Genomic DNA, 226818 nt, shown 5'->3' on the forward strand with positions numbered 1-226818 from the left:
GCGAACGCCATCGCCGCCCACACCGCTGCGTGGGTGTACTGGCCTCCGTTCTCGCGCACGCCCGGCACATAGCCGCGGATGTAGCCCGGATCCTTGGGCGTCCTGTCGAACGGCGGGTCCAGCAGCTGGATCAGGCCGGCCTCCGGGCGCACGAGGTGGCGATAGAGCGAATCCAGCGCCTGCTGCGCGCGCTCCGGGCTGGCCACGCCCGACAGCACCGACCAGCTCTGCGAAATCGAATCGATCCGGCATTCGTCGCTCCGGGTGGAGCCCAGCGGGGTGCCATCGTCGAACCAGGCCCGCCGATACCACTCCCCGTCCCAGGCGTGTTCCTCCAGGTTGCCGTGCAGCTGCGCGGCCTGCTCGGCACACCAGGTGGCGAACGCCGCATCGCCGCGCAGGGTCGCCACCTCGCCGAAGCGTCGCAGGGTTTCGTGGAGGAAGAAGCCCAGCCACACGCTCTCGCCGCGGTTGGCCTCGCCGACGCGGTTCATGCCGTCGTTCCAGTCGCCGGTGGCGATCAGCGGCAGGCCGCGCTCGCCGACCAGGCTGCAGCCGCGCCGCAGCGCCAGCACGCAATGCTGGTACAGCGACTGCCGCAAGCGCGAGGACACCGGCAGGTCGTAGTAGCCCTCTTCGTCGGGATTGACCGGACGGCCCTCGACGAAGCCGGCGAGTTCTCCCAGCACGCTGGTGTCGCCGGTCACCTCCAGGTAACGGCACGTGGCCAGCGGCAACCACAGGTAGTCGTCCGAGCAGCGCGTGCGCACGCCGCGCCCTTGCGGTGGATGCCACCAGTGCATCACATCGCCCTGCGGGAACTGGTGCGCGGCACTGAGCAGCAGGTGCTCGCGGGTCAATGCCGGGATCGCATGCAAGGTCGCCATGCTGTCCTGCAGCTGGTCGCGGAAACCGAACGCGCCGCCGGACTGGTAATAGCCGCTGCGCGCGACATAGCGGCAGCCCAGGGTCTGGTACAGCAGCCAGCCGTTGGCCAGCGCATCGACCGACGGATCGGGCGTGCTCACCTGCACGGTGGTCAGCAGCACGCGCCAGTGGATGCGCACCGCATCGAGCGCGTCGTACGCCTGGCCGACACCGCCCACCCGCTGCGCCAGCGCCTGCGCCTCCTCGTAGTCGCGGCCGGCGCCCAGGCGGAACACGGTTTCCTGCGATTGCCCGTCGGCCAGGTCGATCGGCACCTGGATCGCCGCGCACGGATCCAGGCCCACGCCCAGGCGTCCCGACAGTCGCTCGCGTTTCAATGCGGCTGGATCGGCCAGGCTGCCATTGCGGCCGAGGAACTCGCTGCGGTCGGCCGTCCAGCTGCAGTCGCCGGCATCGGTATCGAAGAACGCCACCCGCCCGCCGAACTCGGTGTTGTAGGGATTGCGCGCGAACAGCGCACCGCTGGCTGCATCGCGCTCGCACACCACGTGCATCTGCGACTTGGAGCGCAGGTCGCCCAGCACCCACTCCACGTAACCGGTAGCCGACAGGCGCCGGGTGCGCCCGGACACGTTGCGCAGGCGCAGCACCGAGAACTTCACCGCGTCCTCGACTGCCACGTAGATCCACAGCTCGCTGGCGATGCCGTCTTCTTCGTGCTCGTGGACGGTGTAGCCGAAGCCGTGTCGGGTGCGGTACGCGCCGCGGCCGCGGCACGGCAGCGGCATCGGCGACCAGACCCGCCCGGTCTCCTCGTCGCGCAGGTAGAACGCCTCGCCGCCGGTATCCGACACCGGATCGTTGTGCCAGGGCGTGAGCCGGAACTCGTGCGCGTTCTCGAACCAGGTGTAGCCGGGCGAACTCTCGCTGACCACCGTGCCCAGCCGGGCATTGGCCATCACGTTGGACCACGGCGCCGGCGTGGGCGCGCCTTCGCGCGAGATGACCACGTACTCGCGACCATCGGCGGCGAACGCGCCCAGGCCGTTGTCGAACAGCGTGCCGGTGACCAGCGGCAGGAACGGCCACGGATCGTGCACGCCTTCGTGCTGGTCCTCGTCGTCCCACGCAGGCGCCGGCAACCCCGCATCGGCCGACGCCAGTGGTTCGACCGTGGGTACCGCGGTGCTCTCCGGCAGCTTCGCCGGCAGCGCACGCTCGGGCGATGCGTGGCGACCGACCTGCGCGGCCAGCGTGCCGAGCTCGTCGCTGACGATCACCCGCGCCACCGACTGCAGCAGCACCCGGTCTTCCTGCGACATCAACTGCGCCGGGCGCACGAAGATGCCGCCGGGCAGGTCCAGCACGTTGGAGTCCGGATCGGCCGAAACCATGCCCAGGATCTGGTCCTGCAGCTGCTGGCGGTACCCGCTCTTGCTCTCGTTCCAGATCACCAGGTCCGCGCGCAGGCCCTTGAGCCGCCAGTACGCGTGCGCCTGCACCATCTGCCGGACCAGCTCGATGTTCTCCGCATCGGTGATCTTCAGCAGCACGATCGGCAGGTCGCCGGAGATCGCATGCCCCCACAGGCCGGACTGGCCGCGCTGGTTCTGCAGCAGCACCTCCGTGTCCGCGCGCAGCAGCGGACTGGCGTACAGCACCAGGCCGGCCAGGCGCTCGTACAGCTGCGCCTCGGCCTGGCTGGCGTTGATCTGCCGGCGCACCACCTGGCTGTGGGTCCAGGCCAGGTCGAACACGCGGTCGGCCAGGCGCCGGTCGCGGTACTTGTCGACCAGGCCGGCGCAGGCCTCGCGGTCGCCGCCCACGCCGTAGACCATGTCGACCATGGCGGTCTGTCCGGGCGCCAGCTCGATCCGGCAACGGATCGCCACGACCGGATCGAGCACCGAGCCGTCGGTGTCGGACAACTTCGCCTGGCCGGTCAACGCATCCGGTGCGCGCGGGGTGTTGCCACGGCCGAGGAAACGCGCGCGGTCGGTCTCGTATGAGATCTCGGTGATGTCGGCATCGTGGACCGCGATCAGGTGGAACATCCACGGCGGCACTTCATCGTGCGCGCGCGGCCGGCGCGTGCACAGCAGCGCCTGCTTGGGCCGGACGATTTCGGTCTGCACGAACAGGTTGCTGAAGGCCGGATGCACCTCGTCGGAGATCGCCGGCGCCAGCACCACCTCGGCATAGGTGGTGATCTCGATGGTGCGCGTGCGCCGGCTGCGGTTGCTCAGGCGCAGGCGGCGCAGCTCGATGTCGTCCTCGGCCGAGATCGCCACTTCCAGATGGCTTTCGTAGCCGTTCCTGGTACCACGGAACTCGACCTTGGCATCGGAGAAGATCGCCTCGTACTGGTCCATCGCCACGGCCGTGGGCTGCAGCGCGGTCGACCAGAACTGGCCACTCTCCACATCGCGCAGGTAGCAGAACGTGCCCCAGTGGTCGCGGGTGCCGTCCTCGCGCCAGCGCGTGGTGGCCATGTCGCGATGCCGGCTGTAGCCGCCGCCGGCGTGGGTGAGCATGCCGTGGTAGCGGCCGTTGGACAGCAGCTGCACCTCCGGTCGCGCACTGCCCGGGTTGCGCAGGATCCGCAGCTGGGTCTCGGTTTCGCCCGAGGTCGCGCGCGCGCCCTGCACCTCGGCCTCGTGCGGATGGAACAGCCCGGTCTGCGGGATGCGCTCCTGCAACAGCAGCACCGTGGCCTGGAACTCGGCATCGGCCAGGAAACGCTGCTGCATGGGCTGCCGACGCAGCAGGTAATCCAGCGCCAGGAACCCCATGCCCTGGTGGTGGGCCATGAACGAGCGGATCAGCACGTAGTCCTGGCCGGGCGGCACCCGCGCGGCGGTGTAGTCGACCGCCTCGTACATGCCGAACGCGCCGGAGAAGCCCAGCGCTTCCATCCGTTGCAGGTTCTGGCAGGCCGCCTCGGGCGCGACCATCAGCGCCATCATGCTGGCGTAAGGCGCGATCACCCGGTCCTGGCCCAGGCCGCGCTTGAGGCCGAGCCCGGGTACGCCGAAAGCGCGGTACTGGTAGTTCATCCGCGCATCGACCGCGTTGTAGCCGGACTCGGAGATGCCCCACGGCACGTCCAGGCTGCGGCCGTGCAGGATCTGCGCTTCCACCGCGTGGCGCGCGGTCTGGTCGAGCAGCGTGTCCGGATAGCTGGGCATCACCAGCTGCGGCATCAGGTATTCGAACATCGAGCCGCTCCACGACAGCAGCGTCGCATAGCCATCGACGTCGGTCAGCAGCCGGCCCAGCGCGAACCAGCTCTCCTGCGGCAGCTGGCCCTGGGCGATGCCCACGAAGGTGCACAGCCGTGCCTCGGAGGCGAGCAGGTCGTAGTAGCCGGCGTCCAGGCGATGCTCGTCGAGGTTGTAGCCGATGGCCAGCAGGTGGCGGGCGCGGTCGTACAGGAACCCGTACTCCATCAGCGAGAACTGGCCGGCCATATGCGCCAATCGTTCCAGCTGGTGGATGCGATCGCGTGCGCGCATGCCTGCGGTCGATTGCGGCGCGTACGCATGCAACGCGCGCAGGCTGGGCATGGGCGCACTGGATTCGTCGGCGCCGGCGCCATCGCTGGCCAGCAGGTCGGGCATGAAGAACAGCAGCTCGGCATGCGCGGCCTGGCAGCCCTCCAGCAGCGCGACCGGCCAGTCGCGCTGGCCATCGACCGGCGCCAGTGCTGCGGGCCATGCAGCCACGATCGCTTCGGCATGCGCCATCAACTGGGCGAGCCGGCGCTCGGCCTGGCCGACCGCATGCGTGCGCTGCTCCAGTGCAGGCGCAAGCACCTCGCGGAATCCGGACAGCGCGGCGGTCAGTGCATCGGCCTGCGGATCGCTGGCGAGTGGACGCCTGGCCAGTTCGTCCTCCAGTACGCCCAGCGTGTCGGCCAGGCCACGGAACGTATGCGGCGCCAGCACCGGCGCATCGGCCAGCGCGAGCAGACCCTGGCGCAGGGTCAACAGGTGCCCGGCCAGGTTGCCGCTGTCCACGGTGGAGATGTAGCGCGGCGGCAGCGGCTGCAGGGTCTGGGTGTCGTACCAGTTGCAGAAATGGCCGCGATGCCGCGGCAATTCTTCCAGCGTGCCGAACACCCGCTGCGTGCGCTCCATCACCGCGCCCACCTGCGCATAACCGAAGTCGTACGCCGACAGGTTGGCCAGCAGCGACAGGCCGATGTTGGTCGGCGAAGTGCGCCGCGCCACCACCAGCGACGGATGCTCCTGGATGTTGTCCGGCGGAAGCCAGTGGTCCTCGGCGCGCACCCACGTTTCGAAGAACGCCCAGGTCCGCCGCGCCAGGCGGCCCAGGAACGCCCGCTGCGTGCCGGACAGTTCCGCGCCCTGCGTCCGCGGCGGCCAGCCCAGCCACGCCATCAGTCCCGGCGACAGCAGCCACAGCAACAGCAATGGCGTGGCCACCGGCAATACGCCCGGGCGCACCCATGCCAGCACCGCGGCCACGCCCAGCGCGAAGAGCGGCGCCAGCGCCATGCTGCGCCACTCGGCGCTGCGGTCGCTGCCCAGGCTGCGCTCCACTTCACTGGACGGGTTCCATTGCAGCAGGTGGCGACGGCTGAGCAGCAGCCGCCAGAGCGTGCGTGCGATCGCCAGCAGGTTGACCGACGCTTCGTACGGCAGGCAGGCCAGCGTCACCACCGCACGCTGCAGTTGGCGCAGGCTGTCCTTGCCCACCTGGGCCAGGTGCGTTTCCCACGGCATGTCCAGCGGCAGCGCAATCATGTTGCGCAGCGCCTGCAGCAGTACCGGCAGCAGCCACAAGCCCAGCACCGCCGTCGTCCATGCCAGCGGCTGCGGCGACCACGCCCAGCCCAGCAGCAGCAACGCGACGGCCGCCGGTGCGACCAGGCTGCGGCGCAGGTTGTCCAGCAGCTTGCCGCGCGAGAGCCAGCTCAGCGGATTGCGTTCGAACCCGCCGCCACGGCGCGGCACCCACGGCAGCAGCCATGGCAGCAGCTGCCAGTCGCCGCGGATCCAGCGCGCCCGGCGCTTGATGTCGGCGGCATAGCGCTCGGGATATTCCTCGTACAGGCGCACGTCGCTGACCAGGCCGGCGCGCGCGTAGCAGCCTTCGAGCAGGTCGTGGCTGAGGATAGCGTTGTCCGGGAAGCGGTCGCCCAGCGCGTACTCGAACGCATCCACGTCGTAGATGCCCTTGCCGACGAACGAGCCCTCGCCGAACAGGTCCTGGTACACGTCCGAGACGGTGCGCGTGTAGGGATCGATACCCGGCTCGCTGCCGAACAGGCGTGCATAGCGCGAACTGCGCCGCCCGCCCAGGCTGGTGCCGACGCTGGGCTGGAGGATGCCGTAGCCCTCCACCACCCGGCGCCGGGCCACGTCGAAGCGCGGCCGGTTGAGCGGATGGGCCAGGGTGGCGACGAACTCGCGCGCCGCATCGCGCGGCAGCCGCGTATCGGTATCCAGGGTGATGACGTAGCGCACCTGCGCCAGCGGCTCGATCTTGCCGACCACGCGCATGAACGCGCCCTCATCGCCCCCGCGCAGCAGCCGGTTGAGCGCGGCCAGCTTGCCGCGCTTGCGCTCGTGACCCATCCAGCGGCGCTCGCGCGGGTTCCATTCGCGCGCCCGGTGCAGCAGGAAGAACCGGTCGCCCTGCTCGGGCGCATAACGGTCGTTGAGCCGCTCGATCTGCCGGGCCGCATGCCCCAGCATCTCCCCGTCGCCGGGCATCGCTTCCTGGTCGGCGTCCAGGAAGTCGGTGAGCAGGGCGAAGTGCAGCTGCGTGTCGCGGTTGGCGAGGAAGCGCACCTCCAGCCCTTCGACCAGCGCATCGATCGAATCGGCGCTGGACAGCATGCTCGGCACCACCACCAGGGTGCGGAACTGGACCGGGATGCCGCGCGAGAAATCCATCCGCGGCAACGGGCGTGGCGGTACTCGCAGGGTGGCCGTCCAGTTGACCAGGGCGATGCCCAGCTCGCTGAACACCACCACCGCCAATGCAGCGGCCAGCCATACCGGTATCGGCCCGGTGCCGGCCGACAGCAGGCCCCAGGTGCTGATCGCGATGACCACCGCGATCGGCAGCAGGTAGGCCGGCAGGCGCACGCGGCGCGGTGGCAGGCGCGCGGGCCGGTAGCGCGGGGCGGCCGCGGCGACCTCGGCCTGGGTCTGCGCCACGCCGTCGTCCAGCAGGTAGTAGCCCACGTGCGCACGGCGGTCCTGTGGATCAGTGTCGGCGACGGCCTGGGCCAGGCGCAGCGCCACCGCGGCCACTTCCGGCTCGGACGCGCGGCTGCGGCGGGCGATCTTCTCCACCACGTGCCGATACGCGTCGCGGGTGCTGAAATCCATCAGCGCATAGGTCCCGGCCGGATCGGTGCCCAGCGCGTGCTCGACCACGCTCATCTCTTCGACGAACTGGCGCCAGTCCATGTTGGCCAGGAAGCGCAGGCTGCCGATGCTGTTGCTGATCGAGACCTGGTCGGCGGCCTGCTGCTGGCTCTCGCCGTGGACCAGTTCCTCGATGCGATGGCCGCCCTCGGCGGCCCACTGGTCCAGCCACGACAGCGGCATCGCCAGCACCGAGCCCTGCCCTTGCAGCGCCCGGGTCAGCTCGGAGACGAACGCCCCGGTCAACGGCGGCCGCGAGCGCGCCATGTCGGCGACCACCAGGACCACGTCCACCGGGTTCCGCGCGGCGGTGCTGTTGAGCGCCTCCACCCACATGCTGGCCAGCTGCCGGTCGGCGCCGTCGCGCATCACCCCGGCCGCCATGCGCCGCAGGTTGTCGATCAATGCCAGCCTGAGCATGATCGGCACGGCCCACAATTCACCCAGCCGCAGCGGCGTGACCTCCTGGTAGGCGGCAACGAAGCGGCTGATGGCCTCCGCATCGACCCGTCCGTCGCCGTGCGCGATCGCCTGCAGGGACAGGTCGTAGACCCGCGGCAGCCCGGCCGACGGCCCCTGCGCCAGCGTCGGGAGCTGCTGGCTGTAGGCCCTGGGCAGATGCCTGCGCGCGGTGTGGATCTGCTCCTGGATCAGGTAGAAGTTGTCCAGCAGCCACTCGCCCGCCGGCGTGATCCGCATGTCGTCCTGGACCATGCGCGTGAGCAGGTCGCTGGCGTCGTCGAGCAGGCGTTCGTTCTCCTGCAGCCGATCGAGCAGCCTTACCGGCCCCGGCCGCGGCTGCAGGTGATGCATCCGTGCCAGCGCCCGTCCGTGCAGCTCCATCTGCTCGACGTTGAACAACGCCGAGCGCAGCGGCTCTTCGACCATGGGCACCGGGGCGGCGGCCGCGCGACGGATGCGCCAAAGGCGCCGCAGACGACGGCGCAAGCGCAGCCAGCGACCGAACATTCGGCGCGATTGGGGCATGGAGCATCCGTGGGAGAAGCAGGTGATGCCTCGGGCTTCATCCTCGCACCGCCGTGGCAACCGTCGCGTGAAAGCGGCGTCGCGCGGCGTGTGGCACATGAACGGAACCGCCGCTCCGGTTTGCTATTGCGCCGGCATGGGCATACCGTGGCGATGCTGAGTTACAAGGGTCACTCGAATCCGTGACCCGATGCCGTCGACATCGCTCCACTGCACCGTTGCACCCATTCCCTCCTTGCAGCCAGCGTCCTGCCGCATAAGCGGCTTTTTTCCATGCTCCAAGGAGATACACCATGTCCCAGACCCAGACCGGCACCGTGAAGTGGTTCAACGACGCCAAGGGCTTCGGCTTCATCACCCCGGAAAGCGGCCCGGACCTTTTCGTCCACCACAATTCCATCCAGTCCTCGGGCTTCCGCAGCCTGCAGGAAGGCCAGCGCGTGCAGTTCGTCGCCGTGCAGGGCCAGAAGGGCATGCAGGCCGACCAGGTCCAGCCGCTCTGACCGCAGCCTTCACCGGCTGATGGAAGCGGCCGTCCGGCGCAAGCCGGACATCCGCACGAAAAAGCCCGGCGCATGCCGGGCTTTTTTCTTGCCTGTCGCCGCGGCCATCGCCGTTCATTCCAGCTGCATCGGGATTCCCCGCGCGCGGTCGCGGCTGTAATCGATGCGCAGCGCCCGGCAGTGCGGGCCGTTCATGACGAAGCGCCGGCACGCCTCCGGGCGATGTTCGTAGATGCCACAGTTCATGTGTTCATGGTCCAGCGCCGCGCACCAGCCGGACGCACCCTGGGCCATGACCCGCACGCCGGTCGGCAACTGGGCGACCAGGTGTTCGGGGATGTCGTCCCCGGGCTGCAGCACCACCGTCAGCTGGCAGCACAGCGCGACACAGCGCTCGCACTGGGTGCCGGGCGTGGGCAGCGGCAGGCGGTTCATCCCGCCCCGGCCCCGTCGCGGGTGTAGTGCAGCAGCCGGCCCCGGTATGGCGCCTCGTCGCGATCGTCCATCGGGCAGCGCTCCTCGGCCATGCCGAATCCACGCGCCTCCAGCAGGCGGCTGAAGCGCGCGCTGTTGCCGCGGCCCGGATCGGTCACCAGCACCTCCGCCGCCGGATACGCATGGCGGTCGACCACGCCGGCCAGCAGCGCGGCCTGGTCGGTCTCGTACAGCACGTCGCTGGCGATGATCAGGTCGAAGTGGCCCAGCGCCGGCAGCGGCGCGTCCCAGCGCAACTGGCGGTAGTGCACCACCGGCAGCGCGTTGAGCGCGGCGTTGTAGGCCAGGAACGGTTCGGCCAGCGGATGCATGTCCGAGGCGATGACGTCGGCGCCGCGCTGCTGCAGGACCAGGCTGGCCAGGCCGATGCCGCAGCCCAGTTCCAGCACCCGCTTGCCGGCGATGTCGAAGCGCTGCATCGCCTGCGCCAGCAGGCGCCCGGCCGGCCACAGCTGGCCGAACAGGCTCCATTGCGCCGAGGAGATGCCGAGGCGGTCGGCATGCCCGTCGGGATCGGAGAACTGCTGCTTGTCGCTGAGCACGCGCAACCGCCAGGCGTGCCCGCCGATGGAGAGGGATTCATTGCGGGTGGTGTAACCGGGCATGGAGGCTCCCGTCAGGCGCCACCCCGCGAAAGCAGGATGGGACACGCATGAAAGGGAGCGAAGCGAGGGCCAGGCGAGTGCGGCGTGGCCGTGCGGAGCGCGCGAGGCAGGCCAAGGGACCTGCGCGCCCATCGTACTCCATGCGTCCCCCGACGAGCCGACGGGCCGCCTGCGTACCCGCGCGCGTGAACGCGCCGTGGAGGTTCAGGTCGTGCAACCCCCGAAGCCGGCGGCGTCGCGGAATTGACGCGATGTGCGCCAATTCGTCACACGGTCTCCCGCAGGCGCGGAGTACACAGAAGCCCCCCCGAGGAGGACACACCCATGGCGAAGAAAGTCGATTCCGCCCAAGTCACCGAACTGCTGCTGCAGGCGCTGGAAACCGAGCGCGGCGGCATCAAGATCTACACCGCCGCGATCAAGGCCGCGCAGAACGAAGACCTCAAGAAGGAATGGGGCGAGTACCTGGACGAGACCCGCACCCACGAGAAGGTGCTGACCACGGTCTTCACCGAACTGGGCCTGGATACCGAAGCCAGCAGCCCGGGCCGGGAGATCGTCGCCCATCACGGCAAATCGCTGGTGGCCGCGATCGAAATGGCGATCGCCAAGGCCACCCCGGAGGCCGCCGAACTGGTCGCCGCCGAATGCGTGGTGCTGGCCGAAACCAAGGACCACCAGAACTGGGAACTGATCGGCCGCGTCGCCGACCAGGGCGGCCCCCACGCCAAGGTGCTCAAGGCCGCGCACGATGCGGTCGAACAGGACGAGGACCACCACCTCTACCACACGATGGGCTGGTGCCGGGAACTGTGGATCCAGAGCCTGGGCATGCCCGCGGTGCTGCCGCCGCCGGAAGAAGAGAAGAAGGTCGAGACCGCGATCGGCGCGGCGCGCGCCGAGCAGGCGCGCGAGGAATACCTGTAAGCGACGGACCGGGGCGCAGCCGCCATCCTTCGGCTGCGCTTCGCTGCCCATGCAGGCGGATGCAGCGGGCACGCTTGCGCTGGGGCAAGCGATACGCACGCCGATGGACCTGGCTCTCCTGGCCGCGGCCTGCAACGCTTCGGCGGGCGTTGGATATTCGGCGACGTGATCGCGCGTCGTTACCACGCGTGACGTGCGCGCCTGCCTGATCGCGACGGGAATCAGCTTCGTACCGAGTGCCGCCAGCGCCCCCGGCGTGGCCTTCCACCTTCGCATCGATGCCGGCCCCGCGTCCCTCACGCACCTCACTCACGGCGACGCAATGTGCTCCGCCGCCGGCCCCGCACCCCGCACCCGCGCGACGGCCGCGCGCAGGTCATCCAGCCCGTACGGCTTGCGCAGGATCTCGATGCCAAGTTTCGCGGCTTCGTCGCCACCGGCGCCGGCAAACCCGCTGGTGAGCAGCACCGGCAGTTCCGGCCGGCGCTGGCGGATCTCGCGGGCCAGGTCGATGCCGCTGGTGCCGCCGGGCATCATGATGTCGGAGAACACGAACGCCATCTGGCGGTTGTTGGCCAGCGCACCCAGCGCGGCCTTCGCGCTCGCCGCGTGGATCACCTCGTAGCCGATGCCGTGCAGCAGCTCCTCGACGAACGCGGCCACCTCGGCGTCGTCTTCCACCAGCAGGACGCAATCGGTCGAGCTGCCGGTTGCCTCGGCCACGTGCGACTCGAGCCCGGCGCTGGCGGTCGGTGCCTGGTGCGAGCGCGGCAGGCGCAGGGTGATCGTCGCCCCCTGGCCGGGCTCGGAATCGATCGCCACCGAGCCGCCGGACTGGCGCGCAAACCCATAGACCTGGGCCAGGCCCAGACCCGAACCCTTGCCCACGTCCTTGGTGGTGAAGAACGGTTCGAACACCCGCGCCTGCACCTCCTCGCTCATGCCCGAGCCGGTATCGCGGATCGCCAGGTGCACGAACTCCCCGGTCTCGTTGATCGCGTCCTCCACGACGTTGCGGCCGCTGATGGTGATGGTTCCGCTGCCGGCCATCGCGTCTCGCGCGTTCACCGCCAGGTTGAGGATCGCCAGTTCCAGTTCGCCCGGGTCGACGAGCACCGGCCACAGGTCCGGCGACAGCTCCAGCTGCAGGCGGATGTCGCCACGCAGGCTGCCGTGCAGCAGCTCGGCCATGTCGCCGACCAGCCTGGGCAGGTGGACGGTCTCGGGCCGCAGCGCGCGGCTGCGCGAGAACGCCAGCAGCTGCCGGGTCAGCCCGGCACCGCGCTGGGTGGCCTGGCGCATGCCGCGCAGCATCCGTTCGCGGCGCTCGGGGCGGTCGCTCATCTCCAGCATTTCCAGGCCGGCGGAGATGACCATCAGGATGTTGTTGAAATCGTGGGCGACGCCACCGGTCAGCTGGCCCAGCGATTCCAGCTTCTGCGTGTGGCGCAGGGATTCCTCCACGCGGGCGCGCTCGGCCATCTCGTCGCGCAGCTGCAGGTTGACCGCCTGCAGCTGCGCGGTGCGCTGTTCCACCAGCGCCTCCAGGCTGGCGGCCGCGGCCGCGCGCGCCTGCATGAAATCGCGGATCTCCAGCTGGCGCTTGCGCGCGCGCAGCGCCGCCTGCATCACGCTGACCAGGGTGATCGGTTCCACCGGTCGCTCGATCAGCGAGACGTTGCCCAGCCGCGCGACCTGGTCGCGTCGCCACGCGGTCACCTGCGGATGGCGATGGCGGCTGCTGAGCATGGCGATCGGCAGGTCCGACCACGGCGGCTGCGCAGCGACCCAGCCGGCAAGCCGGTCCAGGTCGTGGCCGAACAGCCCTTCCTCGGCTACGAACGCCGCGCCGGCGCCTTCGCCCAGGCCGGCCAGCAGCGCGTCGTAGTCCGCGCAGATACACGCGACGATGTCCGCGCGGGCGAGCAGGTCGGCCACCGTGGTCGCATCGCGTCCGATCGGGGCCAGCACCAGTACCCGCCGGCCGATCTCCTCAGTCGCTTGCACGGGAGTCACCTTGCAACAGGGGCTCCGCGCTGCCGATGTAGGAAGGTGTACCGGAGAAGATTCCGCTGAACTCGCGCAACGGCGGGCCCAGCGACAGTCCCTGGTGGCTCAGGCCGAACTCGCGGATGGTGTGCTCGTGGTCGCCGCTGCGCTTCTTGACCACCGACAGCGCCCGCCGCACCACGCCGCCATGTTCGAAGTAGCGCAGCATCAGCACCGCGTCGCTGAGGTAACTGATGTCCAGCGGCGTCTCGATCGGCCCGACCAGCCCGTGCTGGGCCAGCACCAGGATGGTCAGCACGCCCTGCTGGGCCAGGTAGCTGAGCAGCTCGTGCATCTGCAGGATCAGGAAGCGCCCGTCCGGCATCGCGTTGAGGTAGCCGTTGAGGCTGTCGATCACCACCACGCGCGCGTGGTCGCGGTCCACGCGCTGGCGCACGATCGCTGCGAACTCGCCCGGCGACATCTCCGCCGGGTCGATCTGCTGGAACAGGATCTTTCCGCTGTCGAGGGCCGGCTGCAGCGGCAGCCCCAGGGTCCTGGCGCGGGCCTCGATGGTGCCGCGGCCCTCGTCGAAGGCGAAGATCGCCGCCATCTCGCCGCGCTGCGCGGCGGTGATGGCATAGGTCAGCGCCAGCGACGACTTGCCCACGCCGGCGGCGCCGATCAGCAGGGCGTTGGTGCCGCGTTCCAGGCCGCCGCCCAGCAGCCGGTCCAGCTCGGCATTGCCGCTGGGGGTGAACTCGCCGATGAACTGCGCGTGGTGCTCAGCCGCGACCAGGCGCGGATAGATCTGCAATCCGCCCTGCACGATCTTCATGTCGTGGAAGCCGCCGCGGAAGCCGATGCCGCGCATCTTGACCACGCGCAGGCGGCGGCGCTCGGAGCCGTAGTCGATGGCCAGCTGCTCCAGCAGCACCACGCCGTGGCAGATCGAATGCAGCTGCAGGTCGTTCTCCTGCGAGCTCATGTCGTCGAGCATGATCACCGTGCACTGGCGGCGAGCGAAGAAGTGCTTGAGCGCCAGCACCTGGCGCCGGTAGCGCAGCGAGTTCTGCGCCAGCAGGCGCAGCTCGGACAGGCTGTCGATCACCACCCGGGTCGGGCTGGTGTCGGCGATGCGGTCCAGGATCAGCTTGGTGGTCTCGGCCAGCTCCACCTCGGCCGGATGCAGCACGGTGATCTCGCGGCCCGGATCGAGCGTGGTCTCCGGCGGCACCAGCTCGAAGATGTCCACGCCGGCCAGGTCCCAGCCGTGGCGGCTGGCGACCAGGTTGAGCTCGCTCTCGGTCTCCGACAGGGAGATGTAGAGCACCCGCTCGCCGTTGCGCGCGCCTTCCAGCAGGAACTCCAGCGCCAGGGTGGTCTTGCCGGTGCCCGGCCGACCCTCGTAGAGGTACATGCGGTTGGCGTCGACGCCCCCGCCGAGGATGTCGTCCAGTCCCGCATTGCCCGTGGAGATCCGCGAGACGTTGTCAGTCGTGGCGCTGGAACCGCTTTGCATGGTGACTCCTTTGTCCTGCCCGGATCCGCAGCGGCGTCCGCTGCTGGACCCTCGATGCCGGTGCGTGCCAGGCGGGAGACTCCCCACCGCCGGTCGACCGTTGCGGCGCGACCCGGGTGCATGACCCGGATAACGGGGGCCCCGTGTACGACGTCGGCGTCCCGTTGACGACTATGAACGGGCAGGCGTGAAGGCGGCATGGGCGCCGCGCGACACGCGCCGATCGTCGCAACGCACGCTACAGCCGCTCCACCGCGCTCGCGCGGATCAGCACCGTGTCCTGGCGGAAGCGCCGTTGCAGGTCTTCGCGGTAGGCCGCCCACCAGCCGTGGTCGACGTGCTCGGCCATCACCTCCAGCAGCACGACCTCGTCGCGCTGCACCGCGCCGCGGTCGTCCTCCCATGCTCCCGCCGCGGGCGAACGCAGGAACGCGGTGACGCCACCGAAGCGTTCGGTAAGTTCGGTGCGGACCCGGTCGTAGAGCGCCTTCGGGAAGGCGCTGCCGGCGTTGTCGTAGAGCGGCAGGAAGAGCTGGACGAGGTGCATCACGGATGGCCTGTTGCGCGGGATGTCTCAGCCGCCGGCCAGGCCGCCGCCGGCGCGGCCGGGCAAGGCGCCCTTCTTTTCCGCGTCCGGATCGTCCAGGTCGCCAACCTCGCTGTCGACGCCGGCCTTGGGATCGGGACGGCCAGCGTTGTCGGATTGACTCTGCGCGTCAGGCTTCTTTCCGTCCTGCGGCGTGGCCTGCGGACGTGGATGCGGCTTCTGGTCGCCGCCGACCGGCCGGTCATGGCCACCCTGCTCGCGCCGCACCTGCGTTTCCGATGCCGACGGCTGCCGGCGGTGGTCTTCCAGCGCGCCGTCCTGGCGCTGCTCCGACGTTTCCTGCCGTGCTTCCTGCTCGCTCCGGCGCTCTCCGCCTGCGCCGTCCTTCTGCCCGCTGCCCGTCCCGCTGTCGATTGCCATGATGGTTCCTGGTGGGCGCGGCGATGCGCGCGCCCTGCCACCCTCGCAGACGGGCTGTTACCTCGCGCGCGTGGCGGCGTGAAAAGCGGCTTTACGAAACGCGCAAAGAGAAGGCCGCCCGGGGGCGGCCTTCATGGTGGAACTGGCGTGCCTGGTCAGGCCGACTCGGCGGCCTCGTCCGTCGCGGCGCGGCGGCCGCGGGCGAAGCGGGTCGACAGCATCTGCCGCAGGCTGTCCAGGCCGGTGCCCTTGCCGGCGACCTTGAGCACCGCGTAACCCTCCAGCGAATTGGCCATCAGGTCGCTGCCCAGCGCCATCTCGGTATCGAGCAGGCGTTCGTGCAGGCGGCTGAGGCGGATGCGCCGCGGCCGCAACGCATCCAGCGCAGCCAGGTCGTCCACGTAGGCGGTGACGTCGAAATTGCGCGGCAGCACTTCGGCGTTCTGGGCGAACGCCACCACCGCCTCGCGGCAGAAGGCTTCGGACTTGTCGCCCATCTTGGTCAGGCCGCGGCGCGACTCCGGGTCCAGGCCAAGCAGCGGCACCAGGTGCGTCTCCAGCGTGGACAGCGCGGCATCGATGGCGGCGAGGGCTTCGGCCGACAGCTCCAGGGTGATCAGGTTCTGGGTCATGGACAGGCTTCCTTGTCAGTGATGCCGGCCGGACGGCCGGCATGCAAAGGCTCCGGCCGATACCCCGGCCCCGCCATCGGGCCGCGGCCGAAAACCGTGTAGGAAAACTCCTAGCCGTCGGGTCGGAAAACACCCCGGTCCGGGCTCGGAAGCCGGCGCGTGGGGTTGTCGGTGCGGGGCGTGGGGCGTGTCGCCCGGCATCCGGGCCGCCCGGCCCGGAGCGTCCGGCCCCTGGCAGCACGCCGGGCACCCAGAGGTCCGCTTTCCCGCCGTCAGGCCCGCCGCCTGCGGCTTTCCGGGCCACCCGCAAGGCCGATAACGCCACCCGTCGGGCTCGTTTCCTCGCGCGCAAGGTCCAGGCGCTGCGCGCAAGGCGAAAAGCCTTGCGGCCGCGAGGCAGAAGGCCCTGCCCACGAGGCCCGCAGCCTTGCACGCAAGGCAGAAAGCCCCGAGCGCGCAGCTGGGACGCCGCACGCGACGCCCGGAACCTTGCATCGACAAGGCCCGGAGCCTTGCGCGCGAGGCTCCGGGCAGCAGAAGTGGAGTTCCGTGGCTTGCGGCCCCTGAAACCTTCTGCGGGCCTGGCAAGCCGAGGGACGGCCTGCGCCCCTCGCCTATACTCGATGCGCGTCACAGTCCGGGGAGACGGGAAACGTGAGCCGCGAGATCGAGGAGCTTCAGGCCGCCCTGCGCCAGTTCGCGCAGGAGCGCGGCTGGGGCCCGTTCCACACGCCCAAGAACCTGGCCGCCGCCCTGTCCGTGGAGGCCTCCGAACTGCTGGAGCACTTCCAGTGGCTGACCGACGAGCAGAGCCGGCAGCTCACCGACGAGCAGCGGCAGGCGGTCGGGCACGAGATCGCCGACGTGCTGCTCTACCTGCTGCAGCTGTCCGACAAGCTGGGCATCGACCCGCTGGAAGCGGCCCGGCAGAAGATGGAGATCAACGCGGTCAACTACCCGGCGGACAGGCAGCGGGGCGGGATCAGGAAGAACACCTAGCGCTGAAATCAGCGGGCCGAAAGGGGAAAGGCTGGCGTGATCGTCTACCACGCGACGAAATCGAAGTTCCTGCACGACTGCGACCACGACCAGATCGAGGACGTGGTTTCGGCTGCGTACGTGCAGAAGACCGGGCGATATGCCTCGACACCGGAGTTCAAAGCCTGGCGCAACTCCCTCACCGCCATGGCGCGGGTGCTGCGCGACGGCGGCATTCCGGACGACGTTGGCGTGGGCATCGAGTTCGGCATCCCGCAGACCGCCAAGCGCGTGGACTTCATCCTCTCGGGCAAGGCCGAGGACGGAACGCCGCACGTCGTCATCGTCGAACTCAAACAGTGGTCGACCTCCCGCATCAGCGAGAAGGACGGGATCCTCATCGCCAACCGGGGCGGCCGGGCCGAGACCGAAGGCACGCACCCCAGTTACCAGGCCTGGTCCTACGCCGCCCTGCTCAACGGCTTCAACGAGGCGGTCTACGAATCGGGCACCGAGCTGCGTCCGTGCGCCTACCTGCACAACTACAAGGACGATGGCGTCATCCGCAACGCGCACTACGCCGCGTACCTGGACAAGGCGCCGGTGTTCCTCGACGGCAACGACGAGCTGGCCAAGCTGCGCGCCTTCATCCGCCAGCACGTGCGCCAGGGCGACAACGGCACCCTGCTCTTCGAGATCGAGAAAGGCCGCATCCGCCCGTCCAAGATGCTGGCCGACAGCCTGGCCAAGATGCTCAAGGGCAACGAGGAATTCGTGCTGGTGGACGACCAGAAGGTCGTCTACGAGACCTGCCTGGCCAGGGCCGCCCAGGCCAGCGACGCGCGCAAGCAGGTGATCATCGTCAAGGGCGGCCCGGGCACCGGCAAGTCGGTGGTGGCGGTGAATCTGCTGGTCGAACTGACCAAACGCGGCCAGCTGACCAAATACGTCTCCAAGAACGCGGCGCCACGCGCGGTCTACAAGCAGAAGCTCGCCGGCCACCTGCGCCAGGTCGAGATCGGCAACCTGTTCGCCGGCTCGGGCGGCTTCCATGAGGCCGAGCCCAACGTGTTCGACACGCTGGTGGTGGACGAGGCCCACCGCCTCAACGAGAAAAGCGGCCTGTACGGCAACCTCGGCCAGAACCAGATCATGGAGTTGATCCGCAGCGCCCGCTGCACCGTCTTCTTCGCCGACGACGACCAGATCGTGACCCTGTCCGACATCGGCCGCACCGAGGAACTCGAACGCTGGGCCCGCGCCGCCGGTGCCGAGGTGACCCGCCTGGAGCTGGCCTCCCAGTTCCGCTGCGCCGGCTCGGACGGCTACATCGCCTGGCTGGACAACTTCCTCGGCATCCGCGAGTCCGCCAATACCGACTTCGATCGCGACAGCTTCGACTTCCGCATCGTCGCCTCCCCGGTCAAACTGCACGACCTGATCCGCGAGAAGAACAAACTCAACAACAAGGCCCGCGTCGTCGCCGGCTACTGTTGGGACTGGAAGAGCAAGAAGGAACCGAAGGCCTGGGACATCGAGATTCCCGAGTACGGCTACAAGGCGCAGTGGAACCTGGACAAGGACGGCAGCCTCTGGATCGTCGCGCCGGGTTCGGTCGAGCAGGTTGGCTGTATCCACACGTGCCAGGGGCTGGAGCTGGACTACGTCGGGGTGATCATCGGCCCAGACCTGCGTTGGATCGACGGCAAGCCGATGGTCTTTCCCGATTCTCGATCGCGGATGGACCGTTCAGTGCGGGGTTACAAGACGCTCATGAAAGAAGACCCGGACGCCACGCGCGAGCGGCTGGAGGTGATCGTACGTAACACCTACAAGACGCTCATGAGCCGAGGAATGAAGGGCTGCTACCTGCATTTCACAACACCGCACACCTCACGCCGACCCTAGCCACCCCGGATACCGCCATGTCTCGATGGACCGATCAATTCAAGAATCATCCTATACACGAGGACTTTAAGGTTCTCGGGACAACACTGCGAGACACCGTGTCCGATGACGCTCTTGAATCGGAAGATCTCGCACGACTGAGAAAAATTCATGCGTTCATTGGAAACCTAATGGACGCAATGGATCCTGAGATAATTGGCCCATCCACGCTGAACAACATGCACGCCAACCTACAAGGCGTCATTAATAACATCGCTGCTTTTCGCTCAGGTGGAAACTTAAATCATCTGCACGCCGCGAACGGCGAGTTCGACAACGTCATTTCATTTGCTGCCTCCACGCCTTTTATGGTGTACGGAAGCGCAAAAGCGTCAATCACAAAGGCGGCAATTGCCTACTCAGACTCGATGCACCAAAGCTCAACTGAGTTTAGGGAATCGATGATCCGATTGGCCGCCGAGTTCACGAATGAGTATTCCACAATCAAGGACAGGTTCAATGTTGCGGACGGCAGTTTGACAAAGCTGGAGAACCGCATCTCCGTCATGGAGGCCCAGCTTCCGACACAGCTATCTGGATACAACACTGATTTTCAGAACAGTGAGAAAACCCGCTCCGAGCGATTCGAGAACTGGACCGTGGCCTACCAAGAGAAGTTGGATCAGCAATTCGTCGAGTCCGCGAAGAAATTCTCGACCGGTGAAGATGCGATGCATCAGTACTTGGACAAAGCAGCAAGGGTGCTTGGATCTGTTGTCGACACCGGGCAAGCGGGTGCCTATGCGACCTACGCCAGCGAAGAAAAGCGCAGCGCGAATCTCTATAGGAAACTAGCTATTGGGCTAATGATACTAGCGGCTTTAGTACTATTTCTGCCCGAATTTGCCCAGGCAGCAAGAGCTGCAGCAGAGTACTCCGTTGATTGGCGAGCCGCACTGCACCGGCTCCCGTTTTCCATAATTCTGTTCGCACCCGCCTTGTACTTGGCAAAAGAATCTTCTCGCCACAGAACAAACGAAGTGCTAAATCGCCGGCGCGAGCACATTCTTACGACGATAGGTCCATATCTTGCTCTCCTGGACCCCAAGAAGGCCGAAGAAATAAAGTCTGATGTAGCTAGAAGCATATTCACAGAGGGGGCGCAGCAAATTGATGACAGATCAACAGACGCGCCGAGCGTCATTGCACAGGTCACCAACCTTGTTGACTTGCTCCTGAAGAGGGCAAAGTAGAGCGCGACATGTCGCTAACGCCCACCATCAAATCGGCCGGTACAACAGAAACAGAGCGCCACCTGTCGCGCTTATGCGATGAAACATTCCTTTCTCTTTGGTCGTATCCAAACCTTTATACAGATGAAGGATTAAGCAAAACCAAACAGGGGAAGGAGCTATGCGATCTCTTGTGCGTGTTCGGCAGGGACATTGTGATCTTCTCCGACAAATCAATTTCCTTTTCTGAGAAGGAAATAGGGATCTCTTGGCCAAGGTGGTATCGCCGCGCCATATATGCATCAGCAAAGCAGATTCTTGGCGCAGAGAAGTGGATCAAGGAGCATGGGGATCGAGTATTTCTGGACAAGCTTTGCAAAAATCGATTCCCGCTTCCCATAGAATCGGGGAGCGGCGCACGCTTCCACCGCATAGTAGTAGCACGGAACTCAAAAGAATCCGCTGAGCGTTACTTTGGCGCAGGGAGCAGCGGTTCGCTAGTAATCAGGCCGGACTTGTGCGGCGAAGAACATGCGAAGCATCCATTCCATGTGGGCATGATCTTCGAAGGCGGCCCATACATTCATGTGCTAGACGATACCAGTTTGGATTTGGTGCTCGGACATCTGGATACAGCTAGTGATTTCGTCAACTACCTTGCCGCCAAGGAAGATGCGATCACTAACGGCATGCTGCGATCAGCAGCTGGTGAAGAGGAAATTCTTGCCTTTTACTTGGCAACTCGTCGCGGCGCCAGCGAACGCAGAGATCTAGTTCCGCCATCCATCAGAGAGGGCGCTAGAACCCTAGTGCTCATCGAAGGACTTTGGGACGAGTATTCGAGTTCCGAGAGTTACGAACAGGAGAAAGAACTCCTGAAGATCAGCTATCTCTGGGATGACCTCCTCAAGAGGATAAGTGGGCACGTTCTCGCTGGCGACGCCATTGGACCGCACAAAGTCGATAGCCACGAGAAGGTTATTCGCCTGTTCGCGGCTGAGTGCAGAAGAAGTCGCTTGGTGCTGAGCGAACAAATTCTTGAGAAGTACCAACAGGTTCCAGCGGACAGGAGAAGCGCGCGCGTCGTAAGGTCACCATCGGATCCAAAGAAGGCGTTCATATTTCTCTTCTTTCCACGAGATCATGGCCAGGAGCATCACGACTATCGTGAGGAAAGGCAGGAAGCGGCCTTGGCATACGCCCTCACGTTGAAGCTGATGTCGCCAGAATTCCGTCACATCTGTGTCGTTGCCACGGAGCCGAAGCAGAGTGACGGAAGATCAGAAGACTTCATGGCGCTAGACATTCCTGAACTTTCCAAGGACGAGAAGCGGGAAATCCGTCAGATGCAGAGGGAGATGGAGATCTTTACCGATATGCTGAAACCATTCGCAGTACCCGACCATCAACCGCGAAGACCCCGTTCGGATAGGACTAAGCGCAACTCTCCATGCCCTTGTGGCTCGGGTTCAAAGTTCAAGCAATGTTGCCTTTAGAAGAAAGAAGCCCCGCTTTCGCGGGGCTTCCTCCAATCAGCAGATTTCTTCCCGCGTGAAGTTGATCGCATTCAAGCAAACGGATCCTGCAACACCATCGTGTGATCCCGGTCCGGGCCGGTGCTGACAATGCTGATCGGGCACCCCGCCAGCTCCTCCAGCGAACGCAGGTACGCGCGCGCGGCCGGGGGCAGCTTGTCCCACTCGGTCACGCCGTGGGTGTTCTCGGTCCAGCCGGGGAACTCCAGGTAGACGGGGGTGATCTCTTCCCAGCCCTGGGCGTCCAGCGGGGCGTACTCGGTGCGCTTGCCGCGGTACTCGTAGGCGATGCACATCTTCAGCTTCTCCATGCCGTCGAGCACGTCGAGCTTGGTGATGCACAGGCCGGAGATGCCGTTGATGGCCACGGCGCGCTTGAGCGCGACGATGTCCATCCAGCCGCAGCGGCGCGGGCGGCCGGTGGAGGCGCCGTACTCGGCGCCGCGGTCGCGGATGCCCTGGCCGATCTCGTCGTCCAGCTCGGTCGGGAACGGGCCGCCGCCGACGCGGGTGGCGTAGGCCTTGGCGATGCCCAGCACGTAGTCGATCGCATCGGCGCCGACACCCGTACCGGCCAGCGCGCCGCCGACGGTGGTGTTGGAGCTGGTGACGTACGGGTAGGTGCCGTGGTCGATGTCCAGCAGGGCGCCCTGCGCGCCTTCGAACAGCACGCGCTTACCCTGCTTGCGCAGGTCGTGGAGGATGCCGGCCACGTCGGATTTCATCGGCTGCACGTATTCGCCGAAGGCCAGGGCTTCGTCGTAGGTCTGCTCGAAGTCGACCGCGTCCACGCCCAGGTACTTGGTCAGGACGAAGTTGTGGTAGTCCAGCGCGGTACGCAGCAGCTCTTCCAGCTGCTTCGGATAATGCAGGTCGGCGATGCGGATGCCGCGGCGCGCGACCTTGTCCTCGTACGCCGGGCCGATGCCGCGGCCGGTGGTGCCGATGGCCTTGCCGCCGGCGGCCTTCTCGCGGGCCTGATCCAGGGCGATGTGGTACGGCATGATCAGCGGGGCGGCCGGGCTGATCTTCAGGCGGCTGCGCACTTCCACGCCGGCCGATTCCAGCTCGCCGATCTCCTTGATCAGCGCGGCCGGCGAGATCACCACGCCATTGCCGATCAGGCACAGCGCGTCGTCGCGCAGGATGCCGGACGGGATCAGGTGCAGGACGGTCTTCTTGCCGTTGATGACCAGGGTGTGGCCGGCGTTGTGGCCGCCCTGGAAGCGGACGACGGCGCCGATGTCCTCGGTGAGCAGGTCGACGATCTTGCCCTTGCCTTCATCGCCCCACTGGGCACCGATGACGACGACTGACTGGCCCATGGCCGTGACTCCTTTATCTGGCGGCCATCGGGGCCGCGGGATGGACCGTGGCCGGCGCCCTGCCCTGCCCATCCCCGGCTAGGCGGGGGACGCGAGCCGCCATCGGGGCGGATCGGGCAGTGCGGTGACCCAGACACGGAAAAAGCCGGGCGGGTGTGCTTCCTGGGAAGCGGCCCCGACCGGCTTTTGCGGATTATCCGGGTTTTGGAAGGCGGGGGCCACCCGGGGGTGGCGGGTGGTTGGGGAAGCGTTGGGGTGTGGCGGGCCGTTGGGTTGGACGGGGGCGTCGGGCGTTATGGGCTGGGCGGTTGCGGTTGTAGGAGCGGGCATGACCGCGACACCGAGGGCGTCGAGGATCGCAGGGGCGTCGCCCGGGCCGGGGGGAAAGGATCAGCGCGGGGGGACGGCGTCGTGGCCCGGAAGGCGCCGGTGTCGCGGTCGTGCCCGCTCCTACAAGAGCCGACGCATCCCGCGAGGCTTGGCGGTTGTAGGAGCGGGCATGACCGCGACACCGGGGGCGGCGGGAATGGGAGGTACGTCGCCCGCGCCGAGGGAAAGGATCGGCGCGGGGGACGGCGTCGTGGCCCGGAAGGCGTCGGTGTCGCGGTCGTGCCCGCTCCTACAAGAGCCGACGCATCCCGCGAGGCTTGGCGGTTGTAGGAGCGGGCATGACCGCGACACCGGGGGCGGCGGGAATGGGAGGTGCGTCGCCCGCGCCGGGGGGAAAGGATCGGCGCGGGGGACGGCGTCGTGGCCCGGAAGGCGTCGGTGTCGCGGTCGTGCCCGCTCCTACACGAGCCGACACATCCCGCGAGGCGTGGCGGTTGTAGGAGCGGGCATGACCGCGACACCGGGGCGGCGGGAATGGGAGGTACGTCGCCCGGGCCGGGGGAAAGGATCGGCGCGGGGGACGGCGTCGTGGCCCGGAAGGCGTCGGTGTCGCGGTCGTGCCCGCTCCTACAAGAGCCGACGCATCCCGCGAGGCTTGGCGGTTGTAGGAGCGGGCATGACCGCGACACCGGGGGCGGCGGGAATGGGAGGTGCGTCGCCCGCGCCGGGGGGAAAGGATCGGCGCGGGGGACGGCGTCGCGGCCCGGAAGGCGTCGGTGTCGCGGTCGTGCCCGCTCCTACACGAGCCGACACATCCCGCGAGGCGTGGCGGTTGTAGGAGCGGGCATGACCGCGACACCGGGGCGGCGGGAATGGGAGGTGCGTCGCCCGGGCCGGGGGGAAAGGATCGGCGCGGGGGACGGCGTCGCGGCCCGGAAGGCGTCGGTGTCGCGGTCGTGCCCGCTCCTACAAGAGCCGGCAGCGTGGGGGTTCTTATTCGGCGGTGTAGACCGGCTGGCCGTCGACCCAGGTGGCCTTGATCTTCAGGTCGTCCAGGTCGGCGGCGGGGATCGCCAGGGGGTCGCGGTCGAGGATGACGAAATCCGCGCGCAGGCCCGGGGCCAGGCGGCCGACTTCGGCTTCGTCGTGGCCGGCCCAGGCGGCGGTGGCGGTGAAACCGCGCAGGGCTTCGGCCGCGGTCAGGCGCTGGCCGGGCAGCCAGCCGCCGGGCGGCTGGCCGGCGCGGTCCTGGCGGGTGACTGCCGCGTACAGGCCCAGGCGCGGGTCGACCTGTTCGACCGGGAAGTCCGAGCCCAGCGCCAGCGGCACGCCCAGGTCCAGGAACCGGCGCCAGGCGTACGCGCCTTCAAGCCGGTCGTGGCCGAGGCGGTCTTCGGCCCAGGGCATGTCCGAGGTGGCGTGGGTGGGCTGCATCGAGGCGACCAGGCGCAGCTGGGCGAAGCGCGGGATGTCCTCCGGCGCGACCACCTGGGCGTGCTCGACCCGCCAGCGCGGATCGGTGCGCACGCCGCTGCCCGCCAGCGCCTGCTGGTAGGTGTCCAGCACCAGCCGGTTGCCGCGGTCGCCGATCGCATGGCTGGCCACCTGCACGCCGCAGTCGCGCGCCTTGACCACGGCGATGGCGAACGCGGCCGGGTCGGTGACCAGCAGGCCGCGGTTGCCGGGCTCGTCGCTGTAGTCGGCCAGCAGGGCGGCGCCGCGGCTGCCGAGCGCGCCGTCGATGAACAGCTTCACCCCTTCCATCTGCAGGCGGCCACCGGGATGGCGGTACAGGCCGTTCGCGCACAGGTCGGCGAGCGCGTCGCGGTTGCCGTCGGCGTAGGCGTCGATGCGCAGGGGCAACTGGCCCTGGTCGGCGAAGCGGCGCATCAACGCCAGGTCATCGCGCGAGACGCCCATGTCGTGCACGCCGGTGAGGCCGTTGCGCACGGCCGCGTCGAGTGCGCGCTTGAGGGCTTCTTCGCGGTAGGCGGCGGTCGGTGCGGGGATCGCGCGCTCGACCAGGCGCATGGCGCCGTCGACGAACACGCCGGTGGCCTGGGTGCCGTCGCGGACGATGCGGCCGCCGTCGGGCTGCCAGTCGCCGGCGAGCGCACGCGCGCCCTGCACCGCTTCGGTGGCGCGCATTGCGGCGCTGTTGCCCCAGCCGGCGTGGCCGTCGATGCGGCTCAGCCAGACCGGGCGATCGGGGAAGGCGGCGTCGAGGTCGGCGGCGGTCGGGAACCGCTGGCCGGGCCAGCGGTTCTGGTCCCAGCCCCAGCCGCCGATCCAGGCGTCGGCCGGCGCGGTGGCGGCGAACGCCTTGAGGCGGGCGATCACTTCGTCCTTGCTGGCCGCGCCGCTGAGGTCGGCGCGCATCAGCGCGTAGCCCAGCTCCATCAGGTGGGCGTGGGCATCGATCAGGCCGGGGACGACGGTGGCCTTGCCGGCGTCGATGCGCCTGGCCTTCGGGTAGCGCTTGCGCAGCTCCTGCGCGGTGCCGGTGGCGATGATGCGGCCCTGCCCGTCCCAGGCGATCGCGGTGACCTGCGGCTGCGCGCGGTCCTCGGTGTGGATGCGCGCGGCGGTGAGGACGGTGACCTGGTCGGCGGCGGGTGCGGGTGCGGGTGCGGGTGCGGGTGCGGGTGCGGGTGCGGGTGCGGGTGCGGGTGCGGGTGCGGGTGCGGGTGCGGGTGCGGGTGCGGGTGCGGCGGCGGGCGCGGCGGCGGGCGCGGCCGAAGCCGCATTCGCTGTTGATGGTGCGGAATCCGGTGCATCGCCGGCCTTCTGGGCCTGCGCGGTTGCCACGGCGCAGGCGCCGGCCAGGATCAACGCGAACGGGGAGATCGCACGCAGGCGCATCGGTTTCTCCGGAAAGGAAGGGGTCCGATCATGCCGGTCGATCCCCATCGGGGCAACGCTGCGCCGCGGCACGGGCGCTCGCAGCTGCTCCCGTAGGAGCGGGCATGACCGCGACACCGGGGCGTCGGCGGGGTCGATGCCTCGTGATTCCCAGGCGTGGGATGTCGGCGCGGGCGACACCTTCGTGGCTGCCGACTACCTCGGTGTCGCGGTCATGCCCGCTCCTACAACGACAGGTGGTGATGGGCATCGCGTGGCTGCGCAGGTGCGACGGGGCGTGGATGCGGAGGCCTCCTCGGCGCGGGCGACGCCATCGTGGCTCCAGCGCGCTCGGTGTCGCGGTCATGCCCGCTCCTACGACGGGAGGTGGCGACGGGCATCGCGTGGCTGCGCAGGTGCGACGGGGCGTGGATGCGGAGGCCTCCTCGGTGCGGGCGACGCCATCGTGGCGCCAGCGCGCTCGGTGTCGCGGTCATGCCCGCTCCTACAACGACAGGTGGCGATGGGCATGGCGTGGCTGCGCTCGTGCGACGGGGCGTGGATGCGGAGGCCCCGGTGCGGGCGGCGCCTTCGCGACTCCGATGCCCTCGGTGTCGCGGTCATGCCCGCTCCTACGAAAAAACAGGGTGGCGGGCCTGGGCGGGATGCAGGACGGCCGCGGGATCGCCGCGGCCGTCGGGGTTGCAGGCGAGCTGGCGGATTCGGGCCAGCTGGCGGGTTCAGCCGACCAGTTCGGCTTCCAGGGTGATCGGCACCGCCGACAGGGCCTTGGATACCGGGCAGTTCTGCTTGGCGTCGTCGGCGATGGCGCGGAACTTCGCTTCGTCGATGCCGGGGATCGAAGCCTTCATCTTCAGCCGGATCTGCGACAGGGTCGGGCCGCCTTCCATCGACAGGTCCACTTCCGCGCGGGTGTCGATCGAGGCCGGGGTGAAGCCCGCCTCGCCCAGCTTGGCCGAGAAGGCCATGGTGAAGCAGCCGGCATGCGCGGCGGCGATCAGTTCCTCGGGATTGGTGCCCTTCTCGTCGCCGAAGCGGCTGTTGAAGCCGTAGCGGGTGTCGGCGAGCAGGCCGCTCTGCGGGGTGCTGAGCTTGCCCTTGCCGGTCTTCAGGTCGCCTTCCCAATGCGCGGTCGCGTGACGGGAGATGCCCATGGGTCGTTCCTTGGTGGGTGGAGGGAGCGCCAGCCTATCGGCGCAAGCGTTAGCGGACCGTTGGAGCGCGGGCGGGATGACGGTGGCGCGGCATGGGCGGGCGCGGGCGGCACCATCGTGGATCCGGTGTCCACGATGTCGCGGTCGTGCCCGCTCCTGCAGAAAAGCGGGTTTCGCGGCTGTTGTAGGAGCGGGCACGACCGCGACACCGACACCTTCCGCCGACCGGCGCCTTCACCCTCCCTGACCACGCCTGTCGGCACGGGCGTCGTGGTTCCTCCGGCGGCTGCGGTGTCGCGCTCATGCCCCCTCCACGGCCGGTTGTGCGCCGCAACGTCCCGCGAACCGGGGACGCGCTAAGGTACCTGTCCGCCATGACCGCCCGCCGGGTTCCGCCCCGGCCTGTCTTGTCGATGCGGCACCTCCAGGCATGCGTTCCCGGCCCGGACAGCCATGACGGCCCTTCAACCCCCAACCCTGGGAGGAACGGCCTCATGCCTTACGCAACCCATGACATCCGCAACGTGGCCCTCGCGGGCCACCCCGGCGCCGGCAAAACAACCCTGTTCGAAGCCCTGCTGCATGCCGGCGGCGCCCTGACCACGGCAGGCAGTGTCGAACGCGGCACCACGGTGTCCGATTTCGACCCGATGGAAAAAGCACGCGGCCACTCGATGGACATCGCCATCGCCAGCATCGACCACGCGCCCGTCGGCGACCGCAGCTACCACCTCAACTTCATCGATACGCCCGGCTATCCGGAATTCCGCGGGCCGGCGCTGTCGGCGCTGGCGGCGGTGGAAACGGCCGCGATCGTGGTCGACGCCGACACCGGCGTGGAGCACGGCACGCTGCGGCTGATGGAACGCGCACGCGAACGCGGCCTGTGCCGCGCGATCATCGTCAACAAGATCGACCACGAGCACGCCGACTGCGTGCGGGTGATGGAACAGCTGCACGAAGCCTTCGGCAATGCGGCGTTGCCGCTGAACCTGCCCGCCGACGGTGGCACCCGCGTGGTCGACTGCTTCGGCAGCGCCGAAGGCGATTCGGACCTGGGCCCGGTCGCCGGATGGCACCAGCGCATCCTCGACCAGGTGGTGGAGGTGGACGAGGGCGTGATGGAGCACTTCCTCGACGGCGGCGAAGCCGGGATTTCCCCGCAGGAACTGCACGACACCTTCGAGAAGGCGCTGCGCGAAGGCCACCTGGTGCCGGTGTGCTTCGTGTCCGCGCGCAGTGGCGTGGGCGTGCCCGAACTGCTGCAGATCGCCGAGCGCCTGTTCCCCGACCCGACCGAGGGCAATCCGCCGCCGCTGTTCAAGCGCAACGGCCACGGCGACGAACCCCTGCCGTTGCACAACGGGCAGGCGGACGCGCAGGGCCATGTGATCGCCGACGTGTTCAAGATCGTCAACGACCCGTTCGTCGGCAAGCTCGGCGTGTTCCGCGTCTACCAGGGCACGGTGCGCCGCGACACGCAGCTGTTCGTCGACGACGGCCGCAAGTCGTTCAAGGTCGGCCACCTGTTCAAGCTGCGCGGCAAGGAGCATGCGGAGATCGACGAGGCCATCCCCGGCGATATCGCGGCAGTGGCCAAGATCGACGACCTGCATTTCGACGCGATGCTGCACGACAGCCACGACGAGGATGCCGTGCGCCTGCTGCCCACGCAGTTCCCGCGGCCGATGTTCGGCCTGGCCGTGCAGGCGGCCAGCCGCGGGCAGGAGCAGAAGCTGTCGCAGGCGCTGCAGAAGCTGACCGAGGAGGACCCGGCGTTCCTGGTCGACCACAACGTGGAGCTCAACGAGACGGTGATCCGCGGCCTGTCCGACCTGCACCTGCGGGTGATGCTGGACCGGCTGAAGGACCGCTTCAGCGTGGACGTGGCGACGCGGCCACCGCGGATCGCCTACCGCGAAACCGTGTCGGCGAAATCCGAAGGCCACCACCGGCACAAGAAGCAGACCGGCGGCGCCGGCCAGTTCGGCGAGGTGAGCCTGCGCATCGAGCCGCTGCCGCGCGGCAGCGGCTTCGAGTTCGTCGACGAGGTCAAGGGCGGGACGATTCCCGGGCAGTTCCTGCCGGCGGTGGAGAAAGGCGTACGCCAGGTGCTGCAGGGCGGCGCGGTTTCCGGGCATCCACTGCAGGATGTGCGCGTGATCGTGTACGACGGCAAGCACCATGCGGTGGACAGCAAGGAGATCGCGTTCGTCACCGCCGGGCGCAAGGCATTCCTCGATGCGATCGGCAAGGCGCGGCCGCAGGTGCTCGAACCGATCGTCGACCTGGAAGTCGGTGCACCGGAGGCGCAGCTGGGCGACGTGACCGGCAGCCTGGCGTCGCGGCGGGCGCGGATCACGGGCACCGATTCGGCGCGCGGCGAGATCGTGGTCAAGGCGCAGGTGCCGATGTCGGAGCTCGACGGCTTCGCCGCGGAACTGAAGTCGCTGACCGCCGGCAAGGGTCGCTACGCGCTGGATTTCAGCCACTACGAACCGGTGCCACCGCCGGTGCAGCAGAAGCTGGTGGAGGCGTACAAGCCGCGGCACGAGGAAGACTGAGGGGCGTCCCACCCGGCGCCGCGATGCGGCACCGGGCAGCCGCACCGCCCTGCCCTGCATGCCGCACCGCTCTTCGTAGGAGCGGGCACGACCGCGACACCGACTCCGTCGGCACGGGCGACACCTCCCGCACTCCGGCACCCGTTCGCGGTCCTCCCCTCTGCCCATGCGCGGCCGGCGACCATCGGCACGGGATGCGACCTCGAAAACTCCGGCCGCCTCGGTGTCGCGGTCGTGCCCGCTCCTACAACTGTCCGGCCGAACTACGCCGTGGATGTCTGCGTTCGGGCCATGCTGCCTCTCCAGACTGCGTCACCCGAAACATGCCGGCGCTTTCTGTAGGAGCGGGCACGACCGCGACACCGATGCCGTCGGCACCGGCGAGGCCTCCCGCACTCCGGCACCCGTTCGCGGTCGTCCGCCTACCCATGCGCGACCGGCGACCATCGGCACGGGATGCGACCTCGAAAATTCCGGCCGCCTCGGTGTCGCGGTCATGCCCGCTCCTACAACTGTCCGGCCGAACTACGCCGTGGATGTCTGCGTTCGGGCCATGCTGCCTCTCCAGACTGCGTCACCCGAAACATGCCGGCGCTTTCTGTAGGAGCGGGCACGACCGCGACACCGATGCCGTCGGCACCGGCGAGGCCTCTCGCACTCCGGCACCCGTTCACGACCATCCCGCTCTGCCCATGCGCCGGCGACCATCGGCACGGCATGCGACCTCGAAAATTCCGGCCGCCTCGGTGTCGCGGTCGTGCCCGCTCCTACAAAAATCAGGATCACGATCCCGCTCGGGCGATGGCAGGCTGGGACGCGGCTCAACGCCGTGTTGCGGGCGCCCGACTTACCAGCAGCACGCCACCGAGGACCAGCAAGGTACCGGCCACCTGCCACGGGCCCATCGGTTCGCCCAGCACGAGCATGCTCAGCACGATCGTCGATACCGGGCCCAGCATGCCGATCTGCGCGGCCAGGCCCGAACCAATGCGGGCGATGCCCAGCATCACCATCAGCACCGGCGCCACCGTGCACAGCGTGCCGTTGACCAGCGACAGCCAGTACACCTCGTGCGGCAACACCAGCGCCGAGAAAGGCCGCAGCAGCAGGAACTGGCCGATGCACAGCACGCTGGCCACGCTGCTGGCGTAGGCGGTCAGGCGTACCGCGCCGACCTTGCCCACCATCTCGCCGCTGCCGACCAGGTACAGCGCGTAGGCCATCGCGCTGCCGAACACCAGCGCGGCGCCGAGCGCGATGCCGCGGTCGCCGCCCTGCAGGTCGTGGCCGAACGCCAGCGCCACGCCCAGGTAACTGACCAGCAGCGCGATCCACTGCGCGCGGCGCGGGCGGCGCCCGAATGCGGCCCAGCCGATCAGCAGCACCAGGGTCGGGGTGAGGTAGAGGATCAGCCGTTCCAGCGTGGCGCTGATGTAGGCCAGCCCGGCGAAGTCCAGGAAGCTGGCCAGGTAGTAGCCGAAGAATCCCAGGCCGACGATGCGCCAGCGCTCGCCCGCGGTCAGCGGTCGCGTCGCCCGTCGCGCCGCCCACCAGCCCATCAGCAGGAACAGCGGAAACGCGACCAGCATGCGCAGCGCCAGCAGGGTGATCGCGTCGGCACCGAAACGGAAACCGAGCTTGACGATGATCGCCTTGCCCGAGAACAGGATCGCGCCGGCGGCGGCGAAGGCGATGCCGGCGATGCGGCGGCGACGTGCGAGCGCGGCTTCGCGTGCGGCGGCGTCGGCCGATGGGTGTGTTGCGACCGACGCGGCGGTGCGTGACGGGGCGGGCGTGCGCACGGCAGTGGCAGCGTCGAAACCCTCCATCGCGGCGTGCGCGGCCCAAGTTCCCGGCTTCCCGGACGATGCGCACGCTGCAACGTCCTGCGTGGCGGGGACGTGCCCGTCGCTCCCGGCCTGCGCTCGGGTCAGGGAAGCGTCCGCATCCGTCGCCGGGCGCTGTACTCCGACGCGGGCACCCGCCATGCGCTCGCCGGCATCCTCGCCGCCGGCAACGGCTTCCGGATCCAGCGCCGCTGCCGCCATCTCTGTAGCCGCATCGCCGCGGGAGCCCTCGCCGTCCGGCCTGCCGCCGCTCACGCCAGCGCGGCTTCCAGCAGCGCGCGGATCACCCGCTGCAGTTTCGCGGCCTTCTCCGGCAAGTATTCGAAGCTGTCCTCGTCCATGTAGGCATGCTGGGCGATCTCCAGCTGCACCGCCTCCACGCCGATCTCCGGGTCGCCGTAGTGGCGGGTGATGTAGCCGCCCTTGAAGCGGCCGTTGACCACGTGGGTGTGCTCGCTTTGCGCGGCGAGCACGTCGGCGAGCCTTTGCTGCAGCGCCGGCGTGCAGCTGGCGCCGGCGGCGGTGCCCAGGTTGAGCTCGGGCAGCGCGCCGTCGAACAGGAACGGCAGCGTGCCGCGGATCGAATGGCCTTCCCACAGCACGGCGCGGCCATGCTCGCCGCGGATGCGCTGCAGCTCGGCGTCGAGCGTGTCGTGGTACGGGCGCCAGTACGTGTCCACGCGCGCGGCGATCTCGGCCGGATCGGGCTGCGCGCCTTCGAGGTAGACCGGCTCGCCGCTGAATTGCACCACCGGGCACAGGCCGGTGGTGTTCTGACCGGGATACAGCGAAGTGTCGTCTGGCGGCCGGTTGAGGTCGACGACATAACGCGAGTAGCGCGGCACCAGGATCGAGGCACCGAGCTCGCGGGCGAAGTCGTAGAGGCGGCTGACGTGCCAGTCGGTATCGGGCGTGCGGCGCGCGCTGGCGGTGAGGCGCGCGGCGATAGGGTCAGGGAGCGCGCTGCCATCGTGCGGCAGGCTGACCAGCAAAGGCGCGGTGCCCTGGTGCAGGTGGTAGATGTCCATGTGGCGATTGTACGCCGCGTGATTGGACGGATTTGCGAGGTCGGTGCCCGGCGCAGGGGTTGGTTGCTGCGCTTTTGCAGGGGCGGGCATGAGCGCAAACGGGGGTCGGAGTGCGAAGGACGTCGCCTGTGCCGGGGGCGTCGGTTTCGCGGTCGTGCCCGCTCCTACAGAGGGCGGTGGCTTGTTTCGGGCCGGGTGTCGGTGCGCGAGGGGCGCTCCGCATCCCGCAGGGAGTGCAGCCTGTTGCGATTCGGCGTTTGTAGGAGCGGGCATGACCGCGAACGGGGGTCGGAGTGCGAAGGACGTCGCCTGTGCCGGGGGCGCCGGTGTCGCGGTCGTGCCCGCTCCTACAGAGGGCGGTGGCTTGTTTCGGGCTGGGGTCGGTGCGCCATGGGCGCTCCGCATCCCGCAGGGAGTGCAGCCTGTTGCGATTCGGCGTTTGTAGGAGCGGGCATGACCGCGAACGGGGGTCGGAATTCCGGGGGCGTCGCCTGTGCCGGGGGCGTCGGTGTCGCGGTCGTGCCCGCTCCTACAGAGGGCGGTGGCTTGTTTCGGGCCGGGTGTCGGTGCGCGAGGGGCGCTCCGCATCCCGCAGGGAGTGCAGCCTGTTGCGATTCGGCGTTTGTAGGAGCGGGCATGACCGCGAACGGGTTTCGGAGTGCGAAGGACGTCGCCTGTGCCGGGGGCGTCGGTGTCGCGGTCGTGCCCGCTCCTACAGAGGGCGGTGGCTTGTTTCGGGCTGGGTGTCGGTGCGCCATGGCGCTCCGCATCCCGCAGGGGGTGCAGCCTGTTGCGACTCGGCGTTTGTAGGAGCGGGCATGACCGCGAACGGGGGTCGGAGTGCGAAGGACGTCGCCTGTGCCGGGGGCGTCGGTGTCGCGGTCGTGCCCGCTCCTACAGAGGGCGGTGGCTTGTTTCGGGCCGGGTGTCGGTGCGCCAGGGGCGCTCCGCATCCCGCAGGGAGTGCAGCCTGTTGCGACTCGGCGTTTGTAGGAGCGGGCATGACCGCGAACGGGGGTCGGAATTCCGGGGGGCGTCGCCTGTGGCGGGGGCGTCGGTGTCGCGGTCGTGCCCGCTCCTACAGGGAGCGCGGCATTCCGGCTGGGCCGCGCATGTGGGCCCGGTTCGAGGGCATTGCCGTCGCCACGGAGGGTGCGGCCGAAGCGGTTCAGCGCATCAACACCACTTCCTCGGCCGAGGTCGGGTGGATGGCGACGGTGTCGTCGAGCTGCTGCTTGGTCACGCCCAGCTTCAGCGCGACGGCGAAGCCCTGCAGGATCTCGTCGGCGGCTTCGCCGAGCAGGTGGATACCGACCACCCGTTCTTCCTTGCCCACGCACACCAGCTTGAACAGGCTGCGCTGCGGCGAGTCGACCAGTGCGGTGAGCATGGGCCGGAAGCGGCTGGTGTAGACCTTGACCGCATCTCCGTGGCGCTCGCGCGCCTGCTCCTCGGTCAGGCCCACGGTGCCCAGCGGCGGATGCGAGAACACCACGGTCGGCACGTTCTCGTAGTCGAGCTTGGCACCGGCGCGACCGCCGAACAGCCGGTCCATCAGCCGGCGCGCGGCGGCGATCGCGACGGGGGTCAGCTCCAGCTTGCCGGTGACATCGCCGACCGCGTGGATGCCGGGTACGGAGGTGTCCTCATACGCGTCGACCACGATCGCGCCGCGCTCGTCGATCTGCACGCCCAGTGCCTCCAGGCCGATGCCGTCGCTGTTCGGACGCCGCCCGGTGGCGAGGATCACGCAGTCAAATGCCTCGGTCTCCGGCGCCGGGCCCTTGTGCAGTACGCGCACGCGCTCGCCGTCGGCGGCGTCGTGCGGTTCCGCGCGCTCCAGCGCCTGCAACGGCGTTTCCAGGTGCAGGCGCACACCGTGCTGGGTCATGTCCTCCTGCAGCTGGGTAGCCACTTCTGCATCCATGTTCGCCAGCAGGCGCGGGCCGCGTACGAACACCTCCACGCGGCTGCCCAGCGCCTGCAGGACGCCAGCCAGCTCCACCGCGATGTAGCCGCCGCCGATGATCCCCACCCGTGCCGGCGCGCCGCAGAGCTTGAAGAAATCGTCGGACACGCCGGCCAGCTCGGCCCCGGGGATGTCCGGGCGCACCGGCGATCCGCCGGTGGCGACGAGCACGTGCCTGGCGTGCAGGTGCACGCCGGGCTCGGTCACCACCGTGCGCGCGTCGTGCAGGCGACCGCGGCACGGCATCCAGACGATGCCCGCCTCGTCGAGCATGCGCTGGTAGATCGCATGGATGCCGGCGATGTAGCGCTGGCGCAGGGCGACCAGTTCCTTCCAGTCCAGACCCTTCCCGTCCGCAGCCGGTGCAGCGACCGCGAACCCCAGGTCGGCGGCCAGGCTGATCTTCGCCGCCAGGTCCGCGGCCAGCCACATCGCCTTCTTCGGCACGCAGCCGTGGTTGACGCAGGTGCCGCCGAACTCGGCCGGCTCCAGCAGGACGACGCGCGCGCCGTGCGCGGCCGCGCGGAACGCGCCGGCCAGGCCGGCCGAACCGCCGCCGAGCACGACCAGGTCCACGTCCATCCGCGACGGATCGGGATCACTCGAGGGCTTCATCCACTGCTCCTTTCGCTGTGCCGCGCCGGCCGCGGCATGGCCGTCGGCGCATGTCGGGCACCGCCGGCTACTGGAACCGCTCCACGCGGTACGGGGCCGGGTCGATGGCCGGGTCGCGCCCGGTCATCAGGTCGGCCAGCAACTGGCCGCTGGCGGTGCTCATGCTGATGCCCAGCATGCCGTGCCCGGCCGCCAACCAGACGTGACGATGCTTCGGCGAGCGGCCCAGCGCCGGCAGGTCGTCCCAGGTCATCGGCCGCCAGCCGTACCACTTCTCCTGCAGCATCGACGCATCCGGCGGTTCGTGCAGGTATTCGCGTGCGGCGCGCTCCAGCGCGGCCAGGCGCACCGCGTTGAGGCTCTCGTCGCGGCCGGAGAATTCCATGGTGCTGCCCAGGCGGAAACCGCTGCCCCAGGCGGTGACGCAAACCGAGCGATCCTTGAGCACGATCGGCCGGCGCGGCGCCAGCGACGGGCGCGCGTAGGTGATCGAATAGCCCTTGCCCGGCTGGATCGGCAGGCGCAGGCCGAGCGGACGGATCAGTTCCGGGGTCCAGGCGGCCATCGCCACCACGGCGTCGCGGCCGCGGCGCTCGCCGCGCTCGCCGCCCTGCCCGGCGATCCGCACGCGCACGCCATCGGCCTCCGGTTCCAGCGCCACGACCCGGCAGCCTTCCTCGATCACGCCGCCGCGCTCGCGCACCGCGCGCGCCAGCTCGGCCACGTAGCGGTCCGGGCGCAGGTGCGCATCGTCGGGAAAGCGGATCGCGCCGACGATGCCGGGCTTGAGCGAGGGCTCCTGGCGCAGGTACTCGGCGCCGTCGATGGTCTCGGTCGCGATCCCCATTGCGTTGAGCGGCGCGCATTCGTCGATGTAGCACTCGAAGTTGCGCGGGTCGCGGAACACGTAGTCCAGCCCGGTTTCGCCGAACTCGCAGTCCAGGCCGTAGCGGCCGATCCAGTCGACCAGGCGGGCGCGCGAATCGTCCAGCAATGCGGCGCGCGCCTTGGCGCTGGCCATCCAGGCCGTGGCGTTGCAGCGCGCGGTGAAGCGCGCCAGCCAGTACCACAGCGCCGGGTCGACCCGCGGCTTGAGGTACAGCGGGGCGTCGGGGGTGAACATCCAGCGCAGTGCGCGCAAAGGCACGCCGGGCGCGGCCAGCGGCGGCGCGTGGCTGGGCGTGATCGTGCCGCAGTTGCCGTGCGAGGTGGCGCCACCGGCGGTGGCCGCCTCCAGGATGCGCACGCCGCGACCGGCTTCGAGCAGGGACAGTGCGGTGGCCAGGCCGATGGCACCGCCGCCGAGGATGAGGACGTCGTCGTTGGTTGGATTCACCCGGCGAGTTTACCCGTGCGACCGGCATCACCGGAGGCTTGCGACGGGGACCGGCCGTGGAACGCAGTCGGTTGCATCTGCATCGACTGCGCGACCCGTCGGGCCATGCGCCGGATGCTGGCCCGCCACGTGGCGGGCCAGGCGGGCATGGCCTATTCCTTGTCGAGGCTGAGCCGCAGGCCGTCGGCGGTGTTGCGCACCACGATGACTTCGAAGCTCGGCGTGCTGCCGCGCTTCTTCACCAGCACGTCTTCGCCGTCGTCGGTCTCCACGTTGTAGACGCCCTTGCCGAACGCCTGCTTGATCGTGTCGCGCGCCAGGCGGGCCGCGGCGTTTTCGCCGGTGCCCTTGGGCACGGCCACGACCACGCTGGTCGCGGTGCCGTCCTTGGGCGTGAACGACAGCTCGATCTCGCCGTCGACCTTGGCGTGGCCGCTGAACTGCAGGCGCCACTTGTTCGAGGGGCTGGCCAGCGCCACGAAGACCACGCCGAGCATCAGCACCGACATCGCCAGCAGCTGCCAGCCGACCACGCGCCGGATACGGGGAATCCTGTCCATCATCGTCTCCTCTTCATGAAGGCCGGAAGGTGTTGGCCGCGTCCCCGGCATATCCGCGGTCATGCAGTCACTTGAAGGGGCCAATGTGCAGGATCATGCTCGTGATCGCCACCAGGCCCAGCGCCAGCAGCAGGATCGCGGTGATCAGGGTCATCGATGGCGGAAATGGGCTCTCGGCGTGGACCAGGCGATCGTTGGCCATGGCGGTGCGCTGCTTGCGCAACGTGTGCATGAACCAGGCCTCGTAGGCGATGCCGATCACCAGCATCACCACACCCAGCAGCACCAGGGCGATACCGAAGTTTCGGCCCGAGCCCGCATGGTCGATCACTCCGCTCTCCTTCATCCGCTCGAACACCTGGTGGATGGTGAAGCCGAAGCTGATCAGCGACAGCGAGGTCCGGATCACCGACATCAGGGTCCGGTCGGCGGCCAGGCGCGTGCGCTGGAACGACATGCCGGTGCGGCGGGAAGACAGTTCCGTGGACGCATCGCCGAACAGGTGTCCGGCAGGTACGGGGGTGCTCATCGCTGGACTCCTTCTGGGTGGCCGATACGGCGTCTCTGCAAGGTTGCGGGATGGAGCGACGCGGGTAGCTCGTTGCAGGACAGGGCTGGAATGTTGAGCTGCCCCGCTGGCCTCTCCGCCATCCCGCGTGGCCTGCCGCGCTACTTCTCCGGGAACAGCAGGGTGAATGCGAAGCGCAGGCCCCAGTCGGGACCGCCATCGGGCGACTCGGCGTAATAACGCACGCCGCCCTGGTAACTGACCATCTGCGAGCCGATCCTGGACACCTTGCTGTAACCGATGTTGAGCGGCACGGTCCATTGCCCGGCCTCCCAGTTGTAGGACGACTCGATGTTCAACGAGAACGTGCGTCCCTGCCCCAGCCCCTTGGTGAGGAAGGGCTGCAGGAAAGTCGAACTGACATCGCCGCGATCACTTTCGCCGGCGAACGACCACAGGTGATTGGCGAGGGCGCCATAGGTCCAGCCTGCCTGCGACTGCTTGAGCACCACGGCGGTCGGTCCTGCGCCCCACTTGCCGGTCCCCAGCAGGTCGTCGCTGGCGGTGGGCAGCAGCAGCGCCGGCCCCACGCCGATGATCCAGCCATTGGCGGTGGGCTGCTTGGGCGAGAAGAACAGGCTCTGGGTGATGTCGCCGGTGCCGAACTGGCTGCCGGCACCGGGGAACAGGTTTTCCTGGTAGGTGATCGGCAGGATCGTGCGCGAGATCATGTTCCAGTTCTCGCCGATCGATACCGGCACCACCGGCTGCACGTTGAGCCAGGTGCGGCTGCCGCCGCTGTCGAGGTCGTCGTAGTTGAACTGCAGCGGCACGCTGATGAGGCTGGAGACCGGATTGGACAGCTGCCTGGCGAGTTCGTCCGCGTCCTCCGCCAACGCAGTCGTGGCCAGTCCCAGCAGGCACAGCCCGCAGGCTGACCGCAGCCACGGGAGTGGGCCTCGACCGGTGGCTGCCGGGCGCGGGCCGGCGGCAACCGCCCGAATCATGGACGGCACCGTGAACGACGCAGCGCGGATATCCATGACCATCCCTTGGCTCGTTGGCGTCCGCGCCGAACATAACGCCAGCCGCTGGCGGCCGCCACCGCAAAACTACCTGGACGGTCGCCATGCTTTGGCCCCCGCCGTGGCCTCACTGCGGAGGCGTGGCAGTGCCGCGCGACTGGCGGTCCCGCAGGCGAATCCCGGGCAGGCCTCCGGCCGGCGATCAGCTCAGGACCCGGCCTGCGCCACCGCCAGCCGCATCGGCTGCGGTTTCAGGTAGGTCAGCGAACGCCACAGCCATTCGGCCGGCCCGAAGCGGAAGCGCTCGAGCCACCACTGGCTGTAGAGCACCTGCACCGCGAACAGGCCCAGCGCGAACGGGATCTGCCACAAGCGCGGCAGGTGTTCGAAGAAGCCCAGGCCGTAACCGTAGAACACCAGCGTGCACACGATCGACTGGACCAGGTAGTTGGTCAGCGCCATGCGCCCGGCCGGGGCCAGCCAGCCCAGCCAGCGCTGGCCGACGGGGCGCGCCAGCAGCCACATCACCCAGGCCACGTAACCCAGGCACATCAGCGCACCGGCGACCAGGCCCAGCGACTGGGCGGTGGCCTGGCGCAGGGTGAAGCTGTTCAACGCGACCGACGGCTGGATCACGAACGAGGCCAGCATCAGCAGCACGCCCAGCGGCAGCACGCCCTCGCGCAGCATCCGGTACAGGCGCGGATGCAACTCGGGCCGCTGGATCGCGCCGCTGCGCATGAACGCCGCACCGATCAGGAACATGCCGAACACCAGCACGCCCATCACCAGCAGGTTGGACAGCATCAGCCCGAAATCGGCCATTCGCTGCGCCACAGCGGTGGCATAGCCGCCGGCACCGTAGGCCTGGCGCTGCGCTTCCAGCATCGCTTCCATCTGCTGGCCCTGCACCGCCATGAACTCGTCCCAGCCGGGAACCCACAGCGACAGGAACCCCAGCCCCATCAGCAAAGCCGGCGCGGCCAAGTAGCAGGCCGCACCCAGCCAGGCCAGCACCCGGGCCGGAGTGGCATGGAAGGCCAGCAACGGGAACGACAGCAGTGCGTAGGTCACCAGCACGTCGCCGGACCACACCAGCAGCGCGTGGACGAGGCCAATGCCCAGCAGGGCCAGCCCGCGCCGGAAATACAGGCCCACGAACGGCCGGCCGCTCGCATCGGCGCGCTGGGCCATCATCGCGAAGCCCATGCCGAACAGCAGCGAGAACAGGGTGAAGAACTTGCCCTGCACGAAGAAATACACCAGCCCGTCGGCGATCCGGTCGACACCGGCCAGGGCCGGATCCAGCCCCGAATAGGAGCCCATCACCGGGCCGACGAAGGCCTCCATGTTCATCAGCAGGATGCCGCCGAGCGCAAAGCCACGCAGCACATCGAGGGTGGCGATGCGTTCGCCGGGTGCGACAGGTTCAAGTTGCGCCGGGTTCACCGCAGTCTCCGATCCATGGGTACCGGGCGATGATGGACGAAATCCGGCTGCCATGGCATTCGCCCCGCCCCGCCTGGCTCCCGGGCTGCCGCGCCGGCCGTCAAGCCTTGTTCCCCCTCCCCCCCGCCGGTACCCTCCTCGCCGCATGTCAGGCTTCGTCCACCTCCACGTCCATACCGAGTTTTCGCTTGCGGACTCGACCATCCGCGTGCCCGAAAAACCCGAGCAGGCCGATCCGGCCAAGGCCAAGCAGGCCAACCTGCTCAGCCGCGCGGTGGAACTGGGCCTGCCGGCGCTGGCGGTCACCGACCTCAACAACCTGTTCGCCCTGATCAAGTTCTACAAGGCGGCCGAGGGCGTGGGCATCAAGCCCATCGCCGGCGCCGACCTGGCGGTGGCTTCGGGCCCCGGCGAGGCGCCCTGGCGACTGACCGCGCTGTGCCGCGACCACGGCGGCTACCTCAATCTCTCGCGCCTGCTCAGCCGTGCCTGGATGGAGGGCCACCGCGCCGAGGGCGGCGTGGTGGTGACGCCGGAATGGATCAAGGACTGCGGCGAGGGCCTGATCCTGCTGGCTGGGCGCGAGAGCCTGGCCGGTCGCCTGGCCTCCGAGCACCGCCACGACCTGGCCGAGCAGCAGCTGGCCGACTGGCAGCGCGCCTTCGACGGCAACCTGTGCCTGGAACTGGTCCGCACCGGGCGCGACGGCGAGGAGGCGTTCAATGCGTTCGCCCTGCACGCTTCGGCGGCGCGCGGCATCCCGGTGGTGGCGTCCAACGATGTGCGCTTCCTGGACAAGGCCGGCTTCGACGCGCACGAGGCGCGGGTGTGCATTGCGTCGGGCCGCGTGCTCGACGACCCCAAGCGCCCGCGCGACTACAGCCCCGAGCAGTACCTCAAGTCGCCGGAGGAAATGGCCCGGGTATTCGCCGACGTGCCCGACGCGATCGCCAACACGGTCGAGCTGGCGCGGCGCTGCAACCTCGAGCTGACCCTGGGCAAGTACGCGCTGCCGGCCTATCCGGTGCCGTCGGACGAGACCCTGGACAGCTGGATCCGCAAGCAGTCGCACGACGGCCTGGAGCTGCGGCTGGCGAAGAACCCGCTGGCCGAGGGCAAGACCCGACAGGACTACGTCGAGCGCCTGGACTTCGAGCTCGACACCATCATCAAGATGGGCTTCCCGGGCTACTTCCTGATCGTGGCCGACTTCATCCAGTGGGGCAAAAGCCACGGCATCCCCATTGGCCCGGGCCGCGGTTCGGGCGCCGGCTCGCTGGTGGCCTGGGCTTTGCAGATCACCGACCTGGACCCGATCCCGTACAACCTGCTGTTCGAGCGCTTCCTCAACCCGGAACGCGTGTCGATGCCCGACTTCGACATCGACTTCTGCATGGACCGGCGCGACGAGGTGATCGACTACGTCGCCCGCAAGTACGGGCGCGAGCGGGTCAGCCAGATCATCACCTACGGCACCATGGCGGCCAAGGCGGTGGTGCGCGACACCGGTCGCGTGCTCGGCTTCCCGTACGGCTTCGTCGACAGCGTGGCCAAGCTGATCCCCAACATCCTCGGCATTTCGCTGAAGGATGCGATGGGCGAAGGCAAGGACAGCGAGATGCACTCGGCCGAGCTGATCCAGCGCTACGGCAGCGAGGACGACGTCCGTGACCTGATCGACCTGGCCCGCCAGCTCGAGGACCTGACCCGCAACGCCGGCAAGCACGCCGGCGGCGTGGTGATCGCCCCGGAACCACTGCACACCTTCTGCCCGCTGTTCGCCGAGCACGACCAGGACGGCCTGGGCCGCAACCCGGTCACCCAGTTCGACAAGGACGACGTCGAGGCGATCGGCCTGGTCAAGTTCGACTTCCTCGGCCTGCGCACGCTGACGATCATCGACTGGGCGGTGAAGGCGATCAACGTCCGCCATGAGCGCGCGGGGATCCCGCCGCTGGACATCGCCACCCTGCCGCTGGACGACGCCAGCGTCTATCGCGACGTCTTCGCCAACGGCAACACCGGCTCGGTGTTCCAGTTCGAATCCTCGGGCATGCGCCGCGCGCTGAAGGACGCCAAGCCCGACCGCTTCGAGGACCTGATCGCGCTGAACGCGCTCTATCGCCCCGGCCCGATGGAGATGATCCCGTCGTTCGTGGCGCGCAAGCACGGGCTGGAGGAGTTCGCTTATCCCGACCCTCGCACGCAGCCGATGCTGGAAGAGACCTACGGGATCATGGTCTACCAGGAGCAGGTCATGCAGATGGCGCAGATCGTCGGCGGCTACTCGCTGGGCGGCGCCGACCTGCTGCGCCGGGCGATGGGCAAGAAGGTGCCGGCGGAAATGGCCAAGCACCGCGAGATCTTCCGCGAGGGCGCGGCCAAGAACGGCGTCGGCGAGAAGAAGGCCGACGAGATCTTCGACCTGATGGAGAAGTTCGCCGGCTACGGCTTCAACAAGTCGCACGCCGCCGCCTACTCGCTGGTCGCCTACCAGACCGCGTGGCTGAAGAAACACTATCCGGCCGAGTTCATGGCCGCGACGCTGTCCTCGGACATGGACAACACCGACAAGGTGGTCGGCTTCCTCAACGAAGCGCGTGGCCTGGGCCTGACGGTGCTTCCGCCGCAGGTCAACGATTCGGAATTCATGTTCGAAGCGGTCGCCGCCGACACCGTGCGTTACGGCCTGGGCGCGATCAAGGGCGTGGGCCGCGGCCTGTGCGAGGCGATCGTGGCCGAGCGCCACCAGGGCGGCGACTACGCCGACCTGCTCGATTTCTGCCGGCGCGTGGATTCGACCAAGCTCAACCGTCGCGCGCTGGAGGCGATGATCAACGCCGGCGCGCTGGATGCGCTGGGCCGCAACCGCGCCACGCTGATGCTGCAGCTTCCCGAGGTGATCAAGGCCACCGACCAGCTCGCCAAGGAACGCGCCGCCGGCCAGGTGTCCCTGTTCGGTGCTTCCTCGGACGACGCCGGCCCCTCGCTCAAGCTCGACCTGCCCGAAGCGGACGAATGGACGCTGCGGCAACTGCTCGACGGCGAGCGCGACACGCTCGGCCACTACCTCAGCGGGCATCCGTTCGATCCGTACCGCGAGGAAGTGCGGCAACTGGTCGGCAGCGACCTGGGCGAGCTGGACAAGCTGTGGGCCGCCGGATCCGGCGGCGAGAAGCGCGGCTGGCGACCGGAAGTCCAGGTCGTGGTCGCCGGGCTGGTCGCCGGCATCCGCCGCAAGGGCGACAGCCAGATCTTCGTCCAGCTGGAAGACGGTCGCGGCCGTCTCGAATGCAGTGTGTTCGCCGAGGGCGCGCAGGAATTCGCCAGCCTGCTGGTGCGCGATCGCGTGCTGGTCGTGCAGGGCGGGTTGCGCGAGGACGAGTTCAGCGGCGGCTACAGCCTGCGCCTGAAGGCTGCCTGGGATTACGAGCAGCTGTGCGCGCAGCATGCCCAGCGGCTGTCGCTGCGCGTGGACCTGGTCGATCCGGGGCTGTGGCAGCGCATCGACGCGGTCCTGGCCCGCCACCGCCCCGGCCCCACGCCGCTGCGCCTGCACCTGCAGGTCGGCCGCGGCGAGCAGGGCGCGACCGGCGTGCTCGACCTCAATGGCCCCAACTCGGTACGCGTCGCGCCGCCCCTGCTGGACGCGCTGCGCGCCCAGCCCGGCGTGCGCGCGGTCAAGGTTGCCATCGGCCGCCCCTGGGCCAACTGAGGCAGACCCTGCCTGTCGCCGCAGGAGCCGCATGGCCTGCCCTTGCAGGAGCGGGCATGACCGCGACACCGTGGACGCCGGATACCGGCGGGCGCCGCCCGCGTCAACCGCATCGGCTTCGCGGCCTGAAGTCCGCTCCTACAACAGCGCGCCCGCCCTGCCCTTGTAGGAGCGGGCATGACCGCGACACCGAGCGCGCCGGATACCGGCGGCGCCGCCCGCGTCAACCGCATCGGCTTCGCGGCCTGAAGTCCGCTCCTGCAACAGCGCTCCCGCCCTGCCCTTGTAGGAGCGGGCATGACCGCGACACCGTGGACGCCGGATACCGGCGGCGCCGCCCGGGCCAACCGCATCGGCTTCGCGACCTGAAGTCCGCTCCTGCAACAGCGCTCCCGCCCTGCCCTTGCAGGAGCGGGCATGACCGCGACATCGGGACGCCGGATACCGGCGGGCGCCGCCCGCGTCAACCGCATCGGCTTCGCGGCCTGAAGTCCGCTCCTACAACAGCGCTCCCGCCCTGCCCTTGCAGGAGCGGGCACGACCGCGACACCGTGGACGCCGGATACCGGCGAGCGCCGCCCGGATCGACCGCGTCGGCTTCGCGGCCTGAAGTCCGCTCCTACAACAGCGCTCCGGCCCTGCCCTTGTAGGAGCGGGCATGACCGCGACACCGAGCGCGCCGGATACCGGCGGCGCCGCCCGCGTCAACCGCATCGGCTTCGCGGCCTGAAGTCCGCTCCTGCAACAGCGCTCCCGCCCTGCCCTTGTAGGAGCGGGCATGACCGCGACACCGTGGACGCCGGATACCGGCGGCGCCGCCCGGGCCAACCGCATCGGCTTCGCGACCTGAAGTCCGCTCCTGCAACAGCGCTCCCGCCCTGCCCTTGCAGGAGCGGGCATGACCGCGACATCGGGACGCCGGATACCGGCGGGCGCCGCCCGCGTCAACCGCATCGGCTTCGCGGCCTGAAGTCCGCTCCTACAACAGCGCTCCCGCCCTGCCCTTGCAGGAGCGGGCACGACCGCGACACCGTGGACGCCGGATACCGGCGAGCGCCGCCCGGATCGACCGCGTCGGCTTCGCGGCCTGAAGTCCGCTCCTACAACAGCGCTCCGGCCCTGCCCTTGTAGGAGCGGGCATGACCGCGACACCGAGGACGCCGGATACCGGCGGGCGCCGCCCGCGTCAACCGCGTCGGCTTCGCGGCCTGAAGTCCGCTCCTACAACAGCGCCTGACCCTGCCCTTGTAGGAGCGGGCATGACCGCGACACCGGGGGCGTCGGAGACCGATGGGCGTCGCGTACCCGATGCCATCGGCTCCACCGGTTGGAGCCCGTTCCTCCGTAAGGCCGCCGCAACACCAGGATGGCTACCGGCGCGTCGCCTCCCGACTTCCGTACCGTATGGTCCGGTCACTTCGCGGACCTTCGGCTACACTGCCCGTCTCATGCACCTACCGGCATCGCCGGCCAACGGATGAACCCGAACTACCTCGATTTCGAGCAGCCCATCGCCGACCTGGAAGCCAAGATCCAGGACCTGCGCAGCGCCAGCACCGGTCCGGCGGTCAACGTCGACGCCGAGGTGCACGCGCTGCAGGACAAGTTGCGCAAGCGCACCGCCCAGATCTTCCGCGACCTCAGCCCCTGGCAGGTGTCGCAGATGGCCCGCCATCCGGCCCGTCCCTACACCCTGGATTACGTGCGCGTGTTCTGCGACGAGTTCCAGGAGCTGGCCGGCGACCGCGCCTTCGCCGACGACAAGGCCATTGTCGGCGGCCTGGCCCGCATCGACGGCCGCCCGGTCATGGTCATCGGCCACCAGAAGGGCCGCGACACCAAGGAAAAGATCCGCCGCAACTTCGGCATGCCCAAGCCCGAGGGCTACCGCAAGGCGCTGCGCCTGATGAAGATGGCCGAGCGCTTCGGCCTGCCGATCCTGACCTTCATCGACACCCCTGGCGCCTGGCCGGGCATCGATGCCGAGGAGCGCGGCCAGTCCGAGGCGATCGCGCGCAACCTGCTGGAGATGGCCGAGCTGACCGTGCCGGTCATCTGCACGGTGATCGGCGAAGGCGGCTCCGGCGGCGCGCTGGCCATTGGCGTGGGCGACTGCACGGTGATGCTGGAATACAGCACCTATTCGGTGATTTCGCCCGAAGGCTGCGCCTCGATCCTGTGGAAGGACGCAGGCAAGGCCAAGGACGCCGCCGAGCAGCTGGGCCTGACCGCCCGCCGCCTGCATGGCCTGGGCCTGGTCGACAAGGTCGTGCGCGAGCCCACCGGCGGCGCCCACCGCAACCCGAAGCAGATGGCCAAGCGGCTCAAGGCCGTGCTGGTCAACGAACTCGACGCACTGGAGCAGATCCCGGTCGAGGAACTGGTCCAGCGGCGTTACGCGCGCCTGCACGGCTATGGTGCCTACGAGGCCGCGTAAGGATTGCCGGACACCGGCGTGCCGGCGCGATGCCGGCCGCCCGTCGTGCCACTTCCCACCCTTGGCCGCCGCGGGACCGCGCGCATGAACGTGCCCGGCTGGGTGCCGCCGCTGGCGCTGTTCGTGGTGCCTTTGCTGGTGGCGCTGGTCATCAACCGCCTGTACGGACACCGCCGCGGCATCGCCTCGATCTGGGTGCTCGCCTGGTTCGTGACCGTGTGCTGGATCTTCGCCATCGTGGTGATCCTGCGCCAGGTGCGCTGAGCGGCGATCGTGCCCGGCTACGATAGCGGCATGGCCCCCGGCGAACCGGCTCCCCCGTTGCTCCCCCTGCCCGAGCCGCCCGCCACGGCGCGCGGCGCGATCGTCGTGGCCTGCAGCGGCGGCCTGGATTCGAGCGTGCTGCTGCACCGCCTGGCCAGCGACCCGGTGATCCGCGCGCGCGGCCTGCGCGCGGTGCACGTGCATCACGGCCTGCAGGCCAGCGCCGACGACTGGGCCGCGCACTGCATGCGCCAGGCGCAGGCGCTGGAAGTGCCGTTGCAGGTGCTGCGCATCGAGGTGCCGCGCGACACCGGCACCGGGCTGGAAGCGGCGGCCCGTGAAGCCCGCTACGCCGCGCTATCCGGCACCCTGGCACCCGGCGACCTGCTGGTGACCGCGCACCATCTCGACGACCAGGCGGAGACTTTCCTGCTGCGTGCCCTGCGGGCCTCCGGACCGGAGGGACTGGGCGCGATGCGCGTGGTGCGCGCGCTGGGCGACGCCTGGCAATGGCGTCCGCTGCTGTCGCAGCCGCGCGAGGCCCTGCACGCGTACGCGCAGGCGCACGGCCTGGTCTGGATCGAGGATCCGAGCAATGCGTTGCCCGATCCGGACCGCAACTTCCTGCGCCTGCAGCTGCTGCCCCTGATGCGGCAACGCTGGCCGCACGCCGCCGCGTCGCTGGCACGCAGTGCCGCGCTCTGCGCGCAGGCCGATGCGCTGCTCGCATCCGAAGACGCCGCCCTGCTGCGCACCCATGCAGGCGACGATCCACGCACGCTGCGCGTGGCAACGCTGACGGCGCTGCCCGCGGAGCGGCGTGCGCGCCTGCTGCGCCACTGGATCCGCACCCTCGGACTGCCGCCGCTGCCGGCCCAGGGCGTGGAGCGGATCGAGACCGGGCTGCTGGAAGCACGCGCCGACGCGGAAGCCACCTTCGCCTGGGCCGGCGCCCGGGTCCTGCGCTGGCGCGACTTCCTGCATGCAGACCGCCAGCGCGCGCCGCTGCCGCCGGACTGGAACGTGCGATGGGACGGCCGCACGCCGCTGGCATTGCCCGACGGAGGCCGCCTGCTGCTGCGCGACGACCAGGGCAACCCGGCGGCGACGGGCTTCGACGCTCCCGTGCGCGTGCATGCGCGCCAGGGCGGCGAGCGCATCGTCCTGCCCGGCCGCGACCACTCGCACGCGCTCAAGCAGGTGCTGCAGGAGCGCGGCGTACCGCCATGGCGGCGCGCGCACCTGCCCCTGCTTTCGGGGGCGGACGGCCACCTGTTGGCCGCCGCCGACGTCGCCTGGTCGGAGGCCCTGGCCCTGTGGCTGAAGGCCCGCGGCTGGCACCTGTCCTGGCAACCCCCCGGGATCGGCGACGCATCCGCGCGTTGACCCTTCCGCGGTGCGCCGCCACACTTCCCGCATGCCCAAGAAAGCCACCCCCGACGCCTCGCCGGTCGCCCAGTTCGAGCATTCGCTGGACGAGCTGGAAATGCTGGTCGAAAAGATGGAACAGGGCGAGATGAGCCTGGAGGATTCGCTGGCCGCGTACGAACGCGGCGTCGGCCTCTATCGCCGCTGCCAGACCGCGCTTGAACAGGCCGAGCTGCGCGTGCGCCTGCTCACCGACCCCGATCAGCCCGACCAGGCCCAGCCTTTCGCCAGTCACGATGGCGAGTGAGGCCTTCGCGCGCTGGACGGCGCGGACCGAAGCCACGCTGGAGCGCCTGCTGCCCGATCCCGGCAGCGAGCCTTCGCGCCTGCATGCGGCGATGCGCCACGCAACGCTCGGCGGCGGCAAGCGCATGCGTCCGCTGCTGGTCTACGCTGCGGGCGTCGCGCTGGGCACCGACGAAAGCCTGCTCGACGCGCCCGCCGCGGCCGTCGAACTGGTCCATGCCTACTCGCTGGTCCATGACGACCTGCCGGCGATGGACGACGACGACCTGCGCCGCGGCCAGCCGACCGTGCACGTCGCGTTCGACGAAGCCACCGCGATCCTCGCCGGCGATGCGCTGCAGACCCTGGCCTTCGCCGCGCTGGCTGCGTCCGATGCGCCGGCGCAGTTGCGCATCGACTGGGTCGGCACGCTGGCCGGCGCCTCCGGCGTCGCCGGCATGTGCGGCGGCCAGGCGCTGGACATCGATGCCACCGGACGGACGCAAGAGCTGCAACAGTTGCAACACATGCACGCGCTCAAGACCGGTGCGCTGATCCGCGCGGCGGTGCGCATGGGTGCCCTGGGCGGTGGTGCCGACGCCGGCACGCTCGCCCGGCTGGATGTTTTCGCCAGCGCACTGGGCCTGGCCTTCCAGGTGCGCGACGACCTGCTCGACATCGAGGCCAGCTCCGCGCAACTGGGCAAGACCGCCGGCAAGGACGTGGCCCAGGCCAAGTCGACCTACCCGGCGCTGTTGGGCATGGAGGGCGCGCGCGCCAAGCTCGAGGAACTGGCGACGGCGATGCGTGACGTGCTGGCCCCACTCGGCGAACGCGGCGCCGCTCTGGTCGCGCTGGGCGAACTTGCGGTGAAACGCTCGCACTAGCGCGAGGCCGGGCCGCGAACCTGCACGGATGCGCAAAAAAAAGGGCCCGGACATGCCGGGCCCTTTTCGCTTCCGCGCGAGGCTTACTTCACCAGTCGCAGCGTGAACGGATAGCGGTAGGCGACGCCGTCGTTGGCCTTGATCGCCGCGACGATGGTCAGGATCAGCCACGCCAGGCCCAGCAGCAGGCCCAGCGGCACGGTCAGGATCGCGCCGATGCCGAAGGTGACCATCGTGATCAGGAGCAGGATCACGCCGATGATCAACAGGGTGATGTTGAAGTTCAGCGCTTCCTTGGCCTGGTCGCTGGCGAAGGGCATGGTGTCCTTCTTGACCAGCCAGATCACCAGCGGGCCGACGATATTGCCGATGCCACCGGTGAACAGGCCGGTCAGCGCGGTCAGGTGGCCGAACAGCGCCCACTGCTTCTCTTCGCTGCTCGCCGGGCCGTTGGGCTCCGCCGGCGGTGCGGTGTAGGTCTCGAATTCGCTCATTGCATTCCCCTTGCAGTTGGTCTCTGGATGGATACGGCGCCGCTTCCCCGCTGCGGCGCCCACGTCCGAGGATACGTCATCCGCCCCCTGCAACGGTCATGCGCCCCACCAGGACCGGCCCGATGCGGATGTGCGAGCGCGGGTCGAAGCCGCTGCCCACCGCTTCGATCCCGGCGAACATGCTGCGAAGGTTGCCGGCGATGGTGAGCTCGTCGACCGGATAGGCGATCGCACCGTCCTCGATCCAGAACCCGGCAGCGCCGCGCGAGTAGTCGCCCGTGACCCCGTTGACGCCCTGCCCCATCAGTTCGGTCACCAGCAGGCCACGCCCCATGCCACGGACCAGTTCGTCCAGGCCGCCCGCGTTGGCGGCCACGTCCAGGTTGTGCACGCCGCCGGCATTGGCCGTGGTCTGCAGGCCGAGCTTGCGCGCCGAGTAGCTGCCCAGCACGTAGCGCTGCAGCACGCCGTCGACCACCAGCGGATTCTCGCGGGTAGCCACGCCCTCGGCGTCGAACGCGGTCGAGCGCAGGCCGTGGCGCCGCAGAGGGTGTTCGCCGATGGCGAACCATTCCGGGAACAGGCGCGTGCCGACGCTGTCGAGCAGGAAGCTCGCGCGACGGTACAGCGCGCCGCCGGATACCGCGTTGAGCAGGTGCCCCACCAGCGAACGCGCGACCTCGGTCGAGAACAGCACCGGGTACTCGCCGGTCGGTGCGCTGCGCGGGTCCAGGCGCGCGACGGTGCGCTCGGCCGCGCGACGGCCGATGGCCGCCGGTGCCTCCAGGTCCTCGCGGGCCAGGCCGATGCTGTACCAGGCGTCGCGCTGCATCGCATCGCCCTGGCCGGTGATCAGCGCCACGCCGAGCGAATGCTGGGTCTCGCGCTCGCGCCCGATGAATCCGTGGCTGTTGGCGTACACCGACACGCTCTCGCCACTGCCGAACGAGGCGCCATCGGAATTGCTCACCCGGGCATCGGCTTCGCGGCCGGCCGCTTCGCAGGCCAGCGCCAGGTCGATCGCCTCGTCCGCGTCGAGGCGCCACGGGTGCCACGTATCCAGGTCGGGGAAAGTGCCGTCGGCGAGCGGCCGCGCCATCAGCGCCGCGTCGGCCAGTCCAGCGACCGGATCGTCCTCGGTATGCCGGGCAATGGCGCAGGCCTGCTCGACCGTCGCCTCCAGGCTGGCCTCGTGCAGGTCGGCGGTGCTGGCGCTGCCCTTGCGCTGGCCGAAGTACACCGTCACCGCGATGCCGCGGTCGCGAGTCGATTCGACCGTCTCCACCTCGCCCATGCGCACGGACACGTTCAGTCCGTGCTCCTCGCTGCAGCTCACCTCGGCCTGGCTGGCACCCAGCGCGCGCGCGCGGTCCAGCAGCCGCTGCGAGATCCCGGCCAGCTGGTCCAGCCGCGCATGGCTGTCGTCATTGCGCACGATGTCGTTCAAGCGGTGTACCTCGGAAATTCGGTTGTTCGATCAGTGAAGGGAGGCATCGTGCCGGGCTGATGCGTCGCCGGCGCACGTCGTGCCCTGGCGCCGGAACACGCCATGGATGCGTCCATGGGGACTCGACGGCGCCGCCGCCGGCTCCCTCGCGAGGACACAGCGCCCGCCTCGAAGGACGGCCGATTGCTCCAGTCCGGCAAGGCGCCAGGACCGCGCAGATCGCTAAGGACGCGCCAGGCCGCGGGTGTCGCGACAAGCAGGCCATGGATGGCCTGCGCCCGAGTAGGGGCAGGATGCCCATCCGAGGGGAAAGCGACATCCCCGGCCTGGCGCGTCCCCTGCCGGAGCCAGCGCCTCGCACTTGCCTCTGGAAAATCCCGCGCCCGTCCGGAATTCAGCCCGGCCCGGGTAGAATCCGCGGTACCCGACAGAGCCCCCGACCCATGCGCGGACGCGACCAAGACACCGGCGAATTCCTTTCGTCCAGCCGCAGCCAGCAGCGCCGCGAAGCGCTGGGCGTGCTGGAGCTGGCCGAGAAGCTCGCCAGCCTGACCCCGACCCAGCTGTCCAAGCTGCCGATCCCCGACGACCTGCTGCCACACCTGGAGCAGACCCGGAAGATCACCGCCCACATCGCCCGCAAGCGCCAGCTCGCGTTCCTGGCCAAGCAGATGCGGCGCGAGGAAGACGAGACGCTCGAGGCCATCCGCGACGCGCTGGACGAGGACGGCGTGGCCGCCCGCCGCGAGATCGCCGCGATGCACCGGGTCGAGGCGTGGCGCGAACGCCTGATCGCCGACGGCGACGCGGCGCTGGCCGAGCTGCTGGAGGAGTACCCCGCGGCCGATCGCCAGCACCTGCGCCAGCTGGTCCGCAACGCGCACGAGGAAAAGCTGCGCAACAAGCCGCCGCGCGCCTTCCGCGAACTGTTCCGCGAACTGCGCACGCTGCTGCTCGGCAGTGCCGTGGCCGCCACGGAAGACGGCGAAGCCGGATTCGACGAAGGCGCGGACGCGCGCGAGGACTGAGGGCGCGCGCTTCACGCGCGCGTACCGCCCACGGTCAGCCCGTCGATCAGCAACGACGGCTGGCCCACGCCCACCGGCACGCTCTGCCCGTCCTTGCCGCATACGCCCACGCCTTCGTCCAGCGCGAGGTCGTGGCCGACCATGCGCACCTTCTGCATCGTTTCCGGCCCGTTGCCGATCAGGGTCGCGCCCTTCACCGGCGCGGTGACCTTGCCGTCCTCGATCAGGTAGGCCTCGGTCGCGGAGAACACGTACTTGCCACTGGTGATGTCGACCTGGCCGCCGCCGAAGTTGACCGCGTACAGGCCCTTCTTCACCGAGCGGATCATCTCCTGCGGATCGTGCGTGCCGGCCAGCATGTAGGTGTTGGTCATGCGCGGCATCACCAGGTGCGCGAACGACTCGCGCCGGCCGTTGCCGGTGGGCGCCATGCCCATCAGCCGCGCGTTGAGCGAATCCTGCATGTAGCCGACCAGCACGCCGTCCTCGATCAGCGTGGTGCAGCGCGTCGGCATGCCCTCGTCGTCGATGTTGAGCGAACCGCGGCGGCCCTCGAGGGTGCCGTCGTCGACGATGGTCACGCCCGGCGCCGCCACGCGCTGGCCCATGCGCCCGGCGTAGGTCGACGTGCCCTTGCGATTGAAGTCGCCTTCCAGGCCGTGGCCGACCGCCTCGTGCAGCAGTACGCCCGGCCAGCCGGCGCCAAGCACCACCGACATCGTGCCGGCCGGCGCATCGATCGCGTCCAGGTTCACCAGCGCCTGGCGCAACGCTTCGCGCGCGAGCTTTTCCGGACGTCCGCCCGAAAACAGCTCAGCGTACGAATAGCGACCGCCGCCACCGGAATATCCCGATTCGCGACGCCCGGCCTGCTCGACGATCACCTGCACGTTGAGGCGGACCAGCGGACGCACGTCGGCGGCGAGCACGCCGTCGCTGCGCGCCACCAGCACCGTGTCCACGCCGCCGGACAGGCTTACCGAGACCTGCACCACGCGCGGATCGGCCGCGCGCAACAGACGGTCGAGCACCCGCAGCTGCTCGACCTTGTCCTCGTTGCCCATGCCGTCGACCGGATCGAGCGCCGGATAAAGCGCGTGACCGCCGCTGCGCACCAGCTGGCGCGGCGAGTGCGCACTGCCGTCGCGTGCGATGGCGCGCGCCGAACCGGCGGCCAGGTGAAGGGCATCGGCGTTGATGTCGTCCGAATAGGCGAAACCGGTCTTCTCCCCGGAGATCGCGCGCACGCCCACGCCCTGCTCGATCGAATGCGCGCCGTCCTTGACGATGCTGTCTTCCACCGTCCAGCTCTCGCGCCGCGAATGCTGGAAATACAGGTCGCCGAAATCGATGCCCGGCCCGAGCAACGCGCCGAAGGTGCGGTCCAGTCCGGTCGGATCGAGGCCGCCGGGCAGCAGCAGGCGGGTTTCGGCGAGGGTCAGCGCGGAGTCGGTCATCGGTACGAAATGGGGTCCGGATGCGGGAAAGGCAAGCAGCGCAGGCACTGCAGCGGCCTATGATGACAGCACCCGCGCCCCGCGCCTTCACTGCACAGCCTCCGGCCAACAGATGAAATTGACCGCCCACGTGATCGACGGCCACACCCTGGACATCCGCCCGGCCCCACGCGAGCGCGACTGGATGAATCGCACCGACCAGCATTACGCCTACCGCTGCCTGCCCCTGGACATGGCCAACGCGCATGGCTGGGAACTGCTGTGCCAGTCCGGCTTCAGCGCCGAATGGGGCGGTGGCGACGCGCTGGAGCAGGTTCGCGTATTGCCCGACGCGGGCACCGCGGCACCGGCCCTGAGCCACTTCGGCTACGGCGTGCTGACCTTCCATGTGCCCTGCCTGTTCCGTTCCGACCCCGGCGTGGAACTGCTGGCGACCGGGCCGCTGAACCAGCCCAAGGATGGCATCGCCGCGCTCAGCGGCGTGGTCGAGACCGACTGGAGCCCCTACACGTTCACCATGAACTGGAAGTTCACCCGCCCGGGCCGGGTGCGCTTCGAGGCCGGCGAACCGTTCTGCCACCTGCTGCCGTTGCACCGCCCCCTGCTGGAGAACGTGCAGGCCGAGTGGAGACCCTTGTCGGAGACCCCGGACCTGGAGGCGCAACACCGCCGCTGGACGCACAGCCGCGGGCATTTCCTGCAGGAACTTCCCGACCCGGATTCGGCGGCGGCGCGCGAGCAGTGGCAGCGTGGCTATTTCCGCGGCGTGGACACGCATGGCTGCCCCGCCAAGGAACACCGGGTGAAACTGCGCCTGCCGAAATTCGTCCGCGGCAGCGGCGACTGAACTCCGCTCCGTGGAGCCCGGCTTGGCCGGCTGCGTTACCGATACGGTGACACGAAGAATCGCGAAGACGGCGGCGCCAGCCCTGCTCTGCGCCGCGACGGAAGCAGTGGCTTGAGACGGCTTGCCGGCCTGTATCGGCACTTCACTGCGCAGCGAAGGTCACGGCAACGGACGGGCCCGCTCTCCGCGTCCCACGCGCTCAGGGCATGCCGGCGTCGTGGCCAGCCGCGCTTGCGGCTTCGGTGCGCGACTGCTCGCGGCTGATGACTTCGACCTTGGGTTCCTTCCACGGTCCGCTGACGCGGTAGGTCTTGGCGCCCAGTTCGCCCAGCGGCCGCGACAGCACCGCATTGGCCGCCGCGCCCACTGCCGCGCCGACCGGTCCGCCGGCCACCGCGCCGACCACGGTGAGCAGGTTGCCGGACTTGGGCAGCACGTCGATGGTCTGGTCGAAACGCTGCGCACGCAGGTCGGTGTCGCCGCGGATGCGGATATCGGCGGCAGGACCGTCGATCAGCATGTCCTCGGTATGGGCCTGACCGTCGGCGAAACTGACGCTGCCTTCCAGCCGGTCGAAGGCGAAGCCCTTGGAAAAGAAATCGCGGAAGTCGAGCATCATCCGCCGCGGCAGCTGGGCCAGGCTGAAAAGGCCGAGCACGCGGCCTGCACCCGGCTCCACTTCCAGCAGCTGGCCATCCCTGGCGGCGATCCGCAGGTTGCCCTGCAATCCGGCCAGGCTGAACCCCGCCGGCGTACCCGGCCAGCTGGCATCGAAGTGCACCTGGCCTTCGCCGCGCGCCAGCCAGTTGCGGTAGCCCAGCCCGTCCATCAGCGCGCCCATGTCGCCACTGTCGACCTGCAATGCCAGGTGGGTGCGGGCCGCATCGCCGCGGCCCAGCCATTCGCCGGTGGCTTCGATCTTCTGTTCTCCGGCCTGCACCTGCAGCCGCTCCACGCTCAGCCCGGCCGGGACCGGACGCGTGCGCAGCGAAGCCTTGCCCAGGATGGCCTGGCGATAACGCAGGTCGTCCACGTCCAGCGCCAGCGGCGGGATCGCAGCCGGATCGAAACCCTCGTCCGTCGCCACCGGCCTGGCGGCCGCAGCGTCGGCGCTGCCGGTTTCGTCCACCGCGGCAATGGCGTCCACTTCGCCCGCGTTGGCGATGGCCGCGGCAACGGCCCTGGACGCCGCAGCCGCCGGCGGTTGCCAGTGCAGGCGCGCGAAGTGGCCCTGGACTGCGGCGCCGGCCGCATCGGGCACGGTCACGGTGCCGGCCAGTGCCGGTCCGTCCACGACCACTTCCAGCGCCTGCGCGCCCGGTCGCAACTTCAGTCGCGTCGACGGGAACACGCCCCCCAGCAGTCGCAGTTCATCGGCGAGCACGTCGATCTCGCGCAGCGGTGGGCCGCCACCGCGGTCGCCACGCGCCAGCCCGATCCATTCCAGCGCATCCAGCGATGAAGTACGCCCGCCCACCACCAGGCCCGAAGCCGGCGGTTCGCCGTCGACCGTCGAGCTTCCGAGTTTCACCCGCACGCCGGTCTGTCCATCACGCTGCCGCGCGCGCAAGGCCAGGCGCTCGCCGAAGGCCACGTCGATCGGGCCGCTGCCCAGCGGCAGGCCGAGCTGCACTTTCGTCTGCAGCGCCTCGTCGGCTGGCTTGGCCAGCGGCGCCGGCAGGTCCAGTTTCGTGCCGACCAGCGAGGAGTCCAGGCGCAAGCTGCCGACGCTGCCGCCGGTGGCCTGCCTGGGCAGAGCCACGGCCAGGTTCCAGGGCGAGCGCCCGCGGACGTGCGGCGCGAGCCAGCCCAGCTCCGGTGCGCGGGCGAACAGGTCGTCGGCATCCATCGGCACGGCCAGGCCGGCTTCGAACACGTTGCCCGCGTCGCGCACGTGGCGGCCGGAACGCAGCGACAGCAGGCCCTCCTCGCCCTGGTGGCGCACCGCCAGTTCCGCCGCCTCGAAGCCGCTGGCGTCGTAGCGGGCCGCGCCGCGCACCGCTTCGAAAGCCAGGTTCCAGCGTTTTTCAGCCAGTTTCGCCCCGTCCAGGACGACCTTGCCGTCGATCACCGCCGGGCCGTGTCCACGGCCCAACGGCAGGTCCATGGCGAATGTCGTGGCCGCCGGGCCGGATGCCGCAAGGTTGGCCAGGGTTTCGCGATTGTCCTTTTTCAGCGGGCTGTGGCGCAGCAGCTCGAGCAGCTGCGCGGCATCGCCCTTCGCTTCGGCGCGCACCTGCAGCGGCGCGTGGCTGAAGTCGGCGATGCCGGCCTGCACGCGCTGTACCGCCAGGCCGTTGATGCGGCCCTGTCCCTGCACGCTGAAGCCGTTGCCGACGAAGGCCACGCCCGCCTGCATCGCATCCAGTTCCGGCCATTGCTCCTGGAAACGGATGCGACCGTCATCGATCGTAGCGGTGGCCTCGAAGCGGCCGTTGTCGCGCACGAAGGGCCAGTCGTCCAGGTCGCCGGCGACCAGGCCGCGGCCGCCGCTGACGGTGCCGTCCTGCAGCGCCATGTCCAGCCAGTCCACCGCCGCCTTGGACATCTTGTGGTGTATCCAGAACTTCCGCGCCACCGACACCGGCGCGTCCTCGATCTCCGCGGCGATACCGATCCAGGGCCGCGTGCCGTCGCCCTGGAACCACAGTCCGCCGCGCACCTGCGCGCCGTAGTCACCACCGTCCAGGTGCAGCGCCGGCGTGGCCACTTCCCAGCCGTCGCCTTCGCGCCAGGCCAGCAGCCGCCCGTCCAACTGCAGCTCGTGGACCACGCCGAAACCGCTGGGCCAGTCGAAGCGCAGCGCACTGCGCGGATCCAGCGCCAGCTCCCAGCCCTGTCCGTCGCCGTCGAAGCGACCGGCCAGTCCATCGATGCCCGGCGAATCGCCGACCGCGGCGAACGCAAGCCGCTCGATCCGGCCCTGCGCCTGCAACGGCCCGCCACGCACGCCCGCAACTTGCAGCGCCGACAGTTGCGCCTGCGGCGCGGCCCGGACGAGCCATGCGCGTAGCGAAGGCGACAGGCCGTCGCCCAGTGCCGCGATCGCCAGCAACGGGGTCGCATCGACCTGCTCGGCCAGCAGCGCGAAGCGCTTGCCGCCAGCAAGGACCAGGCCATCCAGCGTCTGCGCGCCACGGTGGTCGACCACGCGCAGCGAAGGTGCATCCAGCCGCCAGCCATCGGCGGTGACACGCCAGCGCGCGCGGCCGCGCACTTCATCCAGGCGCACCTGCGGCAGTTGTCCGTCCGCCAGCGGCGCACCGGAAAACAGCACATGGCGTAGCTGGAAGCGGGTGGTCGCCAGGACCACGCGGTGGCCGCGCATCTCGGCCCATGCTTCCACGCGGCCGCGGCCGTCGGCGGGGGCGATCCCGCCGTGGTGCAGCAGCGGCGCCCATGCACCCAGCGCCTCGGTATCCAGGTCGAAGTAGGTGCGGCCACTGCCGTTGTCGCGATCGAACTCGAACGCCAGCGCGGCCGGCGCCGCGTCGGGCCGGATCCAGGCGAGCGCGCCGGCGCTGACATGCCGGCCATCCACGCGCAGGCGCAGGTCGATCTTCGGGATCCGCGTGCGCAGGCCCAGCTGCGGCGCGCGGACCTCGAGCTGCCCGCCGATCACCTGCAGTTCGCCCAGTCCTTCCAGGTAGTCCAGCGGATCGGCGGTGCCGGTCATCGGCAGGCCAAGCACCGACCAGCGGCCATCGTCGGCGCGTTCAAGCGTGAGCGAGGGTCCGCGCAGGCGCAGTTCGGTGAACGAGCGTCCGGGCAGCAGTCCGGCGTACATCGACAGCAAAACTTCGGCCTGGCCGATGCCCACGCCGCCGCCGGGCTCGCCGATATGCAGCCCCTCCAGCTGCAGCAACGGTCCGCGCCGCGTCCACCGCGTCTGCACCCGCTCGAAGCTGACCGGCCGCCCGGCCTTCTCGCTCAGCCACGCGGCGATCCGGTCGGGATGGCGCTCGGCCAGCGGCAGCAGCTGGCTGGCCGCGCCCAGCACCAGCGCCATCAGCACCAGCACGATCGCCAGCAGATAGACGACCCAGCGGCGGGCCAGGCGCAGGCGGCGGCGGACGGGAGTAGGCATCAGCGCACCGCGTGGAGCTTGCGGTCAGAGCAGGACCACATCGAACTGCTCCTGCAGGTACTGCTCGTCCGCCTGGAAGCGGATGCTCTTGCCGAGGAACTCTTCCAGTTCGGCGACCGCGGTCGACTCTTCCTCGGTGATCCGCGCGACCACCTTGGGCGAGGCGATCACCAGCAGGCGCGCGGCGTCGAACTGGCGCACCGCGCGGGTGATCTCGCGAAAGACTTCGTAGGTCACCGTCTCGGCGGTCTTCACCGAACCCCGGCCGGCGCACTGCGGGCAGGTTTCCGACAGCTGCCGCTCGAGGCTTTCGACCGTGCGCTTGCGCGTCATCTCGACCAGTCCCAGCGGCGAGAAGTCGTACACCGTGGTCTTGGCATGGTCGCGCGCCAGCGACTTCTCCAGCGTGCGCAACACCTGGCGGCGGTGCTCCGGATCGCTCATGTCGATGAAGTCGATGATGATGATCCCGCCCAGGTTGCGCAGGCGCAGCTGCCGCGCCACCGCCTGCGCCGCTTCGAGGTTGGTGCGGTACACCGTCTCCTCGAGGTTGCGCTGGCCCAGGAACGAGCCGGTGTTCACGTCGATGGTGGTCATCGCCTCGGTCTGGTCGATGACCAGGTAGCCACCGGACTTCAGCGGCACCTGCTTGTCCAGCGCGCGGGCGATCTCGTCCTCGACGCCGTACAGGTCGAAGATCGGGCGGTCGCCGGAATACAGTTCGATCTTCTCGGCCAGCACCGGCATGTACTTGGCGACGAACGCCTGCAGCCGGTCGTAGGTATCGCGCGAATCCACCCGCACCTTCTCCACGTCGCGGCGGATCAGGTCGCGCACCGCGCGCAAGGGCAGGCTCAGGTCTTCGTAGATGATCGTGCCGGCGCCGGCCTCGCGGCCGCGTCGCTCGACCACGTTCCAGACCCGCGCCAGGTAGGCGATGTCCTCGGCCAGCGCCTCGGCAGGCTGGCCCTCGGCATTGGTGCGGATGATGTAGCCGTGTCCGCCATGGCTGGCCGACAGCTCCGACACCAGGGTTTTCAGGCGCAGGCGTTCGCCCTCGTCCTCGATCCGCGCCGAGACCCCGACGGTGCGCGACTGCGGCAGCAGCACCAGGTAGCGCGAGGGAATGCTGATCTGCGTGGTCAGGCGCGCGCCCTTGGTGCCGATCGGGTCCTTGACCACCTGGACCACGATCTCCTGGCCGTCGCGCAACAGTTCGACGATCGAGGGCGTCGAGCCGGCCGGCTGCGCGGCGGCGTCGTCGCCCGGACCCGGGTCCACCGGCGCCGGCCGGACCACGTCGTTGGCGTGCAGGAACGCGGCGCGCTCCAGCCCGAGTTCGACGAACGCGGCCTGCATGCCCGGCATTACACGCTGCACGCGACCCTTGTAGATGTTGCCGACCACGCCGCGCCGCCAGCCGCGCTCGATGTGCAGCTCCTGCAGCATGCCGTTCTCGACCACGGCGACGCGGGTTTCGCGCGGGGTGACGTTGACCAGGATCTCTTCGGACATGCCCGCCCTCATCCGGCCACGGCGGCGCGCGCGCCGGCTTCTTCGGTCGGCGCATCGGCGCCGGGATCGAGCAGTCGCGCGGTCTCGTGCACCGGCAGGCCCATGACGCCGGAATAGCTGCCGGCGAGGTGTTCGACGAAGGCCTCCGCGCGCCCCTGGATCGCATACGCGCCGGCCTTGCCCATCGGCTCGCCGGTGGCGACGTAGGCGGAGATCTGCGCCCCGGTCAGCGCGGCGAAGCGCACCAGGGTCGTGGACAGCGCATCGCGTTCGCCGGCCCCGTCGATCACGGTCACCGCCGACAGGACGCTGTGCTGGCGCCCGGACAGGCGCCGCAGCATCGCCTCGGCATCGGCGGCATCGGCCGGCTTGCCGAAGACCTCTTCGTCCAGGACCACTTCGGTGTCGGCGCCCAGCACGCGCGCACCGGGCTCGGTGGCGACCTGGGACCAGCCGGCGCGGGCCTTGTCGCGGGCGACGCGGCGCACGTAGGCGGCCGCGCCCTCGCCCGGCGCCCGGACTTCCGGGACGTCGACATCGAGCAGGCGGTAGGTCAGGCCGAGCCGTTCAAGCAGTTCGGCCCGGCGGGGGGATTTCGAGGCCAGATACAGCATGGGCACAGGATAACCCGCGGCAGCTGGCTGAACCGTGGCCGGCGCCGCCGGACCGGCCTCGACCCCGACCGGGCTCACGGCGCGTTCATCCGTTCGAACCGACCCTGCCGCGCAACCCTGCGCACCGTCACACCCAAGGAGCCCCATCCATGCGCCACCCGTTCGCCACCCTGCTTGCCGTCCTCGCGCTGTCCGTACCCGTCGCCGCCGTCCAGGCCCAGTCCGTCGGGCCCGCCGTGCCGGCCGATGCGACCCTGCTGTCGGTGTCGGCCCAGGCCGAGGCCCGGCGTGCGCCGGACATCGCCACCGTCTCGGCCGGCGTGGTCACCCAGGCCGCCGACAGCAACACCGCGATGCGCCAGAACGCCGAGCAGATGAACAAGGTGCTGGCCGCGGTGAAGGCCGCCGGCGTCGCCGCGCGCGACGTGCAGACCAGCGGCATCAACCTCAATCCGCAGTACCACTTCGAAGACAACCAGCCGCCGCGGATCACCGGCTACCAGGCCAGCAACACGGTGAGCCTGAAGCTGCGCGACGTGGCCAAGATGGGCAAGGTGCTCGACGCGCTCGTCGCCAGCGGCGCCAACCAGATCAACGGCCCCAGCTTCGGCATCGACGATCCGGAACCGCTGTACGACCAGGCCCGCATCGAGGCGCTGGAACGTGCGCAGCGGCGCGCGGAGACCTACGCCAAGACCCTGGGCCTGCGCGTGCGCCGGATCGTCAGCATCAGCGAGGGCGGCGGCATGCAGGTGCCGATGCCGCGCATGGCGATGATGAAGGCCGAAGCCTTCGACAGCACCCCGGTGGCCGCCGGCGAAAGCAGCGTGTCGGTGCAGCTGGACGTGGTGTTCGAACTGGGCCGCTGAGCGCGATCGACACCTCGCCCGCGCTGCATGCGGAACCCGAAAGCCCGGCCTCGTGCCGGGCTTTCGTTTTCCCGGGGATCGCCGCGCCACCGGCCATCGGCCGTCCTGCGACTTTGGTCTGGATGCCCGCGACGCCGCTTGAAAGCCCGATCGCACCGGCGCAGTCTGGAACCGGCCATCGCGGCCAACCCCGGTCGCCCTGTCCGTGCGTTGTTCCTTCCGTCATTCCTGCAATGGAGGTGGATCATGGTTCGCACGCTGCCGTCCGATGTGTCCCCGCGCCTGGATGCCTCGCGCATCCTCGCCATCAGCTTCGCCATGGCGGTACACGCCCTGGCCCTGCTGGTCCTGTTGCTGCCGCTGACCCAGGCGCCACTGCCGGAACTTCGCAAAGAGCCCGAGCCGCGCTGGACGGTGCAGCCGCCGACACCGGTCACCCCCCTGCCTCCGCAGCCGGTGGTGCAGCAACCGCGGGTCATTCCGCCGCGCACGCCACCGGCGGTGTTCCAGCGCCAGCTGCCGGTGCAACAGCCGGCGATCGTCGACCAGGGCCTGCTGCAGGCCGATCCGGTGAGCGATACCGTTGGCCCTCCCGACGTCATCAACCCGCCCTATGACGGCCAGCCGCTGCAGGGCGCGCAACTGCGCTACGCGGTCGCCCCGCCACCGGCGTATCCGCGCGACGCGATCCGCAGCAATGCGCAGGGCACCGTGATGTTGCGCGTGCTGGTCGATGTCGACGGCAAGCCGCTGGAGGTGATCGTGGATCGCAGCAGTGGCCATCGCTCGCTCGACCGCGAGGCGGTGCGCCAGGTGCAGCAGCGGTGGCGCTTCGAGCCGGCGATGCGCGAAGGCCGCGCAGTGCAGGCCTGGGGCCTGGTCCCGATCGATTTCAGCCTGCAATGAGGCCATCGGCGGCGACGGCATCCGCCGTCGCCGCCCTCCAAGGGTTCAACGAGCACCGCGCCGCTCAGGCGCGGTGGTAGGGATGGTTGGCCAGCAGCGCCGCGGCGCGATACAGCTGCTCGGCCACCAGCAGCCGCACGAGCATGTGCGGCAGGGTCAGTGGACCTAGCGACCACGATTCGGACGCAGCGGCCAGGACGTCTGGCGCATGGCCTTCGGGCCCCCCGACCAGGAACGCCAGGTCGCGCCCCTGCTGGCGCCAGTGCTCCATGCGCTGGGCCAGCTGCTCCGACGACCACGCGCGCCCCGGCACGTCCAGCGCGATGACATGCGCGTTCTTCGGCAACGCCGCCAGCACGCGCTTGCCTTCGTCGTCGATCGCGCGCTGCGGATCGCGACCCTTGCCGCGCAGGCCCGGCTCCACTTCGACCAGTTCCAGCGGCAGCCAGTGCGAGAGCCGCTTGCGGTACTCGCCGAATCCCTCCGCCACCCAGGAAGGGGCGCGTTCGCCCGTTGCGATCAGTCGTGCCTTCATGGCGACCATGATAAGTGCCGACGCCTCGCTTGGCCGCGCCCGGGGTATTACCGCCGGTAAGCGCTGATATGCCCACGCAATCGCGTGCTACGGTCCGGGCCGGCCTCGTCGCCGCACCGCCACCCTGGGAGGGGAAAGCATGGGCCGCATCCGGTTCGCCAGCCTTGCCACGCTGCTCGCCCTCGCCTGGAGCCCCGCTTCGCCACCGACCGCCGCTGCTGCAGGCGTGCAGGACGCACCGCTGGAGGCGTCGTTCGACTGGTTCGAATACGAAGGCGGCGACCTGGCGGATGCGAAGTACACGCCCGGGCAGGGCCAGTTCCGCAACCCCGTGCTCAAGGGCTTCTATCCGGACCCGAGCGTCGTCCGCGTCGGCGCGGACTACTACATGGTGAATTCCACGTTCGGCTGGTTCCCCGGCATTCCCGTCTTTCACAGCCGCGACCTGGTGAACTGGACCCAGATCGGCAACGCCATCGACCGCGTCGACCAGCTCGACTTCGGCAAGCACGACCTGGTCAACGGCGTGTTCGCACCGGCGATCGAACATCACGACGGCCTGTTCTACATCGCCAACACCTGTTTCCCGTCCTGCGGCGGCAACTTCGTGATCACCGCCCGCGACCCGGCGGGACCATGGTCGGACCCGGTGTGGCTGCCGGACCTGGCCGGTGGCATCGACCCGTCGCTGTTCTTCGACGACGATGGCCGCGCGTGGATCGTCAACAACGACCTGCCCGAGGGCGGCAAGGAACGCTATCCCGGCCACCGCGCGATCTGGCTGCAGGAGTTCGACGCGAAGGCCCTGCGCACCCTCGGCCCGCGCCGGGTACTGCTCGACGGCGGCGTGGTGCCGGCGGAGAAGCCCGAGTACGTCGAAGGCCCGCACCTCTTCAAGGCCGACGGCTGGTACTACCTGACCGCCGCCGAGGGCGGCACCGGCGAGATGCACCAGCAGGTGGTCCTGCGCAGTCGCGAGGTGACCGGGCCGTACGTGGCATGGCGTGCGAATCCGGTCCTGACCCAGCGCGACCTGCCGCGCGATCGTCCGTTGCCGATCACCTCCGCCGGCCACGCCGATTTCGTGCAGACCCAGGACGGAGACTGGTGGGCGGTGTTCCTGGGCAACCGCCCGTATCCGCCCCCAGGCAGCAGGGGCAGCGCGGGCAGCCACTACGTCAACACCGGCCGCGAGACGTTCCTGATGCCGGTGCACTGGGAGGACGGATGGCCGCGCATCACCGCAGCGGGGCAGCGGATTCCCTGGGTACTCGACGCACCGGCGCTGCCGGCAGGCCAGGCGCCGGTACCGACCAGCGGTGCCTTCGCCATCCGTGTCGGGTTCGAAGGCCGGCAACTGCCGCTGGACTGGATCACCGTGCGCAACCCGCGCGAGTCGTGGTACCGGCTCGATGGCGGCGCATTGCACCTGCAAGCGCGCGCGGTGGGCCTGGGCGAACGCGACAATCCTTCGTTCCTGGCGCGCCGGCAGCAGCACCAAGGGGCGCTCGCCTCGACCGCGGTCCGCTTCGTCCCGCAGCGCGACGGCGACACCGCCGGCCTGGCCGCGTTCCAGAACGAGGATTTCTGGTACCTGCTGGCGGTGACCCGCGAGAACGGCATGCCGATGGTGGTGCTGGACCGTCGCGACGGCCGCAGGAAAGACCAACCCAGGACAGGCACGCGCCTGGCCTCGGCGCCGCTGCCCGTTGCCGCGGTCGACCAGCCGTTGTACCTGCGCATCCGCGCGCGCGGGGCCGAGTACGACTTCGAATACGCCACCGTCGAAGAGCAATGGCAGTCGCTGGCACGCGACGCGGACGGCACCCTGCTCAGCACCAGCGTCGCCGGCGGTTTCACCGGCGCAGTGTTCGGCCTGTACGCCGCACGACAGGGGGCGGCGCCGTAGGCGCGTGCCGGCGCCGCTCAGGCGGCAGGCACCGCTTCCCGGTGTAGAGGCGACAAAGCCACGGCAGATGCGACACCCCGCCCCGTCAACGGGCCAGCCGGCCCCTGATCAGAGGATGGGAGCGAGCACGCCCCAGCTGCCACGCTGCCAGAGCGGGCGACGGGCCAGGCGAGGATGCAGGCGCCGAGGTCGATCGGCGGGCGACGCTCAGGCGTCGCGGTCTTCCGGATGGTCGCCGACCGTCCACAACCGCTCCAGTGCGTAGAACTCGCGCACACGCGGCAGCATCACGTGGACGATCACGTCGCCCAGGTCGACCAGGACCCATTCGGCCTCGCGCTCGCCCTCCACGCCCAGCGGCATCGCGCCGAGCTTCTTGGCGAAACGGATCACCTCGTCGGCGATCGACTTCACATGCCGGGTCGACGTACCCGAGACGATCACCAGGTGGTCGGCCACGCTGGTCCTGCCGCGCACGTCGATTTCAACGACATCCTTGGCCTTGATCTCCTCCACGGCGGCGCGGACGTTCGCCAGCAGGACTTCCACGGGCGGCGGCGGTTCGGGGAGGCGGGTCTTGATGACGTGGGCTTGGCTGCTCAAGGAGGACTCTGGTGAACGGGGGTCGGAATACGCGCCGATTATACCGGCGCCGCGGGCCGCCCCGTGTTCACGGGACCCGGTAAAGGCCGTGCGCATCGATCCAGGCGGCGACCGCCGGCGGCACCTGGGCGCGCCACGCCGGATCGCCGGCGACGATGCCCTCCCTGACCGCGGTGGCCGACTCGGCGCGCAGGGGCTGGTCCAGCGCATACAGGCACCCGGCCGGACGCGTGGCCAGCGCCGCCGGATCGGTGGTCCAGCGACCCGAGGCCTCCGCGGCAAGCGTGTCGGGCAGCTGCGCCAGGTCGCCGCCGCCGCTGCGACCGGCCACGATGAAGTGGGCCAGCCGCGGCAGTTCGCGCCAGTGCTTCCAGGTCGGCAGCGAACGGAAGCTGTCGGCACCGACCAGCAGTGCCAGCGGTGCGGAATCGCCCAGCTCCGAGCGCAGTTCATGCAGGGTGTCGACCGTCCAGGACGGCCCGGGACGCGCCAGTTCGCGCCGGTCCACGCGCAGCCGGTGGTCGCCGGCCACGGCCAGGTCGAGCATGTGCGCGCGCTGGCGCGCGTCGGCGCCGGGTGCGGCGCGGTGGGGCGGGTCGGCGGCCGGCGCCAGGGTGACCGGGACGGTGAAGGTGTCGGCGGCGGCGCGGGCAATGGCGAGGTGGCCGTCGTGCACGGGATCGAAGGTCCCGCCGTACCAGATCGCAAGCACGCCGGGCACGGTCAGCGGTTCGCGCCCGCGAGCGGGCCGGCGCCCTTCAGCAGGCCGGTCGCCGGCGCCTCGGCGATGGCGAGCAGCAACCGCTCCAGCAACTGCCAGGGTTCGCCCGGACCGCGCCCTTTCGCCGCGCGGTCCACGCGCGACGCATAGGCGGCGAAACGGTTCCAGCGCAGTGGCGTGGCGTGGCGCTGCAGGGCGCGCTTGAACGGCGCCTGCCGGGCTTCCCACAGGCCCTGCGATTTCATCTCGGCGGCCAGGTTGGCGCCGCGCGCCTGCGCGCGCGCCAGCGCGGCGGAGCGCAGCACTTCGCGGATCACCATCGGCATCAGCCCGGCGACCTGCTCGCCCTCGGCGCGCAGGCCGGCCAGCATGCGCCGCACGTGCGCGGCCTGGCCCGAGAGGGTCGCCTCGATCAGGCGGAACACGTCGTAACGCGCGGCGTCGGCGACCAGCGACTGCATCGTCGCCAGGTCCAGCGTGCCTTCCGGTGCCAGCAGGGCGAGCTTGTCGATCTCCTGCGCTGCCGCCAGCAGGTTGCCTTCCACGCGCTCGGCCAGGCCCTGCACCGCGTCGGGCGCCGCGCGCAGTCCGCGCTCGCGCAGGCGCCGATCGATCCATCCGGGCAGTTCGTGCGGCTTGAGCGCCCAGGCGATCGAGACCACGCCGCGACGCGAAATCGCGTCCACCCACTTGCCGTGGTGCGCCTTGCTCCAGTCGCCGGCCACGATCATCAGGGTGACATCGCCGGGCGGGTTCTCGCAGAACCCGCTGATCACTTCGGCGCCGGTCTTACCCGGCTTTCCGCCGGGCAGGCGCAGTTCGATCAGGCGCCGGCTGCTGAACAGGCTGGGCGCGTTGAAGCTGGCCGCAAGGCCGTCCCAGTCCGGATCGCGCCCGTCGCCGTCGAACACCTCGCGCTCGGCGCCTTCGACCCGCGCCCGCGCGCGCACCGCATCGGCGGCTTCCAGCACGTGCAGGACTTCCGGACCGGCGACGAGATAGGCCGCCTGCAACGGCTGGTTGCCGGCCTGCGCGGCCAGCTGGTCGGGCCGCAGCTCCATCAGGGCGTCGGCGTCGGAGTGGCGGGCGGCGGGTCGATGGCCGGCACCGCCTCGGGTCCGGTCTCCGGGGATGCGGGAGTGGCCGCCTCCCGCGCCAGGTTGGCACGCACCACGCTGTCGATGCGGCGCAGGATCGAGGCCGCCATCTCGCGGCGCAGCTCGTCGGCGAGGATCTCGCGTTCGGTACTGGTGCCGGTGGCGTCTTCAGGCGGCGACACGTAATCGCGCGACAGTTCCACCACCTGCTGCGGCACCAGTTCGCGGCCATCGGCGAGGCGGAAGGTGAAGATCGTCGCGTAGCGCAGGCTGAATTCCTGTGCACGGCCCTGTTCGTCGATGGCGATGGGCAGGTCGCCCCAGCGCTCGGACAGGATGTCCAGCCGCGCCACCTTGGGCGCCTCGGGCCGCGCGCCAACGGCGGCGGCCGTGCCTGTCGACTTCGGTTCGCGCGGGGCGACGCGCGCGCCCGCATTGCGCAGGTTGCGCTCCAGCACGGTGACCAGCTCGCTGTACGGCGCGGTCGAGACCACCTGTACCGGCGGCGTGTCTTCGGGCAACGCCAGCTTGTCGCGCAGATGGAAGCCGCAGCCGGCCAGGGCCAGTGCAAGAAGGAGGGGCAGCGCGTTTCGGATCATGGCGGAGAGTCTGGACGAGCAGGCCCGGAGCGGCAACAGGCCACAGCCTGCCCGACACCGCGTGAACGTGGCTTGAGAACACGGCCACCTGCCAACGCTGCTGCCCCGCTGGCGGCAGCGTCTGGACCCTCGAACCTCGAACGAAGCGTGTCAGCCCCCGGGTCGGGGGCGATCCGTGCGAAGCACGGATGGGGGATGGGGAGTAGACAGCCTGGACGTTCCGTCAGGAACGTCCAGGCGTCAACATCGTCGCCGCTACGCGGCGACGATGTTGACGATCTTGCCCGGCACCACGATCACCTTGCGCACGACCAGGCCTTCCAGGAACTTGGCCGTGTTCGGTTCGGCCCGGGCCAGGGACTCGACCTGTTCGCGCGAGGCATCCGCGGCGACCTCGATCGTGCCGCGCAACTTGCCGTTGACCTGCACCGCCAGCGTCACCGCATCGCGGACCAGCGCAGCCGGGTCGGCCTGCGGGAACGGCACGTCCTCCAGCAACGTCTCGGCATGGCCCAGCAGCTGCCACAGCGCATGGCTGGAGTGCGGGGTGATCGGGTTGAGCAGCAGCACCGCCGCCTGCAGCGCTTCCTGGCGCACCGCGCGGCCGGCATCGCTGGCGTCGTCGAATTTCGCCACCGCGTTCATCAGCTCCATCACCGCGGCGATGGCGGTGTTGAAGCTGTGCCGGCGACCATAGTCGTGTCCGACCTTGTCGATGGTCTCGTGGGTCTTGCGGCGCAGCGCCTTCTGCGCGGCATCCAGCACCGAAACGTCCAGCACCGGCGCCGGGCCTTCGCCCGCGTGCTTCTGCGCCTGCGTCCACAGCCGGCGCAGGAATCGGGCCATGCCGTCCACGCCGGCCTCGTTCCATTCCAGCGACTGCTCGGGGGGCGCGGCGAACATCGAGAACAGGCGCACCGTGTCGGCGCCGTACTTGCCGACCATCGCCTGCGGGTCCACGCCGTTGTTCTTGGACTTGGACATCTTCTCGGTGCCGCCGACCAGCACCGGCTGGCCGTCGGCGCGCAGCGTCGCGCCGATGATGCGCGCCTTGTCGTCGCGCTTGATGTCGACGTCGGCCGGATTGATCCAGTCCTTGGATCCATCCGCGTTCTGGCGATAGTAGGTATCGGCGATGACCATGCCCTGGGTGAGCAGGTTGGTCGCCGGTTCGTCGCTGTCCACCATGCGCGCGTCGCGCAGGAGCTTGTGGTAGAAGCGGAAATACATCAGGTGCAGGATCGCGTGTTCGATGCCGCCGATGTACTGGTCCACCGGCAACCAGTAGTTGCCGCGCTTGTCGACCATGTCGCGGGCCTTGGGCGAGGTGTAGCGCGCGTAGTACCAGCTCGACTCCATGAAGGTGTCGAAGGTGTCGGTCTCGCGTTCGGCATCGCGACCGCAATCCGGGCACTTGCACTTGCGCCATTCCGGATCGGTCTTGATCGGGGAGCCCGTCCCGCTGAACTGCACGTTCTCGGGCAGCACCACCGGCAACTGGTCTTCGGGCACCGGCACCGCGCCGCAGCGATCGCAGTAGATCACCGGAATCGGACAACCCCAGTAACGCTGGCGGCTGACGCCCCAGTCACGCAGGCGGTAGTTCACGCGGCGCTGGCCACGGCTCTGGCGCTCGAAACGCTCCGCCAGGGCCTCGAACGCGCCCCAGTAATCGAGGCCGTCGAATTCGCCGGAGTTGACCAGCTCCAGGTCGGCGCGGCCCTTGTCGCCGTACCAGTCGCGCCAGGTCGTCGAATCCCAGGACTTCTCGTCCTCGTTCTTCGGTTCCTTGAGCGCGATCACCTGCACGATCGGCAGGGCGTACTTGTTGGCGAACTCGAAGTCCCGCTGGTCGTGGCCGGGCACGGCCATCACCGCGCCGGTGCCGTAACCCATCAGCACGAAGTTGGCCACCCAGATCGCGACTTTCTCGCCGGTGACCGGATGCACGGCCGTCAGGCCGGTGTCCATGCCGCGCTTCTCCTGCGTTTCCAGCTCGGCTTCGGAGACGCCGCCGTGCTTGAGATCCTCCAGGAATGCCGCCAGCGCCGGATTGGTCGCCGCGGCCTTGAGCGCCAGCGGATGTTCGCCGGCGATCGACACGAAGGTCACGCCCATCAGCGTGTCCGGGCGCGTGGTGAACACGCGGATCGGTTCCAGCGCGGCACCGGCCGCATCGGCCACGTCGAACTGGATCTCCAGGCCCTCGGAACGGCCGATCCAGTTGCGCTGCATAGTCTTGACCGATTCGGGCCAGCCCGGCAGGTCGTCCAGCCCGTCCAGCAGCTCCTGGGCGTAGTCGGTGATGCGCAGGAACCACTGCGGGATCTCGCGCTTCTCCACCAGCGCGCCGGAGCGCCAGCCGCGGCCGTCGATCACCTGCTCGTTGGCCAGCACGGTCTGGTCGACCGGGTCCCAGTTCACCACCGAGTTCTTGCGGTAGGCCAGGCCCTTGCGCATCAGCCGGGTGAACATGCGCTGCTCGTGGACGTAGTAGTCCGGCGTGCAGGTGGCGAACTCGCGCGACCAGTCGATCGCATAGCCCAGCGACTTGAGCTGGGTGCGCATGTGCTCGATGTTCTTGTAGGTCCACTGCGCCGGCGGGACCTTGTTCTTGATCGCCGCGTTCTCGGCCGGCAGGCCGAACGCGTCCCAGCCCATCGGCTGCAGCACGTTGTGCCCGGTCATCCGCTTGTAGCGGCTGATCACGTCGCCGATGGTGTAGTTGCGCACGTGGCCCATGTGCAACGCGCCGGACGGATACGGCAGCATCGACAGGCAGTAGTACTTGGGCTTGGCCGAAGCCTCGTCGACCTCGAAGGCGCGGGTGGCGTCCCAGAACTGCTGGGCGGCGGCCTCGACCGGATGGGGATCGTAGGCGGAGGCGTTTTCGGGGACAGCGGACATTGCGGGTCGCGGTGGCTTCGGCAAAGTCGCCAAGGGTACCGCAGCGCAGCATGGGTCTCCACTTGCCCGCCCCGCCCCATGCTGCGATCCGGGCGCCCGTATGGATGGGACCCGCTGCGGCTACCATCGGCCTTCACCTCTACCTGCCTGGAACCCGCATGCGCCCCGCCCTGCTGACGCTGGCCCTGCTCTGCCCGTCCGTCGCCCTCGCCGCACCGGTCGTCGATACCGCCCGGGACCTGCATTGCGGCCGTCTGTTCGACGCGCGCAGCGGCCAGCTGCTCGGCCCGCATACGGTCCGGGTCGGCGACGGCAGGATCCAGGCCGTCTCCGCCGGCATTCCAGCCACCTCGCCCGGCGGCGCCGTGGATCTGCGTGCCCACACCTGCATGCCTGGCTGGACCGACCTCCATGTGCACCTCGAAGACCAGTCCAGTCCGCAGAGCTATTCGGAAGGGTTCCGCCTGGATCCGGTCGACTACGCCTTCCGCAGCGTCGGCTATGCCGATAAGACCCTGCTGGCCGGCTTCACCAGCGTGCGTGACCTCGGCGGCGACGTGGCCCCGCACCTGCGCGACGCGATCAACCAGGGCCGGGTGCGCGGTCCGCGGATCTTCGCCGCCGGTCGCTCGATCGCCACCACCGGTGGCCACGCCGACCCGACAAACGGCTTCAATTCCACGCTTTCGCACCTGCTCGGCCCCCCCGGCCCGACCGAGGGCGTCATCAACTCGATCGACGACGCGCGCCAGGCCGTGCGCCAGCGCTACAAGGAGGGCAGCGACGTCATCAAGATCACCGCGACCGGCGGCGTGCTGTCGTACGCCCGCTCCGGCGATGCGCCCCAGTTCACCGTCGACGAGGTCAAGGCCGTGGTCGATACCGCGCGCGACTACGGTTACCGCGTCGCCGCGCACGCGCATGGCACCGAAGGCATGAAGCGCGCGGTGCTGGCCGGGGTGACCAGCATCGAGCACGGTACCTACATGGACGACGAGGTGGTCCGGCTGATGAAGCAGCACGGCACCTGGTACGTACCGACGATTTCCGCGGGGCGTTTCGTCGCCGAAAAGGCGAAGATCGACGGGTATTTCCCCGAGGTCGTGCGACCGAAGGCGGCGCGGATCGGCGCGCAGATCCAGGACACCTTCGCCAAGGCGTACAAGGCGGGAATCAAGATCGGCTTCGGCACCGACATGGGCGTGGGCCCGCACGGCGAGAACGCGCGCGAATTCATCTACATGGTCGAGGCCGGCATGCCGGCCGCCGTCGCCCTGCAGAGCGCCACCATCCGCGCCGCCGAAGTGCTCGGCGTGGACGACCAGGGCGTGATCGAGGCAGGCAAGCGTGCGGACATCGTCGCCGTGCCGGGCGATCCGCTGGCCGACATCGGCGTGGTGATGGACGTGGCCTTCGTCATGAAGGACGGCACGGTCTATCGCCAGCCGACCGACGACGCCCCCGCCGCCGCCGCGGGCATGCCGTGAGCGGCGAATGGGTCGGTTTTGTCGCAGCGACGCTGACGACGCTCGCATTCGTGCCGCAGGCGGTGAAGACCCTGCGCACGCGCGACACGAAGGGCATTTCGCTGGGCATGTACCTGGTGTTCACCGTGGGCCTGTGCTTCTGGCTGGCCTACGGGATCGTGCTCCATTCCTGGCCGATGATCGTGTCCAACATCATCACCCTGCTGCTGGCCCTGCTGATCCTGGGTCTCAAGCTGCGCCACGGCTGACGCCGCCCTGCGGCGTCGGCATGGCGGCGAACACGCCCCAGGCCAGCCAGACAGCGAAGGCGACGCGCTGGCTCATCGCCGAGCCCGCCCAGTCGCTGCCCAGGAAACCACCGGCAACCACCAGCAGCGCGGCCACTGCAGTGATGCAGGCGAAGCGGCGCCAGCCCGGCGTGCGCCACAGCTCCATCACCAGAAGCGTCGCACCAGCGGGGAATGCGAGCGCCCACAACAGCCAGGCGGCAGCGTGGTAACGGCTGCTGCCGCCATCCAGGTCGTCCAGGTCCAGCGGCAACACGCCCTGCGCGGCGAACGCCAGGGCCGCCAGGACCAGCAGCTGCGCGCCGATCCGCGCGCTCCATCCCGCCCCGGCGGGCAGGCGGTCGCGTACGCCCAGGGCGATCCAGCCGCCGATCAATCCGGGCAACACGAAAGCGAACAGGCCGAACAGCGGCGCCCCCTCCTGCAGCTGCCGCGCGCCGAGCAGCGCCAGCGGATGGCGCAGGTGCGAATAGCCCTCCACCGTCTGCCCGGCGACCACAGCCGCCAGCACGCAGCTGGCGATGGCCAGCAGTGCCGCGGGGACGCGCCATCGTTCGACTCCGTTCATTGCTCCCTCCAGTGGAAGACTTCCTCCAGGCCGACGCCGAACGCGCGGGCGATACGGAAGGCCAGTTCCAGCGAGGGAGCATAACGCCCGGCCTCCAGCGCGATGATGGTCTGGCGGGTCACGCCGCAGGCATCGGCCAGCGCCTCCTGGGTCATCTCGCCGCGCTCGAAGCGCCAGCGGCGGATCTCGTTGCCGACCGGCGTACCGGTCATGCGCGGTTGCGCCGGTAGTGCACCGACACCGCCCCATGTCCGGCGATGTTCGCAACGACAACACCGAGCAGCAGCATGCCGGATACCCGCAACGACGGGGCCAGCAGCATTTCGCGCAGGGACGGAACGGCCAGGGCGATCGCCAGTCCCACCATCCACGTGCTGGCAACCAGGCGGAACATGCCGTCGCCGCGCGCCAGCAGCGTGCGGTCGCGCTCGTCCTCCAGCGCATGCCGGCCGCGCTGCGCGTCGTACAGCGCCCGGCGGCGGAAGAAGTGCGACAGGGCCTGCACGATGACGCTGCCGATGAAAGCCACGACGTTGCCTTGTGCGACGACCGCAACAGCGATGAACAAACCCAGCCCCGCCATGCCGAGCACCGCGTTGCGCGCGAAGCGCTCTCCGAACGCGACCGGCATATCCCCATCCACGGCCTTCATGATCCAGCTCCCCGGCGGTCGCGCAGGTACATCAGGGCGGTCGCGGCGTACTCCACCAGCCAGCCCCACATCAGCGCGAACACGAGCAGGTTGGCGACCATGAAGTGGTTGGCCCATTGCAGCCGCGCGGGCGGCGAGAAGCCCAGCAGCACCGCGATGCCGACCACGCAGGACACCAGGGCGCCACGCCCCCAGCCGACGGCGCTGGCCTCGATGTCGCGATCGCGCTCGTCTTCCTGCACGCGGCCTTTCCAGCGCGCGGCCAGGACCGAGGACAGTACCGTCCACACCACCAGCAACAGGACCAGGTTGCGCGCCACCGCGCCTGCATGCGGATCGCGCCAGTCGCCGGCCGCGAAAAGCGGGATGCGCGAAAGGAAATACAGCACGCCGGCCAGCATGAAGCCGACGCCGAGCCACGCTTTCCATTCGGCCGGCGAGGCGCGGTCCAGGTTTTCGCGCGGGGTGCGCGAGAGCAGCAGCAAGGCGGCCACGGTGCTGGCGACCAGGGCGAACATGCCCAGCGGGCCGGGATCGATACCGAGCAGCGCGCGCGGGCTGGCGAGCATCGACCACAGGCCGAAGCCGGCCAACGGCACGAGCAGGATCCACAGCCCCTTGGCGGATTTCATGGCGTAACTCCTGCCGGACAAAATGTATACCAAACTTTACATTTGGCAGGCCCGATGTCAACTGGACCTTACATCCGCTTGTAAGCTCCCCGGCCCGGCACCATCTCGGCGCCACTCCCACCTTCCGGAACCCCCATGGCCGACCTGCCCCATGTCGTCGACATCACCACCGACACCTTCGAGACCGAAGTCCTGCAGAAGTCGATGCAGACGCCGGTACTGGTCGACTTCTGGGCGACCTGGTGCGGACCGTGCAAGTCGCTGACCCCGGTCCTGGAGAAGCTCGCCGGCGAATACGGCGGCGCCTTCGTCCTGGCCAAGGTCGACGTCGACAAGGAACAGCAGATCGCCGCCGCGTTCCAGATCCGCTCGGTGCCCAGCGTGTTCCTGCTGGTCGGCGGGCAGCCGGTCGATGCCTTCCAGGGCGCGCTGCCGGAAGGCCAGCTGCGCCAGTTCCTGCAGCAGCACGGCATCGAGCCGGCCGCTGTGCAGGACGAGGCACCGGTCGAACTGGCGCCGCTGGATCCGCATGCCGAGGTGGTGCGCCTGCGCCAGGCGGCGGACGCCGAGCCGGAGAAGGACGAACTGAAACTGGACCTGGCCCTGGCCCTGCTCAAGACCGGTGCGGCGGCGGAAGCCACTCAGCTGCTCGATGCGTTGCCGGCCAACCTGGCCACCGATGATCGCGCGGTCCGCGCGCGCGCGCGCCTGGGCTTCGCCGCCCTGCTCAAGGACGCGCCACCCGCCGCCGTGCTGGAACAGGCGATCGCCGCCAACGAGGCCGACCTCAAGGCGAGGCACCTGCTGGCCGTGCACCACCTGGTCGGCGGCGACGCCGCAGCCGGGCTGGAACAGCTGATCGAGATGCTGCGCCGCGACCGCACCTACGAGGACGGCCTGCCGAAGAAGGCGCTGATCGACGCCTTCCGCATCGTCGAGGACGAAGACCTGGTCGGCCAGTACCGCCGCAAGATGGCGTCGTTGCTGTTCTGACTGCTGGCGCGGCGCGTGGACCCGCGGCGGCCGTCAGCTCGCGGGGTCGCGGCGCCACCCGAACAGTGCGATCGACGCACTGAACAACCCTGCCGCTCCCACGCACAGGAATGGCAGGCCGACACCCGCCGCAGCGGCCAGCGATGGCAGGCTGGCGGCGACCGCCAGCGCAGCTGCGGCGGTCAGGAGCCGGACCGACGGCGGCACGTTGTAAAGCGCTCGAACGTGCTTCATTCCGGTTCTCCTCCTCGGTATCGACATGGAAGGCCGCCGCGGCTCACATGCCGCGGAAACGGTGCAGGAATGCGCCGCTCACCGGCAGGTGTTCGGCGTGATTCTTCAGGCTCAGGGTGTGCCGGCCCAGTTCGTTCCGGGTTACCCGGTCGATGGCCTGGACACGGACCACGGTGCCGCGGTGCACCTGCCAGAACGCGTCCGGATCCAGGCCGGCCAGCAGTTCCTTGAGTGGCGTGCGGATCACGCCCTCGGCATCGGCGGTCACCACGCGCACGTATTTTTCCTGCGCCTGGAAGAACAGCACCTCGTCGATGCCGATCATGCGCACGCTGTCGCCGGCACTTGCGGTGATCCAGCGCACGAGCCGCTCGCCACGCGGGCGCAAGCGCGACTCCAGTCCTTCGATCAGCGCCTCCAGGTCGGGGCCGCCGGCACCCGACCTGCGCTGTTCCAGCCGCTCGCGCAGGCGCGCGACCGCCTGCTCCAGTCGCGCCGGCTGCACCGGCTTGAGCAGGTAGTCGACCGCGCCGGCCTCGAATGCACGCACCGCGTAGTCGTCGTAAGCGGTGGTGAATACCACCAGCCCGCCCTGCTCGGCCACGGCGCGTGCGACATCCAGGCCACTCACGCCGGGCATGCGGATATCCAGGAAGGCCACCATCGGAGGTTGCGCCTGCACGGATTCCAGCGCGGACACGCCATCCTCGCAGAGCGCGATGGCCTCCAGTTCGGGCCATGCCTGCTGCAGCTGCTCATGCAGTGCGCGACGCTGCGGCGCCTCGTCCTCGGCGATCAGCGCGGTCACGCGCGCACCCAAGGGATTCATGCCTGGAGCTCCGTCGCCACCGTGCAGGGAATTTCGATCTCGGCGACGACGCCCCCGGTCTCGCCGGGGTGCAGCCGGAAGCTGGCCTGCGCACCGAAGCGCTGCACCAGTTGCTCGCGCACGTTGGCCAGGCCCATGCCGCCGCCGATGCCCGGCTGCAGCCCCGCGCCGTCGTCGACCACGCGGATGCGCAGGCGCTCGCCTTCGCGCACCACGGACACTTCGATGCGCCCCGGCCCGGGCCGCGGCTCGATGCCGTGCTTGATCGCGTTCTCGACCAGCGTTATCAGCAGCGATGGCGGGAATGACAGCGCGCGTTGCGCCTCGTCCGCCGTCACCGCGTAGGACAGGCGGCCACCCATGCGCACCTGCATCAGTGCCAGGTAGCTGGCGCAGATGTCCAGCTGCTGGCCCAGGGTGGAATGCAGGCCGCGGTCGTCGCGCAGCTTGGGAATCGTCGCGCGCAGGAAGGCGACCAGCGCATCGAGCGTGGTTTCGGCCTGGGCCGGATCCTGCCGCACGAGCGCACGCACCGAAGCCAGGGTATTGAACAGGAAGTGCGGCTCCACCTGCGCCTGCAGCACGCCCAGGCGCAGGTCGGCCTCGTGGGCGCGTCCGCTCATCTCGCCCAGCTCCAGCGCGTGGCGATGTGCCTCCCAGCGGCGGCGCTCGCTGAAGTAGGCGCGCAGGGCCAGGCCGCCGCCGAACAGGCCGTAGATGAGAATCAAGGCCGCGATGTTCAGCGCCAAGCCGATCGCCTTGAGCACCGGGCCGACTTCCGGCGCTTTCGAAGGCGCCATGCCCAGGATTTCCAGTTGCGGTTGCACCAGCGACATCACGTAGGCCGAAGCCATCTTGTCGATGGCATAGCTCAGCACAATGCCGACCAGGACCGCCAGCACCACCGCCTTGCGTTCGCGCGATTCGGTCCAGCGGCGGTGGCGCACTATCGTGGCCAGCGCGGGTCCCAGCATGGCCATCAGGCTGAAGGCGGCGAACTGGGACAGGCCGACCTTCAGGGCCACCACTCCGTCCTGCACGGCAAGCCCGACGCCACCGCCGGTGAACACCGTCACCAACGCGATCACGCTGCAGAACAGCAGGCTGCGCCCGCCCAGCCAGCGCGCGCTGAACACCGGGTACTGGCGGTAGCGGCTCCACACCGCGTTGCCGCCGACCAGCACTTCGGCCGGCAGGACTTGCCGCAACGGATAACCGGAACGGCCCGTCATCCTGCCTGTCTCCCGTTGGTCCCCAGCCCCGGCGAGCCCGTCGACAGCAACAGTGCCAGCAACGCCGCCACCGGCGCCAGCAAGGTCATGATCGTTTCCATGCGCAGCTCCTTCAATGCCCACTACCCGCCCTACTGGCGGGTGCCCCGCAGCACCTGGCCACCCTGGTGCAGCTCGAGCGACTGCACCTTGCCGGCGCCATCGCGGTGGAAGCGGATCTCGATGCCGAAGGCTGGCGCCTCGAAGGTATCAGTCGACGCCGCGGCCAGCGGGAACGCCCCCTGCCCGGTCGCCTGCGCCTGCAGCGCGCCGCCGTGCTCGCGCACCGCGAGCGAGAATCCAGGCGCCAGGGGATAGTCGCCCGCATACGCGGACAGCTGTGCCGGCGACAGCACCGGCGCCTGTGCCGCGGCACGATCGATGCGCACCGCCGGGATCACCGCGCCCATCTGCGTCCAGGTGAATGCGTAGCTGCCGTCGGACTTGCGCTGCGGGCGAAGCACGGCGTCGAGCGCCAAGGGGTAGAAATCGCCCGCATCGTCATGCCCCATCTCGTATTCGCCCTGGCCCTCGGCCTGGATGAAAAGGCGACCGTCGCGCTCGCGCAGCGTCATCTTCATCGCGCCTTGCAGCTGGTACTCGCCGGCCAGCGCCTGCAGCAGCGCCGCATCGGCGGCGACGGCCCGGCGTGGCTTGCCCAGCGGCAGCGAATCGTCGACCAGGTGCATGCCGAGGCTGCCCAGGCTGCCGATCGAATGCCAGGCGGTGTCGGACAGGATCACCACGCCGCGCTGGCGCTGCGGATCGAGCGAGACGAACGCGGAGAATCCGCCGGTGCCGCCTTCGTGCATCAGCACCGTGCGGTCCTTCACCGGGACCCGCATCCAGTTCATGCCCATCGGTGGCTGCCCGGAGACCGCGGCATGCGTGGCCTCCAGCGAAGCGGCAATCGGCACGTCAATCATGCCCAGTCCACCCTGCGCGTAGCGGACCATGTCGTCGAGCGTGGCGCGCACGCCGCCCACGCCGGCGAGGTTGGTGGTGAAGTCCCAGGCCGACGTGGCCTGCGCATTGGGCGTGTGGCCGGTCGCCGCCCGCACGCCCGCCGGGCGCTGGTTGATGTACGCATGGTCCATGCCCAGCGGCACGAACAGTTCGCGTCGCGCCAGGCTCTCGAAATCGGTGCCGGCGCGCCGCGCAACCGCGTACGAGAGCAGCATCGAGGCGAAATTGGAGTATTCGAACTTCGCTCCCGGCGCGGCCACCAGCTTCGCGTCCCCGAGCGAAGCCAGCAGCGCGGCTTCGTCCAGGTTGGCATAGGGGTTGTCCATGCTCTTGGCGCCCAGCCGCGACGGCAGCGCAGGCAGGCCCGAGGTGTGGGTGACCACGTGCCGCAGCAGGATCGGCTGGCCCTGGTAGTCGGGAACCTTCGTGCCTTCCGGCAACCACGCGGCCAGGGTGTCGTCGAGTGACCCCTTGCCCTGTTCGATCAGTTGCGCCAGCAGTGCGGCGGTCATGGTCTTGCTGACCGAACCGATCTCGAATGCGACATCCGGGCCGATCCGGCCCGCATCGCGCGCATTGGCGCACTCGTAGACGCGGGCGACGCGATCCTTCTCGACCACCGCCACGGCCATGCAGGCCCCGGTGCGGTCGCCCAGCAGGCGCTCGCGGACCACCTCGGCGAGCCGGGCATCGGTCATGGCGTGCGCTGCACCGGGCAGCACGGCGAAGGTTGCGGCCACGGCGGCGGCCAGGCAGGCAAGCGGGGTATTCATCGACCACTCCTTTCGTCGGGATGCGGGCATGATGCGGTGCCCGCGCGCCGCGGAGGGCGATTGCGACGAACGCCCCGCGACCGGCGACGAACGCCACCCGGGCGCGGATGGCCGATCAACCGGCCAGCAACGCGGTGATCGATTTCCGGTAGCGGTCCGCGATCGCCTCGTGGTGGCGGTGGCGGCCGGCGCTGACCACGACCTGCCCAGCCACCTGCACTTCGCGCACGAGGTTGCGATTGCCGGCGAACAGCCAGCGATCGACCACGTCCTGCGCCCGGGCACCGGCGAAGGCCGGCGCCTTCGGATCCAGCGCGATCCAGTCCGCGGCCTGGCCCGGCTCCAGCACGCCTACCGGCTGTCCGGTCGCGCGCGCGGCGCTGGCAAGCGTCCCGTGCAGCAGGGTCTCGCCGACGCTGGTGCTGTCCGCGCGCACGGCGATGTTGCGATGGCGGGTATGCAGGCGCTGGCCGTACTCGAGCCAGCGCAGCTCCTCCACCGGCGACACCGAAACATGCGAATCCGAACCGATGCCCCAGGCGCCACCGGCGCCGAGGTACGCGCGCAACGGGAACAGTCCATCGCCCAGGTTGGCTTCGGTGGTCGGGCAGATCGCCACGGTCGCGCCGCTTGCGGCGATCCGCGTGGTTTCCGCGGGAGTCAGGTGGGTGGCATGCACCAGCGTCCAGTCCGGGCCAACCGGTGCATGGTCCAGCAGCCACTCCACCGGTCGCGCGTTGCGCACCGCCAGGCAGTCCTGGACCTCGCCGATCTGCTCAGCGATGTGGATGTGCAGTGGAATCCCCGCCGGCAATGCCGCCAGCGCGGCATCCATCGCATCCGGTGGCACCGCGCGCAGGCTGTGGAAGGCGACGCCGACGCGCAGCGTGTCGTCTTCGATCTCGCGCAAAGACTCGAACAGGCGCAGGAAACCGTCGAGGTCGTGGCCGAAGCGGCGCTGGCGTTCGGAAAGCGGACGCCGGTCGAACCCGCCGGTCATGTACAGCACCGGCAACAGGGTCAGGCGGATGCCGGTTTCCCGCGCGGCGGCGACCAGCGCCTTGGACATCGCCGCCGGGTCCGCATACGGCCTGCCGTCGGGCGCGTGGTGCAGGTAGTGGAATTCGCAGACGCTGGTGTAGCCGGCCTCGAGCATCTCCGCGTACAGCTGGGCGGCGACTGCATGCAGGCTGTCGGGGTCGAAGCGCGCGGCAATGCGGTACATCGTCTCGCGCCAGGTCCAGAACGAATCCTGCGCATGGGTCTGGCGCTCGGCCAACCCCGCCATCGCCCGCTGGAACGCGTGCGAATGGAGGTTGGCGATACCCGGCAGCACCCAGCCGCCATCCCAGCTCGGCTCGGCGGGCAGCACGCGCGCGATGCGCCCGTGCCTGGTTTCCAGTCCTGCATCGCTCCGCCACCCGGCGGGGGTCCACAGCAGCGAGGCGTCTCGAAGCTCGTCCATGCCCGCATTCTCGCGCGAACCGTCGCGGCTGGCGAACACGCCGCCGGCCGGGCGCAGCGCCGACGCGCGCGCCCGTACAATCGCGCCATGGACACCACGCATGCACGCCGCTGGGACGGACTGGTCGTCAACGCCCGCCTGGCCACGTTGGCGGACGACACTGGATATGGGGCCATCGAAGATGGCGCCCTGGCCTGGCAGGATGGCCTGATCACCTACGCGGGCCCGGCTTCCGGATTGACGGCGGCACCGGACGCGCTGGCCTGCGAGGTCGTCGATGCAGGGGGGCACTGGATCACCCCCGGCCTGGTCGACTGCCACACCCACCTGGTGTTCGGCGGCGACCGCGCCGGCGAGTTCGAGCAGCGCCTGCAGGGCGCCAGCTACGAGGACATCGCGCGGGCCGGCGGCGGAATCGTCTCCACCGTGCGCGCCACCCGCGCGGCCGACGAGGGCGCCCTGTTCGCGCAGTCCCTGCCGCGCGCACGCGCCCTGATGGCCGACGGCGTGACCACGGTGGAGATCAAGTCCGGCTACGGCCTGGACCTGGATGGCGAGCGGCGCATGCTGCGCGTGGCCCGGCGAATCGGGCGCGAACTCGGCGTCCAGGTGCGCACCACCTTCCTCGGCGCGCACGCGCTGCCGCCGGAGTACGCCGGCCGCGCCGATGCGTACATCGATGCGGTCTGCGAATGGCTGCCACGCCTGCATGGCGAAGGCCTGGTCGATGCGGTCGATGCCTTCTGCGAAAGGATCGGCTTCGATGCCGCGCAGACCCGGCGGGTGTTCGAAGCCGCGCGCACGCTCGGACTGCCGGTCAAGCTGCATGCCGACCAGCTCAGTGATGGGGACGGCGCGGCGCTGGTCGCCGAGTTCGGTGGCCTGTCGGCCGACCATGTCGAGCACACCTCGATCGATGGCGTGCGCGCGATGGCTCGCGCCGGCACGGTCGCGGTGCTGTTGCCGGGCGCATTCCACGTGCTGCGCGAGACCCGGTTGCCGCCACTGGACGCGTTCCGCGAACACGGGGTGTCGATGGCCGTGGCCACCGACTGCAATCCGGGCACGTCCCCGTTGCAATCGTTGCGGCTGGCGATGTCGCTGGCCTGCACCCATTTCCGGCTCACCCCGGAGGAGGCGCTGCGTGGCGCCACCGTCCACGGCGCACGCGCGCTGGGGTTGCCTGACCGCGGCCGCCTGCAGGCCGGGCTGCGTGCGGATTTCGTGCTCTGGGATATCGGCCAACCCGCCGAACTGGCTTATTGGCTTGGTGGCGGACTGCGCATCGGCAGCTGGAGCGGCGGCCGCCGCCTTCCGGACTGACCGCAAAAAAAAAAACGCGGCGCAAGGCGCCGCGTTCTTTCCAGTCACCAGGAGGCCGATCAGGCCTTGGCGACGGCCTTCTTGGCCACGGCCTTCTTCACGACCGGCTTGGCCACGGTCTTCTTCGCGGCCGGCGCGGCGGCGCCAACGGCGGTCCGGGTGGCGACATGGCGGCGCGCATTGCCATAGCTGGCGTTGTAGCGCTTGCCCTTGGCGGTCTTGCGATCACCCTTGCCCATCTTTCAACTCCTTGATTTGCGTGAATTCAGCTAGCGCGCGTCGCGCGGCAGGCCGGCAAGCCTAGCACGCGCGCCTAGTGGGCGCAGCTGGCGTCATGGATGTGGCCGTGGTTGAGCCGCAGGTTGACCAGGTGCGCCAGGCCCACCAGCGTGCCGCCGAAGGTCATCACCACCGCATGCGGCACGACCGATTCGTGCAACGGCGCGTAGAGCAGACCGGCCCACAAGGCAACCAGGCCAGGAACCAGCAGGCCCAACGCACGCATGGCGCGGTGGCGGCGATAGCTCCAGCCCAGGCTGAGCATGCCCAGCAGGGTCACGAACAGCACCAGCGCCCATTCCACGCTGCCGTCGAACCACACCGTCAGCCCCAGCGCCGGCAACGCCGCGAGCAGCAAGGGGGTCAGCGCGCAATGGATCGCACACAGCAGCGAACCGGTGGCGCCGAAACGGTCGAACCAGTGCCGGTGGTGGTGGGGGCGGTGGGTGTGACGCATCGGTTCATTCAACCAAGACTTGGGGGGTGTCATATTGTTTGGATACATTATAACATTATCAGGCGATTGTCACCTTCCCCCCACGACGGTTCCCCGATGCCCGATTCCCGTACCCGGTCCCCCGGTTCAGCCCCCCATCGCCTTGCCGCGGCACTCGCCCTGGCCTGCGCCGGCCTGTCCTCTGCTGCCGCGGCGCACGATCCGACTGACCTGCCCTCGGTCGAGGTGACCGCTTCACCCCTGGCCGGCAGTGCGGAATCGCTGGCCCGTCCGGTCGAGGTCCTCCAGGGCGAGGCGCTGGACCGGGCCAAGGCGGGCACCCTCGGCGAGACCGTCGCCAAGCTCCCGGGCGTGCAGACCACCTACTTCGGCCCCGGCGTCGGGCGTCCGATCCTGCGTGGCCTCGACGGTCCACGCGTGCAGGTACTGTCCGGCGGCATCGGCACCATGGACGCATCGACCGTCAGTGCCGACCATGCCACCAGCGTCGAGCCGTTCCTGGCCGACCAGATCGAGGTGCTGAAAGGCCCGGCGACCCTGCTGTTCGGCAGCGGCGCGATCGGCGGTGCGGTCAATGTCGCCGACGGCCGCATCGCTCGCGATATCCCCGACGAACCGCTGAGCGGTCGCGCCGAGGTGCGTGGCGACACGGTCAACGACGAACGCAGCGGCATGTTCCGCCTGGATGGCGTGAACGGGAACTGGGTGCTGCATGTGGATGGCCTGGTCCGCAACACCGATGACTACGACATCCCCGGTGTGGCCGAGGTCGTGCATGACGATCACGACCACGATGAAGAAGCACAGATGCCGGGCCGCCTCGACAACAGTTCGATCCGCACCCGTGCCGGCGCGGTCGGCGCAACCTGGCTCGGCGAAGCCGGTTATTTCGGCCTGGCCGCCAGCACCTACCGCAGCAACTACGGCATCCCCACCGGCGCGCACGCCCATTCCGACGATGACCACGACCACGATCACGATGCCGACGGCCACGACGACGAGGCACATGACGAGCACGGCGACGTGCGCATCGACCTGGTGCAGAACCGCGTCGAGCTGAAGGCTGGCGTCTACGAGCCGGTTTCGTTCCTGGAAAGCGTGGAACTGCATGGCGCCTACAGCGATTACGAACACGTCGAACTGGAAGGCCGGGAAATCGGCACCCGCTTCACCAGCGAAGGCTACGATGCGCGGCTTCAGGCAGTGCAGAAGGAAACGCGCGGCTGGCGCGGCGCGTTCGGGCTGCAACTGGGTCGCGTGGACTTCGGTGCGGTGGGCGAAGAAGCATTCGTACCGGCGACCGTCACCGACAACGCCGGGCTGTTCGTGGTCCAGGAAAAGAATTTCGGTCCGGTGAAGCTGGAACTGGGCGGGCGCCAGGACCGGGTCCGGCTGGATCCGGCCGATGGACATCCGCGGCGCCAGTTCGATGCGACCAACCTCTCCGCTGCCGCGATCTGGCGCATCAGTGACGCAATCGACGTGCGCGTGGGCATCGACAGCTCCGAGCGCGTACCGACGCAGGAAGAGCTGTACGCGGGCGGACTTCACGTGGCCACCGGATCGATCGAAATCGGTGACGACGGGCTGGAGACAGAACGTGCGCTTCGCGGGGAGATCGGCCTGCATGCGCACAACGAGCGCGTCGACTTCAAGGTCGCGATCTATCGCAGCGGCTTCGAGGACTTCATCTACCTCGCCGATACCGGCGTCGCCGAGCACGGCACCCCGGTAAGGCTGTGGACCCAGTCCGACGCGACCTTCACCGGAGCGGAAGCGGAAGCCGTGGTGCACCTGAGCGAGAACGGAAGCGGGGCATGGGACCTGCGCCTGTTCGGCGACGTGGTGCGGGGCGAGCTGGATGGACAAGGCAGCCGCACGGCCGACTTCGATGTGCCACATGGCGACCACGCGCACCCCTACAGCGTCGACCTGGCCAATGGCGGCTACCTGCCGCGGATCGCCCCGGGCCGCTTCGGCGCCGATCTTTCCTGGGCGTTGCAAGGCTGGCGCGCCTCGATCGGGGCGGTGCGCTACCAGCGCCAGGACGACGTCGCCCGGAACGAGGAACCCAGCCCCGGCTACACCCTGGTCGATGCGCACCTGGCCTATCGCTGGGAGCGGGACGCCGGCAACAGCTGGGAGGTGTTCCTGGACGGCAGCAACCTCGGCAACAAGGAGGTCCGTCCGCATACCTCGCTGCTGCGCGACTACGCGCCGCTGCCGGGCCGGTCGCTGGCATTCGGCATCCGCGCCTGGTTCTGAGCCCGAAGCGGACCGCGGCCCCGGGTTGCCGCGGTCACGGTCCGCCCGCGTCGCGCGACATGTCCTGAGCCCCGATCAGGCCTCGGCGCAGCGCGCGCAGAGCCCGTGCACCTCGAGCGTCTGCGCCTGCGGCTGGAAGCCCAGGGCCTTGGCGCGTGCATCGAGCTGCGCCACCACCTCGCTGTCTTCCAGCTCGACTGCGTTGTGGCAACGGTCGCAGATCAGGAACGGCACCGAGTGCTGGACGCTGTTGGGATGGTGGCAGGCGACGAAGGCATTGACCGACTCGAGCTTGTGCACGAAGCCATTCGCCATCAGGAAGTCGAGCGCACGATAGACCGTGGGCGGCGCGTCGGCGCCGGCGCCCTTGCCCTCGCGCACCTTCTCCAGCAGCTCGTACGCCTTGACCGGCTTGCCGGCATCGGCGATCAGGCGCAGCACGTTGGCCCGGATCGGGGTCAGGCGCAGCCCGCGCTCGTTGCACGCACGCTCCACCGCGTGGACGAACGCATCGGCGCTGTCGACGTGGTGGTGCGGATCGGTGCAGTCGTGCTTGCCGGACATCGCGTGCTCCATGTACCCCGTGGACTCAGGCCGTCGCCACTTTGATAAGCGCCGCGTCGATGCGTTTCAAGGCCTCGTCGCGCCCGGCCAGGTAAACCGTGTGGGAGATGTCCGGGCTGACCTGCGTGCCGGTGATCGCCACGCGTAGCGGCTGGGCGACTTTGCCCATGCCCAGCTCCAGCGCGGCGGCGGCTTCATGCAACGCCTGGCTGACGCCTTCGACATTCCATTCCGGCAAGGCCGCCAGCCGCTCGCGCGCCTTGGCCAGCGGCGCGTCGGCGCCTGCCTTCAGGTGCTTGGCGACGGCTGCCTCATCGTAATTCTCCAGCGGCACGTACCAGACCACCGCCTTCTCGGCCATTTCCTTCAACGTCTGCACGCGCTCGCGCAGAGCGATCACCACGTCAACCGGTGCCGGCCCCGCGCCCACGTCAAGGCCGAGTTTTTCCAGCTGGTACACCAGCTGCGGTGCGATCGTCGCCGGATCGTCGGACTTGAGGTAATGCTGGTTGACCCAGCCCAGCTTGGCCATGTCCAGGCGCGCAGCCTTGGAGTTGACGTTGCGCACGTCGAACAGTTCGACCAGCTCCGCCCGCGAGAACAGCTCCTGGTCGCCGTGCGACCAGCCCAAGCGTGCGAGGTAGTTGACCAGCGCATGCGGCAGGTAGCCGGCATCCTTGTACTGCATCACGTCGGCCGCGCCGGTGCGTTTGGACAGCTTGGCGCCCTGCTCGTCCAGGATCATCGGCATGTGCGCGAACTTCGGCACCGGTGCACCCAGCGCCTCGTAGATGTTGATCTGGCGCGGCGTGTTGTTGATGTGGTCGTCGCCGCGGATCACCTCGGTGATACCCATGTCCCAGTCGTCGACCACGACGGCGAAGTTGTAGGTCGGATAACCGTCCGGGCGGAAGATGACCATGTCGTCGAGCTCGCCGTTGGCGATCTCGATGCGGCCCTTGATCAGGTCGTCGAAGGCGACCACGCCCTCGAGCGGGTTCTTGAAGCGGATGACCCGGTTCGGATCGTCGCGATGCGGCAGGCCGGCTTCGCGCGCGGCGCCGTTGTAGCGTGGCTTCTCCTGCTTGGCCATGGCCGCCTCACGCATCGCGTCCAGTTCCTCGCGGGTCTCGTACGCGTAATAGGCCTTGCCCTGCGCGACCAGTTGCTCGGCCACCTCGCGGTAGCGGGCAACGCGATCGGTCTGGTAGATCGGGCCCTCGTCGTAGTCCAGGCCCAGCCACTCCATCGCTTCGAGGATCGCGTCGATCGCCGCCTGGGTGCTGCGCTCGCGGTCGGTGTCCTCGATGCGCAGGATGAACTCGCCGCCACGGTGGCGCGACTCCAGCCAGCAGTACAGCGCGGTCCGGGCGCCGCCGATATGCAGGTAGCCGGTGGGACTGGGGGCGAAGCGGGTGCGGCAGGTCATGGGCGGCGCAGCTCGGGAGAATCCGCCGATTTTACCCCGCCCGGCCCCGGCAACGGCCCGGCTTCCGCTGGCCGGCCTACAATCGGGGCATGACCACGCTGTTCGTCTCCGACCTGCACCTAGACCCGGCCCGGCCGGACGTCACCGCGCTGTTCCTGCGTTTCCTCCGCGAGGAAGCGACGAGCGCCGAGGCGCTGTACCTGCTCGGCGACCTGTTCGAAGCCTGGATCGGCGACGACGATCCGTCGGAAACCGGCGATGCCGTCGCCGCCGGGTTGCGCGCGGTGGCCGAGGCCGGCGTCCCGGTGTACTTCATCCACGGCAACCGCGACTTCCTGGTCGGGGGCGATTACGCGCGCCGCGCCGGGATGCGCCTGCTGCCCGATCCGGCGGTGGTGTCGCTGTACGGCGAACCGGTACTGCTGATGCATGGCGACCTGTTGTGCAGCGACGACGTCGCCTACCAGGCCTTCCGTGCGCAGACCCGCGATCCGCATTGGCGTGCGCAGTTCCTGTCGCAGCCGCTGGCCGCGCGCCAGGCATTCGCGGCGCAGGCACGCGAGGCGAGCATGGCCCGGCAAAAGCAGATGATCGAAGGCGACCGGGCCAACTTCGAGACGGTTACCGACGTCACTCCAGCGACCGTCGAGGCCACGCTCGCCCGCTACGGCGTCGCCACGCTGGTCCACGGGCATACGCACCGTCCGGCGGTCCACCCTTTGCAGGCCGACGGGCGCCAATGCCGACGGATCGTGCTGGGTGACTGGTACGAGCAGGGTTCGGTTCTGCGGGTGGATGCGGACGGGATCGCGCTGAGCGCGCTCTGACCGTCGCATCGGCAGAGTGGGAGGCTCCCCGCCTGCCTCCGACATCCGGTGACGCGCAAAGGGACAAGCCCCGCTCTACCGCGACCGCGAGTCCGAATGCGCGGCCTCGACATGTTCCAGCAAGGCCAGTTCGTCTTCGTCGAATCCGGCCAGCAGCCGGGCCTGGATGTTGAACGGACCATGCAGGTAGCCACCCGCATACTCCTGCAGCAGCTCGCGGAAGCGTGCGCGCGGCTCGATGCCGTCGCGTTCGCAGTACCAGCGGTACCAGCGCGACCCGGCCGCCACGTGCGCCACTTCCTCGCGCAGGATCGTCTCGAGGATCTCGACGGTGCGCAGATCACCCAGCGCACTCAGCCGCTGGATTATGCCCGGGGTCACGTCCAGGCCGCGCGCCTCCAGCACCCGCGGCACCAGCGCCATCCGCGCCAGGCCGTCGTGCGCGGTCTTCTCGGTCATCTCCCACAGGCCGTTGTGCGCGTCGAAATCGCCATAGTCGCGACCGAACTCCTGCAGCCGCGCACGCAGCATCAGGAAGTGCCGCGCTTCGTCGTCGGCCACCTGCACCCAGTCGCGGTAGAACTGCGCGGGCAAACCTCGGAAGCGATAGACCGCATCCCAGGCCAGGTCGATGGCATTGAGTTCGATGTGGGCGATGGCGTGGAGGAAGGCCGCGCGGCCTTCGTCGCTGCCGAGGCCACGACGCGGAAGATCGCGCGGATGCACCAGCTGCGGCCGGGGCGGCCGCCCGGGCATGCGGATCGGTTCGGGCGGCGCGGCGTCTTCGGGGATGCCCAGCTCGCCGCGCAGGAAGGCGGCCGCATGCTGCCGCGCCAGCGCGGCCTTCTCCGCCGGGTCGGCGGTATCCAGGCACTGGCGAGCGGCTTCGAACAGCGAGTCCATGCTCTGTGCGCGCCGCCGCTGCGGCGCGCGGCCCCGGATCAGGACGCGCGGCGCTTGCGCTTGGCTTCGTCCGACCGCATCTGCTGGATGCGCTCGAAGTAGCCCGGCTCGATGCCGGTGACGTACTCGCCGTCGAAGCACGAGGAATCGAAGCGCTTCAGGTCCGGATTCCCCTCGCGCACCGCTGCCTCGAGGTCTTCAAGGTCCTGGTAGATCAGCCAGTCGCAGCCCAGCTGCTTCTCGATCTCCTCGATGCTGCGGCCGTGCGCGATCAGCTCGTCCGCCGACGGCATGTCGATGCCGTAGATGTTCGGGTGGCGCACCGGCGGCGCGGCGCTGGCCAGGTAGACCTTGCGCGCGCCGGCATCGCGGGCCATCTGCACGATCTGCTGGCTGGTGGTGCCGCGCACGATGGAGTCGTCGACCAGCAGCACCACCCGGTTGCGGAATTCCAGGTGGATCGGATTGAGCTTGCGGCGCACCGACTTCACCCGCTCGCCCTGCCCCGGCATGATGAAGGTGCGGCCGACGTAGCGGTTCTTGATGAAGCCCTCGCGGTACTTCACGCCCAGCACGTTGGAGATCTCCAGCGCGGCGTCGCGCGAGGTATCCGGGATCGGGATGATGGTGTCGATATCGTGGTCCGGGCGCAGGCGCAGGATCTTCTCGCCCAGCTTCACGCCCATGCGCATGCGCGCCTTGTGCACCGAGACCTCGTCGATCATCGAGTCCGGGCGTGCGAAATACACGTACTCGAAGATGCACGGCGCGTGCTGCGCCGGCTCGGCGCAGATCTCCGAGAACAGCTCGCCACGCGGGGTGATCACCAGCGCCTCGCCGGGCTGCACGTCGCGCACGCGCTGGAAGCCGAGGATGTCCAGTGCCGCCGACTCCGAGGCGATGATGTACTCGGTGCCTTCGTTGTGCTCGCGCTTGCCGAGCACCAGCGGGCGGATGCCGTGCGGATCGCGGAACGCGACCAGGCCCAGGCCCAGCACCACGCTCACCACCGCGTAACCGCCCTCCACGCGCCGGTGCACGCCGGCCACCGCGCGGATCGCCGCTTCGGGCGACAGCGTGCGCTGGGTGTCGAGTTCGTGCGCGAACACGTTCAGCAGCACTTCGCTGTCCGAACCGGTGTTGATGTTGCGCCGGTCCTGGGCGAACACCTGCTCGCGCAGCGCTTCGGTGTTGGTCAGGTTGCCGTTGTGCGCCAACGCGATGCCGTAGGGCGAATTCACGTAGAACGGCTGCGCCTCGTCCATGCCCTCGGAGCCGGCGGTCGGATAGCGGCAATGGGCGATGCCCACGCGCCCTTCCAGCACGCTCATAGCCTTGGCGCTGAACACGTCGCGGACCAGGCCATTGTCCTTGTGCACGCGCAGGCGCGTGCCGTCGGCGGTGGCGATGCCGGCCGCGTCCTGGCCGCGGTGCTGGAGGACGGTCAAGCCGTCATAGAGCTGACCGGCAACGTTCTGGTTGCCGACGATTCCGACGATGCCGCACATGATCGGGAAGTCTCCGCAGCGGTCTCAGTGACCGGGGGTGGACGGGGGTGGTGGCGGCTCCGCGCCGGGTGGGGATCCGTTCTCGTCCACCGGAACAGGCAGCGCCTCGGTGATCGTTTCGACCACGGCGCCAGCCCGATCGAGGAGCGCATTATCGCCGCTCGGCCGGCCATTGCCAAAATCCAGCTCCTGAACGGTCCATTCCGGCAGCCAGCGCGCCATCCACTGCGCACCGGGGATCAGCACCGGCAGGGCCTGCGAGCGAGTCCACGCCGGGTCCTGCGGCAGGCTGCTGAACGCCATCACGAGCACCAGCATGCAGGCCACCAGCACGCCGCGCAGCAGGCCCAGGAGCAGGCCCAGCACGCGATCGACGCCCGACAGCCCGACCGAATGGATCATCTTGCGCATGCCCCAGCCGACCAGGCTGACCAGGACCAGCACGCCGATGAACGAAACCGCATAGGCACCGAGCAGTTCGGTCGCGCCCGGCTGGCCGTTGTCGCTGAACCAGAACGCCAGTTCGGCGCCGTAGTGGAAGGCGAACCAGCCCGCGCCGAACCAGGCCACCAGCGAAGCCACGGCACCGACGAACCCGCGCACGACGCCAAGCAGGGCCGAGCCGGCGACCACCGCCAGCAGCACCAGGTCGATCACTTCCATGCATCGCACCGCTTCGGTGCGCCATGGGCCTGCATCACGGGTGGGGAACCACCATGCCGGCACCGAAGCCGCTGGCCAGGCGTGCCTTCAGCTGGTCGGCCTCGGCGCGGCTGGCCACCGGGCCGACCCGGACGCGGCTGAGCGTGCCCTTGTCGGTCCGCACCGGCTGGACGATGGCGCTGAAGCCGGCCGCCCGCAGGCGGTCACGCAATGCATTGGCATCGGCGGCATTGGCGAAGGCGCCCATCTGCACCGCGAAACCCACCTCCGCGGCAGCCGGCGCAGCCGGTGAGGGCGCGGGTGCAGTGGCTGCGGGCTTGGGCGTCGCAGGCTGTGCCTGCGCGCTTGCGGCGGGCTTGGGCGTGACCGGCGGCGTGGCGGGCCGGCTTGCTGCAGGTTCCGGCGGCAATGGTTCGGTTCGCACGGCCGGTGCCGGCGCGACGGCACTCGCCTGGCTGCTGCCTGCTGGCTGCGGGGTCGGGCCCGGCGTCGCGGGCGCTGCCGCGGCCACCGCAGGCGCCGGGCTGGCGGTGTCGCCGCCGGCGTCGAGGGCGATCACCTGCGCGTTGACGTCGCTGCGGATGCGCACCGCCTGCAGGCGCCCGGCTTCGGCCAGCGCGCGGTCGGCATACGGGCCCACCCGCACGCGCCAGGCCTGGCGGCCGTTGACCGTCGCCTGCTCGCTGAAGCCGGCCAGGCCGGCCTGGCGCAGCCGGGAGAGCACGGCCTCGGCGTCACGGGCACTGGCATAGGCACCAAACGTGACCGCCCACTGGCCCGCGGCCACCGCCGGATCGGGCCGTGCACCTGGCGTTGCCGCTTCAGTCGCGCCGGAGGGAGCTGGCCCCTGCTCGGTCGCCGCTGCCGGCGTGGCGGCGGGTGCGGGCAGCACGGGCTGTCCGGACGCGGTCGCCGCATCCTGGCCGATCAAGGGCAGTTCGCGAGTCTCGTATTCGCCGCCCGGCGCATCGGGCACGCGCGTGGAGACGTTGGCCACGCCGCTGTCCGGGGCCGGGCCCTGGACCAGCATGGGCAGGAAGATGACCGCCAGTGCGACCAGCACGGCGCCGCCGATCAGGCGTTGTTTCAGGGTGGTATCCACTTCGACTCGCGGCGATGCGGCAGGAACGCCGAGGGGATTATAGGCCGCGATGCCGTGGCCGAGCCGTCATCGCCCTGAATGCAAAGCGGTCATGGCCGCGGCGGCGGTATGGAACGAACCGAACACCAGGACCCGGTCGCCAGGAGAGGAGGCGGCAATCGCCCGCTCCAGCGCTTCGGCCACGCCGACATCGCGGCTCGCGGACCCGACGGCATCCGCATGGACCAGCCGTGCGGCGAACGCGTCGACGTCCAGCCCGCGCGGGTTCTCCGCCAGACCCGCGAGGTGCCAGCGCGACACGCTCGCGGCCAGGGGCTCGACCATCGCGGCCGCGTCCTTGTCCGCCAGCGCCGCGAACACCGCCGCGGTCGCACCCGCGGCCGGCTGCGCGCGCAGCCAGGCAGCCAGTTCGCGCGCGGCCTGCGGGTTGTGCGCGACATCGACCACGACCTCGATGCCATCACGCTCGAACCGCTGCAGGCGCCCGGCCAACCGCGCCGCAGCCACACCCTGCGCGTACGCAGCGTCATCCGGACTCCGCGGCAACGCGCGCAGTGCTGCGATCGCGGTGGCGGCATTGGCGCGCTGCGACGGCGCGGCCAGGAAGGGCGCCGGCAGGAGCAGTTCGGCGCCGACGTCGCGCCAGCGCCAGTGCCCGTCTTCCGCCGGCTCGTGGAAGAAATCGCTGCCCAGGCGGATCGCATTTGCACCGATCGCGTACGCATGGCGCAACACGCTCGACGGCGGATCGACCTCGCCCAGCACCAGTGGCTTCCATGCCCGCGCGATCCCGGCCTTCTCGCGCCCGATCGTTTCGCGGTCGCTGCCCAGCCAGTCGGCATGGTCGACGTCGACCGTGGTGACCACCGCCACGTCCGGGTCGACGATGTTGACCGCGTCCAGGCGCCCGCCCAGGCCGATCTCCAGCACCGCCAGGTCCAGCGCCGCGCGTTCGAACAGCCACAGCGCCGCCAGCGTGCCGTACTCGAAGTAGGTCAGCGACGTGCCCCCGCGCGCTGCTTCCACCGCGAGGAAAGCGGCGACCAGCGCCTCGTCGGAGGCCTCTTCGCCATCGATGCGCACACGCTCGTTGTAGCGCAGCAGGTGGGGCGAGGTGTACGCGCCGACCTTCCAGCCACCGGCACGGGCGATCGACTCGACGAAGGCCACGGTCGAACCCTTGCCGTTGGTGCCGGCGATGGTGATCACCTGCGCGGCCGGGCGCCCCAGGCCCAGGCGGGCGGCGACTTCGCGCACGCGATCCAGGCCCAGATCGATGGAACGCGGATGCTGCGATTCCATGTAGGCGAGCCATCCATCCAGGCCCACCGCGTTGGTCGGTACGTCAGACATGACCGAGGATCCGCGCCTGCGCTTACAACGCCCGGTGCTTGGCCTCGCCGAAGAACGGAGTGTGGTGCGCGCAGTCGTTCAGGCGCACCACTTCCAGGCTCTCCATGTCGGGGCCTTCGAGCAGGTTGAGCGTGGTCGGGGCCTGGCGGAAGGTCCACAGCTTGCCGATCGGCAGGCCCAGGATCCTGCACAGCACGACGCGGTTGACCGCGTCATGCGCGACCACCAGCAGGGTGTCGTCGTCGCCCAGCCCTTCGGCGGCACGGGCCAGGCCGCGCCACGAGCGATCGAGCACCTGGCGCAGCGACTCGCCACCGGGCATCAGCACCGTGTCCGGTTCTTCGCGCCATGCGCGCAGGCGCGCAGGATCCTTCTCGCCGATCTCGCTGGCGAGCAGGCCCTCCCATTCGCCATGGGCGATCTCCTGGATCTCCGGCTCGAGCTGCAGCATGGAGACCCGGCCCTCACCCAGCGCCAGTTCGGCGGTGCGGCGTGCACGCGACAGCGGCGAGGCGACAGCGCGGCTGATCTGCACGTCGCGCAGGCGTTCGCCCAGCGCGCGTGCCTGCGCCTCGCCCACCGGCGAAAGCGGAATGTCGATCTGGCCCTGGTAACGGCCTTCGGCATTCCACGGCGTTTCTCCGTGACGGGCAAGCAGGATGCGCATGTATTCCCCAGTGTGGCGATCTCCCGCGCCGGTTGGCGCGGGGTGCGAATGATAACCCGTGGACGGGCCGGCCAACCCGCCGCCGGGCGCATCCCGGCAGCCGGAACAGCTGAAACGGAAAGGGCGCCGGCAACGGCCAGCGCCCTTCCGCAAGACACCTGGCCGTGCTCAGCGCGCCGGCGCGACGTCCATTTCCTTGAGCAGCTGCGGTGCGGGGAAGACCTCCTGCATGATCCAGCGCATGTAGCGCTGGTCGACCGAGATCATCCGGGTCATCGACGGATCGAACACCCAGTTGGACGCGACCGACTCCCAGTTGCCGTCGAACGCCAGGCCGACCAGCTTGCCGTGCGCGTCGAGTACCGGCGAACCGGAATTGCCGCCGGTGATGTCGAGGTCGGAAAGGAAGTTCACCGGCACCGAGCCCAGCCGCTCGTCGGCCAGGCCGCCGTGGCGCTTGGCCGCCACCGCGTCCAGCAGCGCCTTGGGCGAATCGAACGGCGCGGCGCCGGTTTCCTTGGCGGCCACGCCTTCGAGCGTGGTGAACGGCGTGTACTTCACGCCATCGCGCGGCACGTAGCCGGTGACGTTGCCGAAGGTGATGCGCAACGACAGGTTGGCGTCCGGATACACGAACTCACCCTGGCTCTTCTTGTAATCCGCCAGCGCCTGCAGGTAGACCTGACGTGCGGCCAGGTTCTCGCCGGTGCGGGTCTTGCGCTGCTGTTCCAGGGTGAGCAGGGTCGGCATCACCGCCACCGCGTACTGGATCGCCGGATCGGTGCTGGCCTCGAACGCGGCGCGGTCGGCGCCGAACCACTTCAGGCGCTCGTCGGTGCTGCCGAGCTTCGTCGCCGCCAGCCGGTCGAGCGCGCGCTTGACCGCCTTGGCGTCATTGCCGCCCAGCCACAGGTCCACCGCCGCCACGCGCTGGCCGGCGGGCAGCTTCAGGTACTCGTTGAGCCAGTATTCCTGCAGCTGGCGGTCCATCGCGGGCACGTAGCGACGCTCGAGCTGCTTCAGACCGCCCTCGATCGCGGTCAGGTCGCGGTCCTGGTAACCGGATTCGCGCTCGGCGTTGGGCTTTTCGCGCTCGATCGACAAGCGGTACAGCTGGCTCGCCGCGCCGAGCATGGCGGTGTTGTTGAACATCGCCAGGGTCAGGTCGCGCTCGCGCGTGGCCTGGGTCTGCTTGAGCAGCGCGATCAGCTGGTCATGCGCATCGAGCGCTGCGGTGCCCTTGGCGCCCTGCCCCTTCAACCAGGCCAGCACTGCCGCTTCCTCGGCCTGCTTCTGGCCGGCTGCATCGATGCGATCGAAGCCCAGCAGCTGGCCTTCGTAGTTCTTGCTGGTGTTGTTCCAGCTGGCCATGGTGGCTGCGTAACGGACCTGGATCTCCGGGTCCTTCTTGCCGGCTGCCTCGACCAGCGCGATCTGGTTCTTGTAGTGGCGGGCGATGGTCGGATACGTCCATTGCGCGGTGTTGTCGAACTCGGCCGCCAGCGCGTAGCGGTTGGTCGAGCCCGGATAGCCGGCGACCATGACGAAGTCGCCCTCGCCCAGCGGCTTGTCGGCGATCTTCAGCCAGCGCTTGGGCTTGAACGGTACGTTGTCGGTCGAATACGCGGCCGGCTTGCCGTCCTTGCCGACATAGGCGCGGTAGAACGCGAAGTCGCCGGTGTGGCGCGGCCACATCCAGTTGTCGATGTCGCCGCCGAACTTGCCAACGCTGCCCGGGGGCGCGTAAGCCAGGCGCACGTCGCGGATTTCCAGGTTCTTGAACAGGCGGTAGGTGTTGCCGCCGGAGAAGCTGTACAGGCGGCAGCGGAAGCCGGCATCGGCTTCACATTCGGCGATGAGCTTCTTCTCGAAGGCTTCCAGCGCCTTGGTGCGCGCCAGTGCATCGGCACCGGCCGCGGCGATCGCCGCCTGCGCCTCCTTGGTTACGTCGGTGATCTCGTCGAGCACGAACACGCGGGCGTTCGGACCGGCACTGACTTCGTCGGCCGTGGTCGGCGCGTTGAAGCCGTTGCGGATCAGGTTGTTCTCGGGCGTCGAGTTGAGCTGGATCGCGCCATAGGCGCAGTGGTGGTTGGTCACCACCAGGCCGCCGGGCGAAACAAAGCTTGCAGTGCAGCCACCCAAGGCCACCACCGCGCCCATGGGGTCGCCGGTGAGGTCGGCCAGCTGCTGTGGCGACAGCTTCAGACCGGCCTGCTTCAACGGGCCTGCGATCTCCGGCAACTGCTGCGGCACCCACATCCCCTCGCCTGCCTGTGCAACCGGAAGGGTGGCCAGCGAGGCCAGGACGGAGACGGTAAGCAGGCGAAGTCGCATCAGGACAGTTCCAATTGAAAGGGTTCCCGATTCTAGCGGCCGGTCGCACGCGGGCGCCCCATGACCTTCGGCAGGGTCGGGCCGTCCGGCCGGTCGCTTCACATGCGCGATGGTTTCCCGGGCAACCTATAATGGCGACCTTCCCCGGCAGGCCACCCGACGATGTCCCGAACCATGAAGGCGCTGGTCAAGCGCGAAGCCACCAAGGGCATCTGGCTGGAAGAAGTGCCGGTACCGGCGCCCGGCCCGAACGAGGTCCTGGTCAAGGTCGAGAAGACCGCCATCTGCGGCACCGACCTGCACATCTACCTGTGGGACGAGTGGAGCCAGCGCACGATCAAGCCGGGCCTGGTGATCGGCCACGAGTTCGTCGGCCGCGTCGCCGAGCTCGGCCCGGGCGTGTCCGGCTACAAGATCGGCCAGCGCGTGTCGGCCGAAGGCCACATCGTGTGCGGCCATTGCCGCAACTGCCGCGGCGGCCGCCCGCACCTGTGCCCGAAGACGGTTGGCATCGGCGTCAACCGCGACGGCGCGTTCGCCGAGTACATCGTCATGCCGGCCTCGAACCTGTGGCCGATCCCCGACCCGATCCCGTCGGAGCTGGCCGCGTTCTTCGACCCCTACGGCAACGCCGCGCACTGCGCGCTGGAATTCGACGTGGTCGGCGAGGACGTGCTGATCACCGGCGCCGGCCCGATCGGGATCATCGCCGCCGGCATCTGCAAGCACATCGGCGCGCGCAATGTCGTGGTCACCGACGTCAACGATTTCCGCCTGAAGCTGGCCGCCGACATGGGCGCCACCCGCGTGGTCAACGTCGCCAACCAGTCGCTCAAGGACGTGATGAACGACCTGCACATGGAAGGCTTCGACGTGGGCCTGGAGATGAGCGGCAACCCGCGCGCGTTCAACGACATGCTCGACTGCATGTACCACGGCGGCAAGATCGCCATGCTCGGGATCATGCCCAGGGGCGCCGGCTGCGACTGGGACAAGATCATCTTCAAGGGCCTGACCGTGCAGGGCATCTACGGCCGCAAGATGTACGAGACCTGGTACAAGATGACCCAGCTGGTGCTGTCCGGCTTCCCGCTGGGCAAGGTACTCACCCACCAGCTGCCGATCGACGAGTTCCAGCAGGGCTTCGACCTGATGGAACAGGGCAAGGCCGGCAAGGTCGTCCTCAGCTGGACCTGACGCCGCGGCCTGCATGCAGCAAAGAAAAGGCGCCCTCCGGCGCCTTTTTCTTCATCCGGGCAATGCCGGAACGGACGCGGCTCAGTTGCCCACGGACAGGGTCAGGACCACGCGGTCGTCGGCCAGGTCGCCGAAGTTGTCGGTGCCGTTGCCGTCGGTGCCGTAATAGCCCAGCGCGGCGGTGAACAGGCCCCAGCTGCGGCTGACGCCGATGTTGTAGTCGACGTAGTCCTCGCCGTAGGAATCGGCCAGCGAGTTGTAGCCCACGCCTGCGTTCAGGCTGAAATCGCCCGGCAGGCCCCAGCTGCCGGCACCGGCCACGTAATAGGCATTGGTGTCCGAGCCGCCGAAGTCGTCGCTGAACGCCATGGTGACGCTGTAGGCATCGAAGAAGGTGAACTTGCCGATCAACTCGTTGAAGTTCAGACCGCCCGCGTCCGGGTACATGTAGCGGTTGATCATCACGTCGAAGTTGGTGTCGGGGCTCAGGTCGATGCTGTAGCCGATGAAGCCGTCCACCTCGACGCTCGGGTCGCCCGGGCCGAAATCCACGCCGGATGCCCAGGTGCCCACATAGAAGCCCGAGGAATGCGAGTAGGTCAGCCCGGCCTGCGCGGTCGGATCCTCATCGGTCTGCGAAACGCCACGCCACACGTAATCGGAAACAGCGGCGACCGACCAGGTCAACGGCGAGGATTCTTCCTCGGCTTCCTGGGCGAACACGGCGAACGGAAGGACGGACAGCACTACGGCGGCGAGCGATACGGCGAGCTTGGACGGCTTCATCCTGGATCTCCTGTCGGTGGGGGCTGGCGCAGCGGGACCGTGGGCGGTAGCGCGAACGTGCTCACGGCTTCACAAATAATTAACCCGCTCGATATTGCGGTGCAACATTCCCCCGCGTCAAGTGCCGGATCGCGCGGCGCGCGCGACCGGTCCTGGAAGACGTAACGGGGAAGATTGGCGCCCGTCAGGCCGCCGGAAAGGCGCCGAACCTCACCGGCAGCAGGCCCACTCGACTGCCCGGCGGATGTGCCTTCTCGGCCCCCACCGGCAACTCGACTTCAACCTCCTCGTGCCCTGCACCATCGCCATGCAACCGCGCACGCACGCGCACGCGCGGCCCGCTGCGCTGGCTACCCAGGACGGTCGCTTCCCACCCCCCCTCGCCCAGGCGCAGGTCTTCCGGGCGCACGTACAGGTCCAGTTCGCCATCGCCAGGGATTGCAGCGGCAGCCGACGCCGCTGGCAGGACCAGCCCGGCAACCTCGATGCGGTCGCCAGTGCGCAACCCGCGCAGGCGATTGACCGCGCCGACGAAGGAATACACGAATGGCGTCGCCGGACGGTCGTAGGCTTCGGCCGGCGTGGCCAGCTGCTCGATCCGCCCGTTGTTGAGGATCGCTACCCGGTCGGCCAGCTCCAGCGCCTCCTCCTGGTCGTGGGTGACGAACACCGTGGTCAACCCGGTCTGCTCATGCAGCTGCCGCAGCCAGCCGCGCAGGTCGCGCCGGACCTGCGCATCGAGCGCACCGAACGGCTCGTCCAGCAGCAGCACGCGCGGCTCGATCGCCAATGCGCGCGCGAGTGCCACACGCTGACGCTGGCCGCCGGAAAGCTGCGCCGGGTAGCGTCCGCCCAGTCCCTGCAATTGCACCAGCGAAAGCAGCTCCTCCACCCGGCCGCTGATCTTCGCCGCAGGCCAGCGGTCGCGGCCGCGCCGGACGTTCAGGCCGAAGGCGATGTTGTCGGCCACGGTCAGGTGGCGGAACAGGGCGTAGTGCTGGAACACGAATCCCACGCGCCGCTCCTGCACGCTCAACCGGGTCGCGTCCTCGCTGCCGAACAGCACGCGTCCGTCGTCCGGATGTTCCAGCCCGGCGATCACGCGCAGCAGCGTGGTCTTGCCCGACCCCGAAGGCCCGAGCAGCGCCAGCAGTTCGCCCTGGTGGATTTCCAGGTCGATGCCGTCCAGCGCGGCGAACGCGCCGAAGCGCTTGTGCAGGTGTTCGATCCGGATCGCCATACGTACTCCGTGTTCAGTGGCGGTGGTTGGCGGCCAGCGACTCGCCATGGCGCCACTCCAGCCAGGTCTTCAGCACCAGCGTGACCAGTGCGCTCAATGCCAGCAGCGAGGCCGCGGCGAACGCGGCGCTGTAGGCGTATTCGTTGTAGAGGATCTCCACGTGCAACGGCAGCGTGTTGGTACGGCCGCGGATGTGGCCGGACACCACCGACACGGCGCCGAACTCGCCCATCGCCCGCGCGCCGCACAGCAGCACGCCGTAGAGCAGCGCCCAGCGGATGTTGGGCAGGGTCACCCGCCAGAACGTCTGCCAGCCGCTGGCGCCCAGGCTCATCGCCGCCAGTTCCTCGTCCACGCCCTGCTGCTCCATCAGCGGCATCAGTTCGCGGGCGATGAACGGGAAGGTGACGAAGATCGTGGCCAGCACGATGCCCGGCAGCGCGAAGATGATCTTCGGCAACTGCAGGTGGATCTCGCCCCACAGCGGCAGGGTGAAGCGCCACCCTTCGTCGATCAGCGGGTACACCCAGCCCTGCGCGCCGAAGATCAGCACGAAGACCAGGCCGGCCACCACCGGCGACACCGCGAACGGAAGGTCGATCAAGGTGACCAGCCAACGCTTGCCAAAGAACTCGTGCTTGGTCACCGCCCAGGCCGCCGCCACGCCGAACACGAGGTTGAGCGGCAGCACGATCGCGGTCACCAGCAAGGTCAGGCGGATCGCGGCCAGCGCATCGGGCTCGGTGACGGCGACGACGAACGCATCGACACCGCCGCGCAGTGCTTCGGTGAATACCAGCAACAACGGCAGCAGCAGGAACGAGAGCAGGAATGCCAGCGCGAGGACGATCAGCGACACCTGCACCCAGCGGGGCTCGGTGGTCGGCGATGCCGGCCGGGCCGGACTGCGATCGCGTGCGCTATGCACCACACGTTCCCCGGCATCGACGGCAAGGACGGCGCCCAATGTATCACCCATCTCAGCCGCCTCCCCTGCGTTCGCCGCGCGCCATCCTCGATTGCAGCGTGTTGATCAGCAGCAGCAAGGCGAACGAGAGCAGCAGCATCGCGGCCGCGATCGCGGTCGCCCCTGCATAGTCGAACTCCTCGAGCTTGATCGTGATCAGCAGCGGCGCGATCTCCGAGACCTGCGGGATGTTGCCGGCGATGAAGATCACCGATCCGTACTCGCCCACGCCGCGTGCGAACGCCAGGGCGAAGCCGGCCAGCACCGCCGGCCACAGCGTCGGCAGGACGACCCGGCGCACGGTCTGCCAGCGGCTTGCGCCGAGCGTGGCGGCGGCCTCCTCCAGTTCGCGCTCGACCTCGGCCAGCACCGGCTGCACGACCCGCACCACGAACGGCAAGCCGATGAACACCAGTGCGACCGTGATTCCCAGCGGCGTATAGGCGACCTTTATCCCCACCGACTCCAGCCAGCGCCCCATCCAGCCATTGGGGCCGTACAGCGCGGTCAGCGCGATGCCCGCCACCGCGGTGGGCAAGGCGAACGGCAGGTCGATCATCGCGTCGAACAGGCGCCGGCCCGGGAAGCGGTAGCGCACGAACACCCAGGCGACCAGCGTGCCCATCACCGCATTGAACGCGGCCGCGGCCAGCGCGGTGCCGAAGCTGATCCTCAGCGCCGCCAGCACGCGCGGCTCGGTCCAGATCCGCCACAGTCCGTCCAGGCCCAGCTGCGCGGAGTGCACGAACAGGCCCAGCAGCGGGAGCAACACGATCAGGCCAAGCCAGGCCATCGTGTAGCCCAGGCTGAGCCCGAACCCGGGAATCACCCGGCGCCGGCGCCCGGACACGGCCACGCCGCCCTGGGGCGGCGTGCCGTTCGCATCGATCGTCGTGCTGCCCGTCGTCATCGCTTCGAATAGGTCCTGTCGGATACTCCGCCATCGGCGAAGTGCTTCTTCTGCGCCTCCAGCCAACTGCCGAACGCCGATTCCACGCGGAAGGTTTCGAGTTCCAGGAAACTCGCCGCATGCCGCCGCAGCACCGCATCATCCATGGGGCGCAGGTAATTTTTCGCAAAGACCTGCTGCCCGGCCGGCGTGTAGTGGTGCATGCGCAGTCCCCCGGTCACGCCGCCGGTCACTTCTTGGCCTGGATCTGGTCGAACTCGCCGCCGTCGGCGAAGTGTTTCTTCTGCGCCGCGGCCCACGAACCGAACACGCCATCGATCGTCACCAGTTCCACCTTGGGGAAGCGGGCGATGTCGGCCGGGTCGGCGTGCTGCGGATGGCGCGGGCGATAGTAATGCTTGGCCGCGATGCGCTGGCCCTCGGGCGAGTACAGGTACTGCAGGTAGGCCTGCGCGACCTCGCGCGTGCCGTGCTTGTCCACGTTCCTGTCGACCAGGGCGACCGGAGGCTCGGCCAGGATCGACAGCGAGGGCACGACGATGTCGAACTTGTCCGGGCCCAGTTCCTCTATCGACAGGAACGCCTCGTTCTCCCAGGCCAGCAGCACGTCGCCGATGCCGCGCTGGACGAACGTGGTGGTCGAACCACGTGCACCGGTATCGAGCACCGGCACGTTGCGGAACAGCGCGGCGACGAAGTTGCGGGTCTTGGCCTCGTCACCCTGGAAGATCTTCAAACCGTAGGCCCAGGCCGCCAGGTAATTCCAGCGCGCGCCACCGGAGGTCTTCGGATTGGGGGTGATCACCGACACGCCGGACTTGAGCAGGTCCGGCCAGTCGCGGATGCCCTTCGGATTGCCCTTGCGCACCAGGAACACGATCGTCGAGGTGTAGGGCGTGCTGTTCTCCGGCAGGCGCTTCTGCCAGTTGGCCGGGAACAGCTTGGCCCGCTCGGAGATCGAATCGATGTCGTACGCCAGCGCCAGGGTCACCACGTCGGCCTCGAGGCCGTCGATCACGGCGCGGGCCTGCTTGCCCGATCCGCCATGCGAGGTCTCGATCGCCACCTTCTGGCCCTTGGTCTCCTGCCAGTGCCTGGCGAAGGCGGCGTTGTAATCGCGGTAGAGCTCGCGGGTGGGGTCGTAGGACACGTTGAGCAGCTGCGCGTCCTTGGCGACCGCCCCGCCCGCCAGCACCAGGCCGAAGGCGGCCGCGGCGAGGCGCAACGCGAACCTGCGGGTGTTGTGCGTGTTCATGGATATGGCTCCTCGGGTTTGTCGTGGGAAGCAGATCAGAACGCGACCTGCAGCCGGGTGAACACTGCCTTTTCCGTCTCGCGGTCGGCGCCGGCGGCGGCACCTCCATCGAAGCTCGTCTGCAGGTAGTTGGCGACCAGTTTCAGGTTGCTGGTGAGGTACCAGTTGACGCCCACCGTCCACGCCTGCGCACTGCGCGCCGCGACTGCCGGATCGGCGAACAGCGGGAACGCTGCGTCGTCCACGTCCAGCTCGCCGTAGCGTCCGACCAGCTCCCATGCACCCCAGCCACCCTTGCCCGGGCTGAAGGGGCTGGAGGGCTTGGCTACGCCGCGATAGCTGGCGTCCTCGCCGGTGAGCACCCAGCTGGCCGTGGCCTGCCAGGCGGTGTTCTCGAGTTCAGCCTCGGTGGCACCGACGCGCAGTTCCTGCGCGGACTCGATGTACTCGGCCAGCAGTCCGAAGTTGTTCCGATAGAAGTAGCCCTGCGGAGACCAGCGGGTGCGGCTGCCATCGGCCACCACCGCGCCGCGGTAGTTGAAGAACTGCACCTGGCCGGGCGTGCGGTAACGCGGCAGGAAATTGTTGCCGGTGCCCTGGGTGTCGCCGAAGCTGCCGCCGATGCCGAAGCCCAGGCCGGACCAGAAGTTCGCATCGTTCTTGAACGGTTCGAAGAACAGGCGTCCCGCGTATTCGAAATCGTTGTCCGGGTTGCTGGTCACGGCATCGCGACCATCCACGGAGCCGTTGAACACGCCCGCCGCGTAGGTCACCACGCCCTTGGCCAGCTCGCCCTGCAACTGGACGCCGATGTCGCGGTTGGGGGCCAGTTCGCTGGGCAGCGCGCGTTCGATCGCCGACAACGCCGAGGACGACTCCAGCCGTTCCAGGCCGACCGGCGAGGTGAACTTGCCGACGCGCACGGTCGCCGCGGGCGAGAATTTCAGGTCTGCATAGACGTCGACGATGCTCGCGCTGTCGCCGGCGAACTCCGGCGTGAAGCGGTAACCGATCCACTTGCCGAGCGTGCCCTCGATCGTCGGCCGCGCAGTGCGCAACAGGAACGTGTCATAGGTGCCGGCCGGCTCGCCAGCGCTGTAGAAGCGACCGTCGCCCTGGATCAGGCCGCGGATCTTGAGTTCGTAGTCTCCATTGGCCGACTTGAAGGATGCGCCCTTGTCGTTGACCGCCACCACGACGGCCTCCTTTTCCTTGGCCACGCGCGCCTCTTCCTGCAATTCGAGGTTGCGCTCCAGCACGCGCAGGCGCTGGTCCAGCGTGGCCACGTCGCTCACCTGTCCATCGGCGGCCGCCGGTGCGGCGCCATAGCGCGCCTCCAGGGCTTCCAGGCGACGCTGCAGCTCCTCCACCGTGGGCTTCTGCTGGGCCAGGGCAGGCATGGCCAACGAACAGGCCAGCGCCCCGGTCAGCCAGATTCCCGGCCTCCCGCCGGCACCACGCCTTTCGCCCGCCTCTCGCTGCTGCATCTGGGGATACCCGTCGTCATGGCCTGATGGCCGGTGACGAGATAATCCCTATTCAGGTTCGGGACGGGAAATGAATAAGGACGAGCACCTTATAGCTGCAAGGCATTAGGCGCTCTCGCAGGATGCGCCGGGTAAAATGCCTCGCTTACCGCCCGACCCCGCCTCCAAGGATCCGCGACATGTCCGACGCCGCCCTCGCCCGCTACGCCAGCCAGCTGGAGGGCCTGCGCGAGCAGGGCCTGTTCAAGGCCGAACGGATCATCACCAGCCCGCAGTCGGCCGAGATCCAGCTGGCCGATGGCCGCCGTGTGCTGAACTTCTGCGCCAACAACTACCTGGGACTGGCCGATCACCCGGACATCATCGCGGCGGCCAAGGACGCACTGGATTCACATGGGTTCGGGATGGCGTCGGTGCGCTTCATCTGCGGCACCCAGGACCTGCACAAGCAGCTGGAGCGGACCATCGCCGACTTCTTCGGCACCCAGGACACGATCCTCTACGCGGCCTGCTTCGACGCCAACGGCGGCCTGTTCGAGCCTTTGCTGGACGAGAACGACGCGATCATTTCCGATGCCCTCAACCACGCCTCGATCATCGACGGCGTGCGCCTGTGCAAGGCCAGGCGCTACCGCTACGCCAACTGCGACATGGCCGACCTGGAAAAGCAGTTGCAGCAGGCCCGCGCCGACGGCGCGCGCACGATCATGGTCACCACCGACGGCGTGTTCTCGATGGACGGCTTCATCGCCCCGCTGGACCAGATCACCGCGCTGGCGAAGAAGTACGACGCGCTGGTCCACATCGACGAATGCCATGCGACCGGCTTCCTTGGCGCGACCGGCCGTGGCTCGGCCGAGGTCAAGGGCGTGATGGAGAAGATCGACATCTTCACCGGCACCTTGGGCAAGGCGATGGGCGGCGCGCTGGGCGGCTTCACCACCGCGCGCGCGGAGGTGATCGAACTGCTGCGCCAGCGCTCGCGCCCCTACCTGTTCTCCAATTCGCTGCCGCCGCACGTGGTCGCCGCGGGCATCAAGGCATTCGACATGCTGGCGTCGGCGGGCGAGCTGCGCACCCGGCTGCAGGAAAACACCGCCCACTTCCGCGAGCGCATGACCGCCGCCGGCTTCGACATCAAACCGGGCGTGCATCCGATCTGCCCGGTGATGCTGTACGACGCGCCGCTGGCGCAGAAGTTCGCCCAGCGGCTGCTGGAGGAAGGCATCTACGCGATCGGCTTCTTCTTCCCGGTGGTGCCACAGGGCCAGGCGCGGATCCGCACCCAGATGAGCGCGGCGCACACCCGGGAACAACTGGACCGGGCGATCGATGCCTTCATCCGCATCGGCCGCGAGCTCGGGGTGATCGGCGGCTGACGCGTCGCCGTCTGGACCGGAGGTCAGTCGTTCTTGGGCTTGGTCTTGGCCTTTGCCGCCGCGATCGCCTTGCCCTTGCCCTTGGCGGGCTTGGGGGTGGATCCGCCCTTGGCGACGCGCAACCCACGCGCCTTCATCCAGGCGTCGAAGTCGTCGGCGCTCATCCGCTTGCCCTTCTGGGTCATGTCGAACCGGTAGGGGTACGGATCCTTGCCGTGGACGGCGACAACGTCCTCCTTGGCCGCGGCCTTCGCCGCCGAGCGCGGCTTCTTCCCCGCGCAGGCGGTCAGCAGGGCAACACCGGCCAGCAGCATCAGGATGTGGAACGGACGCATCCGCGACATGGATTTCCCCGGCATGGTTCGACCGCGGCAGTGTAGGCGCAGGGCAACGGTGCAAACCGTGCGGCAGTGCCGGTTTGCCGCAGCGCGATCAGCGTGGCACCGGCGCGGTCGCCGGTGCCAGCGCATCGCGCTCGCTGTCCTGGAGCAGGCGCCACTCGCCCTTGCCGAGCGTACCCAGCGCCAGGCCACCGATCGCCACGCGCACCAGGCGCAACACGCCGACGTCGAATGCGGCCAGCAGGCGGCGGATCTGCCGGTTGCGCCCTTCGTCGAGCACGATCTCCAGCCAGGCGTTGCGCTCCCCGCAGCGCAGCACCGAGACCGACTTCGCGCGCAGGTGTTCGCCTTCCACGTCCGTGCCCTGCTCCAGCAGCGCCAGCCATGCGGCATCGGGCAGGCGATCGACCTGCACGTGGTAGGTCTTGTCGGGTCCGCTGGCCGGGTCGAGGATCGCGAACGCCCATTGCGGGTCGTTGCTGAAAAGCAGCAACCCCTCGCTGGCCTTGTCCAGGCGCCCGACCGGCGCCAGCCAGGGCAACGGCGCACCCTCCAGGCAGCGGTAGACCGTGTCGCGACCCTGCTCGTCGCGCGTGCTGGTCACCAGGCCACGCGGCTTGTTGAGCATCAGGTACTGGCGCGGCGGTGGTGCGGCGTCCAGGCCGTCGACCTGCACGCGCCGCATGCCGTCGTGCAACGGGTATTCGGGATCGCGGACGATGCGCCCGTCGACCCGCACGCGTCCATCGCGTATCCAGTTCGCCGCTTCGGTGCGCGAGCACACGCCTGCCTTGGACAGCACTCGTGCAAGCCCATGGCGCGGTGTTGCGGGATGGCGACCTGCCATCGAAGCGCGACATGCCGCCGGACGGGAGGGATCCCCTCCGTGACCGGGGTCAGTCCTTGGCCGGAGGCTTGGCTGGCGCCGCGGGAGCAGCAGCAGGCTGAGCGGCAGCCGGCTTGCCGGTGGCCACGCGCGCGCCGCGCGCCTTCATCCAGGCGTCGAACTCGTCGGCGGTCATGCGCTTGCCATCCTGGGTCATGTTGAAACGCCAGGGGGTATTGTCGAATTCGGTCTTGGGCTTGTAGGCCGCCGGATCGTTGGAACTGACCGCGGCCGGCGAGGCGGGCAGGGCCTTGGCGACGTTGCGGCAGCCCTCGATCCGCAGGCGCAGCAATACCCGGTCCAGCGACTGGCTGGCATCGGACTCGGGGGCAAGCACGCCACTGGGCATTCCCAGTTGCGAGGTGCGCGAGCCCAGCTCCGGTGCGACCGGCGCGGCTACCGTGGCATGCAACGGCAGCGGAGCCTGCACCATCGGGCCGGAACAGTTGGCGGCAGCAATCGCGGCAACCGGGATATAGGCGAGGCCAAACAGGCCGGCAGCGACGATGGCGCGCATCTGGATGGTTCCTGGAGATGGTCGAGCCGAGTGTAGGCAGCGGCATCGGGTGATTCAAGGACGCACGACGCAAATCCCGCGCGTGGGCATTCCCGGGCATGAAAAAAACAAGGCCCGGCAGAAGCCGGGCCTTGTGGTCTTGCCGCTTGGCGTCCGATCAGTTCTGGACGTTCAGCTCGGTACGACGGTTGGTTTCGTTCTTGCAACCCGGCAGCGTCTGCGGGGTCGGCTCGAGCGGACGGCTCTCGCCGTAGCCCACCGGACCGGCCAGGCGACCGGCATCGATGCCGTTGCTGGTCAGGTAGTCGTACACCGTCTTGGCGCGACGCTCGGACAGCTTCTGGTTGTAGTCCTCGGCACCGCACAGGTCGGTGTGGCCGGCGACTTCAACCTTCAGCTGCGGATAACGGCGCAGGATCTCGGTGGCTTCGCCCAGGGTCGCCAGCGCGTCGGGACGCAGGGTCGCCTTGTCGAAGTCGAAGTTCACGCCCTTCAGGTCGATCGACACCGGCACCGGGCAACCGTCCGGACCCACAACCGTACCGGCCTGCGTGTCGGGGCACTTGTCGTCGCAGTTGTTGACGCCGTCGCCGTCGTCGTCCAGGTCGGCGCAGCTCGGCGCGGCCGGCGGCGGAGCGACCGGGGCAGCCGGCGGCGGACCCAGCGGGATCACCAGGCCGATCGAGGCGAGGATGTCGCCGAACCAGTCTTCGCTCGGCGCATTGACGCTGCGGTCGTCGAAGTCGGCGCGGTACGCCACTTCGGCACGCACGGCGACGCGCTGGTCGAAGGTGGTCTGCAGGCCGACACCGACCTTGGCAGCAAGGTTGCCGTCTTCACGACGACCCGGGGAATCCGGGTTCGGGAAGGCGTCGAACTCTTCCTCGGCGCGCTGGTAGCCAACACCGAACAGGAAGTACGGGTTGTACTCACGGCCTTCCTGGATCAGGAAGCGACGGAAGTCCAACGAAACGCCGTACTGGCTCCAGTTCAGGTGACGATTGCTGTTCAGACCGGGGTTCTGGTAGTTCAGCTCGCCGTCGATGGACCAGTTCGGGCTGACGAACTTGCCCAGACCCAGGCCCAGGAAGGGGACGTCTTCGGTGCCGCGACCGCTGTCCTGGAAGTTGAAGCCCGCCGAACCGGTAAGGTACCAGCGGTCATCAAACTCCTGCGCGGAAGCAGCCTGCGCAACGGCGAGGCCGCCAAGCAGTGCTGCAGTCAGAAGTTTCTTATTCATCTCATCTAGCTCCTTGCTGATTCGGGGGTGAAGAAACCGTGTTGCCTCAGGTCACTGCAGATGCCCTACCAAGGGAACTTTCGGCGGACATCCCTGACGGCCGTTCTGCACGTCGTCCCGCAAAAGCCTAGGCGGGAACAGGTGAAGACGGTGTTAACAGTACCATAACATGTGAAAACCGTCGATCCGATTGCACTTTTGCGCATTCCTTAATGCTCTGCAAGCGATTTTGTGCTTGCCCCCGGCATCCCCCTCGGCCGGGCCGGCCTCGTGCCCGGGCCCGCGGCATACTGGCCCGGCGAATCCAAGGATGAAATGCATGAAAGCAGTCGCCCTGACCCGCTACCTGGCCGTCGACGATCCCGACTCGCTCCAGGACGTCACCCTGCCGCGCCCCCTGCCCGCCCCCCGCGACCTGCTGGTCCGGGTCGAGGCGGTGTCGGTCAATCCGGTCGACGCCAAGCTGCGCGCGCCCAAGCCGCAGGTCGAGGCGCAACCGCGCGTCCTGGGCTTCGACGCGGCGGGCGTGGTCGAGGCGGTCGGCGATGAAGTGACCCTGTTCCAGCCCGGCGACGAAGTCTATTACGCCGGCGACGTGACCCGTCCGGGGTGCAACGCGCAGTACCAGCTCGTCGACGAACGCCTGGTGGGGCCCAAGCCGACCACCCTGGACTTCGCCGAGGCCGCGGCCCTGCCGCTGACCACGATCACCGCCTGGGAACTGCTGTTCGAGCGCATGCCGTTCGCGTTCGACGCCGAGGGCAACGGCCTTAGCCTGCTGGTTGTCGGCGGCGGCGGCGGGGTGGGTTCGATCGCCATCCAGCTGGCCCGGCATGCCGGCTTCCGGGTGATCGCCACCGCCTCTCGCGCCGGGACCGACGACTGGTGCCGCCAGCTCGGCGCCCACGACGTGATCGACCACCGCCAACCGCTGGCGCCCCAGCTGCAGGCCTTGGGCCTGGAGACGGTCGATGCGGCGATCAACCTGGCTGATACCGACCGCTACTGGGATGCGCTGGGTGAACTGCTGGCGCCGCAAGGCCATGTCGGCCTGATCGTCGAGCCGGCCGGCGCGTTGCGCATCGGCGACCCCTACAAGTCCAAGTGCATCGGCATCCACTGGGAATTCATGTTCGCGCGGCCGCGTTTCCGCACCGCGGACATGATCCGCCACCACCAGATCCTCAGCCGGGTCGGCAGCCTGGTGGAGGCCGGTGAACTGCGCAGCACGCTGACCGGGGTGCTCGGCCCGATCAATGCGGCCAATCTGCGCGAAGCGCACCGGCGCATGGAATCGGGCGGCACGATCGGCAAGCTCGCACTCGCCGGCTGGGAATAACCACCCCCGCCCAGGGCGGACTGGCGGACTTGCCGATATCCGCGATTGGCGGGAGGATGCGCCATCCGTACGCCAGCGTATCTCCGCACATGACGCCAGCCGCCTCCGAAACGCCCTACCCGCACCTGTTCGCCCCGCTGGACCTGGGTTTCGCCACCCTGCGCAATCGGGTGCTGATGGGCTCGATGCACACCGGCCTCGAAGATCGTGCCCGCGACTTCCCGAAGCTGGCGGCCTATTTCTCCGAGCGCGCCGCCGGCGGTGCCGGACTCATCGTCACCGGCGGCTTCGCCCCGAACGTGGTCGGCTGGCTCACCCCGTTCGGCGGCAAGCTGTCGTGGCCGTGGGAGGTAGCGCCGCACCGGCAGGTGACGCGCGCGGTGCATGAGCATGGCGCCAGGATCTGCATGCAGCTGCTGCACGCGGGCCGCTACGGCTACCACCCGCTGCAGGTGGCCCCGTCCAGGCTCAAGGCGCCGATCAACCCGTTCACCCCGCGCGCCCTGTCCGCGCGCGGCGTCGAGCGGCAGATATCCGCGTTCGCCAGCGCTGCGGCGCGTGCGCGCGAAGCCGGCTACGACGGCGTGGAGGTGATGGGTTCGGAGGGCTACCTGATCAACCAGTTCACCGCCCCGCGGACCAACAAACGCGAGGACGCCTGGGGCGGCAGCGCGGAGAAGCGCATGCGCTTCGCGGTGGAGATCGTGCGCCGGGTGCGCGAGGCCTGCGGCCCGGACTTCATCCTCATCTATCGCCTGTCACTGCTGGACCTGGTCGAGGACGGCAATGCCTGGGACGAAATCGTCGCCCAGGCGCGCGCGGTCGAAGCCGCGGGCGCGACCATCATCAATTCCGGCATCGGCTGGCACGAAGCGCGCGTGCCGACCATCGCCACCTCGGTGCCGCGCGGCGCGTTCGCCGGGATCACCGCGCGGCTCAAGCCGCATGTGTCGGTGCCGCTGGTCGCGGTGAACCGGATCAACATGCCCGAGGTGGCCGAAGGCATCCTCGCCGCCGGCCAGGCCGACATGATCTCGCTGGCCCGTCCGCTGCTTGCCGACCCGGAGTGGGTGAACAAGGCCCGCGGCGGCCGCGCGCGCGCCATCAACACGTGCATCGCCTGCAACCAGGCCTGCCTGGACCATGTGTTCGAGAACAAGGTCGCCAGCTGCCTGGTCAACCCGCGCGCGGTCGCCGAGACCGAGCTCAACTACCTGCCGGCCACCGTGAAGAAGCGCATCGCCGTGGTCGGCGCAGGCCCGGCCGGCCTGGCCTGTTCGACCGTGGCCGCCCAGCGCGGCCATGCAGTCACCCTGTTCGATGCCGCCGGCGAGATCGGCGGCCAGTTCAACCTGGCCAAGCGCATCCCGGGCAAGGAAGAATTCCACGAGACGCTGCGCTACTACGGCCACCTGCTGGAGGAAACCGGGGTCGAGATCCGCCTCGGCACGCGCGTCGGCCCGGCCGAACTGGCCGGCTTCGACGAGATCGTGCTGGCCACCGGCATCGCGCCGCGCCGGGTCGATTTCCCCGGCGCCGACCATCCGATGGTGGTCAGCTACCTGGACGTATTGAGCGGCCGCGCCAGCGTCGCCGGGCGGGTGGCGATCATCGGCGCCGGCGGGATTGGTTTTGACGTCGGCGAGTTCCTGGTGCAGGAGGGCGAATCGCCCAGCCTCGACCCGGTCCGCTGGCGCGCCGAATGGGGCGTGGACCTGGACGGCGACGGCCGCGGCGGCCTGGCCCGGCCGCAACCCGAACCGGCCGCGCGCGAAGTCTGGCTGCTGCAGCGCAGCCCGGGCCGTCCCGGCGCCCGCCTGGGCAAGACCACCGGCTGGATCCACCGCGCCACGCTCAAGGCCAAGGGCGTGAAGATGCTCGGCGGAGTCGAATACCTGGGGGTGGACGACGATGGCCTGCGCATCCGCATCGACGGCGCCGAACAGCTGCTGCCGGTCGGCAGCGTGGTGGTGTGTGCCGGCCAGGAGCCGCAGCGCGAGCTGCAGGCCGCCCTGCAGGCCGCCGGCGCGACTGCACCGGTGCACCTGATCGGCGGCGCCGACGTGGCCGCCGAACTGGACGCCAAGCGCGCGATCGCCCAGGGCAGCCGGCTCGCCGCCGGCTTCTGAGGCTGGCAGCACACTGCGGCCCCCAGCTCCAGACCCCCGCTGCAGCCGCTCCCTGTAGGAGCGGGCACGACCGCGACACCGAGGATGCCGGACTCTCGAGGACGCCGCCCCGCCACGGCGTCGGTGTCGCGGGCTGAACCCCGCTCCTACAAACATCACCTCGGTGGCCGCCGGCTCCAGACCCCCGCTGCAGCCGCTCCCTGTAGGAGCGGGCACGACCGCGACACCGAGGACGACCCTGCAGGACCTTCACCCGCCCCAAGGCACCCACCCTGGGGTCTGGACACCTGAAGGCCACTGCAGAGCCGCCGCTTGCAACCACGAGAAGCCACGCCCTCTTCTGAAAACCCCGCATCCGGCACCCCCTGACACCCTCGCTTCCCGGCCCATGCAGCCGGTTCCCGACCCTCACCCGCTGCCCGGACCAGCCCGAAAACCGTGCACCCGTCACTTTTTCACACCCCGCTTCAGCCCGCCCTGTCAAGCAACCCCGTTCAGTTTCGGTTGGCAAACCGGCCCCTATCGTGCCGCCACTTCCCCGGCCCGCCGCCTTAGGCGGGTCAGCCGGCCACCAGATTCGCCGGCACCCGGGGCGGCCCGCAGACACGGCCGCCTCCCCATGACGCCCGCAGCGTTATGCGCCGCCCTCCCCGTGAGGACGTCGCCAACGCCGCGTAGACGGAGCAAGGAGAAACTGATGAAGCTGGCATGGATCCTCTGGCTGTCGCAGCTCATGCCGCAGCCGGCCGCCGACTCGCTCTGCCTGAGCACGACGGTGTACCTGGAAGCCCGCGACCAGAGCGTGCGCGGCCAGGAAGCGGTTGCCGAGGTGGCCCTTCGCCGCCGCGACAGCGGCCTGTGGGGCGACTCGATGTGCGACGTGGTCACCGCGCGCAAGCAGTTCGCGCCGACGATCGTCTCGCCCAACACCCAGCTGGCCAACATGAAGGCCTGGGATCGCTCGATCGACGTAGCCCTGCGCGCCGAGCGCAACTGGGCCCTGCCGGTCGGCCAGCGCCGCGAGATCGTGCCCGGCGCCAGCCACTTCGCCGCCCACGCCATCGCCAGCCCGAGCTGGAGCAACTCCTACCAGGTGGCCACGATCGGCGACCACACCTTCTATCGGGTGCAGAAGCTCAAGCCGCGCACCTGAGCGGCCTGCCACCGCCGGGTCCCGCAAGCCGGCCCGTCACGACGGTCCGTTGCGCGACCGGCACGCAGTACGAACGCAAGGCCCGCGATAATCGCGGGCCTTTCTTCTTTCCGCGTCCGTGCCGAGGATCCCCGCATGAAGCTCTATACCAAGCCTGGTGCCTGCTCCACCGCCGTCCACATCGACCTGGCTTGGACCGGCGAGACCTACGAACTGGAAGTGCTGGGTGCCGAGGCGATGAAAGCCCCCGCCTTCCGCGCGCTCAACCCGGCCGGCTCGGTGCCGGTCCTGGTCGATGGCGACTTCGTCCTGACCCAGAACGCGGCCATCGTCGGCTACATCGCCGACCGCTTCCCGCAGGCGGGGCTGGCCGGCGACGGCAGCGCCCGCCAGCGCGCCGAGGCGACCCGCTGGCTGTCCTTCGTCAATTCGGACCTGCACCCGGCCTTCAAGCCGCTGTTCGGGCCGGGCAACTACATCGAGGACCCGGCCCAGCACGACGCGGTGAAGGCCGCCGCGCGCAAGCGCGTGCGCGCCCTGTTCGAAACGGCCGACCGGCAGCTGCAGGGACACGAGTGGCTGGCCGGCTTCCGCAGCTTCGCCGACCCGTACCTGTACGTGACCGTGCGCTGGGCCGGCCGGGTGGGCGTGGACCTGTCGGGCCTGGATGCACTGGCCGCCTTCCAGGCACGCATGGACGCCGACGCCGGCGTGCAGCGCGCGCTCCAGGCCGAAGGCCTGGCCTGACCGGTCCGCGCCGCCCGGACCTGCCAACGGCCGCCGGCAGAGCCCGCCGGCCGATAGGTCCGGTGGCGGGCGGGCGCGGTAGACCGGCGCGCCGCAACGGCCGTCGGACGGCAGGTACGGGAATCCGGGTCACGGCGACCGGCCGACAGGCCCGCCGCCCATGACTCAGGCCGGCACTTCCAGGGTGCGTTCCCAGTCGCTGGCGAAGCTCTCGCCCTTGGCCTTGGCCACGGCCGCGCGCAGCTCGGGCAGCAGGGCCTGCAGGCTGTCGGCATCGCCGCAGCGCTCGACCTTGAGCTGCAGGAAATAACCGCGCAGGCCCAGGTGGGCGCGCACGGCTTCGCTCATGCGTTCGTAGAGATGCAGGTAGGACCCGGAGCGCTTGTCCGCCTGGCCCTTCGCCGGCGGCGCGTCCGCGGGCGCTGCACTCGCCTGCGCGACCGCTGCCTCGGCCGCAGTTGCCAGGCGCACGTCCGGGGGCCGGCTGGCCGGCCGCGGCCCCAGCGCACCCATCAGCCCGGCCGCGTCGAACCCGCTCGGCACCAGTTCGATCAGGCCGTCGGCCAGCAATGCGGCCAGCGCGTCGTCGGGCGCCTTCATCCCGGCCGCCACCTCGCGCAGCTGGGCCAGCGAGCGCTGGCCGTCCACCATCAGCAGCACGGTACGCAGCGGCGGCGACAGCCGCCGGCCGCGATCACGTATCTCGTCGCGTCCCGCATCGGTCTTGCGGTAGATCCCCTCGCGCATGGCTCCCCCCGAGCGTCCGCGACTTCATGTTTTCAATCCCCTACCCGCGGCGGTCGATCGGGACGAACTCGAGGTTCTCCGGACCGGTGTAGTTGGCGCTGGGCCGGATAATCTTGCCATCAATCCGCTGTTCGATCACGTGCGCACTCCAGCCGGAAGTGCGGGCGATCACGAAAAGCGGGGTGAACATGGCCGTCGGCACGCCCATCATGTGGTAGCTGACCGCGCTGAACCAGTCCAGGTTGGGGAACATCTTCTTGATGTCCCACATCACCGTCGCCAGCCGCTCGGCGATGTCGTACATCTTCATGCTGGACTGCTCGGCCGACAGGTCCCGGGCCACCTGCTTGATCACGCCGTTGCGCGGGTCGCCGACCGTGTACACCGGGTGGCCAAAACCGATGACCACTTCCTTGCGCTCGACCCGGGCCTTGATGTCGGCCTCGGCGTCGTCGGGGGTGTCGTAGCGCTTCTGCACCTCGAAGGCGACCTCGTTGGCGCCACCGTGCTTGGGCCCGCGCAAAGCGCCGATCGCCCCGCCGATGCAGCTGTGCATGTCGCTGCCGGTGCCGGCGATCACCCGCGCGGTGAAGGTCGATGCGTTGAACTCATGCTCGGCGTACAGCACCAGCGAGGTGTGCATCGCCCGCACCCACGATTCGCGCGGCGGCACGCCGTGCAGCAGGTGCAGGAAATGGCCGCCGATGGAGTCGTCGTCGGTCTCCACGTCGATGGCGCGGCCGTTGTGCGACCAGTGGTACCAGTACAGCAGCATCGAACCCAGGCACGCCATCAGCTTGTCGGCGATGTCGCGCGCGCCGGGATGGTTGTGGTCGTCCTTCTCCGGCGACACGCAACCGAGCACCGACACGCCGGTGCGCATCACGTCCATCGGGTGCGCCGACGGCGGCAGTTCCTCCAGCGCGGCCTTGACCGCCGCCGGGATGCCGCGCAGCGACTTCAGCTTGGCCTTGTAGCCGGCCAGCTCGGCGGCATTGGGCAGCTTGCCGTGGACCAGCAGGTGCGCGATCTCCTCGAACTCGCTGGTGCTGGCCAGGTCGAGGATGTCGTAGCCGCGGTAATGCAGGTCGTTGCCGCTGCGGCCGACCGTGCACAGGGCGGTGTTGCCGGCCGGCGTCCCGCTCAGGGCGACGGACTTCTTCGGCTTGAAGGTGGCGGTGGTCTCGCTCATCTGGGTACTCCTCAGGATTTCTTCGCAGCGAACAAGCCGTCGAGCTTCTGCTCGAAGGCGTGGTAGCCGATGCGGTCATAGAGTTCTTCGCGGGTCTGCATCGTGTCGAGCACCGCCTGCTGGTGGCCATCGCGGCGGATCGCCTGGTACACGTTCTCGGCTGCCTTGTTGGCGGCGCGGAACGCCGACAGGGGGAACAGCTGGATCGCCACGCCGGCCGAGGCCAGCTCGTCGCGGGTGAACAGCGGGGTCTTGCCGAACTCGGTGATGTTGGCCAGCACCGGAACCTTCACCGCGTCGACGAAACGCCGGTAGGTCGGCAGGTCGTAGGCGGCCTCGGCGAAGATGCCGTCCGCACCGGCTTCCACGCACGCGATCGCGCGTTCGATCGCCGCGTCCACGCCGTCCACCGCGATCGCGTCGGTGCGCGCAACCAGGAAGAACGACGCGTCGGTCTTCGCATCGGCCGCGGCCTTGACCCGGTCGGCCATCTCGCCGGCGGAAACAATCTCCTTGCCCGGACGGTGGCCGCAACGCTTGGCGCCGACCTGGTCCTCGATGTGGCACGCCGCCGCGCCGGCCTTGATCAGCGACTTGATCGTGCGCTCGATGTTGAACGCGCTCGGGCCGAAGCCGGTGTCGATGTCGACCATCAGCGGCAGGTCGCACACGTCGGTGATGCGGCGGGTATCGACCAGCACGTCGTCGAGCGTGTTGATGCCCAGGTCCGGCAGGCCCAGCGAACCGGCCGCCACGCCACCACCGGACAGGTAGATCGCGCGATAGCCCGCGCGCTTGGCGAGCAACGCGTGGTTGGCGTTGATCGCGCCGATCACCTGCAGCGGCGATTCGGCGGCCAGGGCGGCGCGGAATTTCGCTCCGGGGGTCAGGGCGGCGACGGACGTGGTCATGGCGGGATCCTCTGCTCTCCCGGCCCATCGGCCGGCGGTTGCGCGCGGAAATGCACGCGGCAGGCGCAATGTGGCACCCTGTCTCCGGTTGATCAATCTTGATGCGGACGATCAATATGTCCCTGGACGCCGACCTGATTCCCGCCTCGGAAGCCTGCCGGCTGCTGGGGATCAGCGCCGCCACCCTGTACGCCTATGTCAGCCGTGGCCTGCTCGAGTCGCGTCCGGGCCAGGACCACCGCAGCCGGGTCTACCGGCGCCAGGACGTGGAGCGGCTGGCCGAGCGCAAGCGCCTGGGGCGCGGCCCCGCCCGCGGCGCCGCGCAGAGCCTGGACCGCGGCCTGCCGGTACTGGAAACCCGGATCTCGCTGATCCGCCCTGACGGCCCCTACTACCGCGGCCGCTCGGCGGTGGCCGCCGCGCAGGCTGGCGCCACCCTGGAAGACATCGCCCGCCTGCTCTGGGACTGCGGCAGCCAGGACCCGTTCGCCTCCGTCCCCGGCGACTGGCCGGCACGCGTGGCCCCGCTGGCCACCGACGCCGAACTGCCGCCGCTGAGCCGGGCGATGGCCGCGATCCCTTTGCTGGCCCTGCACGTGCCGCATTCCTTCCAGGCCGACCAGCCGACCCGACGCGCGGTCGCCGCCACCCTGCTGCGCCAGAACGCCGCGCTGCTGGTCGCCATGCATCCGGCCAGTCCGGTCCACCGCCTGCTCGGCGAGGCCTGGCGTCCCGGCGATGCGAACTTCGCCGAGCTGGTCCGCGCCGCGCTGGTGCTGTGCGCCGACCACGAACTCAACGTATCCGCCTTCGCCGCGCGCGTGGTCGCCTCGACCGGCGCGCACCTGCACGCCACCGTCTGCGCCGGCCTGGCCGCGCTGTCGGGCCCGCGCCATGGCGGCGCCACCGCCCGCGCCTACGCCCTGGTCGAAAGCGCGCGCGAATCGGCCGACATCGACCGCTTCATCGCCCAGCGCTGGCAGCGCGGCGAAGACCTCCCCGGCTTCGGCCACGCCCTCTACCCCGACGGCGATCCACGCGCGGCCACGTTGCTGGCGATGCTGCGCGCCCACGTGGTCGATGCCGATGCGATGCGCACGCTCGAAGCGGTGATCGCCGCCGCCGAAGCGGCCAGCGGCCGGCGCCCGAACGTCGACTTCACCCTCGCCGCGATCTGCCTGGTGCATGGACTGCCGGCGGCGCCAGCACTGTCGATGTTCGCCGCGGGGCGACTGGCCGGCTGGCTGGCGCACGCGCTCGAACAGCAGACGCAGGGCCAGCTGATCCGGCCGCGGGCGAGCTACACTGGCCTGCAGCCGGAAGCCGATGCGGACGTGGCGCACGACTAGCCGCTGCGCCCGGGGCGCGGCGATCCCGCCCGGCTATCCCCCGTTCGCCAGGCGGCGCAACGCATCGCCATCGAGGATGCCGATGGTCCGGTAACCGCAGGCAACCCAGCCGCGATCGGCAAGATCGGCCAGGATCGCACCGACCGGATGCCGCGACAGGTTGACCATCTCGCCCAGGTCGGCCTGCGACAGGTGCATGGTCACCGCGCCGCCGGCGTGGCGGCAGCCGGCCTGGTCCAGCAGGACCGCCGCGACGCGCCGCTCGGAGTCCTTGATCATCAGGTCCACGGCCAGGGTCGCGAAGCGCAGGCTGTCCGCGCAGCACCAGCGCGGCGACGTCCTGCCAGCCGCCGGGTTCGTCGGCCAGCAGCGTCAGCAACTTTGAAGCGGCACGCGCCCGATGGGCGTTCGGCCTGGACGTCAACTACATGAACCTGGATGCGGCACCCGACAGGCCGCGCATCCTGGCCGATGTAAGCCAGAAGGCGGTGCAGCCGATGGTGTTCTACCGGCTCAACGACTCGCTCGAAGTCCTGGGCGGCGTCCGTTACAACCGCATCCGCCTGGGCCTGCGCAGCACCCTGCAGATCGCCGACGGCCTCCAGCGCGAGGAAGACTGGATCGACCCCATCGTGGGCCTGCGCTATACGCTTCCTTTGGGCGGAGGCAACTCGTTCGATGTGCTGGCCAATGCGGGGGGCTTCGGAATCGCTTCGGACCTGGCGGTCCAGGTGCGGCCGATGTTCCATTTCGGCATCGGACGGTCGGCGACCCTGGATGCGGGCTACCAGTTCTTCTACATGGCGTACGAGCAAGGCAGCGGCACCGATCGGTTCGCCTACGACGTGTGGACGACCGGGCCGGTGATAGGTCTGACGTTCCGATTCTGATCGTGTCCAGGCCCGTTACCAGGCCAAGCATGCACTTCTGCCCAGGCCGTGCTCGCCGGATCCGGTGCAACGCAGTCACGCCTGCGGCACGCAACCTGCGCTGGAAACGGAGCTGGGCAAGGGGCCGGGCCCACTCCGGGCCAACTCGAGAACTCGATCTGACCCCGTTTGCGAACCTGTTTGCGACGCAACGTGGGGCCAAGGGCCAATTCCTCGTCGCCATCCCGGTACCTAACCTTTCCCGGCGATCGCGCGATCGCCATGGGATGGTCCACATGTCCGAAGAAAACGACGACGCAGTCCTGCAAACGCTGCTCGACCGGCTGCTGCGGTTCCGCCTGCCCCGCGCGCTCGAACTGAAGAAACGCGTCGACGCCGGCCAGTGCCTGACCGACGCCGACATCGACTTCCTGAAGATGGCGCTCGAAGACGCACAGAACGGACAGAAGTTCGTCGTCCGCAATCCGCAGTTCCACATCCTGGGTTCGCAGATCGTCCAGCTGTACGACGCCATCGTTTCCGGGGCGATGAAGAACGAGACGCAGCGCGGGGATCGTTGACCGGGAAACAGGGGACCGCGTTTTCTCCCTGGGGCAACCGGCATCCCGCTGCAGTCGGCCGGGACATGCCCATGACCGGTGGCCAGGTACCTCTCCCCATCCCGATGGTCGTACCCGACACCGACGATGCCGGCGCGCGTCGCGGCGGTGAACAGTGACTTTCGATGCGTCGGTGCGCATCCCGGCTTTCGCGGGAGAACGGCGGCAGCTTCACTTCCTGCCTCATTCGAGAACTCAACCTGATCCCGTTTGCGCAGGCGTGCGGTCGCCGCCTACGCCAGCCCAAGGCCGAGGTACCAGTCGGCGTAGGGACTGTTCCTTGCGAGGTGCCGGTTGTGGTCCTTCGCGCCGTCGGCCCACCACACCGGGCCGCGTTCGCCCAGCCCGACCTTGGCGGCCTGCACCGCTGCGCGCGCCGCGCGCAGCCGGGCCGCGTCGCCTTCGCGCAACGCATCGCGCACGCCCCGCCGCGCATCCATCAGCTGCCGGACCAGGCGGTCGCGAACGTCGTCCGCCAGGCCCGGATTCGATGCGCGCCACAGGCGGCCGCGCACGACGAGGTAGCGCCTGTCGGGGGTATGGAACGGCTCGGTCACGCAGGCCTGGCCCGTCGGTGAAGGGAAGCCGGATCGTATGCCGCCGAATGACACGGGGCTGTGTGGGTGGCCCCTTCCCCGGCAGCGGAGCTCTTCCGATGAAAGCCGAAGCACGTCCGTTGCGGATACCGGCACGCATGCCAATACACAAACCGGTATCGCTTCGAATGGATATCGGATCGGTGCGAAAAACACGGTGGACGGCCCCTACACTCGGGCCCGGTCGCGCCTTTGAAAGCGCTCCCGTCCATCCAGTCGCCGGAGGTCCGCCATGCCCCTGAAGTCCCGATTCCTTCCCGCCTTCAGCGGCGTCGCGCTGGCCACGGCGTTGCTGTGGATGGTCGCTACGCCGGCACGCGCGCAGGACGATGCGATGACGCCCATCGCGGTGCCCGCGCAGCCCGCCGCGATCGAGCTGGGAACCGGGCCTCTGCCCGACGCGAAGAATCCCGAAGCCTGGCACCGCCAGTACGGCAGCACGTTCGCGCGCAACGTCACCGTCGCCACGCTCACGCCCTTCCTGCCGGACCCGGCCAAGGCCAACGGTACCGCGGTGATCGTCGCGCCCGGCGGCGGCTTCCGCTCTTTGTCGATGGAGAACGAGGGCTGGCAGGTGGCGCAGGCGCTGGCTGACCGTGGCGTGGCCGCGTTCGTGCTCAAGTACCGGCTCAACCAGACGCCGCCGGACCTGGACGGCTTCGGCAAGTCGATCCGCGAAATGCTGTCGGGCCCGGTGCCGAAGCACCGCATCGACCCGATGTCGTCGATCGCCACGCTCGGCCCGCAGATCGCCGACGCCCGCGCCGCGTTCGCCCTGGTGCGCAGCCGCGCCGACGAGTGGAACATCGACCCGGACCGCATCGGCATGGTCGGCTTCTCCGCCGGCGCCATGCTCACCATCGCCACCACCCTGGCCGGTGAAGACGCCAAGCCCGCCTTCATCGGCGACATCTACGGCCCGCTGGCGCCGCTGGACGTGCCGGCCGACGCGCCGCCGCTGTTCGTCGCGCTGGCCGCCGACGACGGCCTGTTCGCCGGCAGCGGCTTCGGCCTGATCGAAAGCTGGCGCGCTGCCGGACGCCCGGTCGAGTTCCATTTCTACGAACAGGGCGGGCACGGCTTCGGCATGTATCCGAAGACGACCACGAGCACCGAGTGGTTCCACAACTTCACCGCCTGGATGAAGATGCACGGCTGGCTGGAGCCGGCGAAGACCACAGCGGGGACCAGCCGGTGAGCGCTGCGCTTTTCGCGCCGGTCGCGGTAAAAACGGCGCGCACGCCACGCACCGCGACCCTGCTGCTCGCGGCATTGCTGCCGCTGCTCGCCGTGCCGGCGCTGGCTGCGGAACCGGCAGCCAATCGCGCACCCGGCTCCAACCCGCTGTTCCGCGACAAGTTCACCGCCGACCCCGCCCCGCTGGTGGTCGGCGACACGCTCTACCTCTACGTCGGCCACGACCAGGCCCAGCGCGACGAGATGTTCAACATGCGCGAGTGGCTGGTCTATTCGACCACCGACATGAAGCGCTGGACCGACCACGGTCCGATCATGAAAGCCACCGACTTCAAGTGGGCCAAGGCCGACGCCTGGGCTTCGCAGGTGACCGAGAAGGACGGCAGGTTCTGGTTCTACACCGCGGTGGAGCACGACGACACGCATCCGGGCAAGGCGATCGGCGTGGCCGTGTCCGACTCGCCCACCGGCCCGTTCGTCGATGCGAAAGGCTCGGCGCTGGTCACCAACCAGATGACGCCCAAGGGCACGCACAGCTGGGAGGACATCGACCCGACGGTATTCACCGACGACGACGGCAGCACCTGGATCGCGTGGGGCAACCGCCAGGCCTATATCGCCAGGCTCAAGCCCAACATGATCGAGATCGACGGCGAGATCACCGAGATCACGCCGCCGCACTTCGAGGAAGGCCCCTGGCTGCACAAGCGCGACGGGATCTACTACCTGACCTACGCCTCGCTCGACCGCTCGAAGCATCGTGACGAAAAAGTGTCCTACGCCACCGCGCCCTCGATCCAGGGCCCGTGGACGTACCGGGGCGAGCTGACCGGCTCGGGCAAGTACAGCTTCACCATCCATCCGGGCATCGCGCAGTTCAGGGACCAGTGGTACCTGTTCCTGCACAACGCCGCGCTCACCGTCGGCGACCAGAACGGTTCGATCGGCCGGCGCGCGGTCACCGTCGAGCATCTGGAGTACGACGCGGACGGGCTGATGAAGCCGGTGGTGCAGACCGACGCGGGCGTTTCGGTTCCGCCCCCGCGCTAGGTCACCGGGGTCACGTTGCCGCCGGCTCCGACCCACGGAGCCGGTTCGGGTCGTGGCCCGGTCGCGACGCACTGCCGATGCCCACTCGAAAGAGGCGAAGCCGGCCTGGCCACGCCGCAGGGTCGCTGGCATCCACGCGCGGTTCACCGGGGCATATGGCACGCCGGTTCGCAGGGTTTCCGCATGGCGGATCGGGGGGATGCGGAGCCGCGACCGGGTGGGTCCAAAGGCCAATTCGCGGTAGGGAGGCTTCAGGCAGAGTGCGGGAAGCCCCTGCAGCCCCCGGGCTGCGGATCCTGCGCCGCCGCGCACTTCGCCGCGGCCTGGCATCACCGCATCCTTCCGGGTCGCGCGGCACCTGCACGGGCACACCCTGCCCCGACCCTGCCCCCGGAGTCCGTCATGGAACGTCTGCGATTCACCTCGAGCGTCCTGGCCGGAATGTTGGCGTTCATTGTCCTGGGTGCTTGTTCGCGCAAGGAGCCCGTGCAGGCCGCGGTGCCGGCACCTTCTCCGGCAACGGCCAGCGACGTGGCGGCAACCCCCGCCGCGGCCGCCTACCCGACACGCGTGTACTTCGGCGACACGCACCTGCACACGGCGCTGTCGATGGATGCCGGCGCCTCGGGCACCACGCTCATGCCGGCCGATTCGTACCGGTTCGCCAAGGGCGAGGAAGTCACCGGCGCCAGCGGCCAGAAGGCGCGGCTTTCGCGGCGGATCATCGCGTTCCTGTTCGGCCTGCTGCACGGACTCGGGTTCGCCGGCGCGCTGAGCGAAGTCGGACTTCCGGACGATGCGATCCCGGTGGCCCTGCTGTTCTTCAACCTCGGCGTCGAGGTCGGGCAACTGGCCTTTATCGTCGTGGTGCTGGGCATCAAGTTCGTGCTGGCGCGCAAGATCTTCGCCAACCGTCCCGAACACTGGAGCTGGCTCCTGCCGGCCTACGCGATCGGCACGGTGGCGGCGTTCTGGACGATCGAACGGATCGTGGCGTTCTGACCGATGGCAACACCGCCGGCCGACGGCGGCCGGGCATCCGCTTATCGCACCTGACCTTTACTGGACGAGGACCTTTCCATGCGTACTTTCCTGTACACCGTCGCGGCAATCTCCCTGTTCGCAGCCCATGGAGCGTCGGCCGCGCAGAAACCCAGCACCTATCCGGCCAAGGGACAGACCGCAGCGCAGCAAGCCACCGATGACACCGAATGCCTCGCGTGGGCAAAGCAGAGCACCGGCATCGATCCGGCCGCGGTCGCCGCCACGCCCGCGCCGGCCAGCGGACCGAAAGGCGAGCGCCTGCGCGGCGCGGCACGCGGTGCCGCCGCCGGCGCGGTGATCGGCGAGGTCGCCGATAACGACGCCAGCCAGGGCGCAGCGATCGGCGCGACCGCAGGCGTGGTCGCAGGCGGGCGCCGGGCCAGGCAGAACCAGGCGGCGCAGGCTTCGCAGGCGCAGGCCTCCCAGGCGCAGTCGCTGGACACCTTCCATCGCGCGTACGGCGCCTGCATGCAGGGGCGCGGCTACACGGTCAACTAGGCCGTGGCCTGGCGGACTGGCAAGTGTCGCGGCGTTGCCGCGCCCCCTGCCTTCCGCCGACGTCCTGCATGGCTCGCATGCTTGGGCGCTTCCGAGAGGCTTTGGTCGCCCGGCATCGGGATGATCGCGTCGACCCCGATCAGGGCTGCAGCTCGAACCCGCTGGAGAAACTGCGCTCCGCACCACTGAGCGGATCGATGAAGGCCAGCCGCCTGGCCAGCAGCTGCAGGGGCGCCGGGTAATCGCCGTTGGCGCGATGGCGTACCAACGGATAGATCGCATCGTTGGCGATCGGTGCGCCAAGCGCGGCCATGTGCACGCGCAGCTGGTGCTTGCGGCCGGTGACCGGCATCAAGGCATACCGCCAGCCATCCTCGCCGCGTGCGATGACATCGATCCGGGTTTCGCTGTTGACCGGGCCTTCGACCTCCCGCATGCGGAAGAACGGTTCGCCGGCGACGATCCGGCTGGAACGGACCAGCGGAAACTCCAGATCGGGCAATGCCGGCGCGATCGCTTCGTAGCTCTTGTCGATCCGTCGCTCGCGGAACAGCGCCTGGTAATGCGCGCGGCTGCGCGGGTTGGTCGAGAACAGCACCAGCCCGGCGGTGTCGCGATCGATCCGGTGCAGCGGCACCAGCGCCGTGTTCCCGGTACGGCGGACCAGGCGGCCGAGCAGGGTTTCATGGACGTGCGCCCCGGCGGGCGTGACCGGCAGGAAATGCGGCTTGTCCGCCACCAGCAGGTCCGCGTCGGCATGCAGGACGACTTCATCGAACGGGATCACCGGTTCGTCGGCGACCTCACGGTAGTAGTGGACCTCGAGCCCGACGCGGTACGGCGTCTCCGGCGTCACTGCCCTGCCGTCGCCATCCACGACCCGGCCGCGCGCCATCCGCTCCTGCCACTGTGCGCGCGCCACCGCGGGGAACCGATCGCATAGGCAATCCAGCACCGTCGGCCACGCCCCGGGTGGCAGCTGCAGCGTGCTGGCGGCGAGTCCATCGATGCTGGGCGGGCGCGGGCGCGGGCGCATGCGTGCAGTGTGTCATCGGCGGGAGGACGCGTCAGCGTGCCGCGCGCGCGGCCGGCCATCTCATGCATCGCGCACTGTTGTTTGACATCGCCGCGGACCGGAACCACCCTGCCCCACCGCTCCCATGGTGACGCCGACAATGTCCAAGGCCCGCGCTTTCGTCTTGCTCCAGACCCTGGCCGCGTGCATCGCGCCTGCGCTCGCGGCGGACGCGGCCACCACGCCCGCGATCGAATCCGCGCCGGTCCCGCCGCCACCGGCCTGGCTGGCCGGGGTCGATGCGATGTACGACGGGCTGCGCGTGCCGGGGCTGGAACGGCGTGATTTCAGCGGATCCGGCAGCGGCGCCGATGGTCCGGAACACTGGTGGCAGGTCGCCACCCCGCTGCTTGGCACCGGCGCCGGTTTCCGCGTCGAGGAGATCGGCCGCAGCGCCGAAGGCCGCCCGCTCCGCCACGTGCGCTGGGGCAAGGGCAAGACTCCCGTGCTGCTGTGGTCGCAGATGCATGGCGACGAAAGCACCGGCTCGATGGCGCTGGCCGACCTGTTCCGCTTTCTCGGCGAGCACCCGGATCATCCGGTAACGCAGCGCCTGCGTGCGAGCACCACGCTGCACTTCATGCCCATGGTGAACCCGGACGGTGCGGCGCGCTTCCAGCGGCGCAACGCGCAGGGCATCGACCTCAACCGCGACGCGCGCATGCTCGCCACGCCCGAGGCGCGCGCGCTGAAGGCGCTGTTCGATCGCGTGCAACCGGCGTACGGCTTCAACCTGCACGACCAGCAGCCGGGATACCGCGTCGGCGACTCCGCGCGCGGCACAGCGATCGCCCTGCTCGCACCGCCGTCGGGTCCGACCAACACGGTCGACCCGACCCGCGCGCGCGCGATCGAGGTAGCCGCGAGCATCCGCATCGCGCTGGAACCCTACATCGCCGGCCACCTGGCGCGCTGGGACGATACCTTCAACCCGCGCGCCTTCGGCGACCTCACCGCGCAGTGGGGCAGCAGCACGATCCTGATCGAGGCCGGCGCGATCGAAGGCGATCCGCAGAAGCAGCAATTGCGCAAGCTGTACTTCCTCGGCCTGCTCGCGGCGCTGGACAGCATCGCCAGCGGCAGCCATGTCGGCGTGCCGCACGCGCTGTACCGGGAACTGCCTGAGAACGGCGATCCCTGGTCCGACCTGCGCATCGACGGCGGCACGCTGGCGATCCCCGGGCAGCCGCACGCACGCGCGGACCTGCTGCTGGAGTTCGGCGACCCGCTGGCCTGGCGCGGCGGCAGCATCAAGGACATCGGCGATTTGAAGGAAAGGCCCGCACGCAGGACTGTCGACGCCCGCGGTCTGTTCATCGTGCCGGCCATGCAGCGCGCGCCGAGCACGACTGCCGGTGCTGCCGAAGCCCCCGAGACACCGTGTCGCATCGAGATCGATGCCCCGGCCTGCTTCTTCCTCGCCCGCGACCCGCAAGGCCGCGACCGGGTGTGGTCGCCGGACGACATCGATCCGGCTGCCGTGCCGTCGCACGACGCGGATCGCTGACCCGGATCAGCTGCCCGCGTCCGCTCCCCGCTCCAGCGCGCGCTTCACTTCCTCCAGCGCGTTGGGGTCGTCGAGCGTGGACAGATCGCCCGGGTCGCGGTGTTCGGCCAGCGCCTGCAACGAGCGCCGCAGCAGCTTGCCGGAGCGCGTCTTGGGGAGTGCGTTGACGACGTAGACGCGCGAGGGCCGCGCGACCGCGCCGAGCTGTTCGGTCACGGTGCGCATCATCTGCGCGGCGGATTCGGCCGGGTCGCCGTCGCTGCGCCTGAGCGTGGCGAACACGACCGGCACCTGGCCCTTCAGCTCGTCGTGCACGCCGATGACGGCCGCTTCGGCCACGGCCGGATGGCTGGACACCGATTCCTCGATCTCGCGCGTGCCCAGGCGGTGGCCGGCGACGTTGATCACGTCGTCGGTGCGGCCGAGGATGAAGGTGTAGCCGTCGTCGTCGCGGATCGCCCAGTCCAGCGAGCTGTACAGCAGCTCCTTGAAGTGGCCGAAGTAGCTGGCGATGAAGCGATCATCATTGCCCCACACCGTGGTCAGGCAGCCAGGCGGCAATGGCGGCTGGATCACCAGTACGCCTTTCTCGCCGGGACCGACGTCGTGACCGGTGGCCTCGTCGATCACGCGCAGCCGGTAGCCAGGCGAAGGCAGGCCCGGCGAGCCGAGCTTGACCGGTTTCATCTCCACGCCGGGCATCAGGGTCAGCACCGGCCAGCCGGTCTCCGTCTGCCAGTAGTTGTCGATCACGGTCTTGCCCAGCGCACCGGTGATCCAGTCGGCGGTCGGCTCGTCCAGCGGCTCGCCGGCCAGGAACAGGTACTGCAGCTGCGAAAGGTCATAGCGCCGCAGCCACTCCGGGTCCTGCTTCTTCAGCACGCGCACCGCGGTGGGCGAGGAGAACATGGTGCGCACGCCATAGCGCTCGCAGATCTTCCACCAGATGCCCGGGTCGGGCGAAGTCGGCAGGCCTTCGTAGAGGATCGAGGTGGCGCCTGCGATCAGCGGCCCGTAGACGTTGTACGAATGCCCCACGACCCAGCCGATGTCGGAGGTGGAGAACATCACCTGGCCGGGACGGATGTCGTAGATCGACCACATCGACAACGCCAGCGCCACCGCGTAGCCGCCGACGTCGCGCTGCACGCCCTTGGGCTTTCCGGTGGTGCCGGACGTGTAGAGGATGTAGCTGGGCTCGTTGGATTCCAGCCACGCCACCGGCACTTCGGCGTTGGCGTGGACTTCGCGCAGCGGGCCGTACTCCAGGTCGCGGCCGGGCTGCATCGGCAGTTCGCCGGCCAGGCCGCGGTTGACCACCAGCACGTGCACCGGCGGATGCGCCGCCAGCGCCAGCGCCTCGTCGACCATCGGCTTGAACGGGATCACCTTGCCGCCGCGCATGCCGGCATCGGCGCAGACCAGCACCGTCGGCCGCGCGTCGTCGATGCGCAGCGCCAGGTTGTGCGAGGCGAAGCCGCCGAACACCACCGAATGCACCGCACCGATGCGCGCGCAGGCGAGCATCGCGATGGCCGCGTCGACGGTGTGCGGCATGTAGATGACCACCCGGTCGCCGGTGCCCACGCCCAGCGAATGCAGCGCGGCGGCGAACGTGTTCACCTCGCGGTGGAGCTGGCGGTACGTCAGCTCGCGGACGTTGCCGGTCTCGCTGGACCAGCCCACCAGCGCGAGCTGGTCGCCGCGTTCAGCCAGGTGCCGGTCGACCGCGTTGTGGCACAGGTTGGTGGTGCCGCCGCAGAACCAGCGCCGGAACGGCGGCCGCTCGTACTCCAGGATCGTCCGTGGCGGCACCTCCCAGTCGATGGCGGTCGCCGCTTCGGCCCAGAACGCCTCCGGCTGCTCGATCGAACGCCGGTACAGGTCTTCGTAGCGCATGGCAGTGTCCCCTCCGAGGGATGGACCGAGCATAGTCCCGCCCCCTGCCCCGAGCCTTGCGACCTTGGTCGAAAACCACCGCCAAAAACGGAAAAGGCCGGGAAATCCCGGCCTTTTCGTTGCCTACAGGTTGATCGTCCAGATCAACCCATGGCGCGCATCAACCCAGCAGGTGGGCGACGCCGCTGCGCTCTTCTTCCAGCTCGGCCAGGGTCTTGTCGATGGCGGCCTGGCTGAACGCGTCGACGGGCAGGTCGCGCACGCGGGTGTAGGTGCCGTTCTCGGTGGTCACCGCGACGCCGAAGATCACGCCTTCCGGGATGCCGTAGGAACCGTCCGACGGAACGCCCATGGTGACCCACTTGCCGTTGCTGCCCAGCACCCAGTCATGGATGTGGTCGATGGCGGCATTGGCGGCCGAGGCGGCCGAGGACAGGCCGCGGGCTTCGATGATCGCCGCGCCGCGCTTGCCGACCTTCGGGATGAAATCGTTGGCGTTCCAGTCGGCGTCGTTGATCTTGTCCTTCAGCGACACGCCATTGGCGGTGGCGAAGCGGTAGTCCGGGTACATGGTCGGGCTGTGGTTGCCCCACACGACCAGCTTCTCGATGTCGCCCACGGCCACGCCGGCCTTGGCGGCCAGCTGGCTCAGCGCGCGGTTGTGGTCCAGGCGCAGCATCGCGGTGAAGTTCTCGGGCTTCAGGTCCGGGGCCGACTTCATCGCGATGTAGGCGTTGGTGTTGGCCGGGTTGCCAACCACCAGCACCTTGACGTCGCGCGAGGCGACCTTGTTCAGCGCCGCGCCCTGGGCGGTGAAGATCTTCGCGTTCTCCAGCAGCAGGTCCTTGCGTTCCATGCCCGGGCCGCGCGGACGCGCGCCGACCAGCAGGGCCACGTCGACATCCTTGAAGGCCACTTCCGGGTCGTCGGTGCCGACCACGCCGGCCAGCAGCGGGAACGCGCAGTCCTCCAGCTCCATGATCACGCCCTTGAGCGCGGCTTGGGCCTTGTCCAGCGGCAGCTCGAGCAGCTGCAGGATCACCGGCTGGTCCTTGCCGAGCATCTCGCCGGAGGCGATGCGGAACAGCAGGGCGTAGCCGATCTGGCCGGCGGCGCCGGTGACGGCAACTCGAACGGGGGTCTTCATCGGTGGGGAGGTCCTTCGTGGGTGCGGTATGTCGCGTGGGGGGATGCGGACCGCGCGGGCGGCGCCGCGCAGGTTAATAGACGTCGTAGCCCAGCGGGGCCAGTCTTTGGTCCAATGCCGCGGTGTCGTAGCCACGGACCACGGCTTGGCCGACCACGGTCACCGGCACGCCGCGCGCGCCCAGGGCGCGCATGGCGCGGGCACCGGCTTCGGTATCAATGTCCAGGACCCGGTAACGGACCTCGGCGCGCTCGAAATCGCCCTGCTGCTTGCGACAGTAGCCGCACCACTCGGCGGCGAGCATGACGATGCCGGCCTCGCCGGTGGCAACCCGCGGGTCGTCCGGATGCAGTTCCGGCTGCCGGTCCTTGGACCACCAGGCGAAGAGCCCGCCGGCAAGGCCGACGATCAGCAGGAATCCGAGGATGCGCATGGGATCGGGTCGGGGGCCAGCCACGCGGGGCGCGGACTGATCAGGGGCGGGACGGGTCAGGAGCCGGCGATTTTATCACGCGACCCCTTCTGCACCGGTCCGGCGGTCCGCTCACGCGGAACCGCCGGACCCGGTCAAGCGCGCCTCAGGCGCTCAGGTGGCGGTTCCACTCCGCGACGCGGTCTGCGTTGGCCGCCAGCACCGCCGCGGTGTCGCCCTCGATCTTCACCGAGGTGAGCGCATCGCCCTGGGCGACGGCATCGACCGCGTCCAGGCCCTCGATCACCTTGCCGAACACGGTGTGGCGGCCGTCCAGCCACGGGGTGGCCACGTGGGTGATGAAGAACTGGCTGCCGTTGGTGTTCGGGCCGGCATTGGCCATGGACAGCACGCCGCGCTCGTGGCCGACGCCATTGCTGGTCTCGTCCTCGAAGCGGTAGCCCGGACCGCCGCGGCCGGAGCCCTCGGGGCAGCCGCCCTGGATCATGAAATCCGGGATTACGCGGTGGAAATTGAGGCCGTCATAGAAGCCGCGCTGGGCCAGGTTGACGAAATTGGCCACGGTCAGCGGCGCCTTCTCGGGCAGCAGTTCGACCTTGATGACGCCCTTGGCGGTGTCGAAGGTGGCGGTCAGGCTCATGTATTCAGCTCCAGATGCCCGGAGGGGGCGATTGATTGGTTATAATAGCGCGCTTCCTTTCGTCCCCTCCCCGCGCCTTGCCCCTTCGAAGGGGGTACCTGGGTGCGTTTTCACGATCCCAGAATCCAATGTCTATCGAAAAACTGCGCAATATCGCCATCGTCGCCCACGTCGACCATGGCAAGACCACTCTGGTCGACCAGCTGCTGAAGCAGTCGGGCACCCTGTCCGAACGCACCGTGCTGGCCGAGCGCGTGATGGACAGCAATGACCAGGAAAAGGAACGCGGCATCACCATCCTGGCCAAGAACACTGCCATCACCTGGCAGGACAACCGGATCAACATCGTCGACACCCCCGGCCACGCCGACTTCGGCGGTGAGGTCGAGCGCGTGCTGTCGATGGTGGACACCGTACTGATCCTGGTCGACGCGATGGACGGCCCGATGCCGCAGACGCGCTTCGTGACCCAGAAGGCGTTCGCGATGGGCTTCAAGCCGATCGTGGTCATCAACAAGGTCGACCGCCCCGGTTCGCGCCCCGAATGGGTCGTGGAGCAGGTGTGGGACCTGTTCGACCGCCTGGGCGCCACGCCCGAGCAGATGGACTTCCCGATCGTCTACGCGTCGGCGCTGAACGGCTACGCGGGCCTGGAAGACTCGGTGCGCTCCGGCGACATGACCCCGCTGTACGAAGCGATCATGCAGCACGCGCCCAAGCCGGAAGTGGACCCGGACGGCCCGTTCCAGATGCGCATCAGCCAGCTGGACTACAACAGCTTCGTCGGCGTCATCGGCATCGGCCGCATCCAGCGCGGCACGCTCAAGAAGAACATGCCGGTTGCGATCATCGACCGCGAAGGCAAGAAGCGTCAGGGCAAGGTCCTGCAGGTGCTGGGTTTCATGGGCCTGGAGCGGATCGAGCAGGAAACGGCCGAGGCCGGCGACATCGTCGCCATCTCCGGCATCTCCGAGCTGACCATCTCCGACACCGTCTGCGCGCTGGATTTTCCCGAGGCGCTGCCGGCGCTGACCGTCGACGAGCCGACCATCTCGATGACCTTCCAGGTCAACAACTCGCCGTTCGCAGGCAACAAGGACCTGTCCGGCGGCAAGTTCCTGACCAGCCGCCAGCTCAAGGACCGCCTGGACCGCGAGAAGGTGCACAACGTCGCGCTCAAGGTCGAGCAGCTGGAAGACGCCGACAAGTTCCTGGTCTCCGGCCGTGGCGAGCTGCACCTGTCGGTGCTGATCGAGAACATGCGCCGCGAAGGCTACGAGCTGGCCGTGTCCCGCCCGGAAGTGATCATCAAGGAAATCGACGGCCAGCTGATGGAGCCGATCGAGCAGCTTGTCGTCGACGTGGAGGAAATCCACCAGGGCGGCGTGATGGAGAAGCTGGGCACCCGCAAGGCGCAGCTGAAGAACATGGAATCGGACGGCAAGGGCCGCGTGCGCCTGGACTATGAAATCCCGGCGCGTGGCCTGATCGGCTTCCAGAACGAGTTCAAGACCCTGACCCAGGGTTCGGGCCTGCTGTTCCACGTGTTCGACCACTACGGTCCGAAGGAACAGGGCTCGATCGCCAAGCGCATCAATGGCGTGATGATCGCCAACGCGCCGGGCGCCACGCCGGCCTACGCGCTGGGCCCGCTGGAAGAGCGCGGCCGCCTGTTCGCCGCCGAAGGCGACAACGTGTACGAGGGCCAGCTGGTCGGCATCCATTCCAAGGACAACGACCTGACCGTCAACGCGATCAAGACCAAGCCGCTGACCAACATGCGCGCTTCGGGCAAGGACGACGCGATCAAGCTGACCCCGGCGATCAAGTTCTCGCTGGAGCAGGCGCTGGATTTCATCGAGGACGACGAGCTGGTCGAAGTCACCCCGAAGGAAATCCGCCTGCGCAAGAAGCAGCTGACCGAGAGCGACCGCAAGCGCGCCTCGCGCGCCGCCTGATCCGCGGCACCCGCGCCTGACCGGCCCGGGGCGATCGGTTCTCACAGGACGCCGGCCTCGTGCCGGCGTCCTGCGTTTGGGCGCCCGGTTTGCCAAGCCGCGGACGCAGTCGTAGGCTTCGGTGGCAGCTCCCGGGGAGAACTGGATGCAACGCCTGACCGCATGGCTGGCCGCGGCAGCCCTGTGCTGTACCACCTCCGCCTGCCGGCCCGATCCGGAGGTGCCCGCGCCGCCGTCGCCGCCGGTGGTGGACGACTTCGCCTACGCCGAGGTCGGCATCGTGGACCTGCAGGAAGCGATGGCGCGTGGCGAGACCAGCAGCCATGCCCTGGTCGAGGCATACCTGGCACGAATCATCGCGCTCGATCGCAACGGGCCCAAGCTCAACGCCGTGATCGAACTCAATCCCCTCGCCCGCAGCGAGGCATCGGCGCTCGATGCCGAGCGTGCCGCCGGCCGCCTGCGCGGACCGCTGCATGGCATCCCGGTCCTGATCAAGGACAACATCGACGCCACGCCGATGGTGACCAGCGCCGGCTCGCTCGCGCTGGCCGGCTTCCGGCCCGGCAGCGACGCCTCCCTGGTCAAGCGGCTGCGCGAAGCCGGCGCGGTGATCCTGGGCAAGACCAACCTCAGCGAGTGGGCGAATTTCCGTTCGACCCGTTCCATCTCGGGCTGGAGTTCCATCGGCGGGCAAACGCGCAATCCGTACGCGCTCGACCGCTCGCCCTGCGGCTCCAGCTCCGGCACGGCGGTGGCCGTGGCCGCCAACCTGGCAGTGGTCGGTGTCGGCACCGAAACCGATGGAAGCATCCTCTGCCCGGCCGCGATGAATGGACTGGTCGGGCTGAAGCCCACGGTCGGCCTGGTGAGCCGCGACGGCATCGTGCCGATTTCCAGCAGCCAGGACACGGCAGGGCCGATGACGCGCAGCGTCGAGGACGCCGCACTGCTCCTGGCGGCGATCGCCGGTCGCGACCCGGAAGATCCGGTGACGGCCGACAACAGCGTGCTGTCCACGTTCGATTTCGCCGAGCAGTTGCGTCGCGGCGACCTGCGTGGCGTGCGGATCGGGCTGCTGCGCGACCGCCTGTCGATCTCGCCGGAAGTGGCCGAAGCCACGGAGCGCGCCATTGGCGCCATGCGCGATGCCGGCGCGATCGTCGTCGACACACGCATCCCGACCCAGGGCCAATGGGACGACGACGAACTGGAAGTCCTGTTGACCGAATTCCGGCCGGGGCTTGAGCGTTACCTGCAGCGTAGCCAGGCCCCCGTCAGGACCCTCGATGCATTGATGGAATACAACCGCCTGCATGCGTCGCAGGTCATGCCGCTGTTCGGGCAGGAACTGTTCGAACAGGCCTCGCGCCGCGAGGGGCTGGCTTCGCCGGCCTACATCGCCGCGCGCATGCGCGCGCGCCGCGCCGCCGGCGCCGAAGGCATCGACGCCGCATTGCGCAGCGGTCCGTTCGACGTTCTGGTCGCACCGACCACCGGCGTGGCCTGGCTGATTGATCCCTCGCAGGGCGACCGTTTCCCCGGCGAAGGCTACGGTGCTGCGGCGGTGGCCGGGTATCCGGCACTGACCGTGCCGATGGGCCACAGCAACGGGTTGCCGTTGGGCCTGGTGTTCATGGGTCCTGCCTGGAGCGAGGCTCGGCTGCTGCGGATCGGCTACGCCTACGAGCAGCTGACCCAGGCACGCCAGCCGCCGACCTTCCGCGCAAGCGCGGGGGCGCCTACCGGCGGGGCCGGCAGGCACGCGGCCCACTGACCGCTGTTCGCCTCAGACCCGGGCGTCGCTCTGGCGCTGGCCCTGCTTGCGCACGATCGCCATGGCGATCTCGAGTGATTGCTCGTAATTCAGGCGCGGGTCGACGCTGGACCGATAGGCGCGCTCGAGATCCACTTCGGTCAGCTCGCGCGCACCACCCGTGCACTCGGTGACGTCCTCGCCAGTCAGCTCCAGGTGCACGCCACCCAGGCGCGTGCCCGCGGCCGCGTGCAGATCGAACGACTGCTCAACCTCGCCCAGGATGTTGGCAAAGCGTCGCGTCTTGTACCCGTTCGCGGTGCTTTCGGTGTTGCCGTGCATGGCATCGCACACCCACAGCACGCGCCGACCGTCGCGGCGCACCGCGTCGAGCAGTGGCGGCAGCTTCTGCGCGATCTGCGCCGCGCCCATGCGGTGGATGAAGGTCAGCCGCCCCGGCTCATCGTCCGGATTGAGCACATCCATGAGGCGCAGCAACTGGTCCGGCTGCACCGACGGCCCGACCTTGATCGCGACCGGGTTGCGGATACCGCGGAAGTACTCGACGTGCGCGCCATCGAGCGCAGCCGTGCGCATGCCGATCCACGGGTAATGCGTGGACAGGTTGAACCAGCCCCACTGCCGCGGCACCTGCCGGCTCAGCGCTTCCTCGTACGGCAGCAGGAGCGCTTCGTGCGAGGTATAGAAGTCGATCCGGTTGAGGTTGTGCACCTCTGCGCCGGCGAGCGTCTCCATGAAACGCACGGCGTCGCCGATTGAGTTCACCATCTTCTGGTAATCCTCGGCGAGCGGCGAGCAGCCGACCCAGTTCAGGCTCCAGTATTCCGGGTGGTGCAGGTCGGCGAAGCCGCCATCGATCAGCGCGCGGACGAAATTCATCGTCATCGCAGAGCGCGCGTGCGCCGTCAGCATGCGCTGCGGATCCGGAACGCGCGCCGCGGCGGTGAACTCTGGCCCGTTGACCACATCACCGCGGTAGCTGGGCAGGCTGACCTCACCTCGCGTCTCCACGTCGGCCGAGCGCGGCTTGGCGTACTGCCCGGCGAAGCGGCCCACGCGCACCACCGGCAGGCGCAGCCCATGCACCAGCACCAGGCTCATCTGCAGCAGTACCTTGAGCCGGTTGGAGATGGTGCCCGACTCGCAGTCGCTGAAGTTCTCGGCGCAGTCGCCCCCCTGCAACAGGAAACGCTTGCCCTCCTGTGCCTCGGCGATCTGCTTCTTCAGCGCGAAGATCTCCCACGAGGTCACCAGCGGAGGCAACTGGCCCAGTTCGGCCAGCGCGCGCTGCAGCGCATCCGCATCCGGATACTGAGGCAACTGCAGCGCCGGTCGCGTGCGCCAGCTGCCGGGCGACCAGCCCTCGGCGAGGTTGACGGGATGCAGGGTGCGTTCGGGCGTGCTCATGGGGATTGTCTGGCTTGTAGAAGGAGCGATTGGAACGGAGGGTGCTTCAGAGGCGGCTGCGGCCCTTTCGGCGCTTGAACGCGGCGAACAAACCCCAGGCACCGAGCATCAGGAAGCCGATCAGGCTCCACACCGGCATGCTCATCCCGAACAGGGTCCAGTCCACGTCGCCGCAATTGCCGCTGCCGGTCAGCACCTTGCGCACCAGCTCAAACGGGCCCAGGGTTTCCTGCAGGAACGAAAGCGGCGGCCCACAGGAAGGCGCCAGTTCCGGTGGCAGCGTCTGCAACCAGACATGTCGACCGGCGATTCCGATGCCGACCAGAGAGGCGGCAAGCACCAGGACACCATAGAAGCCGCGGGCACCGGACGAGCGCGGCGCATGCAGGCCGCCGACCAGGAACACCAGCGCCAGCGCGGCGAACGCAATCCGCTGGAAGATGCAAAGGGGGCACGGTTCCAGTCCGTCATACAGCTGGGTCTTGATCGCGTAGAGCAGTAATGCAACGCAACCGAGGAAACCGGCAAGGAACTGCGCGCGGAAACTCCAGCGGAGAGGATTCATTGGCGGTACGGGCCCGGCGTCGATGGTGAATACCCGATTATTCCGCATCCGGGCCGGCAGCGGTAATCGTGCCGCCTGAAACGAAAAACCCCGACACGTGGCCGGGGTCTTCGTTCATCCCTGCTGCAGGGCGGCGTCGGGATTCTTACTCGGCCGCCTGCGGGCGGTCGACCAGTTCGACATACGCCATCGGCGCGTTGTCGCCGGCGCGGAAGCCGCACTTCAGGATGCGCAGGTAGCCACCCGGACGCGCCTGGTAGCGCGGGCCCAGCATGGTGAACAGGTTGCCGACGGCTTCCTTGTCACGCAGGCGGGCGAACGCCAGACGGCGGTTGGCGACGCTGTCGACCTTGGCCAGGGTGATCAGCGGCTCTGCGATGCGACGCAGTTCCTTGGCCTTCGGCAGGGTGGTCTTGATCAGTTCGTGCTTGAACAGCGAGGCAGCCATGTTCTTGAACATCGCTTCGCGGTGGGCACTGGTGCGGCTGAACTTGCGGCCGGCTTTCTGGTGACGCATGGTCGTGATTCCTGATGAATGTCGTGTCGGTTGTGGTTCGCTGTCGCCATCCTGGCGGTGGAGCTGTGGACTGCGCTGGTCCGATCCGGCATCCCTGTCCGGAGAGTCGCCGCAGGCCTTCAGGCTCGTCGGCGCCGAAACGTTCCCGCATCACGGTGGATGCGGGAACGGTGGTGCGTGCTGCTTAACCGAGCATGCCGTGGGCGGCAACGCCGGCCGGCGGCCAGTTCTCGAGCTTCATGCCGAGGGACAGGCCACGCTGGGCGAGGACTTCCTTGATCTCGGTGAGCGACTTCTTGCCCAGGTTCGGGGTCTTGAGCAGCTCGACCTCCGTCTTCTGGATCAGGTCGCCGATGTAGTAGATGCTCTCGGCCTTGAGGCAGTTGGCCGAACGCACGGTCAGCTCCAGGTCGTCGATCGGACGCAGCAGCACCGGATCCACGCCCGTCGGAGCAGCCTTGGCTGCGCCGCGATCGCGGTGGGTGAAGTCGCCGAACACCGACAGCTGGTCGCTGAGGATGTCGGCGGCGGTGCGCACGGCTTCCTCGGCGTCGATCGTGCCGTTGGTCTCGATATCGATGACCAGCTTGTCCAGGTCGGTACGCTGTTCGACGCGCGCGGCTTCGACCGCGTAGGCGACGCGGCGGACCGGCGAGAACGTCGCGTCCAGCATCAGGCGGCCGATCGTGCGGGTTTCTTCATCAGGACGACGACGAGCGGTGGCCGGCTGGTAGCCGAAGCCGCGCTCGATCTTCAGGCGCATGTTCAGCGCCGTGTCCTTGGTCAGGTGGCAGATCACGTGGTCGACGTTGAGGATCTCGACGTTGTGGTCGGTCTTGATGTCACCCGCGGTGACAACGCCCGGACCCTGCTTGGACAAGCTCAGGGTGGCGCTCTCGCCGTTGTGCATGCGGATGGCGACATCCTTCAGGTTGAGAAGGACTTCCAGCACGTCCTCCTGCAGACCTTCGACCGTGGTGTACTCGTGCAGCACGCCGTCGATCTCGACCTCGGTAACCGCGAAGCCCGGGATCGAGGACAGCAGGACGCGGCGCAGCGCGTTGCCCAGCGTGTGGCCATAGCCACGCTCGAGCGGTTCGATCACGATCTTGGCGCGATTGTCGGTGAGGCGTTCGATCTGCGGTCCGCGGGGACGCAGGACCTGGTTGGCGGTAACCGTCATGTTGCGGATTCTCCTGCAGTGAGCCGACGATCAGGGAACCGCCGGCTCTGGCTTGTGACCCCGTCATCCGGGGACGGCCGGAAGGCGGGGCAACGCGATCCGGCCGGGGTGTGGAATACGGCGCCGCGCCCGCAAGGGCGCGGCGGCCAGCCACTGTTACTTCGAGTACAGCTCGATGATCAGCGCTTCGTTGATGTCTGCCGGCAGGTCGGCCCGATCCGGGACGGCCTTGAACACGCCAGCGAACTTCTTCGCGTCGACTTCGATCCACGACGGGGTGGTGTCGTGCTGCTCGGCGACGGTCAGGGCTTCCTGGACGCGCAGCTGCTTCTGCACCTTCTCGGACAGGGCGATCGCATCGCCCGCCTTGACCTGGTACGAAGGCAGGTTCACCGGCTTGCCGTTGACCAGCACGCCACGGTGGCTGACCAGCTGGCGCGCCGACGGACGCGTGACCGCAAAACCCATGCGGTAGACGACGTTGTCCAGGCGGGTTTCCAGCAGCTGAAGCAGGTTCTCGCCGGTGTTGCCCTTCTTGGTCGAGGCCTTCTTGTAGTAATTGCGGAACTGACGCTCCAGCAGGCCGTAGATACGCTTGACCTTCTGCTTTTCGCGCAGCTGGGTGGCGTAGTCGGACAGCTTGCCTTTGCGGGCAGTCGCGCCGTGCTGGCCGGGCTTCTGCTCCAGCTTGCACTTGGAGTCCAGCGCACGGGCCGGGCTCTTGAGGGAAAGGTCGGCGCCTTCGCGGCGCGCGAGCTTACAGGTAGGACCGATATAACGAGCCATTTCTTATCGCCCCTTTAGACGCGACGCTTCTTCGGCGGACGGCACCCGTTGTGCGGGATTGGCGTCACGTCGATGATGTTGGTGATCTTGTAGCCCACATTGTTCAGCGAGCGGACGGCGGATTCACGACCCGGGCCCGGCCCCTTGATGCGGACCTCCAGCGACTTTACGCCGTAATCGAGAGCGGCCTTGCCGGCCTTCTCGGCGGCGACCTGCGCTGCGAACGGGGTCGACTTGCGCGAACCGCGGAAACCCGCGCCGCCCGAAGTAGCCCACGACAGTGCGTTGCCCTGGCGATCGGTGATGGTAACGATGGTGTTGTTGAAAGAAGCATGGACGTGAGCGATGCCGTCGGTGACGACGCGCTTGATCTTCTTCTTCGTTTTGGCTGCTGCCGGCTTTGCCATGATCGGTATCCCTTACTTCCTGATTGCCTTGCGCGGTCCCTTGCGGGTGCGGGCATTGGTGCGGGTGCGCTGACCGCGCAGGGGCAGGCCACGACGGTGACGCAGGCCGCGGTAGCAGCCCAGGTCCATCAGACGCTTGATGGCGATGCCGATCTCGCGACGCAGGTCGCCTTCGACCACGTACTTGCCGACTTCGGCGCGCAGGCGCTCGACGTCCGGCTCGGACAGGTCACGGATCTTGGTGTTGGAAGCCACGCCAGCGGCCTCGCAAACCTTCTTCGAACGGGTGCGGCCAATGCCGAAAATGCTCTGCAACCCCACCCAGACGTGCTTCTGGGTCGGCAGGTTGACGCCTGCAATACGCGCCATGACGCGATCTCCAAACTTGAGGGTCGGCACGCGCGCAGGCACGCCCGACAGGATGTTCAAAAAGTGAACTGCGAATTCTATCAATGTCCCGGATTACATGGAAGCCCAAGACCTGAAGGCCTTGAACTACGGCATGGGGAGTGTGCCCATGCTCCGGCGCCGGACTCTGCTGGCCGAACCGGTTTCCCGGCCCTGCCGTCCGCGCTACTCCAGCGCGGCACCGCATCGTCTCACCCGCGCGCGAGACGTCGCACGGGCCGCCCATTTGGATGATCCGGTTGTACCGGATGCCGGCGGAATGGGTCCGCCGGACTGGAATCTATGGTTCAGCCCCGGGCCAGACCGCCGCCGCGAGAGCCGCCCTTCAGGTTGGCCTTCTTCAACAGGCTCTCGTACTGGTGGGACATCAGGTGGGCCTGGATCTGAGCGATGAAGTCCATCACCACGACCACCACGATCAGCAGCGAGGTGCCGCCAAAGTAGAAAGAGGTGCCAAGCTGGGTGCGCATCACTTCGGGCAGCAGGCAGACGATGACCAGGTAGGCAGCGCCCGCAGCCGTCAGCCGCGTCAGCACGCCATCGATGTAGTCCGCGGTCGCCTTGCCAGGCCGGATGCCCGGGATGAGCGCACCGGACTTCTTCAGGTTGTCGGCCGTTTCCTGCGAGTTGAACACCAGCGCCGTATAGAAGAACGCGAACCCGGTGATCAGCGCAGCGAACACGATCATGTGCAGCGGCTCGCCCGGACCCAGCGCATTGGATACCCGCTGCAACCAGGTCGCCTGGGTTGCCTGACCGGACCACATGCTCAGCGTGGCTGGGAACGCCAGGATGCTGGAAGCGAAGATCGCCGGGATCACGCCCGCCATGTTGAGCTTGAGCGGCAGGAACGAGGTCTGGTTCATGTACGCATTGCGTCCGCCTTGGCGACGCGCGTAGTTGACCGTGATCCTGCGCTGTCCGCGCTCGACGAACACGACGAACCAGGTAAACAGCAGGACCACTGCGACGATCAGCAGCAGCGCCAGGAAGTTCATGCTGCCGCTGCGGTAGGCCTCGACCGTCTGGATGACCGCCGACGGCAGGCCCGCGACGATACCGGCGAAGATGATCAGCGAAACACCATTGCCGATGCCGCGCTCGGTGACCTGTTCACCCAGCCACATCAGGAAGATGGTGCCTGCAGTCAACGCCACGACCGCGGTGAGCACGAAACCCATGCCTGGGCTGTACACGACCGGCACGCCACCCGGGGCGCTCTGGTTCTGCAGGGCCAGGGCGATGCTGCCACCCTGCACCACCGCCAGCAGCACCGCGCCGACGCGCGAGTACTGGGTGATCTTGCGCCGACCGGACTCACCTTCCTTCTGCAGCGCCTTGAGCGCCGGGAAGATGTGGACTGCCAGCTGCATCACGATCGATGCCGAGATATACGGCATCACATTCAGCGCGAAGATGCTGAAACGGTGCAGGGCGCCGCCCGAGAACATGTTGAACATGTCCACGATGCCGCCACCCTGCGCCTGCATCATCGCCAGCATGGCATCGGGATTGACGCCCGGCACCGGGATGAAGCAACCGATGCGGTAGACGACCAATGCTCCCAACACGAACAGCAAGCGCTGGCGCAGTTCAGTGAACTTGCCCAGGCCGCTGCCGAGATTGCCGATACCAGCTTGCGCCATATGCCGCTTACTCCTCGATGCTGCCGCCGGCGGCTTCGATCGCGGTCTTGGCACCCGCGGTCGCCTGCACGCCCTTGATGGTCAGCTTGCGCGAAAGCTCGCCCTTCTTGACGATCTTGGCGCGCTTGGCCGTGCTAGGCACGAGCTTGGCTGCCTTCAGCGTGGCGAAATCGACGGTGTCACCTTCGATCAGCGCCAGCTTGTACAGCAGCACCTCGGCGGTGTCCTTGGCCGTCTTCGAACGGAAGCCGATCTTGGGCAGACGACGCTGCATCGGGGTCTGGCCGCCTTCGAAGCCAGCCTTGATCTTGCCCTTGCCGGAACGGGCAAACGAACCCTTGTGGCCGCGACCGGCGGTCTTGCCCAGCCCCGAGCCGATACCACGACCGACGCGGGTACGTTCCTGGCGGGCGCCCTCTGCGGGCTTGAGAGTATTCAGACGCATGGGATTCTCCTTACTCCTCGACCCGCACCAGATAGTGCAGCTGGTTGATGAGGCCGCGCACCTGAGGACTGTCCTTAAGTTCGCGCACGTCATTGAGCTTGTTCAGGCCCAGGGCCTTCACCGACAAGCGGTGACGGGCCTGGGTGCCGCGCAGGCCGCGCACCAGGCGCACCTTGACGGTCTTGTTGGACTCGTTAGCCATTGAGGAGTTCCTCCGCCTTCTTGCCGCGCTTGGCCGCGATGCGGGTCGGCGACTGCATGGCTTCCAGGCCCGCCAGGGTGGCGCGGACCAGGTTGATCGGGTTGCGCGAACCCACGGCCTTGGCCAGCACGTTCTTCACGCCCACCGCCTCGAGCACGGCGCGCATCGCGCCACCGGCGATGACGCCGGTACCCTCGGAAGCCGGCTGCATGAACACGCGAGCCGCGCCGTGGCCGGCCTTGACCGGGTGCCACAGGGTGCCGTTGTTCAGGTCGACGGTGAGCATGCCCTTGCGCGCATACTCCATCGACTTCTGGATGGCGACCGGCACTTCACGCGCCTTGCCATAACCGAAGCCGACCTTGCCGTCGCCGTCACCGACCACGGTCAGCGCCGTGAAGGTGAACTGGCGACCGCCCTTGACGGTCTTGCTGACGCGGTTGACCGCGACCAGCTTCTCGATCATGCCATCGTCGACTTTCTCTTCGCGGTTGCGGTCGCGATCGCGACCCCGCTGCTGACGCTCTTCTGCCATTTCGAATTCCTTGATTGTATGGGTATGTACGGCTCGTGGCCGCTTATGGTTGTGGTCTGGAGCAGTGCAGCGTCATGCATCCACATAAGGGACGCAGCGCCCGGCGCAACCCGCGCCGGCGGTCAAGTCGAGCCGCCCGAAGGCGACCCGCGTGGATCAGAACTGCAGGCCGCCCTCGCGGGCCGCGTCGGCCAGCGCCTTGATGCGGCCGTGGTAGCGGTAGCCCGAGCGATCGAAAGCGATCTTCTCGATGCCCGCGGCCTTGGCCCGCTCGGCGATCAGGCGGCCGACCTTGGTCGCGGCCTCGCTGTTCTTGCCGTTCTTCAGGCCGTCCTTGACGTCGGCCTGCAGCGTGTTGGCAGCAGCGATAACCTGCGCGCCATCGGCGGTGAACAGCTGTGCATACAGGTGCTGGCCGGTGCGCAGCACCGACAGGCGCGGCACGCCGAGCTTGCGGATGTGTGCGCGGGTGGACTTGGCACGGCGCAGGCGCGCGTCGTTCTTGATGCTCATGTTCGTTTCCTCTAGAAGCTGAAGTGCCCTGATTAGGCCTTCTTGGCTTCCTTGCGAATGATGACTTCGTCGGAGTACTTCACGCCCTTGCCCTTGTACGGCTCCGGCTTGCGGTACGCGCGGATCTTGGCGGCAACTTCGCCCACCAGCTGCTTGTCCGCGCCCTGGACCAGGATTTCGGTCTGGGTCGGGGTGGTGATGGTGATGCCTTCCGGCGCCACGTACACGACCGGGTGCGAGAAGCCGAGCGACAGGCTCAGGTCCTTGCCCTGCATCGCGGCGCGGTAACCCACGCCCACCAGCTCGAGCTTGCGCTCGAAACCGTCGGAAACGCCCTTGACCATATTGGCCAGGATGGCACGCACGGTGCCGGTCAGCGGCAGCAGCGCAGGATCGTTGGCCGACAGCACGGCAGTGCCGTCTTCGACGACGATTTGCACGCCGGTCGGCTTGGCCAGCGACAGGGTGCCCTTCGGGCCCTTCGCGCTCACGCTCTCCGGCTGGATATTCAGTTCGACGCCCTTGGGCAGGGAAATCGGCTTCTTGGCTACGCGGGACATGTCGTAACTCCTTCGCTTAGGCCACGTAGCACAGGACTTCACCGCCGACGCCGGCGCGACGCGCCTGCGCATCGGTCATGATGCCCTGGGAGGTGGAGATGATGGCCACGCCGAGGCCGCCGAGGACCTTCGGGAGCTCGCTCTTGCCGCGGTACAGGCGCAGACCCGAACGCGATGCGCGCTTGATCTGGTCGATGACCGGACGGCCTTCGAAGTACTTCAGCACGATCTCGAGTTCGGCCTTGTTGTTCTCGGCCTGGACGACGCGCAGGTCCGAGATGTAGCCCTCATCCTTCAGGACGGTGGCAATGGCGACCTTGATCTTGGACGACGGCAGCTTCACCGTCTGCTTGCCAACGGCGGCCGCATTCTTGATGCGGACCAGCATGTCGGCGATGGGATCAGTCATGCTCATGAGTGGTTCCTTGAGTGCACCGATATCCGCTTTCGCGAAAATCTAGATTGTCCTGGAGAGGCCAGGGCCTTTACCGCACACCCGGACGGGCCGAGGGAAGCGCGGAAGTATAGCGGAAAAACCGGCCATGGGGCCGGTCAATCCGGTTTCGCAAGCGAGGGGCGAACGGGCCGCCCCTGCGCTATTACCAGCTGGCCTTGCGCAGGCCCGGCACGTCGCCGCGCATGGTGGCTTCGCGCAGCTTGTTACGGCCCAGGCCGAACTTGCTGTACACGCCACGCGGGCGGCCGGACAGCTCGCAGCGGTTGCGCTGGCGGCTCGGCGAGGAGTCGCGCGGCAGCTTCTGCAGCTTGACCACCGCATCGGCCTTCTCGTCGTACGAGGCGGTCGTGCTGGCGATGACGGCCTTCAGGGCGTCACGCTTGGCCGCGTACTTCTTGGCCAGCTTTTCCCGCTTTACGTCGCGGTTGACCATCGAGGTCTTTGCCATGTGTCTAGCCCTTAATTACGGAACGGGAACTTGAACGCCTCGAGCAGCGCCTTGGCTTCTGCGTCGGTCTTGGCGGTCGTGGTGATGGCGATATCCATGCCGCGGATCGCGTCGACGGCGTCGAAGTCGATTTCCGGGAAGATGATCTGTTCCTTCACGCCCATGTTGAAGTTGCCACGGCCGTCGAACGAACGACCCGACACGCCGCGGAAGTCGCGAACGCGCGGCAGCGACACGCTGATCAGACGGTCCAGGAACTCGAACATCTGGTGGCGGCGCAGGGTGACCTTGCAGCCGATCGGCCAGCCGTCGCGGATCTTGAACGACGCCACCGAGACGCGAGACTTGGTCGTCACCGGCTTCTGGCCAGTGATCTTGGCCAGGTCGGCGACGGCGTTCTCAAGCACCTTCTTGTTGGTCGCCGCCTCGCCCACGCCCATGTTCAGCGTGATCTTGACGAGCTTGGGCACTTCCATCGGATTGGTGTAACCGAACTTCTCCATGAGAGCCGGTACAACCTGTTCCTTGTAGATCTTTTCGAGCCGCGTGGTCATTGCTTCATTCCTCAGGCGTCAATCGCCTCACCACTGGAGCGGAACACACGCAATTTGCGTCCATCCTCCAGGACCTTGAACCCGATGCGCTCGCCCTTGCCGGTGGCAGGATTGAGCGGCATCACATTTGAAATGTGGATCGAGGCTTCACGCTCGACCACGCCGCCGGCGACGCCCGCCTGCGGATTCGGCTTGGTGTGCCGCTTGACCAGGTTGATGTTGGAAACGACCACACGGTCGCCATCCACGCGAACAACCTCGCCCTGCTTGCCCTTGTCCTTGCCGGTCGTGACGACCACCTGGTCGCCCTTCTTGATACGGTTTGCCATGTCTGCTTCCTCCGCTCAGAGCACTTCAGGCGCGAGCGAGACGATCTTCATGAACTTCTCGGAACGCAGCTCACGGGTTACCGGTCCGAAGATACGGGTACCGATCGGCTCCTGCTTGTTGTTCAGCAGGACGGCTGCGTTGCCATCGAAGCGGATCAGCGAGCCGTCAGCGCGGCGCACACCCTTGCGAGTACGGACCACGACAGCGTCGTAGACCTCACCCTTCTTGACCTTGCCGCGCGGGATCGCGTCCTTCACGGTCACCTTGATGATGTCACCGATGCCCGCGTAACGGCGCTTGGAACCGCCGAGCACCTTGATGCACATCAGTTCCTTGGCACCGGAGTTGTCGGCGACGTCGAGGTAGCTCTGCATCTGGATCATGATTCAGATCTCCCTTATTCGGCCGCGCGGGTGACGATTTCAACCACGCGCCAGTTCTTGGTCTTGGACAGCGGCGCGATCTCGGTCACGCGCACCACGTCGCCTTCGTTGCAGCTGTTGTCCGCATCGTGGGCGTGGAGCTTGGTCGAGCGCTTGATGTACTTGCCGTACAGCGCGTGCTTGACCTGACGCTCGACCAGAATGGTCACCGTCTTGTCCATCTTGTTGCTGATCACGCGGCCTTCGACCGTGCGCAGCGTCTTGTTTTCGTTGTCGCTCATCGCTGCAATCCCTTACTGGTTGCTGCCGAGCAGGGTCTTCACGCGAGCAATCTCGCGGCGCACCTGGCGGGTTTCGTGGGTCTTGGACTGCTGACCGGTCGCACGCTGCATACGCAGGGAGAACTGCTCCTTGCGCAGGTCCAGAAGGTGGGCCTTCAGCTGGTCGGCAGACTTTTCGCGGAGTTCGTTGATCGTAGCCATTAGCGCACCGTGCGGGTCACGAAGGTGGTGGTGACCGAGAGCTTGGCTGCCGCCAGGCGGAAAGCCTCGCGCGCCTGGTCCTCCGGCACTCCCTCGATTTCATAGATCATGCGGCCGGGCTGGATCTGGGCCACCCAGTACTCGACGTTACCCTTGCCCGAGCCCATGCGGACTTCGATCGGCTTCTGGGTAATCGGCTTGTCCGGGAAGACACGGATCCACATCTTGCCGCCACGCTTGACGTAACGGCTGATGGTGCGGCGCGCTGCCTCGATCTGGCGGGCGGTCAGGCGGCCGAAATCGGTCGCCTTCAGGCCGTACTCGCCGAAGGACACGGCGTTGGCGCTCCAGCTCAGGCCATCGTTACGGCCCTTGAACTGCTTGCGGAACTTGGTTCGCTTGGGTTGCAACATCGCCGTTACCTCGCTTCACGTGCAGGACGGGAGGGGCGTTCGCGATCGCTGCGCTCGGGGCGCGGCGAAGCGTCTTCCTGCTTCTCCTGTCCGACCTGGGAGAAGTCGAAGACCTCGCCCTTGTAGACCCATACCTTGATGCCGATGACACCGTAGGTGGTGTGCGCCTCGGCGAAGCCGTAGTCGATGTCCGCACGCAGGGTGTGCAGCGGGACGCGGCCTTCGCGGTACCACTCCGAACGGGCGATCTCTGCACCGTTGAGGCGGCCGGCGACATTCACCTTGATGCCGAGGGCACCCAGGCGCATCGCATTGCCCACGGCGCGCTTCATCGCACGACGGAACATGATGCGGCGCTCAAGCTGCTGGGCGATCGACTCGGCAACCAGCTGCGCGTCGAGTTCCGGCTTGCGGACCTCGGTCACGTTGATGTGCGCCGGGACGCCCATCATCGCGCTGACTTCCTTGCGCAGCTTCTCGATGTCTTCGCCGCGCTTGCCGATCACCACGCCCGGGCGGGCGGTGTGGATCGTGACGCGCGCAGTCTTGGCCGGACGCTCGATCAGGATCTTGCTGATCCCGGCCTGCGCCAGCTTCTTGCGCAGCATCTCGCGCACCTTCAGGTCGGCCGCCAGGTACTGGGCGTACTCGCCCTTGTCGGCGTACCACTTGGAATTCCAGTCCTTGGCGATGCCAAGGCGGATGCCGATGGGATGAACTTTGTGACCCATATTACTTGCCCTCTCCCACGACGACGGTGATGTGGCTGGTCCGCTTCAGGATGCGGGTGCCGCGACCCTTCGCACGCGCCATGAAGCGCTTCAGCGAGGGACCCTCGTCGACCATGATGGTCTTGACCCTGAGTGCGTCGACGTCGGCACCCTGGTTGTTCTCGGCGTTGGCAATTGCAGACTCGACCACCTTCTTGATGAGGGCGGCGGCCTTCTTGTCCGAGAACTTCAGCAGGTTGACGGCGCGTTCGGCCGGCAGCCCGCGCACCTGGTCGGCGACCAGGCGGGCCTTCTGCGGGGAGATGCGCGCGGTGCGCAGGATGGCTTTCGCTTCCATGGTCATCTCTCCTTACTTCGACTTCTTGTCGCCGCCGTGACCCTTGAAGGTCCGGGTGACAGCGAATTCGCCAAGCTTGTGGCCGACCATGTTCTCGTTGACGAGCACCGGGACATGGTTCTTGCCGTTATGCACAGCGATGGTGAAACCCACCATGTCCGGCAGGATCATGGAACGGCGCGACCAGGTCTTGATCGGCTTCTTGGAGCCGCCCGCAGTCTCCACCTTCTTGACGAGGTGGTGATCGACGAACGGGCCTTTCTTGAGGGAACGTGGCATGGTCGATTAGCCCCTACGATCACGAACAATGAACTGCTGGGTGCGCTTGTTATTGCGCGTCTTGTAACCCTTGGTCGGGACACCCCACGGGGTGACCGGATGCGGGTTGCCCTGGCCGGCCTTCGCCTCGCCACCACCGTGCGGGTGGTCGACGGGGTTCATGGCTGCGCCGCGGACGGTCGGCCTGACGCCGCGCCAGCGCTTGGCGCCAGCCTTGCCCAGCTTCTCGAGGTTGTGCTCGTCGTTGCCGACCTCACCAATGGTGGCGCGGCACTCGGCCGGCACCTTGCGCATCTCGCCGGAACGAAGACGCAGCGTGGCGTAGCCCTGCTCGCGCGCGACCAGCTGCACGGCAGCACCGGCGGCACGCGCGATCTGCGCACCCTTGCCCGGCTTCAGCTCGATGCAGTGGACCGTCGTGCCGACCGGGATATTGCGCAGCGGCAGCGTGTTGCCCGCCTTGATCGGCGCATCGGAACCAGCGATCACCTGGTCGCCGGCCTTCAGGCCCTTCGGCGCGATGATGTAGCGGCGCTCGCCATCGGCGTAGCACAGCAGGGCGATGTGCGCGGTGCGGTTCGGGTCATATTCGATCCGTTCCACGCGCGCGACGATGCCTTCCTTGTTGCGCTTGAAGTCGATCAGGCGATAGTGCTGCTTGTGGCCGCCGCCAACGTGGCGGGTCGTGATGCGGCCGTGGTGGTTGCGACCACCGGACTTGCTCTGCTTCTCGACCAGCGCAGCGTGCGGAGCACCCTTGTGCAGGTCGGGCGTGACCACGCGGACCGCGGAACGGCGACCGGCAGAGGTGGGCTTGAATTTCATCAATGGCATGGGTTTACCCTCAGGCCTTGGCGGACACGTCGATGCTCTGGCCATCGGCCAGGCGCACGTACGCCTTACGCCAGTCGCCGCGGCGACCGGAACGGAAGCGGAAGGACTTGCTCTTGCCCTTCACGTTGACGACGTTGACCGACTCGACCTTCACGTCGAACAGTTGCTCCACGGCGGCCTTGACGTCGGCCTTGGTGGCGTCGCTCGAAACTTCGAACACGTACTGGTTGCTGACTTCCTGCAGGCGCGCGGTCTTTTCGGACACGCGCGGCGCGAGCAGTACGCTGAAAACCTTCTCAATGGTGCTCATGCCAGCCACTCCTCGACCTTCTTGACCGCATCGGCGGTGATCAGCACGGAATCGGCGCCGACCAGGGCCACCGGATCCAGGCCCTGCACATCGCGGACCTGCACGTAAGGCAGGTTGCGCGCCGACAGGAACAGGTTTTCCGAGGCGTCTTCGGTGACGATCAGCGGGCGCTTGCCCAGCTCGAAACCGGCCAGCTTGGTGACCAGCGCGCTGGTCTTGGCTGCATCGAGGTCGAACGAATCGACAACCTTCAGCCGGCCCTGGCGGTTCAGCTCGGAAAGGATCGAGCTGATCGCCGCGCGATACATCTTGCGGTTGACCTTCTGCGCGAAGCTGCGCGGCTTGGCCGCGAAGGTCACGCCGCCGCCGACGAAGATCGGAGCCGTCAGCGCGCCATGACGCGCGCCGCCGCCCTTCTGCTTCTTCGACTTCTTGGTCGTACCGTTGACCTCGGCGCGGGTCTTCTGCGCCTTGGTGCCGGAGCGACCGGCGTTGCGGTATGCAACCACGACCTGGTGGACCAGGTCCTCGCTGAATTCGCGGCCGAACACTTCGTCGGAAACCGACAGCTTGTTGGCGCTACCCGTAATGGTGAGTTCCATCGTGATTCTCCTTACGCCTTGCTCGCCGGGCGCACGACCACGTCGCCACCCGGTGCACCCGGGACGGCGCCGCGAACGGCGATCAGGCCGCGCTCGGCATCGACGCGCACCACTTCGAGATTCTGGGAGCTCTGCACTTCGGCACCCATGTGACCCGACATCTTCTTGCCCGGGAACACGCGACCCGGCGTCTGGCGCTGACCGATGGAGCCCGGCGAGCGGTGCGACAGCGAGTTACCGTGAGTGGCGTCGCCCATGCTGAAGTTGTGGCGCTTGATCGTGCCCTGGAAGCCCTTGCCCTTGGTCACGCCCTGGACGTCGACGATCTGCCCGACTTCGAAGATGTCGGCCTTGATCTCGCCACCGATGGCGAAGTCACCGAGCTTGTCGTCGGCAACGCGGAACTCCCACAGACCGCGACCGGCTTCAACCTTGGCCTTGGCGTAATGACCAGACAGCGGCTTGTTGACCAGGGCGGCGCGGCGCGAGCCGGTCGTCACCTGGACGGCGCTGTAGCCGTCGACTTCGACGGTCTTGATCTGGGTGATGCGATTCGGGGTGGCCTCGATCAACGTCACCGGGATGGAACGACCATCGTCGGTGAACACGCGGCTCATGCCGGCCTTGCGGCCGACCAGACCCAACGAATATTTCTTCGTCATGTCGGCAGTCCTCAGGCGAGCTTGATCTGGACGTCGACGCCAGCCGCGAGTTCGAGCTTCATCAGCGCGTCCACGGTCTTGTCGTTCGGGTCTACGATATCGAGCACGCGCTTGTGCGTGCGGGTCTCGTACTGGTCACGCGCATCCTTGTCGGCGTGCGGGGAGACGAGAATGGTGTAACGCTCGATCTTGGTCGGCAGCGGGATCGGGCCACGCACCTGCGCGCCGGTCCTCTTCGCCGTCTCGACGATCTCGCTGGCCGAACGGTCGATCAGACGATGATCGAACGCCTTGAGCCGAATCCGGATCTTTTGGTCCGCCATGACGGAGTTCCTTCGTTAAAAGAGCGACGGGCGCGGCCTCTGGGATGCCTGCCCCGGTATGGTTCAGTGAGACTTCGGCCGGCCGCTTGGGCGATTCCAGCCAGGGCCCTCGAGCCCCAAAAGCGCGGGCAGACCAGCAAGCCGGTCTGCCCAGACGGAAAAGTATAGAACGCGTAAACATGCGCGTCAACAGCCCTGACGGCTGCCACGCGCGATTCGTCACGCGACCCTTCCCTGTCCGGCGAACACGAGGCACTTCCTGTGCCTCTTTTCGCGTTTATGGCTTCCGCCCACCCAGCGGGCGGAAGCGCAAACTACTGAATTACTTGACGATCTTGGCCACGACGCCGGCGCCGACCGTACGGCCGCCTTCGCGGATCGCGAAGCGCAGGCCTTCGTCCATCGCCACCGGGTTGATCAGCGTGACCACCATCTTCACGTTGTCGCCCGGCATCACCATCTCCACACCCTCCGGCAGCTGAACCGCGCCGGTGATGTCGGTGGTGCGGAAGTAGAACTGCGGACGGTAACCCTTGAAGAACGGGGTGTGGCGGCCGCCCTCGTCCTTCGACAGCACGTACACCTCGGCCTCGAACTCGGTGTGCGGCTTGATCGAACCCGGCTTGCACAGCACCTGGCCGCGCTCCACGTCGTCACGCTTGGTGCCGCGCAGCAGCAGGCCCGCGTTGTCGCCCGCCTGGCCCTGGTCCAGCAGCTTGCGGAACATTTCCACGCCGGTCACGGTGGTCTTCTGGGTCGGGCGGATACCGACGATCTCGATTTCCTCGCCCACCTTGATGATGCCGCGCTCGATACGACCGGTCACCACGGTGCCGCGGCCCGAAATCGAGAACACGTCTTCCACCGGCATCAGGAACGGCTTGTCGACGTCGCGCTCCGGGGTCGGGATCCAGGTGTCCAGCGCATCGACCAGCTTCAGGATCGCCGGCACGCCGATCTCGCTCTGGTCGCCTTCCAGCGCCAGGCGGGCCGAGCCCGAGATGATCGGGGTGTCGTCGCCCGGGAACTCGTACTTGCTCAGCAGCTCGCGGACTTCCATCTCCACCAGCTCCAGCAGCTCGGCGTCGTCCACCATGTCCGCCTTGTTCAGGAAGACCACGATGTACGGCACGCCGACCTGGCGCGACAGCAGGATGTGCTCGCGGGTCTGCGGCATCGGGCCGTCAGCGGCCGAGCACACCAGGATCGCGCCGTCCATCTGCGCGGCACCGGTGATCATGTTCTTCACGTAGTCGGCGTGCCCAGGGCAATCCACGTGCGCGTAATGCCGATTCGCCGATTCGTACTCCACGTGCGCCGTCGAAATCGTGATGCCGCGCGCCTTCTCTTCCGGCGCCGCGTCAATCGCGTCGTAGGCCTTGAACTCGCCGCCAAAACGCTCTGCGCCGATCTTCGTCAGCGCCGCGGTCAGCGTCGTCTTGCCGTGGTCAACGTGACCGATCGTGCCCACGTTCACGTGCGGCTTGGTGCGCTCGAATTTACCCTTGGCCATTGTCTTCTATCCTGTATTTATGCGGTTTTGATCGATCCGGACGAATCCGGATCAGCTCTTCTTGATTACCGTCTCGGCGATGTTGTTCGGCGCTTCTTCGTAATGGTCGAATTCCATCGAGAAGGTGGCGCGGCCCTGGCTCATCGAACGCAGGGTGGTCGCGTAACCGAACATTTCGCCCAGCGGGATCATCGCGTTGATGATCTTGCCCGACGGGCTGTCGTCCTGACCCTGGAGGACGCCGCGGCGGCGGCTCACGTCGCCCATCACGTCACCCAGGTAGTCCTCGGGGCTGACGATCTCGACCTTCATGATCGGCTCGAGCAGCACCGGCTTGGCCTTGGCGAAACCCTGCTTGAACGCCATCGAGGCGGCCAGCTTGAACGCCATTTCCGAGGAGTCGACGTCATGGTACGAACCGAACACCAGCTTGGCCTTCACGCCCACCACCGGGAAGCCCGCGAGCGGACCGCTGGTGATGGTTTCGCGCATGCCCTTCTCCACCGACGGGATGAACTCCTTCGGGATCACGCCGCCACTGATGTCATTGACGAACAGGAAGTCATCCTTGATGTCGGCAGCGTACTTCTCGCGATCGGCAGCGCTGATCGGCGACATCTCGATGACGACGTGGCCGTACTGGCCCTTACCACCGGACTGCTTGGCGTGCTTGTAGTCGGACTTCACGTCGCTCAGGCGAATGGTCTCGCGGTACGCGACCTGCGGCTTGCCGACGTTGGCCTCGACGTTGAACTCGCGCTTCATGCGGTCAACGATGATATCCAGGTGCAGCTCGCCCATGCCCGAGATGATCGTCTGGCCCGACTCTTCGTCGGTCTTGACGCGGAACGACGGGTCTTCCTGGGCCAGGCGGCTCAGTGCGTTGCCCATCTTCTCCTGGTCGGACTTGGTCTTCGGCTCGACCGCCATCGAGATCACCGGCTCCGGGAACGCCATGCGCTCGAGCACGATCGGCGAATCCTGCGAGCACAGGGTGTCGCCGGTGGTGACGTCCTTCAGGCCCACGGCGGCGGCGATGTCGCCTGCCAGCACTTCCTTGATCTCTTCACGATTGTTGGAGTGCATCTGCAGCAGGCGGCCGATGCGCTCCTTCTTGTTCTTGACCGAGTTCAGAACGGCGTCGCCGGCATTCAGCGTGCCCGAATAGACGCGGAAGAAGGTCAACGAACCGACGAACGGATCGGTCATGATCTTGAACGCGAGCGCCGAGAAGGGTGCCTTGTCGCTGGATTCGCGGGTCAGCTCCTTGGTCTCGTCGTCCACGTCCTGGCCCTTCACCGCCGGCACATCGACAGGCGACGGCAGCAGGTTGATGACGCCGTCGAGCATGGCCTGCACGCCCTTGTTCTTGAACGCCGAGCCGCAGAACATCGGCACGATCTCGACATTAAGCGTGCGCGAACGCAGGCCGTTGACGATCTCTTCCTCGGTGAGGTCGCCCCCTTCCAGGTACTTGTTCATCAGCTCTTCGCTGGCTTCGGCAGCCGACTCGACCATGAACGCGCGCTCCTCCGCGGCCTGAGCCTTGAGCTCTTCCGGGATTTCGCGGTACTCGAAGCTCAGGCCCTGGGAAGCCGTATCCCAATGGATCGCCTTCATCTTGAGCAGGTCGACCACGCCCTCGAAACCGTCTTCGGCGCCGATCGGCACCTGCATCGGCACCGGCACCGCGCCCAGGCGGGCCTTCAGCTGGTCACGGACCTTGTAGAAGTTGGCACCGGTGCGGTCCATCTTGTTGACGAACGCAATGCGCGGCACGTGGTACTTGTTGGCCTGGCGCCACACCGTCTCCGACTGCGGCTGCACGCCGCCCACGGCGCACAACACGAACACCGCGCCATCGAGCACGCGCAGCGAACGCTCGACTTCGATCGTGAAGTCGACGTGCCCGGGGGTATCGATGATGTTGAAGCGGTGCTCCGGCAGGGACTTGTCCATGCCCTTCCAGAACGCGGTCGTGGCGGCGGACTGGATCGTGATGCCACGTTCCTGCTCCTGCTCCATCCAATCCATGGTCGCGGCGCCATCGTGCACTTCACCGATCTTGTGGCTCTTGCCGGTGTAGAACAGGATGCGCTCGGACGTGGTGGTCTTGCCGGCATCGATGTGGGCCATGATGCCGAAGTTGCGGTAACGCTCGATGGGAGTGGTGCGGGCCACGGGAGCCTCTCGTTTGCTTTTGGCTTTTGGATGACGGAGCGGCGCGGTGCGCCGGCTTCCGAAAGACAGAGGCGCGGAACATGTCCGCGCCGCCTGAACTGGTGGGGACGGGCCCGCTCAGGGGCCCGGCCGCATTACCAGCGGTAGTGCGCGAAGGCCTTGTTGGCCTCGGCCATGCGGTGCGTCTCTTCACGCTTCTTGATCGCGCCGCCACGGTTCTCCGAGGCATCGACCAGCTCGGCGGCCAGCTTGCGGGCCATCGAGTTCTCGCCGCGCTTGCGGGCGGAATCGATCAGCCAACGCATGGCCAGGGCCAGACGACGGGACGTACGCACTTCCACCGGAACCTGGTAGGTGGCGCCGCCGACGCGACGGGACTTCACCTCGACTGCCGGGGAAACGTTGTCCAGCGCCTTCTGTACCAGCTCGACGGCGTTGGGGTTCTTCTCGCCGATCACGTCCATCGCGTCATACACGATGTTCTCGGCGATCGACTTCTTGCCGCTCTTCATCACCATATTGATGAAGCGGGCGATGGTCTCGCTCCCGTGCTTCGGATCGGGAAGGACGGCGCGCTGGGGGGTGGAACCTTTACGGGACATGTCGTGCTTCCTCGATTAGCTCTTCGGGCGCTTGGCGCCGTACTTGGAACGGCCCTGGCGGCGCTTGGTGACGCCAGCAGCGTCGAGCGAACCACGAACGGTGTGGTAGCGCACGCCCGGAAGATCCTTGACGCGGCCGCCGCGGATCAGCACAACGGAGTGCTCCTGCAGGTTGTGGCCTTCGCCGCCGATGTACGAGATGACCTCGTAGCCGTTGGTCAGGCGCACCTTGGCGACCTTGCGCAGGGCCGAGTTCGGCTTCTTCGGGGTGGTGGTGTATACACGGGTGCAAACACCACGGCGCTGCGGGCACTTCTCGAGTGCCGGCGAGGCGCTCTTGTAGGTCTCCGCCTTCCGCGGCTTGCGGACAAGCTGGTTGATCGTTGCCATCTGTAAGGTTCTTCTGCTTGGGGCCCGCGCTGGAGCCGGGGCCGGTACGTGAAAACGACGGCAGGCCGAAGGACGGCCTGCCGAGACAGGAGAGTATAGCGGTCGGCCAGAAACTGCGTCAACCGACCCCCATCCCTGGTGTCAAGTCCCGGGCAGCGCAAGGCCGGCCCGAGACGGTCTGGCGGGGATCCTTCCCCACCAGGAGCCGGGCCTTCCGGCCCGGCCAACCTTTCTACTTACTCGCTGGCACCCTCGTCGGCGACCACCTCGGCCGGCGATTCGGCGACCGGCTCGTTCCCGCCGGTGAGCGCACTCATCTCAGCGTCAGTGAGACCGGTCGAGGAACGCCGACGCTTGCTGTGATACGCCAGGCCGGTACCGGCCGGGATCAGGCGACCGACGATCACGTTTTCCTTCAGGCCGCGCAGGCTGTCGCGGGTACCGCGAACGGCAGCCTCGGTCAGCACGCGCGTGGTCTCCTGGAAGGAGGCCGCGGAGATGAACGATTCGGTCGCCAGCGACGCCTTGGTGATGCCCAGCAGGACCGGATCGATCCTGGCCGGCAGCTCCTTGCGGGCCAGCAGGCGGGCGTTCTCCTCGATGACGCGCTGGCGCTCGACCTGCTCGCCATTGAGGAACTTCGAATCGCCCTGGTCGGCGATCTCGACCTTGCGCAGCATCTGGCGGGTGATGACCTCGATGTGCTTGTCGTTGATCTTCACGCCCTGCAGGCGGTAGACGTCCTGGATTTCCTTGACCAGGTACGCAGCCAGCGGCTCGATACCCAGCAGGCGCAGGATGTCCTGCGGGCTCGGCTCGCCGTCCACCACGGTCTCGCCCTTGGTCACGTGCTCGCCTTCGAACACGATGATCTGGCGGTACTTCGGGATCAGCTCCTCGTGCTCGCCACCCTCGTTGTCACGGATGATCAGGCGCTGCTTGCCCTTGGTGTCCTTGCCGAAGCTGACCACGCCCGAACGCTCGGCCAGGATCGCCGGATCCTTCGGCTTGCGCGCCTCGAACAAGTCGGCCACGCGCGGCAGACCACCGGTGATGTCGCGGGTCTTGGACGCTTCCTGCGGGATCTTGGCGACCACGTCGCCCACGCCGACCGCGGCGCCATCCTGCAGGTTCACCAGCGAACGCGGCGGCAGCAGGTACTGGGCCGGCAGGTCGGTGTTCGGGAGGGTCAGGTCCTTGCCGTCCTTGTCGACGATGCGGACCAGCGGACGCAGGTCCTTGCCCATCGAGCCGCGACGCTTGGGATCGGTGATCTCGCGCGACGCCAGGCCGGTGAGTTCGTCGGTCTTCTCGATGACGGTGACGCCGTCGACGAAGTCGATGAAGCGCATGAAACCGGCCACTTCCGACACGATCGGGTGGTTATGCGGGTCCCAGTTCGCGACCGACTGACCCGCCTTCACCGCAGCCAGATCCTTGACGGTGATGGTCGAACCGTAAGGCAGCTTGTAGCGCTCACGCTCGCGGCCGTGCGGGTCGAGGACCGAGATTTCGCCCGAGCGCGACACGGCAACCAGGTTGCCGTTGCTGTGTTCGACCGACTTGAGGTTGTTGAACTTCACCGAACCGGTCGTCTTGACCGTGATGCTGTCCACCGCCGCCGCACGCGAGGCCGCACCACCGATGTGGAACGTACGCATGGTCAGCTGGGTGCCCGGCTCGCCGATCGACTGGGCGGCGATGACGCCGACCGCTTCGCCGATGTTGACGATGTGGCCACGGGCCAGGTCGCGGCCGTAGCACTGCGCGCACACGCCGAACGCCGATTCGCAGGTGATGGTGGAACGCACCTTGATCGACTGGACGCCGGCATCTTCGAGCTTCTGCACCCACGCTTCGTCGAGCAGGGCATTGCGGGTGACGATCGGATCCTCGTCGTTGCCCGGCAGGAACACGTCCTCGACCACGACACGACCCAGCACGCGGTCGCGCAGCGGCTCGACCACGTCGCCGCCTTCCACGATCGGGGTCATGGTCAGGCCGTGCGAGGTGCCGCAGTCGACCTCGGTGATGACCACGTCCTGGGCCACGTCGACCAGGCGACGGGTCAGGTAACCGGAGTTCGCGGTCTTCAGCGCGGTATCGGCCAGGCCCTTACGGGCACCGTGGGTGGAGTTGAAGTACTCCTGCACGTTCAGGCCTTCGCGGAAGTTGGCCTTGATGGGCGTCTCGATGATCGAGCCGTCCGGACGCGCCATCAGGCCGCGCATACCGGCCAGCTGGCGGATCTGCGCCTGCGAACCACGCGCGCCGGAGTCGGCCATGATGTACAGGGAGTTCATCGACTTCTGGGCGATTTCCTCGCCCTTCGCGTTGACCACCTTGTCGGTGCCGATCGTGTCCATCATCGCCTTGGCGATGCGCTCGTTGGTGCGCGACCAGATGTCGACCACCTTGTTGTAGCGTTCGCCGGCGGTGACCAGGCCGCTCTGGTATTGCTCCTGGATCTCCAGCACCTCGGCCTCGGCCTCGGTCAGGATGCCCTTCTTCTCGTCCGGGATCAGCATGTCGTCGATGCCGATCGACACGCCGGCGCGGGTCGCGAAGGCGAAGCCGGTGTACATCAGCTGGTCGGCGAACACCACGGTGTCCTTCAGGCCCAGCTGGCGGTAGCACGAGTTGATCAGGCGGCTGATGTTCTTCTTGGTCAGCTCGGTGTTGGCCAGCGCGAACGGCAGGCCCTCCGGCAGGATCTCGGCCAGCAGCGCGCGACCGACCGTGGTGTCCACGATCGAGGTCGACTTCTGCTTGTTGCCGGCCTCGTCGGTCACTACCTCGACGATGCGGACCTTGACCTTGGCATGCAGCTCCACCACGCGGTTGTCGTAGGCGCGCTTGACCTCGGCCACGTTCGCGAACGCCATGCCCTCGCCCTTCTTGTTCTCGAGGGCGCGGGTCATGTAGTACAGGCCGAGCACGACGTCCTGCGACGGCACGATGATCGGCTCGCCGTTGGCGGGCGACAGGATGTTGTTGGTCGACATCATCAGCGCGCGCGCTTCCAGCTGGGCCTCGAGGCTCAGCGGGACGTGCACGGCCATCTGGTCACCGTCGAAGTCGGCGTTGAACGCGGTGCAGACCAGCGGGTGCAGCTGGATGGCCTTGCCCTCGATCAGCACCGGCTCGAACGCCTGGATGCCCAGGCGGTGCAGGGTCGGCGCACGGTTCAGCAGGACCGGATGCTCGCGGATCACCTCTTCCAGGATGTCCCAGACCTCGGCTTCTTCACGCTCGACCAGCTTCTTGGCGGCCTTGATCGTGGTGGCCAGGCCGCGACGCTGCAACTTTGCGAACACGAACGGCTTGAACAGTTCCAGCGCCATCTTCTTCGGCAGGCCGCACTGGTGCAGGCGCAGGTACGGACCGACCACGATGACCGAACGGCCCGAGTAGTCCACGCGCTTGCCCAGCAGGTTCTGGCGGAAGCGACCCTGCTTGCCCTTGATCATGTCGGCCAGCGACTTGAGCGGGCGCTTGTTGGTGCCGGTGATGGCGCGGCCGCGGCGGCCGTTGTCCATCAGCGCATCGACCGACTCCTGCAGCATGCGCTTCTCGTTGCGCACGATGATGTCGGGCGCATTGAGTTCAAGCAGGCGGCGCAGGCGGTTGTTGCGGTTGATGACGCGGCGGTACAGGTCGTTGAGGTCGGAGGTCGCGAAGCGGCCACCGTCCAGCGGGACCAGCGGACGCAGGTCCGGCGGCAGCACCGGCAGCACGGTCATGACCATCCACTCCGGGCGGTTGCCGGAGTCGATGAACGCCTCGACCAGCTTGATCCGCTTGGTCAGGCGCTTGAGCTTGGTCTCCGAACCGGTCGCCGCGATTTCCTCGCGCAGGCGGGCCATCTCGGCCTGCAGGTCGATCGTGCGCAGCAGCTCGTAGATCGCCTCGGCGCCCATCGCGGCGTCGAAGTCGTCACCGTGCTCCTGGCGCGCGGTCAGGAACTGCTCTTCGGTCAGCAGCTGGCGGCGGTCGAGCGGGGTCAGGCCCGGCTCGGTGACCACGTAGGCTTCGAAGTACAGGATGCGCTCGATGTCACGCAGGGTCATGTCCAGCATCAGGCCGATGCGCGACGGCAGCGACTTGAGGAACCAGATGTGCGCGACCGGCGAGGCCAGGTCGATGTGGCCCATGCGCTCGCGGCGCACCTTGGCCAGGGTCACTTCCGTGCCGCACTTCTCGCAGACCACGCCACGGTGCTTCATGCGCTTGTACTTGCCGCACAGGCACTCGTAGTCCTTGATCGGGCCGAAGATGGCGGCGCAGAACAGGCCGTCGCGCTCGGGCTTGAAGGTACGGTAGTTGATCGTCTCGGGCTTCTTCACCTCGCCGAACGACCACGAACGGATCAGGTCGGGCGAGGCCAGCGCGATCTTGATCGCGTCGAAGTCCAGCGTCTGGCGCTGCTGGTTGAAGAGATTGAGCAGGTCTTTCATTTCTTGTCTCCGTCAGGAGTGAAGGCAGTCGATGGGCGGTTCGGTAGGGAGCGCGGCATGCGCGTGCATGCCGCGCGGCGCGCCTTACTCGTCCTCCAACTCCATGTTGATGGCCAGCGAGCGGATTTCCTTCACCAGGACGTTGAAGGATTCCGGCATGCCGGCGACCATCTCGTGGTTGCCGTCGACGATGTTCTTGTACATCTGGTTGCGGCCCTGCACGTCGTCGGACTTCACCGTCAGCATCTCCTGCAGGGTGTAGGCCGCGCCGTAGGCTTCCAGCGCCCAGACTTCCATTTCACCGAAGCGCTGGCCACCGAACTGCGCCTTGCCGCCCAGCGGCTGCTGGGTAACGAGCGAGTACGGACCGGTCGAACGCGCGTGCATCTTGTCGTCGACCAGGTGGTTCAGCTTCAGGTAGTGCATGTAGCCGACGGTCACCGGACGCTCGAACGCTTCGCCGGTGCGGCCGTCGTGCAGCACGGTCTGGCCGCTGCTCGGCAGCTCAGCCAGCTCGAGCATGCGCTTGATCTCCGCCTCGCTCGCGCCGTCGAACACCGGGGTTGCCATCGGCACGCCGACGGTCAGGTTCTTGGCCATGCCCAGCAGCTCTTCATCGCTGAACTGCGACAGGTCCACGCGCTCGCCGACCGCGGTACGGTCGTGGTTGTAGATGTCCTCGAGGAACTTGCGCAGGTCCTTGACCGCGGTCTGGGCCTCGAGCATCCGCTGGATCTTGCGACCCAGGCCCTTGGCTGCCCAGCCCAGGTGCACTTCCAGGATCTGGCCGATGTTCATACGCGACGGCACGCCCAGCGGGTTGAGCACGATGTCCACCGACTCGCCGCTGGCCATGTACGGCATGTCCTCGACCGGAACCACGTTCGAGACGACGCCCTTGTTGCCGTGGCGGCCGGCCATCTTGTCGCCTGGCTGGATGCGGCGCTTCACGGCCAGGAACACCTTGACCATCTTCAGCACGCCCGGTGCGAGGTCGTCGCCCTGGGTGATCTTGCCGCGCTTGTCGTCGAAGCGGCGCTCGAACTCCTTCTCGTGCGCGGCGATCTGCTTCTGCGCGCGCTCGATGGCTTCCGAAGCGTCCTCGTCCTTCATCCGCAGCAGGAACCAGTCGGCCTTCTTCAGGCCGTCCAGGTACGCGTCGTTGAGGGTGTCGCCCTTCTTCAGGCCCGGGCCGCCGTTGGCGACCTTGCCCACGATCTGCGAGCGCAGGCGCGCGTAGATCGCCGCTTCCAGGATGCGGAACTGGTCGTCGAAGTCCTTCTTGACGCGCTTGATCTCGCTCTCTTCGATCTGCTTTGCGCGCTTGTCCTTCTCGATGCCGTCGCGGGTGAAGACCTGCACGTCGATGACGGTGCCGTCCATGCCCGGCGGCACGCGCAGCGAGCTGTCCTTAACGTCGGACGCCTTCTCGCCGAAGATCGCACGCAGCAGCTTCTCCTCCGGGGTCAGCTGGCTTTCGCCCTTCGGCGTGACCTTGCCGACCAGGATGTCGCCGGCACGCACTTCGGCGCCGATGTACACCACGCCGGACTCGTCCAGGCGGTTGAGCGCCTGCTCGGACACGTTCGGGATGTCGGCGGTGATCTCCTCCGGACCCAGCTTGGTGTCGCGGGCCGCGCAGGTCAGCTCTTCGATGTGGATCGTGGTGTAGCGGTCTTCCTGGACCACGCGCTCCGACAGCAGGATCGAGTCCTCGAAGTTGTAGCCGTTCCACGGCATGAACGCGATCAGCATGTTCTGGCCCAGGGCCAGCTCGCCGATGTCGGTCGACGGACCGTCGGCCAGCACGTCGCCTCGCGCGATCACGTCGCCCACGTGCACCAGCGGGGTCTGGTTGATGCAGGTGTTCTGGTTCGAACGGGTGTACTTGGTCAGGGTGTAGATGTCCACGCCGGCATCGTGCTCGCCGGAGATTTCCACCTCGTTGACCTTGACCACGATGCGGCCCGCATCGACCTGCTCGATGACGCCGCCACGACGCGCGTTCACGGTCACGCCCGAGTCGCGCGCCACGGCGCGCTCGATGCCGGTACCGACCAGCGGAGTCTGCGAACGCAGCGTCGGCACGGCCTGGCGCTGCATGTTGGCGCCCATCAGCGCGCGGTTGGCGTCATCGTGCTCCAGGAACGGCACCAGCGCCGCGGCGACCGACACGGTCTGCATCGGCGAGACGTCCATGTAATGGATCTCGGCCGGCGGCTTGAGCAGCGATTCGCCCTGGTAACGGCACGGCACGAACAGCTCGGTCAGCTTGCCGGAGGCGTCATGCGCGGCATTGACCTGGGCGATGACGTACTCGTTCTCCTCGATCGCCGACAGGTAGTCGACCTCGTCGGTGAAGCGGCCGTCCACGACCTTGCGGTACGGCGTTTCCAGGAAGCCGTACTGGTTGGTGCGGGCGAACACCGCCAGCGAGTTGATCAGGCCGATGTTCGGGCCTTCCGGGGTTTCGATGGTGCAGACGCGGCCGTAATGGGTCGGGTGCACGTCGCGCACTTCGAAGCCGGCGCGCTCGCGGGTCAGGCCGCCCGGGCCCAGCGCCGAGACGCGGCGCTTGTGGGTGACTTCCGACAGCGGGTTGTTCTGGTCCATGAACTGCGACAGCTGCGAGGAGCCGAAGAACTCCTTGATCGCGGCGGCCACCGGCTTGGCGTTGATCAGTTCCTGCGGGGTCAGGCCCTCGGACTCGGCCATCGACAGGCGCTCCTTCACCGCGCGCTCGACGCGGACCAGGCCGACGCGGAACACGTTCTCGGCCATCTCGCCGACCGAACGCACGCGACGGTTGCCCAGGTGGTCGATGTCGTCCACTACGCCACGACCGTTGCGGATCTCGGTCAGCACGTTCAGCACGTCGAGGATGTCGGAGGTCTTGCCCTGGGCGGCGACCAGCCGTTTGGACTCCTCGTCATTGCGCTGCGAGAAGTACTGGTGGTCGAACAGCACGGCCTCGCCCGTGGTCTCCTTGCGACCCACGCGACGGTTGAACTTCATCCGGCCCACGCCCGAAAGGTCGTAGCGCTCGAAGGTGAAGAACAGGTTGTGGAACAGGTTCTGCGCGGCTTCCTTGGTCGGCGGCTCGCCCGGACGCATCATCCGGTAGATCTCGACCAGCGCCTCGAGCTGGGTACGGCTCGGGTCGATGCGCAGGGTGTTGGACAGGTACGGGCCGCGATCCAGGTCGTTGACCCACAGCGTGCCCACGCTGGCCACGCCGGCCTTGCGGAAGGCGGCCAGCTGCTCTTCGTTGATCTCGTCGTTGGCGCTCGCCAGCAGTTCGCCAGTGTTCGCATCGACCACGTCATGGGCCAGGATGCGGGTGAGCAGGTACTCGTCCGGCACGGCCAGTGCGGTAACCCCCGCCTGCTCGAGCTGACGCACGTGGCGCGCGGTGATGCGCTTGCCGGCCTCGACGATGACCTTCTCGCCATCGGCCAGGTCGAAGTTCAGCGTCTCGCCGCGCAGGCGCTCGGGCACCAGCTCCAGCTGCACGCCTTCGCTCGGGTCGATGTGGAAGGTGTTGATCTCGAAGAACGCACGCAGCATTTCTTCGTTGTTGTAGCCCAGTGCGCGCAGCAGGATCGTCACCGGCAGCTTGCGGCGGCGGTCGATACGGGTGTACAGCGCGTCCTTCGGGTCGAACTCGAAGTCCAGCCAGGAGCCGCGGTAGGGAATGATGCGGGCGCTGTACAGCAGCTTGCCCGAGCTGTGGGTCTTGCCGCGGTCGTGGTCGAAGAACACGCCCGGCGAGCGGTGCAGCTGCGAGACGATGACCCGCTCGGTGCCGTTCACGATGAACGTGCCGTGCTCGGTCATCAGCGGGATCTCGCCGAGGTAGACCTCCTGCTCCTTGACGTACTTGATCGCCTTGGTCGAGGACTCGCGGTCGTAGATCACCAGGCGCACGGTCACGCGCAGCGGGGCGCCGTAGGACAGGCCACGGTTGCGGCACTCGCGCTCGTCGAACACGGGCTCGCCGAGCTTGTAGCCCACGTACTCCAGCGCGGCGTTCCCGCTATAGCTGGTGATCGGGAACACCGACTTCAGGGCGGCATGCAGGCCCTGGTCGCGGCGCTTGGCCGAATCGGTGTCGGCCTGCAGGAAGTCCCGGTAGGAATCGACCTGGATGGCGAGCAGGAACGGCACCTCGAGGATCGAGCGCTGCTTGCCGAAATCCTTGCGGATGCGCTTCTTCTCGGTGAACGAGTACGTCGTCATTGGATGTACCACCTTTGGCAGTGCGGGCCGCGCGTGGCGCGGACCGGGGGAACGTGAAGCTGTCAGTCGGTAGTCGCTGGTATTGCCGGCACCAGCACGCCATCTATCGCTACTTCCGACTACCAGCTCCGCATGTGCGTGAGACTGGGTTTTCGCCCTGCTGCGGCCGCCGGGAGCGCAGGGCTCCGGAACGACCAAAGGCCGGGGGCTTTCGCCCCCAGCCTTGGCGCATCACCGAGCGTTCCGGCGATGCAAGGTGCCGCTTACTTGAGCTCGACGGTGGCGCCGGCGGCTTCAAGGTCCTTCTTGTACTTGGCGGCGTCGTCCTTGGACACGCCTTCCTTGACGTCCTTCGGAGCGCCTTCGACCAGGTCCTTGGCTTCCTTCAGGCCCAGGCCGGTGATGGCGCGGACGGCCTTGATGACTTCGACCTTCTTCTCGCCGGCGGCCTTCAGCACGACGGTGAACTCGGTCTGCTCTTCGACGGCGGCAGCGGCAACCGGGCCGGCGGCCACGGCGACCGGGGCGGCGGCGGAGACGCCGAACTTCTCTTCGATGGCCTTGACCAGCTCCATCACTTCCATCAGGGTCTTGCCGGCGATGGCTTCGACGATCTGCTCGTTGGAAAGGGACATTGTGATTACCTTCTGAATGTTTTCTGGAAAGGGATTTCGGAAATCGTCGACGCGACTCAGGCCGTTTCGGCCGGGGCCTCGGTGGACGCAGCCTCTTCAGCCGGCGCGGCTTCGCCACCACCCTGCTGCTCGGCGACGGCCTTGACCGCGCGGGCGAACATGGTGGCCGGCTCGGCCAGCGCACGGGCGACCATGGCCAGGGCCTGGTCGAGCGTCGGCAGCGAAGCCAGGACCTCGACATGGCTGGCCGGGTACAGCTGGCCGCCTACGGCGACCACCTTCGGCTGCAGCTTGTCGTTGCCCTTGGCGAACTCCTTGATCAGGCGACCGGCGGCGCCGGGCTCCTCGGTCGAGAACGCATAAAGCAGCGGACCGACGAGCGCATCCTTGGCGCACTCGTATTCCGTGCCTTCGACGGCGCGCGCGGCCAGCGTGTTCTTGACTACTTTCAAGTACACGCCGTTCTCGCGGGCCTTCTTGCGCATCGCGGTCATCTGGGCGACCGTGGTGCCTGCGTACTCGGCGGCGATCAGGGAGTGCGCCTTGGCGGCGACGTCGGCCAGTTCGGCGACGACTTCCTTCTTCTGGGACAGATTGAGAGCCATAACACTCCTCCGTATGAACTCCGCTCGCGGCTCCTGCCACTTGCGGTCCTGGGCGGCGCCCTTCCGTGCGCGCCGGGGATGCCTCGGGCATCCCGGTGCTGGCCTTTCTGATCCGCACGCCCGAATGGTCGGTCGTGCCGGGAAAACTTCCAGAAGGGCGGCACCATCTACGCAGGCTCAGGCCCTGTCGGACCTTCGATTAAGCGACCCCGCTGCATCGACGGCGAATCCATGCCGTTCTCGAGCTTCCCTGCCCGTCGCCGATGTGCGCCGACCGCACCTGCGGTCTTTGACGGCTGTCGCCACGCCGGAGCGCGACGACTGCCCTCAAAATTCCCGCCTCGCCTTGCATGCGGCGAAGCGGGTTTAAACGATTACTTAAGGGTCAGCGACGCCTGGTCGACGGTCACGCCCGGGCCCATGGTCGAGCTCAGCGAGACCTTCTGCAGGTAGTTGCCCTTGGAGGTCGCCGGCTTGGCCTTGATCAGGTCCAGCAGCAGCGCCTGCAGGTTCGACTTCAGCGCTTCATCGCTGAACTCGGCCTTGCCGATCGTGGCGTGGATGATGCCGGCCTTGTCGGTGCGGTAGCGGACCTGGCCCGACTTGGCGTTCTTCACTGCCTCGGCCGGGTTCGGCGAAACGGTACCGACCTTCGGGTTCGGCATCAGGCCGCGCGGGCCGAGCACCTGGCCGAGCTTGCCGACCACGCGCATTGCGTCCGGGGTAGCGATGACCACGTCGTAGTTCAGGTCGCCAGCCAGCATCTTCTCGGCCAGGTCGTCCATGCCCACGGCCTCGGCGCCGGCGGCCAGCGCCTCGTCGGCCTTGGCGCCGGCGGGGGCGAACACGGCCACGCGCACGCTCTTGCCGGTACCGGCCGGCAGCACGGTCGAGCCGCGCACCTGCTGGTCGGACTTCTTGGCGTCAACGCCAAGGCGGACCGAAACGTCCACGGCCTCGACGAACTTGGCCTTGGTGAAACCCTTGATGATCTTCAGCGCCTCATCGATGGAGTAGGCCTTGCCGGGCTCCACTGCCGCCTTGATCGCCTTCTGTCGCTTGTTCAGTGCCATGTTCTCAGCCCTCCACCACAAGACCCATCGAACGGGCGGAGCCCGCGATGGTGCGCACAGCTGCGTCCAGGTCGGCCGCGGTCAGGTCGGCTTCCTTCGCCTTGGCGATGTCCTCGAGCTGCTTGCGGGTGACCTTGCCCACCTTGTCGGTGTTCGGGCGCTTGGAGCCGGAGGTGACACCGGCAGCCTTCTTGAGCAGCACGGTGGCCGGGGTGCTCTTGGTGATGAAGGTGAAGGTGCGGTCCGAGTAGGCCGTGATGATGACCGGAGTCGGCAGACCCGGCTCGAGCTTGGAGGTCGCTGCGTTGAACGCCTTGCAGAACTCCATGATGTTCAGGCCGCGCTGACCCAGCGCAGGACCGACCGGCGGCGAGGGGTTGGCCTGGCCGGCCTTCACCTGCAGCTTGATGTAACCGACTACTTTCTTTGCCATTTCAATGCTCTCCGGGTGCTAGCGCCTGCATGGCAGGCTCCCCATCGTTCCGGGAAAATCACGCGTCCCGGCATCGCGTTTGTTCTTGAAAACCCGTTCGCGACAAAGGCCGCCAGGTCGGCGGCCATTGCGGATGTCCGGCTAACCCGGACAGGGAGCCGCGCAGTATAGCAGGACAACGGGGCCCCGTGGGACCCGACCGGGGCCGGTCGTCAGGCCTTCTCGACCTGGCCGAACTCCAGCTCCACCGGGGTGGACCGGCCGAAGATCAGGACCGCGACGCGGACCCTGCTCTTCTCGTAATTGACTTCCTCGACCACGCCATTGAAGTCGTTGAACGGCCCGTCGGTGACCCGGACCATCTGGCCCGGCTCGAACAGCACCTTCGGACGCGGCTTCTCCACGCCTTCCTGAACGCGCTGCAGGATCGCATCGGCCTCGTCGTCGCGGATCGGCAGCGGACGATCGGCGGTGCCGCCGATGAAGCCCATGACCTTGGAGGTCTCCTTGATCAGGTGCCAGCTCTCGCTGTCGATGCGCGGAATGCCACCCTCGTCGTGGGTCTCGATCTGGACCAGCACGTATCCCGGGAAGAACTTGCGCTCGGAGCGGCGCTTCTGCCCGGCGCGCATCTCGATCACTTCCTCGGTCGGCACCAGGACGTCGCCAAAGCGATCCTCCATGCCGTTGCGCACGATGCGGTCGCGCAGCGCCTGGGCGACGCTCTTCTCGAAGCCGGAATAGGCGTGTACCACGTACCAACGCTTCACTGCGACATTCTCCTCAACGGCCCAGGAACCACTGGATCGCTTTCTGTACGACGAAATCGAACCCGGCCAGGAGCAGGCTCACGATCACCACCACCGCGACCACGACCCAGGCCATGCGGGTAGTCTCCTGGCGCGTCGGCCAGACCACCTTGCGCAGCTCGAATCGCGCCTCGGACAGGAATTCACGCGCCTCCCGGCCCTTGGTGCTGGCCAGAAAAACAACCGTGCCGGCTACCAGGCCGACCACAACGGCCAATCCGCGCAGCTGCGGCGCCCACGAACCCAGCTGGGCCGCGCGCTCGGGCGCGGAGAACCAGAACCAGACGAACAGGCCGCCGATGACAAGCAGTGCGGCGATGGCGTACTTGACGATGTCCCCGCCGGAAGCGGTCTGTGCCGGGTTGATCTTGCTGTTCAAGTCGCTGTCGCTCTTCTTAACCGTTGCGGCCCTGTCGGACCAGCCTTGCGAGGGGTGCCGGGAAAGTGGCACGCCAGGAGGGACTCGAACCCCCAACCTGCGGTTTTGGAGACCGCTGCTCTGCCAATTGAGCTACTGGCGTACGTTTTAAACCCGGGCTTCCCTGAGACGGCGAAGGCGGACCGAAGTTCCGGCCCGCCCTTCGCGCTTTCCGGCGAACCCGTCGCCGGGATCCGCAGGGGCTTACTTGACGATCTTGGCCACGACGCCGGCGCCGACCGTACGGCCGCCTTCGCGGATCGCGAAGCGCAGGCCTTCGTCCATCGCCACCGGGTTGATCAGCGTGACCACCATCTTCACGTTGTCGCCCGGCATCACCATCTCCACACCCTCCGGCAGCTGAACCGCGCCGGTGATGTCGGTGGTGCGGAAGTAGAACTGCGGACGGTAACCCTTGAAGAACGGGGTGTGGCGGCCGCCCTCGTCCTTCGACAGCACGTACACCTCGGCCTCGAACTCGGTGTGCGGCTTGATCGAACCCGGCTTGCACAGCACCTGGCCGCGCTCCACGTCGTCACGCTTGGTGCCGCGCAGCAGCAGGCCCGCGTTGTCGCCCGCCTGGCCCTGGTCCAGCAGCTTGCGGAACATTTCCACGCCGGTCACGGTGGTCTTCTGGGTCGGGCGGATACCGACGATCTCGATTTCCTCGCCCACCTTGATGATGCCGCGCTCGATACGACCGGTCACCACGGTGCCGCGGCCCGAAATCGAGAACACGTCTTCCACCGGCATCAGGAACGGCTTGTCGACGTCGCGCTCCGGGGTCGGGATCCAGGTGTCCAGCGCATCGACCAGCTTCAGGATCGCCGGCACGCCGATCTCGCTCTGGTCGCCTTCCAGCGCCAGGCGGGCCGAGCCCGAGATGATCGGGGTGTCGTCGCCCGGGAACTCGTACTTGCTCAGCAGCTCGCGGACTTCCATCTCCACCAGCTCCAGCAGCTCGGCGTCGTCCACCATGTCCGCCTTGTTCAGGAAGACCACGATGTACGGCACGCCGACCTGGCGCGACAGCAGGATGTGCTCGCGGGTCTGCGGCATCGGGCCGTCAGCGGCCGAGCACACCAGGATCGCGCCGTCCATCTGCGCGGCACCGGTGATCATGTTCTTCACGTAGTCGGCGTGCCCAGGGCAATCCACGTGCGCGTAATGCCGATTCGCCGATTCGTACTCCACGTGCGCCGTCGAAATCGTGATGCCGCGCGCCTTCTCTTCCGGCGCCGCGTCAATCGCGTCGTAGGCCTTGAACTCGCCGCCAAAACGCTCTGCGCCGATCTTCGTCAGCGCCGCGGTCAGCGTCGTCTTGCCGTGGTCAACGTGACCGATCGTGCCCACGTTCACGTGCGGCTTGGTGCGCTCGAATTTACCCTTGGCCATGGCTGCCTATCTCGCTGACGGTTGTAGATGGGGTGCTGCTGGTTTGTCGAAAGCCTGGCCCTGGGGCCAGACCCGGTGCGGACGGATCCGCGAATATGGTGCTCACGAAAGGAATCGAACCTTCGACCTCCTCCTTACCAAGGAGGTGCTCTACCGACTGAGCTACGTGAGCGGATGGAACGCTTGGAACCTGTTTCTCGGAACAACTGGGTGGCGCAATGGAGCGGGAGACGGGAATCGAACCCGCACCATCAGCTTGGAAGGCTGAGGTTCTACCATTGAACTACTCCCGCGAGGGGAACCACACCCGGCCTACCGCTCCGGGCCTTGCCTCGATGTTCCGTACCGCACTTCTAAAACTGGTGGAGGGAGGTGGATTCGAACCACCGAAGGCGTAAGCCAGCAGATTTACAGTCTGCCCCCGTTGGCCGCTTGGGTATCCCTCCGGGATCTGCCACCGCGACCGGTACAACCGCGTACGACCGGGGTGAAACAGCCCGCAATTCTGACCATCCCCGCCGTCGCTGTCAACGGATCCGGAGATCGATTTCGCCCGGTGCCGCGGTCAGACGTTGAAGCGGAAATGCAGGACGTCGCCTTCCTGGACCCGGTACTCCTTGCCCTCCAGGCGCATGCGCCCGGCCTCGCGCGCTCCGGCTTCGCCGCGGTAGCGCAGGAAGTCGTCGAAGGCGATGGTCTCGGCGCGGATGAAGCCCTTCTCGAAATCGGTGTGGATCACCGCGGCGGCCTGCGGCGCGGTGGCGCCGGCCTTGACCGTCCAGGCGCGGACCTCCTTCACGCCGGCGGTGAAGTAGGTCTGCAGGCCCAACAGGCGGTAGGCGGCACGGATCACGCGGTTCAGGCCCGGCTCGTCCAGGCCCAGGTCGGCCAGGAAGGTATCGCGATCCTCGTCGTCGAGCTGGGCCAGCTCCTCTTCGATCGCCGCCGACACGGGCACCACTTCGGCGCCTTCGGCCGCGGCACGGGCCCGCACGGCCTCCAGCAGCGGGTTGTCGTGGAATCCGTCCTCCAGGACGTTGGCCACGTACATGACCGGCTTGAGGGTCAGCAGGAACAGGTCCCGGACCAGCGCCCGCTCCTCGTCATCCAGGCCCAGGGCGCGGCCGGGCCTGCCCTCGCTCAGTCCGGCATGCAGCTTCTGCAGCACCGGCTTGCGCGCGATGGCGTCCTTCTCGCCGGCCTTGGCCGAGCGTTCGGCGCGGTTGAGCGCCTTCTCGACGCTGTCCAGGTCGGCAAGCGCGAGCTCGGTATCGATCGTATCGATGTCCGAGAGCGGATCGACCTTGCCGGCGACGTGGATGATGTCCGTGTGCTCGAAGCAGCGGACCACGTGCGAGATCGCGTCGACCTCGCGGATGTGCGCCAGGAACTTGTTGCCCAGGCCCTCGCCGCTGGCCGCACCGGCAACCAGGCCGGCGATGTCGACGAACTCGACCGCGGTGGCGATCACCTTCTCGGGCTTGACGATCTCGGCCAGCTGGCCCAGCCGCGGGTCCGGCACCGGCACCACGCCCACGTTCGGCTCGATCGTGCAGAACGGGAAGTTGGCGGCGGCGATACCCGCCTTTGTCAGCGCGTTGAAGAGGGTCGACTTGCCGACGTTGGGCAAGCCGACGATGCCGCATTTGATGCCCATGATTCTCTGTTGTCACCGCAGGAGATTGGGGGCTGGGCACCGGTCGACGCCGGATCCCAGCCCGCAGCCACCTAGGCCTTCGGGGTATGCAACCGCTTCATCGCCTCGTTGAAGTCGCCCGCCACCGCCAGCGGCAGGACCGCCAGGGCGTCGTCGATCGCACGATCGATCAGCACCGCGTCGTCCTTGCCCGGTCTGCCCAGCACCCAGCCCGTGACCCGGTCCTTGTGCCCCGGATGGCCGATGCCGATCCGCAGGCGATGGAACCGGCCATGCCCCAGGTGCTGCATCGTGTCGCGCAGGCCATTCTGGCCTCCGTGGCCACCATCGAACTTCAACCGCGCCGCGCCTGGCGCCAGGTCGAGTTCGTCGTGCGCCAGCAGCGCCTGTTCCGGCTCGATCTTCCAGTAGCGCAACGCCGCGGCCACCGACTTGCCCGACAGGTTCATGAAGGTCGCCGGCTTGAGCAGCCACACCGCGCGGCCGCCGATGTCGACCTTGGCGGTCTCGCCGAACAGCTTCGATTCCAGGCCAAAGCGCACGCCCGCCTGCTGCGCCAACGCGTCGGCAAAACGAAACCCGGCGTTGTGCCGGGTGTTCGCGTGTTCCGGACCGGGATTGCCCAGCCCGACGATGAGTCGAAGTTCCGCCATCGCAGCAGAGCCCACCGCGGTCCCGCCCGGCACGCCGGGCGGGACGCAGCGGCTTACTTCTTCTCTTCGCCGCCTTCGGCAGCCGGCTCTTCCTCGACGCGGGCGTGCTTGGCGATCACCACCGCCACGTCATGGTCGGTACCCAGCTTCAGTTGCGGGATCTCCACGCCGGCCGGCAGCTTCAACGCCGACAGGTGGATCACGTCGCCGACGGCCAGCTCAGACAGGTCGACCTCGATGGCTTCCGGCAGGTCCCTGGGCAGGCACGACACGTTGACTTCCGTCAGCTCGTGCATGATCACCACGCCGGCGGTCTTGCCGGCCGTGGACTTCTCGGCGTTGACGAAGTGCAGCTGCACGGCGGCGCGCAGGACTTCGTTCTCGTTCACGCGCAGGAAGTCCAGGTGCATGACCAGCTGCTTGTACGGGTGGCGCTGCATGTCACGCAGCAGCACGCGCTGCACGTCGCCATTGAGGCTCAGGTCCAGGATCGAGGAGTAGAACCACTCGTTCTGCTGGGCCAGCCACAGCTTCTCGTGGTCCAGTTGGATGTTGACCGGCTTGAGGTCGCCACCGTAGACGACGGCCGGAATCTTGCCATCGCGACGCAGGCGGCGGCTCGCACCCTTGCCCTCGTCCTCGCGACGTTCGACGTTGATCACATGAGTTGCCATTTCTCTTCACTCTTCAGTTGTAGGGAACGCCTCGTGGCGATTCCACTCAAGGGACCACCTCGCGGTGATCCGGGCGACTCGTCCGCGACCAGACGAGCCTTGCGGTCCCGGGGATCGGGAATCCGGAACCGGCTTTCCGGTTCCGCATTGCCGTCCCCCGGCGGCCGGCGCATGTCGCCGGCCGGGTGGCTGCGCCGACTCAGTCGACGTAGAGCGAGCTCACCGATTCGCCGAACGCGATGCGACGGATCGTCTCGGCCAGCAGCTCTGCCACGCTGACCTGCCGGATGCGGCCGCAGGCGCGTGCGGCCGGCGACAGCGGGATGGTGTCGGTAACCACCAGCTCGTCGAGCTGCGAGCCGGTGATGTTGTCCACCGCCGGCCCCGAGAGCACCGGGTGGGTGCAGTACGCGGCCACCTTGGTCGCGCCCTGCGCCTTCAGCGCCGCCGCCGCGGCGCACAGCGTCCCGGCGGTGTCGACGATGTCGTCCACCAGCACGCAGGTCTTGCCGGACACGTCACCGATGATGTTCATCACCGTGGACACGTTCGCGCGCGGGCGGCGCTTGTCGATGATCGCCAGGTCGGCGTCATCCAGGCGCTTGGCCACTGCGCGGGCGCGGACCACACCGCCCACGTCCGGCGAGACCACGATCAGGTTCTCGGTGCCGTAGGCGCGCCAGATGTCGGCCAGCAGCAGCGGCGAGGCGTACACGTTGTCGACCGGCACGTCGAAGAAGCCCTGGATCTGGTCGGCATGCAGATCCACGGTCAGGACCCGGTCCGTACCCACCGCGCTGAACATCTTGGCGGCGACCTTGGCCGTGATCGGCACGCGCGAAGAACGCAGGCGGCGATCCTGGCGCGAATAGCCGAAATACGGCACCACCGCGGTGACGCTGGCGGCGCTGGCGCGCTTGAGCGCGTCGATCAGCACCAGCAGTTCCATCAGGTTCTCGGCCGTCGGCGCGCAGGTCGGCTGGACCACGAACACTTCCTGGCGGCGCACGTTCTCCTCGATCTCCACCTGCACTTCGCCGTCGGAGAAAGTCGACACCAGCGCCTTGCCCGGACGCACGCCCAGCTCGCGGCAGATGCTGTTGGACAGCGCCTTGTTGGCGTTTCCGGAGAAGACAAGCAGGCTGCGTTCGTCTTGCATCTTGGTCATCCCGGCGGCGATTCGAACAAGGTGTGGAACATGGAGGAGGCGCGATGGACTGCGCTCCGTTCTTTCAATCCCCGCACCTGGAAGTGCGGTTTATTGCGAGGGACTCGCGTCCATGACTCGCAAGCATGGCAGGGGCGGCAGGATTCGAACCTGCGGATGCCGGGATCAAAACCCGGTGCCTTGGACCACTTGGCGACGCCCCTGTGTCATTCCACTACAGGCGCGCCATCGCGCCATGGAGCGGCGAATCCGACACGCCGGCAGCGACCCAGGCGCGCAACCGTCGCGGTAACCGCGCCAGTGCGTCCTGCGCCGCGTCCCGTTGGGCGAACTCGACGAAACAACCGCTGCCAGTACCGGTGAGGCGCGGCAGTCCGATCCGCGCCAGCTCGGCGAACACCGCCTCGACGGCCGGTTCGCGACGGCGCAGGACCGTCTCGAACGCATTGTCGAGGACCGTTCCGGCAGCGAAGTCCGCCATTTTCGCGGGCGGGGAATCCCGCGTCAAATCCGGGGACTGGAAAAGGGCCGCGGTGGGCACGTGGATACCGGGGTCCACCAGCACATACCAGGCCGGCGGCAGAGCGATCGATTCCAGCCTTTCACCGACCCCCTCGGCCCAGGCCGAGCGCCCCCGGACGAAGACCGGGACATCTGCGCCCAGCTGCAACCCCAGCGCCGCGAGCCGGTCCTCGCCCATGTCCAGGCCCCAGAGCCGGTCAAGGGCGCATAGGACAGTCGCCGCATCGGACGAGCCCCCACCGAACCCACCCCCTGCAGGGATATGCTTTTCGACGCTTATGTCGGCACCTTGCGTGCAGTTAGCCGCATCTTTAAGCAGGCTGGCTGCCCTGACCGCCAGATCGGCCGCATCTTCAACGCCCGGCAGGCGGTCTCCATGACGGACCACTCGGCCATCGTCGCGGCTGCGCAGAAAGATCCGGTCGCCCCAGTCGAGCAGCCGGAAGACGGTCTGCAGCTCGTGATAGCCGTCATTCCGGCGGCCGGTGATACGCAGGAACAGATTCAGCTTGGCCGGGGCCGGCCATTCACTCCAGCCGCCGTTCACGGCACTGCGTCCCAGCCATCCACGACCAGGCGAACGCGGGCACCCTCGCGACTGGCCTGCAGCCGCCGCGGCATCGCCGGCCAGCCGGCAGTGGCCGGAAGCCACTCCTGGTACTCGACGGTCCAGCCCTCGGCGACCACGCGCTGGAGGCGACCATCGGCGCCGAAGACCAGCTCGCCGGCGCCCGGGGAGGGCAGGCCACGCACCCACCAGGCCATCGACTCCAGCGGGATCTGCCAGCCGGTCGCCTCGCGCAGCAGCACCCCGGCATCCGGGCCGGAACGCGGGCCGCCTTCCAGGCCCTCCAGGGTTGCACCGCCAGGCTCACCCGACAGCTGCCAGCTCTGGCGGGTCACCGGGGCGCTGAGCGAGACCCGGTAGGCCATCCCCTGTTGCTGCCACTCCAGTCGGCCGCTGCCACCCTTGTCGGCCACATTGACCGCGATCCGGCCCTGCATCGCCCATTGCGGGATGGCCTCCAGTTGTTGCCTCCGCTGCTCCTGCATGGCCTGCGCCTGGCCGGCGTCGACCGCGGGCGGGAGAGGGCGCGGCGGCGCGGTCGTACAGCCGGCGAGCAGGATCGCGGCCAGCGCAAGGCCGGCCGGCTGGAGGCGCGGGATCACGGCGCAGGCTCCGTCGTCGACACAGGCACCGCCACCGGAGCCGGCAGGCCGAGCTTCTCCACGGCCCGCAGCAGCGAGCGGTTGTCCGGATCGAGCTTGCGCGACTCGTCGAAGTAGCGCTGTGCTTCTTCGCGCCGCCCCAGCACCCAGAGCAACTCGCCGACATGCGCCCCGATCTCGGGATCCTTGGCCAGGCCCCAGGCCCTGCGCAGCTCGACCAGCGCCTCCTCGTTGCGACCCAGCCGGTACAGCACCCAGCCGTAGCTGTCGACGATGGCGGCGTTGTCCGGTTCGGCGGTGCGTGCGCGGTCGATCAGCTCCAGCGCCTCCTGGTAGCGGTGGGTACGGTCGGCCAGGGTGTAGCCGAGCGCATTGAGCGCGGCCACGTTCTCCGGCTCGGCGACCAGCACCTTGCGCAGGTCGGCCTCGGCCCGGTCGATCCGATCCTGGCGCTCCCAGGCCAGCGCGCGCGCGTACAGCAGGGCGCCGTCGTCCGGGTAGGCCGCCAGGCCGCGGCCCAGGGCCTCGATCTCGCCCTCGATGCTGCCGGCGCGCTGCCGCAGTTCGCCCTCCAGCAGATAGGCGTTGCGACGCGCCTCGTCGTCGCTGCCGGCATCGTTCTGCAGGGCATGGGCCTCGGCGTACGCGTCGTCGGCACGCCCCATTTCGTACAGCGCCGCGGCGGTGCGGATCCGCGCCTCGGGACGCAACGGCCCGCCCGACACCCCGCGATACCAGTCCACGGCCTCGGCCGGGCGCTTGAGGAACTCGGCGATGCGCCCCAGCAGCATGCGGCGCGCCGGATCGGGCTGGCCGCCGTCGCCCGCCGACAGCTCGCCGTACATTGCCGCCAGTGCCTCGTTGTCCTCGCTGCGGGCCAGCAGCGACGCCCGGACCCCGTAGGTCTGGGTGTCCTGCGGCCCCCGCGACATGATCCTGGCGGCGGCATCGAAGTCACCCAGCGCCTCGTAGGCGACGGCGAGCATCGCGCGCACCTCCGGGTCGTGTTCCGCGCGCGGCTCGGCGACGCCCAGCATCGCCCGGGCCTGTTCGGTCTGCCCCGCCTGCTGCAGCTGGCCTGCGCGCAGCACCGCCACCCGCGGCTCGCCCGGGAAGCGCCGGACCATCTCGTCGACGATGCGTGCAGCCAGCTGCGGCTTGTCCAGGCGCAGCGACAGCCGGCCGAATTCCTGCCAGGCCACCAGTTCGTCCGGAATGACGCCATCGCCGACCAGCTGGCCCATCACCTTCGCCGTGACGTCGGGATCGCGTCCGCCGGCCAGTGCCACCAGCGCATACCGCCAGGCCCTGGGGTCGGACGCCTGCAGCAGCTGGACCAGCTCACGGCGCGCCTTGCGGGCCTGGCCTTCGCGCAGGGCCAACGAGGCACTTGCCGCGCGCAGCGCCAGCGAATCGGGCGCGCGCTGCCGCCACAGCTTCAGCGACTGCCCGGCGCGGACATCGTCGTTGGCCAGCATCGCGATGCGGGTCGCGCGTTCGGCCAGCAGGATGTCGCCTTCGGCCGCCTTGGCCGCCTCCAGGTACCAGCGCGCTGCGTCGGCCAGCTGCCCGGCCTGCAGGGCGTATTCGCCGGCCATCACCTGCTCCAGCGGAACCGGGTCGGGCGCCGGCCTGGCCGCGCACAGCGGGCTGGCGACCAGGGCCAGCGACAGCAGCCACGACAGGCGCTGGAGGGGACGCGGACGTCCCGATCGGGCGATGGAAATCTCTGATACGGGCATTGGCACCCACCGGGCCGTAAAATGGCGGCCCAAAGAAGCCAGCAGATTATCGCAAGCACCTGAACATGACGCTGTGGCTCCTCGGCCTCAACCACCAGACCGCGCCGGTCGACCTGCGCGAACGGGTAGCTTTTGCCGGCGATTCGCTGGGAACGGCCCTGGCTTCGCTGCGCGCCCTGCCCGAAGTCTCCGAAGCGGCCCTGCTCTCCACCTGCAACCGCACCGAGGTCTACGCGGTGGCCGCCGATGGCGAAGCCCTTGCCGGATGGCTGGATGGCCAGGCACAGGGCCTGGGTGCCTACCTCTACAGGCATCGCGACGCGGACGCCGTGCGCCACCTGTTCCGGGTGGCCACCGGCCTGGACTCGATGGTGCTGGGCGAACCGCAGATCCTGGGCCAGGTGAAGGACGCCTGGGTGCTGGCGCGCGAACACGGCGCCCTCGGCGGTCGCCTGGATCGCCTGTTCCAGCAGACCTTCGCCGTGGCCAAGCGTGCGCGCACCGACACCCGCATCGGCGTCAATCCGGTATCGGTCGCCTCCACCGCGGTGCGGCTGGCGCAGGACTCCTTCGCCAGCCTGCCCGATTCCACGGTGTTGCTGATCGGCGCCGGCGAGACCATCGAACTGGCGGCCCGGCATCTGGCCAAGGGCGGTGTGCGCCGCCTGCTCGTCGCCAACCGCACCCTCGCCCATGCCCAGGACCTGGCCAGCCGCCACGGCGGCTACGCCCTGCCCCTGGCCGAGCTGGACCGACACCTGGCCGAGGCCGACGTGGTGTTCTCGGCCACCGCCAGCCGCGAACCGGTGCTGCGCCAGGCCCAGGTCGAAGCGGCGCTGGCCGCGCGCCGGCGCAAGCCCGTGCTGTTGTTCGACCTGGCGGTGCCGCGCGACATCGAGCCACGCGTGGCGGCGCTGGCCGATGCCTACCTGTACACCGTCGACGACCTGGAACGCGCAGTCGAGGACAACCGGCGCGGGCGCCACGAAGCGGCCGAAGCCGCCGAGGCGATCATCGACCTGCAGGTCGCCCGCTACATGGAGACCCTGCATGCCGGCGGCCGCCAGGAGACGCTCAAGCGCCTGCGCTCGCTCGGTGACAGTACCCGCGACGAACTGCTGGCCCGTGCGCGCCAGCAGCTGGCCGGCGGTCGCGATACCGACGAGGTGCTGCAATTCCTCGCCCATACCCTGACCAACCGGCTGCTGCATCCGCCGACCGCCGCCTTGCGCGAAGCCGCGCTCAGCGGCGACCTGGAACTGGCGCGCGCAGCCGAACGCCTGTTCCCGGACAAGGCGCCCTACTCCCATTCCCCGATCCCCTCACCCGCCGCACCGCGACTGCCTGATGACCCCGAGCCTGCGCCGTAAGCTGGAAGCGCTGGCCGAGCGCCGCGAAGAACTCGAACGCCTGCTCGCCGACCCCGGCGTGCTGGCCGACAACGCGCGCTTCCGCGACCTGTCGCGCGAATTCGCCCAGCTCGAGCCGGTCGCCACGGCCCTGGCGGCCGAGGCGCGTGCCAAGGATGACCTGGCTGCGGCCGAGGCCATGCGAGGCGACCCGGAACTGGCGGAACTGGCCGAAGAGGAAATCGACAGCGCGCGCGCGCGGCTGCAGGCGCTGGATGCCGAGCTGGCCCTGCTGCTGGTGCCCAAGGACCCGCGCGACGACGGCAACCTGTTCCTGGAAGTGCGCGCCGGCACCGGCGGCGACGAAGCGGCGATCTTCGCCGGCGACCTGTTCCGCATGTACGCCCGCTATGCCGAGCGCCAGGGCTGGAAGGTCGAAGTGGAATCGGAAAACCCCGGCGAACACGGCGGGCACAAGGAAATCGTCGCGCGCCTGGTCGGCCGTGGCGCCTATTCCAAGCTGAAGTTCGAGTCCGGCACCCACCGCGTGCAGCGCGTGCCGGCGACGGAGTCTCAAGGCCGCATCCACACCTCGGCCGCCACGGTGGCGATCATCCCGGAGGCCGACGAGGTCGAGGAGATCGCGATCAACCCGGCCGACCTGAAGGTCGACACCTTCCGTTCGTCCGGCGCCGGTGGCCAGCACGTCAACAAGACCGATTCGGCGATCCGCATCACCCACCTGCCGACCGGCGTGGTGGTGGAAAGCCAGACCGAGCGCAGCCAGCACGCCAACCGCGACAAGGCGATGAAGCGGCTCAAGGCGCAGCTGCTCGACGCCGAGCGCAGCCGCCAGCAGGCCGCACAGGCCGAATCGCGCCGGCTGCAGGTCGGCAGCGGCGACCGCAGCCAGCGCATCCGCACCTACAATTTCCCGCAGGGCCGGATCACCGACCATCGCGTCGAAGGCCTGACCCTGTACGACCTGCCCAACATCCTCGAAGGCGAGCTCGATCCCCTGGTCGTGCGCCTGCAGCAGGAACACCAGGCCGACGAACTGGCGCGACTGACGGCCGAGTAAGACGGTATTCCCGTCATGGGCGGCACTCGGCAACGATGTGCCCTGCCCCAGCGGCAGGTGCGCAGCACGGACCCGCGTGGGTATAGGCTATGCGCATGACTGCCGAACGCGATTTCCTGCCCTTGAACATATGCGTGCTGACCGTCTCGGACACGCGCACCGCCGACAACGACACCTCCGGCGACTACCTCGCCCAGGCCCTGGCTGACGGCGGGCACCGCGTGCAGGCACGCACGCTGCTGCCCGATGACCGCTATCGCCTGCGCGCGCAGGTTTCGGCGTGGATCGCCGACCCGGCGGTGGATGGCATCCTGGTCACCGGCGGCACCGGCTTCACCGGCCGGGACTCCACGCCCGAAGCGCTGCTGCCGCTGCTGGACAAGGAAATGCCCGGCTTCGGCGAACTGTTCCGCGCGATCAGCGTCGAGGAGATCGGAACGTCCTCGTTGCAGTCGCGCGCCTTCGCCGGACTGGCCAACGCGACGTTCCTGTTCGCCCTGCCCGGTTCGACTTCGGCCTGCCGCACGGCGTGGGAGCGGATCATCCGCCACCAGCTCGACGCGCGGACCCAGCCCTGCAACCTGGCGACCCTGCGGCCGCGATTGCGCGAATAGATCACGGAGACCGGCATGGGCGACCACGGCAAGACGGGCCGGCGCAAGGCGGCAAAACCGCTGCGCAAGGGCGAGTACAAGGACCTGCTCGCGCCCTTGCAGCTTGAACTCGTACGCATGGCCGAATGGCTGCAGGCGACCGGCCTGCGCCTGGTCGTGCTGTTCGAGGGACGCGACACCGCCGGCAAAGGCGGCGCGATCAAGGCCCTCACCGAACACCTCAACCCGCGCCAATGCCGGATCGCCGCCCTGCCGCGCCCGACCGATCGCGAAGCCACGCAGTGGTATTTCCAGCGCTATGCCGCGCACCTGCCCGCTGCCGGCGAGATGACCCTGTTCGATCGCAGCTGGTACAACCGGGCCGGCGTGGAACGGGTCATGGGTTACTGCAGCCAATCCGAGCATGCCGCGTTCCTGCGCCAGGCGCCGCAGTTCGAACGGATGCTGGTCGACGACGGCATCGCGCTGTTCAAGTACTGGCTGTGCGTGGACCAGGCCGAACAGGAGCAGCGTTTCGCCGAGCGCCATGCCGACCCGCTCAAGGGCTGGAAGCTGTCGCCGGTCGACCTGGAGGCGCGGCACCGCTATGCCGACTACACCCGTGCGCGCGAGGAGATGCTCGCCGCCACCCACACCGCCCATGCGCCCTGGACGCTGGTCGATTTCAACGACCAGCGCGTGGGCCGCCTGACCCTGCTGCGCGACCTGCTCGACCGGCTGCCCGACGTGGACGTTCCCAGCGACCTGCCCGTGCTGGAACCTTTGCGTGGCAAGGCTCGGCGCGAGCGCTACGGGGTGCTTGAACCGATCGCGCCGTATCCTTCGCGCGCGGAAGACTGACCTCAGCCGGTCGCGAATCCCGGCGGCACCACTGCCGCTTCCGGTGCCGGCAACGCCTGCAGTGCGTCGACCCGCGCCTGCGGCGGCCCGCGCCGCAACCACGCCTCCAGCTGGTCCAGCGCTTCGGTCGCGCCGCTGGCGATCACCTCGACCTGCCCGTCGGCCAGGTTGACCGCGCTGCCATCCAGACCCAGCCGCAGGGCTTCCACGCGGGTCGAGGCACGGAAGAAAACGCCCTGCACCCGCCCGGACACGCGCCAGCGCCGCGCGATCCGGACCGGCGCGCTCATTCCAGGCTGCCGCCGCCCGCTTCGACCGTGGTTTCGATGTCGTACGCGGTCACCGGGCCGAGGAAATGGCGGGCGACCTTGCCGTCGGGTGCAAGCAGGTAGGTGGTGGGTAGGCCGCGTGGCGTGGCGAAATCCTGCGGCGGGCTCATCGGATCGAGGATCACGATCGGATAGGACACCGGATGCTCCTTCAGGAACGCGCGCATGTCCTCCACGCTGATGTCCTCGTAGGCCAGGCCTACCACTTCGATCTGCTCGCGCATGGTATGCAGCGCGGCCAGTTCGGGCATTTCCTTCAGGCACGGCCCGCACCAGGTCGCCCAGAAATTCACCACCACCCAGCGCCCCCGGTGCGCGGCCAGGTCGTACAGCGCGCCATCCACCGCGGTGGCGGCGAAGCGCGGGACGTCGGCCGTGCGCTCCACCACGCCAGGCTGTGCCACGGGCGGCAGGGCGGCATCGGCCGCCGGCGCTGCGGCGCTCGCCGGTGGCGTGGCCGGCGGCGCGGGGGTCTGTTCCGGGCGGCAGGCGGACAACGCCAGCAACGCGGGCAGCAGGAGAAGGGATACGCGCATGCTCAGGTCCGTTCCGGGTTCGTGGGATAAAGGTCGCCGACGCGGCGCTTGAGTGCATCGCGCAGCGGCAGTCGCAGGTCGTCGAGCACAGCGTGAACCGCTGCGCCCAGCTCGTCGTCGCGGCAGGGCAGCCAGGCCTCGTCGATCGGCACCCGCAGCTGGCAGGCCTCGTACAGGTCGGCCAGGGTGATGCTGTCCAGGTCGCGCGCGAGCAGCCACTCGCCGCGCTCGTCGCGGCGGACCAGCTTGATCGCATCGAGCCGGCACAGGAATTCCTGCAGCAGCGAGTCGGTGAGCATCGGCTCCAGCGCGAGCATCTCGTTGGTGTGCAACCCTCGCGCCTCGCGGCGGGCCTGCTGGAAACGACCGATCAGGCGCAGCAGCGCATAACCCTCGTAACCCTGCGGCAGGCGCATCGAGGCCGGCTGGTAGCGGAACGCGGCCATCGAGGACGCCAGTGATGCACCGAGCAGGATCGCCACCCAGCCAAGGAAGATCCACAGCATCAGGATCGGGATGAAGGCCATCGCGCCGTACAGGTTCTGGTAGCCGTCGAAGCTGCCCAGGTACAGGCCGAGTGCGGCTTTCACGCTCTCCAGCAACACCACCGCCAGCACCGCGCCGGCAATGGCATGGCGCCACTTGACCGTGTGATGCGGCACGACCCGGTAGGCGAGCATCACCACCGCCAGCTCGATCAGGATCGGCGCCATGCCCAGGCTGAAGTTGGCCAGCCACTGGCCCTGCGGCGTCTCGACGAACAGCTTCATGGCAAAGAAGCGCGCCGAGATCGACAGCGAGGCGGCGGCGAGCAGCGCACCCAGGGTCATCACCGTCCAGTACACCAGGTAGCGCGACAGGCGCGGCCGCGCGCTCGCCACGCGCCAGATCCGGTTGAAGGTCGACTCCACGCTGTTGAGCGTGACCAGCAGCGAGATCACCAGGGCCACGGTACCGGCGGCGGTGAGCTTCTGGGTGTGCTCGGAGAGCGTTGCGAGCTGGTCCCGGATCGAGTCTGCCGCGGCAGGAATGAAATTGGAGAGCACGTACTCGACGAGCTTGCCACTGAGGTCCTGGAACGCCGGGAACGCCGAGAGCACCCCCAGCACCACCACCGCCAGCGGCACCAGCGCGAACGCGGTGGTATAGGCCAGCGAGCCGGCGGCTTGGAACAGGTTGTCGTCGAGGAAGCGGCGCCACAGGAAGCGGGCGAAGGTCGTAGCGCGCGCGCGGTCACCCACGCGTTCGCGCCAGCGGTCGATGATCTGCGCGATGCCCATTGCGGCAAGCCTACCCGATGCGCGGTGCCGGCCGCATCGTCGATACTGGACGCCCTGCCTGTACCCGATGGAAGCCCGATGCCGGAGATCCTGGTCCTGTACTACAGCCGCGGAGGTTCGGTCGCGCGGCTCGCCCGGCAGATCGCGCGCGGCGTGGAGGAAGTCCCCGGCATGCAGGCGCGGGTGCGCTCCGTGCCGCCGGTGGCCGCAGTGACCCAGCAGGCCGCGCCGCCGGTGCCCGAGGAGGGCGCGCCCTACGTGCAGGCCAGCGACCTGGTCGAATGCGTTGGCCTGGCCCTGGGCAGCCCGACCCGTTTCGGCAACATGGCTGCACCCGTCAAGCATTTCCTCGACGGCCTGGGCGCCGAGTGGGCCAGCGGCACGCTCGCCGGCAAGCCGGCGGCCGTGTTCACCTCCACCGCTACCCAGCACGGCGGCCAGGAATCGACCCTGCTCACCATGCACGTGCCGCTGCTGCACCACGGCTGCGTGATCGTCGGCATCCCGTTCACCGAGCCGCTGCTCAGCAGCACCCGCAGCGGCGGGACGCCCTACGGCGCCAGCCATGTCGCCGGCACCCAGGACGAGCCGCAGCCGACCGATGAAGAAGCGGCGCTGGCGCGCGCGCTGGGTCGGCGCCTGGCCGATATCGCTGCGCGGCTGGCCCGCTGATGGCGACGACGACATCGCACCGCCTGACCGGCGCCGCGCTGCTGGCGCTGGCGGCGCTCTTCGGCGCCTGGTTCCACGATGACCGCCACGCGGTGGCTGCGTTGCTGGTATTCGCGCTGCCGCCGCTGCTGCTGGCCGTGCCGGCCTGGCGTGGCGGCCGGCGCGCGGCGTTCTGGGGTGGCGTGCTCGCGCTGTTCTGGTTCAGCCACGGGGTCATGGTCGCCTGGACCCGTCCGGACGAGCGGCTGTTCGCGTGGCTGGAAATCGTCCTGTCGCTGCTGGTGATCGGCGCGTCCAGCTGGTCGGGCCTGCGCGCGCGCTTCGGTCGCCGCGCCTGAACCCCGCGCAGGCGGCGCGACCGGCCGCCATCGCGATCGTCGATAATGCGGCCACTTGCGGCGTGCGGCTCCAGCCCCGCGCCCTCCTCATATGCGCCGGACGCCGCGCGCGCCGGACCAGGGCACCGACATGGAAGAACTGCTGATCGTCACCACCGGTGGCACCATCGACAAGATCTACTTCGACGACAAGTCCGACTACCAGATCGGCGAACCGCAGATCGGCACGATCCTGCGCGAGCTGGGCGTGACCTTCCGCTTCAGCGTGATCCCGATCCTGCGCAAGGACTCGCTGCACATCACCGACGATGACCGCGAACTGCTGCGCGCGACCATCGCCGCGCAGTCCACGCCGCACGTGCTGGTCACGCATGGCACCGACAGCATGGTCCAGACCGGCCTGGTGCTGAAGTCGATCCCGGGCAAGACCATCGTCATGACCGGCGCACTGAGCCCGGCGCGGTTCCGCGGCTCCGACGCCGAATTCAACATCGGCTGCGCGATCGGCGCGGTGCAGTCGCTGCCGCACGGCGTGTACATCGCCATCAACGGCCTGATCTGGGACCCGGCGAAGGTGCGCAAGAACGTGGCTGCCAACCGCTTCGAACCGGCCTGAGGAACGCGCCGTGTCGATGGCCACGCGCGCGACCCGCGCGCTCGACGCGGCGGGTGTCGCCTATCGCCTGCATCCGTACGACTACGACGCCGACGCGGTCGCCGGCAAGGGCATGCAGGCGGCCCTGGCGCTGGGCATCGCACCCGATCGCGTGCTGAAGACGTTGATGACGTGGGTGGATGCGCGCGCGCTGTGCGTGGTCATCCCATCGGACCGGCAGCTGCAGCTCAAGGCACTGGCCGCAGCCGGCGACGGCAAGGCGGCGCGGATGATGAACGTGGCCGAGGCCGAGCGTCGCAGCGGCTACAAGGTCGGCGGGGTCAGCCCGTTCGGCCAGCCAAGGCCGGTACCGGTGTGGTTCGAAAGCGACGCGCTGGCGGCGGCCAGCGTGTGGATCAACGCCGGCCAGCGCGGGCTGCTGCTGGAGATCGACCCGGCTGACGCGATGCGTGCGCTTCAGGCTTCGAGCGCCGCGATCAGCCGCTGACGCGGCAACCCTAGAGCGGCCTTCCGCCGCTTCCAGCGTTCGAACGTCTGGCGGCAGCGCCGCTCAGAACATGCCGGTTTCCAGCCTCGCGGCCTCCGACATCATGTGCCGGCCCCACGGCGGGTCGAACACCAGTTCCACGTCCGCCTCGGCGATGGTCGGGATCTGCTCGAGCTTGCTGCGCACGTCGTCGACCAGGATCTCGCCCATGCCGCAGCCCGGCGCGGTCAGGGTCATCTTGACCTCGACCAGGCGCTTGCCGTCATCGCGCGGCTTGAGGACGGCTTCGTACACCAGGCCCAGGTCGACGATGTTGAACGGGATCTCAGGATCGAAGCAGGTCCGCAGCTGGCGCCAGATCATGGCCTCGACTTCGTCGTCGCCGGCGTCGGCTGGCAGGTCCAGCTCGGGCGGGACTTCCTTGCCGATGGCGTCGGCATCCTTGCCCGCGATGCGGAACAGGTTGCCCTCGACGAACACCGTGTAGCTGCCGCCCAGGCCCTGGGTGATGTAACCGACGCTGCCGGCCGGCAGGGTCACGGCTTCGCCCTGCGGCACCATGACGGCGGCGCAATCGCGTTCGAAACGGACGGGTTCGCTGCTGCGGGAGTACATGCGGCCGATATGGGGCGGGAGGGCCACGTACTCAAGCCGCGGCGCAGGAAAAGTTCACTGGATACAGGACGCATTCTAGCCGATGCGGCCAGCGCGTATCCTTGGCGCCCCCGAACGGAAGTCCCGATGCCGCCTGCGCCGCACGCCCCGCCTCCTGCCTCGCCGCGCGCTCCACGCTGGTTGTGGCCGTTCATGCTGCTGCTGGGGAGCGCGACGATGGTCGTGGCGTGGAGCTCGCTTTCCCTGGCCACCGGGCGCCAGCATGGCTGGATCGCCCTGCTCGCGGGGCTGGAGGCGGCCTGGATGCTGCGCCTGGGCGGGATGCTCCCGGGCTGGCCACGCCGCCTGCTCGCCGCCGCGGCGACGCTGCTGATGGCGGTCCTGGTGCAATGGTTCGTGGTGTCCGGCCACATCGGTGCGCAGATGGGCCTGGCGCCGTGGGAGGCCGCGCCGAAGATGGGGGCCTTCTACGTCTGGACCCTGGCCCGACTGGCCAACAGCTGGCTCGACCTGCTGTGCCTCGGGCTGGCCCCCGTGCTGGCGCTGCGCGCAGCGCGCTGAGCGCCCGACCTCGCGTGCGGGCTCAGTGCCCGCCGTCCAGCGCCTTGAGTTCGCTGACCAGGGCGCTGGCCATCTCCGCGCCATCGCCATAGAGCATCCGCGTGTTGTCGGCATAGAACAGCGCATTCTCGATGCCGGCAAAACCGGTGCCCTTGCCGCGCTTGATCACGATCGTGTTCTTCGACTCGACCACGTCCAGGATCGGCATGCCGTAGATCGGGCTGGCCGGATCGGTCTTGGCCACCGGATTGACCACGTCGTTGGCGCCGATCACCAGGGAGACGTCGGTGTTCGGGAATTCGGGGTTGATGTCGTCCATGTCGGCGATCAGGTCGTACGGCACCCCGGCTTCGGCCAGCAGCACGTTCATGTGCCCGGGCATGCGCCCGGCGACCGGATGGATGGCGAACTTCACCTTGACCCCGCGCTCGATCAGCCGCTGCGCCAGTTCCCAGATCTTGTGCTGGGCCTGGGCCACGGCCAGGCCGTACCCCGGCACGATCACCACGCGCTCGGCGAAGGCCATCATCGCCGCGACGTCGCCGGCCTCGATGGGCTTCTGCGCGCCGGTGATTTCCTGCATCTCCCCGTTGCCGGGCCCGAAGCTGGAAAACAGCACGCCGCTGATCGGCCGGTTCATCGCCTTGGCCATCAGCCGCGTCAGCAGGATGCCGGCCGCGCCGACCATCATGCCGGCGATGATCAGCGCCTCGTTGCCCAGCACGTAGCCCTCGAAGGCCACCGCCAGGCCGGTGAACGCGTTGTAGAGCGAGATCACCACCGGCATGTCGGCGCCGCCGATGGGCAGGGTCATCAGCACGCCCAGCGCCAGCGCGACGACGAAGAAGGCCACGATCGCCCACGGCTGCAGCGTCACCGCGGCCATCACGCCGAGTACCACCATGGCCAACGCCACCAGCAGGTTGAACGCCTGCTGCCCCGGGAACACCACTCGCCGGTCGAGCCGGCCATCGAGCTTGGCCCAGGCGATGATCGAACCGGACAGCGACACCGCGCCGATAGCCGAACCGAGCACGGCCAGCGTCAGCACCACCGTGCCGGGGTGCGTCACCGCGCCTTCCGCGCCGACCGGCGCGCCGTGCGCCAGCGCCGAAAAACGCAGCAGTTCCACCGCGCCGATCGCCGCAGCCGAGCCGCCGCCCATGCCGTTGTACAGCGCCACCATCTGCGGCATGTCGGTGATCGCCACCCGCTTGCCGGAAATCCATGCCGTCACCGTGCCCAGCACCAGCGCGGTCACGATCAGCGGCATGTTGTGCAGGCCCGGCAGCAGGAAGGTCGCCGCGGTGGCGATCAGCATGCCCATCCCGGCCCACTGGATGCCGCTGCGCGCCGTGGCCGGCGAGGCCATGCGCTGCAGGCCGAGCAGGAACAGCGTGGCCGCCACCAGGTAGCTGGCACCGACCAGCCAGGTCCGGAAATCGAATTCCCCAATGTTCATGCCGCCTCCCCCTGCGTTGCCGCGGGCTTGACCCGCGACGGATTCCTGTCCAGTCGATGGTTCTCGAACATCTCGATCGCCGTCTTCAGCAGGCCGAACATTCCCAGGCCCAGGCCGACCATCCCCATCGCCAGCTGCGACCACGCCGAATCACCGGCCATGTAGAGCGCGGCCAGGCCGCCGCCGAGGGACAGCACCACGGTCGCAGCGATGAGCCCGATCGCCCAGCTGCCCTTGCGCGCATCCTCCCAGACCTTGCGCGAAATCTCGTTCTGCGTGGTGGTCGGGTCCTGCAGCGAGGAGAACCCGATCCCCACGCCCGCATGCAGCAGGGCGAGGTTGAAGTCCGCGAAGATCGAATCGAAGCCGTTGAAGTACGGCCTGGCCACGTAGAAGACGGCCAGCGCCATGAACGGGTACTGCAGGTAACTCGCCGCATGGAACAGCTTGCGCGGACTGCGCCAGCCCCCGGCCGCCAGGTCCCGTGCGCTCACTTGGACCCGCCCTTCGACGAGGGCTTCTTGCTGCTCTTGAACATCTCAAGCATGCGCTCGGTGACCACGTAGCCGCCCGCCGCATTGCCCGCGCCCAGGACCACGGCAACGAATCCGATCGCCTTCTCCAGGGTGGTGTCGGCATGGCCGAGCACGACCATGGCACCGATCAGCACGATGCCGTGGATGAAGTTGGAGCCCGACATCAGCGGCGTGTGCAGGATCACCGGCACCCGCGAAATGATCACGTGCCCGGCGATGGCCGCCAGCATGAAGATGTACAGCGCAACGAAACCGTCGTTCATCACCGCCCACTCCCCCGGGCTCAGCGCCCGCCCGGATGATAACCGCTGCCTGAACGCTGCACAGCCCGGTCAACCGGTTGCATCTGCATGCGTTTCCAGGGTGTACCGACCACCGCGACTGGAGGACTTCGATGAAGGATCGCTGCTTGCCCCTGCTGTCCGCCCTCCTGCCGCTCGGCCTGACCGGCCCCTCGCTCGCCGCCGACCGGCTCGAGCGCCCAGGCGCACGCGGCTAAGCTGTGCTGGTGACCACGCCCCTCGATCCAGGTTGGGAAACGCGGGCGACGCCCGTCTGGGCGTCGCTGGACGCCTTCCTGGCTGACGTCGGTACCCGCGCCTTCCGTTTCGCCGAAGCCGGTTTGCGCAACCGCGACGACGCACTGGACGCCGTGCAGGACGCGATGATGAAGATGCTCGCCTATCGGGAGCGCCCTGCCGCGGAATGGACCCCGCTGTTCTGGAGCATCCTGCGCCGGCGCATCATCGACCTGCAGCGCCGCGCCCGCTTCCGGCTGCGTTGGCTGCGCCCCGCAGGCGACACTCCGGACGCCGACGACGCCAGCATCGACTGGGCCGACCCCGGCGCCGGTCCGGCCCAGGCCCACGAGCAGCGCGAGGCCTATGCGCGCCTGGTGGAAGCGCTGCGCGCGCTGCCGGCACGGCAACGCGAGGCTTTCACCCTGCGCATCTTCGAAGAACTCGACGTGGCGACCACCGCGCGCGCCATGGGCTGTTCGGAAGGCTCGGTAAAGACCCACCTATCGCGCGCGCGCCAGGCATTGAATTCGCACATGGAGGACGTCCGATGACGACCGCACCCGATCTGCACGACCAGGGCGACGACGACCGGCTGGCGCGCCAGCTGCATGCCGCCGCGCTGGCACATACTTCCGCGCCAACCCTCGCCCGGCTGCGCCAGGCACGCCACGCTGCCTCCGCAGGCCCGCGGCGACGGCTGTTCGCGCCCTGGCTGGCCGGTGGCGCCGTGGCTGCCGCGGTGGCAATGGCCGTCATGCTGCTGCCCGGCACGCAGCCTGGCCCGGCCGGGGCGCCGCAGGTGGCTGGCGTACCGGCGGTGCAGGATGCCGCCACCACCGCCGACCCGGCCCAGTCGCTGCAGGAAGACCCCGGCTTCTATGTCTGGCTCGACTCGGTCGACGCCACCGCACTCGCAATGGAGTAAGGCCATGAAGCCGCTTCGCACCGCCGCCTGCCTGCTCGCCCTGCTGCTGCCTTTCGCCGCGATCGCACAGTCCGCGCAGGCTCCCAGGATGCCTTCGGAACCTGCCGCGGCCACGCTGCCGGCCTGGGACCAGCTCACGCCCGATCAGCGCGAAGCCCTGATCGCACCAGTGCGCGAGCGCTGGAACGATTCGCCGCAGGAACGCGCGCGCATGCTCGACCATGCGCGCCGCTGGAAGACGATGCCTCCGGAGGAGCGCGAACGCGCACGCCGCGGAATGCGCCGCTTCGAAGAGATGAGCCCCGAGCAGCGCGAACGGGCACGTGCGATCTTCGAGCAGACCCGCACCATGACGCCCGAGCAGCGCCAGGCATTCCGCGACCGCTGGAAGAAGATGTCGCCCGAGCAGCGCCAGGAGTGGTTGCGCAGCCAGCCGGCCCCGTCCAAGCCCTGATCCATCCGCTGGCAACCTTTGCTACAGACCGTCCGGCAACGCCCTGACCTCCGACACCGACTCCAGATGGAAGATGAATCTAGGGTCCAGGCAGCAGGCCGGGAGAGCATTGGGGCGCCATTCCAGCACGCCCATCATCTTTGCCGAGACGCGGCGCGACTCGACCACGCTGCGCGCACCGAACAGGTCTATCTCCGCTGCGGGACTGCCACCTAATGTCAGGATCTGCGCATCCGCATCACGGCAATCGTACAAGTACGCGCCGTGATGGGCTGCCGTAGCGGCACACGCGGGAACCGACAGTTTCCTGCCCGCATAGGCGGCCGGATTTTCGATCAAGCGACCGTAGGCGACGCTCACCAGGCGATCTGCGGTCGGCGACTGGCCGATCGCCAGTGCCGGGAGCAGTCCCAGCGCCGCACCCGTAAGCCACCACACTGGGGCCGGCATCATGCGGACGCGTTCAGCCCGCCGGCTCGCGCTGCGGCCATACGGTCTTCGCCAGCAACTCGTCGTTCCAGTCGACCGACAGCGCGCCGTCCTTCAGGAACAGCGCGACGAAGTTGTAGACGTTGCGCGCGTACATCTCGCTGGCGTGCACCGCGCCCATGCTGGCCAGGTCGAGCGGCCCGGCGATGGTCACCCCGTCGTGTTCGTAGCTTTCGCCCGGGCGCGTCAGTTCGCAGTTGCCGCCGGTCTCGGCGGCCAGGTCCACGATCACGCTGCCCTGCTTCATCCCGGCGACCATCGCCGCGGTGATGATCTTCGGCGCGGGCCTTCCCGGCACTGCCGCGGTGCAGACCACCACGTCGATGCCCCGCAGGTGTTCGGCCAGGCGCCGTTGCTGCTCCGCCCGCTCCTCGTCGGTGAGCTGGCGCGCGTAACCGCCCTCGCCGGCCGCGCTCACGCCCAGGTCCAGGAACTTGCCGCCCAGCGATTCGATCTGCTCGCGCGTCTCCGGGCGCACGTCGAAACCCTCGACCTGCGCGCCGAGGCGCCGCGCAGTCGCGATGCCCTGCAGCCCGGCCACGCCTGCGCCGACGATCAGTACCTTCGAAGGCCGGATCGTGCCCGCCGCGGTAGTCAGCATCGGGAAGAAGCGCGGCGCCAGCTGCGCGGCGATCAGTACGGCCTTGTAACCGGCCATGCCCGCCTGCGAACTGAGCACGTCCATCGCCTGCGCACGCGTGGTGCGCGGCAGCCGCTCCAGCGGAAAGGCATGCAGCCCCTGCGCCTGGATCGCGGCAGCGCGCGCTTCGTCGGCCTGCGGATGCAGCACGCCGACCAGCGTCGCGCCCTGCTTCAGGCCATCGATCGCGTCAGCCGTGGGCGCCTGCACGCACAGCACGAGGCCGGCGCTGGCACGCGCACCGGGCCCGGCAAGGGTGGCTCCGGCATCCAGGTAGGCCTGGTCGGTGATGCCCGCACCCAGGCCAGCGCCGGACTCGACCTGCACCTGCGCACCCGCGGCCAGCAGCTTCTTCACCGTTTCCGGCGTGGCTGCAACGCGCTTCTCGCCCCGCGCGCCTTCCTTCAGCACCAGCACTTCGACCGCCATGCGTCCCCTCGCCGTGATCCGGACCGAGCGGCGATGCTAGCAAACCCCGGGCGCGGCCCGGCGCCCGGCCGATGGTTTCATCGGAATCGCTGGTGCGGCCCCGCGCCTGCGCAAAAGAAAACGGCCACGCCTGGCAGGCGTGGCCGCTTGTCCGGATCGCTTTCCGCGGCCGGCGCCGCGCGGCTCAGTGCAGGGTGACCGCTTCCTTCGGCTGCGGCATGTCCAGGCGCTCGATGACGCCCTGCATCGCGCTGTCGAATGCGCCGTCGTCGGCGACGTGCATGCGCAGGCGCTCCATCCGCACCATCACCGCCAGTTCCTCCGGCGAGGCCACGCAGAAGCGCACGCCGCGGCGGTTGACGAAGAGCAGTCGCGAGGAGATCGGGCTGACCCACGACAGCTTGCCCGGCTGCACGCGGCCGTCCTTGTCGATGAAGTCCAGCCAGGTGCCGACCGGCAGCGCGCGGATGCGGTCGGCATCGGCGTTGTCGAAATCCAGGGTGTCGGTACCGGCAACCAGCTCGATCGCGCCGCGCTCGACCGGCACCGGCTGCGGCAGGGCCACGGCGGGCAGCTCCGGCAATGGCCGTTCCATCTCGGGGCGCGCGTCGGCAACGGCCTGCAGGGTGTCGTGCAGGGCTCCGATGGCCGCTTCGGCGGCATCGCCATGCAGGCCCACGCTCGAGAAGACCTGGCGCAGGCCGGTCTGCCAGTTCTGCAGCCAGAGCTTGCCGACGATGTGGCGCTGGGCCTCGGCCACTTCTTCCAGGACCCCGTCGGCCAGCTCCAGCGATTCGGTGAACACGTCGCCGACCTCGCCCTCGCGCAGCAGCGCCAGGGTGATGTGGTGCTGCCACGGGTTGCGCAGGAATTCGGCGACCGCCTGCGGCAGCTGGCGGCCTTCCAGCCGCGAAGCCAGCTCGAACTCGGCGCGGTTGCGCGCCAGCTCCAGCCGCTCCTGGCCGCGCTGGATCTCGGCAGCGCGACGCTCGGTGATCTCGATGCGGCGGCGGTGCTGTTCGAGGAAGTCGCGGAACTCCTCCTCGAGGGTCATGAAGATGGCCAGGTTCTCGTTGAACTCGGCCACGAGGCGGTGGATGACCTCTTCGACCTTGGCCAGCAAGGTGCGTTCGGCAGCGCTCTCGCCCTGGTTGCCCTCGCAGGCCTCGGCCAGCGCATTGAGCAGGCGCCGCGCCGGATGGGTCTTCTGCACGAACATGCGCCGGTCCAGCAAGGCGACCTTGACGAACGGAACCACCAGCCGGCCGATCAGCTCGCGCGGACGTCCGGCGAGGTCGCGTTCGTCCAGCAGCACGTCGAACAGCATGCCAACCAGGTCGATCGCATCCTCGTCCTTCGGATCCAGGCGGGTGCTGGCCGGGTCCATGCCCAGCTGGCTGGCGTTGGAAAGCACTTCGCTCTTGAGCCGCTGCGACAGCGACTCCTGCTCGTCGCCGATCGCCGCGCTGAGCGATGCGCTGGGGGTGGCCTGCAGCAGCGACAGCACCGACAGCATCTCGCGCTGGCTCAGCGGGCGCTGGCCGGCCTGCGTGGCATGCACGCCGGCGGATGCCTGGTCGGGACCGCCGCGCAGTTCGCGGCTCTGCTGCAACATCTGGTGCAGGGCGTCGAGCAGCATGCCCGAGCCGCCGGGTCCGGCCTGGCCGGCACCTGCGCCGAAGTCGGGCACATCGATGCCGTGCTCCTGCATCGCGCCGCGGGTTTCCTGCCAGCGCTGCATGAAGCGCGAGGCCCAGGCCGGGGAGTACTCGTCGGCAGCCGGTTCGGCCCAGGCCGAATCGGGCTGGCGTGCCGGTCGAGCCTGTCCGCGCCCGGCAGCCGGGGCGCCCGGCAGCACGCCTTCGCGCACCAGGCGCAGGTCCAGCGCCTCGTACAGCTTGCCCACCGTCGACGACAGGTCGCGCTCGCACAGCTTGATAAGGACCAGGCGCACTTCCGGCGCCAGCTCAGAGGTCGCGAAGGCCTCGTGCACGGCCACGCCGATGTGTTCGGGGCTGATCGGGTTGCTGTCGCTGTCCAGCTCCAGGCCACCGGCAATCCAGCCCAGCCGGCGATCCAGGCGCGCCAGCGCCGGCTTGCAGTCGCGCAGCATCACGCTGGCGAGGTTGCGCACGGCCAGGCGCGATTCCAGTTCGTGTTCGGCCACCAGGCTCAATGCGCCCGCCTGGCTGGACAGGGCCGCCTCGGCCGACAGGGGGGTGCCCACCTCCAGCGACCGCCAGGACAGGGCCAGCTGGGCGCGGAAGCGCGCGGCGATCTCTTCGCGGCGCCGGCGCAGCTCGCGCATGCCATCCAGGAACAGCAGCTGCGATCCACCGGCACGCTCGGCGCGGTCGAACAGGACGTCGTCGTAGCGCGCCACGGACGCGGCGAACGCGTCGCCCAATGGCGGCAGGAACGCATCGCGGACCATCGCGAGCAGGCGCGGGTCTCGTGCATGGTGGAGGGTCGGGTCTTGCTGGGTAGGACTCATGCGCGCAGCTCCGGCGCAGGCAATGGGAGCAGGGGGATGCGGCTCCCCATTGCCGCCAGTGCATCGTACGGGGCCAGCATCCCGGCATCCGTGACCCAGTGGGCAGTTCCTGCCGCCGAGGGGCAACTTGTGCCCATGCCGGTCAGGCCGCCACGGCTGGCATGTCCAGGAAATCGACCACCGACTGCATGGCGCTGTAGAAAGCGTCCTCTTCGCGGTGAAGGCGCAGGCGCCCCAGCTGGACCATGGCTGCCAGCTGCTCCGGCGAGGCGACGCAGAAGCGCGACCCGCGCCGGTTGACGAACATGCGCCGGCCGGAGATCGGGCTGACCCAGGCCAGCTTGCCCGGCTGCACCCGGCCCAGACGGTCGATGAAGTCCAGCCAGGTGCCCAGCGGCAGCGCCTGGAAGTATTCGGCCGTGTCGATGTCGAAGCCCAGCTGCTCGGGCGACTCCTCGGGCAGCGGCGAGTCGGCGGCGTCCTCGATCGCGACCGGGGCCGCTGGCGCCGGCGGCAGCTCCGGCGGGGGCAGGTCCGCCGCCTGGAGTCCGAGCAGCACGTCCAGCAGGGCACCAGCCGTGACCCCGGCAGGGGCGGCCGCCAACCCGGCCTCGGAATAGATCCGTTGCAGCACCGGCCGCTGCGCCTCCAGCCAGGCATCGTCGCGACCTGCCGGGCCGTCGCTGGCCGACAGCAGGCCGTCGGCCAGCTTCAAGGCAGACGCCTGCAACGGGCCATCGGCCGCGGCTTCGCGCAGGGCGATCCGTTCAAAATGCTGCAACCAGGGCCGGCGCAGGAAATCTTCCAGCACCGGCGGCACGGTGCGTCCACGCAGGCGCGCGTCGAGCGCCGTGCCGGCACGGGCGCGCGCATCGAGGCGGCGCTCTTCGGCGCGCTGGAGTTCGGCCGCACGCCGTTCCGCGATCTCGACGCGGCGGCGGTACTGCTCGTGATAGGCGCCGAATTCGGCCTCGGCCTGCAGGAATACACCGAGGTGCTCGTCGAAATCGCGCACCACCCGGGCAGTGATGCCCTGCACCTGCGCCAGCAACGCCAGCTCGGCCGCGGTCTCGGCCGGATTGCCGTCGCAGGCGTCGGCCAGCATGTTCAGCAGGCGCCGCACCGGATGGCTGTCGCGCACGAACAGGCGGGGATCCTGCAACGCGACCTTGGCCACGGGCGCAAGCAGCTGCCCCAGGACCGGCCGCAATTCCGGGCGCAGCTGCGACTCGGCCAGGAGCGCCTGGAACAGCATCGCCACCAGGTCCAGGGTATCGGCGTCGCCTGGGTCGATCCGCACGGTGCCCGGGTCCACGCCCAGCTTCACGGCGTGCGCCAGCACCTCGCGATGCAGCCCCGTGCGCAGGTCGACCGCGGCGTCGATCTCGTCGAAGCCGCCATGCGGTGCGGTCTGCAGCAACGACAGCGCCGAGGCCAGCTCGCGTGGCGACAACGGCCGCGCCCCGGCTCCCGACGCATCGGGTCCCGTGTCGGTACGCGCGCCCTGCAGCAGCCGGTGCAGCTCCGCGGGCAGAAGCTCATGGTCGCCGCGGGCATGCACGTCGATCGGATTGCCTGGACCTGGGCGCTGCCCCCCCTGCCACTGGCTGAAGAAGCGCGAGATCCAGTCGGGCGATTCGCGCATGGCCGCGGGCTGGCCGGGAATGCCCCGGCGACGCGAACGCCCTTCGGGCAGGTCCACGTTGCGTGCGATGGCGAGCAGCTGCCGCTCCAGTCCCTCGTACAGGATGCCGACCCGTTCGACCATGCCCGGCTCGCACAGGCGCACCGAAGCCAGCTGCGCACGGGTGGCCAGGCCGGCGGTGGAGAAAGCGGCATAGACCGCCACCCCCAGGTGTTCGGGCCCGATCGGATTGCTGTCGCCGTCGAGTCGGAAACCGCCCGCGATGAAACCCAGGTAGCGGTCCAGACGCATCAGCTCGGGGCGCCACTGCTGCTGGATCGCGCCGGCGAGGTTGCGCACGGCCAGCCGCACCTCCAGCTCGGTATCGGCGACCAGGGTCAGGTCGTTGCCACGCGACAGCGTACGTTCCACCGACAACGGCCGGCCGGCCTCCAATGCCTGCCAGGCCTTGGCCAGGTGCGCACGGAAGCGTGCGACCAGCGACTCGCGCTCGCGGCGCAGCTCCTGGATCGCGTCGAAATAGTCCTTCTGCAGCGCGGGCGGCGCCTTGTCCGCCAGTTCGAACAGGCCACTCCCGATTCCGTCCAGCTCCGCGGCGAACGCATCGGCCAGCGGCAGCAGGATGCTTTCCCGTACCTGGTTGAGCAGGTCCAGGTTGCGACTGGGCAATTCGTCTACGAGGGGCGGTGTCTGCATCGGCCTGTGAATTTAAGGCGCGCACATGAACCGCGTGTGCAGGCCCGGTCCGTCCCTGACCCGGGGCGTGCGGGGTGGGCGCCTATACTTCCCACCTTTCGGCACGCTCCGGCCGGACTTGAGCAATTTGAGAGTATGCGCACACTTCCAGCCCTGCAAGCCTTGGACCAGCGACGCTCGGTGCCTTCGATGCAACTGGGTGAACCGGGCCCCGATGAAGCCACCCTGCTGCGCATGCTCGCCTCGGCGGTGCGGGTGCCCGACCACGGGAAACTGGTGCCGTTCCGCTTTCTGCGCATCCACGGCGATGCGCGCCATGCACTCGGCGCGTTCCTGGCGGAGCGCGCCGTGCAGCGCGACCCGGACGCACCGCCGCACGCCGTGGAGAAGGATCGCCAGCGCTTCTCGCATGCGCCGGTCGTGGTTGCCGTCATCGCCCGGCTGCAGTCCGGGCACAAGGTGCCCGAACAGGAACAGCTGCTGACCGCAGGCTGCGCCTGCTTCGCCTTGCTGCAGGCCGCGCAGGCGCTCGACTTCGGCGCGCAGTGGCTGACCGCATGGATGGCCTACGACGCCGAGGTGGCCCGCGTCCTGGGCCTGGCCGACGGCGAACGGATCATCGGCTTCATCCATATCGGCACGCCGCTGCAGGACGTCCCCGAGCGCGACCGGCCCGACCCGCGGCAGCTGCTGACGGACTGGGTGCCGTGAATCCCGAAGGCGTCCCCGCCTTCGGCGCGGCAACTGGCTCGCCGGTGGCGCTGCCGACCCTGCACCTGGTCGACGCGAGCCTGTACGTGTTCCGCGCCTGGCACTCGATGCCCGACGAATTCCGCGACGCGCACGGCTGGCCGACCAACGCCGTGCATGGCTTCGCCCGCTTCCTGCTCGACCTGCTCGAGCGCGAACGGCCGCGGCACATCGCCATCGCCTTCGACGAAGCCCTGGACAGCTGCTTCCGTCACCGCCTGTATGCCGCGTACAAGGCCAACCGCGAACCGGCCCCGGAAGAACTGCGCCGCCAGTTCGCCCACTGCAAGGCCCTGTGCGTGGCCCTGGGCCTGGCGGTGCTGGCCCATCACGACTATGAAGCCGACGACCTGATCGGCAGCGCGGTGCATCGCGCGCGCCCGGCCGGCTACCGCAGCGTCATCGTGTCGGCCGACAAGGACCTGTCGCAGCTGCTCGGCGATCACGACGAGCAATGGGATTACGCCCGCGCGCAGCGCTGGGGCGCGGCCGGGGTCAAGGCACGGCACGGCGTCCACGCCCACCAGATCGCCGACTACCTGGCCTTGACCGGCGATGCGGTCGACAACATCCCCGGGGTCGGTGGCGTCGGCGCCAAGACCGCGGCGGTGCTGCTGGCGCACTTCGGCAGCCTCGACGTGCTGCTGGAAAGGATCGACGAGATTGCCTTCCTGCGACTGCGCGGTGCGGCCCAGGTCGCCATCCGGTTGCGTGAGCAACGCGACCTGGCGCTGCTGTGCCGGCAACTGACCACGATCGCCTGCGATGCGCCGCTGGACTACGACGGCGCCGCGGCGTCACGCGGTGAGGCCGATCCGGAGATGCTCGACGCGCTGGCAACCACCTTGCGCTTCGGACCGATGACCCGGCGCCGGCTGCGTACCGCGGCGGGTCTGGAAGGCCGCGACGACGCCGCGCATCCGTCATCGTTTCCGGCTTAGCATCCGTCCATGACGCACGACATCCATTCCATCCCCTCGCCCGCCGATGCGGCCACCGCCCATCCCGCCAATGCGGCGCGCTCCGCCGAGCCCCGCACCGTCTACGAAGGCCGCTACCAGCGCATGGTCGTGCGCGGCACCTGGGAATATTCCGAGCGGACCCATGCCGGCGGCTTGGCGGCAATCATCATCGCGGTGACCCCGGATGACGACGTGCTGTTCGTGGAGCAGTTCCGCGTGCCCCTGCAGGCACGCACCATCGAGATGCCCGCAGGCCTGGTCGGCGACGTGCACGCCGGCGAAACGATCGAGCAGTCCTCGATCCGCGAACTCGAGGAAGAGACCGGCTGGACCGCCACGCACGCGGAGGTGCTGATGATCGGCCCGACCTCCTCGGGCGCCAGCAGCGAGAAGATCGCCTTCGTCCGTGCCACCGGCCTGAGCAAGGTCGGCACCGGCGGCGGCGACGCCAGCGAAGACATCACCGTGCACGCAGTGCCGCGCGCGCGGGCCGCCGCCTGGCTGGCCGGAAAGCTGCGCGAAGGTTATGAGCTGGACGCCAAGCTCTGGGCCGGCCTGTGGATGATCGACCACAACCTGGACGGGACGCCGCGTGGGGCCTGACGCGGGCGGCGGAAGCGGACTGCTTCGCCCGGGCGATCCCCCGCCCTTCGAGCTGCTGCATTCCGGTTCCATCACGCCATGGCTGTTCGTGGCCGACCACGCAGGCCAGGCGATCCCGCGCGCACTCGGCGACCTGGGCCTGCCCGCGGGCGAGATCGACCGGCACATCGGCTGGGACATCGGGATCGCAGGCGTGGCCCGGCAGCTGGCGTCGCTGCTCGGCGCGTGGACGATCCTGCAGAACTATTCGCGGCTGGTCATCGACTGCAACCGGCCGCTGGATTCGACCACGCTGGTCGCCACCAGCAGCGACGGCACGCCGGTTCCAGCCAACGCCGGGCTCGCCGCCGGGGACCGCGATGCGCGCGTGCACGAGATCTTCGCCCCCTACCATGCCCGGATCGCGCAGGCGCTGGACCAGCGCCAGGCTTCCGGCCAACCCACCCTGCTGGTCATGCTGCACAGCTTCACCCCGGCGATGGGCGGCGTGGCGCGGCCCTGGCACTGCGGCGTGCTCTACCACCGCGACGCGCGCCTGGCCCATGCACTGCGCGATGCGTTGCGCGACGAAGGCGACCTCGTCGTCGGCGACAACCAGCCGTACTCGGTCAGCGATACGAGTGATTACGCCGTCCCGGTGCATGGCGAAGCACGCGGCCTGGCCCACGTGGAACTGGAGATCCGCCAGGACCTGATCGCCGACGAAGCCGGGCAGCAACTGTGGGCACGTCGACTGGCGCGATTGCTGCCATCGCTCGAAGCCCGCTTCGTCGCACGCTGAGTGGCAAGTGAATCCGTGACCGGCCGCACTGTAACCGGTCCCACCGAGATGCGTTCACGCTGCCTGCGATCCGGCATACTCGGCCGGTTGCCCGCTTCTCCCACGATTTGCACGATGCCAGCGCCACGCCCGATCCTTCTGCCGCTCCTGCTCCCCGTCATGCTGGCCACCCTCGTGGGTGGCTGCGCAATGGGCGGCAGGACCAAGCCATCGCAGAGCGCCTACGAGGCGTTCGATTCCTCCAATACCTACTCGCGCAGCCTCGACCATTCCCCGGCCCAGGCCTGCGAGGCGGTGCGCCGCGCTTTGCTGAGCCAGGGTTTCGTGGTCGGCCGCGCCGAGGCCGACGTGGTCGAGGCGCGCAAGTACTTCCAGCAGGAAGAGAGCCACGAGCAGGTCGAGTTCCGCGCGGTGTGCATGCCGCAGATGCGCGGCGACCAGCAGACCGTGGTCTTCGTCAACGCGGTCCAGGACCGCTACGCGCTGCGCAAGAGCAACACCAATGCCAGCGTGGGCGTGAGCGCACTGGGTTCGTTGTCGCTGCCGATCGGCTCCAGCGACGATTCGCTGGTCAAGGTCGCCAGCGAGACGCTGCAGGACCCGAACTTCTACAAGCGGTTCTTCGCCGTGCTCGACCGTTTCCTGCCCGAGGAAATCGAGCGCCCGGCCAAGGCATCGGCCGCGCCCCAGGCGCAACCGACCCTGTTCCCGGTTCCGATGTATCCGCAGCCATTGCCGGCGGAGCTGTCGCCGGAGGCGGCGCCCGCACCTGCGCCCGTCACGCCGCCGTCGGCGGCACCCGCCTCGACGCAGGACGCTCCCGCAGTGCTGCCAGTGCCGCCGCCCGCCACGGGCGGCTGAGTGCCTTCAGGGCGCGTGGCGCGCCCTGGCTTCAGGCGAACGCGTCGGTGGCGCGCACCAGGGCATCGATATTTTCCGGCTCGAAGGCCGAGTGTCCCGAAGCCGGCGTGATCTCGAGCCTGGACTTCGGCCAGGCCTTGTGCAGCTCCCATGCGTTCTGCAGCGGGCAGACCACGTCGTAGCGTCCATGCACGATCACGCCGGGAATCCCGGCGATGCGATACACGTCGCGCAGCAGCTGGTCTTCCACCTCGAAGAAGCCGCCGTTGACGAAATAGTGGTTCTCGATCCGGGCGAAGGCCAGGGCGAACTGCGGATCCTGGTGGCTGCTGACGAAATCCTGGTCCACGTGCAGGAAGCTGGTCGCCCCCTCCCACACGCTCCAGGCACGCGCGGCCGCCAGGCGGGTCGCCTCGTCCTCGCTGGTCAGGCGACGGTGGAACGCGGAAATCAGGTCGTGGCGCTCCACCGGCGGAATCGCCGCGATGTAGTGCTCCCAGGCATCGGGGAACAGGCGGTTCGCGCCCTCCTGGTAGAACCACTCCAGCTCCCAGCGACGCAGCATGAAGATGCCACGCAACACCAGCGCGGTGACGCGCTGCGGATGGGTCTGCGCATAGGCCAGCGCCAGGGTCGAACCCCAGCTGCCGCCGAACACCTGCCAGGCCTCGATCCCCAGCTTGGCGCGCAGCTTCTCGATATCGGCCACCAGGTCCCAGGTGGTGTTGTCGACCAGGTCGGCGTGCGGCGTGGAGCGCCCGGCACCGCGCTGGTCGAACAGCACGATCCGGTACCTGGCCGGATCGTGGAAGCGGCGCATTTTCCCGCTCGAACCGCCGCCCGGGCCGCCATGCAGCAGCACCACCGGCGTGCCGTCCGGATTGCCGGATTGCTCGTAGTAGAGCTCGTGGCGGCCGTCGACCCGCAAAGTGCCGGTGTCGAAAGGTTCGATCTCGGGATAGAGCGTGCGCATGCCGTGACTCGCTTCGGACAGGCCTGGAATTCTAGCGCACGCTGCGCGACGCGCCCTTGCGAGCCAACCAGGCCCCGGGGATACGCGCAGCGATGAGGCTGCGCTTGGCACGTTGACGCCCCTGCTACGGGGACCGCACCGCGGCCTACCCGCGCACCTGCGAAGGCAGGCGCCCGAGAGTGACCCGATCGCGCTGTTCGAGGTCACGCGCCGTCGACACTTCGGCAAAGCCGGCGGCCTCCAGCAGTGCGCGCACCGCCGCACCCTGGTCCAGCCCATGTTCCAGCAGCAGCCAGCCATTCGGCACCAGGTGCCGGGACGCGGCAGCGACGATCGTGCGGATCGCATCGAGCCCGTCCGCGCCGGAAGACAGCGCGCGCGGCGGCTCGTGGCGCAGGTCGCCCTGCGCCAGATGCGGGTCGCCCTCGGCGATGTAGGGCGGATTGCTCGCGATCAGGTCGAAACGGTCACGGCCGAGCGCCTCGTCCCAGTCGCCGCGACGGAACCAGACGTTGTCGAGCCGGTGCGCCTGCGCATTGCGCACGGCCACCGCCAGGGTCGGCGCGCTTATGTCGGTGGCCACCACCGCCGCTGCGGGCCGCTCGCTGGCAATGGCCAGAGCGATGGCACCGCTGCCGGTGCCCAGGTCGGCCACCCGCGCGGGGACGTCCGGCCCGATCCGCGCCAGAGCCAGCTCCACCAGCAACTCGGTTTCCGGGCGGGGGACCAGGGTGTCGGGGGTGACTTCAAGGTCCAGGGTCCAGAAGCCCCGCCGGCCGGTCAGGTAAGCGACGGGCTCCCCGGCGGCGCGCCGCTCGACGAGCTGGCGGAAGCCGTCGGCCAGTTCGGCCTCCACCGGGTCGGTCGCATGCGCGAACAACCAGGCGCGGTCCCGGCCCAGGGCATGGGCCAGCAGCGGTTCCGCGTCCTCGCGCGCAATGCGGCGCGCGGCTTCACGCAGCAGGGAGTCGGGTCGGCAGGACGTGTCGGTGTGGCTCATCGGCGGAACGATGGACCAAGCGCGCGCGCCTGCCAATGCCTGTCCGCGCCGCTTCGCCGCATCGCACCAAAGAGCATCTCTGGGCTTACGATAGGCACTGACTATCTATTTAATTCCTTTAATCGATTTGATCTGTCTATCGAAGATCCCTAGCATGGCGATCATTCCCTTCACCCACCACCGAAAGGACCTCCCCATGTCCCTGATCAACACCCCGATCAAGCCGTTCAAGGCCACCGCCTTCCAGAACGGAGAGTTCATCGAAGTTTCCGACGCCAGCCTCAAGGGCAAGTGGTCGGTCCTGATCTTCATGCCGGCCGCCTTCACCTTCAATTGCCCGACCGAGGTCGAGGACGCCGCCAACAACTACGCCGAGTTCCAGAAGGCCGGTGCCGAGGTCTACATCGTGACCACCGACACCCACTTCTCGCACAAGGTGTGGCACGAGACCTCCCCGGCCGTGGGCAAGGCCCAGTTCCCGCTGGTCGGCGACCCGACCCACCAGCTGACCCGCGCCTTCGGCGTGCACATCGAGGAAGAAGGCCTGGCCCTGCGCGGCACCTTCATCATCAACCCGGAAGGCGTGATCAAGACGCTGGAAATCCACAGCAACGAGATCGCCCGCGACGTGTCCGAGACCCTGCGCAAGCTGAAGGCTGCGCAGTTCACCGCCGCCAACCCCGGCCAGGTGTGCCCGGCCAAGTGGAAGGAAGGCGCCCAGACCATCGCTCCGTCGCTGGACCTGGTCGGCAAGATCTAACTGCCGCACCCGCCCTCCCCGCCCGCGCGGGGCGGGCACCTGCTCCCGCGATCCATCGCGGGAGTGGACCGGAGCCATCGCTCCCACGCAGCCGCCCGTCGCGTTACGCCACGCAGGTCGCGTCGGCTCCGGTCCACTCCTTCGCCTGCAGCGCCCGTTCCCGCGGGCGCGACGGCAGCGGCTTGCCGCCGCCGACCCGCCAGCCCCCTCCCCCAAGGAGCCGCGCCATGTTGGATGCCAGCCTCAAGACCCAGCTCCAGGCCTACCTGGAACGCCTCACCCGCCCGGTGCACCTGGTCGCCTCGCTCGACGACGGCGCCAGCTCGGCCGAAATGCTCGCGCTGCTGCAGGACATCGAAGCGCTCTCGCCGCAGGTCAGCCTGGAAGTGCGCCGCGACGACGCGCAACGCAAGCCCTCCTTCGCCGTGACCAGCCCCGGCCACGACATCTCGCTGGCGTTCGCCGGCCTGCCGATGGGCCACGAGTTCACCTCGCTGGTGCTGGCCCTGCTGCAGGTGGGCGGCCATCCGTCCAAGGCGGCGGCCGAGGTGATCGAGCAGGTGAAGTCGCTGGACGGCGAATTCGCGTTCGAAACCTATTTCTCGCTGTCCTGCCAGAACTGCCCGGACGTGGTCCAGGCGCTGAACCTGATGGCCGTGCTGAACCCGAAGATCAGGCACGTGGCGATCGACGGCGCGCTGTTCCAGGACGAGGTCGAAGGCCGCCAGGTGATGTCGGTGCCGACCATCTTCCTCAACGGGCAGGTGTTCGCCGCCGGCCGCATGGGCCTGGAGGAGATCGTCGCCAAGCTCGACACCGGCGCCGAAAAGCGCGAAGCGGAAAAGATCGCGAAGAAGGCCGCATTCGACGTGCTGGTCGTCGGTGGCGGCCCCGCCGGCGCGGCGGCGGCGGTCTATGCCGCGCGCAAGGGCATCCGCACCGGCGTGGCGGCCGAGCGCTTCGGCGGCCAGGTGCTGGACACCATGGCCATCGAGAACTTCATCTCGGTACCGCATACCGAGGGCCCGAAGCTCGCCGCCGCGCTCGAGCAGCACGTGCGCGGGTACGAGGTCGACGTGATGAACCTGCAGCGCGCGACCGCGCTGGTTCCGGCCGGCGACGACGGACTGGTCGAGGTCAAGCTGGCCAACGGCGCCTCGCTGAAGTCCAAGAGCGTGATCCTGTCCACCGGCGCCCGCTGGCGGCAGATGAACGTGCCGGGCGAAGACCTGTACCGCAACAAGGGCGTGGCCTACTGCCCGCACTGCGACGGCCCGCTGTTCAAGGGCAAGCGCGTGGCGGTGGTCGGCGGCGGCAACTCCGGCGTCGAGGCCGCGATCGACCTGGCCGGCATCGTTTCCCATGTCACCCTGATCGAGTTCGACGGCACGCTGCGCGCCGACGAGGTCCTGCAGCGCAAGCTGCGCAGCCTGCCCAACGTGCGCATCATCACCAGCGCGCAGACCACCGAAGTGCTGGGCGACGGGCAGAAGGTCACCGGCCTGACCTATACCGACCGCGTCGGGCACGACTCCCACCGTATCGACCTGGAAGGCGTGTTCGTCCAGATCGGCCTGCTGCCCAATACCGAATGGCTCAAGGGCACGGTCGAGCTGTCGCCGCGCGGCGAGATCATCGTCGATGACCGCGGCCAGACCAGCGTGCCGGGCGTGTTCGCCGCCGGCGATTGCACCACCGTCCCGTACAAGCAGATCGTGATCGCGATGGGCGAAGGCTCCAAGGCCGCGCTGGCCGCATTCGACCACCTGATCCGCAGCTCGGCACCGAAAGCCGAGCCGGTCGCGGAAGCGGCGTGAACACGCTAGGGTGGGCCCCGTGGCCCACCCGCCGCATGCCACGCCGGGCCACGATCGACGCACGTTCCGGGAGGATTGCCGGCAATGAACCTGCGTGACCTGAAATACCTGGTGGCCCTGGCCGATCACAAGCATTTCGGTCGCGCCGCGGCTGCCTGCCATGTCAGCCAGCCGACGCTGTCGACCCAGATCCGCAAGCTCGAGGACGAACTGGGCGTTCCGCTGGTCGAGCGTGCGCCGCGCAAGGTGATGCTGACGCCGGCAGGACGCGAAGCGGCCGAGCGCGCGCGCCGGATCGTGGCCGAAGTCGAGCAGATGAAGGAAGCCGCGCGCCGCAGCCAGGACCCGGAGGCCGGCACGGTGCGCCTCGGGATTTTCCCGACCCTGGCGCCCTACCTGCTGCCGCACGTGATCCCGCGCGTGCGTGCCCGCTTCCCCCAGCTGGAACTGCTGCTGGTGGAAGAGAAGAGCGACGAACTGCTGGCTCGCCTGCGCAACGGAAGGCTGGACGCGGCGGTGCTGGCCCTGCCAGTGCACGACGAGCAACTGCATGCCGAGTTCCTGTTCGAGGAACCGTTCGTGCTGGCCGTGCCGGAGAACCATCCCCTCTCGCAGCGCCAGTCCTTGACCCTGGACGAACTGGCCGACCAGCGGCTGCTGCTGCTGGAGGATGGCCATTGCCTGCGCGAGCAGGCGCTCGACGTGTGCCGCCTGTCCGGGGCGCACGAGAAAACGGAGTTCCGCGCCACCAGCCTGGAGACGCTGCGGCAGATGGTCGCGGCCAATGTCGGCGTGACCCTGCTGCCGACCCTGGCGGTGAAGCCGCCGGTGGCCCGCTCCGAGAACATCCACCTGTTGCGATTCACCGACTCGCAGCCCAGCCGCAGCATCGCCATGGCCTGGCGCCGCAGCTCGGCCATGGCGGGTTTCCTACAGCACCTGGCGCAGGTCTTCCGCGAGCTGCCACCGGGCCTGCTTTCGCCCGTGGACAACGCCCCAGCGCCTGGCCAGGCGACGACCGCCGCCGCCCCGCCGCCCCGCAGCGACTGGGGCTGAACCCGGCCGCTCCACGAAGGCCGGCGCCCGGTTGAAACACGGCCCGTTCCGGGCTACGGTTTCACCACAACCCAGAGACCCGGGGGCGGAAGCGGAAACGCGCCGCCCTTTTCTCATGTTCGCCATCCCCGCGCACCCGTCGCGCGACCCACCGTGAGGACTTCCATGACCGCCCAACCCACCAGTGGCCTGCCGCCATCCCTGATCATTTCCAGCCGCGACCTTACCCGGCTCGAAGCCCTGCTCGATTCACCGGTGCTGAGCCGCCATCCGGCCGCGCTCGCCCTGATCGATGAACTCAACCGGGCCGAGGTGCGGCCACCCGAGCAGATGCCTGCCGACGTGGTGACCATGCATTCGCAGGTCGAATGCGAAGACATCGCCAGCGGCGAGCGCCACGTGCTCACCCTGGTCTATCCGAATGAAGCCGACGTGGAGCGCGGCCGCGTTTCCGTGCTGGCACCGGTGGGCAGCGCCCTGCTCGGCCTGTCGGTCGGCCAGTCGATCGACTGGGAAGCGCCCGGTGGCCGCAGCCTGAAACTCAGGGTGATGTCGGTCCGCTACCAGCCTGAAGCGGCGGGCAACTTCCATCGTTGATCTGCGGCCGCGCCGCGTGACGCCCGGTGGAAGTACCTGCAGGCGGCGAGGCCGTAGCCGGATGCGCGACGGCGCCCGTGCCGGCCTGGCGCCTCGAAACCCCTGCCGAGACCTGCGCGTACCCACAAAAAAGGCGGCCCACCGGGCCGCCTTTTTCATGTGGCCGGGATACGGGCTCAGCCGCCACGCGCCTCCAGCGCCGCCACCGCCGGCAGGGTCTTGCCCTCGAGGAACTCGAGGAACGCGCCGCCGCCGGTGGAGATGTAGCTGACATCACCGGCGATGCCGTACTTGTCGACCGCCGCCAGGGTGTCGCCACCTCCGGCGATCGAGAACGCCTTCGAGGTGGCGATCGCGCGCGCCAGCGTCTCGGTGCCCTTGCCGAACGCATCGAACTCGAACACGCCCACCGGCCCGTTCCATACGACCGTGCCTGCGGAACGGATCAGCTCGGCGTAACGCTGAGCGGTCTGCGGGCCGATATCGAGGACCATGTCGTCCGCACCGACCTCACCGACCGCCTTCACCGACGCCGGGGAATCGGCCTTGAACTCGGCCGCCACCACGACGTCCACCGGCAGCGGGATCTCCGCACCCCGCGCCCTGGCATCGGCATCGATCTTGCGCGCGGTGTCGAGCAGGTCGGCCTCGTACAGCGACTTGCCCACGCCGTGGCCTTCGGCCGCGATGAAGGTGTTGGCGATACCGCCGCCGACGATCAGCTGGTCGACCTTGCCGACCAGGCTGGTCAGCAGTTCGAGCTTGGTCGACACCTTGCTGCCGGCAACAATCGCCAGCAAAGGCCGCGCCGGATTGGCCAGCGCCTTGTCCAGCGCATCAAGTTCGGCCATCAGCAGCGGGCCACCGGCGGCGACCGGGGCGAAGCGGATCACGCCGTGGGTCGAGGCCTGTGCGCGGTGCGCGGTGCCGAATGCATCCATCACGAACACGTCGCACAGCGCCGCGTACTTCTTCGACAGGGCTTCGTCGTCCTTGCCCTCGCCCACGTTCATGCGGCAGTTCTCCAGCAGCACGACCTGGCCGGGCTTCACGTCCACGCCGTCGACCCAGTCGCGCACCAGCGGCACGTCCACGCCCAGCAGTTCGGACAGCCGCGCGGCGACCGGCGCCAGCGAATCGGCCTCGCTCCACACGCCTTCCTTGGGTCGGCCCAGGTGCGAGGTGACCATGACCGCCGCACCCTTCTCCAGCGCCAGCTTGAGGGTCGGCACCGAAGCGGTGATGCGCTGCTCGGAGGTGATCCGGGCGGGCTGTCCCTCGGCATGCTCGATCGGCACGTTGAGGTCCTGCCGGATCAGCACGCGCTTGCCGGCAAGGTCGAGGTCGGTCATCCGCAGGATGGTCATCGTTGCGTTCTCGGTATCCGATGGGGGAAGGCGCGATCCGGCGATGCGGCCCGGCGCGGACGCGCATTGTCCCGCCCGCGCGCCGGCGCGGCAAACCCGGGTCAGTCGCGCGGCGGGCGCTGGCGCAGCAGGCTCAGGCCCAGCGCGGCCACCAGCACGGCGCCACCGACCAGCAACGCCCACAACAGCCCGGACTTCCAGTCGATGTCGCGCCGCGGCTTCAGCGCGCGATCGCCGGCGAGTTCTTCGGGCGCATCGGCCAGGTACGCCGGCGCCGGTTGCCAGCCGGCACCGCGCTGGCGACGCAGCGCATCGAGCAGGGCCGGGATCGGCGCATCGGCACGCGCGGCATTGGCGCTGCCGGCGGCCAGCGCATAGGGCGGCTCGCCCTGGGCGAGGAACACCATCACCTCGGGCTGGTATCCCAGCCGCAGCACCGGCACCGCGTCGCCGACCGGCGTGCTGGCGCCCAGGCGCCAGTGGCGGTCGCGCACCGGCGTGGCCAGCGGTTTGGGCTCGGAATGGTTGGCTTCACCGCTGCCGGCGCCGACCTGGAATGCCATCCACGGCCCCGCCCGCCACAGCCATGACGCATCGGTGCGTTCACGGCTGTGCAGGGTCCATTCCAGCGCGCTGTTGCCCGGCAGGCGCACGTCGGCGCGCTCGACCGGGAAACGCCCGGGCAGGACGAACTCGAAATAGTCGCGGCCGCCTTCCTGGCGACGCTCACCGGCGATCTCGACCCATTCCCAGCGCGCCTCCGGCGGTGGCGGTGCCAGTTCCGCGGTCACCCCCGTCAGCACCGGTACCGGTCCGGGACGCAACGGCAGCAGCCGCAGGTAGCGGGCCTGGCCGTCCAGCACGATCCGGCCCTGGCGCAGGCGTTCGCCTCCGCGCTCCAGGTCCAGCAGGGTCGTGCCCTCGTTGAGCGTGCGCCACTGGCGCAGGTCGTTGCTGCCTTCGATCCGGTAGCGCGCCTGCAACGACTGCACCGGCCGCTCCCATTCGAGCAGCAGCGCGCGTAGCGGCTCGCGCAGGCGACTGGCGTCCACCAGCCATTGGCCCTGCGCCAGCGCCGCGCCCTCGCGCGCGGGCACCTCGGCCTCGATGCGGACGATGCCGCCCTCTTCGTCGCGCTCGGCGACCAGGCGCAGGTCGCCGCCGCCTGCCGCCGGATCGATCGCCGGCAACGGGAACCAGGGCAGCCCCAGCATCCGCGGCGGCTGCGCCAGCGGCTGCGCGGGCGAAAGCAGGGCCGACGGCAACGGCTGGCCCTGTGCGTTGAACACCTCGATGTCGCGCAGCGAAGGCTGGCTCGCGCTGCGGTACACCGCTTCGTCCAGCACGACCCGGTAGGCACCGCTCTCCTCCTGGCCCAGGGTCAGCGGCCACTGCCGCGCGTAGTCCTCGCGCGCGGCGGCGCTGGCGCCCATGGAGACGAAGACCAGTGCCAGCCACAACCCGTGCGACCACCGTGCGGTGCTCATGCCTGCGATTCCTCCTGCAAGGTGCCATGCGTGCGCGGTGGCGCGGGCGCCAGGTAGCCGACGATCGTGCACAGCACGCCGTAGGCGATGAACGAGACGATGCCCAGCAGGCCACCAAGGTGCTGGCGATCGACCAGCAGCAGCTTGGCCAGGACCACGCCCATCAGCACTGCGCCGGCCAGCCACAACCCGCGCTGGCCGCGGCGCGAGCCGACGACCCAGCCGATCACACCGAGCACGCTCCAGACCACGGTCAGGCTGGTCTGGGCAAGGCTGGTGGAAACGAGGTCCGCATTCCACGCAATGCCACCCCAGTGGTGCACGCCACGCAACGTGGTCGCCGTCAGCAGCAGGAAACCGCCCAGCGCGACCACGCCGGTCCGCAACCGGCCCAGGTCCGAAGACGCTCTTGCCGACCACAGCCACGCGCCGGCCAGCGCGAGCGCGAGCAACTGCGCCAGTTCGGCCGGGTTGAGCAGCGGCAGCCAGGGCAACGGCGCGGAGGGCGCCGGCTGCGCCAGCGCCAGCAGCCAGCCCATCGCGATCACCGCGAAGACCAGGGCCAGCAGCGGGTTGCGCAATGCATCCGCTTCGTCGCCGCGCGGGAACGCCAGCCATGCCCAGTGCCACAGCGCGGCCGCGGCCAGCGCCAGCCAGGGCAACGCCATCAGCGCCAGCAGCCAGCCCTGCGCGAGCCCGGCCTGCCCGGTCCACCACACCGCTTCCAGCGTGAGCAGCACCGGCCATGCCAGCCACCAGGCGAACTGGACCGCACCCGCGCTGCCCGATGCGTCATCGCGCAGGCACCACAGGCTGCGCAGCCCGAGCACTGCGAACACACCCCACGCCAGCCCGCCCCAGCCACCACCCAGCGGATGCGCATGCACCGCGTCCTGCCACAACGCCAGCGGCATCGACAGCGCGAACGCGGCGAACACGGTCAGCGCCAGGGCGCGCGCCGGGCGCAGGCGGTGCACTTCGGCGGCGAGCCAGGCGCTGCCAACCACGAACACGAGCAGCGCATCGGGACGCACGTCCGCATCGACGAACCGATGGATCTCGTGCACGCCATTGCCCGTCCACCAGGCCAGGCCCCACAGGTAGAACACCAGTGCACCCAGCGTCGACCCGTGCAGGCGCGACGCCCAGGCGCTGGCCAGTCCCGCCAGCGCGATCAGCAGCAGGCTCATCGCGGTCGGGTTGAGCAGCGCGCGGGTGTCGCCGGCGATGCTGTCGACGCCCACCACCACCGCGCACGCGGCCAGCAGCTGCAGCGCCGAACCGGTGAACCGCGGCAGCCACCTCTGCTGGCGCAGCCCCAGCCAGACCAGGCCGGCGCCCTCCAGCGCGAACACGCTGGCGGTGGCACGCGCCGACAACGCCAGCGGCACCGCGAGCGTGGCGAAGCCCACCGCGAGGATCGCGTACGACTGGCCGAGCACCGCGTAGCCGGCACGCCGCAGCAGGCTCCATGCCAGCCCCGCGTACAGCACGCCCAGGCCGAGGGCACACAGCGCCAGCGGCATGCGCGCGCCATCGACGAAGCGTCCTTCCATCAGCCCCGCCTGCAGGGCGAAGGCCACCAGCGGCGTCCCGAACACCAGGCAGCCGTCGACCAGGTCGCGGCGTCCTTCCGGTTGGCGCCGCGCGAACAGGATCGGCACGATGAGGTAGAAGACGAAGAACAACACCAGGAACGGCTGGGTGGTGCCGTATTTCTCCGGCTGGTAACCACTCGCGCCCCACAGGCTCCCGATGCCGAAGGTGAAGGCGAAGCCGAGCAGGTTGAGGATTCGCCAGGAGCGGAACCAGGCGATGGCCACGATCGCCGCGTTGAGCAGCGCGTAGTACGAGAACAGCGCCACGTGGTTGCCACTGCCGGTCGACAGCCACAACGGGGCCAGGAATCCGGCCAGCAGCGCGAACACGGCCAGGGCCTTGGCGTCCTGCAGCACCGCCAGCAGGCCCATGCCGGCCACCAGCAGCACGCTGATCGCGAACGCCGGTCCGGCGTCGATCACGCCATAGAGTTTGAACGCCGCGAACACCGTCAGCAGCAGCACGCCGATCGACCCGCCCTGCAGGCTCAGCGCGAACACGCGGTTGCTGTCGCGACGGCGCCAGGCGAAGCCGAGCGCGGCCAGCGCCGCCGCCGCCACGCCGGCCAGGCGCAGCTCCATGGGCAACTGGAACAGGCCCTGGTCGCTGGCGTACTTGAGCAGCGCGGCCACGCCGGCCAGCAGCACCAGCATGCCGATCTTCACCGGCACGTTGCCCACGGTGAACCAGCGCTTGACCGTGCGCAGCAGCGCGTTCTCCGCCGGCGCCATGGGCGCATGCGAGACGCGGGTCGAGGCCGCGGCAACGCGCGCGCGCGTCGCGGCGTCGACCGTCGCGCCAGCGGCATCGGCGCGCTGGCCCGACGGCGGCAGCGGTGGCGGCGCGGAAGAAACCGCACTGTGCGCGGACGGTGGCGTGATCGGCGCGTCGTTCACCGGTTCCGGTGGCTGTGGCACCGATGCCTGCGCCAGCGCCCCGGGCGAGGCAGCCGCGCCTGAATCCCGGGCCTGCCGCATCAGGTCCGACAGCGTCGGGGCATCTGCGGCCGCGTCCGTGGGCGCAGTCCGCGACTGCACGGGCGCGGGCACCGCAACGCTGTCGCGCGCGCGCGCGCGACTGGTCGCGAGCTGCAGTTCCGCCAGGTTGCGCTCCAGTCCGGCCACCCGTCCCTTGAGCGAGGACAGCGACACCAGCGCGACGATCAGCAGTACGGGCATGGCCAGCAACGCCAGGCCCACGATCACGAGTATCCCCACCATGCCGTCCATCCCTCCCCCGTCCGAATCGGTACGCATCGCGCAGCGGTAGCCGGCGATCCCTGCCGGTCATGGCGTCGGCAGCGTCGGCGATGCGCGACGGTAATGCAAGACCGGCACGCCCCCGTAAGGGGAGCGTTAAAACGGGAAAGGGCGCCGTGTGGCGCCCTTTCCCTTGCAACGTGTCGAAGGCCTGCCGGCTGCTTACTTGGCGGCGATGACCCGGACCATTTCCAGGCACTTGTTGGAGTAGCCCCATTCGTTGTCGTACCAGGCGACCAGCTTGACGAAGGTCGGGTCCAGCGCGATGCCGGCATCGGCGTCGAAGATCGAGGTGCGGGTGTCGCCGCGGAAATCGGTGGCCACGACCTTGTCCTCGGTGTAGCCGAGGATGCCCTTCAACGCGCCTTCGCTCTGCGCCTTGATCTCGGCCTTGATCTCTTCGTAGCTGGCCGGATTCTCGAGCTCGGCGGTCAGGTCGACGACCGACACGTCCGAGGTCGGCACGCGGAAGCTCATGCCGGTCAGCTTCTTGTTCAGCGCCGGGATCACCACGCCGACCGCCTTGGCCGCGCCGGTCGAGGACGGGATGATGTTCTCGAGGATGCCACGGCCGCCGCGCCAGTCCTTGTTGCTCGGGCCATCGACGGTCTTCTGCGTCGCGGTGGCCGCGTGCACGGTGGTCATCAGGCCGCGCTTGATGCCCCACTTGTCGTTGAGCACCTTGGCCAGCGGCGCCAGGCAGTTGGTGGTGCAGGATGCGTTGGAGATGATCGCCTGACCGGCATAGGTGTCGTGGTTGACGCCGTAGACGAACATCGGCGTGTCGTCCTTGGACGGCGCCGACAAAAGCACCTTCTTGGCGCCCGCATCCAGATGCTTCTGCGCGGTGGCCTTGTCCAGGAACAGGCCGGTCGATTCGATCACGACCTCGGCGCCGACCTCGTCCCACTTCAGGTTGGCCGGGTCGCGCTCCTGGGTCAGGCGGATCTTCTTGCCGTCGACGACCAGGGTGTTGCCCTCGACCTTGACGTCGCCCTTGAAGCGGCCGTGCACGGAGTCGTACTGCAGCATGTAGGCCAGGTATTCCGGCTCGAGCAGGTCGTTGATCGCAACGATCTCGATGTCCTTGCCGAAATTCTGCACCGCCGAACGCAGCACGTTGCGGCCGATGCGGCCGAAGCCGTTGATGCCAACCTTGATCGCCATTGCTGAGGACTCCTGACGCCGCGGCGCGCGCGGCCGTGATGGATAGGACTGAAGCGGGTTGAAACGAGGCGGCCATTCTAGCACCGGCCCCTCGATCGGCCGGGGCCGCCTTGACTGCGATCAAGGCGCGCCACGCGCCAGGGCCGGACACTGGCTCCACCCCCACGAGCCATGAGCGCTTACCCATGAAACAGAAGCTCCTCCCCGCCCTGTTCGCCGCCGGCCTGGCCGTCGCGGCCGCCCCGGCCTTCGCCCAGTCCGCCGGCGACTGGACCCTGGGCCTGGGCGTGCACCAGGTCGACCCGAAGTCGGACAACGGCACCCTGGCCGGCGGCACCCTGCCGCTGTCGATCAACAGCGACGCCAAGCCGAGCCTGACCTTCGAATACTTCCTGCGCGACAACCTGGGCCTGGAAGTGCTGGCAGCGTGGCCGTTCCAGCACGACATCTCGGTCAAGGGCGTCGGCCGGGTCGGCAGCACCAAGCACCTGCCGCCGACGTTCAGCCTGCAGTACCACTTCAACGACAAGGGCGTGGTCTCGCCGCTGCTGGGCGTGGGCCTGAACTACACCACGTTCTTCAGCGAGGACACCCGCGGCGCGCTCGAGGGCGCCAACCTGAAGCTGGGCGATTCCTGGGGCCTGGCCGCGCATGCGGGCCTGGATTTCCGGGTCAGCGAGAAGGCCGCCATCCGCGTGGACGTGCGCTGGATCGACATCGACACCAGCGTCCGCGTCGACGGCGTGCGCGTGGGCACCGCCAACATCGATCCACTGGTGTACGGCGCCGCTTATGTCATGAAGTTCTGATGACGGCGCGGGAGTGGCGGCGGCCGGTCGGTTAAAGTGCCGGCATGACCGACGCGACTTCCACTCCTTCGATCCCCACTTCCACCCGGCAATCCCCTGCGCGACGCTCGCCCACGCGTGCGTCGCGTCTTTTCACCCAGCGAACGCGGCGACTGGGCGCGTTGCTGTTCCTTCCGGTCGCGCTGGCGATCGCCCTGCCCGTCCACGCCTGGGGCGCGCTCGGCCATCGCCTGGTGGCCCGCCTCGCCGAGGACGGACTGACACCGCAGGCCCGCGCGGGCGTGGCCCGCCTGCTGCAGGGCGAAACCGAACCCACCCTGGCCGGCATCGCGACCTGGGCCGACGAACTGCGCGGCAACGATCCGGCACTGGGCAAGCGCTCCGCGCGCTGGCACTACGTCAACATCGGCGGCGACGACTGCGCCTACCAGGCCGCGCGCGACTGCCCCGGCGGCGACTGCGTGGTCGCGGCGCTGGAAACGCAGGCCCGGATCCTGGCCGACCCGGCACGCACCGACGCCGAGCGCCGGCAGGCGCTGAAGTTCGTCGTCCATTTCGTCGGCGACGCGCACCAGCCACTGCATGCCGGTCACGCCGGCGACCGCGGCGGCAACGACTACCAGGTCAACTGGCGCGGCAAGGGCAGCAACCTGCATTCGCTGTGGGACAGCGGCATGCTCAACGCACAGGGCCTGGAGGAGGACGCCTGGCTGGCGCGGCTGCGCGCATTGCCCGCGCCGGCCCCGGTGTCGCCGCTGCCGGCGCGTGCGCCGCAGGCATGGGCCGAGCAGTCCTGCCGGCTGGTCATCGCGCCAGGGTTCTATCCGCCAGGCCATGTGATCGACGACGCCTACGTCGCCGCGCACCTGCCCGCTGCCGAAACGCAGTTGCGCCTGGCGGGCGCGCGGCTGGCCGCCACCCTCAATACCGCGTTCGGCGCCACCTACTGACCTGCCCGGACGCCCTCATCATCCACAGCCTCCCTTCGCCGTAGCCCGCCCAAACCGGAGAACGACGGCATGTCCGCACCGGAAATTCCGATGTTCCGTTCCCTGGCGACCGTGTTGCTGGCTGCCACCTTGGCCGCGTCCCCGTTCGTGGTCCGCGCCGCCGACGCACCGGTGACCGTATTCGCCGCGGCCAGCCTCAAGGAGTCGATGGACGAGGCCGCCCTCGCCTACGGGAAGGCCACCGGCACGCCGGTGCGCGTTTCGTACGCGGCCAGTTCGGCGCTGGCGCGGCAGATCGAGCAGGGCGCGCCCGCGCAGGTCTTCGCCTCCGCCGACCTGGAATGGATGGACTACCTGCAGCAGCGCAACCGCATCGACGCCGCCACGCGCCACGACCTGCTCGGCAACCGGCTGGTCCTGGTCGCACCGCAGGGCAGCGCAGTGAAGGTCGACCTGGCCAAGCCCGGCTCTATCGCCGGCGCCCTGGGCGAAGGTCGGCTGGCGCTGGGCCAGACCGCGACCGTACCGGCGGGGAAATACGCACGCACCGCGCTGGAATCGCTGGCGCAATGGGAACCGGTGAAAGCCAGGCTCGCCGAATCGGAAAGCGTGCGCGCCGCGCTGATGCTGGTGGCGCGCGGCGAAACGCCGCTGGGGATCGTCTATGCCTCCGACGCGAAGGCCGAGCCGCGCGTGCGCGTGGTGGCGACCTTCCCCGCCGGCAGCCATCCGTCGATCGTGTATCCGGTCGCGGCGCTGCGCGACGCCCCCGCTCCGGCTCGCGATTTCGTGCGCTGGCTTTCCTCGCCCGAGGCGCGCGCGATCTTCGAGCGTCGCGGCTTCGACGTGCTCGACTGAGGCCACACGTTGACCTCCTGGTTCTCGCCCGAGGAAATGACCGCCATAGGCCTGAGCCTGAAGGTGGCCAGCGTGGCCGCGCTCGCCAGCCTGCCGCTGGGCGTGGCCGTCGCATGGCTGCTGGCGCGCCGGCGATTCCCGGGCAAGGCCCTGCTCGACGCGCTGGTGCACCTGCCGCTGGTGCTGCCACCGGTGGTGATGGGCTACGCGTTGCTGGTGATGTTCGGCACCCAGGGACCGATCGGCGCCTGGCTGCACGACACCTTCGGCATCACCCTGGCCTTCCGCTGGACGGGCGCGGCGCTGGCGTGCGCGGTGATGGGCTTCCCGCTGATGGTGCGTGCGATCCGGCTGTCGATCGAGAACGTGGACCGCAGGCTCGAACAGGCCGCCGCCACGCTCGGCGCTGCGCCCTGGCGGGTATTCCTCACCGTGACCCTGCCGCTGGCCTGGCCCGGCCTGGTGGCCGGCGTGGCGCTGGCCTTCGCCAAGGCGCTGGGCGAATTCGGCGCGACCATCACTTTCGTCTCGGCCATTCCCGGCGAGACGCAGACGCTGTCTTCGGCGATCTACGGCCTGATGCAGGTGCCCGGCGGCGAAGCGGGGATCTGGCGCCTGGCGGCGGTATCGCTGCTGATCTCGCTCGGCGCCTTGCTGCTGTCGGAATGGCTGGTGCGGCGCAAGCGCAGCGCGGAGGACGAAGCATGAGCCTGTCGCATTGCATCCCGCTCCGTCGCGCGGACGCACCCGCACGCCGCGGGGTCCGTCCATGCTGAGCCTTGACCTGCAGCTGCAGCGCGGCGGCTTCCGGCGCCACGTCAGCATCGAGGAACAGGCACGCGTGGTCGCGCTGGCCGGGCCGTCGGGCGCGGGCAAGACCACCGTGCTCAATGCAATCGCCGGGCTGGTGCGACCGGTCTCCGGCCACATCCGCATCGACGACCGCGTGCTCTACGACAGCGCGCGCGGGATCGACGTGCCTACCCACCGCCGTCGCATCGGTTACGTATTCCAGGATGCGCGCCTGTTCCCGCACCTGGACGTGGCGCGCAACCTGCGCTACGGGCGCCATGGCGATGCGCAATCGCGCTTCGGCTTCGACGCCGTGGTCGAGCTGCTCGGCATCGGCCACCTGCTGGCGCGGCGCACCGCGAACCTGTCCGGTGGCGAAGCGCAGCGCGTGGCGATCGGTCGCGCCCTGCTGTCGCAACCGGCGATCCTGCTGTTCGACGAGCCGCTGACCGCGCTGGACCCGGCGCGGCGCGAGGAACTCATTCCCTACCTGCAGCGCGTGCGCGACGAAGTACGCCTGCCGATGCTGTACGTCAGCCACCATCCCGACGAGGTACGACGGCTGGCCGATGCGGTGCACGTGTTCGACTAGCATGCATCGTTGCACGCACGCACGTGCTACAGGCTCGCGCCCTTGAATGGAGCGCGTGAAGCCCAGCGCCACGCCTGCCGCATGGAGCATCGCCGATCACGCCCGTCGCACCGCCGCGTTCAGTGCTTCCGCTGCGCCGCGCCCACCTGCTGGCGGCCATTGCGAATCTCGAACGTGAACGCGTAGGCCAGCGTCACCGCCACCCGCCTGGCTTCGGTCACCGCGCCCGCGCAACCGGTGCCGTTCCAGTCGCGATCGCGTGTGGCCGCATCCGGGTAGTCGCAGAACACCGCTGGCTCGAAGCGCCAGCCGGAGATCGCGCGCAGCACCGCGTCGCCCAGTTGCGGCTGCATCTTCGGACCCATGCATCCGGGATCTTCCAGCAGGGCGATTTCGCGCACGCCGCCATCGGTATCCACCACGAACCCCGCGCACAGCGTAGTCGGCGGCAGGTCGCGCAATTCGTATCCTTGCGGGAAGCCCGGCGGCGCATTGTCCCGCGGCGCCGGGAACACGAAAGCCTGGTTGGCCGCCATCTCGTATCGCGCAGCACCCCCAGGCAGGATCAGCCGCTGCTCCACACCGGCGGTGCGGGTAGCGCAGGCGGCGACCGACAGGACCAGCACGACGATTGCGAGCCGCCGCGCATGCGTGAGCTCGCGCTCCATCATCCGTTCCCGCCCTCCTGCTCGGCAGGCCTGGCCTCGAAGGTGATGGGCACGCGGACCTGCCCGGCGACCGGTTTGCCTCCCTGCAGCGCCGGTTCGAACGTCCACTGCCGTGCCGCCTCGATCGCGGCGGCGTCGAATACGCCGGCAGGCGTCGACTCCTCGACCTGCACGTCGGTGACGCGGCCCTCGGCATCGACGGCCACCCGCAAAAGAACCTTGCCGTTGATGTAAGCACGGGCCGCATCTTCCGGATAGCGCGGCGCCGGGAGCCGCTCTCGGGCGAGGGGCGCCAGGGGGTCAGCGCGGAGCTCATCCCCGGAGCCGGCGCTCGCATCGTCCGCGACGGCGGTGCGACCCGCGGCACGTGCCGACGCCTGCTCGACATCCATCGCCCTGGCCCCATTGGCGGACGCCTGCGGCGGTGCATCGGCAAGACGTTTCGCGTTGACCTCCAGGGTGAAGACCGAACGTCCATCGAGCGTGCTGAGCTGGATCGTCGCAGGCTTGCCCAGTGTCGCGACCAGTGCCGGCTCGGACACCAGGCCGCCATCGGCACGCACGCTGCCCCCGATCCAGAACAGCCCCGGATCATCGAGCGGCTTGATGGCCAGTTCCGCTTCCCAGACCGGGGATCCACCTTCCTCGCTGCGGATGCCGAACGTGCGGCCGGCCTGTTCGCGCAGCTGGAACGACTGCGAGCGGCCATCGACATCCAGGCGAACGTCGATCGCGAAGGTTGTTCCTACCATCGCGCCAGGCGCCTGCGCGGGCTGTGCCGCCCAGGCCGTGTAACCCGCGGCCGCGCTGAGTCCCAGCGCGAGGAGCGCAGCGGCCATCCAGCGCATGGGAGAAGGCGTGGGTCGCTTGAGCATGTCGATGCGCTCCTTGATCGGATGCCGTGCCTGCCAGTGGCAGCCGAGCGGCAGGGGAAGTTCGTCGAACTGGGTCTTGAGCATCGCTTCGCCGTACTGGCGGCGCGCGCGCGGGTTGCGGGCGATCACCCACTCGTCACAGGCCAGTTCCTGGTCCAGGCGGAAGCGGCGCAGCGCGAAGGGCAGCAGCGGGTTGAACCAGAACACGCAGCGCAGCAGCGCCACCAGCGCGTTGGCCAGCAGGTCGCCGCGGCGCACGTGGACGCGCTCGTGCTGGAGGACGAGCGCCTGCTCCTGCGCGGAGTAGCGCTGCCCGAAGTCGGCGGGAAGCAGGATGCGCGGGCGCAACACGCCGGCGACCGCGGGCAGTCCGGCGGTTGCGGCCGTCGATTCGTAGAGGCCGTCGGCGCGGCGCCGCAGCACGCCCAGTCCGCGATGGAAACGCCGCTGCTGCAGGAACAGGACGGTGGCCAGGGCAAGCGCGCCCGCGAGCCAGGCCAGCATCGCCAGTTCGCTCCAGCCCATCCCCGCCTGGCGTTCGGGCGCGGCAGCCACGACGATCGCGGGCGCGACCTGCCAGGCCACGGGCAAGGCCAGCGGCACGTCGACACCGCGCGGCAGCAGCACCGCCAGCAGTGCGATCGGCACGCACAGCCACAGCGAGTAGGCGGCGGTGGCACCCAGGAGCGCGCGCACCGGCAGGCGCAACGCCAGCACGAGCAGCATGGCGACGCTGCCGGCCACGGTGGCCTCGGCAAGGAATGCGATCAGGTCAGCGTCCATCGTCGGCCTCCTTGCCATCGTCCAGTTCCGAGACCAGGCGCTTGAGTTCGGCGATGTCGGCCGGCGAAAGCTGCCCTCGTTCGCTGAAATGCGCGACCAGCGGTGCGACGCGCCCGCCGAACAGCCGCGCCAGCAGGCCTTCGCTCTGCTGCTGGACCCAGGCTTCGCGGCGCAGGACCGGCGAGTACAGGTAGCGGCGTCCATCCTTGAGGGCACTGATCGCACCCTTGTTGAGCAGGCGGTTCAAGAGGGTCTTGATGGTCGGCTCGGCCCAGCCCGTGCTTTCGGCGAGGGCGGCGATCACGTCCTCGGCGCTGCGTGGACTGGATTCCCAGAGCACCTCCATCACCATCGCCTCGGCATCGCTGACCGGTGTCGTGTCCATCGCGGGCCCCGTTTACAGGCGTAATCCTTTGTCGATTACACGCGTAAACAGAAGCGCGTGTCAACACCCCCGGCGAGGCACCTCGCCCATGCCCTAAGCTGGCCGCATGACCCATCATTTCAACGACCTGGACGCGGCGGTGGATCATCTGCTCGCGCAGCTGCCGACCGCCATGCATGTGGCAGCGCCCCTGGGCCTGGGCAAACCGCACCGCCTGCTCAATGCGCTGTACGCCCGCGTCGAAGGCGACCCGGCGCGGCCGCTGCACCTGTACACCGCGCTGTCGCTGGACCCGCCCTCTCCGGGCCAGGGCCTGAAGGCCCGGTTCGTGCGGCCGTTCCTGGCCCGGCATTTCGGCGATGACTTCCCGCGCCTGGCCTATGTGCAGGCGATGAAGCGCGATGCGTTGCCGGCGCACGTCGAGGTCGAGGAGTTCTACCTGCAGTCCGGCGCGCTGCTGGACTCGAGCCAGACCCAGCGGCGCTACGCCAGCCTCAACTACACCCATGTCGCCGCTGCACTGGCGCACCGCAGGACCGACATGATCGTGCAGAAGGTGGCGCGCGCGCCCGGCGGCGACCGGCTGTCGTTCTCGTGCAACACCGACCTCACCCAGGACACCGTCGATGCGCACCTGGCACGCGGCCTGCCGCGTCCGCTGATGGTGGCCGAGGTCGATCCGCACCTGCCCTGGCTGGGTGGAAGCGCGGTGGCACCGGCAGGCTTCTTCGATGTCGTGATCGATCCGCCGGCGCCGCATCCGCGTCCGTTCGGTCTGCCGCGGCAGCCGGTCGACGACGCCGATTACGCGATCGGCCTGTACGCCAGCACGCTGGTGCGTGATGGCGGCACCCTGCAGATCGGAATCGGCGCACTGGCCGACGCGCTGTGCCATGCGCTGGTGCTGCGGCATACCGACAATGCCCGTTACCGGCAGGTGCTGGCCGCGCTGGACCCGGACCTGGAGGACCACCCGGCGGTGCGCGAGAGCGGTGGGCTGGGCCCGTTCGAGATCGGGTTGTACGGCTGCAGCGAGATGATCAACGAGGGCTTCAAGCGCCTGGTGGAAACCGGCGTGATCCGGCGCAAGGTAGTGGACGATCCGGCGCTCATGCAGCGCCTGGCCGACGGCACTGCCAACCTCGGCGACCATGCGCGGCTGGAGCGCGACGGCGAATACCTGCATGGCGCGTTCTACCTGGGCTCGCCGGATTTCTACGCCTGGCTTCGCGACCTGCCGGACGAGCAGCGCCACGCGATCGGCATGCGCCGCATCGGCACGGTCAACCAGATCCACGGCAACGACGAGGCATTGCAACGCCTGCAGCGCCACGACGCGCGCTTCTTCAACAGCTGCATGATGGCCACCGCGCTGGGTGCCGCGGTCTCGGACGCGCTGGAAGACGGCCGCGTGGTCTCCGGCGTTGGTGGCCAATACAACTTCGTGGCGATGGCCCATGCCCTGCCCGGAGCGCGTTCGGTGCTGCTGCTGCGTGCGGTGCGTGAAGCGCATGGCCGCACCGATTCGAACGTGCGCTGGAACTACGGCCACGCCACCATCCCGCGCCACCTGCGCGACGTCTACGTGGACGAGTACGGCATCGCCGACCTGCGCTACGCCAGCGACGAGGATTGCGTGATCGCGATGGCGGGCATCACCGATGCGCGTTACCGCGACGGCCTGCTCGAACACGCCCGCGCCGCACGCAAGCTGCGGGCCGGCTTCCAGGTACCCGCCCGCTGGGAGCGCAACACGCCGCAACGACTGGGCGCGGCGCTGGCCCCGTTCCGCACCGACGGCACCCTGCCCGACTACCCGCTGGGCAGCGATTTCACCGCGGTCGAACAGCGCCTGGTACGCGCACTGGCCTGGCTGCAGGCGGGCACCGCGCGACCGGCCGGCAAGCTGCAGGTAATCGTGCGGGCACTGCGGGGTAGCGGGCAGGATGATGCCGAAGCGCTGGCGCGCATGGGCCTGGACGCGCCACGCGGCGCGGGCGCCTGGCTGGAGGCGCGCCTGCTGCGCCTGGCACTGGCCCAGACCGCACGTCCCGCTTGATTTCCAGCATCGCCAACGCCATCTCTTCCGGACTGCACGACCGCACCCGCACACCCATGACCACTCGCGCTGAACAGATCCGTGATGCCCTGTCCGTCCTGGAGCCGCTCCACCTGGACGTGACCGACGAGAGCCACATGCACAGCCGTGGCCTGGAGACGCACTACAAGGCGGTGATCGTCAGCCCCCTGTTCGAGGGCCAGCGTGCGATCAGGCGCCACCAGTCCGTCTATGCGGCGATGGGGCCGCTGATGCAGCAGGTCCACGCGCTCGGCCTGCACACCTACACGCCGGCCGAATGGGAAGCCGACGCGGATGTTCCCGATTCGCCACGCTGCCGCGGCGGCAGCAAGCACGACCCCGCCTGAGCGGGCGATCCTCGCACGGCGTCGACGACGCTGAACATCGCACACCGGCCTTCACGCGGGCACTGCATGCGCCTGCGCAGCGTATCGGCACATCCTGCCGGAGCGCGCCATGGTCCCGTATTCCCGTCCTGCCTTCCTCGCGCTCGCCATTGCGCTGTGCGCCGCACTGCCGCCCCCGGCGGCCGCCCGGCCGGCCGATGGCGCGGCACTCGCGACTTCCGCGGATGATCGCAGCCAGCACGAAGGGGCAGGCGCGCTGCTGCGCCTGCAGGTCCTGCTGGATCGGGCACGCTTCTCGCCGGGTGAAATCGATGCGCTCGCCGGCTCCAACCAGCAACGCGCCTTGCGTGGCTTCCAGCAGGCCCGTGGCCTGCCCGTGACGGGAAATGCGGATGCGGCGACATGGCAGGCGCTCGAACAGGACACCGCTCCGGTGCTGGTCGATTACACGCTGACCGCCGCCGACATCGAAGGGCCTTATGCGCGCCTGCCCGACGACATCATGGAGCAGTCGAAGCTCGACAAGCTCGGTTATGCCTCGTTGCCGGAGGCGCTCGGCGAACGGTTCCATGCCAGCCCGGCCCTGCTCGGGCAGCTCAATCCCGGAATCGCGCAGGCGCGTCCCGGCACCGTGCTGAAGGTCCCCGCGGTGGCGACCGATCCCTTGCCCAAGGCCGCACGCCTGGTCGTCGATCGCAGCGATTCGGTATTGCGCCTGCTCGACGGAGAGGGCCGCGTGTTCGCCCAGTACCCCGCCTCCAGCGGCAGCGAACACGATCCGCTGCCGCTCGGCGAATGGAACATCGTGGCCGTCGCGCCGGATCCGACCTTCCACTACAACCCGGACCTGTTCTGGGATGCCGATCCGTCGCACGGCAAGGCCAAGCTGGCGCCCGGTCCGAACAATCCGGTCGGCACGGTCTGGATCGACCTCTCCAAGCCGCATTACGGCATCCACGGCACTCCCGAGCCCAGTGGCGTTGGCAAGCGGCAGTCGCACGGCTGCATCCGCCTGACCAACTGGGATGTGGCGGCCGTCGCCGCGGCGATCGATACGCGCACGCTGGTCACGCTCCAGGAATGATTGCCACGACCGCTGCATCCACGGACGCACTGCCATGAAGACCCTGCTGGCCCTCCTGCTGTGCGTCGTCCTGGCCCTGTTCGCATTGGCCCACTTGGAAGGTGCGGGTGGACTGACCTCGCTGATCGAAGTCCAGCCGAGCCCCGTACCCACCGATGCTGCGCCCACGCTGGCCGCGACCGGGACAACCCGATCCGCTCCCCCGATGCCCGCGACACCCGAGGCAGCGGCAGCCGCTGCTGCTGGGCCGCTTCCCGCCCGGCACCCCGAGGCCGGCGCTGCCTCCGCGCTCCTGCTGCCCGTCCAGGGCATCGGGCCGGCGCAACTGCAGGACACGTTCACCGATGCGCGCAGCGAGGGGCGCCTGCACGACGCCATCGACATCATGGCGCCCGCCGGAACGCCGGTGCTCGCGGTCGCCGACGGAAGCGTCGAGAAACTGTTCGACAGCCAGCGCGGCGGCCTGACGATCTACCAGTTCGAGCCCGATGGCCGGCTTGCGTATTACTACGCGCACCTGCAGCGCTACGCCGATGGCCTGGCCGAGGGACAGGTCATCAGGCGTGGCCAGGTGATCGGCTACGTGGGTGCCACCGGGAACGCAGACCCGGCGGCGCCGCACCTGCATTTCGCGATCTTCGTGCTGGGACCGGAACGGCGCTGGTGGGAGGGCACCGCGGTCAATCCGTATCCGGTACTGAGCGGAACGGCACCGCTGCCCTGAACACACCTCGCGGTCGCAACCCGCATCGCGAGGCGAGACTGTCGAGTGCAGACAGGCGCCAACGAAGAAGGGGCGCTTGCGCGCCCCTCCTGGTCCACTGCCCACGCTGCGACGGCAGTACCGCCGCACCAGGCTGATTCGCGTATTACAGCGCCTTCGCCGCTTCGACCACCTTGTCCGTGGTGATGCCGAAGTAGGTGTACAGCTCGCCGGCGGGCGCGGAGGCACCGAAGCGGTCCAGGCCGACCACCGCGCCATCCAGGCCGACGTACTTGCGCCAGAAGTCGGTGACGCCCGCTTCCACCGCCACGCGCTTGCGCACGGCCTTGGGCAGCACCGACTCGCGGTAGGCCGCATCCTGGCGATCGAACACGTCGGTCGACGGCAGCGACACCACGCGGGTCTTCAGGCCGGCGGCATCGAGCACCTTCTTGGCTTCCACCGCCAGCGACACCTCCGAACCGGTGCCCAGCAGGATCACGTCCGGGTTGCCGCCTTCCGCGTCGGCGAGCACGTAGCCGCCGCGCTCGACCGCCTTGAGCTGCGCATCGCTGCGCGGCTGATGCGGCAGGTTCTGGCGGCTGAACACCAGGCAGCTCGGACCGTCCTGACGGACGATCGCCGCCTTCCACGCAACTGCCGATTCGGCCGCGTCGCAGGGACGCCAGACGTCGTTGTTGGGGATGTAGCGCAGCGTGGCCAGGTGCTCGACCGGCTGGTGGGTCGGGCCATCTTCGCCCAGGCCGATCGAGTCATGGGTGTAGACATGGATCACGTGCGCCGGAATCAGCGCGCTCATGCGCAGCGCATTGCGCGCGTAGTCGCTGAACACCAGGAAGGTGGCGTCGAACGGCAGGAAGCCGCCGTGCAGGGCGATGCCGTTGGCAATGGCGCTCATGCCGAATTCGCGCACGCCGTAATGCACGTAGTTGGCATCCGGATCAGCCTCGGTGACCGACTTGCTGGCCTTCCACTGGGTGAGGTTGGACGGGGCCAGGTCGGCCGAGCCGCCGATCAGTTCCGGCAGCAGCGGTGCGAAGGCGCCGATCGCGTTCTGCGAGGCCTTGCGCGAGGCGATGGTCGCGCCTTCGGCCTGGACCTTGGCGATGTACTCATCGGCCGCCGCGAGGAAGCCCTGCGGCAGTTCGCCCTTCGAGCGGCGCGAAAGTTCTGCCGCTGCGTCGGCGTGCTGCGCGGCGTAGCGGTCGAACAACTGCTGCCACTCGGCCTGGCGCCGGGTGCCGGCATCGTTGCGCCAGCCGGCGTAGATGTCCTGCGGGATTTCGAATGCGGCGTACGGCCATTCCAGCGCCTTGCGCGCGCCTTCGAGCTCGTCCTTGCCCAGCGGCGAGCCGTGCGACTCCTCCTTGCCGGCCTTATGCGGGGCACCAAAACCAATAATCGTCTTGCAGCAGATCAGGCTCGGCTTGTCGCCCACGGCCAGTGCGGCATCGATCGCCGCCTTGATCGCGGCCGGGTCGTGGCCGTCGACGCCGCGCACCACGTGCCAGCCATAGGCCTCGAAGCGCGCCGGCGTGTCATCGGTGAACCAGTCGTGGACTTCGCCGTCGATCGAAATGCCGTTGTCGTCCCAGAACGCGGTCAGCTTACCCAGGCCCCAGGTGCCGGCCAGCGACGCAGCTTCGTGCGAGACGCCTTCCATCAGGCAGCCGTCGCCCATGAACACCCAGGTGCGATGGTCGACGACGTCCAGCTGCGGACGGTTGTAGCGCTGCGCCAGCAGCTTCTCGGCGAGCGCGAAACCGACCGCGTTGGCCAGGCCCTGTCCCAGCGGACCGGTGGTGGTCTCCACGCCAGGCGTCTCGTGGCGTTCCGGATGGCCGGCGGTCTTGCTGTGCAGCTGGCGGAAGCGCTTGAGCTCGTCGATCGGCAGGTCGTAGCCGCTCAGGTGCAGCAGCGCGTAATGCAGCATCGAGC

The 226818-nt window shown here is 68.7% G+C and carries 212 protein-coding genes and 5 tRNA genes (2 of these 217 only partly in view); 70 read left to right on the top strand and 147 right to left on the bottom strand.

What is annotated here, in order from left to right; genetic code table 11:
* Positions 1 to 8180, bottom strand: the 5' portion of a protein-coding gene (locus tag MNQ95_RS01890; RefSeq protein ID WP_241953642.1) for a glycoside hydrolase family 94 protein. Its footprint begins 457 nt before the window's first position; 8180 of the gene's 8637 nt are visible here — the first part of the coding sequence; its start codon is at positions 8178 to 8180; its stop codon lies off the left edge, out of view.
* A 392-nt stretch (positions 8181 to 8572) separates the two neighbouring features.
* Here MNQ95_RS01890 and MNQ95_RS01895 point away from each other — a divergent pair, with 392 nt between their 5' ends.
* Positions 8573 to 8782 (top strand): cold-shock protein, encoded by a 210-nt coding sequence (locus MNQ95_RS01895; protein WP_052630207.1) that lies wholly within the window; start codon positions 8573 to 8575, stop codon positions 8780 to 8782.
* A gap of 114 nt (positions 8783 to 8896) precedes the next feature.
* On the opposite strand, the gene MNQ95_RS01900 is transcribed toward MNQ95_RS01895, so the two are convergent.
* Together MNQ95_RS01900 and MNQ95_RS01905 are read right to left on the bottom strand one after the other, a co-directional pair.
* Positions 8897 to 9217, bottom strand: a complete 321-nt coding sequence (locus tag MNQ95_RS01900; protein WP_162411158.1) for a YkgJ family cysteine cluster protein — start codon at positions 9215 to 9217, stop codon at positions 8897 to 8899.
* Positions 9214 to 9882: a class I SAM-dependent methyltransferase gene (locus MNQ95_RS01905; RefSeq protein ID WP_241953643.1), complete on the bottom strand. Its 669-nt coding sequence runs from the start codon at positions 9880 to 9882 to the stop codon at positions 9214 to 9216. Before MNQ95_RS01905 ends, MNQ95_RS01900 begins: the two co-directional genes overlap by 4 nt.
* 324 nt (positions 9883 to 10206) lie before the next feature.
* On the opposite strand from MNQ95_RS01905, the gene MNQ95_RS01910 reads away from it, so the two are divergent.
* A complete protein-coding gene (locus tag MNQ95_RS01910; RefSeq protein ID WP_162411160.1) occupies positions 10207 to 10809 on the top strand; it encodes a ferritin family protein in 603 nt (200 codons plus the stop codon).
* 309 nt (positions 10810 to 11118) lie between these two features.
* Here the strand turns inward: MNQ95_RS01910 and MNQ95_RS01915 are convergent, their stop codons facing one another.
* The 5 genes from MNQ95_RS01915 to MNQ95_RS01935 all read right to left on the bottom strand — a co-directional run bounded on the left by MNQ95_RS01915 (position 11119) and on the right by MNQ95_RS01935 (position 15919).
* A complete protein-coding gene (locus MNQ95_RS01915; protein WP_241953644.1) occupies positions 11119 to 12816 on the bottom strand; it encodes an ATP-binding protein in 1698 nt (565 codons plus the stop codon).
* A complete protein-coding gene (locus tag MNQ95_RS01920; protein ID WP_241953645.1) occupies positions 12803 to 14320 on the bottom strand; it encodes an ATPase domain-containing protein in 1518 nt (505 codons plus the stop codon). Before MNQ95_RS01920 ends, MNQ95_RS01915 begins: the two co-directional genes overlap by 14 nt.
* Positions 14321 to 14558: 238 nt before the next feature.
* The gene (locus MNQ95_RS01925) at positions 14559 to 14867 is read right to left on the bottom strand and encodes a hypothetical protein (RefSeq protein ID WP_162411170.1); all 309 of its coding nucleotides are present in this window, start codon (positions 14865 to 14867) and stop codon (positions 14559 to 14561) included.
* Positions 14868 to 14894: 27 nt separating this feature from the next.
* Positions 14895 to 15287 (bottom strand): hypothetical protein, encoded by a 393-nt coding sequence (locus MNQ95_RS01930; RefSeq protein WP_241954459.1) that lies wholly within the window; start codon positions 15285 to 15287, stop codon positions 14895 to 14897.
* A 155-nt stretch (positions 15288 to 15442) separates the two neighbouring features.
* Entirely contained in the window at positions 15443 to 15919 is a 477-nt protein-coding gene (locus MNQ95_RS01935) for a hypothetical protein (protein ID WP_241953646.1), read from the bottom strand.
* Positions 15920 to 16573: 654 nt separating this feature from the next.
* On the opposite strand from MNQ95_RS01935, the gene MNQ95_RS01940 reads away from it, so the two are divergent.
* Genes MNQ95_RS01940 through MNQ95_RS01955 form a run of 4 tightly spaced genes read left to right on the top strand, consistent with a single transcriptional unit; the run spans position 16574 to position 21512 of the window.
* Positions 16574 to 16918 (top strand): nucleotide pyrophosphohydrolase, encoded by a 345-nt coding sequence (locus tag MNQ95_RS01940; protein WP_241953647.1) that lies wholly within the window; start codon positions 16574 to 16576, stop codon positions 16916 to 16918.
* Positions 16919 to 16954: 36 nt separating this feature from the next.
* On the top strand, positions 16955 to 18805 hold the full coding sequence (locus tag MNQ95_RS01945; protein WP_241953648.1) for a DNA/RNA helicase domain-containing protein: 1851 nt from the start codon (positions 16955 to 16957) through the stop codon (positions 18803 to 18805).
* Positions 18806 to 18822: 17 nt separating this feature from the next.
* Positions 18823 to 20037 (top strand): hypothetical protein, encoded by a 1215-nt coding sequence (locus MNQ95_RS01950; RefSeq protein ID WP_241953649.1) that lies wholly within the window; start codon positions 18823 to 18825, stop codon positions 20035 to 20037.
* Positions 20038 to 20045: 8 nt separating this feature from the next.
* Entirely contained in the window at positions 20046 to 21512 is a 1467-nt protein-coding gene (locus tag MNQ95_RS01955) for a YecA/YgfB family protein (protein WP_241953650.1), read from the top strand.
* Positions 21513 to 21583: 71 nt separating this feature from the next.
* Here MNQ95_RS01955 and MNQ95_RS01960 read toward each other — a convergent pair whose 3' ends face one another.
* The 3 genes from MNQ95_RS01960 to MNQ95_RS01970 all read right to left on the bottom strand — a co-directional run bounded on the left by MNQ95_RS01960 (position 21584) and on the right by MNQ95_RS01970 (position 27222).
* Complete coding sequence (locus MNQ95_RS01960) at positions 21584 to 22876, bottom strand: adenylosuccinate synthase (RefSeq protein ID WP_241953651.1); 1293 nt, start codon at positions 22874 to 22876, stop codon at positions 21584 to 21586.
* A gap of 1323 nt (positions 22877 to 24199) precedes the next feature.
* Complete coding sequence (locus MNQ95_RS01965; RefSeq protein WP_241953652.1) at positions 24200 to 26068, bottom strand: amidohydrolase; 1869 nt, start codon at positions 26066 to 26068, stop codon at positions 24200 to 24202.
* A 719-nt stretch (positions 26069 to 26787) separates the two neighbouring features.
* Entirely contained in the window at positions 26788 to 27222 is a 435-nt protein-coding gene (locus MNQ95_RS01970) for an OsmC family protein (protein ID WP_162411579.1), read from the bottom strand.
* Positions 27223 to 27716: 494 nt separating this feature from the next.
* Here MNQ95_RS01970 and fusA (MNQ95_RS01975) point away from each other — a divergent pair, with 494 nt between their 5' ends.
* Positions 27717 to 29786, top strand: a complete 2070-nt coding sequence (gene fusA / locus MNQ95_RS01975) for an elongation factor G (RefSeq protein WP_241953653.1) — start codon at positions 27717 to 27719, stop codon at positions 29784 to 29786.
* Positions 29787 to 30607: 821 nt separating this feature from the next.
* On the opposite strand, the gene MNQ95_RS01980 is transcribed toward fusA (MNQ95_RS01975), so the two are convergent.
* The 8 genes from MNQ95_RS01980 to MNQ95_RS02015 all read right to left on the bottom strand — a co-directional run bounded on the left by MNQ95_RS01980 (position 30608) and on the right by MNQ95_RS02015 (position 40123).
* Complete coding sequence (locus tag MNQ95_RS01980) at positions 30608 to 31615, bottom strand: DMT family transporter (protein WP_241953654.1); 1008 nt, start codon at positions 31613 to 31615, stop codon at positions 30608 to 30610.
* Between the two features lie 269 nt (positions 31616 to 31884).
* Complete coding sequence (hutG, locus tag MNQ95_RS01985) at positions 31885 to 32661, bottom strand: N-formylglutamate deformylase (RefSeq protein ID WP_241953655.1); 777 nt, start codon at positions 32659 to 32661, stop codon at positions 31885 to 31887.
* A 1168-nt stretch (positions 32662 to 33829) separates the two neighbouring features.
* Complete coding sequence (gene gorA / locus MNQ95_RS01990; RefSeq protein ID WP_241953656.1) at positions 33830 to 35245, bottom strand: glutathione-disulfide reductase; 1416 nt, start codon at positions 35243 to 35245, stop codon at positions 33830 to 33832.
* A 67-nt stretch (positions 35246 to 35312) separates the two neighbouring features.
* Positions 35313 to 36581 carry an NAD(P)/FAD-dependent oxidoreductase gene (locus MNQ95_RS01995; RefSeq protein WP_241953657.1) on the bottom strand — a complete coding sequence of 423 codons (1269 nt, stop codon included), beginning with the start codon at positions 36579 to 36581 and terminating at the stop codon, positions 35313 to 35315.
* 152 nt (positions 36582 to 36733) lie between these two features.
* Positions 36734 to 37141, bottom strand: a complete 408-nt coding sequence (locus tag MNQ95_RS02000) for a hypothetical protein (protein ID WP_241953658.1) — start codon at positions 37139 to 37141, stop codon at positions 36734 to 36736.
* 67 nt (positions 37142 to 37208) lie between these two features.
* Positions 37209 to 37670, bottom strand: coding sequence for a YidH family protein (locus MNQ95_RS02005; protein ID WP_241953659.1), 462 nt, complete (start codon positions 37668 to 37670; stop codon positions 37209 to 37211).
* A 140-nt stretch (positions 37671 to 37810) separates the two neighbouring features.
* Positions 37811 to 38545 (bottom strand): transporter, encoded by a 735-nt coding sequence (locus tag MNQ95_RS02010; protein WP_238390378.1) that lies wholly within the window; start codon positions 38543 to 38545, stop codon positions 37811 to 37813.
* Positions 38546 to 38881: 336 nt separating this feature from the next.
* A complete protein-coding gene (locus MNQ95_RS02015) occupies positions 38882 to 40123 on the bottom strand; it encodes a DUF418 domain-containing protein (RefSeq protein ID WP_238390377.1) in 1242 nt (413 codons plus the stop codon).
* A 145-nt stretch (positions 40124 to 40268) separates the two neighbouring features.
* Between MNQ95_RS02015 and dnaE the strand changes: the two genes are divergently transcribed.
* From dnaE to MNQ95_RS02045, 6 genes are all read left to right on the top strand, one after another.
* A complete protein-coding gene (gene dnaE / locus MNQ95_RS02020; RefSeq protein WP_241953660.1) occupies positions 40269 to 43838 on the top strand; it encodes a DNA polymerase III subunit alpha in 3570 nt (1189 codons plus the stop codon).
* 1477 nt (positions 43839 to 45315) lie between these two features.
* Positions 45316 to 46275: an acetyl-CoA carboxylase carboxyltransferase subunit alpha gene (locus MNQ95_RS02025; protein ID WP_162410860.1), complete on the top strand. Its 960-nt coding sequence runs from the start codon at positions 45316 to 45318 to the stop codon at positions 46273 to 46275.
* Between the two features lie 84 nt (positions 46276 to 46359).
* The gene (locus tag MNQ95_RS02030) at positions 46360 to 46539 is read left to right on the top strand and encodes a hypothetical protein (RefSeq protein ID WP_162410859.1); all 180 of its coding nucleotides are present in this window, start codon (positions 46360 to 46362) and stop codon (positions 46537 to 46539) included.
* 30 nt (positions 46540 to 46569) lie between these two features.
* Positions 46570 to 47925 carry a tRNA lysidine(34) synthetase TilS gene (tilS, locus tag MNQ95_RS02035; protein ID WP_241953661.1) on the top strand — a complete coding sequence of 452 codons (1356 nt, stop codon included), beginning with the start codon at positions 46570 to 46572 and terminating at the stop codon, positions 47923 to 47925.
* Positions 47926 to 47956: 31 nt separating this feature from the next.
* On the top strand, positions 47957 to 48214 hold the full coding sequence (locus MNQ95_RS02040) for an exodeoxyribonuclease VII small subunit (RefSeq protein ID WP_162410857.1): 258 nt from the start codon (positions 47957 to 47959) through the stop codon (positions 48212 to 48214).
* Positions 48204 to 49079 carry a farnesyl diphosphate synthase gene (locus tag MNQ95_RS02045; RefSeq protein ID WP_241953662.1) on the top strand — a complete coding sequence of 292 codons (876 nt, stop codon included), beginning with the start codon at positions 48204 to 48206 and terminating at the stop codon, positions 49077 to 49079. Before MNQ95_RS02040 ends, MNQ95_RS02045 begins: the two co-directional genes overlap by 11 nt.
* Before the next feature lie 83 nt (positions 49080 to 49162).
* On the opposite strand, the gene MNQ95_RS02050 is transcribed toward MNQ95_RS02045, so the two are convergent.
* Both MNQ95_RS02050 and pmbA read right to left on the bottom strand, forming a co-directional pair.
* A complete protein-coding gene (locus MNQ95_RS02050; protein WP_241953663.1) occupies positions 49163 to 49573 on the bottom strand; it encodes a DUF4870 domain-containing protein in 411 nt (136 codons plus the stop codon).
* A gap of 76 nt (positions 49574 to 49649) precedes the next feature.
* Positions 49650 to 51020 carry a metalloprotease PmbA gene (gene pmbA / locus MNQ95_RS02055; RefSeq protein WP_425605697.1) on the bottom strand — a complete coding sequence of 457 codons (1371 nt, stop codon included), beginning with the start codon at positions 51018 to 51020 and terminating at the stop codon, positions 49650 to 49652.
* 443 nt (positions 51021 to 51463) lie between these two features.
* Here pmbA and yjgA point away from each other — a divergent pair, with 443 nt between their 5' ends.
* Positions 51464 to 52048: a ribosome biogenesis factor YjgA gene (yjgA, locus tag MNQ95_RS02060; RefSeq protein ID WP_162410854.1), complete on the top strand. Its 585-nt coding sequence runs from the start codon at positions 51464 to 51466 to the stop codon at positions 52046 to 52048.
* An 11-nt stretch (positions 52049 to 52059) separates the two neighbouring features.
* Here yjgA and tldD read toward each other — a convergent pair whose 3' ends face one another.
* The gene (gene tldD, locus MNQ95_RS02065) at positions 52060 to 53505 is read right to left on the bottom strand and encodes a metalloprotease TldD (RefSeq protein WP_162410853.1); all 1446 of its coding nucleotides are present in this window, start codon (positions 53503 to 53505) and stop codon (positions 52060 to 52062) included.
* A gap of 112 nt (positions 53506 to 53617) precedes the next feature.
* On the opposite strand from tldD, the gene MNQ95_RS02070 reads away from it, so the two are divergent.
* Positions 53618 to 54352 (top strand): DUF6065 family protein, encoded by a 735-nt coding sequence (locus MNQ95_RS02070; RefSeq protein WP_241953664.1) that lies wholly within the window; start codon positions 53618 to 53620, stop codon positions 54350 to 54352.
* Between the two features lie 199 nt (positions 54353 to 54551).
* Here the strand turns inward: MNQ95_RS02070 and MNQ95_RS02075 are convergent, their stop codons facing one another.
* The 3 genes from MNQ95_RS02075 to MNQ95_RS02085 are packed head-to-tail and all read right to left on the bottom strand — an operon-like array spanning position 54552 to position 60568.
* The gene (locus MNQ95_RS02075; protein ID WP_241953665.1) at positions 54552 to 58439 is read right to left on the bottom strand and encodes a YhdP family protein; all 3888 of its coding nucleotides are present in this window, start codon (positions 58437 to 58439) and stop codon (positions 54552 to 54554) included.
* A gap of 24 nt (positions 58440 to 58463) precedes the next feature.
* The gene (gene rng / locus MNQ95_RS02080; RefSeq protein ID WP_162410850.1) at positions 58464 to 59954 is read right to left on the bottom strand and encodes a ribonuclease G; all 1491 of its coding nucleotides are present in this window, start codon (positions 59952 to 59954) and stop codon (positions 58464 to 58466) included.
* 8 nt (positions 59955 to 59962) lie between these two features.
* On the bottom strand, positions 59963 to 60568 hold the full coding sequence (locus tag MNQ95_RS02085; protein ID WP_241953666.1) for a Maf family protein: 606 nt from the start codon (positions 60566 to 60568) through the stop codon (positions 59963 to 59965).
* 149 nt (positions 60569 to 60717) lie between these two features.
* Here MNQ95_RS02085 and MNQ95_RS02090 point away from each other — a divergent pair, with 149 nt between their 5' ends.
* Both MNQ95_RS02090 and MNQ95_RS02095 read left to right on the top strand, forming a co-directional pair.
* Positions 60718 to 61437 carry an SIMPL domain-containing protein gene (locus tag MNQ95_RS02090; RefSeq protein ID WP_162410848.1) on the top strand — a complete coding sequence of 240 codons (720 nt, stop codon included), beginning with the start codon at positions 60718 to 60720 and terminating at the stop codon, positions 61435 to 61437.
* 246 nt (positions 61438 to 61683) lie between these two features.
* Positions 61684 to 62343, top strand: coding sequence for an energy transducer TonB (locus MNQ95_RS02095; RefSeq protein WP_241953667.1), 660 nt, complete (start codon positions 61684 to 61686; stop codon positions 62341 to 62343).
* Positions 62344 to 62407: 64 nt separating this feature from the next.
* On the opposite strand, the gene rlmH is transcribed toward MNQ95_RS02095, so the two are convergent.
* Entirely contained in the window at positions 62408 to 62878 is a 471-nt protein-coding gene (rlmH, locus tag MNQ95_RS02100; protein ID WP_241953668.1) for a 23S rRNA (pseudouridine(1915)-N(3))-methyltransferase RlmH, read from the bottom strand.
* Positions 62879 to 63017: 139 nt separating this feature from the next.
* Here rlmH and MNQ95_RS02105 point away from each other — a divergent pair, with 139 nt between their 5' ends.
* The gene (locus tag MNQ95_RS02105; RefSeq protein ID WP_241953669.1) at positions 63018 to 64787 is read left to right on the top strand and encodes a glycoside hydrolase family 43 protein; all 1770 of its coding nucleotides are present in this window, start codon (positions 63018 to 63020) and stop codon (positions 64785 to 64787) included.
* Between the two features lie 207 nt (positions 64788 to 64994).
* Here MNQ95_RS02105 and rsfS read toward each other — a convergent pair whose 3' ends face one another.
* From rsfS to leuS, 5 genes are all read right to left on the bottom strand, one after another.
* The gene (gene rsfS / locus MNQ95_RS02110) at positions 64995 to 65390 is read right to left on the bottom strand and encodes a ribosome silencing factor (RefSeq protein ID WP_162410844.1); all 396 of its coding nucleotides are present in this window, start codon (positions 65388 to 65390) and stop codon (positions 64995 to 64997) included.
* A 67-nt stretch (positions 65391 to 65457) separates the two neighbouring features.
* The gene (gene nadD / locus MNQ95_RS02115) at positions 65458 to 66102 is read right to left on the bottom strand and encodes a nicotinate-nucleotide adenylyltransferase (RefSeq protein WP_241954335.1); all 645 of its coding nucleotides are present in this window, start codon (positions 66100 to 66102) and stop codon (positions 65458 to 65460) included.
* Between the two features lie 11 nt (positions 66103 to 66113).
* Positions 66114 to 67172, bottom strand: a complete 1059-nt coding sequence (gene holA / locus MNQ95_RS02120) for a DNA polymerase III subunit delta (protein ID WP_241953670.1) — start codon at positions 67170 to 67172, stop codon at positions 66114 to 66116.
* Positions 67172 to 67807, bottom strand: a complete 636-nt coding sequence (locus tag MNQ95_RS02125; RefSeq protein WP_162410842.1) for an LPS-assembly lipoprotein LptE — start codon at positions 67805 to 67807, stop codon at positions 67172 to 67174. Before MNQ95_RS02125 ends, holA begins: the two co-directional genes overlap by 1 nt.
* A 255-nt stretch (positions 67808 to 68062) precedes the next feature.
* A complete protein-coding gene (gene leuS / locus MNQ95_RS02130) occupies positions 68063 to 70714 on the bottom strand; it encodes a leucine--tRNA ligase (protein WP_241953671.1) in 2652 nt (883 codons plus the stop codon).
* A gap of 158 nt (positions 70715 to 70872) precedes the next feature.
* On the opposite strand from leuS, the gene MNQ95_RS02135 reads away from it, so the two are divergent.
* Positions 70873 to 72201, top strand: coding sequence for a metal-dependent hydrolase family protein (locus MNQ95_RS02135; protein WP_241953672.1), 1329 nt, complete (start codon positions 70873 to 70875; stop codon positions 72199 to 72201).
* Entirely contained in the window at positions 72198 to 72449 is a 252-nt protein-coding gene (locus tag MNQ95_RS02140) for a SemiSWEET transporter (protein WP_241953673.1), read from the top strand. Before MNQ95_RS02135 ends, MNQ95_RS02140 begins: the two co-directional genes overlap by 4 nt.
* Here MNQ95_RS02140 and MNQ95_RS02145 read toward each other — a convergent pair.
* The 4 genes from MNQ95_RS02145 to MNQ95_RS02160 are packed head-to-tail and all read right to left on the bottom strand — an operon-like array spanning position 72430 to position 74340.
* A complete protein-coding gene (locus MNQ95_RS02145) occupies positions 72430 to 73056 on the bottom strand; it encodes a DUF998 domain-containing protein (RefSeq protein WP_241953674.1) in 627 nt (208 codons plus the stop codon). The two genes, MNQ95_RS02140 and MNQ95_RS02145, sit on opposite strands and share 20 nt — an antisense overlap.
* Entirely contained in the window at positions 73053 to 73268 is a 216-nt protein-coding gene (locus tag MNQ95_RS02150; protein ID WP_241953675.1) for a helix-turn-helix transcriptional regulator, read from the bottom strand. The genes MNQ95_RS02145 and MNQ95_RS02150 overlap by 4 nt, the downstream gene beginning before the upstream one ends.
* On the bottom strand, positions 73265 to 73708 hold the full coding sequence (locus tag MNQ95_RS02155; RefSeq protein WP_241953676.1) for a hypothetical protein: 444 nt from the start codon (positions 73706 to 73708) through the stop codon (positions 73265 to 73267). The genes MNQ95_RS02150 and MNQ95_RS02155 overlap by 4 nt, the downstream gene beginning before the upstream one ends.
* On the bottom strand, positions 73705 to 74340 hold the full coding sequence (locus MNQ95_RS02160; RefSeq protein ID WP_162410835.1) for a hypothetical protein: 636 nt from the start codon (positions 74338 to 74340) through the stop codon (positions 73705 to 73707). Before MNQ95_RS02160 ends, MNQ95_RS02155 begins: the two co-directional genes overlap by 4 nt.
* A 135-nt stretch (positions 74341 to 74475) precedes the next feature.
* Here MNQ95_RS02160 and trxA point away from each other — a divergent pair, with 135 nt between their 5' ends.
* The gene (gene trxA / locus MNQ95_RS02165; RefSeq protein WP_241953677.1) at positions 74476 to 75333 is read left to right on the top strand and encodes a thioredoxin; all 858 of its coding nucleotides are present in this window, start codon (positions 74476 to 74478) and stop codon (positions 75331 to 75333) included.
* Between the two features lie 33 nt (positions 75334 to 75366).
* On the opposite strand, the gene MNQ95_RS02170 is transcribed toward trxA, so the two are convergent.
* The 5 genes from MNQ95_RS02170 to MNQ95_RS02190 all read right to left on the bottom strand — a co-directional run bounded on the left by MNQ95_RS02170 (position 75367) and on the right by MNQ95_RS02190 (position 80871).
* A complete protein-coding gene (locus MNQ95_RS02170) occupies positions 75367 to 75567 on the bottom strand; it encodes a hypothetical protein (RefSeq protein ID WP_241953678.1) in 201 nt (66 codons plus the stop codon).
* A 43-nt stretch (positions 75568 to 75610) separates the two neighbouring features.
* Positions 75611 to 76396, bottom strand: a complete 786-nt coding sequence (locus tag MNQ95_RS02175) for a LytR/AlgR family response regulator transcription factor (RefSeq protein WP_162410832.1) — start codon at positions 76394 to 76396, stop codon at positions 75611 to 75613.
* On the bottom strand, positions 76393 to 77628 hold the full coding sequence (locus MNQ95_RS02180; RefSeq protein WP_241953679.1) for a sensor histidine kinase: 1236 nt from the start codon (positions 77626 to 77628) through the stop codon (positions 76393 to 76395). Before MNQ95_RS02180 ends, MNQ95_RS02175 begins: the two co-directional genes overlap by 4 nt.
* Positions 77629 to 77759: 131 nt before the next feature.
* Positions 77760 to 79406, bottom strand: a complete 1647-nt coding sequence (locus MNQ95_RS02185; RefSeq protein WP_241953680.1) for a serine hydrolase — start codon at positions 79404 to 79406, stop codon at positions 77760 to 77762.
* A 115-nt stretch (positions 79407 to 79521) separates the two neighbouring features.
* A complete protein-coding gene (locus MNQ95_RS02190; protein WP_162410829.1) occupies positions 79522 to 80871 on the bottom strand; it encodes a formimidoylglutamate deiminase in 1350 nt (449 codons plus the stop codon).
* Positions 80872 to 80958: 87 nt separating this feature from the next.
* On the opposite strand from MNQ95_RS02190, the gene hutI reads away from it, so the two are divergent.
* Positions 80959 to 82194 carry an imidazolonepropionase gene (hutI, locus tag MNQ95_RS02195; RefSeq protein WP_241953681.1) on the top strand — a complete coding sequence of 412 codons (1236 nt, stop codon included), beginning with the start codon at positions 80959 to 80961 and terminating at the stop codon, positions 82192 to 82194.
* A gap of 59 nt (positions 82195 to 82253) precedes the next feature.
* Here the strand turns inward: hutI and MNQ95_RS02200 are convergent, their stop codons facing one another.
* The gene (locus tag MNQ95_RS02200; RefSeq protein ID WP_162410827.1) at positions 82254 to 82433 is read right to left on the bottom strand and encodes a 30S ribosomal protein THX; all 180 of its coding nucleotides are present in this window, start codon (positions 82431 to 82433) and stop codon (positions 82254 to 82256) included.
* A gap of 74 nt (positions 82434 to 82507) precedes the next feature.
* Positions 82508 to 82930 carry a MerC domain-containing protein gene (locus MNQ95_RS02205; protein ID WP_162410826.1) on the bottom strand — a complete coding sequence of 141 codons (423 nt, stop codon included), beginning with the start codon at positions 82928 to 82930 and terminating at the stop codon, positions 82508 to 82510.
* Positions 82931 to 83026: 96 nt separating this feature from the next.
* Between MNQ95_RS02205 and MNQ95_RS02210 the strand changes: the two genes are divergently transcribed.
* Positions 83027 to 85195, top strand: coding sequence for a TonB-dependent receptor (locus MNQ95_RS02210; protein WP_241953682.1), 2169 nt, complete (start codon positions 83027 to 83029; stop codon positions 85193 to 85195).
* 75 nt (positions 85196 to 85270) lie between these two features.
* Here the strand turns inward: MNQ95_RS02210 and MNQ95_RS02215 are convergent, their stop codons facing one another.
* The gene (locus tag MNQ95_RS02215) at positions 85271 to 85759 is read right to left on the bottom strand and encodes a Fur family transcriptional regulator (protein ID WP_162410824.1); all 489 of its coding nucleotides are present in this window, start codon (positions 85757 to 85759) and stop codon (positions 85271 to 85273) included.
* A 25-nt stretch (positions 85760 to 85784) separates the two neighbouring features.
* A complete protein-coding gene (gene gltX, locus MNQ95_RS02220; RefSeq protein ID WP_241953683.1) occupies positions 85785 to 87188 on the bottom strand; it encodes a glutamate--tRNA ligase in 1404 nt (467 codons plus the stop codon).
* Between the two features lie 89 nt (positions 87189 to 87277).
* On the opposite strand from gltX, the gene lpxH reads away from it, so the two are divergent.
* On the top strand, positions 87278 to 88015 hold the full coding sequence (lpxH, locus tag MNQ95_RS02225) for a UDP-2,3-diacylglucosamine diphosphatase (protein WP_241953684.1): 738 nt from the start codon (positions 87278 to 87280) through the stop codon (positions 88013 to 88015).
* A 75-nt stretch (positions 88016 to 88090) separates the two neighbouring features.
* On the opposite strand, the gene MNQ95_RS02230 is transcribed toward lpxH, so the two are convergent.
* The 7 genes from MNQ95_RS02230 to MNQ95_RS02260 form a co-directional block, all read right to left on the bottom strand.
* A complete protein-coding gene (locus MNQ95_RS02230) occupies positions 88091 to 88918 on the bottom strand; it encodes a ferritin-like domain-containing protein (RefSeq protein ID WP_241953685.1) in 828 nt (275 codons plus the stop codon).
* 38 nt (positions 88919 to 88956) lie between these two features.
* Positions 88957 to 90426, bottom strand: coding sequence for an amidophosphoribosyltransferase (purF, locus tag MNQ95_RS02235; protein WP_162410820.1), 1470 nt, complete (start codon positions 90424 to 90426; stop codon positions 88957 to 88959).
* Between the two features lie 24 nt (positions 90427 to 90450).
* Entirely contained in the window at positions 90451 to 91089 is a 639-nt protein-coding gene (locus tag MNQ95_RS02240; RefSeq protein WP_241953686.1) for a CvpA family protein, read from the bottom strand.
* Positions 91090 to 91123: 34 nt separating this feature from the next.
* Complete coding sequence (locus tag MNQ95_RS02245; RefSeq protein WP_162410818.1) at positions 91124 to 92191, bottom strand: SPOR domain-containing protein; 1068 nt, start codon at positions 92189 to 92191, stop codon at positions 91124 to 91126.
* Between the two features lie 66 nt (positions 92192 to 92257).
* Positions 92258 to 93544, bottom strand: coding sequence for a bifunctional tetrahydrofolate synthase/dihydrofolate synthase (gene folC / locus MNQ95_RS02250; protein ID WP_162410817.1), 1287 nt, complete (start codon positions 93542 to 93544; stop codon positions 92258 to 92260).
* Positions 93545 to 93566: 22 nt separating this feature from the next.
* Positions 93567 to 94211 (bottom strand): histidine phosphatase family protein, encoded by a 645-nt coding sequence (locus MNQ95_RS02255; RefSeq protein WP_241953687.1) that lies wholly within the window; start codon positions 94209 to 94211, stop codon positions 93567 to 93569.
* A 168-nt stretch (positions 94212 to 94379) separates the two neighbouring features.
* The gene (locus tag MNQ95_RS02260) at positions 94380 to 96548 is read right to left on the bottom strand and encodes a S46 family peptidase (RefSeq protein WP_241953688.1); all 2169 of its coding nucleotides are present in this window, start codon (positions 96546 to 96548) and stop codon (positions 94380 to 94382) included.
* 162 nt (positions 96549 to 96710) lie between these two features.
* Between MNQ95_RS02260 and tdh the strand changes: the two genes are divergently transcribed.
* The gene (gene tdh / locus MNQ95_RS02265; protein ID WP_241953689.1) at positions 96711 to 97745 is read left to right on the top strand and encodes an L-threonine 3-dehydrogenase; all 1035 of its coding nucleotides are present in this window, start codon (positions 96711 to 96713) and stop codon (positions 97743 to 97745) included.
* Between the two features lie 81 nt (positions 97746 to 97826).
* Here tdh and MNQ95_RS02270 read toward each other — a convergent pair whose 3' ends face one another.
* The 7 genes from MNQ95_RS02270 to MNQ95_RS02300 form a co-directional block, all read right to left on the bottom strand.
* Entirely contained in the window at positions 97827 to 98531 is a 705-nt protein-coding gene (locus MNQ95_RS02270) for a TorF family putative porin (RefSeq protein WP_241953690.1), read from the bottom strand.
* Positions 98532 to 98715: 184 nt separating this feature from the next.
* Entirely contained in the window at positions 98716 to 99771 is a 1056-nt protein-coding gene (locus MNQ95_RS02275; RefSeq protein ID WP_241953691.1) for a sulfate/molybdate ABC transporter ATP-binding protein, read from the bottom strand.
* A 13-nt stretch (positions 99772 to 99784) separates the two neighbouring features.
* Entirely contained in the window at positions 99785 to 100699 is a 915-nt protein-coding gene (gene cysW / locus MNQ95_RS02280; protein WP_425605698.1) for a sulfate ABC transporter permease subunit CysW, read from the bottom strand.
* A gap of 52 nt (positions 100700 to 100751) precedes the next feature.
* Complete coding sequence (cysT, locus tag MNQ95_RS02285; RefSeq protein WP_241954336.1) at positions 100752 to 101531, bottom strand: sulfate ABC transporter permease subunit CysT; 780 nt, start codon at positions 101529 to 101531, stop codon at positions 100752 to 100754.
* A gap of 113 nt (positions 101532 to 101644) precedes the next feature.
* Entirely contained in the window at positions 101645 to 101881 is a 237-nt protein-coding gene (locus tag MNQ95_RS02290; RefSeq protein ID WP_241953693.1) for a hypothetical protein, read from the bottom strand.
* Complete coding sequence (locus MNQ95_RS02295) at positions 101878 to 102903, bottom strand: sulfate ABC transporter substrate-binding protein (RefSeq protein WP_241953694.1); 1026 nt, start codon at positions 102901 to 102903, stop codon at positions 101878 to 101880. The genes MNQ95_RS02290 and MNQ95_RS02295 overlap by 4 nt, the downstream gene beginning before the upstream one ends.
* A gap of 35 nt (positions 102904 to 102938) precedes the next feature.
* Positions 102939 to 104303 carry an OprO/OprP family phosphate-selective porin gene (locus MNQ95_RS02300; protein ID WP_241953695.1) on the bottom strand — a complete coding sequence of 455 codons (1365 nt, stop codon included), beginning with the start codon at positions 104301 to 104303 and terminating at the stop codon, positions 102939 to 102941.
* A 266-nt stretch (positions 104304 to 104569) separates the two neighbouring features.
* Between MNQ95_RS02300 and kbl the strand changes: the two genes are divergently transcribed.
* The gene (gene kbl / locus MNQ95_RS02305) at positions 104570 to 105769 is read left to right on the top strand and encodes a glycine C-acetyltransferase (RefSeq protein WP_162410807.1); all 1200 of its coding nucleotides are present in this window, start codon (positions 104570 to 104572) and stop codon (positions 105767 to 105769) included.
* A 23-nt stretch (positions 105770 to 105792) separates the two neighbouring features.
* On the opposite strand, the gene MNQ95_RS02310 is transcribed toward kbl, so the two are convergent.
* From MNQ95_RS02310 to MNQ95_RS02325, 4 genes are all read right to left on the bottom strand, one after another.
* Positions 105793 to 106113 carry an LPS-assembly lipoprotein LptE gene (locus tag MNQ95_RS02310; protein WP_238390375.1) on the bottom strand — a complete coding sequence of 107 codons (321 nt, stop codon included), beginning with the start codon at positions 106111 to 106113 and terminating at the stop codon, positions 105793 to 105795.
* Positions 106114 to 106201: 88 nt separating this feature from the next.
* A complete protein-coding gene (locus MNQ95_RS02315) occupies positions 106202 to 106957 on the bottom strand; it encodes a pseudouridine synthase (RefSeq protein WP_162410806.1) in 756 nt (251 codons plus the stop codon).
* A 49-nt stretch (positions 106958 to 107006) separates the two neighbouring features.
* Positions 107007 to 107513, bottom strand: coding sequence for a hypothetical protein (locus MNQ95_RS02320; RefSeq protein WP_162410805.1), 507 nt, complete (start codon positions 107511 to 107513; stop codon positions 107007 to 107009).
* 157 nt (positions 107514 to 107670) lie between these two features.
* Positions 107671 to 108753 carry an OmpA family protein gene (locus tag MNQ95_RS02325; RefSeq protein WP_162410804.1) on the bottom strand — a complete coding sequence of 361 codons (1083 nt, stop codon included), beginning with the start codon at positions 108751 to 108753 and terminating at the stop codon, positions 107671 to 107673.
* A 319-nt stretch (positions 108754 to 109072) separates the two neighbouring features.
* Here MNQ95_RS02325 and MNQ95_RS02330 point away from each other — a divergent pair, with 319 nt between their 5' ends.
* The 4 genes from MNQ95_RS02330 to MNQ95_RS02345 all read left to right on the top strand — a co-directional run bounded on the left by MNQ95_RS02330 (position 109073) and on the right by MNQ95_RS02345 (position 114121).
* Entirely contained in the window at positions 109073 to 110092 is a 1020-nt protein-coding gene (locus MNQ95_RS02330; RefSeq protein ID WP_241953696.1) for a zinc-binding alcohol dehydrogenase family protein, read from the top strand.
* 89 nt (positions 110093 to 110181) lie between these two features.
* On the top strand, positions 110182 to 112221 hold the full coding sequence (locus MNQ95_RS02335; RefSeq protein ID WP_241953697.1) for an NADPH-dependent 2,4-dienoyl-CoA reductase: 2040 nt from the start codon (positions 110182 to 110184) through the stop codon (positions 112219 to 112221).
* A gap of 697 nt (positions 112222 to 112918) precedes the next feature.
* Positions 112919 to 113374 (top strand): cell wall hydrolase, encoded by a 456-nt coding sequence (locus MNQ95_RS02340; protein WP_162410801.1) that lies wholly within the window; start codon positions 112919 to 112921, stop codon positions 113372 to 113374.
* Between the two features lie 135 nt (positions 113375 to 113509).
* Positions 113510 to 114121 (top strand): glutathione S-transferase family protein, encoded by a 612-nt coding sequence (locus MNQ95_RS02345; RefSeq protein WP_241953698.1) that lies wholly within the window; start codon positions 113510 to 113512, stop codon positions 114119 to 114121.
* Between the two features lie 165 nt (positions 114122 to 114286).
* Here MNQ95_RS02345 and MNQ95_RS02350 read toward each other — a convergent pair whose 3' ends face one another.
* Genes MNQ95_RS02350 through prpB form a run of 3 tightly spaced genes read right to left on the bottom strand, consistent with a single transcriptional unit; the run spans position 114287 to position 116971 of the window.
* Positions 114287 to 114868, bottom strand: a complete 582-nt coding sequence (locus tag MNQ95_RS02350; RefSeq protein ID WP_162410799.1) for a hypothetical protein — start codon at positions 114866 to 114868, stop codon at positions 114287 to 114289.
* A gap of 40 nt (positions 114869 to 114908) precedes the next feature.
* On the bottom strand, positions 114909 to 116060 hold the full coding sequence (gene prpC, locus MNQ95_RS02355; protein WP_241953699.1) for a bifunctional 2-methylcitrate synthase/citrate synthase: 1152 nt from the start codon (positions 116058 to 116060) through the stop codon (positions 114909 to 114911).
* Between the two features lie 11 nt (positions 116061 to 116071).
* On the bottom strand, positions 116072 to 116971 hold the full coding sequence (prpB, locus tag MNQ95_RS02360) for a methylisocitrate lyase (RefSeq protein WP_162410797.1): 900 nt from the start codon (positions 116969 to 116971) through the stop codon (positions 116072 to 116074).
* Between the two features lie 101 nt (positions 116972 to 117072).
* Here prpB and MNQ95_RS02365 point away from each other — a divergent pair, with 101 nt between their 5' ends.
* Entirely contained in the window at positions 117073 to 118320 is a 1248-nt protein-coding gene (locus MNQ95_RS02365; RefSeq protein ID WP_241953700.1) for a citrate synthase family protein, read from the top strand.
* A 33-nt stretch (positions 118321 to 118353) separates the two neighbouring features.
* Here the strand turns inward: MNQ95_RS02365 and MNQ95_RS02370 are convergent, their stop codons facing one another.
* The gene (locus MNQ95_RS02370) at positions 118354 to 118599 is read right to left on the bottom strand and encodes a Crp/Fnr family transcriptional regulator (protein ID WP_241954337.1); all 246 of its coding nucleotides are present in this window, start codon (positions 118597 to 118599) and stop codon (positions 118354 to 118356) included.
* 149 nt (positions 118600 to 118748) lie between these two features.
* Between MNQ95_RS02370 and MNQ95_RS02375 the strand changes: the two genes are divergently transcribed.
* A complete protein-coding gene (locus tag MNQ95_RS02375; protein ID WP_241953701.1) occupies positions 118749 to 119210 on the top strand; it encodes a hypothetical protein in 462 nt (153 codons plus the stop codon).
* Positions 119211 to 119485: 275 nt separating this feature from the next.
* Positions 119486 to 119770: a hypothetical protein gene (locus MNQ95_RS02380; RefSeq protein ID WP_241953702.1), complete on the top strand. Its 285-nt coding sequence runs from the start codon at positions 119486 to 119488 to the stop codon at positions 119768 to 119770.
* A 272-nt stretch (positions 119771 to 120042) separates the two neighbouring features.
* Here MNQ95_RS02380 and MNQ95_RS02385 read toward each other — a convergent pair whose 3' ends face one another.
* Positions 120043 to 120366: a hypothetical protein gene (locus MNQ95_RS02385; protein WP_241953703.1), complete on the bottom strand. Its 324-nt coding sequence runs from the start codon at positions 120364 to 120366 to the stop codon at positions 120043 to 120045.
* A 271-nt stretch (positions 120367 to 120637) separates the two neighbouring features.
* Between MNQ95_RS02385 and MNQ95_RS02390 the strand changes: the two genes are divergently transcribed.
* The 4 genes from MNQ95_RS02390 to MNQ95_RS02405 all read left to right on the top strand — a co-directional run bounded on the left by MNQ95_RS02390 (position 120638) and on the right by MNQ95_RS02405 (position 124194).
* The gene (locus MNQ95_RS02390; protein ID WP_241953704.1) at positions 120638 to 121603 is read left to right on the top strand and encodes an alpha/beta hydrolase; all 966 of its coding nucleotides are present in this window, start codon (positions 120638 to 120640) and stop codon (positions 121601 to 121603) included.
* The gene (locus tag MNQ95_RS02395; protein ID WP_238390374.1) at positions 121600 to 122652 is read left to right on the top strand and encodes a glycoside hydrolase family 43 protein; all 1053 of its coding nucleotides are present in this window, start codon (positions 121600 to 121602) and stop codon (positions 122650 to 122652) included. Before MNQ95_RS02390 ends, MNQ95_RS02395 begins: the two co-directional genes overlap by 4 nt.
* A 402-nt stretch (positions 122653 to 123054) precedes the next feature.
* Positions 123055 to 123654: a HupE/UreJ family protein gene (locus MNQ95_RS02400; protein ID WP_241953705.1), complete on the top strand. Its 600-nt coding sequence runs from the start codon at positions 123055 to 123057 to the stop codon at positions 123652 to 123654.
* Positions 123655 to 123732: 78 nt separating this feature from the next.
* Complete coding sequence (locus MNQ95_RS02405; protein ID WP_202922874.1) at positions 123733 to 124194, top strand: YMGG-like glycine zipper-containing protein; 462 nt, start codon at positions 123733 to 123735, stop codon at positions 124192 to 124194.
* Between the two features lie 139 nt (positions 124195 to 124333).
* Here the strand turns inward: MNQ95_RS02405 and MNQ95_RS02410 are convergent, their stop codons facing one another.
* Positions 124334 to 125230, bottom strand: coding sequence for a pseudouridine synthase (locus MNQ95_RS02410; RefSeq protein WP_241953706.1), 897 nt, complete (start codon positions 125228 to 125230; stop codon positions 124334 to 124336).
* Between the two features lie 139 nt (positions 125231 to 125369).
* On the opposite strand from MNQ95_RS02410, the gene MNQ95_RS02415 reads away from it, so the two are divergent.
* The gene (locus MNQ95_RS02415; protein ID WP_241953707.1) at positions 125370 to 126776 is read left to right on the top strand and encodes a M14 family zinc carboxypeptidase; all 1407 of its coding nucleotides are present in this window, start codon (positions 125370 to 125372) and stop codon (positions 126774 to 126776) included.
* 6 nt (positions 126777 to 126782) lie between these two features.
* Here MNQ95_RS02415 and prpE read toward each other — a convergent pair whose 3' ends face one another.
* The 4 genes from prpE to MNQ95_RS02435 all read right to left on the bottom strand — a co-directional run bounded on the left by prpE (position 126783) and on the right by MNQ95_RS02435 (position 130895).
* Complete coding sequence (gene prpE / locus MNQ95_RS02420) at positions 126783 to 128675, bottom strand: propionate--CoA ligase (protein ID WP_241953708.1); 1893 nt, start codon at positions 128673 to 128675, stop codon at positions 126783 to 126785.
* A gap of 160 nt (positions 128676 to 128835) precedes the next feature.
* Complete coding sequence (locus tag MNQ95_RS02425; protein ID WP_241953709.1) at positions 128836 to 129822, bottom strand: malate dehydrogenase; 987 nt, start codon at positions 129820 to 129822, stop codon at positions 128836 to 128838.
* A gap of 73 nt (positions 129823 to 129895) precedes the next feature.
* Complete coding sequence (locus MNQ95_RS02430) at positions 129896 to 130255, bottom strand: glutaredoxin family protein (RefSeq protein WP_241953710.1); 360 nt, start codon at positions 130253 to 130255, stop codon at positions 129896 to 129898.
* Positions 130256 to 130400: 145 nt separating this feature from the next.
* Entirely contained in the window at positions 130401 to 130895 is a 495-nt protein-coding gene (locus MNQ95_RS02435) for a peptidylprolyl isomerase (protein WP_162410784.1), read from the bottom strand.
* Positions 130896 to 131023: 128 nt separating this feature from the next.
* Between MNQ95_RS02435 and typA the strand changes: the two genes are divergently transcribed.
* Positions 131024 to 132853, top strand: a complete 1830-nt coding sequence (typA, locus tag MNQ95_RS02440; protein WP_162410783.1) for a translational GTPase TypA — start codon at positions 131024 to 131026, stop codon at positions 132851 to 132853.
* A gap of 145 nt (positions 132854 to 132998) precedes the next feature.
* Positions 132999 to 134630 (top strand): amidase, encoded by a 1632-nt coding sequence (locus MNQ95_RS02445; RefSeq protein ID WP_241953711.1) that lies wholly within the window; start codon positions 132999 to 133001, stop codon positions 134628 to 134630.
* A 12-nt stretch (positions 134631 to 134642) separates the two neighbouring features.
* On the opposite strand, the gene MNQ95_RS02450 is transcribed toward MNQ95_RS02445, so the two are convergent.
* The 54 genes from MNQ95_RS02450 to MNQ95_RS02715 all read right to left on the bottom strand — a co-directional run bounded on the left by MNQ95_RS02450 (position 134643) and on the right by MNQ95_RS02715 (position 177285).
* A complete protein-coding gene (locus MNQ95_RS02450; protein ID WP_162410781.1) occupies positions 134643 to 136037 on the bottom strand; it encodes a class II 3-deoxy-7-phosphoheptulonate synthase in 1395 nt (464 codons plus the stop codon).
* Between the two features lie 46 nt (positions 136038 to 136083).
* The gene (locus tag MNQ95_RS02455) at positions 136084 to 136602 is read right to left on the bottom strand and encodes a disulfide bond formation protein B (RefSeq protein ID WP_241953712.1); all 519 of its coding nucleotides are present in this window, start codon (positions 136600 to 136602) and stop codon (positions 136084 to 136086) included.
* 145 nt (positions 136603 to 136747) lie between these two features.
* Positions 136748 to 137119: a 50S ribosomal protein L17 gene (rplQ, locus tag MNQ95_RS02460; RefSeq protein WP_052630507.1), complete on the bottom strand. Its 372-nt coding sequence runs from the start codon at positions 137117 to 137119 to the stop codon at positions 136748 to 136750.
* Between the two features lie 184 nt (positions 137120 to 137303).
* Positions 137304 to 138302, bottom strand: coding sequence for a DNA-directed RNA polymerase subunit alpha (locus MNQ95_RS02465; protein WP_162410778.1), 999 nt, complete (start codon positions 138300 to 138302; stop codon positions 137304 to 137306).
* Between the two features lie 156 nt (positions 138303 to 138458).
* Positions 138459 to 139088 (bottom strand): 30S ribosomal protein S4, encoded by a 630-nt coding sequence (gene rpsD, locus MNQ95_RS02470; protein ID WP_162410777.1) that lies wholly within the window; start codon positions 139086 to 139088, stop codon positions 138459 to 138461.
* A 14-nt stretch (positions 139089 to 139102) separates the two neighbouring features.
* Positions 139103 to 139495 carry a 30S ribosomal protein S11 gene (rpsK, locus tag MNQ95_RS02475; RefSeq protein ID WP_013535974.1) on the bottom strand — a complete coding sequence of 131 codons (393 nt, stop codon included), beginning with the start codon at positions 139493 to 139495 and terminating at the stop codon, positions 139103 to 139105.
* Between the two features lie 12 nt (positions 139496 to 139507).
* On the bottom strand, positions 139508 to 139864 hold the full coding sequence (gene rpsM / locus MNQ95_RS02480; protein ID WP_162410776.1) for a 30S ribosomal protein S13: 357 nt from the start codon (positions 139862 to 139864) through the stop codon (positions 139508 to 139510).
* Positions 139865 to 140190: 326 nt separating this feature from the next.
* Positions 140191 to 141549: a preprotein translocase subunit SecY gene (secY, locus tag MNQ95_RS02485; RefSeq protein ID WP_162410775.1), complete on the bottom strand. Its 1359-nt coding sequence runs from the start codon at positions 141547 to 141549 to the stop codon at positions 140191 to 140193.
* A gap of 7 nt (positions 141550 to 141556) precedes the next feature.
* Positions 141557 to 141994: a 50S ribosomal protein L15 gene (rplO, locus tag MNQ95_RS02490; RefSeq protein WP_162410774.1), complete on the bottom strand. Its 438-nt coding sequence runs from the start codon at positions 141992 to 141994 to the stop codon at positions 141557 to 141559.
* 10 nt (positions 141995 to 142004) lie between these two features.
* Positions 142005 to 142196 (bottom strand): 50S ribosomal protein L30, encoded by a 192-nt coding sequence (gene rpmD / locus MNQ95_RS02495; RefSeq protein ID WP_162410773.1) that lies wholly within the window; start codon positions 142194 to 142196, stop codon positions 142005 to 142007.
* On the bottom strand, positions 142189 to 142731 hold the full coding sequence (gene rpsE, locus MNQ95_RS02500; protein ID WP_162410772.1) for a 30S ribosomal protein S5: 543 nt from the start codon (positions 142729 to 142731) through the stop codon (positions 142189 to 142191). The genes rpmD and rpsE overlap by 8 nt, the downstream gene beginning before the upstream one ends.
* 156 nt (positions 142732 to 142887) lie before the next feature.
* The gene (rplR, locus tag MNQ95_RS02505; protein ID WP_162410771.1) at positions 142888 to 143244 is read right to left on the bottom strand and encodes a 50S ribosomal protein L18; all 357 of its coding nucleotides are present in this window, start codon (positions 143242 to 143244) and stop codon (positions 142888 to 142890) included.
* A 32-nt stretch (positions 143245 to 143276) separates the two neighbouring features.
* Complete coding sequence (gene rplF / locus MNQ95_RS02510; RefSeq protein ID WP_162410770.1) at positions 143277 to 143804, bottom strand: 50S ribosomal protein L6; 528 nt, start codon at positions 143802 to 143804, stop codon at positions 143277 to 143279.
* Between the two features lie 16 nt (positions 143805 to 143820).
* On the bottom strand, positions 143821 to 144219 hold the full coding sequence (gene rpsH, locus MNQ95_RS02515; protein WP_162410769.1) for a 30S ribosomal protein S8: 399 nt from the start codon (positions 144217 to 144219) through the stop codon (positions 143821 to 143823).
* Between the two features lie 184 nt (positions 144220 to 144403).
* On the bottom strand, positions 144404 to 144709 hold the full coding sequence (gene rpsN, locus MNQ95_RS02520; RefSeq protein WP_162410768.1) for a 30S ribosomal protein S14: 306 nt from the start codon (positions 144707 to 144709) through the stop codon (positions 144404 to 144406).
* Between the two features lie 11 nt (positions 144710 to 144720).
* Positions 144721 to 145263 carry a 50S ribosomal protein L5 gene (rplE, locus tag MNQ95_RS02525; RefSeq protein ID WP_162410767.1) on the bottom strand — a complete coding sequence of 181 codons (543 nt, stop codon included), beginning with the start codon at positions 145261 to 145263 and terminating at the stop codon, positions 144721 to 144723.
* Positions 145264 to 145274: 11 nt separating this feature from the next.
* Positions 145275 to 145592, bottom strand: coding sequence for a 50S ribosomal protein L24 (gene rplX, locus MNQ95_RS02530; protein WP_162410766.1), 318 nt, complete (start codon positions 145590 to 145592; stop codon positions 145275 to 145277).
* Between the two features lie 15 nt (positions 145593 to 145607).
* The gene (rplN, locus tag MNQ95_RS02535) at positions 145608 to 145976 is read right to left on the bottom strand and encodes a 50S ribosomal protein L14 (protein WP_052630536.1); all 369 of its coding nucleotides are present in this window, start codon (positions 145974 to 145976) and stop codon (positions 145608 to 145610) included.
* 14 nt (positions 145977 to 145990) lie between these two features.
* Positions 145991 to 146257, bottom strand: coding sequence for a 30S ribosomal protein S17 (rpsQ, locus tag MNQ95_RS02540; RefSeq protein WP_162410765.1), 267 nt, complete (start codon positions 146255 to 146257; stop codon positions 145991 to 145993).
* A gap of 12 nt (positions 146258 to 146269) precedes the next feature.
* Positions 146270 to 146458, bottom strand: coding sequence for a 50S ribosomal protein L29 (gene rpmC, locus MNQ95_RS02545; protein ID WP_162410764.1), 189 nt, complete (start codon positions 146456 to 146458; stop codon positions 146270 to 146272).
* Positions 146458 to 146871 (bottom strand): 50S ribosomal protein L16, encoded by a 414-nt coding sequence (gene rplP / locus MNQ95_RS02550; protein ID WP_162410763.1) that lies wholly within the window; start codon positions 146869 to 146871, stop codon positions 146458 to 146460. The genes rpmC and rplP overlap by 1 nt, the downstream gene beginning before the upstream one ends.
* Positions 146872 to 146876: 5 nt before the next feature.
* Complete coding sequence (rpsC, locus tag MNQ95_RS02555; protein WP_162410762.1) at positions 146877 to 147602, bottom strand: 30S ribosomal protein S3; 726 nt, start codon at positions 147600 to 147602, stop codon at positions 146877 to 146879.
* 1 nt (position 147603) lies between these two features.
* Complete coding sequence (gene rplV, locus MNQ95_RS02560) at positions 147604 to 147939, bottom strand: 50S ribosomal protein L22 (protein WP_162410761.1); 336 nt, start codon at positions 147937 to 147939, stop codon at positions 147604 to 147606.
* A 12-nt stretch (positions 147940 to 147951) separates the two neighbouring features.
* Positions 147952 to 148218 (bottom strand): 30S ribosomal protein S19, encoded by a 267-nt coding sequence (gene rpsS, locus MNQ95_RS02565; RefSeq protein ID WP_162410760.1) that lies wholly within the window; start codon positions 148216 to 148218, stop codon positions 147952 to 147954.
* A gap of 6 nt (positions 148219 to 148224) precedes the next feature.
* Entirely contained in the window at positions 148225 to 149052 is an 828-nt protein-coding gene (gene rplB, locus MNQ95_RS02570; RefSeq protein ID WP_162410759.1) for a 50S ribosomal protein L2, read from the bottom strand.
* 10 nt (positions 149053 to 149062) lie between these two features.
* Positions 149063 to 149362: a 50S ribosomal protein L23 gene (gene rplW / locus MNQ95_RS02575; RefSeq protein WP_162410758.1), complete on the bottom strand. Its 300-nt coding sequence runs from the start codon at positions 149360 to 149362 to the stop codon at positions 149063 to 149065.
* On the bottom strand, positions 149359 to 149964 hold the full coding sequence (gene rplD / locus MNQ95_RS02580; protein WP_162410757.1) for a 50S ribosomal protein L4: 606 nt from the start codon (positions 149962 to 149964) through the stop codon (positions 149359 to 149361). The genes rplW and rplD overlap by 4 nt, the downstream gene beginning before the upstream one ends.
* Before the next feature lie 11 nt (positions 149965 to 149975).
* A complete protein-coding gene (gene rplC / locus MNQ95_RS02585) occupies positions 149976 to 150626 on the bottom strand; it encodes a 50S ribosomal protein L3 (RefSeq protein ID WP_162410756.1) in 651 nt (216 codons plus the stop codon).
* 11 nt (positions 150627 to 150637) lie between these two features.
* Positions 150638 to 150949 carry a 30S ribosomal protein S10 gene (gene rpsJ / locus MNQ95_RS02590; RefSeq protein WP_013535997.1) on the bottom strand — a complete coding sequence of 104 codons (312 nt, stop codon included), beginning with the start codon at positions 150947 to 150949 and terminating at the stop codon, positions 150638 to 150640.
* 322 nt (positions 150950 to 151271) lie between these two features.
* Positions 151272 to 152462, bottom strand: a complete 1191-nt coding sequence (gene tuf, locus MNQ95_RS02595; protein ID WP_162410744.1) for an elongation factor Tu — start codon at positions 152460 to 152462, stop codon at positions 151272 to 151274.
* 51 nt (positions 152463 to 152513) lie between these two features.
* Positions 152514 to 154643: an elongation factor G gene (gene fusA / locus MNQ95_RS02600; RefSeq protein ID WP_162410755.1), complete on the bottom strand. Its 2130-nt coding sequence runs from the start codon at positions 154641 to 154643 to the stop codon at positions 152514 to 152516.
* 134 nt (positions 154644 to 154777) lie between these two features.
* Entirely contained in the window at positions 154778 to 155245 is a 468-nt protein-coding gene (rpsG, locus tag MNQ95_RS02605; RefSeq protein ID WP_162410754.1) for a 30S ribosomal protein S7, read from the bottom strand.
* A gap of 15 nt (positions 155246 to 155260) precedes the next feature.
* The gene (rpsL, locus tag MNQ95_RS02610) at positions 155261 to 155635 is read right to left on the bottom strand and encodes a 30S ribosomal protein S12 (protein WP_162410753.1); all 375 of its coding nucleotides are present in this window, start codon (positions 155633 to 155635) and stop codon (positions 155261 to 155263) included.
* 236 nt (positions 155636 to 155871) lie between these two features.
* Positions 155872 to 160092, bottom strand: a complete 4221-nt coding sequence (rpoC, locus tag MNQ95_RS02615; RefSeq protein ID WP_241953713.1) for a DNA-directed RNA polymerase subunit beta' — start codon at positions 160090 to 160092, stop codon at positions 155872 to 155874.
* 84 nt (positions 160093 to 160176) lie between these two features.
* Complete coding sequence (gene rpoB, locus MNQ95_RS02620; RefSeq protein WP_241953714.1) at positions 160177 to 164331, bottom strand: DNA-directed RNA polymerase subunit beta; 4155 nt, start codon at positions 164329 to 164331, stop codon at positions 160177 to 160179.
* Positions 164332 to 164594: 263 nt separating this feature from the next.
* Positions 164595 to 164966: a 50S ribosomal protein L7/L12 gene (rplL, locus tag MNQ95_RS02625; protein WP_241953715.1), complete on the bottom strand. Its 372-nt coding sequence runs from the start codon at positions 164964 to 164966 to the stop codon at positions 164595 to 164597.
* Positions 164967 to 165022: 56 nt separating this feature from the next.
* Positions 165023 to 165571 (bottom strand): 50S ribosomal protein L10, encoded by a 549-nt coding sequence (gene rplJ / locus MNQ95_RS02630; protein WP_241953716.1) that lies wholly within the window; start codon positions 165569 to 165571, stop codon positions 165023 to 165025.
* Between the two features lie 374 nt (positions 165572 to 165945).
* Entirely contained in the window at positions 165946 to 166644 is a 699-nt protein-coding gene (gene rplA / locus MNQ95_RS02635; RefSeq protein ID WP_162410748.1) for a 50S ribosomal protein L1, read from the bottom strand.
* A gap of 4 nt (positions 166645 to 166648) precedes the next feature.
* The gene (gene rplK / locus MNQ95_RS02640) at positions 166649 to 167077 is read right to left on the bottom strand and encodes a 50S ribosomal protein L11 (protein WP_162410747.1); all 429 of its coding nucleotides are present in this window, start codon (positions 167075 to 167077) and stop codon (positions 166649 to 166651) included.
* Between the two features lie 212 nt (positions 167078 to 167289).
* Complete coding sequence (gene nusG / locus MNQ95_RS02645) at positions 167290 to 167847, bottom strand: transcription termination/antitermination protein NusG (RefSeq protein ID WP_162410746.1); 558 nt, start codon at positions 167845 to 167847, stop codon at positions 167290 to 167292.
* Between the two features lie 13 nt (positions 167848 to 167860).
* Positions 167861 to 168265 (bottom strand): preprotein translocase subunit SecE, encoded by a 405-nt coding sequence (gene secE, locus MNQ95_RS02650; RefSeq protein WP_162410745.1) that lies wholly within the window; start codon positions 168263 to 168265, stop codon positions 167861 to 167863.
* Positions 168266 to 168331: 66 nt separating this feature from the next.
* Positions 168332 to 168407 (bottom strand) — tRNA-Trp (locus MNQ95_RS02655).
* A 101-nt stretch (positions 168408 to 168508) separates the two neighbouring features.
* Positions 168509 to 169699 (bottom strand): elongation factor Tu, encoded by a 1191-nt coding sequence (tuf, locus tag MNQ95_RS02660; RefSeq protein ID WP_162410744.1) that lies wholly within the window; start codon positions 169697 to 169699, stop codon positions 168509 to 168511.
* A 96-nt stretch (positions 169700 to 169795) separates the two neighbouring features.
* Positions 169796 to 169871 (bottom strand) — tRNA-Thr (locus tag MNQ95_RS02665).
* A gap of 47 nt (positions 169872 to 169918) precedes the next feature.
* Positions 169919 to 169992: transfer RNA gene (locus MNQ95_RS02670), tRNA-Gly, on the bottom strand.
* 67 nt (positions 169993 to 170059) lie between these two features.
* A tRNA-Tyr gene (locus MNQ95_RS02675) sits at positions 170060 to 170145 on the bottom strand.
* A gap of 119 nt (positions 170146 to 170264) precedes the next feature.
* Positions 170265 to 171356, bottom strand: coding sequence for a redox-regulated ATPase YchF (gene ychF / locus MNQ95_RS02680; RefSeq protein WP_162411250.1), 1092 nt, complete (start codon positions 171354 to 171356; stop codon positions 170265 to 170267).
* A 71-nt stretch (positions 171357 to 171427) separates the two neighbouring features.
* Positions 171428 to 172009: an aminoacyl-tRNA hydrolase gene (gene pth, locus MNQ95_RS02685; RefSeq protein WP_241953717.1), complete on the bottom strand. Its 582-nt coding sequence runs from the start codon at positions 172007 to 172009 to the stop codon at positions 171428 to 171430.
* Between the two features lie 53 nt (positions 172010 to 172062).
* On the bottom strand, positions 172063 to 172683 hold the full coding sequence (locus MNQ95_RS02690) for a 50S ribosomal protein L25/general stress protein Ctc (protein ID WP_241953718.1): 621 nt from the start codon (positions 172681 to 172683) through the stop codon (positions 172063 to 172065).
* Between the two features lie 199 nt (positions 172684 to 172882).
* Entirely contained in the window at positions 172883 to 173842 is a 960-nt protein-coding gene (locus MNQ95_RS02695; protein WP_162411258.1) for a ribose-phosphate diphosphokinase, read from the bottom strand.
* 135 nt (positions 173843 to 173977) lie between these two features.
* Positions 173978 to 174054: transfer RNA gene (locus tag MNQ95_RS02700), tRNA-Gln, on the bottom strand.
* 11 nt (positions 174055 to 174065) lie between these two features.
* Positions 174066 to 174920, bottom strand: a complete 855-nt coding sequence (gene ispE / locus MNQ95_RS02705) for a 4-(cytidine 5'-diphospho)-2-C-methyl-D-erythritol kinase (RefSeq protein ID WP_238390412.1) — start codon at positions 174918 to 174920, stop codon at positions 174066 to 174068.
* Positions 174917 to 175543 (bottom strand): lipoprotein insertase outer membrane protein LolB, encoded by a 627-nt coding sequence (lolB, locus tag MNQ95_RS02710; protein ID WP_241953719.1) that lies wholly within the window; start codon positions 175541 to 175543, stop codon positions 174917 to 174919. The genes ispE and lolB overlap by 4 nt, the downstream gene beginning before the upstream one ends.
* Entirely contained in the window at positions 175540 to 177285 is a 1746-nt protein-coding gene (locus MNQ95_RS02715) for a tetratricopeptide repeat protein (RefSeq protein ID WP_162411246.1), read from the bottom strand. The genes lolB and MNQ95_RS02715 overlap by 4 nt, the downstream gene beginning before the upstream one ends.
* Before the next feature lie 65 nt (positions 177286 to 177350).
* Between MNQ95_RS02715 and hemA the strand changes: the two genes are divergently transcribed.
* From hemA to ppk2, 4 genes are all read left to right on the top strand, one after another.
* Complete coding sequence (gene hemA / locus MNQ95_RS02720) at positions 177351 to 178655, top strand: glutamyl-tRNA reductase (RefSeq protein WP_241953720.1); 1305 nt, start codon at positions 177351 to 177353, stop codon at positions 178653 to 178655.
* Positions 178633 to 179715 carry a peptide chain release factor 1 gene (gene prfA / locus MNQ95_RS02725; RefSeq protein WP_241953721.1) on the top strand — a complete coding sequence of 361 codons (1083 nt, stop codon included), beginning with the start codon at positions 178633 to 178635 and terminating at the stop codon, positions 179713 to 179715. The genes hemA and prfA overlap by 23 nt, the downstream gene beginning before the upstream one ends.
* Before the next feature lie 95 nt (positions 179716 to 179810).
* Entirely contained in the window at positions 179811 to 180329 is a 519-nt protein-coding gene (moaB, locus tag MNQ95_RS02730; protein ID WP_162411243.1) for a molybdenum cofactor biosynthesis protein B, read from the top strand.
* 15 nt (positions 180330 to 180344) lie between these two features.
* On the top strand, positions 180345 to 181169 hold the full coding sequence (gene ppk2, locus MNQ95_RS02735; RefSeq protein WP_241953722.1) for a polyphosphate kinase 2: 825 nt from the start codon (positions 180345 to 180347) through the stop codon (positions 181167 to 181169).
* Positions 181170 to 181171: 2 nt separating this feature from the next.
* On the opposite strand, the gene MNQ95_RS02740 is transcribed toward ppk2, so the two are convergent.
* The 3 genes from MNQ95_RS02740 to MNQ95_RS02750 are packed head-to-tail and all read right to left on the bottom strand — an operon-like array spanning position 181172 to position 183314.
* Entirely contained in the window at positions 181172 to 181459 is a 288-nt protein-coding gene (locus tag MNQ95_RS02740) for an acylphosphatase (RefSeq protein WP_162411241.1), read from the bottom strand.
* Complete coding sequence (locus MNQ95_RS02745) at positions 181456 to 182034, bottom strand: TlpA family protein disulfide reductase (RefSeq protein ID WP_241953723.1); 579 nt, start codon at positions 182032 to 182034, stop codon at positions 181456 to 181458. Before MNQ95_RS02745 ends, MNQ95_RS02740 begins: the two co-directional genes overlap by 4 nt.
* A 2-nt stretch (positions 182035 to 182036) precedes the next feature.
* Positions 182037 to 183314, bottom strand: coding sequence for a YihY family inner membrane protein (locus MNQ95_RS02750; protein ID WP_162411239.1), 1278 nt, complete (start codon positions 183312 to 183314; stop codon positions 182037 to 182039).
* A gap of 78 nt (positions 183315 to 183392) precedes the next feature.
* Between MNQ95_RS02750 and wrbA the strand changes: the two genes are divergently transcribed.
* From wrbA to MNQ95_RS02770, 4 genes are all read left to right on the top strand, one after another.
* Positions 183393 to 183986 (top strand): NAD(P)H:quinone oxidoreductase, encoded by a 594-nt coding sequence (gene wrbA / locus MNQ95_RS02755; protein ID WP_241953724.1) that lies wholly within the window; start codon positions 183393 to 183395, stop codon positions 183984 to 183986.
* Complete coding sequence (locus tag MNQ95_RS02760; protein ID WP_241953725.1) at positions 183986 to 184324, top strand: DUF2069 domain-containing protein; 339 nt, start codon at positions 183986 to 183988, stop codon at positions 184322 to 184324. The genes wrbA and MNQ95_RS02760 overlap by 1 nt, the downstream gene beginning before the upstream one ends.
* A 130-nt stretch (positions 184325 to 184454) precedes the next feature.
* The gene (locus tag MNQ95_RS02765) at positions 184455 to 184940 is read left to right on the top strand and encodes an asparaginase domain-containing protein (RefSeq protein ID WP_162411236.1); all 486 of its coding nucleotides are present in this window, start codon (positions 184455 to 184457) and stop codon (positions 184938 to 184940) included.
* 10 nt (positions 184941 to 184950) lie between these two features.
* The gene (locus tag MNQ95_RS02770) at positions 184951 to 185427 is read left to right on the top strand and encodes an aminoacyl-tRNA deacylase (RefSeq protein WP_241953726.1); all 477 of its coding nucleotides are present in this window, start codon (positions 184951 to 184953) and stop codon (positions 185425 to 185427) included.
* A 63-nt stretch (positions 185428 to 185490) separates the two neighbouring features.
* Here MNQ95_RS02770 and sufT read toward each other — a convergent pair whose 3' ends face one another.
* Positions 185491 to 186042 carry a putative Fe-S cluster assembly protein SufT gene (gene sufT, locus MNQ95_RS02775; RefSeq protein ID WP_162411234.1) on the bottom strand — a complete coding sequence of 184 codons (552 nt, stop codon included), beginning with the start codon at positions 186040 to 186042 and terminating at the stop codon, positions 185491 to 185493.
* Positions 186043 to 186168: 126 nt separating this feature from the next.
* Here sufT and MNQ95_RS02780 point away from each other — a divergent pair, with 126 nt between their 5' ends.
* Positions 186169 to 186603 carry a hypothetical protein gene (locus MNQ95_RS02780; protein WP_162411233.1) on the top strand — a complete coding sequence of 145 codons (435 nt, stop codon included), beginning with the start codon at positions 186169 to 186171 and terminating at the stop codon, positions 186601 to 186603.
* A 22-nt stretch (positions 186604 to 186625) separates the two neighbouring features.
* Here the strand turns inward: MNQ95_RS02780 and MNQ95_RS02785 are convergent, their stop codons facing one another.
* From MNQ95_RS02785 to MNQ95_RS02795, 3 genes are read right to left on the bottom strand one after another with little or no spacing between them, the layout of a single operon-like run.
* Complete coding sequence (locus MNQ95_RS02785; RefSeq protein ID WP_241953727.1) at positions 186626 to 188065, bottom strand: NAD(P)(+) transhydrogenase (Re/Si-specific) subunit beta; 1440 nt, start codon at positions 188063 to 188065, stop codon at positions 186626 to 186628.
* Entirely contained in the window at positions 188062 to 188559 is a 498-nt protein-coding gene (locus MNQ95_RS02790; protein ID WP_241953728.1) for a hypothetical protein, read from the bottom strand. Before MNQ95_RS02790 ends, MNQ95_RS02785 begins: the two co-directional genes overlap by 4 nt.
* Positions 188556 to 188864: an NAD(P) transhydrogenase subunit alpha part 2 gene (locus MNQ95_RS02795; RefSeq protein WP_162411231.1), complete on the bottom strand. Its 309-nt coding sequence runs from the start codon at positions 188862 to 188864 to the stop codon at positions 188556 to 188558. Before MNQ95_RS02795 ends, MNQ95_RS02790 begins: the two co-directional genes overlap by 4 nt.
* Positions 188865 to 189103: 239 nt before the next feature.
* On the opposite strand from MNQ95_RS02795, the gene MNQ95_RS02800 reads away from it, so the two are divergent.
* The 3 genes from MNQ95_RS02800 to MNQ95_RS02810 are packed head-to-tail and all read left to right on the top strand — an operon-like array spanning position 189104 to position 190501.
* The gene (locus tag MNQ95_RS02800; protein WP_162411230.1) at positions 189104 to 189673 is read left to right on the top strand and encodes an RNA polymerase sigma factor; all 570 of its coding nucleotides are present in this window, start codon (positions 189104 to 189106) and stop codon (positions 189671 to 189673) included.
* The gene (locus MNQ95_RS02805; RefSeq protein WP_162411229.1) at positions 189670 to 190047 is read left to right on the top strand and encodes a hypothetical protein; all 378 of its coding nucleotides are present in this window, start codon (positions 189670 to 189672) and stop codon (positions 190045 to 190047) included. Before MNQ95_RS02800 ends, MNQ95_RS02805 begins: the two co-directional genes overlap by 4 nt.
* Positions 190048 to 190051: 4 nt before the next feature.
* Complete coding sequence (locus MNQ95_RS02810) at positions 190052 to 190501, top strand: DUF3106 domain-containing protein (RefSeq protein ID WP_241953729.1); 450 nt, start codon at positions 190052 to 190054, stop codon at positions 190499 to 190501.
* A 21-nt stretch (positions 190502 to 190522) separates the two neighbouring features.
* Here the strand turns inward: MNQ95_RS02810 and MNQ95_RS02815 are convergent, their stop codons facing one another.
* The 4 genes from MNQ95_RS02815 to MNQ95_RS02830 form a co-directional block, all read right to left on the bottom strand.
* Entirely contained in the window at positions 190523 to 190861 is a 339-nt protein-coding gene (locus MNQ95_RS02815) for a hypothetical protein (RefSeq protein WP_241953730.1), read from the bottom strand.
* A gap of 103 nt (positions 190862 to 190964) precedes the next feature.
* Positions 190965 to 192059 carry an NAD(P) transhydrogenase subunit alpha gene (locus MNQ95_RS02820; RefSeq protein WP_241953731.1) on the bottom strand — a complete coding sequence of 365 codons (1095 nt, stop codon included), beginning with the start codon at positions 192057 to 192059 and terminating at the stop codon, positions 190965 to 190967.
* A gap of 184 nt (positions 192060 to 192243) precedes the next feature.
* Positions 192244 to 194553, bottom strand: coding sequence for a DUF1631 domain-containing protein (locus MNQ95_RS02825; RefSeq protein ID WP_241953732.1), 2310 nt, complete (start codon positions 194551 to 194553; stop codon positions 192244 to 192246).
* A 142-nt stretch (positions 194554 to 194695) separates the two neighbouring features.
* Positions 194696 to 196894 (bottom strand): DUF1631 family protein, encoded by a 2199-nt coding sequence (locus MNQ95_RS02830; RefSeq protein WP_241953733.1) that lies wholly within the window; start codon positions 196892 to 196894, stop codon positions 194696 to 194698.
* Positions 196895 to 197029: 135 nt separating this feature from the next.
* Between MNQ95_RS02830 and MNQ95_RS02835 the strand changes: the two genes are divergently transcribed.
* The 5 genes from MNQ95_RS02835 (at position 197030) to MNQ95_RS02855 (ending at position 200851) form a co-directional block, all read left to right on the top strand.
* Positions 197030 to 197605, top strand: coding sequence for a nitroreductase family protein (locus MNQ95_RS02835; RefSeq protein WP_241953734.1), 576 nt, complete (start codon positions 197030 to 197032; stop codon positions 197603 to 197605).
* Positions 197593 to 198585, top strand: coding sequence for a 5'-3' exonuclease (locus MNQ95_RS02840; RefSeq protein WP_425605728.1), 993 nt, complete (start codon positions 197593 to 197595; stop codon positions 198583 to 198585). Before MNQ95_RS02835 ends, MNQ95_RS02840 begins: the two co-directional genes overlap by 13 nt.
* Positions 198586 to 198708: 123 nt before the next feature.
* Complete coding sequence (locus MNQ95_RS02845) at positions 198709 to 199209, top strand: NUDIX hydrolase (RefSeq protein ID WP_241954338.1); 501 nt, start codon at positions 198709 to 198711, stop codon at positions 199207 to 199209.
* Entirely contained in the window at positions 199199 to 199990 is a 792-nt protein-coding gene (locus MNQ95_RS02850; RefSeq protein WP_425605699.1) for an N-formylglutamate amidohydrolase, read from the top strand. The genes MNQ95_RS02845 and MNQ95_RS02850 overlap by 11 nt, the downstream gene beginning before the upstream one ends.
* Before the next feature lie 159 nt (positions 199991 to 200149).
* Complete coding sequence (locus tag MNQ95_RS02855; protein WP_241953736.1) at positions 200150 to 200851, top strand: DUF2242 domain-containing protein; 702 nt, start codon at positions 200150 to 200152, stop codon at positions 200849 to 200851.
* 31 nt (positions 200852 to 200882) lie between these two features.
* Here MNQ95_RS02855 and pip read toward each other — a convergent pair whose 3' ends face one another.
* Positions 200883 to 201824 (bottom strand): prolyl aminopeptidase, encoded by a 942-nt coding sequence (gene pip / locus MNQ95_RS02860; protein WP_162411219.1) that lies wholly within the window; start codon positions 201822 to 201824, stop codon positions 200883 to 200885.
* Positions 201825 to 201969: 145 nt separating this feature from the next.
* Complete coding sequence (gene prmC, locus MNQ95_RS02865) at positions 201970 to 202824, bottom strand: peptide chain release factor N(5)-glutamine methyltransferase (RefSeq protein ID WP_241953737.1); 855 nt, start codon at positions 202822 to 202824, stop codon at positions 201970 to 201972.
* Positions 202825 to 203020: 196 nt separating this feature from the next.
* Between prmC and ahpC the strand changes: the two genes are divergently transcribed.
* From ahpC to rnk, 4 genes are all read left to right on the top strand, one after another.
* Positions 203021 to 203584: an alkyl hydroperoxide reductase subunit C gene (gene ahpC / locus MNQ95_RS02870; RefSeq protein ID WP_162411217.1), complete on the top strand. Its 564-nt coding sequence runs from the start codon at positions 203021 to 203023 to the stop codon at positions 203582 to 203584.
* 227 nt (positions 203585 to 203811) lie between these two features.
* Complete coding sequence (gene ahpF / locus MNQ95_RS02875) at positions 203812 to 205401, top strand: alkyl hydroperoxide reductase subunit F (protein WP_241953738.1); 1590 nt, start codon at positions 203812 to 203814, stop codon at positions 205399 to 205401.
* Positions 205402 to 205485: 84 nt separating this feature from the next.
* On the top strand, positions 205486 to 206457 hold the full coding sequence (oxyR, locus tag MNQ95_RS02880) for a DNA-binding transcriptional regulator OxyR (protein ID WP_241953739.1): 972 nt from the start codon (positions 205486 to 205488) through the stop codon (positions 206455 to 206457).
* A gap of 165 nt (positions 206458 to 206622) precedes the next feature.
* Entirely contained in the window at positions 206623 to 207054 is a 432-nt protein-coding gene (gene rnk, locus MNQ95_RS02885; protein WP_162411214.1) for a nucleoside diphosphate kinase regulator, read from the top strand.
* 176 nt (positions 207055 to 207230) lie between these two features.
* On the opposite strand, the gene MNQ95_RS02890 is transcribed toward rnk, so the two are convergent.
* The 4 genes from MNQ95_RS02890 to gap all read right to left on the bottom strand — a co-directional run bounded on the left by MNQ95_RS02890 (position 207231) and on the right by gap (position 213933).
* Complete coding sequence (locus MNQ95_RS02890; protein WP_162411213.1) at positions 207231 to 208421, bottom strand: phosphoglycerate kinase; 1191 nt, start codon at positions 208419 to 208421, stop codon at positions 207231 to 207233.
* 101 nt (positions 208422 to 208522) lie between these two features.
* Positions 208523 to 209908 carry a DUF3999 domain-containing protein gene (locus MNQ95_RS02895; protein WP_241953740.1) on the bottom strand — a complete coding sequence of 462 codons (1386 nt, stop codon included), beginning with the start codon at positions 209906 to 209908 and terminating at the stop codon, positions 208523 to 208525.
* Positions 209905 to 212727, bottom strand: coding sequence for a DUF2339 domain-containing protein (locus MNQ95_RS02900; protein WP_241953741.1), 2823 nt, complete (start codon positions 212725 to 212727; stop codon positions 209905 to 209907). The genes MNQ95_RS02895 and MNQ95_RS02900 overlap by 4 nt, the downstream gene beginning before the upstream one ends.
* Positions 212728 to 212928: 201 nt before the next feature.
* Entirely contained in the window at positions 212929 to 213933 is a 1005-nt protein-coding gene (gene gap / locus MNQ95_RS02905) for a type I glyceraldehyde-3-phosphate dehydrogenase (RefSeq protein ID WP_241953742.1), read from the bottom strand.
* Positions 213934 to 214118: 185 nt separating this feature from the next.
* On the opposite strand from gap, the gene MNQ95_RS02910 reads away from it, so the two are divergent.
* From MNQ95_RS02910 to modC, 5 genes are all read left to right on the top strand, one after another.
* Positions 214119 to 214742: an OmpW/AlkL family protein gene (locus MNQ95_RS02910; protein ID WP_241953743.1), complete on the top strand. Its 624-nt coding sequence runs from the start codon at positions 214119 to 214121 to the stop codon at positions 214740 to 214742.
* A gap of 161 nt (positions 214743 to 214903) precedes the next feature.
* Positions 214904 to 215692: a S1/P1 nuclease gene (locus MNQ95_RS02915; RefSeq protein ID WP_241953744.1), complete on the top strand. Its 789-nt coding sequence runs from the start codon at positions 214904 to 214906 to the stop codon at positions 215690 to 215692.
* Between the two features lie 90 nt (positions 215693 to 215782).
* A complete protein-coding gene (gene modA / locus MNQ95_RS02920; protein WP_241953745.1) occupies positions 215783 to 216550 on the top strand; it encodes a molybdate ABC transporter substrate-binding protein in 768 nt (255 codons plus the stop codon).
* Positions 216551 to 216586: 36 nt separating this feature from the next.
* Positions 216587 to 217258 (top strand): molybdate ABC transporter permease subunit, encoded by a 672-nt coding sequence (modB, locus tag MNQ95_RS02925; RefSeq protein WP_241954340.1) that lies wholly within the window; start codon positions 216587 to 216589, stop codon positions 217256 to 217258.
* Between the two features lie 61 nt (positions 217259 to 217319).
* Complete coding sequence (gene modC / locus MNQ95_RS02930) at positions 217320 to 217934, top strand: molybdenum ABC transporter ATP-binding protein (RefSeq protein ID WP_162411206.1); 615 nt, start codon at positions 217320 to 217322, stop codon at positions 217932 to 217934.
* Positions 217935 to 218053: 119 nt separating this feature from the next.
* Here modC and MNQ95_RS02935 read toward each other — a convergent pair whose 3' ends face one another.
* Genes MNQ95_RS02935 through MNQ95_RS02945 form a run of 3 tightly spaced genes read right to left on the bottom strand, consistent with a single transcriptional unit; the run spans position 218054 to position 220645 of the window.
* Entirely contained in the window at positions 218054 to 218605 is a 552-nt protein-coding gene (locus MNQ95_RS02935) for an energy transducer TonB (RefSeq protein WP_241953746.1), read from the bottom strand.
* On the bottom strand, positions 218602 to 220260 hold the full coding sequence (locus MNQ95_RS02940; protein ID WP_241953747.1) for a TonB family protein: 1659 nt from the start codon (positions 220258 to 220260) through the stop codon (positions 218602 to 218604). Before MNQ95_RS02940 ends, MNQ95_RS02935 begins: the two co-directional genes overlap by 4 nt.
* Positions 220250 to 220645: a BlaI/MecI/CopY family transcriptional regulator gene (locus MNQ95_RS02945; protein WP_162411204.1), complete on the bottom strand. Its 396-nt coding sequence runs from the start codon at positions 220643 to 220645 to the stop codon at positions 220250 to 220252. Before MNQ95_RS02945 ends, MNQ95_RS02940 begins: the two co-directional genes overlap by 11 nt.
* Positions 220646 to 220751: 106 nt before the next feature.
* On the opposite strand from MNQ95_RS02945, the gene MNQ95_RS02950 reads away from it, so the two are divergent.
* From MNQ95_RS02950 to MNQ95_RS02965, 4 genes are all read left to right on the top strand, one after another.
* Positions 220752 to 222704, top strand: coding sequence for an acetyl-CoA hydrolase/transferase C-terminal domain-containing protein (locus MNQ95_RS02950; protein ID WP_241953748.1), 1953 nt, complete (start codon positions 220752 to 220754; stop codon positions 222702 to 222704).
* Between the two features lie 56 nt (positions 222705 to 222760).
* Positions 222761 to 223072: a BolA family protein gene (locus MNQ95_RS02955; protein WP_241953749.1), complete on the top strand. Its 312-nt coding sequence runs from the start codon at positions 222761 to 222763 to the stop codon at positions 223070 to 223072.
* A gap of 109 nt (positions 223073 to 223181) precedes the next feature.
* On the top strand, positions 223182 to 224156 hold the full coding sequence (locus MNQ95_RS02960; RefSeq protein ID WP_425605700.1) for a L,D-transpeptidase family protein: 975 nt from the start codon (positions 223182 to 223184) through the stop codon (positions 224154 to 224156).
* 34 nt (positions 224157 to 224190) lie between these two features.
* The gene (locus MNQ95_RS02965) at positions 224191 to 224880 is read left to right on the top strand and encodes a M23 family metallopeptidase (RefSeq protein ID WP_241953750.1); all 690 of its coding nucleotides are present in this window, start codon (positions 224191 to 224193) and stop codon (positions 224878 to 224880) included.
* 145 nt (positions 224881 to 225025) lie between these two features.
* Here the strand turns inward: MNQ95_RS02965 and tkt are convergent, their stop codons facing one another.
* A protein-coding gene (gene tkt / locus MNQ95_RS02970) for a transketolase (protein ID WP_241953751.1) crosses the window boundary here: on the bottom strand, positions 225026 to 226818 show its 3' portion. 205 nt of this gene lie beyond the right edge of the window; the window shows 1793 of its 1998 coding nt (coding positions 206-1998); its start codon lies off the right edge, out of view — the gene reads right to left on this strand; it ends in the stop codon at positions 225026 to 225028.

The sequence above is a fragment of the Pseudoxanthomonas daejeonensis genome, from assembly GCF_022637495.1.
Taxonomy (GTDB): domain Bacteria; phylum Pseudomonadota; class Gammaproteobacteria; order Xanthomonadales; family Xanthomonadaceae; genus Pseudoxanthomonas; species Pseudoxanthomonas daejeonensis.

Coding starts and splice junctions, on each gene's coding strand:
- hemA (WP_241953720.1), top strand. CDS start 177,351: ATGACGCTGTGGCTCCTCGGCCTCAACCACCAGACCGCGCCGGTCGAC.
- rpsQ (WP_162410765.1), bottom strand. CDS start 146,257: ATGAGCGACAACGAAAACAAGACGCTGCGCACGGTCGAAGGCCGCGTG.
- modB (WP_241954340.1), top strand. CDS start 216,587: ATGACCGCCATAGGCCTGAGCCTGAAGGTGGCCAGCGTGGCCGCGCTC.
- MNQ95_RS02260 (WP_241953688.1), bottom strand. CDS start 96,548: ATGCGACTTCGCCTGCTTACCGTCTCCGTCCTGGCCTCGCTGGCCACC.
- MNQ95_RS01950 (WP_241953649.1), top strand. CDS start 18,823: ATGTCTCGATGGACCGATCAATTCAAGAATCATCCTATACACGAGGAC.
- MNQ95_RS02695 (WP_162411258.1), bottom strand. CDS start 173,842: ATGCAAGACGAACGCAGCCTGCTTGTCTTCTCCGGAAACGCCAACAAG.
- MNQ95_RS02795 (WP_162411231.1), bottom strand. CDS start 188,864: ATGAACGACGGTTTCGTTGCGCTGTACATCTTCATGCTGGCGGCCATC.
- folC (WP_162410817.1), bottom strand. CDS start 93,544: ATGTCTGACGTACCGACCAACGCGGTGGGCCTGGATGGATGGCTCGCC.
- MNQ95_RS02415 (WP_241953707.1), top strand. CDS start 125,370: ATGTCCAAGGCCCGCGCTTTCGTCTTGCTCCAGACCCTGGCCGCGTGC.
- MNQ95_RS01970 (WP_162411579.1), bottom strand. CDS start 27,222: ATGGGCATCTCCCGTCACGCGACCGCGCATTGGGAAGGCGACCTGAAG.
- gltX (WP_241953683.1), bottom strand. CDS start 87,188: ATGACCTGCCGCACCCGCTTCGCCCCCAGTCCCACCGGCTACCTGCAT.
- MNQ95_RS02145 (WP_241953674.1), bottom strand. CDS start 73,056: ATGAACGGAGTCGAACGATGGCGCGTCCCCGCGGCACTGCTGGCCATC.
- tuf (WP_162410744.1), bottom strand. CDS start 169,699: ATGGCCAAGGGTAAATTCGAGCGCACCAAGCCGCACGTGAACGTGGGC.
- MNQ95_RS02300 (WP_241953695.1), bottom strand. CDS start 104,303: ATGCCTGCCCTGGCCCAGCAGAAGCCCACGGTGGAGGAGCTGCAGCGT.
- rpsN (WP_162410768.1), bottom strand. CDS start 144,709: ATGGCAAAGACCTCGATGGTCAACCGCGACGTAAAGCGGGAAAAGCTG.
- MNQ95_RS02945 (WP_162411204.1), bottom strand. CDS start 220,645: ATGGACACGACACCGGTCAGCGATGCCGAGGCGATGGTGATGGAGGTG.
- MNQ95_RS02040 (WP_162410857.1), top strand. CDS start 47,957: ATGCCCAAGAAAGCCACCCCCGACGCCTCGCCGGTCGCCCAGTTCGAG.
- MNQ95_RS02350 (WP_162410799.1), bottom strand. CDS start 114,868: ATGCGCGAGGGGATCTACCGCAAGACCGATGCGGGACGCGACGAGATA.
- MNQ95_RS02365 (WP_241953700.1), top strand. CDS start 117,073: ATGCGGACGATCAATATGTCCCTGGACGCCGACCTGATTCCCGCCTCG.
- tdh (WP_241953689.1), top strand. CDS start 96,711: ATGTCCCGAACCATGAAGGCGCTGGTCAAGCGCGAAGCCACCAAGGGC.
- MNQ95_RS02955 (WP_241953749.1), top strand. CDS start 222,761: ATGACCACTCGCGCTGAACAGATCCGTGATGCCCTGTCCGTCCTGGAG.
- rplF (WP_162410770.1), bottom strand. CDS start 143,804: ATGTCCCGCGTAGCCAAGAAGCCGATTTCCCTGCCCAAGGGCGTCGAA.
- sufT (WP_162411234.1), bottom strand. CDS start 186,042: ATGTACTCCCGCAGCAGCGAACCCGTCCGTTTCGAACGCGATTGCGCC.
- leuS (WP_241953671.1), bottom strand. CDS start 70,714: ATGTCCGCTGTCCCCGAAAACGCCTCCGCCTACGATCCCCATCCGGTC.
- MNQ95_RS02050 (WP_241953663.1), bottom strand. CDS start 49,573: ATGAGCGAATTCGAGACCTACACCGCACCGCCGGCGGAGCCCAACGGC.
- rpsG (WP_162410754.1), bottom strand. CDS start 155,245: ATGTCCCGTAAAGGTTCCACCCCCCAGCGCGCCGTCCTTCCCGATCCG.
- MNQ95_RS02185 (WP_241953680.1), bottom strand. CDS start 79,406: ATGAATACCCCGCTTGCCTGCCTGGCCGCCGCCGTGGCCGCAACCTTC.
- MNQ95_RS02295 (WP_241953694.1), bottom strand. CDS start 102,903: ATGAACACGCACAACACCCGCAGGTTCGCGTTGCGCCTCGCCGCGGCC.
- rpsE (WP_162410772.1), bottom strand. CDS start 142,731: ATGGCAGAAGAGCGTCAGCAGCGGGGTCGCGATCGCGACCGCAACCGC.
- MNQ95_RS02940 (WP_241953747.1), bottom strand. CDS start 220,260: ATGGACGCTGACCTGATCGCATTCCTTGCCGAGGCCACCGTGGCCGGC.
- prfA (WP_241953721.1), top strand. CDS start 178,633: ATGACCCCGAGCCTGCGCCGTAAGCTGGAAGCGCTGGCCGAGCGCCGC.
- MNQ95_RS02160 (WP_162410835.1), bottom strand. CDS start 74,340: ATGAAATCCGCCAAGGGGCTGTGGATCCTGCTCGTGCCGTTGGCCGGC.
- MNQ95_RS01920 (WP_241953645.1), bottom strand. CDS start 14,320: ATGCAAAGCGGTTCCAGCGCCACGACTGACAACGTCTCGCGGATCTCC.
- MNQ95_RS02820 (WP_241953731.1), bottom strand. CDS start 192,059: ATGGCGGTCGAAGTGCTGGTGCTGAAGGAAGGCGCGCGGGGCGAGAAG.
- MNQ95_RS02270 (WP_241953690.1), bottom strand. CDS start 98,531: ATGAAGCCGTCCAAGCTCGCCGTATCGCTCGCCGCCGTAGTGCTGTCC.
- rplP (WP_162410763.1), bottom strand. CDS start 146,871: ATGTTGCAACCCAAGCGAACCAAGTTCCGCAAGCAGTTCAAGGGCCGT.
- hutI (WP_241953681.1), top strand. CDS start 80,959: ATGGACACCACGCATGCACGCCGCTGGGACGGACTGGTCGTCAACGCC.
- MNQ95_RS02105 (WP_241953669.1), top strand. CDS start 63,018: ATGGGCCGCATCCGGTTCGCCAGCCTTGCCACGCTGCTCGCCCTCGCC.
- MNQ95_RS02150 (WP_241953675.1), bottom strand. CDS start 73,268: ATGACCGGTACGCCGGTCGGCAACGAGATCCGCCGCTGGCGCTTCGAG.
- rplW (WP_162410758.1), bottom strand. CDS start 149,362: ATGAGCACCATTGAGAAGGTTTTCAGCGTACTGCTCGCGCCGCGCGTG.
- MNQ95_RS02950 (WP_241953748.1), top strand. CDS start 220,752: ATGACCCATCATTTCAACGACCTGGACGCGGCGGTGGATCATCTGCTC.
- MNQ95_RS02890 (WP_162411213.1), bottom strand. CDS start 208,421: ATGACCATCCTGCGGATGACCGACCTCGACCTTGCCGGCAAGCGCGTG.
- rplC (WP_162410756.1), bottom strand. CDS start 150,626: ATGACGAAGAAATATTCGTTGGGTCTGGTCGGCCGCAAGGCCGGCATG.
- rplB (WP_162410759.1), bottom strand. CDS start 149,052: ATGCCATTGATGAAATTCAAGCCCACCTCTGCCGGTCGCCGTTCCGCG.
- MNQ95_RS02085 (WP_241953666.1), bottom strand. CDS start 60,568: ATGCTGTATCTGGCCTCGAAATCCCCCCGCCGGGCCGAACTGCTTGAA.
- rplE (WP_162410767.1), bottom strand. CDS start 145,263: ATGACCACGCGGCTCGAAAAGATCTACAAGGAACAGGTTGTACCGGCT.
- MNQ95_RS01980 (WP_241953654.1), bottom strand. CDS start 31,615: ATGGAGGGTTTCGACGCTGCCACTGCCGTGCGCACGCCCGCCCCGTCA.
- MNQ95_RS02075 (WP_241953665.1), bottom strand. CDS start 58,439: ATGCCTACTCCCGTCCGCCGCCGCCTGCGCCTGGCCCGCCGCTGGGTC.
- MNQ95_RS02965 (WP_241953750.1), top strand. CDS start 224,191: ATGAAGACCCTGCTGGCCCTCCTGCTGTGCGTCGTCCTGGCCCTGTTC.
- tuf (WP_162410744.1), bottom strand. CDS start 152,462: ATGGCCAAGGGTAAATTCGAGCGCACCAAGCCGCACGTGAACGTGGGC.
- MNQ95_RS02375 (WP_241953701.1), top strand. CDS start 118,749: ATGAACCTGGATGCGGCACCCGACAGGCCGCGCATCCTGGCCGATGTA.
- MNQ95_RS02760 (WP_241953725.1), top strand. CDS start 183,986: ATGGCGACGACGACATCGCACCGCCTGACCGGCGCCGCGCTGCTGGCG.
- rplL (WP_241953715.1), bottom strand. CDS start 164,966: ATGTCCCTTTCCAACGAGCAGATCGTCGAAGCCATCGCCGGCAAGACC.
- ahpF (WP_241953738.1), top strand. CDS start 203,812: ATGTTGGATGCCAGCCTCAAGACCCAGCTCCAGGCCTACCTGGAACGC.
- purF (WP_162410820.1), bottom strand. CDS start 90,426: ATGTGCGGCATCGTCGGAATCGTCGGCAACCAGAACGTTGCCGGTCAG.
- tldD (WP_162410853.1), bottom strand. CDS start 53,505: ATGACCGACTCCGCGCTGACCCTCGCCGAAACCCGCCTGCTGCTGCCC.
- MNQ95_RS01925 (WP_162411170.1), bottom strand. CDS start 14,867: ATGCACCTCGTCCAGCTCTTCCTGCCGCTCTACGACAACGCCGGCAGC.
- MNQ95_RS02345 (WP_241953698.1), top strand. CDS start 113,510: ATGAAGCTCTATACCAAGCCTGGTGCCTGCTCCACCGCCGTCCACATC.
- secY (WP_162410775.1), bottom strand. CDS start 141,549: ATGGCGCAAGCTGGTATCGGCAATCTCGGCAGCGGCCTGGGCAAGTTC.
- rng (WP_162410850.1), bottom strand. CDS start 59,954: ATGTCCGAAGAGATCCTGGTCAACGTCACCCCGCGCGAAACCCGCGTC.
- MNQ95_RS01955 (WP_241953650.1), top strand. CDS start 20,046: ATGTCGCTAACGCCCACCATCAAATCGGCCGGTACAACAGAAACAGAG.
- MNQ95_RS02205 (WP_162410826.1), bottom strand. CDS start 82,930: ATGCGTCACACCCACCGCCCCCACCACCACCGGCACTGGTTCGACCGT.
- rpsS (WP_162410760.1), bottom strand. CDS start 148,218: ATGCCACGTTCCCTCAAGAAAGGCCCGTTCGTCGATCACCACCTCGTC.
- MNQ95_RS02370 (WP_241954337.1), bottom strand. CDS start 118,599: ATGATCAAGGACTCCGAGCGGCGCGTCGCGGCGGTCCTGCTGGACCAG.
- rpsJ (WP_013535997.1), bottom strand. CDS start 150,949: ATGGCGGACCAAAAGATCCGGATTCGGCTCAAGGCGTTCGATCATCGT.
- rplR (WP_162410771.1), bottom strand. CDS start 143,244: ATGAGCATCAAGAACGACGCGCGCCTGCGCCGTGCCAAGTCCACCCGC.
- rpsK (WP_013535974.1), bottom strand. CDS start 139,495: ATGGCAAAGCCGGCAGCAGCCAAAACGAAGAAGAAGATCAAGCGCGTC.
- MNQ95_RS02230 (WP_241953685.1), bottom strand. CDS start 88,918: ATGGACTCGCTGTTCGAAGCCGCTCGCCAGTGCCTGGATACCGCCGAC.
- kbl (WP_162410807.1), top strand. CDS start 104,570: ATGTCCGACGCCGCCCTCGCCCGCTACGCCAGCCAGCTGGAGGGCCTG.
- MNQ95_RS02090 (WP_162410848.1), top strand. CDS start 60,718: ATGCGCCACCCGTTCGCCACCCTGCTTGCCGTCCTCGCGCTGTCCGTA.
- MNQ95_RS02210 (WP_241953682.1), top strand. CDS start 83,027: ATGCCCGATTCCCGTACCCGGTCCCCCGGTTCAGCCCCCCATCGCCTT.
- rplA (WP_162410748.1), bottom strand. CDS start 166,644: ATGGCACTGAACAAGCGACAGAAGGCGATCAAGGCGGCAGTGGAGCCC.
- MNQ95_RS02190 (WP_162410829.1), bottom strand. CDS start 80,871: ATGGACGAGCTTCGAGACGCCTCGCTGCTGTGGACCCCCGCCGGGTGG.
- rpoC (WP_241953713.1), bottom strand. CDS start 160,092: ATGAAAGACCTGCTCAATCTCTTCAACCAGCAGCGCCAGACGCTGGAC.
- rpsL (WP_162410753.1), bottom strand. CDS start 155,635: ATGGCAACGATCAACCAGCTTGTCCGCAAGCCGCGGAAGGCGGAGACC.
- rplV (WP_162410761.1), bottom strand. CDS start 147,939: ATGGAAGCGAAAGCCATCCTGCGCACCGCGCGCATCTCCCCGCAGAAG.
- rpmC (WP_162410764.1), bottom strand. CDS start 146,458: ATGGCTACGATCAACGAACTCCGCGAAAAGTCTGCCGACCAGCTGAAG.
- rpsM (WP_162410776.1), bottom strand. CDS start 139,864: ATGGCGCGTATTGCAGGCGTCAACCTGCCGACCCAGAAGCACGTCTGG.
- MNQ95_RS02255 (WP_241953687.1), bottom strand. CDS start 94,211: ATGCGCATCCTGCTTGCCCGTCACGGAGAAACGCCGTGGAATGCCGAA.
- MNQ95_RS02340 (WP_162410801.1), top strand. CDS start 112,919: ATGAAGCTGGCATGGATCCTCTGGCTGTCGCAGCTCATGCCGCAGCCG.
- MNQ95_RS02025 (WP_162410860.1), top strand. CDS start 45,316: ATGAACCCGAACTACCTCGATTTCGAGCAGCCCATCGCCGACCTGGAA.
- MNQ95_RS01895 (WP_052630207.1), top strand. CDS start 8,573: ATGTCCCAGACCCAGACCGGCACCGTGAAGTGGTTCAACGACGCCAAG.
- rplJ (WP_241953716.1), bottom strand. CDS start 165,571: ATGGCTCTCAATCTGTCCCAGAAGAAGGAAGTCGTCGCCGAACTGGCC.
- modC (WP_162411206.1), top strand. CDS start 217,320: ATGCTGAGCCTTGACCTGCAGCTGCAGCGCGGCGGCTTCCGGCGCCAC.
- rpoB (WP_241953714.1), bottom strand. CDS start 164,331: ATGACGACGTACTCGTTCACCGAGAAGAAGCGCATCCGCAAGGATTTC.
- MNQ95_RS02275 (WP_241953691.1), bottom strand. CDS start 99,771: ATGGCGATCCGGATCGAACACCTGCACAAGCGCTTCGGCGCGTTCGCC.
- MNQ95_RS02715 (WP_162411246.1), bottom strand. CDS start 177,285: ATGCCCGTATCAGAGATTTCCATCGCCCGATCGGGACGTCCGCGTCCC.
- rpsC (WP_162410762.1), bottom strand. CDS start 147,602: ATGGGTCACAAAGTTCATCCCATCGGCATCCGCCTTGGCATCGCCAAG.
- pth (WP_241953717.1), bottom strand. CDS start 172,009: ATGGCGGAACTTCGACTCATCGTCGGGCTGGGCAATCCCGGTCCGGAA.
- MNQ95_RS02310 (WP_238390375.1), bottom strand. CDS start 106,113: ATGTCGCGGATGCGTCCGTTCCACATCCTGATGCTGCTGGCCGGTGTT.
- MNQ95_RS02175 (WP_162410832.1), bottom strand. CDS start 76,396: ATGAATCCCTTGGGTGCGCGCGTGACCGCGCTGATCGCCGAGGACGAG.
- MNQ95_RS01905 (WP_241953643.1), bottom strand. CDS start 9,882: ATGCCCGGTTACACCACCCGCAATGAATCCCTCTCCATCGGCGGGCAC.
- MNQ95_RS01900 (WP_162411158.1), bottom strand. CDS start 9,217: ATGAACCGCCTGCCGCTGCCCACGCCCGGCACCCAGTGCGAGCGCTGT.
- MNQ95_RS02430 (WP_241953710.1), bottom strand. CDS start 130,255: ATGCGCATCCTCGGATTCCTGCTGATCGTCGGCCTTGCCGGCGGGCTC.
- MNQ95_RS02045 (WP_241953662.1), top strand. CDS start 48,204: ATGGCGAGTGAGGCCTTCGCGCGCTGGACGGCGCGGACCGAAGCCACG.
- MNQ95_RS01930 (WP_241954459.1), bottom strand. CDS start 15,287: ATGGCAATCGACAGCGGGACGGGCAGCGGGCAGAAGGACGGCGCAGGC.
- MNQ95_RS02810 (WP_241953729.1), top strand. CDS start 190,052: ATGAAGCCGCTTCGCACCGCCGCCTGCCTGCTCGCCCTGCTGCTGCCT.
- MNQ95_RS02900 (WP_241953741.1), bottom strand. CDS start 212,727: ATGGTGGGGATACTCGTGATCGTGGGCCTGGCGTTGCTGGCCATGCCC.
- MNQ95_RS02805 (WP_162411229.1), top strand. CDS start 189,670: ATGACGACCGCACCCGATCTGCACGACCAGGGCGACGACGACCGGCTG.
- rpmD (WP_162410773.1), bottom strand. CDS start 142,196: ATGGCTAACGAGTCCAACAAGACCGTCAAGGTGCGCCTGGTGCGCGGC.
- MNQ95_RS02400 (WP_241953705.1), top strand. CDS start 123,055: ATGGAACGTCTGCGATTCACCTCGAGCGTCCTGGCCGGAATGTTGGCG.
- MNQ95_RS01965 (WP_241953652.1), bottom strand. CDS start 26,068: ATGCGCCTGCGTGCGATCTCCCCGTTCGCGTTGATCCTGGCCGGCGCC.
- MNQ95_RS02335 (WP_241953697.1), top strand. CDS start 110,182: ATGACGCCAGCCGCCTCCGAAACGCCCTACCCGCACCTGTTCGCCCCG.
- rplD (WP_162410757.1), bottom strand. CDS start 149,964: ATGGAACTCACCATTACGGGTAGCGCCAACAAGCTGTCGGTTTCCGAC.
- MNQ95_RS02030 (WP_162410859.1), top strand. CDS start 46,360: ATGAACGTGCCCGGCTGGGTGCCGCCGCTGGCGCTGTTCGTGGTGCCT.
- MNQ95_RS02315 (WP_162410806.1), bottom strand. CDS start 106,957: ATGGCAGGTCGCCATCCCGCAACACCGCGCCATGGGCTTGCACGAGTG.
- pip (WP_162411219.1), bottom strand. CDS start 201,824: ATGCGCACGCTCTATCCCGAGATCGAACCTTTCGACACCGGCACTTTG.
- MNQ95_RS02005 (WP_241953659.1), bottom strand. CDS start 37,670: ATGAGCACCCCCGTACCTGCCGGACACCTGTTCGGCGATGCGTCCACG.
- MNQ95_RS02380 (WP_241953702.1), top strand. CDS start 119,486: ATGTCCGAAGAAAACGACGACGCAGTCCTGCAAACGCTGCTCGACCGG.
- MNQ95_RS02765 (WP_162411236.1), top strand. CDS start 184,455: ATGGAAGAACTGCTGATCGTCACCACCGGTGGCACCATCGACAAGATC.
- rplO (WP_162410774.1), bottom strand. CDS start 141,994: ATGCGTCTGAATACTCTCAAGCCCGCAGAGGGCGCCCGCCAGGAACGT.
- rplN (WP_052630536.1), bottom strand. CDS start 145,976: ATGATCCAGATGCAGAGCTACCTCGACGTCGCCGACAACTCCGGTGCC.
- moaB (WP_162411243.1), top strand. CDS start 179,811: ATGACTGCCGAACGCGATTTCCTGCCCTTGAACATATGCGTGCTGACC.
- MNQ95_RS02830 (WP_241953733.1), bottom strand. CDS start 196,894: ATGCAGACACCGCCCCTCGTAGACGAATTGCCCAGTCGCAACCTGGAC.
- MNQ95_RS02070 (WP_241953664.1), top strand. CDS start 53,618: ATGAAATTGACCGCCCACGTGATCGACGGCCACACCCTGGACATCCGC.
- rpsD (WP_162410777.1), bottom strand. CDS start 139,088: ATGGCTCGTTATATCGGTCCTACCTGTAAGCTCGCGCGCCGCGAAGGC.
- oxyR (WP_241953739.1), top strand. CDS start 205,486: ATGAACCTGCGTGACCTGAAATACCTGGTGGCCCTGGCCGATCACAAG.
- typA (WP_162410783.1), top strand. CDS start 131,024: ATGTCTATCGAAAAACTGCGCAATATCGCCATCGTCGCCCACGTCGAC.
- lpxH (WP_241953684.1), top strand. CDS start 87,278: ATGACCACGCTGTTCGTCTCCGACCTGCACCTAGACCCGGCCCGGCCG.
- MNQ95_RS02750 (WP_162411239.1), bottom strand. CDS start 183,314: ATGGGCATCGCGCAGATCATCGACCGCTGGCGCGAACGCGTGGGTGAC.
- MNQ95_RS02690 (WP_241953718.1), bottom strand. CDS start 172,683: ATGGCAACTCATGTGATCAACGTCGAACGTCGCGAGGACGAGGGCAAG.
- MNQ95_RS02745 (WP_241953723.1), bottom strand. CDS start 182,034: ATGCGCGTATCCCTTCTCCTGCTGCCCGCGTTGCTGGCGTTGTCCGCC.
- rnk (WP_162411214.1), top strand. CDS start 206,623: ATGACCGCCCAACCCACCAGTGGCCTGCCGCCATCCCTGATCATTTCC.
- rplX (WP_162410766.1), bottom strand. CDS start 145,592: ATGGCAAACCGTATCAAGAAGGGCGACCAGGTGGTCGTCACGACCGGC.
- trxA (WP_241953677.1), top strand. CDS start 74,476: ATGGCCGACCTGCCCCATGTCGTCGACATCACCACCGACACCTTCGAG.
- ppk2 (WP_241953722.1), top strand. CDS start 180,345: ATGGGCGACCACGGCAAGACGGGCCGGCGCAAGGCGGCAAAACCGCTG.
- rpsH (WP_162410769.1), bottom strand. CDS start 144,219: ATGAGCATGACTGATCCCATCGCCGACATGCTGGTCCGCATCAAGAAT.
- cysT (WP_241954336.1), bottom strand. CDS start 101,531: ATGGCCTGGCTTGGCCTGATCGTGTTGCTCCCGCTGCTGGGCCTGTTC.
- dnaE (WP_241953660.1), top strand. CDS start 40,269: ATGTCAGGCTTCGTCCACCTCCACGTCCATACCGAGTTTTCGCTTGCG.
- fusA (WP_241953653.1), top strand. CDS start 27,717: ATGCCTTACGCAACCCATGACATCCGCAACGTGGCCCTCGCGGGCCAC.
- MNQ95_RS02910 (WP_241953743.1), top strand. CDS start 214,119: ATGAAACAGAAGCTCCTCCCCGCCCTGTTCGCCGCCGGCCTGGCCGTC.
- MNQ95_RS02435 (WP_162410784.1), bottom strand. CDS start 130,895: ATGAGCCTGACCGCCACCTTCGACACCGCCAAGGGCGTCATCAAGGTC.
- MNQ95_RS02000 (WP_241953658.1), bottom strand. CDS start 37,141: ATGGACAGGATTCCCCGTATCCGGCGCGTGGTCGGCTGGCAGCTGCTG.
- ahpC (WP_162411217.1), top strand. CDS start 203,021: ATGTCCCTGATCAACACCCCGATCAAGCCGTTCAAGGCCACCGCCTTC.
- yjgA (WP_162410854.1), top strand. CDS start 51,464: ATGCGCGGACGCGACCAAGACACCGGCGAATTCCTTTCGTCCAGCCGC.
- wrbA (WP_241953724.1), top strand. CDS start 183,393: ATGCCGGAGATCCTGGTCCTGTACTACAGCCGCGGAGGTTCGGTCGCG.
- MNQ95_RS02855 (WP_241953736.1), top strand. CDS start 200,150: ATGCTGGCCACCCTCGTGGGTGGCTGCGCAATGGGCGGCAGGACCAAG.
- MNQ95_RS02425 (WP_241953709.1), bottom strand. CDS start 129,822: ATGAAGACCCCCGTTCGAGTTGCCGTCACCGGCGCCGCCGGCCAGATC.
- gorA (WP_241953656.1), bottom strand. CDS start 35,245: ATGAAGCCCTCGAGTGATCCCGATCCGTCGCGGATGGACGTGGACCTG.
- MNQ95_RS02740 (WP_162411241.1), bottom strand. CDS start 181,459: ATGAGCGCGCCGGTCCGGATCGCGCGGCGCTGGCGCGTGTCCGGGCGG.
- MNQ95_RS02170 (WP_241953678.1), bottom strand. CDS start 75,567: ATGAAGCACGTTCGAGCGCTTTACAACGTGCCGCCGTCGGTCCGGCTC.
- rplK (WP_162410747.1), bottom strand. CDS start 167,077: ATGGCAAAGAAAGTAGTCGGTTACATCAAGCTGCAGGTGAAGGCCGGC.
- prmC (WP_241953737.1), bottom strand. CDS start 202,824: ATGAGCCACACCGACACGTCCTGCCGACCCGACTCCCTGCTGCGTGAA.
- MNQ95_RS02465 (WP_162410778.1), bottom strand. CDS start 138,302: ATGACGGTTACCGCCAACCAGGTCCTGCGTCCCCGCGGACCGCAGATC.
- rlmH (WP_241953668.1), bottom strand. CDS start 62,878: ATGAAGGCACGACTGATCGCAACGGGCGAACGCGCCCCTTCCTGGGTG.
- ychF (WP_162411250.1), bottom strand. CDS start 171,356: ATGGGCATCAAATGCGGCATCGTCGGCTTGCCCAACGTCGGCAAGTCG.
- prpE (WP_241953708.1), bottom strand. CDS start 128,675: ATGCGCTACGAAGACCTGTACCGGCGTTCGATCGAGCAGCCGGAGGCG.
- MNQ95_RS02180 (WP_241953679.1), bottom strand. CDS start 77,628: ATGACGGGCCGTTCCGGTTATCCGTTGCGGCAAGTCCTGCCGGCCGAA.
- MNQ95_RS02405 (WP_202922874.1), top strand. CDS start 123,733: ATGCGTACTTTCCTGTACACCGTCGCGGCAATCTCCCTGTTCGCAGCC.
- hutG (WP_241953655.1), bottom strand. CDS start 32,661: ATGGACATCTACCACCTGCACCAGGGCACCGCGCCTTTGCTGGTCAGC.
- MNQ95_RS01960 (WP_241953651.1), bottom strand. CDS start 22,876: ATGGGCCAGTCAGTCGTCGTCATCGGTGCCCAGTGGGGCGATGAAGGC.
- MNQ95_RS02835 (WP_241953734.1), top strand. CDS start 197,030: ATGCGCACACTTCCAGCCCTGCAAGCCTTGGACCAGCGACGCTCGGTG.
- holA (WP_241953670.1), bottom strand. CDS start 67,172: ATGGAGCTGCGGCCCGACCAGCTGGCCGCGCAGGCCGGCAACCAGCCG.
- prpC (WP_241953699.1), bottom strand. CDS start 116,060: ATGAGCGAGACCACCGCCACCTTCAAGCCGAAGAAGTCCGTCGCCCTG.
- MNQ95_RS02320 (WP_162410805.1), bottom strand. CDS start 107,513: ATGCGCGCCATCGTCGCTGCCGGCCTGTTTGGCCTCGCCTATATCCCG.
- tilS (WP_241953661.1), top strand. CDS start 46,570: ATGGCCCCCGGCGAACCGGCTCCCCCGTTGCTCCCCCTGCCCGAGCCG.
- MNQ95_RS02780 (WP_162411233.1), top strand. CDS start 186,169: ATGCCGCCTGCGCCGCACGCCCCGCCTCCTGCCTCGCCGCGCGCTCCA.
- MNQ95_RS02095 (WP_241953667.1), top strand. CDS start 61,684: ATGGTTCGCACGCTGCCGTCCGATGTGTCCCCGCGCCTGGATGCCTCG.
- MNQ95_RS02450 (WP_162410781.1), bottom strand. CDS start 136,037: ATGAGCACGCCCGAACGCACCCTGCATCCCGTCAACCTCGCCGAGGGC.
- MNQ95_RS02455 (WP_241953712.1), bottom strand. CDS start 136,602: ATGAATCCTCTCCGCTGGAGTTTCCGCGCGCAGTTCCTTGCCGGTTTC.
- MNQ95_RS02390 (WP_241953704.1), top strand. CDS start 120,638: ATGCCCCTGAAGTCCCGATTCCTTCCCGCCTTCAGCGGCGTCGCGCTG.
- MNQ95_RS02135 (WP_241953672.1), top strand. CDS start 70,873: ATGCGCCCCGCCCTGCTGACGCTGGCCCTGCTCTGCCCGTCCGTCGCC.
- MNQ95_RS02125 (WP_162410842.1), bottom strand. CDS start 67,807: ATGATCCGAAACGCGCTGCCCCTCCTTCTTGCACTGGCCCTGGCCGGC.
- MNQ95_RS02215 (WP_162410824.1), bottom strand. CDS start 85,759: ATGTCCGGCAAGCACGACTGCACCGATCCGCACCACCACGTCGACAGC.
- MNQ95_RS02410 (WP_241953706.1), bottom strand. CDS start 125,230: ATGCGCCCGCGCCCGCGCCCGCCCAGCATCGATGGACTCGCCGCCAGC.
- MNQ95_RS02935 (WP_241953746.1), bottom strand. CDS start 218,605: ATGATGGAGCGCGAGCTCACGCATGCGCGGCGGCTCGCAATCGTCGTG.
- MNQ95_RS02825 (WP_241953732.1), bottom strand. CDS start 194,553: ATGAGTCCTACCCAGCAAGACCCGACCCTCCACCATGCACGAGACCCG.
- MNQ95_RS02845 (WP_241954338.1), top strand. CDS start 198,709: ATGGTCGTGCGCGGCACCTGGGAATATTCCGAGCGGACCCATGCCGGC.
- gap (WP_241953742.1), bottom strand. CDS start 213,933: ATGGCGATCAAGGTTGGCATCAACGGCTTCGGCCGCATCGGCCGCAAC.
- MNQ95_RS02155 (WP_241953676.1), bottom strand. CDS start 73,708: ATGAAGGCCGTGGATGGGGATATGCCGGTCGCGTTCGGAGAGCGCTTC.
- MNQ95_RS02240 (WP_241953686.1), bottom strand. CDS start 91,089: ATGGAAGTGATCGACCTGGTGCTGCTGGCGGTGGTCGCCGGCTCGGCC.
- MNQ95_RS02445 (WP_241953711.1), top strand. CDS start 132,999: ATGCAACGCCTGACCGCATGGCTGGCCGCGGCAGCCCTGTGCTGTACC.
- MNQ95_RS02325 (WP_162410804.1), bottom strand. CDS start 108,753: ATGAATAAGAAACTTCTGACTGCAGCACTGCTTGGCGGCCTCGCCGTT.
- MNQ95_RS02785 (WP_241953727.1), bottom strand. CDS start 188,065: ATGAACATTGGGGAATTCGATTTCCGGACCTGGCTGGTCGGTGCCAGC.
- MNQ95_RS01935 (WP_241953646.1), bottom strand. CDS start 15,919: ATGACCCAGAACCTGATCACCCTGGAGCTGTCGGCCGAAGCCCTCGCC.
- rplQ (WP_052630507.1), bottom strand. CDS start 137,119: ATGCGTCACCAGAAAGCCGGCCGCAAGTTCAGCCGCACCAGTGCCCAC.
- MNQ95_RS02330 (WP_241953696.1), top strand. CDS start 109,073: ATGAAAGCAGTCGCCCTGACCCGCTACCTGGCCGTCGACGATCCCGAC.
- prpB (WP_162410797.1), bottom strand. CDS start 116,971: ATGACCACGTCCGTCGCCGCCCTGACCCCCGGAGCGAAATTCCGCGCC.
- MNQ95_RS01910 (WP_162411160.1), top strand. CDS start 10,207: ATGGCGAAGAAAGTCGATTCCGCCCAAGTCACCGAACTGCTGCTGCAG.
- MNQ95_RS02895 (WP_241953740.1), bottom strand. CDS start 209,908: ATGAGCACCGCACGGTGGTCGCACGGGTTGTGGCTGGCACTGGTCTTC.
- MNQ95_RS02960 (WP_425605700.1), top strand. CDS start 223,182: ATGGTCCCGTATTCCCGTCCTGCCTTCCTCGCGCTCGCCATTGCGCTG.
- MNQ95_RS02200 (WP_162410827.1), bottom strand. CDS start 82,433: ATGGGCAAGGGTGATCGCAAGACCGCCAAGGGCAAGCGCTACAACGCC.
- modA (WP_241953745.1), top strand. CDS start 215,783: ATGTTCCGTTCCCTGGCGACCGTGTTGCTGGCTGCCACCTTGGCCGCG.